Source organism: Micromonospora sp. NPDC047762 (assembly GCF_043204655.1).
Taxonomy (GTDB): Bacteria; Actinomycetota; Actinomycetes; order Mycobacteriales; family Micromonosporaceae; genus Micromonospora.
In genome coordinates, this window is record NZ_JBIDCQ010000003.1 from 1 (window position 1) to 227,542 (window position 227,542).

Here is a 227,542-nt window from a genome sequence, read left to right on the forward strand (position 1 = left end):
GTCACCACCGCCACCAGCACAAAACCGAAACGCGACACAAAGAAAACGAACACTTCGAATACCCCAAGGCCACGCCGCACAGGTTAAAGATCAAGTTAAGGAGCACCGGGGCGGGCGTGGATCCGCCAAGTTCGACGCCCGCCCCGGGCTACCAGCGGTAAGAGGGTCTGCTAGCTGGTTGTCGAGGCGAGCTGGAAGGTCGCCGGCTTCTCGGCGACCTGAACGGCGGCCCCGTCGGTGACGAGCTTGTGCACGGCGTTGACGACCGCGCCCGCGCTGGCCTTGGCCGAGTCGGTGCCCTCGTTCGCCTGGTCGATGGCCCTGCACAGCTCGCTGGTCTTGAACGGCTGGCCGGGATAGGCTTCGAGCACGTCGAGGATGGCCCCGCGCAGGCTGCCCTTGGACCGGCGCGGCTTCCCGCCACCTGACGCGCTCGAAGCATCGGACGGGCTGCTGGACGCGACGGCGTCGTCGCTGCCCGCCGGATCCAGACTGGGCCGGGAGTCTGCCTGACCAGACGCGCCGGCCGCGGCCCGATTCTCGGCGCCGGCCGGAGAAGCCTCGCTCGGCTCTGTGGTCGGTGCGTCGGGATCGGCGTCCTCTTTCGCGGGCGGTACCTGAAGGGCTGCCCGGTCCGCGTCGCTGTCCGGCGTCGGCCGGTGTTCGTCGTCCGGCGGGAGACGGGTTGACTCGTCGTCCGGTCTCGCCGCCGAGGCGGTGTTCGCCTCCTCTGCCGGGCCGGGGGCATCGTCCGGTCCGTGAGCCTCGTCGACTATGCCGTCCGTCAGCGCGGGGGACGGGTCGCGCCTGGCTTCGCTCGTGGTCGCTGGCGGGCCGCCGCTGTCGGTGCTGATCGCCGTGTTCGGCAGGTGCCGCCAGAGCGTGCGGCCGTCGTCGGCGCGCAACGATTCGGCCCGGCCCGCCTCCGCGAGGGTGCGCAGTCGTTTGGTGGCCGTCGAGTAGCCGACGCCGGCGCGCTGCGCGATCGCGGCGGCCGTGTCCTGGCCAAGTGCTGCCAGCGCGGCGGCGACCTTGTCGAGTGCGCTCGGCACTCCGGTGTGGTCGGTCGTGTTGTCCATGAGTCCTCCCTGTGGCTGCTGTTGCGTCTGCCTGGATGTGGCGTGCACTGATTCACGCTTCGGCAGCGCCTCGTGATCAAGTGCGGTGACGGATCTGGGGATGCCGTCGACGCTCGGGGCGGAACCTGCCAGGCCCCGTGCTGGTGGGCCGCGCGGCTATGGCTGGCCGAAGACGTGGTCGCAGCGCCTCGGGTCGACCGGTAACCACGGCAGGCCCCAGCCGATCCGATACCGCCCACCGGTCGGCTCACCGAGGTGGACGCCGCCGCCGAGGGACACCGGACGGGCGATGGTGAGCGTGTGTCCGTCGAAGCCGACAGTGCGCCAGCCACCGCCGAGGTAGCTGGCCATCGCGGCGAACGTCCGGGTAAGGGCGATCACGGCCTCGTAGTCGAGGGCGAGTTCGAAGCTGCCGTTCCACCAACCGGCCACCGTCGCGAGGTATCCCTCGTGGTAGCGGTGGAAGCCAGGGACCGGTTCGTAGCGCAGCCACCGACCGGAGAAGACGGCTGTGCTGCTCTGACATGGCGTGTAGTCAGGGGTCGTCACCGTTGGCCCTCCTGGCGGTCGGTGCCGATGGCGGTGGGGGAGGGGCCGAGGTGACTCGCCGCCGTGACCTTGCGGGCGCTAGACCAAGCGACCCCTGATGCCTGAGCCGACTGGGCGAGCCAGTCGGCCGCGTCCTGCAACCATGCGCGGATGTCGTCGACGGCGTCGATGAACTCGCCCCCCTCGCTGTCATCGAGGCTGGGGAGATGTGCCTGGCGGGCTTGGTCGAGGAGGTAGGACCCGGTCTGTGCGTGCACCCGGGCGAGCAGCCGAGTGCTGCGGTGCAGGTGCCCGATCAGGGAGGAGACGTCGGAGGGCGTCGGCACGGTGAGCAGCGCGCTGAACGGCCCAGTGGCCGTGTGCAGCCAGCGGCTGAGGTGCTCGGCCGCGGTGATGGCGCTGCCCAAACGGGCGGGGTCGTAGGGACCGTCGACGGCGAACAAGCGGCTCATCTCATCGAGCCAGGTGTTGGTCTGACTGTCGACCGGAAGCGGGTCGGCGACGAGGGCCGGCTGGGAGGGTTGGCCGTCGGCAGCCGCGCAGATGGGGCTGTTGTCCGCCAGATGCCACCAGGGACTGCCCCCACGGTAGGCGTTGGTCCAGTGCGTGGCGGGTTGGTCTGCCACCGGCTCGTTGCAGACGGGGCAGATCGGAAGTTGAATCATGGAGCGGTGTCCCTTCAGGCAGGGTGATGACGGCGACCAGGGCGGGGTCGCCGACAACTCGTGGGATGACTAGGGGTTGGTGCCGGCGCTCACTGGCTTACGCGTAAGAGGAAAAGACGGCCGTTTCGCTGGCCGGCAGCGCAATCAGCGCCCCAGCCAGAGGCGGCTGGCACGCCGGGGCAAGATGCGGCGCGGTATCTACCGACACCGTGAGCCGGTAGCCAGGATGATGAGCAGGGCGGTCGCCGGCGTGTGCGGCGGCCGAAGCCGTGCGCTGAGGTGCGGGGATGGCTGGTGGTTCGCAACGCCGCGGCGCGGGCGTGGACTCAGCCAGGGGAGAGGCATTCGAGCTTGTCGAGCAGGAGCCTGGCGGGCCCCTGCCTCTTTTTGGCCGGCTCTGTCAGAGCGCGACCGCGAGCAGTCGCTGGTCGGGGTCGATGGCGTCGAGCAGCCGGTTGGCCTGTTCGAGGTAGGTCACCCGGTCGGCCATGGCGTCGCTGGCCGGAGCCAGCTTCGCCCCTTCGGCGGTGATCAGCGCGTCGCCCGCGAGGGCGGTCAGGGCGCTGTGGTGCTGGTAGGCCATGCAGCCGGCCTGGTACATCTCCAGTTCGCTGAGGCGGATCTGCCCGGCGCCGTAGGTGGCGGCGTTGTGCATCCGGATGGCGTTGACACGGGGCTGATGGGTGAAGTCCGCGACGGCCGTGTCCCACGGGTACTGCTGAGGGCCTGCGAGGTGGCGGGCCTCATAGACATGCCACGCAGTGGCGTTGCGGGTGCCGTGCACAGCGCGACTGAACACCTGATGGCGGATGCCCGCCCCGACACCGGCGGCTTGGCGCAAGCCGGTCAGGTCGAGCAGTCGCGCTGGTCCGCCGGCGCAGTAGGCCGGGCAGCCCTTGCGCAGTCCGAACATCTGGCCGCGCTGCCACAGGCGCAGGGCGGGGCTGGCCCAGAAGCGGGGCGACAGCATGCCCCGCACGCCGAAGTTGCGGTCGAGCTGGTGTGCGGTCAGGGACTCGCGGGGCAGGTCGCCCGGCACAAAGACGATCATGGTGCGGATCGTCGCCGTCGGTGTGACAGCCGGCGAGGTGGCCTTCCGGGTCGGGTTCTTGGGCATGAATGGTCCTCCTTGGGGGTGGGCGCGTCAGGGCGCGCGGAAATGACCGGCCCACTGGGTGCGGGGGTCGGTTGCGGGAGAGGCGTGGTGCGGGTTGGTGCGGTGCGACCTGGGGTCGCCGCGCGGCGCGGCGCCGACCGGCCCCGGGAGGGGCGGGTGGGCGAGGCGCACCGGTAGGTGCGGCGGTGGTTCCGAGGTGGGACCGGACCGGGGTGGAGTTGATGAGGTGGTGTTGTGCCGTGAACGGTAAAGGACAGTTCTGTCAGGCCGTTCCGACGAGTTGATCGCCGAAAAGTGGAGTTGACCTGCGCTGTGAGGCGTCCTGGCTCGTAGAGGAATCCTCGTCGGCTCGGATGCTGTGAGCCTTCACGACTCTCGCAGATGATCTTGTCCGCTGACAGACGTCGGCGACGGTGGTCGGTTTGCCGGCGGTGCTCACTCTGGCAGGTCTCGGTGCGCTGGCCTGCGGTGTGAGTTCTACGGGTGGTCGAAGCGCCGTGGGTTGGTGACTGTGTCGGGGCCGTGGTCGCAGGGCAGCTCGTGCAGGTACCGCCGGTGGGTGGGGTCCGAGACAAGCGTCCACACCCGACTCGCCGGGTCGGGGCCCTGGACGGCGGTGGCGATCGGGCTGGCGGTGCGCAGTCCGGCGAGCACGCCGAGGAGGCTGGCCTCGCGGCGCCGGCTGGGGACCCAGAACAGCACGGGGTAGCGGGGGCCGAAGGTGGTCAGGCGTTCGTAGCCGCGCAGCTTGGCCACTACCCGGGCGAGGTTCTCGGTGTCGTTGTCGTGCTCGAGGAAGAAGCCGGTCGAGGTGTCGCCGTGGGTCCATACGCCGTGCCCGTCGGGGCGGATGCCGGCCTGGGCGTAGACGGTGGTGGCGTGCTGCTCGGACCACCAGCGCGACAGCTGGGCCTCGGGTGTGTGGCGGGCGGTGGCGATGAGGTCGGTGAAGAACTGGTTGACGCCGAGCAGGTGGTTGACCTGGCCGCTCGCGGCGATGCGTTTGGCGCGTTCCAGGGAGCTGCGTGGTGCCTTGTGGCTGGTGCCGGTGGGGTCGTGGTAGACGGTTGGGTGTAGCTGCAGTCCGACGGGGCCGAGGGTGTAGAGCAGCGATCCGTACCGGCCGTGGGCGCCGCTGCGGCCGAATCGGTGCAGCACGTCGAGGCGGTGCAGGATCGTCAGCCGCCGTTGAGCGGTGCGCCGGGTGTCGAAGAGAGCGCTGGTGATCTGGTCGGTGGACAGCAGGTAGTGCTCGGCGAGCAGGCCCAGCAGGGCGTGGTCGCGAGGGACGATGCGACCGAAGACCGCTAGGGGATCGGGGTTGCGGGAGGCGGGGGGAACGCGGGAGTACACGACGTTTGCTCCTGGGCAGGATGGGTTCCCCTCCCGATCGGGAGGGGTGTCTGGGACGAGGGCGGTCGGTGCGGAGGGCCTGTCACGGGGCGTGTGCGGCACTGACAGCCCAGGTCAGCACTGTGCTGCCCATGCTCGGCGGTCACCGGTGACGATCCCGATGGCGAGCCGGTGCGCGACCCGGGCGACGCCACCGTCTGACAGAGACAGTTAGCTCCGGTCGCTCTTCGGACGGGACCGACGGTCGTCGGGTCTGCGGCTGAGCCGTTCGACGAGGTCGTCGACGGCGCTGGTGTCCTGGCTCGGTACCGCCGCGGCGGCGGCCTGGCGGATGGCGGTCGCCTCCCCGACGACAGGCTTCGGCGGCCGGGTCTTCATGGTGAACGCCGGGGTCTGCCGTCCGTTGACGACCAGCCGCGCGGCGGCGGTGTACGCGTCGAGGTGGGCGAGGTCGTGCTCGCCCAGTTCCGGGACCGTGTGGCGGGACAGGACTTTCGCGTCTTCCGGCGCGACGGTGAAGTAGATCTTGTTGCGGGCGTTGGCCGACGCCGCGGCGAGCAGGTCGCGGGGGAACTGGGCCAGGTCCTGGTGGGCGAGCACGAGTGACAGCCGGTACTTGCGGGCCTCGGCGAGCATCGTGTCGAGGGAGTTGGCCAGGGTCAGGAAGTTCTGGGCCTCGTCGATGATCAGGGTCGCGTCGCGGCGCCGGTCGGGCTCGACGCCGGCGCGGGCGGTGGTGGCCTGCCATACCTGCGCGAGGATCAGGGAGCCGAGCAGCCGGCTGGTGTCCTCGCCGAGCACGCCCTTGGGGATGCGGACGAGCAGCACACCGCCGTCGAGGACCCGGCCCATGTCGAAGCTCGATGTGGGGTAGCGCATGGTGCGTTTGACGAAGTCGCGCAGCAGGAACGCGCGCAGCCGGGCGAGGACCGGTCCGATGACCTGCGATCGGAGGCTGTCGTTGAGGCTGTCGTACCACTGCCAGAAGCCGCTGAGCCCGGCCGGGTCGTCCAGGTCCACCGTCATCGCCGAGCGGAACTGAGGGCTGTTGAGCAGCGGGGGGATGTGTTGCAGGGTGACGTTGTTGTGGCGCAGCAGGGTCAGGCAGGCCACCCGCATGACGTCGTCCATCCGCGGCCCCCACGCCTTGGCGAAGATGTTCCCGAAGATCGACACGAGGTTGTCGACGACCAGGTCGGGGTCGTCGCCTTCGAGGGGGTTCAGCGTCGGCGGGTTGTCCTGGTCGGGGTCGAAGAGCACGACGCGGTCGGCGACGCCTGCGGGGAGCCGGTCGAGGATGTCCAGGACGAGGTCGCCGTGCGGGTCGATGACGACGGTGCCGCGGCCGGCGTTGATGTCGTCGAGGGCCATATTGACCAGCAGGGTGGTCTTGCCGGAGCCCGTGGAACCGATCACATGCATGTGATACCTCGCGTCCGCCACCGTCAGCCCGACACTGTGGCCACCGATTTCGGCGTCGCCGAGCATCTTCACCCCACGGCCGCCGCCGGGCACGGCGACCGGTGCCGGCATGGACGCGGCCCGCGCCCGATCGAGGCCGGGCACCGCGAGGTCCTGCGGTAGGGCCGCGAGCGCGGCGAGTTCGGGGGCGGAGGTGAGGAATCCGGGGCCGAGGCGGCGTGCGGCGAGGACGGCCACCGGTGCTCGCATTCGGGTGCGGTGGGTGAGCCGGTTGCGGCCGGTGTGGATGGCGAACGCCGAGGCGAGGGTGTCGGCGATGCCCCGCAGCCGGCCGGTCGGGTCGGCGCCGGGGCGCCGGTTGGTGGTGGCGACGGCGTACCGGATTCCGGTCTGCCACAGCGGGTGCGCGGTCTTGTCCAGGATCGCCCGGACGTCGCGCTCCACGGTGGGATCCCGACGGGACGCGGGCGCCGTAGCGTGGCCGGTGGTGCCGGTGCTGGGCAGGAACGCGTCCAGCAGCCACAGCACCGGCGCGGCCGGGTTGATCGCCGGCACGGCGGTGGTGCCGGCCCGCAGCCGCCCGGCCGCGCGGCGGGCCCGCCCCGCCCGCCGGGGTGTGGCCGGGCGGGCGAGGACCTGCACGCAGGCGTACTCGCCGGGTTTGAGCTGCGCGCCGGCGGCCATCAGCGGTCGCAGGGGATCGGTGTCGTGGTCGGTGGCCAGCGGCAGCCACTCCGCGTACACGGGCAGCAGGTGCCCACCCGCCGCCGGGTGCGCGTCCAGGGGGATCGGCGGCGGCGGGTTGGCGTCGGTGGTGGTGGCCGAGCTGGGCCACGCCGCCCGCACCGCGGCCTCGACCGCCCCTGGGGGGACGGTGCCGGGTACCCAGATCGAGATGAGCAGTTGCCGGCCGGACCACGTGTACTGCCACACGACGTGTGGGGCGCCGTGGAGCAGGCGCCGCCGCCGTGACGGGGTCAGCACGCCGGCCAGGTTCGCCCACAACGCTGACGCGCTGTGCGGGTCGACCTCCGGCGGCGGTGCGATCGTGACGAGGCGCGCGCCGCGGGCGTGGTGGTGGTGCCGCCCCATCTCGACGAGGTTGCGGGCCGCGATCCACACGATCAGCGCGCCGGCGGCGACAGCCGCCAGCCACGGCCGCTGTGTGGCCCACACGGCGGCGTCGACCAGCGCGGCCGCTGGTCCGGTAGGGGGTGGGATGGGGCCGACGCTCGGCCCGATGGTGGGGCTGGGCGCCGGTGGCGGTGACGCGAGCGCTGAGCTGAGGGCTTCGGTCGGTGGTGTCACAGGTCGACCTCTTCCTCGTCGAGGTCGGCCAGCTCGGCCGGGTCGGTGGTGCACAGGGCGTGTTCCGCGTCGGAGGAGATCGACTCGAAGCTGGTCCTGCTCGCCCCGGAGATCAGCAGCCCTTGACCGCGGCGGGTCGAGAGCAGCAGCCGCCGCTCACCGTCGGTGAGCCCGAACGCCTCGCCGACGGCGTCGATGGCCTGCGGCGCCTGCCGCAGCAGCACCTGGGTGGAGGCGTTGGACACCACCGCCTGGCCGAGATCGGTGCCCAGCACGTCAGCGGCGTCCTGGGTGACGACGGTCAGTCCGGCGTTGCGTTTGCGGGCCGCCTTCGACATGCGGAACAGAAAGCGGGCGCCTTCGCGGTCGCGCATCAGCAGCCACGCCTCGTCGACCACCACGAGCCGCCGCCGCGACGGGCGTTGCGGGGCGTCGACGGTGCGCCAGATCGAGTCCAGCGCGAGCAGGGTGCCGACGGTGCGCAGTTCATCGGGCAGGTGCCGCAGCGACCACACGACCAGGTGTCCGACCGGGGCCTGAGTGGTGGGTGCGTCGAACAGGTCGGCGAAGCTGCCCTGCACCCACGGCGCGAGCCGGGCGGCCAGCGTCGCGGCGGCCGGGTCGTCGTCGGCGCGCAGCATCTCGGCCAGGTCGCGCAGCAGCGGCGCGGGCCGGTGGTGTGTGGCCGGGTCGGCGGTGATCCCGGCGGCGCGGTAGACGGCGAGGATGGCCCGGTCGAGTGCGGCGCGCTCCGCCGGTGGCGGCTGGTGGCCGAGCAGCACGCTGATGAGCGTGTGCAGGAACAGAGCGCGGCGGGTCAGCGTGTCGGGACGCCGGTCGCCGGCGGGCAGGTCCAGGGGGTTGATCTTCACGCCGGGCAGGCCCAACCGGACGATGCTGCCGCCGACCGCGTCGGCCAGTCGCAGGTACTCGTCCTCGGGGTCCACCACCGCGACCCGCACACCCTGGTAGAGGTTGCGCAGGATCTCCAGCTTCACGAAGTACGACTTTCCTGCCCCGGAGCGGGCCAGGACGACCGAGTTGTGGTTCTCCTGCGTCCAGCGGTCCCACCAGACGATGCCGGCGCTCGCCGGGTTGATCCCGTAGAGGACACCGCCGGTGGCCGGCGGGTCGCCGGGCAGCGGCGCGGGCAGGTCCGGGCTCGACAAGGGGAACGCGGCGGCGAGGGCCTGGGTGTCCATGGTGCGCAGCACCCGCAGCCCGTCCGTCGCGAGGGGCAGGGTGGTGGTCCAGCCGGGAAGCTGCCGCCACGTCGCGGGCTGCACCTCCACAAGGGTGGACGCGGCGGCGGCCCGGACCTGCGCGCACGCCTGCATCAGTTCGTCTTCGGTGCGGGCGTGCACGGTCAGGTACATGCCGACGCGGAACAGCTTCGCCGAGCCTCGGGCCAGCCGCTCGGCCAGGTCACCGGCGTCGTGCGCGGCGGCATCGACGTAGGGGTCGGCGAGCTTGCCGCGCTCGGAGTCGGCCCGCCGGGACGACTCCAGCCGCGCTCGTTGTTTGCGCAGCCGGTCGGCGGCGATCGGGGCCGGCAGCGGCTCGACGTGCAACGCGAGATCAAGCCGGCCCGGCCAGGACAGCAGCGGCTCCAGCCACGCCGGGCCTACCTCGGCCGGGTATCCGGTCACGACGAGGGTGGCGGCGAAGCCGTCACCCACCCGCAGCCACCGGGGCGTGACCTCGACGGCGGCCGGCGCGACCACCGACGCCAGCGCGCCTGGCTGCGGCTGCGCCGTGTTCTCGCCGGACCGTTTCTTCCTGATCATGGGCTCTTCCTCTCCTGACGGGTGGCGGCGGCGGTGATGACGGCGTCGGGCGCGGCCAAGCCGCCGGGACGCGGCGGCCGGTACGGGTCGGCGGCGCCGGCCAGCGCCGCGGTAACCGCCGAGCCGTCCAGCACCCGCGGACTGACGCCGAGGCCGGCCAACGCCCGCACCGTGTCATCGGCTCGCCGCCGCGCGGCATGCGCGCGCTCGCCGGCCACCGCGCGGGTGACGACCAGGACCTGCCGACGCAGCGGGTCCCGCCGGGCGGCGAGGTCACCGAGGAACTCCGCGTGATCGGCGCACGCCGCGCGCAGCCGCGGATGCGGCTGGGCGTCCACGGCGGCGGCGAGAGCCCGGCTGTGCGAGGCCAGGTCAACCGGTTGCGCGGACACGACGATCTGCGTCGGCGTCGACAGGCTGTTGAGCCACCGCCCCCACCCCTCGATCAGCGCCGCCTGCTCGGCGGGTGTGCGCAGCGCGAGGTTCACCGTGGTGGTGCCGACGATCGCCGCCCGCGCGCCACCGAGCCTGATTTCCCCGTCGTCGTCGATGGCGTCGGCGGGCAGCCGCAACGGCGCCGGCAGCGGCACCCGGCCGCTGGTGGGCGTGTCGACCCAATCCGGCGACCCGGTATCCGCCGCGACGCTGGCGTTCGACAGTGACCGGGGAGTGCGGGTGTGGCGGATCGCGTGCAGCAGCCACACATCCATCGACAGGCCGTCGCGGCGGCCCAGCGCCAAGCCGATAGCCAGCCCGCCGAGGACCACACCAGCACCGATGAACACCGGCACCGGCACAACGCCGTGCAGTGTGCGCCACGCGGCGTAGAAGCAGAGCGCGCCGGCGGCGACGATCGCCAGCTGGTGGAACGTCAGCCCGTAGGCGATCTTGTCGGGGGCGTCGACGTCGGCGGGCATCCGTGCCCTCATCGGCGCTTCGGGATCAGGCGGGGTCATCTGATGCTCCTGCGAAGGGCGTTCAGGCCGGGAACGGTGCGGGTGAGCTGCTGCACCACGACGACGCGGACGACCGCGCCGAGCATGGTGCTCGTGCCCTGTCCGGTGTGGCCCGCCCAGCGGGCCAAGAGTGTGGGGATCTTGACGGTGGTCCAGAGCAGCACCACCACGACCAGGAGGTTCAGCGTGCCGCCCGGGTCGACGGGCAGGCCGAACACGGGCAGCATGGTCGCCGGGTCGAGCAGTGTCTGCTGCCCCGCGGTGAGGAAGAACGCCTGCGCTACGGGGATCGCCAGGCATCCGGCGTAGGCGCGCCACCACAGCCGGGCGAGGGCGTCGGTCTGCGGCAGCGCGTGGCAGGCCAGCGCCAGCGGCGCGACGCTCGTCATCACCAACAGCGCCACGAACCGACCGATCAGCTGAAACGCGGCCGTCACGACCAGGACGGTGATGAGCAGGATCAGGATCAGGAACAACAGCGGGACGGTGCGGTCCTGTGCCGCCGCGAGGTGGGTGCGGATCGCGGTGAACGCGCCGTCGCCGTCGTAGCCGCCCTCGCTGATCGCCGCGGTCAGGGCGTTGGCGACATCGATGAGCTGGTCGCAGGCCAACTGTGAGAAGTGCGCGGCGGTGAACCCGACGACCAGCCTCGGTAGGAGGTCCTTGACCGTGTACCGGGATTGTTCGTCGCCGCCGGCGACCATGACGAGCACGCCGGCGGCGACGAACGCCACCACGAAGACGGTGTCCACGATCCAGACCGACCGGCCGGTGAGCGCCTGCACCTGCGGCAGCACGGTGACCTTCGGGGTGGTGAGCAGGATGCCGGTGATGAGGTCGAAGATCGCGTTGAGGCAGGCCAGGATCGCTGTGGTGAGCCAATCAAGAACATGGTCGAGGACCCATCCCATGACGATCAGCCCCCGACGATGCCCTGGACGACCTGCAGCAGGATCGGGGCGAGGACGGCCAGGCCGTAGCCGACCAGCGCGTTGCGCAGGGCGAGCTTGGCTTTCTCGACCTGCGACGGGTCACCACCGGCGGTGGCCCAGTAGACGCCGGCCAGGACGAGGAAGAGGGTGGCGACGGCGGCGAGGATGCTGATGAGCCAGGCCTGCAGTTTGGCGATCACCACCGGTAGGGAGTTCGCCGCCAGGTAGACGGCGCCGCCCGGCTCGGCGTACGCGGCGGCCGGGACGGCGAGTGACAGGCCGACGCCGACCAGCGGTACGGCCGCACGGAGTGCGAGACGAACGACTCGCGGGACTCGGAGCGTGTGCTGTGGGGTGCGGGACATTGCGGTTCACCTCCCGCCGGGCCCGACCACAAACGTGTGATCGGGGCGGCGATTGCTCGAAGCGGTCCGATGGGACCGCCGCCGGGCGGGGGTGGAGAAGGCGCGAACCACGTGAGCCCCGGGAGGAGCTCGTCCTCCCTCAGGGGTGGGTTGCGGTCATCAATGTGGTGTCAGCGCATCAACTGGCGCGGCACCCGAGGCGCGCGGATCGCGGCTGCTCGTGTCGCCCGGCGGCGGGCGGGACCGGCGAGCGGTAGAGCCGGCTGAAGTCCCGCACCCCCAAACCGGGATTTGTCAGCCCTGGCGAACGCTTGGCGCTCTCACACAGGCTAGGCGAGGGCTCACAGCGCAGGTCAAAGCCTTTTCGCTGTGGAAAGGTTGGCCTGCGGCGAGGACTCACAGCAGGATCGGAACGGGCTGCGTACGAGCGGTGTGAGTGCCGCCCGGGGCTAGAGCTCTTGACAAGGCCGCATCGGTTCGCCCGTTCCGGAGTGCTGAGGACCATGGCGGAGAAGTTCGGAGCGGGGGTGCCCTTTGGGTTTCGTCAAGGAATCGGGTCGGCGTCAGGACTGTGGTGAGGGCAGTATGGCGTGGTGCCTGATTTGCTGTGGGATGACGTCAGGTGGTTCTTCGATCCCAAGGTGATGGGGCCGATGCCGGACGTCTGCATACCTGGCGCCTCGCTGGAAGACTGGCAGTCGGTCCTCGATCTCGTCGTTGCTCAAGAATGGGCGTTCCAGTACTCCGAAGGCGCGGCAGTGCTGCCGTTGCCCGCGGCGGCGGGCGTGTTTTCCCGCCCGGCTGGCGCCGAGTGCCCGGAACTGCGGGTTTGGCCGTCGGTGGATGTCCTGGCGATCTTCCGGTTCTACGCGGCGAATGAGATCGACTTCGATGTCGATCTGCGGGAGCTCCAGGGGCAGGAGCGGCTCGAGGTGTTCTGCGGTTTTCTGGCGGCGATCGGAAGGTTCCTGGGCAAAGCCGTTCTGATGGATTCCGAGGGCGGCGACGGGAGCCATCCGGTGCTCGGCTTCGATGTTGAGGCGGACCGCGTCGTTGTGATGGCGGAGCCGCATGTTGCCGCGTCTGCAGGGTTGCTAGCCGCGGATGGAGGAGCCGGAGGATCGGTTGACGAAGGCGAGGCCTGCGTCGGCTGCGAGGTGGGCGGGGGTGGGGAAGCTGCTGCTGCCGTCATCGGCGTCGATGAGGATCCTGGCTCCGGTCCTGACGCCGATCCCCGGCGTCGACGTTAGACCTTGGAAAGATGGTTGGCCCAGCATGCGTTCCAGGCGCGGGGGTGAATTACGCCATTGCGGGGCCACCAACTAGGTAATGGGGGCGCCGTCTGCGCCGCAAAGCGTGCCGGCGGAGCAAGTCGCTGCAATCCTGCGCTGGTTCTCTTCCGCCAATGCAGCGCGCTGCCTCCGGAGCAGCTCTAGTGGGACGGGCGCTCGGCACGCGGAGCCGACGGTGGCCGACGTTGTACGTCGGGCCACAGCCGTGCCGGTTGGCTGTCAGGCGGCTGCCGCCGCGGCCTGATGCCTGGCGGCTTCGCGGCGGGCGGCCGCGCCACGTCCCGTGCGGCGCCGACCGCGCTGCTCGGCCTGCTGCCGCAGTCGCGCCGTGGTCTCGGGCGACGCGACCCCGGTGAGCAGCCCGTGCGCGAGGGCCTCGACGATACGGCTATCGATGCGGGACAGCCGCATGCGCAGGGCGTCGACGCTCACGCCACTACTCACGGCGATGGGCTCGATCGCCCGGCGCCCGAGCCGCACGTCGATGTAGGGCTGTTCGTCCTCGGGGTCGAGGATCCCGAGGGTCACCGCGCGGCGGACCAGGAGGTCCGGATGCCCATACGGCACCGGCGGGGTGCGGGAGCCGGCAACGAGGTGGTCGATGTCCTGCACCGGCAGGTACTCACGCTGCTGCAGCCGCAGGTCCCGCCCGGCCCGCCACGCCGCCTTGCACAGGCTCGCGTACGGTGCGGGCTTGGCCAGGTCGGCCCGGTCGCGCAGCGCGCTCAGGAAGCCGGTCAGGATCTCCGCGTCGATATCCGCTGGGTCGCCGGTGTAGCCCTCGCCCAGGTGGGCCGCGTACTGCTGCAGCGCCGGCATCGCCATGCCGACCGCGGCGACGACCCAGTGCGGCCCGTCGAGGCGGGCGCGTCGGATCAGCTCCCGCCACACCTCGTCCCGCGCCGTGTAGGCGCGGGGGTGGCGCAACAGCCAGTCCCGCAGCGCGGGCAGCGGCATCACCGGCTGCGGCAGACGCGCGTCGGAGAAGAACGCCGTGCAGTCGAGAGCCAGCGGCGCGGGCTCGCAGGTCAGTGCGGCGTAGGCGGTCGCCGCCGCGTCGAGGGCGGAAGTCGGCCAGGTCGTAGCGTCGGACACGCTCATGTCAACACTCCTGTGACACCGAAGGGATGCGAATGCCGTCGCCGGCGTTGTCACGGCGATCGGTGGCATCGATTGCGCCACATGGGGCTCACACGGTCCTGACAGAGCTGCGCAGGGCGCTGAACGTCGCCTCGACCCGGGCCTCTGTCAGCGGCGCGCCCGCACGGCGCGCATCGCCGTTGGTCGTTGGCAAGAGTCTGACAAAGGCCGGTTGACCTGCCCTGTGACACCCTGACAGAGCCTGTGACCGCGCGATTCGGAGGCGTTGGCACAGGCTCCACGCCGTGACCCGCGAGACGGCGTGGACGACCTCGCAGGTGACCGAGCGGCTCGCTGTGACAGCTGGGCCGGCTCACAGCGTCACTGTCACCGCTCGCCGGGACGGTTCGCGCGGACTGCCGATGTCCCTGTGACAGTCGCGCGCAGAGTGCCACCGTTGGACATCCCGCACCTGTGACAGGCGACGCCGCGCCGATGACAACGGCGGCGCACACGACCCTCGGCCACGTCCGACCGTGCTAGTCAACGCGCGTGTCCACGTCGACGCCCGAAGCGTTTCTCCAACCGGCGTCGGCACCGTCAGCGCCTTCTGTCAGCGAGCCAGCGTCACTGACAGAAGTGAGTAGGGATGAAGCCGGTCCCGTCGCGGTAGGGCGCCTGCCGCCAAGTCCCGTGCTCTAGACAGGACGACGAAAGCCGGGACGAGCCGCAGCCGGGTCGCGCCTGGTGAGCGGTTGTGGGTTCGGCAAGTGTTCGCCGGGGCTCACAAAACCCGGTTTGGGGATGTCAGCGCTTCCCGGCGCGGCGCGGAGCCGACAGCACATGAGCGAGCACACGCCGCACCAGCCGGCCGACCACAGCGAGCCGGCCGACCCCACTCTTATTGACCTGATCGTCGGCGACCCGCCGGTCCCGATCACGGTCTGGCGCACGGCCCGTACCGACGCCGATCCGCACACCAGCTTGCCCACCCGTCTGGCTTATCGCCTCGTCTCCGCCTACAGCCGGCCGGGGGAGGCGGTGGTCGACCTCACCACCGACCACGTCCTCGCACCGATCTGCGCGCGGGGTGGTCGCCAGCACCATCGCGCCTGGTTCATCGACAGCTCCAGCCTGATTATCGGACCCGCCACCGCCGGCCCGTCGGCGCCCACGACCGCAACTAACCCGCTCACCGAGCCCGCCGAGCGGGCGGCCGGCGACGCGCGGGACCTGCCCGAGTTGGTCGACTGGTTCGGCGATGACCTCACCGACTCTGACCTGCCCGGCGCCGACGCCGCAGTCGTCCGCCCGCCTGAGGACGGCCCGCTGGACGCGGCCATCAGCCTGGTGGTCGCCTCCTGGCCGCTGCACGAGGCGGGCACGACGGCCCGGGTCCGTCTCGCCTGGCTCCTCGCTGCCTGCGCGCGGCTGCTGCGCCCCGGCGGCTGCCTCGTCCTCGTCGTCGGCATTCCCGCCGGCACGCAGCCCACGCCGGAGGACTTCGGGCCGCTCGTGACCGCCGCCTCCGCGGCGGGACTGGGCTACCTGCAGCACATCGTCGCCGTCGAGGCCGACACCGACGGCGACCAGTTCATCTACTACCACGGCACGGACGAGGAACTGCTCACCCTGGCCCACGCCAATCCTGAGCAGTGGTCGGTCGCCCACCTGCGGGTGCACGCCGACCTGATGGTCTTCACCCCACCCCCGACTCCCATTGTGGGGTCAGGACGACGCCGCGACCGCGACGGCGGTGAGCGCCGTGCCTGAGCCCGCCACCGGACATCCCGACATGAACGCACCGGCCACCGACAGCTCCGCGGCTGGCGGGGACCACCCGGGCCGGCACTGCGAGTACGAAGGTCGCCACCGCGCCGACCCTGGGGGTCTGTCCGTCTGGGCCACCGCCCAGTCGACCGGCCCCGTGCAGCGACGCGGCCGGTACGTGCCGGAATCGGTCAAGCATCCCGCCCGGATGCTGCCCGCCATCGCCGCCCATGCCATTGCCGCCTACACCGAGCCCGGCGATCTGGTCCTGGACCCGATGTGCGGCATCGGTACCACCCTGGTCGAGGCCGTCCACGCCGGCCGCGACGCCTTCGGCATCGAGTACGAGTCGCGATGGTCGAACATCGCCGACGCCAACATCCGCCACGCCCACGACCAGGGCGCCAGCGGACGCGCGTCGGTCATCCGCGGTGACGCGACCCGGCTGATGTCGCTGGTGCCGAAGGTCCTCACCGGACAGGTGGCGCTCGTGGTCACCTCACCGCCGTACGGGCCGACCGTCCACGGTCTCGTCCGCCCCGGCGAGCACGGGGTCGTGAAGTACGACGACCGGTACAACGACGGCGAGGACAAGGGCAACCTCGCCTACCGCGACCTGACCGGTCTCACCGACGGCTTCGCTGAGATCCTGCGCGGCTGCGCCACCCTGCTACGACCCGGCGGCACTGTCGTGGTCACCGCCCGCCCGTGGCGCAAACGCGGCGAGCTGGTCGACCTGCCCAGCGCCGTCATCGCCGCCGGCCTGCGCGCCGGACTCGTGCCGACTGAGCGGTGCGTGGCCCTCCTCGCCGCCGTCCGTGACGGGCAGCTCGTCGCCCGGCCGTCGTTCTTCCAACTCCAACAGGTCCGCAAGGCCCGCTCGTCCGGGGTGCCGATGCACCTCATCGCCCACGAGGACGTGCTGATCTTCACTAGGACGCGCACACCTGAGGACGGATCCGGGGTGGTCGCGTGAGCCCACCCACCCACCGCTACCTGTCCCTGGGCGCCGGCGTCCAGAGCTCCACACTCCTGCTGCTCGCCGCCCAGGGCGCGATCCCCAGGTTCGAGGCGGTGATCTTCGCCGACAGCGGCTGGGAGCCGGCGGTGGTCTACCGGCACCTGGAACGCCTGACCGGCGTCGCCGAACAGGCCGGAATCGAAGTGGTACGCGTCAGCGCCGGTGACATCCGAGCCGACGCGCTCGACCCACGCCACCGGTTCGCCTCCATGCCCCTGTTCACCCTCGGCCCCAACGGTGAGCGCGGTATGGCCCGCCGGCAGTGCACCTCCGAATACAAGATCAAACCCATCAAGGCGGAGGTGCGGCGCCGGCTGGGCTACCCACACCCAACGCGCGTCCCGGCACGGGTCCGGGCAGAGGTCGCGATCGGCATCAGCCTCGACGAGATCGGTCGGGCCCGCGACTCCGACGTCGCCTACATGCACCACGTGCACCCCCTGCTCGACATCGGCTGGCGACGCACCGACTGCCTACGATTCCTGGCCGCGCACGGCCTCGCGGACACCCCGAAGTCGTCGTGCGTAGGCTGCCCGTTCCACGACGACGGCTTCTGGTACGCCCTGCGCGAGCACAGCCCGCAGGAGTGGGCCGACGCCGTCGCCTTCGACCGGTCCATCCGCAACGGCTCCGCCCGGGCCAACGCCGACGGACACCCCTTGCGCGGCCAGTTCTTCCTGCACCGGCAACGAGTACCGCTCGACGAGGTGCAGCTGCGCCCCCGTCCGCAACCTGTGGACGCGCCTGGTTGTGGCCCGTGGTCCTGCCCGAACGGCGAGCCGGTGACAGGCGACGCCGGGCGCGGTGAGGTGACGTGAGCAGTGCCCACACCACCGCCCCCCGCATCGGATCGCTGTGCACCGGCTACGGCGGCCTCGACCTGGCCGTCGAGCTGGTGCTCGGCGGCCAGCTCACCTGGTACGCCGAGACCGACCGGCACGCCCGCACCGTCTGCGAGTATCACTGGCCCGGCGTGCCCAACCTCGGCGACATCCGCACCGTCGACTGGGCCAGCGTCGAGCCCGTCGACGTCCTCACCGCCGGGTTCCCGTGCCAGGACATCTCCAACGCCGGCAAACGCGCCGGCATCACCGGAGAGCACTCCAGCCTGTGGAGCGCCGTCGCCGACGCCGTTCGCGTCCTTCGACCGCCGCTCGTGTTCGTGGAGAACGTCGCCGCCCTCCTGCGGCGAGGCTTCGACGTCGTCGAAGCCGACCTGGCCACGATCGGGTACGACACGAGCTGGACGTGCCTACGCGCGTCCGACATCGGCGCCGCCCACCGCCGCGACCGGCTGTTCCTGCTGGCCACACCCACCCCACAACCCGGCGGAGGTGCGGACGCTGCCGACACCGTGCGCCCGTGACGGCAAAGGACCCGGCCACCAGCACGGCCTACCCGACCTCATCGAACCGTCAGGCTCCACGCACGGCTTCCTACCCACCACCGCGGAGCGCACCGTTCAGCACTCGCACACCGACGCCGAACGGTTGCTGCCCACACCGAGAGCGAGTGACACCGGCACGCCCGGACGACGCGCGGGCGCCGGGTTCCGGCCCCCGCTGTCTCAGGTGCTACTGCCCACCCCCAGGGCCACCGACGGCGAGAAGGGCTGCCCAGGGCAGCGCGGCTCCCACGGAGACCTCACCCTCCCCTCCGCGGCGGTGCGGGTCCCGGCCCGGATCCTGCCCACCCCCCGCGCGTCCCACGGGCGCGGCCCCGGACGCCACGGCGACGGCGGCCCGGACCTACGCACCACCATCGCCGCACTCGGGCAGCCCAACGAGCAGCGGTGGGGCGGCTATGCCCCGGCCGTCGCCCGCTGGGAGCTACTGCTCGGCCGCCCCGCCCCCGCACCCACGCAAACCGGCCGGCACGGCAAGCCCGTCCTCGCGCCGCCGTTCGTGGAGTGGCTCATGGGCCTGCCCGAGCACTGGGTCACCGACCCCACCCTCGGGTTGCCCCGAACCGCCGCACTGCGGGTCCTCGGCAACGGCGTCGTCCCCGCCCAAGCGGCGACTGCCCTGCGACTGCTGCTCTGCCAGCACACCTAGCCCCTGCCAGCCGACGGTGGCTCGTCGCGGCGCACCCACACACCGTCCGCGACGAGCCACCACCCCGATCTCCAACCGCCAGAAACCTCCGACGTTCGGGAGTCGACCGATGCCTGCCAACCCGCCCCGCGCCCGACGCCGACCACCACCGGCCGCCCCCACCCCTCACGAGACAACAGTGGGCCACGACGAGCAGGACCCGAGGCTTTACACGCCGGCCGAAGCTGCCGCCCGACTCCGCGTGCCGGAGTCATGGCTGCGCCGCCGCGCCGGCCGCCGCCAGATCCCTTGCACCTTCCTCGGCAAGCACCTGCGCTTTTCAGCCGCCGACCTCGCCGCCATCATCGCCGCCGCCGCGCAAGTCCCCACCGGCCGGCGTACTACCCGACGCCACCGACGCCCCACCGGCGACTTGCCCCGCCCCGGCAGTCACGCGTCAATCACCACCCCTGACACCAACCGGACGGAGACCACACCATGGCCTGGGTAGAAAAGCGCGGCACCCGATTCCGCGTGCGCCTGCGCATGCCCGACGGAGCCGTCACCACTGACTCATCCCACGACCTGCGCGCCGACGCCGTCATCCGCGCCAAGGAGATCGACGTCGAAGCGGCCCGTGACACCTACATCGACCCCCGCGCCGGACGCATCCCCCTCGCCGACTGGGTTCCGATCTGGGAAACGACCCACCAAGCGGGCCCCGCCACCTGGGCCGCCTACCGCAGTCACCTCCGGCTGCACATCCTGCCCGCCCTCGGCCCGCTGCCGCTGATCGACATCCGCCGACAACACGTCAAAACCCTCGCCGTCGCCCTCGGCAAGCGCCTCTCGCCACGATCCGTCGCCGACGTGATGATGGTTCTGTCGATGGTCCTGCAAGAAGCCGTCGAAGACCGACGCCTACCCTTCAACCCCTGCCGGGGAATCCGCATCCCCAAAGGCATCCGCGGTGAGCGACCGCATGCCACCGCCGAGCAGGTCGCCGCGATCGTCGCCCGCCAAGCCCGCCCCAGCGACGGGCTGCTCATCCTCACCGCCGCCTACACCGGCATGCGGTGGGGAGAACTCACCGGACTCACCCGCGACAACGTCGACCTCACCACCGGCAGCATCCACGTGCACCCCGACGTCGGCGCCCTGCACGAAGTCGAAGGCAAGCTGTTCCTCGGCCCACCCAAGACCAACGACTCGGTGCGCCACATCCGGCTGCCCCGCTTCCTGACCACCCTCCTCGCCGTCCACCTCGCCGAACAACCCCACGACATCGTCTTCCCCGGAGCCCGCGGCCACCACCAGCGGCGCTCCAACTTCAACCGCCGCGCCTGGACCCCCGCAGTCGCCGGCAACCCTCAACGAGGCACCCCGCCGGTCCTACCCGGCATGCACTTCCACGACCTGCGCCACACCCACAAGACATGGCTCATCGAGGACGGCATCCCCGAGATCACCCAAGCCCGCCGCCTCGGCCACCGCCTGCCCGGTGTACGGGGTATCTACAGCCACGTCACCGAGCCAATGATCACCACCGTCGTCGACGCGCTGCAACGTCGATGGGAAACCACCCAACCCGACCATGCCAGCGATACCGTCCGACGACTGCGCGTGGTCGCCTAACGAACAGGGGAGGATGAGAGTCATGCCTCAGGCCTTCGTCGCGGAACCACCGTGCGCGGTGTGCGGGCGCCCGGCAGCCCACATCGAACTCGTCGCACCCGCCTCCCAACCGGTGGACTGGCAGCGCCTGTCACCGCCGCAGCGCGACGCCTACACCGCCGCCCGACAGCGCCACAGCGGCCAGCAATGGTGGCTACTGTTCTCCGGCATCGTGGCGGGCAACGGATCCGGCCGACCGGTGGACCCGGCAGAGGCACAACGAATCGCTGACGCCTTCACCCAGCCGTACCGGTACGCCGCCGTCACCTCCGCGGGCTTCTACGACGACGCCGGATTCTGTGGCCAATGCGACGCCCCGTACTGCTACCACCACTGGAACGTCTCCAGCACCGGCTACGGACGATGCCCTCGAGGCCACGGCAAAAGCCTCGACCCACACTGGTGGCCCGATGATCTATGAAGCCAAGAATCCGCACTCCGGCTGCGGGCAGCGCTGGCCCGGCAAGACAATCGGCGATGACAGCCTTAAGAGTGCTGGATCCGCAGCGGATGTCGACTTGCTCGCGACGGCCGAACAGTCGGGTGCGCTGTCCTCGCCCTGCTGGCTCACCTGCGTCGCATGATCGCGTGTAGCATCCTGCCGCTTCCAACCTCCGTCACATTAATGAGTTCCCACCCCATGTGGCTGAGGTAGTCGGCGGCGGCGAGTGCCTGGGTGATGCTGTCCCCGCCAGCGGCGTAGGCGGCCACGGCGAGGTGCCGGTGAGGGTAGGCGCGGAGATCGACCAGCTGCTGCAAAACCGCCGCCGCGGTGATGGCGCGGGAGCGAGCGACAGATTCAATGGTCTCGCGGGGCATGCCTCGACGATAACGCTAACTAGCACGGGCGATCGCTGGGCAGCTGACGGTATGGTCAACAGCGTGGAAGCTCGGTCCCGGAGAAAGGCGCTGGTGGTCGGCCTTCTGGTAACGCTCGCGGCTACCGGAGGGTGTGACGACGGCGGATCGGCAAGGCCCCGCGCCGTCACCACCTCACCGATCGTTGGTGCCCCCGCCACGAGCAGCCCACCGCCCGCCGTTGACTCCTTGTACGACGCCACCAACCTCGACCTGTGCCGGCGCACCGACCTGGCGCCCCTGGCGGACCTGTCGGTGAAGGTCGCTCGTACCGATCCGAAACCGCCGCTGGCGCGACAGGGCTCGTCGTGCCTGTTCGCGATGCGCACCGCGGACGACCACCAGGCCAACCTGCTAGTGGAAGCCTCCTCGCTGACGAGCGCCGAGGAGGCCGGACGCCTCTACACGGCGACCCAGCAGGTGACAGCCATGACGGCGGACGGCTTCCTCGCCGACGTCGGCGAGGAAGCCGAGGGGTTCGTCAAGCGATCGGACCCGGGCTTCAAGTACACCGAGTACATGGTCCACGCCCGGGGCGCCAACCTGGTGGTGAAGGTCTGGCTCGCGGTAGGCGGCGATTCCTACCTGTCCAAGCAGGTACTCGCCGCGAAAGCGCTGGCGATCCTCAAGGCGACCTACACCGCCGTGCCGCACGCCTGACGACAGGCGCTACCCGCGGACGGCTTCGGGCCAGCGGCCGCCGGGGAGCTTGGAGTAGTCACCGACCTGCGTCGCGATGTCCCGAACGTTACCCAACGCGTCAATGAAACGCTCACTGACCCGCAGGAGAGCATCCAACCCTGCGGTGACGATATCGCCGACAGACTCCGCCAACTTATCTATGGCCCACGGGATAGTGATGACCGCGGCCGTATCGACGGCGGCCTGGGCCAACTTACCTGCAAGCTTGGTGACGATCGTCGCTAGCTCGACCGCATAGTCAACGTTGGCCCTAGCGATCTTGAACAACCACTGACTGATGAACTCTGCCTTGAGAACGGACTCGTCGACCGCCGCCCGCTGTTTGGCGATCTTATCGGCGTAGGCGCGGGCCGCGTCGCCGGTCCAGCTGGCCAGGTTCTGGTCGATTGGCTCGCTGATCGCGAACGACAGCTGGGAGACAGGTGTCTTCACCTCGGTGACCCACCGGAAGCTCATCGAGATGAGTGACAGCACCGGCATCTGATGCTCCACGGCGTGATCAACTCGATCCATGACCTCACGCAGGCCGTGACGCACCGCGTCAATGCTGCGCTTAATCCAGAGCAGCGCCGCCGGGCCGATGAGCCACGCCCACTCCTTAACCTGCGAGACGACGTCGTTGAACCCGTCAACGGCAAGGTCCACGCCGACGCGAATTTGGTCGAAGGCCTTGTTGAACGGCTCGCCGTATTCCAGGTCAGGCGGTGCGGGCTGCATCGGCTTGGATCCTTCCGGATCGTAACGTTCGTGGCTAGGCTTTGTAGATGGTGTTGAGGTCCAGCGAGATCACCTCGTCGGCCCGGTCGTAGGCGTCGGCGACGCGGCGAAGGGCTTCACCGACCTGCTCAAACTCCGTCGCCGCCCCGGCGAGGATCCTGACCATGAAGGTGTGGAAGTCGCGGTACGCGGCTGAGTGGACGTCGGCGTTGGCGTCGCCGATGTAGAAGGCGGAGGCGTCCAAGTCCAGCCCTTCCGCGGCGCCCGTGATGGCGGTAGCGCTGTCGGACAGCTGTAACCATTTGCCGCCCTCGGTACGCAACGCGTCGGTGATGACGTTCAGCTCATCCACCTGGCCACCCCTCAAGGTCGTGTTGATCTGCCCGTGCCAGGTCGAAGGCGCGAAGGACGGATTGGGCTTCGAACTGCAGCTGACCGGCGTCGGCACGGGCGATCCGTGCGGTGTCGCCGGTGATATCGACAATGCTGTTCGCGCGAATCCGCAATGTCAGACAACCGTTGGGGCTAGTCATGGCCTGCTCGACTGGGGAAACGCGCAGTTGTGCCACCCGATCCAGTTCCGCGTCGAGGTCTTGCAGCGCGCGCCAGGTCGCCCGCGACCACACGTCCTCATCGAGCTCCGGCGACGTCTGCACCGCGGTCGGTCGTGGCGGTGTCGGCGGAGCCTGCCTCTGCTGAAGTTCCGTCAAGGCGGCCTGTTCCAGCGCGGCGCCGACGGCAGCACTGTAGGCCTCGAACAGCGCGGCCGGGAACCGAGCCACGCCAACCTCGCCGCGCCACTCACGGCCAACCGTGACGGTGTCCACGCGGCGGTGCGTGTCGATGACCACGAAGACCGATCCGGACGCATCAGATCCACGGAAACCACCCGTGCGGGCGAGATCCCCGCTCTCCCGCAGTAGCTGTCCGACCTGTCGCTGAAGCGCGGCCTCGTCACCGAGGAAATCAAGGCTTGCTAGCGACAGGCGTGGGTCGCGTCTGTCATCCATTCGTGCCTCGGTTCCTCACGTCAATCAACGAGTGGCCATCGGGCTGATCTCCTGAAGGCAGGACTACCGTACGTGAAACCTTGTCAACTCGCAGTACCCGTGCCTGCCCGTCGATGCGACGCCGTCCTCGGGCGATCTGGCCGAAACCGCGGATCGGGCAGCTTGCCGATGCCTACGCCTTCGGGCGCAAGACCCACCGCCCTCTTTAGGGACGAGTACTGACTGCAGATACACGCGCGGTAGCCCGTCCTCGGTAGCGGGAGAGAAGTTCGGCGGCAGCTTCGGCTTTGGCGCGTTCGACGTCTAGTTCGACGATGACCGAGGTGTAGACGTCGTTCATGGCGGCCGAGGAGTGGCCGAGTAGTTCCTACTCGTCGCCCCCGTGATGTGCTCCACGGCGACGGAAGTAACGGCTCACCACGAAGGGCCTCAGTCCTGGCTTGGCCATGCCGTCTTGAAGCGTTGGGGCTCAGCCGCCGAGATCAATGCCCGCCAGGGCCGAGGAACAGCTCGGCCAGCCGGGGTAGCCGCCTCCGCATCTCGTCATCGTTGTCGAAGTCGAAGTCCTCACCCATGTCGGGCTCGCGGGCCTCGTCGATGCCGTTCGCAGTGTGCTGGCGGGCCTTCATCGCTTCGTAGAAGGTGTCGTCGTCACCACCTGTGATCTGCTCGTAGGCCTCGCTGGCTACGTAGTTCACCGACTCGGCGAACAGCGTGCCGTCGTCGTCCTCGGCCGCCGCTTGTCGTACCGCGGGATGGTCAGCCAGTCCGTCGGGCGAGGCCAGGACGCGCTCGTACCACTCGCGCCCCAGCGCGATGACTCCCGCCCGGAAATCTATGAAGCTGTCGTCCGAGCATCCACCGCCGATCAGGTACGCAGCCGCCCACACGTCCCAACGGTAGAGCGCGTCATGGAGCTGATCGAACAGCTCCTGGAACTCGAGGATGCCCTCCGATGATGTAGCGGCCAAACGCGTCACCAGTGCCGCGGCAACAGCCTCACCATCGTCGCCGGTCCGCCCGTCGAGACCCGCCCCGGCCGACTTCACGACCGCCCAAAACTCATCAACGTCCACGGCGCGAGACTCTCCCACGACCAACTGACACAACTCATCCCATGCAACCCAGGCACCAGTCGCGAGCAGCCACTCAAGCCGTCCTGACCCCGAGCATGCGTCAATGGCGCGAGCTGGTCGTTACAAAAAGCGGCTGTCTCGGCAGGCGTAGGGGTAGCGGCGCAGACCGCCAGCGCTGCAGACCTCCCATCTGTCAACGGGGTGATGGGAGGATGACGACCGGATCGCTGATGGCCCGCACTGGTGGACGTTGGGCATCATGGCCGGCATGGACGTCGAGGAACTGATCGCGCGCCACCCGCAGGTCTTCCACACAATGTCGGCGACCGCTTGGCCATCGGTGCAACGACACGGCCTGCTGTCCACGCAGCAACTGGTCAGTCTGTTCGGCCTCGACGGTAGTGAGCGTGAGCGACTCTTGAGCGCACCACGCAAGCAGTCCACCGTTCTGCGCGCGCCTGGCATGCCGCCGGCCGTGATCCGCGATCAGAAGCCGATGAAGTTTATCGCCGAGAAGATCGATCCTGACTCCTCGCTGGCCGAGTACCTCGCCGCCATCAACTCTCGGGTCTTCTTCTGGGCCAGCGCCGAGCGACTGGACCGGCTGCGTCAAGCCAAGGAGTACCGCACGGGGGACCAAGTCGTCCTGCACGTCGACACCCGCGCTCTCGTCGAGCGATACGGCCCGCGGATCGAGCTCTGCCGGCTCAACTCTGGCGCGGTGACGCAGAAGAACCACCCCTTGCGAGGACACCGATCCTGGGTGCCGATCGCCGACTACCCCTACGACGAGTACCGCCGCCGGTTCGGCCGCGATGGCGCCCTGGCCGAGGTCACCGTCCTGGATGCCATCCCTGACATCCTCGACCTGACCAACAAGATCGAAGGCATTATCGACTGAGCCCCATCCCTTCGTGGCCAAGGGATGGCGATGCTCTCGGGAGTTGGCCCTGACGGGCGCGCGCTGGACTAGCGGGACATCTGGAGATCGCCTTGCAATCCCTGCCTCACCAGACGGCTCGCGAGCGCCGTCGCCTCGTCGACCCTACTGGTCGGATCATTCTGACGCGGCGTACGCCCGGCGGTCGGCCGGGTTCTGGGGCCGTCACGATGGAACGGGGCCTCGAAGTGTTCTGTGGTGGTCTGGCTCATCCGCCGCTGTACGAAGCCGAGTACTGAGCCGGCATCCTTCGGCCTGTCTTCGATCCAGGACGGACGTAGTCGACCAGGAGCACGACGCGGTCACAGGTGCCGTAGTTACACGCTTCGTCGCCCACTCGCAGCGCGCAGTCGTCGCGCCCGGAGTGCAGACCGAATCTGGACAGGGCTGAGGGCTTTGAACTGTTTCGGTGCGGCGAGTGGTCGGTGTGACCTCTCAGAACGAACTGAGGTCGTCAAGGGGTAGATCGATATCTGTCTCCATGTGCCTCGTCCAGGCGGTGCCAGCCGCCTGACATCTGGAGCATCACTCCTACCGGCAAAGCGTTAACCAGGGCCTTTTGCTCCTTGACGTCTCGCCAGGCACGCAGGCGTCAACGACCTTCGTGGCGCACTGCTGAGCCGCTGGTGTTGCGCCCACCGACCCTTTGCTGGCGCTCAGTGATCGGAATGGTGATCACGACGGCGGCGGCGCAGATCGGGCAGCCGTGGCCTCTGGTCGCTCGGCGGGTGGTAGCTTACCGACCCCTTCGTCGACGAGAAACGAGATTTGGCGTGATCGACTCCCAGACCGAGACCGGTTCCTCTGCCGGCTCGAAGCTTCCGCGTCGGTGGGCTGGGGTGGCAGTGGCATCCGTCGTGCTGCTGGCCCTGTTGGGCGGTGGAGCCGCTTATTGGCAGTTGGCCGACCGTGGGGATGAGGATCCGGGACTGACGGGGTGCCGGTCGGCTGGGGTGTTGGTTCGGGCAGGGCAAGGGGACATTGTGCCGGCCGATGAGATTCAGCGGGTGGGTGCCTTGTTCGAACGCTCGGCTCACGATGACTTGAAGTCCGCTGGTGTGTTTGCGGCGGGGATGGTGCAGCGGGTGCAAGACGCTCGCAACACCAGCCCCGGAGTTGACCTTTACCGTGCCGAGTTGGGTCGAGCTATTCCCCGCATGGCCTCTGCCTGCGACAGCCACGACGTGAGGGTCAAGGCATAGTTCGGTCGGCGATTGGTTGACGCCGGATCATCGCTTGGTCGGACCCGATACCCCCAGTGTCGTAGGACCTGGGCGACCTTTGCAGCGCCGGCCGAATTGGCGGAGTGGGCGTTGATGACGCCGACGTCAAAGGGGCACTTGTCGAAGGTAGCCCGTTCCAGAACCTCCACGACCGGCCAGACCGTGTCGTCCCCGCCCAGGTCGTGGTCCAGCCACAGCTGGTCCAGGCACCGGTCCCGGTACTGATCGAGAAGTTCAATTCCCGCGGGGCTGGTGCGCGCCACCTCGGCGCTACGGCCATCCACGAACGAACGGGGGTCATCGACCAGGAGGATTGTTCGGCGGGCATCGACGCGATGATGATGCCTGGCACCGTCACGATCTAACACGCGTACTTGCCGCGATCCGCGCGGCACGCAGCGTGACGGCTGGAGCTGCCGCTCCCCATTCGGAACTGCCGATGAGCGGGTAGGAGATCATGCGCGATGATCCGGTGCGGCATAGGAGGCGTCACTGTTCGGTGCTGAGCTGAACTTTCGTGTATCGCCACGTGCCAGTACTTCTTTGATCATCGGGCGGGTGTAGGCCTTCTCCGGATCCTCCGAAGCATCGCCGCCGTGGTAATACTCGCCTTCGTCGAACGCCTCGAACACGTCAAGAAACACCTCGGGTAGCGCTGTGTCGAGGGTGGCCGTGTGGTGAGCATGAAACCAGTTGACAATCTCGTCGCACGTCCCAAACGGCAATCGGCCCTGGTCATAGCGGGTGGCCAGTTCCATGGCCAGACCATCCAGGAAGGCGTCGTAGTCGAGCCGAGTCCACGCCGTCCATCGTTCGATATCCGCTGTTCCCGTGATAATTTCCTCGCCGCGCGCGTCCCGGCTGACGAGCTCTGTCAGCACCTCGCTCATCCCCATACGGAATTCCACCACGTACGCGACCGCCCGACGACTCTCTTGTCGATCATCCAGTAGCTCCCTGCCTCGAGTACCGGTGAGCCGGCAGAGGCCATGCACGCTTCTGCCGCGATCCGCGCAGAGGCGAACGTCTGCTGGTGACTCAAAGTGTGCAGGGACCCAGTGCCGGCGGCGGCGCAACAGTCGGGAGGTGAGTGTCAGCCGCATCGTGGGGCCCGAAGCTATTCAAGGGGTGGAATCAGCGGCCGTCGGTACTCGGTGCTGCGGCTGCTGCCGAAGTCCGCAGAATCGGCGCGGGCGAGCAGAGCGTCGACCTCGTCGACGATCAGGAAGGACGCCGTGGTGTGCCGGCCGAAGCGCGCCGGAGAAACCCGGCGCTGGTCGTATCTTGGAACGCGCGGAAAGGGCGCGGGAGCCTGTCCGCTCCCGCGCCCTGACCGTCAGCGTGCCCCTCGGCCGGCCGTCACGCGGCTTTCACGAAGGACTGTGCGGCCGATCCGTTGCAGTCCCAGATCTGTAGTCGCGCGCCGTCCGCTGTGGAGCCTTGCGGGGAGTCCAGGCACCTGTTGGAGTTCGGGTTGCGCAACCGGTTACCTTCCTGGACCCAGTTCTGTGCGCCGCTGCCGTTGCAGTCCCAGAGCTGCACCCTCGTGCCGTTGGCCGTACCCGCGCCGGTGACGTCGAGGCACCGGCCCAGCGTCCGCAGGGTCTGGCCGTCCCAACTCCACTGCTGGTCCCTTGAAACAGAAGGCCCCTGGCACGTCCACAGCTGCACGGCCGCGCCATTGCCGCCCGTGTCGTTTCCGCCCACGTCCACGCATTTGCCGCCCGGCCCGTTGATCTGCGTCGCGGGTCCGCCCGTGGGAGGCGGCGTCGTGCCCCCGCCGTCCTGGTAGTAGCGCACGTAGTCGATCGATGCGGTGAGCGGGAACTGGCTCTGCACGGGGTTCTGTCCGGGGTACGTGCCGCCCAGCGCCAGGTTGAAGATGACGTGGAACGGCTTGCGGAACTCCTCCAAGGTCGCCGGTGTCGTGTCGATTACGTGCGTTTGCACGCCGTCGATGTACCAGCGGATCTGCGCGGCAGTCCACTCGATCGCATAGACGTGGAAGGCCGCGGCGTTGTTGACGGTGGGGTTCGCGACGTAGTTGGCGTTCTGACCCGCTGTCCACGGGAACACGCCGGTTCGGAGATCCCAGAAGATGTTGTTCGTCACGGTCGCGTTCGCGTTCGCGTGTTCCATGATGTCGACCTCGCCGCAACTGGCCCAGTTGGTGGGCAGGCGGTCGTAGTAGGTCTGCGCTGGGTTGTAAGCGCTCGTGGACGTCTCGTCGCACGAGTCACCGAGCATCCAGAAAGCCGGCCACGATCCGGCGGCGGTCGGGAGCGCCATGCGCGCCTCGATGCGGCCGTACTGGAAGGACCTCTTCGTGTCCGTCGTCATGCGGCACGACGTCTGGTAAAAGTTGCGGCCGTTGACCGTGATGGGCGTCGTGAGCCAGTTGGCGCGCATCACCAGGTTGCCGCCGGACTGCGTGCAGTTCTCGGGGCGGTACCACTCCCACTCGCCGTTGCCCCAGCCGTCGAAAGTATTGAGGCCGGGGTTAAGGCCGTTGCCGACGTTGTAGTTCCAGTTGGCGCTGCTGGGCGCGCCGGCCCCGTTGAACTCGTCGGCCCACACGAGGTTCCACGCGGCCTGTGCGGGCTGCTGCTGGATGACCACGCTGCCGACCAGCGCGGTGGCGGCGGCGGTGAGGAGGACCATGAGGCGCCGACGGCTGCGTGACAGCGCTCGGTCCGCGAAACCTGCATTCCTGATCTTCATGTCGGGGGAGCCTCGCCTTTCCGTGGGGGATGACGGACCGACGCCATGCCCGGGGCCGACCCCGCGGCCGGACACGGCGAGTGGGCCACGGACACTCCCGCCCGGGGCGACCGAGAGTGCTCTTCCTGGACAAGCAATGCGAGCCATCAACGCGTGAGAGCGCTCTCACGCTAGCCACGCGGATCAATAAATGTCAATGGCCGATGAATGCCGTGTTGCCGGTGCATTGCCGGCTGGCAGGAGACCTGAGACAAGGATCAGCGACGCTACGGGTAGGTCCTGGCCGGCCTGCTCGAGATCCGAGACAGCGACTTGCCGCGCTGAGCTTCCGGCCACCCGGGAGCCGGGGCGGCAGTTCATGTTCGTGGCGCCGCGCGGCAACCATTGGCGGTACGAGGACTTCTACACGGACCGGTAGGTGAAGATCCGCGACCTGGCGCGGAAGAAGGGCCTGCCGAACCGGATGACGATGAACGGGATGCGGGACTTGCTGCTGACGACCGAAGACGTCGACTTGGCGGGCGTTGCGGACGATGGCCGGGCACGCGAGCGTGACCACGACATGAACGTCTACGTGCACGCGACACGTCGACACCACGAACCGGTGCGGCGGACCGTCGAGGATTTCCCTCGGCGTCGATGCCTTGACCACGGGTTCACCCGTCGGGTGGCGAGGCCTTCCGACAGGAAAAAGGGCGGCGGATCAACCGCCACCCGATCGGGGCGCCATCGAACGGCGTGCGGCACTGGCATCGGGCAGGCAAACGACAGCCCACCTACCGACCCAAGGTTGCGGCGGTGGGGCATCATGCCCATCGTGGAACCGTACCCCGAGGACAGCGACCGAAAGCAAGGGCTTGCGAAGTCCGCTGAGATGGCCATCTCATTCGTGCCAGTCGCGGGCAGCGCCCTCCAGGTCGCCTTCAATGAACTCGCTGGCCGGTGCCTTGCCGACCGACGCACACGATGGCTGAACGACCTCGCCGCGAAGGTGTACGAGCTCGAGGAGCAGGTCGGTGACTTCGCACGGCTGACCGACGAAGACGCGTTCATGGACGCGCTGACCACGGCCGCGCAGATCGCCGACCGCACCTCGCGGGCCGAGAAGCTCGAGGCGCTGCGCAATGCAGTCGTCAACTCCGTGATGCCCGACGCGCCGGACGTCGACACGCAACAGCTTTTCTTCGACGTGATCGACCGGTTCACCCCAACTCACATGCGAATGCTGCAGCTGCTCTCCGATCCACCTGGCTGGTTCGACTGCCACGGTATCGCTCGGCCGAACATCTACATGGGCCCGAAGATCGGCATCATCGAGGCAGGCATGCCGGAGCTTTCCGGCCGTCGCGATCTGATCGACCGGTACGCCGGGGCACTCGCCACCGCTGGCCTGATCAACCAGTCGCTCAGCGCGGTGATGACCGAGAACGGACTGTGGGTGCCAGCGACGACTCCGCTCGGTACCGAGTTCCTAGCGTTCATCGCCGACCCCGAGAGCAAGGTCGACTAATCCTGGGGCCGCCACGGGCAGTTCACGGGTTCGTCGCGCGCGGCTACGGCCACTGCTGCTGAAGGATCGTGATCGGGCACGCCGCGCAGCGACCCGCGCAGGCGAGAGCAAGGAGAAGACACAGTTGACGAGTACAGCCTCGAACAGAGGTGCGGCGGAGGATCCAATTGACCCCGCGTGGTGGGCTCCCGCACTGGTAGACGGGAATGGCCTCTCACGCGGGACCGAAAGCCCCGAGGTGCTTTCGCTCGACCTCGCCCGCCTGAGGGCTGAAGCCCACGCAGATGCAGGAGAGGACAGCCTCAGGACACGCGTGCTGGACGTGCTGGCGAAGGCCGCGTCCCCCATGCTGGTTCCCGACAACTGGACGGAGCCGTACGCGCCCGCCATGCAAATCGGGAATCGTCGATCGGAAATCCCCGACGACTTGAGTGAGCCGGAGCTCAAGTTGCTGGCCCGCCTGGTGCCCCTCATCGAGGAGCCGGTCCTGAAGGCCAGGGTCGCTGACATCGCTTGGGCCTACGGCGACCGGCGCAACATGGACCTGCTGTCCGCTGCGGTGAACGCTTACCGGTCGGTGCCGCTAAAGCGGGACGCCTGGCTTCGTGCAGGTCGTGACGGCTGGCGTCGGGCGATTGAGCTCTCGCTGCGCCGGGGCAACGCAGGCCGTCAGACCGTCAAGGAGATGACGACCGAGCTGGCCGAGTTTCTGTTTACCAAGGATGGCTCGGCGGGATTCATGCTGACTCAGATTTCGGACCTGCTGCGCGATGCCAGGTCCGTTGACCAGGCGGGCGCTCGGGATCTGGCCAACCACTTCGTGTCGCTTGCCGCTGCCGTCGCGGGGAACCACCGGCTCAGGCGCGCGTACGAGCGCCACGCCTGTACCTGGTACTTGCGGGCGGGCGAAACAGACCTTGCCAATGAGTGCACTGAGCGCGTCGGCCAGACGTACCTCGACGAGGCGGACGAGCGACTAGCGCAGGACAGGCCCGCACTCGTTGTCGGCACGTTTATCGAGAAGGCCATCGCGACCATACGCGGTCTTCCCCGGAAGTACCGCTCGGCGCGAGGTCTCGACGGGCAACTCCAGCAGCTGCGTGACCGGCTCGCTGACATCCGAGAGCTTTCTCTGGAGGAGATGATGCTCATCCAGTCGGATCCGATCGACATCACCCAGTATGTGGAGCACGCGCGCAAGGTCGTGTCCGGGAAGGAGGCACTCGAAGCGCTCGTGAGTCTCGCAGGAATCGTGCCGCTCATCGACGCCACGAAGGCGATGGCCGACGAACGAGAGCGCATGCAGGGGAGCCTGTCGGGTCTGTTCGGAATCTCGACGCTCAGCGCGGACGCACGCAAGGTCGCTGCTCGGGCGGGACTCGGTGTGGGCCAGCCGCCTGATGAGAGCGTCTTCGCCGAGGTAGTCCGGTCGTTCACGTTGAGGATCGACCTCCAGGTCAAGGCACTCATCTACCCTGCTCTCGAGGTGCTGATGCTCGAACACCGCTTCAACAACGGATTTCTCGCAGACATCTGCTACGAATCGCCGGTCGTCCCTGCGGGGCATACCGGTCTGTGGGCTCGCGGGTTGTGGCATGGACTTTCCGGTGACTTCCCGTCGGCTATCTCCGTGCTCGTGCCCCAGATGGAGCAGATGGTGCGCGGCTACATGAAGGCCCACGGGATCTTCACGCTCTTCGTGGACGAGAACGGCGTCGAGACCGAGAAGGGACTCAACACACTGCTTGAGATGCCGGAGTCGTCTCAGCTGTTGGGGCCCGATCTCACACTCGAACTGCGTGCTCTGCTGTGCGAACAGCTCGGCCCAAACCTGCGTAACGACCTGGCGCACGGGCTGCTCAACGACCCCCAGTCGTGGGGTGTCGGAGCGGTCTACGCCTGGTGGCTGTGCCTGCGACTGGTGGTCCTGCCCTACTACGGCATGCTTATGGAGGCCCAGGCAGAGAACGGCTCCGCAGGTGAGACAACGGACGTAGAGCGATCGAGCTGAGGGCCACTGCGGGAGCGATCAGTTCAGGGTGCCGCATGGACCGCAGCAGCACCACCTGGCAGCGCGGGCGGCGCGCCAGGTGCTGTGCTGGCCCCCAGCTTGTGACCGATCCTCCTAGGACGGTCTGGGGGTGATGCGGGGCTTTCCGGGTGCCGGCATTGGGCCGGCGCGAAAATCGATGAGTGCGAACCTCGTTGGAGCCGCAGAATTCGACTTCGGCCAGCAACCGATCCCAGTCTGCCCGGATCTCCGCCGTGCGACCCCAGGCTGTCCGAGGCGGGCGCGCGCGTGAGCCGCGCAGTCCAGATCGCGAGACATGATTCCGGCAATCCGCCGTCGTGTCTCATCGAACCTGGCCATCCGGTGGATCCCATGCACGTTAGCCAGATGAGTAGACAGATAGCACTGTTGGCCGCGTCGCCGAGGGGTTGAGTAGATGTCACAGGGTAGATGGCGAGCTGTCGGAGCTGGGATGTCCTTCGTCTTGAGTGCTGCGGTCGGCCTGGCAACGAACGCTGTGACAGCGAAACCGTCATCTGCGTGGTTGGCGGCTCTTACGGCGCTGGTGCTGTGTGGAACTGCGGTGCAAGTGGCCATCTCCACCATGGAGATTGGGCCCGGCGCGCCTAAGGGCGACGGAGGTACCACGCCTAGCGGTGAAGTCTGGCCCGAAGGGGCGAGCCGGCAGGAGATGCGACTTTCCGGCGGAAGCTTCGCTGTTCAAGCGAACGGACCCGTCAACATTGGAACCTCCCCGCCTCGCGCGGCACTCGCGATCGCTGTCGTAGCCGTCATCGCCTCAGCGGCGGTCCTAGCGGTTGCCTTGATCGCACTGAAACCTGACGAAGCCTCCATCCCTTCCAGGCCGAAGGCAACCACCAAGGACGGGTCACTCGACCCGTATGCCCTGGTTACGACAATCACCTCAACTACCAACCTGTGCCATGCTGTGGTGTTTCCGCGAGCTGCGTCGCCTGATGCCTCCGCCTTTATCAATCGCGTCGAATATCCCTCCCACGAGGACCTTTTTATGAAGGAGGAACTCGACGTAGGTGCCTACGCCTATGGTGAAGCGGAGATCCACCTGAATGCTCAATCTAATCTCCCGCAACAAGTGACGATCTACAACATTCGACTCGTTGACGTCGAGGTCAAGCCTCCGGTGGAGGGCTCGCTCATTTCGCTACAGACCTGCGGGGGTGACGCGGTTAACCGGATGGATATCCTTTTGAATGAGCCAGACAGGGGGCCGTTCCTAGAGGACGAGCAGGGGCATCGGACCGATCGCCGCTACTTCGACTCCCAAGTGATCAACTTAGCGCCTGGGAATAAGGAAAGTCTCGCAATAAAGGCAACCGTAAATCGTGGCGGGTCTCCGGGATCATACTCGTTCAGGCTGGCAGTTGATTTTGAAGTTGACGGAAACAAGTATACGAAGGTGGTCGACCGGGAGGGTCAGCCTTTTCGAGTGACGGGTCAGGTGTGCAAGTACGACGTAGTTCGGATGCCCCGGCAGTACTATGGCCCACTTGAAACCAGGGGGGAGTATCCGAGCTGCTAAATACATCGAGGCAGCACGCCCCGCGAACTCAGGGGCTGGAGAACGCCTGTGACGCCATGGCTTGTTACCGGGCGGGCATCGGCCCACCGGTCCCCGCGCAGACGTGAGAAGAAGATTGCAGCGGTGCAGCGGTGCCGGAGAGCGCTCAACCAGCAGGAGATCGGTTTAAGAGCTCTGTGAGGGCTTGGCGCGCTGACCTGGTTGGAGTCGCGGCGCTTTCCGCACACCCGGCGGGCCTACCTGCGCGACCTCGGCCACTACCTCGCCTGGCTCGCCGCGCTCGACCGGGATCCGCTGCAGGTCACCCGTCCCGACGTCGACGCCTACGTCGCCCTGCTGCGCGGCCAGCCTCAACCGGCGGCTGATCGCGTTGTCCAGCTGGTACCGCTACCGTGTCGGACGAGTTGTGGGCCGAGATCGCGCCGCTGCTGCCACCCCGTCCGCCACTGCGGCATCGGTTCCCGGGCCGCAAGCCCCTCGATGATCGCAAGGTGTTGTGCGGGATCCTGTTCGTGCTATATACCGCGATCCCCTGGGAGTACCTGCCCCAAGAGCTTGGGTTCGGGTCGGGAATGACCTGCTGGCGCAGGTTGCGGGACTGGAACGACGCTGGTGTCTGGCAACGACTAAATGAGGTGCTGCTCGGCAGACTCCGAGCCGCCGGGCAACTCGATCTGTCGCGGGCGGTGATCGACGGCTCCCACGTCCGGGCGCTCAAAGGCGGCCCAAAACCGGTCCGAGCCCGGTCGACCGCCGCAAGCCAGGCTCGAAACACCACGTCATCACTGACGCGGGCGGCGTCCCCCTCGCCGTGAGCCTGACCGCCGGCAACCGCCACGACGTCACCCAGCTCATGCCCCTGGTCGACAAGGTCCCTCGGATCAGGGGCATCCGCGGCAGACCGCGACAGCGGCCTGACCGGATCTATGCAGATCGCGGCTACGACTTCGACAAGTACCGCCGCGAGCTACGGACTCGCGGCATCACACCTGTCATCGCCCGCCGCGGCGTCCCGCACGGCTCGGACTCGGCACTCGGCGCTGGGTCGTCGAGCAGACCAACGCCCTGCTGCACTGGTTCCGCCGCCTCCGAATCCGCTGGGAGATCCGCGACGACATCCACGAGGCGTTCCTCACCCTCGCCTGCGCCGTCATCTGCTGGCGCCGACTCCAACGCTCAATGAGTTAGGAGTTCTTACTGCACCCATGGTTCGGCCGCACGCCAGGTCGCAGTGGAGGGAGGCGGGGGTCGGTCGGACGGGTCGCCCGCGCTGGCGTACCGTAGCGGCGATTTAGTGTTGGGGCGTGTGTCCGAGCCGTCGAACTGGAAGCAGTGGTACGCACCGGAGCTTGGCGCGCGTTCGGCGACGAGCCATGGGGACAGCGTCACCGGTGCCCCGGCGTGTGGCAGCAGGAACACTTGGCCGGTGATGGTGGGATCGGTCGTTGCCACGGTATGTACGAACGGGCCGCGTGTTCCGCGGAGCCGGTCGAACTTCGCGTGGAACAGCATCCCGTCGTATGTCATCGTCGTCGCTACCCCGATGTCGGCGCGCCAGAACGCGGCGGCCCGGGCCGCGAACCGTCGGAGCAGCCCGTCGAGTTGGTTGGCGTGGGCGGCAGTGGATGTCGTACGGCCGTGCGCGATGCCGTTGCGCAGATTGACCAGATCCTGCACGCGCTGGGCGCCGCCGCTGGGGATGAGGCAGGCGAGTAGGCGGGCGAACTCGCTACCCTCGCCGGCCAGGGTCAGCAGCCGCGTGCACACCGTCAGCCAAGTCCCCATGCTGGGCCGGGCGAGCTGCGCTGCCGTCACTCCCGCCAAGGGCGCCGGCGGTGTGGTGGCCAGCCCAACCATGGCCGCGAAGCGCAGCACCGCCTCCAGCGCCGCGAGTCCGGCATTGACCTGCCGATCCACGTCAGTGGCCCGCCAATACCGAGCGAAGTGGGCCGCCAACGGTGCGGGAAGCCCTCCGATCGCCTCCTCTAGGGCTTGGGCCTGCCATTTGACATGCACTTCGGCGCAACGGTCGAGCAACTCGGTGCTGGCGTCATCCTTGTCGACCCAGTCGGCGGCACCGAGGCGCATGGCGCGGACCGTCTGCTGCTTCGAGCCCTCTCCTGACAGCACCAGCGCCGGGGTGCGCAGGCCTTGCGCCTGCAGGCGTTCAAGGAGCCAGAGGCCGCCCCAGTCCTCCGGCGGCATCTTTAGGTCCACGATTATCAGGTCGAACGGCCTGCCGGTGGCAGCCGTTAACGCGGCGGTCCCGCTGTCGACGAAGTGTAGGCGCGCGCCGGCCCGCTCGACCGGCCGGCAAAGCGTGCGGGCGACGTCCGGCTGGTCGTCGGCGACCAGCACGTGCACGTCGGCGAGCTGTCGGATCATTCGTCAGTCCCCTCGGTGGGCGCGGTCAGCGGAAGCCGGACGTGCCACTTTGTTCCAACAGGCGACGGGATCCACGCGAGCTGCCCGCCGACTCGCTGCAGGAGCGACTCGACCGACAACAGGCCGATGCCGCTGCCGCCCTGTTTCGTGGTGCGGATCCTGGCACCCGATTCCAATGCGGCGACGACGTCTGCGCCGATGCCTGGGCCGTCATCGGCGACTTCAATGATCGCGGTCTCCTCGTCAACGGTCCAGTCCATCCGGATGCGGCCGCCGCTGGCCATGGCCTCCACTGCATTCGCAGTCAGGTTGTCCAGGATCAGCCCGAGTGAGCGCTCGTCAATGGCGGCTTGGGCGGCGGTGTCCGTCGCCGGCGTGTCTAGCCCGACCCGGTCGGGCAGGCGGGTCAGCAGGTCGCGGGCGTATTGGCGGAGGAACGGCCCGAAATCAACGTCGCCGCCGGCTGCGGCGTCTGGTACCGAGGTCACGGCCGTCAGGCTGAGGGCCAGGCGTTGCATCCTCTCTAGGTGCCGGTGCGCGTCGGCCTGCTGTTCGTGGTGGCCGGCTGGGGTGGCCGCTACCGCATTGGAGGCCTGGCGGGATGCGCTCGCGTGGTTCTTGATGTCGTGTAGCACGTCAGCCACCCGTCGGCGGAACGGGTCAGGGCTAGGGTGCGGCGCGGCGAATGCGGCTTGGCTGACCGGTCCGGGGTTCAGCGGGAGAGTTAGCCCAGCGATTTCCACCTCGAGTCCGCCTGGGACCGGGCGCATGACGCCTGACCAGGTGACGGCGGACCACAGTGCGCAGGCGTGCGCGAGGTCCGGCTTCGTTGGGCCGGTGAAGCGCATGCGCAGCGGGCGCTCGCCGAACACCCTGGCGGTCGCGAGGGCTTTTGAACGGAGCATGATGTTGGCCGCGGCGTCTAGGACGGCGCGCTCACGGGCGGTCAGCGTTACGGCTGGCATCGGTCCGGTGAGCGCCAATCGGTCCCGGTGGAAGCTGGTCCACTCGCCGACCAGGTGCCCCAAGTCGGTATCCGGCTCGTCCGCGCCCATGCACCGAAAGAGCCGGCAGAGCCGGACGATGCGATCGGTGAGCGTGCGGTCCAGCCCGGCCGGCTCGGTGACGGCCCTGATCGCATCTAATGTTTGTAGCAGCTCAGCATCGATCACCTGTTCCCGTGTGTCGGCGAGGTACCGGGCCCGCCGGAACGCGTTGGTAAGGCCAGCCACCAGCTGTGGACTGGACCGCTTTCGCAAGTGCCGGTCTGTCTGGCCGGCCCATTCCAGCAGCTTCTCCGGACTCTGGATGAGATCCAGGCCGAACTGCTTGGACGCCGCCCAAGCGGCGACCGGCGGGTTGTTGGAGGCGAGGATCGCCGCCTGCTGCGCCAGGACCAGCCGGTTGAGCGCGTGGCCGCCATCGTCCGGGATCCCACTAGCGGAACTGGCGAGGATATCTAGCACGCGTCGGGAGACCTCGTGTTTCGCAGCGGTCTTGCCGGAGGCACCCCCGCCGGTAACGGCCACCGAGTCACCGAGCAGCGGGCTGGTCAAGATCGCAGTGGCCACGAAGACGGCCTGATGGCTCGGCCCGGACGACTTGAATTCGAACGCGATGTCCAGCCGTAACCCGCTGGCGGCTCGCTGCAGGCGAGTGGTGTCGTCGAGGGCCCGCGCGCGGCCCGGCGCGATCATTTTCCAGGCTGGCCGCCATGCGGGCGGCCACTCCGACTGGAGCGTGGCCGGGCGCCGCTTGCTGAGGTACACGGCGGCCATGACGGCCTGAAACACGTTCGCCTTAATCTCGGGTGAGGTGCCCAGGACACTTTGGCCGGCCCCGAGCAGCAGGCCGCTGGTTAGGTCGGCCCACCGGCAGGCCCGCTCGTACGCGTCGTTGGGCAGAGTGACCACAAGGAGAGTGTCAGGCCGCTCAACGACCGCCCGGCGGGCCACCGCGAGACGGTTCTCGTGCTCGAGCACGTGTGAGCCGACTAGCCCTAGCAGCTGGTTGCTGCGCTGGCCGGCTCGGGCGGTCTCGGACTGGTGCTCATAAGTCCAGGACGAGTGGATCAACGCCTGGGATAGCAGCGGCCGAGCGGTCGGCGGGAGCGCGAAGGCTCGCTGGATCCGGTCGACCGTCCAGGTGTGATCGCGGTAGCCGAGCATCTCGCGGGCCTGCGCGGCAGGCCGGACTGCCGTCACCGTGGCCGCCGCGGCCGGGTAGTACCGCTGGACGAACTTGCGCGCAGCCTCGTGGGCCGCTGCCTTCTTGCTGCGGCCAGTGCCTGTGGTGCGGCGGCCCCGAGTATCCGTCGCAACGGCGTGGTAGGTCGACTGGTGGTCCGGACCCTCGCGCTCGTAGGCGTACGTCACCGGCGCGGCCCTCGCGGTCGCCTGCAAGGTGGTGACCGGGTCGTGCACAACCGCCGTCCGGCGGGCGTCGGAGAGCAGTCCGCCAGCCAGGCGGGTGGCCGAGTCGTACAGGTCGAGGACACACAGCAGGCCGACCACGCGCCGGAAGAGGTCGGCGACCACACGGTTCGGCAGCGGCTCGCCAACGAGGCCATGCCCGACCGCAGTCGACTCAGCGATCCATGGCTGCCGGGCTGCCCACGCCGGCAATGTCGAGGCGATGTGGCCGATCTCTGTACTCAGTGGGCCGGGCTTATCGCCGGGTACCCAAGCCAACCCTTCGACCGCCGCGTGCCGCTGGAGAAAGGTGCCGCCGAGGCGTGCGAGCGCGTCGAGGAGGCCGCGCGTGACGCCGGGCAACTGACGGGTGTTTTCGTAAAGATACGAATTGTGGATCAGAGCGACCCCGAGCGCATCGACAAACCCGCTGTCCCCGACAGGTGCCCCGCATTGCCGTAGCGCCTCCAGGGCGGGGTCGATCGGGAACCGCCTCCGTGACGCTCCCGTGTCCGGCCAGCGGTCGTGCGGGGTGCTCATTGGACGGACGCTACAAGCCTGGATCGGGCGGAGGAATCCACCGGAGGGTCTGCTCGATCGGATGGGTGCGACGGACCCGGGCATCGACGATGGCGAGGCTTCAGGTAAGACAGCAGTCGAACGGAAACTCTCGGCCGGAGCCACTGCCAGCCGACTGCTCATGCGCATCGTCAGACCGGAGGAGCGTTCCGCGACCGCGCGGACCCTGACCGAGCTGCTGAACGAGGTTCGCGCGCTGCGCGGATGACGAACGACCGAGGCCGGAGCGGGAATCCGCTCCGGCCTCGGGCAAGACAACCCGCTGCTCTTACCACTGAGCTACAGCCCCATGTTGTGGAGCTGACGGGACTCGAACCCGCGTGCGACCGGGATGATCAGGAGCACCTCTCGGTACTGACACCCGTATAGCAGGAATGTCCGATTGGTCGAGTCGGCCGAGGGGTGCCCGACCCCTCTCGGAAAGCACCGATATGGCCACCAGGCGCACCAGCATGGCAAAGCGGAGCACCGGCACCCGCCGGTCAGCCGCTGGGGCGGCCGAAGCCGCTGCGGTACGTGCAGGTGGAATCGACGGTGATGACGCGGAGATCGACGCCGACGTCGCGTTCGAGCACGGCCGATGGCGGCACCGGGTGCGGTCCGCGCGGGGCCGGCCGGACACGATGGTTACGATGTGCCGCTGCTGATCGACGAGGAAGAGGGCCACTTCGGGGAGCCGTAGCAGCGACCTCGCCTTGGTGGCTGGGTGGTCGCAGAATGGCCGGATGACCGACCCTTTCGCGACCGCAGAGACTCCGTCTGCCCTGCCCGGCGACACAATCTACGACGGCGGCACGGTGCTCGCCGTCGAGCGGCATCCGGTCTACGGGCTGATGTACCTGTCATCCGAGTGCTGCGGCGGAACGGAGCGGACGTCGCCCAGGTGTCGGTGGGCACAACTGGCGAGCCGGCGGTCGAGCTGTTCCTCGACCGGGAACTGCCCGTCGAGAAGGGCGACACGGTCGCGGTCGGAAAGGGCTACCTCATTGAGGAAATCGACGACCTGTGAACGTTCAGATCCTGTGGTCGTCGCAGCCCCAGCCGCCCGGGTAGAGGCGCGCCTTCTTCGTGCAGCCGTCCGCCCGGGCGCATACCCGTGGGCGACAAGATCTGCGGCGGGGTGAACGCTGCGGTGTCGGCGGGTTGGCTAAGGTGACGAAGACCCGCTCGACGGTGTCCCGGACCGTGCTCGTCGAGCGGACGTCGGACTCCTCGAGGTAGCCGCACAGTCGGTTGAAGGCCGGCCGGTGTGCACGCGTCTCCTCGTTGACGACCTGGCCGTCGGTCTGCGGCTCGTCGTACGTGACCTCTTCGGCGCGCCCGAAGGCGTCAGCGTTGGCGCCTCTCGGCGGCAGCGGAAGGTCGTCCGCACATGGCCATGTGCGGATGCCTGTGTAATGCTTCCTCTGCCCGGCACCCGCTTGCGCCTCGGCACGGATAAATGCTGGTCGGGGAGACTGCCACGCCAGCCGGATGGTGATCGCAGTTCGGCTTGGGCTGCGGGGCGTTCGGTGGGATCTGTATCGATCTCAAGTGCTTTGCTTGCGAGTTATCGGCCTGCTCTGCTTGGACCGCCACCGCTTCCAACCGCAGGCTCGTCAGGTGCGACAGCGACGTCGAGACGACTTCCACTTCGGCCTCCAACCCGAACTAGCGACGAACGCGACTTACCAAATCTGTGCGAGAGCGAGTTTCAGGTGGAGCCGACAAAGTTTTCACCAAGTCTCTAAGGACTCTATACCCGTAGTCGGCAGGCGAGCGTACGAGGCGGCTCGAGCCAAACCGGCGCTCGTGGAACGAGACGGGAGTCTGGGCAATCCGGAAGCCTAAGCTCGCTGCTCGGATGATTTGCTCCTGGGTATAGGTGAATTTGCTGGAAATTCGAACGGCAGCAGCCAGTCGGGCGGAGAACGCCCGGTAGCCGCTTTGGCTATCTGCGACGGCAACTCGCGAGATTGCTGATATCGCTTGTGACAGCGCGATGTTTCCAACGTATCGAACAAGTTGCATATGTGGAGGGCGTCGCCATAGGCGATTTCCGATCGCCAAGTCCGCCCCGTCGCCGAGTTTGTGCAGCAGGGCGTGAATGTCGTCGGGCGCATATTGCCCGTCGGCGTCAGTATGGACGATAGTTGTGGCGCCGAGCCCTAGGGCGGCATCGACGCCAAGTTGAAATGATTGAGCTAGCCCAAGACCCCCGGACGGTAGAACGAGGGAAGCTCCAGCATGGAGCGCCACCAATGCAGTGCGATCACTCGAGTCGTCGTCCACTACGATGGTTTTCGACAGCCTGAAGCGAGGCCGAATTTGCTCGTGGAACGTTGTTATTACCTGACCAACGGTCTGCTCCTCGTTCCTTGCAGTAACCAGCAGCGCAAGCATTCTTCTCCAGCTTCTAGGCATCTTGTGACGCGCCGATCTTAGTACCGGCATAGTCTTGCCAGACTTCCGGGTCGCCCGGAGAATTGTCGGATGCCTCTGGCTGTCGTCGTCTGTTGCCTGATGTCGTTCGCCCTGCTGAAGTCGGTTGCCCTCATGAACGCCGTTCGATGGGCGGCTAAGCGGGCCCGCGGATACGAGCGTGAGTCGCGGCTGCGGCCTCCTAGGAATGATCTTGAATTGGCCGCGTTATTTGAGCGTCATGGTGGTGATTTCTTCCCATTTGGCGCCAAATGGTACAAGGTTCGCCGACTCTACTCACCTGGATCCAACGACTCGAGGCTGACTAAGGCTAGAAAGAGTGCAGTCAGGCTGATTGCGAAGACATTCATCAGTGGTGCCGGGTTTATCCTTGTGTCTTATGTATCGACTATCGCTCTGAATGCTCTTGCGCCCAAAGTGACCGTTTTTGCTTCTGTAGTCGTGTCCGCATTGACCCTGTGGGTCGTCGCCTACAACATGGGGTTGTTGGCTGAGGCTGTGGCCTGGTATTTGGCCGTCGGCCGATATGCGCGCTCCTACTTCACCGCCGGTATCACGGGGCGCCGTCCGGAAGACGGATCGGTCCTGGATGAGCTGATTGTTTTTGTAACTTTGGCAGTCTTTATGGTTCTCAGTCTAGCGGTCTCGGTGTCTACCCTTCAACTCCGGTTCGGCGGGTTCAAAGGCATGTCGCGAGACCATGGTTTTGTGGCCGAGTTGCGGAGGTTGGCGGACTCCACGTATTACGTTGTAGCGAATGTGACCACGTTGGGCGATTCTTCCGTCCAACTATCGAGCGCGCCAGCTAAGATCGGCGCAACGACTGTACTGGTCGCCGGCTTGCTGTTGTTGACTTTTACACTGGCTTTGTTTTCGTCGGTCATCCTCGAGCGGCAGTTGCCAGATGACTTGGGGCGTAAGCCTAGGGTTTAGCTTGATCGCGCGGTCTCGGCGTGGCGGTGGTTATCTTTGAACAGAGGTGATGCTACTGGGCAAGCGCGACCGACACGGCGTGAACGTGACGAATCTTGCGGGCGGGGCGCCGGGCAGACTAGCGTTCAAGCGGTTCTCTGAAGACGAAGTCGACTGGCGTACGCCCGGACTTCGCCCTTATGGCTGCCATGGCCTGGAGGGCACTGCGAGCGGTCACCTCACCGCATATCGAAACTGTCGCGGGCAAGCCGCTGCGGCGGTACCCGGGTCGGGGCAGCAGCGAAAGCGTGGGCGCCCGGTCGCCCGGGTCTTCGACTGCACGACTACGCGTTGCGTCTGAGGATCCGCACGGGCATGCCGCCGACCGTGCACGGTGCCTCAGGGGCATCGGTCCTGCTGAGTAACTAGACGCGGGCCCCGCCAAGGCGATCGGGGGTCCACGAGGTCTGGATCGCTGCCACCCTTGGGCAGCTGAGGAGCATGAACGCTTCGAGGACCACACACCTTTGCGTGGTCGATCCTGTAGTCGACGGGTTACCAGGGCGCGGAGCGGCCATCGCTGGACGCCCCTGTGGTCAGCTCGGATAGTCGGCTGACTGACGTCCTCCGGGAGCGGCGTGAGGATCGTGAGCCCGCTCGGCGATCTGTCGTCGACAGGTCCCACGGGTACGGCCCAACGCGCCTATCTTGCCCGCGCGCAGCTACTCTCCGCGCCATGAGCAACGTGGCCGGGACGAAGGCAAACCGCGAAGAAGAGACCGCATTCCTGGCCATGGAGCAGGTGCTCGGGGTCGACATCAAGCTCGCGGATGCTGGCACCGGTGACAAGAAGCCTGATGGTGCCTGGGCGTACGGCGATGGCCAAGAGCGCCGGGGCATCGTTGAGGTCACGTCACCCCCTGCCACGAGCCTGATGGCTGATTGGGCTCGCGCCAAGAAGGCAGGGCGCCCTCAGGCCGAGAGCGGGTCGATCCCTTTGCGTCTGAACGAGCTCGCGCAGGTGTGTTCCGAGATGCTCGCGGAGGAATGGGCTTGCGATAACGTCGACAAACTTCTGGCCCAATCGGCCGATGAGCGGCACCTCTTCCTTTTTGCGCGGGCTTACAAGGACGGTAACTACTTCTACCGGCTGTCCGATTTTTACGACGGCGGAGAAGCTGAGCACGTCGATGACATCGTCCTCCCACCGGGCATCTCAGACGTCTGGTTCCGAGGCCGGGCGCGACGAGATAGTGAGCAACCACTGGGCGCATGGGATCTCTGGTTAGCGAGGTTTCACGCAGACTCGGGGTGGTACCGCTACGTGGTGCAGATCGAGGAACGGCACCTGCCACCCCCCAATCCGGGTATCGCTGACGATCGGGTTCCCGCAGGTTGGCGACTTCCAAAAGATCGTGCGCTCGATCCGGTCGGTGACTGAGACCGTCTGAGGCGGATCTCAATCACTGAGCTGACTGCCGCGCGGTTGCGTCCACGGAAGTGGTGTACGACTTGCCCGCGATGGGCGTGTTGCGTAGATGGGCACCCGCGCGAGGAACAGGGCCGCGTCGATCACGCGGTGACCTGCTGTGGGGTGCTCCCGGATCGACCGATGCGCCTGCTGGAGCGAGCGCTGGTGGCAACCAAGGCACTGCACTGGGCCGGCAGCTCGCCGACGGCGCTCTATCTCCCCTGGCAGGGGGGATGCGCAGGTCACGACGGTAAGGAGCTGTCAGGTGGCCCGAACTTGCCGCCCGGCAGCGTGCTGCTCACCGCCGCGTACAGCAACGGCTTGGTAACCCAGCTCTCGGCGAAGGTCCGCATGCCCCGCACCGAACTCGACGCCTTCATCGCTGCGGCGAAGTTCACAACGGCTCTCACACCGGGGCTTCGGGCTGTCGACGCCAAGCACAACGTCGGTGGCGGCAACCTGTGGGACCCCGAAACCGCCAAGACCATCTCCGGCCTAGACGAGGAGCAACCCACCGCAGAGGGCACACGCCGAGCGCTCCTGGTCAACCTCGACGCACCCGATGCAGTCACCGTCTACCTGTACGCCAGCCGCGGCTGAACCCCGCAGGCATCCGCTTCTGCCCATGACAAGGCGCGGCGATCGTGGACGCGCTTCCTCATCGATCGATGCGGCTGCGGGAGCCAGTGCTGGCGCCAAGCATGGGTACTGGGCCGGCATTTCACAATCGGTCGGCGGCCCGGTGCGAGCCCGGTTGGGGGGAGCAGGTTGGGAGCAACAGGGTGCCCTGAACGGCCTTGAACCGCATCCAACAGCATCGAACGGCGCTCGACTGCACCCACCCCTGCCTGCGGCTCCACGTTGCCGCAGGTCAGAGTCGGTGCGGCGTCATGTTTCACACCGAAGAGGTCGCTGGTTCGATACCAGCATCGCCCACTCTCAGTTCCGCAGGTCAGAGGCCGCTTCCCAGTTTTGGGAGGTGGCCTTTCCGCTGTCGTACGGCAATGACGTATCGCCACGCCAGCGAGCGAGCCCGACGGCGGTGCCGGCTGGGACCATGTGGAATCGGCGCTGGCCGGCCAATGCCTTTCGGACGATCGCAGCGACCGCCGACGGGAGATCCCGAAATCTACCGTTCGGTGAAAGTCGCCATCGACATGCCCGCCGAGCTCGGGCCAGGTCTGGGACGCCCGCTGGTCGGCACGACACAGGGTTCGAGGGGCCCGATTTACGCTTCGGCCGTCAGTCCGAGGTCCGGATCCGCTCCAGGTAGGTCAGAGGCTCCTGGCGGAACTCCATGAGCTCCCGCAGCGCGTCCTTCTCCGCCGTGGTGATCACGACGTCCTCCTCCGCCAGGGCGCCGACGAGCTCCGGGAGCGCCAGGTCCCAGGCCCCGGCGCTGGCGGCGGTCAGGACGAACGGCCGGTGATTCGGGCTGATCCTGGGTGCGAGCTGGTCGGTGATCTGGCGGCTGTACCAGTAGAAATCGTTGACTTCCATGGGTCTCCCGTAGGTGCGTTGGCTAGGTCGGCCGCTTGGCCGGCGGGTTCGTGGTGACGCCCTCGCCGCTGAGCGGGAAGCCGCCGGAGATGCTGCCGTCCTTGTCCAGGGTAACGACGAAGGTGATGCCGTCGCGGGTGCCGGTGACGCGCCAGCCGTCGTCGTTGGCACGTGCCTCAGGGCGGCTGTCGGGGTTGGTGGCGATGCTCTTGAACCAGCCCTCGACCTGCGCCTCGGTGGTGCCGGGCGGGAAGAGCGTCTTGTTGGGCTCGGTGGACGAGGGCTTGTGGTTGCCACCGCCCTTCCCGTCGCCGTTCCAGATCTTGTCCAACGCCCCGTCGCCCATCTCACCGAAGCGTTTCATGTCGTACCTGGCGTCGGCGAACTCGGGGTCGTCCCAGGGGTTGGTCCTCTTGGGTACCTCGGGCTCGGATGTGTCGGCGTCCTTCGGGCGGCCCTCCCCGGCGCGCTTGATGCCATGCTGCTGGGCTGGTCCCACGCGCTTGGGCATCATTCCCGGGTTGAACTTGGGACGGTTGGGGCCATCGCCGCCACCGCCGTGCGGTGGGGTGGGGCCTGAGGGGTGCTTGTGGAGAGCCGCCACAGCGAACAGGACCACCAGGACGGCGGTGCTCCGCAGAGCCGCCATGAGTTGTCGCATCGAGGGCCGCCTAGACGTCGAGGAGTGCGCGAAGGGCGGAGAGGCTGGCGATCAGGCCCATCAGCCAGCCGAAGATGCGGCCGGTCCAGCGAACGACGGCGACCGCGAGCTGGGAGGCGACCAGCGGTGTGGCGAAGCCGAGAGAGAAGACCACCTCGGCCAGCCACACCACGACCTTGGCGATGCAGTCGGCGATGAAGGCCCGCACGACCTCCCGCACTATCTGCACCACGGTTCCCGCGCCACGGGTCGCGGCACCCATGCCGGCGGCCGTGCCCGCGAAGATCCCGGCGACGTCGATGTTGATGGTCAGGATGTCGCGGTAGGCGTCGGCGGCGGCGCCCTGCCATCCGTCGAGGTCGCCGACCAGCCGCGCCTTGAGGTCCTCGGCGATGGAGAACAGCTCATTGGCCATGTTGTCCCAGGTCATGGCGTGCGTCTCGATAGTCTGGGGATCACCGGCGAGCCAGTCGAGTGCCTGCTTCAGTGGCTCGACCTGCTCGATGGCCCACTCGATGCCCATCGACAGGAGCGTGCTGAACGGGTCGATGGCGATGGCCGCCCCGTCGAGAGCGGCGCCCAAGCCCGCGATTGAGCCGTCGATCCAGCTGCCGGAGTCGATGGCGTCCTTGATGCCCATGTAGTCGTCGGCAAGCGGCAGGCCGGTCCAACCGTCGCGGTGCGCGCCGCTGGTCGAAGGGATGTCGGAGGTCGTGGCGACCAGTGGGTTGCTCATGAGATAACGCCGGGCTGGCTCAGGTCGCGGAGTGGAAGGAGTTGAAGCCGTCGGTGGTCGACTCCTCGGTCCGCTCGTAGGCGTCGGCGGTTCTCTTGATTCCCGCGGCGAGCAGCGCGATGTTCTCGGCGAGCATGTCCACGCCCTTGTCCTGGTCCCGGTGGCGTCCCTCCAGGATGGGCGGTAAGAACTGGCAGAGCTGCCCGTAGGCATCGTCGGCCTGGAAGATGGTGCCGCTCGCGGCCTTGACGGCGGCGAAGCGGTCGTGAATGGCCAACATGGCCGTGGCGTGCGCGCGCAGCGCCTCGACGTCGACCTCGAACCCCCCGTGCATCAGTAACGCCCCTCTTCGTCCTCGGTGTCGGCGGTCCGGAATCCGGCCAGCAGGGCCCGGCCGGTCGCCGAGTCGGCGCCGACCGTCTCCCGCACGACCTCGGCGGCGGCCTCGGCGAGCTTGACCCGCGCATTGCGATAGGCGCCCATGATCGCCTGCTGCGTCTGCTCCAGGCTCACGCGCTGCACCCGCGCGGAGAGCCGGACGTCGGCCATCGCCCCCGTGGAGTCGACGGTGACCTCGACGATCCCGTGGGCGTCGGTGGCCGCGACCCGCAGCGCGCGCAAGCCGGCAGCGGCGGCCTGCGTGTCGGCGGCCCGACGCACGGCATTGGCCTGCCATGCCTCCAGGCGCTCCCGCGCATCCTCGGCGTCCAACAGCGGATTGACCATCGCGCCTCCCTCTCCGTTGCCGAGCAGGGGCTTTGGAGGCGTCAGTGTAGCCACGGCCCGCCACACCAGGTTGCCGAGCGAATGCGGCGTGATCTGGTCAATGCACCGGACACCGGCGCTGGCTATCTCTCCGCTGCGAACGAGTGCTCGGATAGCCGTGGTCATGGCCGGTACGCCCGGTTCCGGCACGATCAGCTGGTCAACGCCCCAGAAGTAACTGCCACCTTCACCGGTTTCCTTCCAGGTAGCCAGCAGGCGGCGGACCTCGTCGACGGTGAAGATTGTCAGCGCCCAACTGGAGCCGTCGGGGAGGTCGACGAAGGCATCTGCGTTGGCCGTGGACTCCTCGGTCGTGTCGGGACCGAGGAGGAACCGTGCCACGAATGTCGGTTCCGTGTTGGTCACGTACGGATGGTGCGGCCCATGAACGCCAATGATGCCTCGCGGCCCGATGCGAACACCTCGTCGTGCAGGCCCTTGTCCCCTGAGCAGGGCAAGGAAAGGCAAGGAGTCCGACAAGGTGATCGCACACCTGCAGATGACCAGTCCTGATCAGCTTCGGTGGGCAGAGGCTGTCGAGGCCTGGTCCTGGTGCCGGTCGAGGCTTTGCGCCGGTCGAAGCTCGCACTCAGAGACAGGCTTGGGTGCCAGTCGTGGGTGGAGGCGGCCGGCGCGTAGATGGACGGTGGCGCTGAGGCGGGCTGAGGTCAACCATTCCGCCGATTCTGGCGACGATGCCGTCTGCGGTGTGTGTCGCGCTGGCGAAGACCGACGACGGGCTCTGGTGCGTGTCGCCCTGGTGGATCTCGATCGCGCTGTTGCCGGATGTGTCGAGCAGGTGAGCGGCGAGGCAGCCGACACTGTTGGCGTTTGCGATGTCCTCGTCAACGCCGATCGCTGGGGCGAACATCCGAGCTGCGCCCGTTCTTGCATTCGGGGGCAGCTCGTAGGCGAAGCAGCCGAGATACCCGAGTAGCCGACACTCGGTTGCCAGCCGATCGAAGTCGGGCTGCATGGACAGCAGTGTGCGGCGATCCCGAACGGGGACGAGGAGTCGTGGCATGCCCGGCGACGCGACCCGTAGGGCGGCGGCGATGTCCGCTCGTTCCAGGCCGAGGGCCGCGATGATGCCACCGCCAGTCGCGTCGGCATGGTCGGACAAGGCGATGACGCCCTGGTCGAACCAGACCTCAATGCCGTCCTGGCGCCGGGTGGCGGTCGTGGCGAAGGTGCGGCCTCCGCTGCGCTGGCGGCCGTGGTGCTCCGTGGCGCCGCCGCGGCCCAGCAGGACGGCCTGCGCGGCGATGGTGCCGTGCCCGCAGTTCGAGAGCTTCCCGGTGCTGGTGAAGAACCGCACCCTGGGTGCGTCCGCTGGGGTGGTGTCGATGAACGCGGTGTGGGAGGTGCCGGCCCTCAGGGCGATCGCGTGCCGTTCGTCGTCGATGAGCCTGGCATCGTCGATCACGACTGTGGTGGGGCTACCGCCTTTCCCGTAGCGGGTACAGGCGTTCACCACCGCCACTGGTGGCCCGGCCATCAGAGGGCCGTGGGTGTGAACGGCGGTTCGAGCGCTGGGATGTGAGCCATGACCAGACTCCGATGCTTCGGATTCAGAAGCACGGTAGCGATTCCGCTTCCGAAATGCCAGGGCGGGCGTTTCGCGGGTTCAGGTCTTGTCGTCCACGCTCAAGGTCGAGGCCCATGCGTCGGACCAGCGAACGAGCGGGCGCAAGGCCTGGTAGGCACCGCGACCGAGGTCGGTGAGCGCATAGGCCGTGTCCGCCTGCTGAGCGACGAGGTGGGCGTCGAGCAGGTCGGTCAGCCGCTGACGCAGGACGCTGGATGACATGTTGTCGCAGCGCTGCTGGAGCGCGCGGAAGCCGACCGGCCCATGCTGCAACTCCCAGATGATGCGCAGGTTCCAGCGACGCCCGAACAGGTCGAGGGCGGCCATGAGGGGTCGTCCGGTACTCGATCCGCGTACCGGCTTGCCCGGTCTGGGTGCCGTCATCGCCTGCGCCGCCCCTCTTGATGCTTCGATATTCGATACAGTACCGTCCGCTGTGTTGATTCGATTTCCGAAGCGATCGGGGCTGCTTCGTGAGGCGATTGCGCACTGCGTTGTGTGACCGGTTGGGCATCGATCTGCCAATCATTCAGGCGCCCGTGGGTTCCGCGGCGGTACCGGAACTGGCGGCGGCGGTGTCCGAGGCAGGTGGTCTTGGCATGCTGGCGTTGACGTGGCAGACCCCCGATCAGGCACGGCGGAGCATCCGGCGTACCCGGGAGCTCACCACCCGGCCGTTCGGGGCAAACCTGGTTCTCGACTTCCCGGTGGACGATCTGCTCACCGTGTGCCTCCAGGAGAAGCTGCGGATCATCTCCACCTTCTGGGGCGACCCGTCGCCGCTGCACGGCCGGATTCAGCGCGCCGGCGCGCTGCACCTGCACACGATCGGTGACATCGCCGAGGCCGTGCAGGCTGTCACGGCCGGGGTGGACGTCGTCGTGGCCCAAGGCTGGGAGGCGGGCGGTCACGTCCGCGGCGGCACGACCACGATGTCCCTCGTGCCGGCGATCGTCGACGCGGTCGGGCCGCTTCCGGTGGTGGCTGCGGGAGGAATCGCGGACGGGCGTGGCGTCGCGGCGGTGCTCGCGCTCGGCGCCCAGGGCGCCATGCTGGGCACCCGCTTCCTGGCCGCTGCCGAAGCCGCCACCCACGAGGTGTACCGGCAGCACCTGATCGCGGCCACCGGAGCGGACACCGTACACACCCTCTGCTTCGACGGCGGATGGCCGAACGCACCGCATCGCGCGCTACGCAACACGACCCTTCAGCGTTGGCAGGCGGCCGGCTCGCCGCCCGCCCCACTGCGGCCCGGCGAGGGTGATGTCGTCGCCAACGACGCGTCCGGCGAGAGCCGACCTCGATACGAGGACCTGATTCCGTTGCCCGGGATGACCGGTGACCTGGCGGCCATGGCCCTGTACGCGGGCCAGTCCGTGAGCCTCGTCCACGACGTCCTGCCCGCTGCCCGCCTGCTCCACGACATCGCCGGTCAGGCCGCCGCCACCGTCGACCTGCTGCAGAGCCAGGCGACGTGATGTCCATTCCATCTGCGGTGTTGTTCGATGTCGACGGCGTGCTGGTCGACTCCTATCCGGCATACCGGCGGATCTGGAGTCGATGGGCGACGCTGCGCCACCTCGACCCGGACCTGGTCTGGTCCCATACCCACGGCCGCCGGCCCGTCGACACCATCGCGGTGGTGGCCCCGCACCTCGACGTTGACGCCGAGTACCGGCTCGTTCGAGAAATCATGGCCGCCGAAGGCGACGCCTTCCCCGTCTACCCCGACGCCGCCGCCGTGTTGAGCCTGCTCGATGGTTACCCGTGGGGTGTGGTCACGTCGGGTCGAACACCGACCGTGAGGCAGCGGCTGCGCGCTGGCGGCCTGCCGGATCCTCCCGTCCTGGTCGACAGCAGCCAGGTCCGGCGCGGCAAGCCGAGCCCCGAGGGCTATCTGCGAGCGGCGCACCTTCTCGACACCCCCGCAGCGAACTGCCTTGTGATCGAGGACGCTCCCGCCGGAGTCGAAGCAGCCCGGCTTGCCGGCATGACTGTCGTCGCCGTCCGCACCACACACCCTCCCGACGAACTGACCGGCGCTCACCACCGTGTAGACACCCTCAAAGACACGATCCCCCTCCTCGCGGACTGGCTGAACGGGCCTCAACCATGAACGAGGCGACCGAACAGATCGATCTGGTGGTCCTCGGGGCAGGCCCGGGCGGCTACGTCAGACCGGCTGCCGCTGGTTCTGGAAGTCGTTGGCCCAGCGACAGAAGGGTCCTCGCGCTGTGCCGAACGGCAGGCAGCCTGCCCGCTACCGTCCAAGCGTGACACGAGCCCGTCGATGGATGCGGTGGATCTTTCTCGTCAGTGGTGCGGTCTTTCTGGCGACCGGCGGGTACTGGCTCTTCACCACAACCCGGGCTCAGGCCAACGGGCAGGCGGGTTGGACCGGTGGGTTCATCGCGGTAGCTGGGTTGGCGTTCGGGATGGCCCAGGTTGTTCTCGGCTCCTTGGCGCTGCGCCGACAGCAGCCGTCCCGCGGCGTAGCGTCGACCGTGGCAACCCCGGGAACACCAGGGATGATCTCGCTTGCCGTGCCGGAGCCGGCCGCATTCACGCGGGGCCGCGACGAACTGGTCGGCGAACTCACCGGGCTCAATCGCGGGTGGTACCAGCCGGCGGCGCGGGTACGGGTGCTGCACGGCATGGGCGGTGCGGGCAAGAGCACTGTGGCTCAGCTGGTGGCCAGGCGATTCGCCGATCGTAAGGCAAAGGTCTGGTGGGTCTCGGCGGCGAACGCCACCGCCCTGCAGACCGGCATGCGGCAGCTCGTCGCCGATCTCGGCGCCTCCGATCACGACATTCAGCGAGCCTGGTCCGGGCTCACCGGCGCTCCGGATCTGCTCTGGAGGCTGCTGTCCGCCGTTCCCGGACGCTGGCTGCTGGTCATCGACAACGCCGACGACACCCGGTTGCTGGGACTGGACGGTGAACCGGTCATGTCCGCTCGGGGGTGGGTCCGGCCGGTGCCGAACCGTCGGGGCCTCCTACTGATTACAACTCGCGACGGCGACCCCAAGGTGTGGAAAACCCCCTGGTGCCGAATGCACCCGATCCCGATGCTGTCCGCCACCGACGGCGCGGCTGTACTGCTCGAACATGCCGGGAAGCACGCGGGTGGCGTACGGGAGGCCGTCGCACTGTCGCAGCGTCTCGGCGGCCTGCCGCTGGCTCTCGGTCTGGCCGGCCGAGCCCTGGCCGACGCGCAGCAATTGCGGCTGCCCGGCATCGCGACCACCTTCGCGGCCTATCAGGCCGCGATCGATCAGCTCGGCGGGTCCACCATCGGCGAGGCCGTAAGCCGTACCTGGGAAATGTCGCTCGACCTGCTCGACAGCCGTGGCCTGCCTGAAGCCCGGTCGCTGATGTGGCTCCTCGCGACCTTCGCCGACGCGCCGATTCCGACCGGGCTGCTGGGACCACCGTTGAATCCCCGCGATACGCAGGAGTCACTGCGCGCCCTGGCCACACTTGGCCTGATCACAGTCGAGGATGGCGAGCAGGACGCGGTGAGCCTGCGCATCCATCCGCTCATCCGCGCCGCCGCTGATCCGGTGGCTCAGTTGAGCCTGGCGATCACACTGCTGGCCGGATTCGCCGACGGAGACCCGGACGACTCGGGGCAGTGGCCAACGTGGCAGGCCGCTGCTCCGCATGCCTTCCACCTGCTGAACCAGGCAGCCCGCACCACCGACACCGACCTGATCATCCGTGCCGCTCGCATTGCCGAGGACGCCGCCCGTCACCTCAATGCCACGGGGCTGTACGCCGTAGCCCTCGACCACCTGAGCGCCCTGCGGTCGATCCGGGAACGGGAGCAGGGCGCACACCATCCCGATACCCTCACCATCCGGTACCGCCTGGCATACACGACCGGATTCGCCGGCGATCCGGTGGCCGCCCGCGATCAGTTCGCCGCGCTGTTGTCCGCTCAGGAACGGGCGCTGGGCGCCGACCACCCGGACACCCTTGACACCCGCAACCAGCTGGCCCGCTGGACCGGAGAGACCGGCGACATCGTGGCGGCCCGTGATCAGTACGCGGCACTGCTGCCCGTCCAGAGGGGCGTCCTCGGCCCAGAACATCCGGCCACCCTCGCGTCGTGGCAGGGGCTCGCGCAGTGGACTGGCTGGGCCGGCGACGCAGCCGCTGCCCGCGATCAGTTCGCCGCGCTGCTACCGGTCCGGGAACGGGTACTGGGCGACGAACACCCGGACACGCTGGCCACCCGGCATCGGCTGGCCCAGTGGACCGGCTGGTCGGGCGACGCCAGAGCGGCCCGCGACCTGCTGATCGGCGTGGCCGACAGTTTCCGCCGGACACTCGGTGCGGAGCACCCGGATTGCCTGCACGCCCAACATCACCTGGCGCGCTGGATCGGATACGCGGGCGATGCCGCCGCTGCTCGCGATCGATTTGCCGCGCTGCTGCCCATCCGCGAGCACGTCCTGGGCCCGGAACATCCCAACACCCTGGCCACCCGCCATGGCCTTGCCCTCTGGATCGGATACGCGGGCGACGCCGCCGCCGCACGAGATCTGTTCGCCGCACTCGTCCCCGTCCGCGCACGCGTCCAAGGTCCGGAACATCCGGACACGCTGGGCAGCCAGCACGAACTTGCCTCTTGGACGGGGAGAGCGGGCGACCCCGAAGGCTCCCGGGCCCAATTCGCCGCGCTGCTGCCGGTTTGCGAACGGGTGCTGGGCACCGACCATCCCGACACCACCGACACCCGTCGCAAACTGATCGAGCTTCTGGACGTCACCACCAGGCCCACCCCGAACGGTGGTCGCGGGGGCGACGTCTCACTGACTGACTGAGTGACAACCGTCGCGACCGTGGTGGACGTCCGTGGACGTCAGACGATGTGGGGCGGGCTGGCTGGCAGGTCGTGACCGTGTTCGACGCCGTTCGGCAGTTGCGCGACGCATCACCAGACGTCAGCGGGCGTCCGCGGGTGATCGCCATCGACGGCCGGGGTGGTGCAGGCAAGACGACCCTGGCTGGGAGGCTGCGTCAGGTGGAACCCAACTCGGCCATCGTGCACACCGACGACGTGGCCTGGAACCACGCCTATTTCGACTGGGGTGCGGTACTCACCGAGAACATCCTGCGACCCCTGCACCGGGCGGAACCGGTCGCCTTCCGTCCCGACGCCTGGATCAGTCACGGTCGCGCTGGATCGATCACCGTCCCCGCCGACGTCGACTTCGTCTGGGTCGAGGGCACCGGCATCATCCGGGAGGAAGTGGCCCCGTGGCTGGACGCCTCGATATACCTACAGGGCGACCTTGATGAACAGGAGCGCTTGTTGGTCGATCGCGACGGCGACTCTTCCGAACAGCGAGAACACGTGGCGAATTGGCTGCGGGAGGAACTGCCCTTCATGCTGCGAGAACAGCCGTGGTTCCGAGCCACCCTGATCGTCGCGGGCCCTTCGCCGGTGGATCACGACCCGGACACCGAACTGGTCGTAGCCCGACCGCCGAGCCTCTAGAATCTGAGCGCTGCAGCAGTGCCGGGTCGCGGATCAGGTGAGCCATTGGGCTGGCCGGCGGCGGTGTGTCGAGGGCGACTGCGTTGGCTGGCGTCATCGGGCAAGATCGGCGCATGGTCAGCATCAGCCAGGAGTCCAGTGACGAGACCGCGCAGCGGTTGCGGCGGGTCATCGCGGCCGCCGAGCTGGTCATGTTCGATGGTGAGTGGTCGTTCTTCGAGGCGCCGCTCACTCAGCCACCGGCCTTGACGGCTGACCTGCTGGCCGTGGTGCGCGACGAGGACCGGTGGTCCTGGCTGGCACCGGGTGCCGGGACCGATGGTGAGCGCTTCGCGGTGTTCTCGGTTCACTTCCCGCCCGACGTGGACAACAGCGGGTTCGTCGGATGGCTGGCCACCGAGTTCAAACGCCGGCTGGGCACCGGCGTGTTCGTCATCTGTGGTCACAACAGCGAGCGCGGTGGCATCTACGACTACTGGGGCTGCCCGGCGCAGGTTCGCGCCGAGGCCGTACAGGTCCTTGCTGAGCTGCGCGCTGGACGGTAGCCGTCTGCACCAGGTGTCTGATGTCTCGAACAGCGGAGAGGTTGCTGGTTCGATACCAGCACCAACCACCCTCAGTTCCATGATTCAGAGGCCGTAACCCGGGATCGCAGGCGGTCGACGGCGGTGACGGCCTCAGTAGGATGCTGAGATGTCTCGGCCGGTGATCTTCGACCTCTTCCATACCCTGGTACACGGTGCCGATGACGAGCGTGACCGGGTCGTTGGCGAGATGGCGCTCGTGGTCGGGGCGGCTCCGGCCGCGCTGGTCGCCGCCTATCACGCCACCTGGCGTGACCGGCTGGTCCGGTGGGACGTGGAGGAAACCGTCCGCATTCTTGCCGGACGCCTCGGCGGCACGCCAACCGACGAACAGGTGGAACGGGCCGGTGAACATCGCCGTGCCCTCGCGCGCCGGGTGTTGGGCGCTGTCTCGACGGCCACCCTGGATGTGCTCGACGCGCTGCGCGACGGCGGGCATCCACTGGCCCTCATCAGCAACGCCACCTCCGAGACCGCCGAGGCATGGCCGCAGAGCCCGCTCGCCCGCCGCTTCGACGTCGCGGTCTTCTCGTGCGAAGTCGGGCTTGCCAAGCCCGACCCGGCGATCTACCGGATCGCCGCCGAGCGCCTGGGCGTCGCGCCGGCTGAGTGCGTCTTCGTCGGTGACGGCGCGGACGGCGAACTGGCCGGCGCGGCAGCGGTCGGCATGACCGTGCTTCGTACGACTGAGCACAACGACACCGACCCAAGCTGGGGCGGACGCGCGTTCGCCAACCTTGGCGACCTGCCGACCCTGCTGAGCGATTCGGCCGTGCTGTCTTCCACTTCGACGCCTGACGGTCGGCTTGGATGACCACCTCAGAGAGTCAGACGCCCCCGCCGACCGAAGTCAGCGGGGACGCACCGTTCGCAGCCGAATGAGGCTACTGCTCGGCGCCGACGAGGCTGGGCGAGTCGCCCTCTCCCGATACCTTCGCACTCACCAGTGAGGTGAGCACTGACAGCACCGCCGCACCGGACGCGATGCCACCGGCCGCTGCCCAGTCCGCCTGCCAGGCGTTGAACACGACGTCAGCGCCCCAGTAGAGCAGCAAGCCCTGTGCGGCGCTCTTCACCGCCCGCTCGGCGGTGGCCTTCCAGAACCTCGTGGTGAACATGTTGATACCTCCAGGGGTAGGTTCATCGGACGATCCATATGTCAAGAATGCCTGGTCAGGGGCGGTTAGTGCTTGCCGCGCTGTTCGGGCCGCCAGCGGGTACGGCACCGGCAGCGACCAGAACGCGATCCAGGTGCAAGACGAGAGCACCCGGTTCAGGGCAGGCGCGTTGAAGCGCAGCAGGGCGTGGGAGTGCACGGCTGCCCGGGCGTTGCACTCCTGCGATTTCGCGTGGGACACCCGCACCGGCTGCGCCCGGGCCTCCACCTCCTAGACCACCGGGGTTCACGGTCGGTAGCCGGCGCCTGGGCCGTTCGGGCCGTCACCGGGTCGTCAGACGGCGACCAACGACGAGTCGACCAGTACGCCGGATGCTCCTGAGGCCGTAGCGTGCCGGACATGGATGAGGAAGTCGTTCTTCGTCTGGACCGACCGACAGCCACGGCGATCGCCGACCTGATCTACAACGTCGGCGTGGACACCGGCCGGCGTGCTGCACCGCCGGTTCCTCGGATGGACCAGGGCGGCCGGCCAAGCCGTGCCAACAGCACAGCAGCCAAGTACAGCAACGGCGCCAGCCGAACCGAGCCACCAGGCCGTTGACCTTGCATCAAGCCCGACCCGGCCTCTTCGCGGAGAGTGCACTCCGAAGAGGGGGCGCGGTAGCCGTTGTGCTCGGGTGCGGATGGGGCCGCGACTAGGGCGCTCACCGCCGCCAGTTGTAGGGCGTCGTCGTCGACACCTTGACCAGACCGGAGCGTTCGAGGATCGGGCGTGAGTACTCGGTCGAGTCGCTGTTCATGAGTGTCTTGCCCATGTCGAGTGCTGAGCGGGCCCGCGCTGCGGTCAACGCGCGGTAGATCCCACGGTCACGCCATTCCTCACGGGTCGCGCCGCCCCAGATCCCGGCGAAGTCGGTCCCGTGCACCGGCTCCAACCGCCCGGCGCTGACGATCCGTCCGCCAGCCTCGGCGACCCACAACTCCATTCCGTCATGGCGGGCCAGGCGGCGCAGGAGGGCGTTCGCCATGTCGTCGCTCACCGGGTTCCCGAAGGCTTCGTCCTGCATCGCAGTCATCGCGCGGACGTCTGCCTCCTCGCTGATCCGACGCAGTGTCACGCCGTCGGGCAGCGGAACGTCGACGGCGAGTAGCCGCGCCTCGCCGAGCATGATCGACTCAGGCTCATCTGCTGTGAACCCGTTCTCCAGCAACGCCTCGTGCAATCCTGGCGCGTGGTCGTGCCCACGGGTCTTCCACTTGACCCGGTCGATCTCAGGGTTCGCCACGTAGTGAGCGAGCGCCACTGGGACGAGCCGCCGGATGGTGTCGACGTCCGCCCCGCCCAGATCGCGGTAGGTGACAAAACCGCGACCGCCCGCGAAGGTCACGAGACGCAGTGGCCCGTGTCGGGTGACCGAGACCGCGCTCGGCGTCTCGGCGTCAGTCCGAAGCTGTTCGTCGTAGGCCGCAAGCAGTCGAACCGAATTGATCATGACCGTACGCTGCGGCAGCGGGGCCAGAGGTGCAACTGGTTTTCGAACCAACCCCACGACCCTGGCCTGCCGCGCTCCCGTGCCGCGATCAGCACTAGGGCAGGTTACTTACGCACCTTGAGGTGCCTACTTCCTGATAGAGAGCAACCCTGTCATCGTGGAGAAGCGACCGGTCAGGTAGCAGGATTACCTGCCTTTACGAGAACGGAGCTATGACATGTCGAATGCTTCTCTGCCTGGTGGTAAGTGGAAGCTGGGGGACTCGACGGTGACCCGGTTCGGTTACGGCGCCATGCAATTGGCCGGCCCCTGGGTCATGGGACCCCCCGCCGACCATGACGGCGCTGTGGCTGTACTGCGCGAGGTGGTCGAGCTCGGCATCACCCACATCGACACCAGCGGCGCCTACGGACCGCGAGTGACCAACGAGCTGATCCGAGAGGCGCTGCACCCCTACCCGGAGGGGCTGTTCATCGCCACCAAGGTCGGAGCTGTCCGCGATGCTCAGGGCGGTTGGCCCGTCGCCCGGCGGCCCGAAGACCTCCGTAAGCAGGTCCACGAGGACCTCGAGGTCCTCGGTGTCGAGACCCTTGACCTGGTGAACATGCGTATGGGTAATGCCGAAGGTCCCCAGCCCGGATCGCTGGCCGAGGCGTTCGGCACCCTCGTCGAACTGCAGCAGGAAGGCCTGATCCGTCACCTGGGCGTCAGCAACGTCACCGCCGAGCAGGTCGTCGAGGCGCAGGCCATCGCGCCGATCGTGGGCGTGCAGAACATGTACAACCTCGCTCACCGCTACGACGACGAACTCGTCGACCGGCTGGCGGCCGAGAACATCGCGTACGTGCCGTTCTTCCCGCTGGGCGGCTTCTCACCGCTGCAGTCCGAGGCGCTCTCGGCGGTGGCGGCGCGGCTGCAGAGCACGCCCATGTCCGTCGCGCTTGCCTGGCTGCTGCAGAGATCGCCCAACATTCTCCTGATCGCGGGCACCTCGAAGGTCGCCCACCTGCGGGACAACATTGCGGGCGCGGGCCTTTCCCTGTCCGCCGAGGACCTCGCCGAACTGGATCGGATCAGCCGATGAAGAAGATGCGTCTCTGGCTAACCACCGCCGCGACGGCAATCGCCCTCGCCGCCGGGATGAACGCCTCAGCTCCCTCCCCGGCTGCGGCCCACACGAGCGCTCCGCGTCACAGCTCAATGGATGTGCGCGTGGCCGTCGGCGTCGACGGGCTGTCCTCGGCGACCATCCACGCCGAGCAGTACGCCCCCGTCCGGCACGCACGCGGCGTGCAAGTGTTCATCCCAGGAGTCACCTACGACCACCGCTACTTCGACCTGCGGACCAAGGCCGGCACCGTTTCCCAGGCCCAGCAGGCCGCTCGCGACGGATGGGTGGCCATCGCCCTGGACCGCATCGGCACCGGCCGGTCCACCAAACCCGCTGCCGAGTCCGTCACCACCGCGGCACACGTCGCGTCGATCGATCACTTCATCGACACGATCAGCCGCCGCTACGCGCGGCTCCCGATCGTCCTGGTGGGCCACTCCTACGGCAGCGTCGTCGCCGAGGGCGTCGCGGCGCAATCCGACAAGGTCGACGCGCTCGTCGTCACCGGATTCATGTACCGCAAGACGCAACCGTCGTTCGACGGCTTCCCGGCGTTGGTCGCGGCAGCCACCGAACCGCTGTTTTCACATAAGACCCTGCCCTCCGGATACCTGACCACCGCGCCGAACTCGCGCACGTTCTTCTACCACCTGCCCAACACCAACCCGGCGACGCTCGCCGCCGACGAAGCCACCAAGTCGACCACGACCGCCGCCGAGGTCCCCGGCTTCGCCACCGAGTTGACCACCGGAGCCTTCGCCGCCTCGGTCCGCGTCCCTGTCCTCGACGTGGTCGGCGATCACGACTACCTCTACGTCGGAGGCGACCCGACGGCGTTCGTACCCGACCAGAAACAAGCCTTCAGCTCCGCCCGCCACGTCGACGCCGTACTCATCAAGAACGCGGCCCACGACCTGGCAATGCATCGCAATGCCGCGCAAACCACCGACCTCATCAACCAATGGGCGGCGGCCCACTCCTGAACACCGACTGTGCGGATGAGCGGCGCACCGCATCGACGGGGCCCGCTCATCCGCACACAGCTGCGAGGGCGGAGTGGGCTTGTGACCAACCCCACTGGCACCTAACCGATGCCTGGTCCACCATGAGAGTGCAACTTCCCAGGAGAGAGCAAGCACTACAAGGGGACGTAACATGCCCCAGGTTCGAGGAGGGCATGATGGCAACGCCGACAGCGGCCCAGCAACGGGACCAGAACAAGAGCAATTACAACGCCTTCCTAGCCGCATGCCCGAGCCACAAGATGCTGGAACGCATCTCCGGCAAATGGGTCACGCTGATCCTCTCCGCACTCGGCAGCGGCCCCGACTGCACCGGTGAGCCCACCCCCATGCGCTACTCGGAGCTGTCGCGCCTACTGGCCGGCGTCAGCCAGAAAATGCTTACCCAGACCCTGCGCTCCCTGGAACGCGACGGTCTCGTCAGCCGCACCGTGACACCGACCGTGCCCGTCACTGTCAGCTACGAGCTGACCGAGCTGGGCCTCTCCCTGCACCAGATGATGCGCGGCCTCAAGATCTGGGCCGAAGTGCACATCGACGAAGTCGCCACCAACCGCGCCGCGTACGACCACGCGACTCCCGCGAACTGAGCAGGGAAGCGCGGCGGACAGCCGAGCACCGAGCCCTTGCGGAGCCACGTCGCCGACGTCCCAAGCCGCCGTACCGGTGGCGTCTCCACCGAGCCTTGCACGTGGCGGCGGGTAGCCGGTAGGACCGCGAACACCGCGCGCGGCCGGCCGAGGCCGCGACCGACCGCCACACAGTGCGCTCGCTGACGACCAAGCCCTGCGCTACCAACGGGACCTACGCGGTCGGCAACCGGTCCGGCGTTCGTATCCTGAGTGGAGCCAGGTAGGCAGCTGGCTGCTCAGTGGGGCGTGCCCGGGTTTGGTGCGGTGCGTACGTGTGCGCGTTCGCCTTGTCTGCCGACCAGGCTGAGGAACTCGACGGGCCCGGAGCTGGTGGCGCCCGCGCCGCAGCCCATCTCAACGCCGACCTCGTCGCCGAGGACACCGACCGGGCGGTCGCCCGGCTGACGGACGAGGAGAACCTCCGATGACGCACAGCTTCGACAAGGACTACTGGCAACAGCACTGGCAGCAGACCCACGGCGACAAGCCCGGCTCCATGGTCGGCAACCCACCGAACCCGTACCTCGCCCGCGAAACCGCAGGCCCCGCCGAGGCGACTGTCACCCTCACCGGCATCACCGCCGACCTGGAAGCGCACCACCCGCCGCCGCTGACCCCACCCTTTCGCCGACCCCGGGACCGAGGTCCACCCCGGCGCCGTACCCCATCGCGCCCTTCGGAAGGAAACCCCGCATGCCTGCCCCGAACAGCTCCCCGCTTGTGAGCGTTGCCGACGCCACGACCGCTCTGCCAGATCCAGAGCTGGCGTCGTCGTCGGGCGACCGCTTCTACTTCGGCCGGGTCCTGAACGTGACCGGTCAACGCCGGGAAGCGTTCGCTGCCGTTCACCGTTGCGACTGCCACAATGTGTCGACGGAGCCGGTGCGCGGACGCGGGGAGAATTCATGAGTGACTGGAACGACAAGATCATCGCGGAGTTTCGCGCCAACGGCGGGCAGGTCGGCGGTCAGTTCGCCGGCGCTCCGCTGCTGCTGTTGCACACGGTCGGTGCCAAGAGCGGTCAGCCTCGCCTGAGCCCGATGATGTACCAGACGGTGGACGGCGGCTATGCCGTGTTCGCCTCCAAGGGCGGCGCGCCCAGCAATCCCGACTGGTACTACAACCTGCTGGCCAACCCGAAGGTCCAAGCGGAGATCGGTACGGACAAGATCGAGTTGGTCGCCAGAGTGGCCGCCGGGGACGAACGGGAACGGATCTGGAGCGCGCAGAAGACCGCGTATCCGGGCTTCGCCGACTACGAGCGGAAGACGACCCGACAGATCCCAGTCGTCGTACTGGAACCCGCGCCCTAGGCAGGGTCGCTACACCAAGTTCAGATCTGACACGTGAGCACGTCGGCGGGGGGCGCCCCCCGCCGACGTGCTCACCAGAAGACGGCGCCTACGGTTTGCGGGCGAGGAGCCCGACGAAGGTGTGATAGGTGTCGGTCTGCACCGTCGTCGGTGCGTCCGGCTCTGGGCGCCACTCGGCCAGCGGCACCAGACCCGGCTCCAGCACCGTCAACCCATCGGCGAACGAGAGGATCTCCTCGTCGGTGCGCCAGCGGCCGGTGCCGAGCGATTCGTTGAAGACCCGCTCGACCTCGCGGGCCTTGCGGGAGCCCTCCGGGTCCCGCTCACCCGGGTCGCGGAAGTGCGAGATCGCCACGTAGCTGCCGGAGGGCAGCGCGTCGATCAACGCGGCCGCCACCGCCTTCGGGTCCTCGTCGTCGCCAAGGTGGTGCAGGATGGCGAAGAGCAGCAGGCCGATCGGCCGGTCGAAGTCGAGGAACCGGCGTACGTCAGGGTGGTTGAGGATCTCCTGCGGCTCCCGGATGTCCGCCTGGATCACCGTCGCGGTGCCCTCAGCGGCGAGCAGAGCCCGTCCGTGCGTCAGGACTATCGGGTCGTTGTCCACATAGACCACCTGAGCCTTCGGGTTGTGCTCAGTGGCGACCTCGTGCACGTTGCCCTGGGTGGGCAGCCCCGATCCGATGTCGAGGAACTGGTCGATGCCCGCCTCGGTGACCAGGAACCGAATCACTCGACGCAGGAAGGCCCGGTTCGCCTGGCCGGCTGCCGGTCCGTCCGGTGTGATCCGCAGGGCGTGCTCGGCGACCTTCCGGTCGACCTCGAAGTTGTCCTTGCCGCCCAGGAAGAAGTCATAGACCCGGGCCACGCTGGGAATATTGGGGTCGATGCCGGGGGGTGCCGCCTTGTCGCGGGTCACAGGCGTCTCCATTCGATCGGGATTGGCGCGGGCTCGGCTCTGCGGGCGGTGCCGGCGTTGCGGCGAGTGTAGCGATCGGAAGCATTGGATTTTGCCCCACTGGTATCGCTCCCAGCGAATCGCTCAACCACCGCCAATGGCGTCGGTAGCGACACAGTGGACACTCGCCGACGTGCGGCCACACCGCGCCGGAGCGACACGGCCCAGGCGAAGGGGGAGAGGAGTGGCGATGACCCACCATGCGCCGGGTTGAGCAGCGGCCGAGGCGTGAGACATGTTGGCGATCATCGATCTGTTGCTGCATCGTCGACGTATGACAGGTGCTCCCTCGTCCTCGCTGATCGGCCGTCCGCGGCCGGGCCTGCTGGCCGCCTTCGTGCTGTCGACGGCGGTGCTCGCCAGCGCTCTGGGCGCCGCGCCGGCAGCCGACGCCGGCACCGTGACGCCCGCCGCGTACCCGTTGGTCGCTCCGGCGCCCGCTGGGGCCGCGGTGTCGGTCGCAGCGCCGGCCGGGACCGCCCCGCCACCGCCGACTGCGCCGTCCAGCACGCCGAGCACCTCGCCCGTTCCGCCGAGTGCCCCCACAAACCTGACCGCCAGCGAGGTCCGCAGCGCGTCGGTCACGCTCACCTGGACGGCCGCCACGTCCGGCTGCTGCGCCATCGCCGGGTACGACATCACGTACTACCAAGAGTTCGGCGACATCGTCTTCAGCGCCAGCGTCGGGGCCGTCACCAGCACCACGATCACCAGCTACCTTGGGGCGGGCCAGCAGTACACGTTCCGATTGATCGCCCGGGACAGCCTCGGGCAACGCTCGAACTGGTCGAATGCGCTGACAGTGGTCACCCCGGTGACGGACACCGGCCCGGACACCACCCCGCCGAGCGCGCCGCAGAACCTGACAGTCGGCGAGGTGACCGCCTCGACCGGCACGTTGTCCTGGTCGCCGTCGACGGACAACGTCGGCGTGCTCGGCTACAACGTCTACCGGTTCGACGGCTGGTTCACCTCGCAACTGATCGCCACCGTGCCGGGTACCACGTACACGGCGCCGCTACCTGCGTCGGTGCCGCTGCGCAACCTGTACTACGTGAGGGCCCGGGACGCGGTGGGCAACGTGTCGATCGCGTCCAACACTGTCACCCTGCCCACGGCGACGACCACTCCGCCGCCCTCGACCTGCCGGGTGACCTACCGGAACCAGTCCGAGTGGCCGGGCGGTTTCGTGGCGACTGCGACAGTCCACAACGCCGGGACGGCACCGATCGACGGCTGGATCGTCACCTTCAGCTTCCCGGGGGACCAGCAGGTCACCTCGGGGTGGAACGCCACGATCGGCCAGACCGGGGCCGTCGTGACCGCTCGCAACGTCGACTGGAACCGCGTCCTCGCGCCAAACGGCTCTGCGACCTTCGGCGTGCAGGGGCGGTGGGGCGTCAGTGACGCTCCGCCGACCGGCTTCTCGCTGAACGGCGCTCCCTGCACGGTTGGCTGAAGGAGTCTCGTGAACACACGTTCGGCCACACCCCACCACCGCCGTGCCAGGGCTCTGCTCGCGGCCGTCGCAGTCGGCGTCCTCGGCGTCGCCAGCACGCTCGGCGGCGCGCCCGCGCCCGCCTCCGCCGCGAACACGCTCACCATGCGGGGTGCCGACGTCTCGTCGTTGCAGCGCAGCCTGGATCTGGGCGCCGGGTACTACGACGCCGGTGGCGTCGCCCGCGACCCACTGGACATCTTGAAGTCCGTCGGCGTCAACTACGTCCGGTTGCGCGTCTGGAACAACCCGGTCAGCGGCTACAACAACAAGAGCGCGGTGCTGGGTCAGGCCAGGGCGGCCAGGGCGAAGGGCCTCAAGGTGCTCATCGACTTCCACTACTCCGACACCTGGGCCGACCCGGGAAAGCAGTACAAGCCGGCCGCCTGGGTCGGCCACAGCCTCAGCCAACTGCGTACCGACGTCTACGCCTTCACCTACGACGTCTGTTCCAGCCTGCGGGGGCAGGGCACCCTGCCGGACAGTGTGCAGATCGGCAACGAGATCAACGTCGGGATGCTGTGGAACGAGGGCAAGGTCGTCAACAACGACTTCGCCCCGCTGGCCGGCCTGCTGAAGCAGGGCTACAACGCGGCGAAGGCGTGCGGCAGCGGCATCCCGGTGATGATCCATACCGCCAACGCCGACAGCAACGCCAACGCCCGATGGTTCTACGACGGCATCCGAGCGCAGGGTGTGCAGTGGGACATCACCGCTCAGTCGTACTACTGCATGTGGCACGGCAGCCTGGCGAACCTCTACAACAACATCGTCGACCTGCGTGGGCGCTACGGCAAGCCGGTGGTGATCGTGGAGACCGCGTACCCCTTCACCCGGAACAACGCGGACAGCGAGCCGAACGCCATCGGCGACGCGACCTGTGACGGCATCAGCGCGACCTGGTCCGGGCAGGCCCAGGAGTTCGACTGGGTGCAGAACACCGCCCGCAACGCGGGGGCCATCGGCGTCTTCTACTGGGAACCGACCTGGTACGCCGTCCGCGGCAACGGCTGGGACCCGGCCAACATCAACGGCACCGGTAATCAGTGGGACAACATGGCGGTCTTCGACTGGTCGGGGCGGGTGAACCCGGGCGTACGGTGGACGCCTTGACCCCTGTCGGACGTGCGGCGACGGCTCCTGGCCACTGCCGCGATCACCCAGGCAGCGGCCATGACCCGTCGCCGAGACACCCGCGGGGGAGGATCAGCAGGTGCGCGGCTGCCAACTTACCTTCGTCACGAGCATGGGCACATACAGATCCCCGCCGCCGGGGCGGGCGCAGATCGCGCCGGAGAGCTGCGTCCCCAGATAGTTGTAGGACCAGGTGATCTCGGCGTTGCGGGAGGTGTGGTCCTCCACCACCGGTACCAGGCGGACTGCCACGGCTCCGCGATTGATCAGCGGTTGAGATAGGCGGCCAGGCCGCCGAGTTCCTCGCTGGCGATGAACACCGACCGCACGTTGAGGATGGCCTCCTCGACGTGGGCGGGGCAGCCCCACGCCGCGTCACCCCACGAATCGGCGACCTTGACCTCGGCCGGTGCCGTGCAACCGGCGGCGCCGCCGAGCTGGCAGTGCTCGGGGTGCGGCGCGGCGGCCTGCGCGGCTGCGGCGGCGCGCATCTGGGTGGCGAGTTCCGCCGCGACGGCGGCGCGCTGCTCAGCCTCGGCGCGCAGTTCCCGCTCCACGCGCAGCACCTTGGCCAGCTCGTCACTGGCGGACTTGGCGCGCGCCTCGGCGGCGAGTTTCGCCTGCTCGATGTGGTGGCGTTCGATGGCCAGGGCTGCGGTGCCGGCGAAGAGCCGGGTGAGGGCGAGGTCGGTGTCCTGCGGGACGCGCGGGGTGCGGTGATACATCGCGAAGGTGCCCAACAGGCCGCCGTCGCGGGCCAGGATCGGCGTGGACCAGCAGGCCGCCAACCCGGCCTGGTCGGCCAACCCCCGGAAGTCGTCCCAGAACGGGTCGGTGGCGATGTCGGTGACGATCACCGGTTCCCGCCGGTGTGCGGCGGTGCCGCACGAACCGACACCTTCGCCGGTCGCGATGCCGTCGATGGCCTGGTTGTAGAAGTCCGGCAGGCTCGGCGCGGCGCCGTGGCGCAGGTGCCGGGCGTCGGGATCGGCGAGCAGCACGGAGACGAGCACCTCCTGCGGTGCGAGGTTCTCGATGCAGCGCGCCATCCCGTCGAGCACCTCGGTCAGGGGCGCCTGGCGGGCGATCTGTTCCAGCAGGGCGCGGTGTTCGGCCATCAGCCGTTGGGCGTGCTTGACCTGCGTGGTCTCCACGCCCAGCACACGGATGCCGGTCACGTTGCCGTCGGCGCCCCGGCGCGGCTCGTAGGTGAAGTCGAAGAACGCCTCCCGCGCCTGCGGGCCGCCGCCCAGCACCACCCGGACGTCACGGCCGGTGTAGGGCTCGCCCGTGCGGAGGACCTGGTCCAGGAGCGCGATGAATCCCTGACCGGCCAGTTCTGGCATCAGTTCGGCGAGCGCGACCCCGACCCGGGCCCGCTCCTCGCCGATGGTGGCGAGGAACGCCGGGTTCGCTGTCTCCAGCAGGTGCTCCGGCCCGGCCAGCGAGGCGAAGACGGCGATGGACTGCCCGAACAGCGCCCGCAGGTCCTCCTCCGCTGCTTGCTCGGCAGCGGCCGGACGCGCAGCGGCAGTAGACCGTTGGCCTGGTACCGCGGTCATGGTGGGGGTTCGCCTCTCGTCTGCGGATACGGGAACGTGTCACCGGTCGGTGCGGGTGGTTACCACTGCCTGGAAGGAGCCACCGCCGGTGCAGCCTACCCATGTGCCCGACATTCAGGGTCTTACCCCATCAACCACACACCGCAACCTGGAGCCCGACCGGTGGCCTGATCCGGTCAGGCGCGGCAGGCGTTGTCGCAGAACGATCGCTTGACCGTCCGCCCGCAGGCACACGGCGGCATCCCGCCCCCTGAACCACACCCGGTCGCGGACGTTCGCTGCTCTTGGAGGGCTGGCGTTCACCGGTGCCGGCTGCGCTCGGCGAGTTGCTTCAGGTTCAGTAACTGCCGCCGCGCCATGATCAGGTCGCCGACGGAGAGCCCGGGTGCGGCCCAGCGGGGCGTCTGCATGACGACCTTGAGGAGTAGGCGCGTGGTGTTCCGCTCCCAGGGCACCAGGACGTAGGACACCGACACTCCCCGCCATGCCTGGAGAGCGGGTGAGAGGACGAAGTCGTCGCAGGGATAGGACCGCGTCGTCTCGTTCCTGGTCACGCCCCACCGGTCACCGATCACGCATTCATCCTCCCGTCGCGGGATGGGGCTGCTCGTGCCACGGATCACCTGAGGCGCCCGCAGTGAGGTGTCGTTCGTAGCCGGCCACCTTGGCGTCGATGAGGTCGAGGCAGTCCTGCAGTTGGGTGAGCTGCTCGGTGACATGGCGTTGGTGTTCGCGGAGCAGCTCGAGCCGTTCGGTCTCGTTGCCGCTGCCCTCGCGGACGAGTTGGGCCAGGCGGCCGATCGTCGTGAGCGGCATCCCGGAGGCCCGGAACTTCACACAATTCGTCAGCCACTCGACGTCCCAGGCGCTGTAGACGCGCCTGCCGGACCCGTCGCGGCGCACGTCGCTGGCCAACAGGCCCGCACGCTCGTATAGCCGCAGAGTGTGCACGGTCAACCCGGTGCGCTGAGCCACCTGCCCGATGCTGAGGCCGCCGTCCGCCATGGCCTCGACCGTAGCCATTGACCTAGACCTCGGTCTAGCACCTAGCGTCCGCGGCATGACCTCCACCATGTTCGGTGCCCACAGCACTACTGCTGATGTCCTCACCGGAATCCACCTCACCGGCAGGACCGCCCTCGTCACGGGCGGCTACTCCGGCCTCGGTCTCGCCACGACCCGCGCGTTCACCCAGGCCGGGGCTCGGGTCGTCGTCCCCGCTCGCCGGCCCGACGCGGCGCGGCGGGCACTCGCCGACGTGGCCGGGGTGGAGGTCGACCAGCTCGATCTGGCTGACCTCGCTTCCGTCCACGCGTTCGCCGAACGGTTCCTGCGTGACCACCCCGCTCTGGACATCCTGATCGCGGGTGCCGGAGTCATGGCCTGTCCCGAGACGCGGGTGGGGCCTGGCTGGGAGGCGCATTTCGCGATCAACCACCTCGGCCACTACGCGCTGGTGAACCTCCTGTGGCCCGCACTCACCACGGCCGGGGCGGCTCGTGTCGTCTCGGTGGCCTCCGGGCGCGACCCGGCGTGGCGGATCCGGTGGGACGACGTGCAGTTCGCACGCGGCTACGACAAGTGGGAGGCGTACACCCAGTCCAAGCTCGCGAACATCCTGTTCGCCCGCCACCTCGCCATGCTCGGCGCGACGCACGGCGTCCGCGCCTTCTCCGTGAACCCCGGCTGGATCCTCACCCCTCTGCAACGACACCTCGCGGTCGAGGAAATGGTCGCCGCCGGCTGGATGGACGCGGAGGGGACTCCCGCGCCCGGCCTGTTCAAGACGGTCGAGCAGGGCGCGGCGACCCAGGTGTGGGCCGCCACGTCACCCCATCTCGACGCGAAGGGCGGCGACTACTGCGTGGACTGTCGCACCACCGATGGCAGCCCTACCGACAGCGGCGAAGCAGCTCGCCTCTGGGCGCTGTCGGCCGACCTGACCGGCCTCGACCTCGTCGGGTGAGCCTGAGTGGTGTCGCGGCGCTTCCACCACAGGCATGCCCCGATCGTGCCGCCGGGCTTTCGGAGGTCAGATCAGGGCCGCGCCGAGGGCGCGGAACGCGTCGACGGGGAATGCCTTGTCGTCGCCTCCGTTGAGCACCTGGATCGCCACCTCGTCGGCGCCGGCCTGGTAGTGCTTCTCCAACCCGGCCACCACCTCTTCGACGGTGCCCCACGGGATCAGGGCGTCGACGAGGCGGTCACTGCCGCCGTCGGCGAAGTCCTCGTCGGTCCAGCCGAACCGCCGCAGGTTGTTGGTGTAGTTCGGCAGCGCGAGATACCCGCTCGTGTACTGGCGGGCGGTGGCGCGCGCGGTGGTGGCGTCCGCGTCGAGGACGACGGCGACCTCGGGGGCGAGCAGCCGGTCGGGCCCGATCGCCGCCCGGGCTTCGGCCGTGTGCTCGGCAGGGACGAAGTACGGGTGCGCCCCGGTCGAGCGGTCGCGGGAGAGTTCGAGCATCCGGGGGCCCAGTGCCGCAAGGATGCGCCGCTCGGGCGTAAGCCCGGCCGCGTCGAGGCCGTCGAGGTAATCGACCATCCGTGAGTACGGCTTGCGATAGTCGGTGCCGACACTTTCCACCACCACCGCGTGGCTGGCGCCCAGACCGAGCAGGAACCGGCCGGGGTGCGCCTGCTCCGCGTCCTGGGCGAACGCCGCCGCCTCGGGTGGCGACGAGTGCCAGATGCTGAGGATCCCGGTCGCGACCCCGATGCGCGTGGTCCCGTCCAGGATCTCCCGGAAGCGGGGGGCGACGTTCTCGCCGAAACCACCGGAGAACCAGATTCGGGAGTAGCCGAGGCCCTCCAACTCCGTCGCGGCGTCGATGGCCGCGCCCTGACTCTCGCTAGCAAGGAAGAACGGTTGCCATACGCTCACGAGTCGTTGTGCCATACCGGAACCCTACGACCCTCAGCCGGTGACCGCTTCGGGTAACGCCGCCAAGGCTGATCCCGACGGCTGGCCGCGGTGTGGCCGGGCAGGGTTTGTGGGGCCATGAGCCGAGCCGGTTCACGGTAGGTTCGCCATATGGGTTCGGTCTGGTCGGTGACCGTGCGGATCGGTTCGCTGTGGATCCTGACGGTGCTCCTCCTTGTGCTGTTCGCGCACGGCCTGCGTGTCGAGTACCTGCCGATCGGGGCGCTCACCGGCATCGTGTGGGCGGCGCTGCTCGGCGCGGGCGCATTCCTGTCGAGCAGGCTGGCGAGGTCAGGGCGCGTCAGGAGCGCCACCGTGCTGCTGTGCGTCGCGGCCCTGGTCGCCTGCGACGTGGCGGTCGTCCTCGACAGTGCGTTGATCTACGACGGGGCCGGTTACTGGACGCTCGACGGTGGTGCCGGCCTGCCATATTCCTACGCGCCGTTGTGGTACCCGGCTTCGCTGCTGCCGGGGATCGACATCGTCGGCATCGATCAGGCGACCATCACCGCTGGTGATGTCGAGTGGCAGGCCGAGCACGTCACCCCGGTGGCCGTGGTGTTGACCATCGCGTCGGCCCTCTTCATCGCATTCGTGGCGCGGACGCTCTTCGGAGGTTGGCAGGCCAGCCCGGGAAGCCGGCTGGCACTCGCCGGCTCCTGAGTCACGGTGTGAGGCCGGCCTGGATCGCCAGGATGGCGGCTCCTACACGATCACGGCTGCCGGTCTTGGCCAGCACGTTTGTCACGTGGGTCTTCACGGTGCTCATCGACAGGTAGAGGCGTTCGGCGATCTCGTTGTTGTTGAGCCCGGCGCCGATCAGGGCGAGCACGTCGGTCTCCCGAGCGGTCAGCTGGTAGGCCGCCAACTCCACCTGGGTGGCCGGCCCGGTGGCGCGGACCCGGTCGAGTACGGCGCCGGTGACCTCGGCGGAGAGGACCGCCTCGCCGGCCGCGACGGTGCGCACCGCGGCGATGAGGTCGCGCGCGCTGGACCTCTTGAGCAGGAATCCGCGTGCGCCGGCGGCGATGGCGTCCAGGACGTAGGCGTCGTCGTCGAAGGTGGTGACGACGATGACGGCCGGCGAGTGTGGGATTCTGGCCAGCTCGCGGGTGGCTTGCAGGCCGTCGAGTATCGGCATGCGGATGTCGACGAGGGCTACGTCGATGCGGGAGTCGCGCCGCACCGCGTCGAGCAACTGCCGCCCGTCGGCCGCCTCCGCCGCCACCTGGATGTCGGCTTGCGATCGCAGGATCAGGCTGAAGCCGTCCCGGACCAGTTCCTGGTCATCGGCGACCGCGACGCGGATCACGGGTTCACCACCGGAAGATTGGCCTGCACCACTGTGCCTCCGCCGGGGCGCTGGCTCAGCTCCCAGCTCCCGCCGCGCGCGGAGACACGTTCCCCGATGCCGAGCAGACCCGAGCCTTTCGTGGCTGCGCGGGGTGGGCCGATGCCGTCGTCGCTGATCCGCAGGCGAACATGGTCGCCGATCCGGGTCAGCTCGACCCAGGCCGCCGTGGCTCTCGCGTGCCGGGAGATGTTGGTGAGGGCCTCCTGGGCGATGCGGTAGGCGGTCAACACACCGATCTCGTCGAGGCCAGGGTCGGAATCCAGCTCGACCCGCACCGTCACGCCCTGTTGACGTAACGGCTGGGCGAGCAGCTCGTCGATGTCGGACAGGCGCGGCGGCGCGCTCACCGCTATCGACGCGGTGGGATCGCGCAGGTGCACGACGAGCGTGTCGAGCTCGCTCAGTGCGGTGCGGCCACTACCCGCGATCGCCCGCAGCGCCGCCCCCGGATCGTCACTGAGCTGGCCCGCCTCGGCCTGCACCACCATCGCGGTGACGTGGTGGCCGACCACGTCATGCAGCTCGCGGGCCAGGTTGGTGCGCTGCTCGCGCCAGGCCGCCTCCTCGCGTAGCTCGCCTGTCTCCCGGGTCAGGGCGAAGCCACGCGACCATGATCGGAACAGGACCGCCAGGAGGTAGCCGGCCGTCACGAAGAAGAGCGGCTGCTCGTACACCCCTCGCTCGTTGAGCAGCGCGATGATGAGGGCGCCGGCCGCGCCGATCAGGCCAACCACCCACCCCAGCCACGGGTGTCGAGCCGGGTCCTCGCAGACCGAGACGAACACCAGGCCGGCTGCCGCGAGGCCCAGCTGCACCGACTCTCCGGTGCTCACGACCGCCACGACACCCGCGCAGACCGCGAAGACCAGGGTGCGGTAGCGGGGGCGCAGCGCCGTGGCCCCGAGGCCGACCGGCAGCACCAGCCACGCCCAGCCCGCCGGCACGGACACACCGTCCTCGACGGTGGTGACCACGGCCGCGATGATCAGAGCCGCCGCAGCGTACGCGAGCCGGCGCACCCGCCCGGGGTCGCGCAGCCGTTCGCGGATTCCAGTCAGCACCAGCACAGTCTCCGTGACGGGCCGCAAGACCGGCCAGTACCCGGGTACCGGATCGGCCGGCACCCCGGTACCGCCCTCGGAACCAGAACGGCACCGCGGCACGTTCCGCGGGAACGCTCGCCGGACGACTCTGCGGAGGTGACTCTCGTCGACTCCCGCGCCGCCGTCACCGTCGGCCCGCTTCGTACGGTTCCCAACTACATCACCGCCGTTCGCACGGTCGCCGCTGTCACCGTCGGGATCGTGGCCCTCGTCTCCGGGTCGGTGGCATTGATGGCGGTATCGTACGGTATCTACTGGCTTGGTGACGTCCTCGACGGCTGGGCTGCCCGCCGACTCGGCCAGGAGACCCGGGCGGGGGCCGTCTTCGACATCGTGAGCGACCGGGCGTGCACCGCCGTACTCTGCGTCGGCCTGGTGTCCCTCGTGCCGGACGTCGCGGTCGTGGCAGTGGTCTTCCTGCTCTCGTTCCTGGTGCTGGACACCATGCTGTCGCTGGCGTTCCTGTGCTGGCCGGTGCTCAGCCCCAACTACTTCCACCTGGTCGACCGGCGGGTGTGGGCGTGGAACTGGTCGCCGCTGGCCAAGGTCGCCAACACCGCCGGCGTCATCGGCGCCATCGCGTTCGGGCAGTACCTGCTCGCGCTGGCCGTCGCCGTCGCCGTCGTGGCGGTCAAGCTGTGGTCGGTCGCCGCGGTGGTCCGGCTGCTCGAACGGGACGGCCGCGCATGAGCAGCCTCGTCGAGGCCGTGGTGGCGCTCGGCTACGGTGTCGCGTCGGCGCTCGTCCCGATCGTCAACGCCGAGGCCTACGCCGTGGTCGCCGGGCAGCGCGGCGGCCACGCTCTCGTCGCCGTGCTCGCCCTGGCGCTCGGGCAGACCGCCGGCAAGCTGCTGCTGTTCGAGTCGGCGCGTCGTGGGTCGGGGCGGCTGGCCCTGAAGATCGCGAAGCGGGCGAAGTCAGGTCGCGCGGCGACTCGGGCCGCGCGGTGGACCGAGCCGATCCGACGCTGGCTCTCCCGCCGCCGCACGGCCCTGCCGACCGTGCTGGCCTCCGCCGCGGTCGGAGTTCCACCGCTGGCCGTCGTCAGCCTCGCCGCCGGCACCGCGGGTCTTCGACGCTGGGAGTTCGCCGTCGCCTGCCTCTCCGGACGGGTGATCCGTTTCGCCCTGCTCGTGCTGCCAGCGGTGCTGGCCTGACCCCGGCTCCCCGTCAGAGGAGCCGACCGTCGTGGGCGAGCAGGGCGATCTGGGTGCGGTTGTCGAGGTCCAGCTTGGTCAGGATGTGCGAGACGTGCGCCTTCACTGTCGTCACGCTCATCAGCAGCTCGCTGGCGATCTCGGCGTTGGAGCGCCCCTGCGCGATGGCCAGCACGACGTCGCGTTCCCGGGGCGTGAGCAGGGCCAACCGGTCGTGCGCCTGCTCGTAGGACTCGGCCCCCGACGCGACCCGCTGCATGAGGCGGCGCGTCACGCCCGGCGACAGCATCGGGTTGCCGGCCGCCACCGCGCGGACGGCCTGGCTGATCTGCTCGGGCGGGGTGTCCTTGAGCAGGAAGCCGCTCGCGCCCGCTCGGAGCGCCCGCAGCACGTGCTCGTCGGTGTCGAACGTGGTGAGCACGATGATCTCGGGTGGCCGGTGGCGGCGGCGCAGGCGTTCGGTGGCGGTGATGCCGTTGACGCCGGGCATCCTGATGTCCATCAGCACCACGTCGGGCAGGTGCCGATCCACCGCCGTGATCGCCGTGGCGCCGTCGGCGGCCTCGCCCACCACGACGATCCCGTTGGCGCCGTCGAGCATCAGCGTGAGCATTCCCCGTACGAGAGGATCGTCGTCGACGATGACGACCCGGATCGGAGCCGTCACCTCGGCCACGGCAACCACGCGGTGAGGTGGAACCGACCTCCGGCGTCGACGTGGTGGGCGACCCGACCGCCGGCGAGCGCAGCCCGTTCGGCGAGGCCGATCAGGCCGGTACCGGCGCTACCGGCGGCACCGCTGTCGGGCGTGGTCGGGTTGCTCACCGCGATGCTCAGCCCGGAGCCGGGCGCGCCGCCGAGCACCAGCCGGACCGGCTGACCGGCGGCGTGTTTGCGGGCGTTCGTGAGTGCCTCCTGCGCGATCCGGTACGCGGTGCGGCCAACCGTCGGGGGGATCTCTACCGGCGGGCCGAACGGCTCGTCGACCTCGATCTGTTGCCCGGCGGCCCGTGCCTCGTCGACCAGGCGCGGCAGGTCGGCGAGGGTCTGCCCGGGTGGCGCGTCGGTCGGCGACTCGGGGTCGTCGCTGCGCAGCAGGGTGATGACCTCGCGCAGCTCGTCGAGAGCGTGGTGTGCGCTGGCCCGGATCACCCCGGCGGCGGCGCTGAGCCGCTCCGGCGGCGCGTCCGGCCGGTACTCCATCGCGCCGGCAGCCGCCGCCAGCAGGGACAGCCGGTGGGCCAGCACGTCGTGCATCTCCCGCGCGATCCGGTTGCGCTCCGCCGCCCGCGCCTCGTCGACCCGTCGTTCCTGCTCCCGCTCGGCCCGTCGGGCCCGGTCCCGCAGCGCCGCCAGCAGGGCGTTGCGGGCCTGCGCCCAGGTGCCCCAGCCGAGCAGGGCCGCGTAGGCGATAGTCATCAGCACCAGCCGCCACCCGTAGGGCAGGCTGGGCACCGGCCGCCAGAGCGCCTGCACCGCCTCGCCCGCCACGCCGACCGCCGCCACCGCCGCAGCTTGCCGAAACGGCCGGTTGCGGGAGATGAACAGCACCGCGAAGCTGGCTACCGGCGTGGCCACCGGAGACAGCGCGACGAGCAGGCCGGCCAGCACACCACCGATCTGCGGGCGGCGGAGGACCACCGGGACGAGGGCCAGGGAGGCCACCGCCAGCGCGACGTCGAGGCCGACCAGGCCGGCGGAGCTGGAGCGGGTGGCGGACCACAGCATGGTCGCGACGAGGACGCCGATCGCCACGGTCGTCACGACCACCGGGACGGAACGCCACGTCCACGGCGGCCTGACCTCGCACGTCGCGGCATCCACATGGCGCACGCTACTGGGCTCGCGGCCGGCCGGACCACCTCCTTTGGTAGTACGCCGGGCCGCCAGCGGACGTACCCGCCGCGGCGTCTGGACCGACGCGTCCGGCCCGGCCCGGTCCACAGACTCAGGCCATGACGAACAACCTTCTCCTGGGACGGGCCGCGGTGACGGTCGGCGCGATCGTGGTGGCGGTGGTCGAGTTCGCGCTCCTGCGCTCGGCGGCCGGCGTCGACCTGGCGGTCAGGTCGGCGAACTCGACCCGACAGATCACGGTGGCAGCGGTCATCGTGGCCACCGCCGTCGCGGCGCTGGCCGGCTGGGCGCTGCTCGCGGTGCTGGAACGCCGCATTAACCGCTCCCGCGTCTGGTGGACCTCGATCGCGGTCGCCGTCCTGCTGCTGTCACTCGTGCTCGGGCCGCCGAGTGGCGTCGGCGGGGGAGCGAAGGCGACCCTCGCGCTGCTGCACCTGAGCGTCGGCGTCATCCTCATCCTCGGCCTGCCCCGGTCGCGCCCGGAAAGGGCGAGCCGATGACCACGCTGACCGTACGCAAACAGGACGGGGCCTTCGTCCTCGACTCCGGGGCGCGCGCTTCGCTGCGTACCGGCTGGACCTGGCGGTGCGGCGAGATCCGCACCGGCACCGGCCGCTGGACTGTCGCACCGACCGACCGCCGACGCATCGGGTTCACCGCCCAGGGCGAGCACGGCGTGCCGGTGCGGCTCGACCCGCGCCGGTCGCACGTGCCAGGGCCCGGCGGGGTGGCCCACTGGGCGCCCGGTCGCTGCGGCGGTGAACTGGTACGCGACGGGCACCGCCTCGCGGTACGCCTCCCCGGTCGACGCGGCGGGCCGATCCGCGTCGACGTCACCGGTGAGTGGGCCGAGCTGGAGCTGGTGGTGCTCACCGCCTGTTTCGCGCTGACGAGTCAGCGTCGGCGACGCACCCTGATCATGATGGCGGTCGTCAGCGGGGCGGGTGGGTGACCGCCCAGGCGCGTGCTCAGACGAGGCGACGGAGCACGGTCTCCACGGCGTCGATCAGCGGATCACCGTCGGTGCGGGGGTGCCGGGCGAGACCGAACTCGACGTCCGGCAGGACGGGCAGGGCATCGGTGTCCCGGCAGATCATGGCCGGTTCGAGGTTCGCGGGCATGAGCGCCGCCACGCCGAGCCCGGCCCGTACCGCGGCGAGCACCCCGACCAGGCTGTTGCTCTCGAAGGCCACCCGCCAACGCCGATCGGCACGCTCCAGGGCGTCCAGCACCGACGTACGCCAGGAGCACGGGTTGGAGAAGAGCACCACCGGCAGCGGGTCGGCGGCCACGTCCACACCCTGCCCGGTCGCCCAGACCAGCGGGGCGCGCACCGTCCAGCGGGGCGGTCCGGGAATGTCGGGTACCGCGTCGAGCACGAGTTGGACGCGTCCCGCGTCGTACGCCTCCCGCATGGCGGCGTTGGAGCAGCTGAGCACCTCCAGCGTCGCGCCGGGATGCAGCCGGGCGAGGTCGGCGAGGGCCTGCGGAAGGTGCGACGCGGCGAGGTCTTCGAGCAACCCGACGCCACAGTGGCCGGTGAGCGCCCGGCCGGTCTCGGCGAGTGCCTGTGCGGAGAGCGCGAGGATGCGTTCGGCGTACGGCAGGATCTCTTCGCCTGCCCGGGTCGGCGAGACACCGGACGACGACCGGTGCAGCAGCGGTCGACCGACGACGGTTTCGAGCTTGCGCAGCTGTTGGCTGAGACCGGGCTGGGTCTGCCCGAGCGCGGTCGCGGCACGGCTGATGCTGCCTTCCCGTACGGCGGCGACAAACGACCGCAGCAGGGCGGTCTCCAGATCCCTTGCCATAAGGATTCATTATGGCAGCCTCAACAAGTTGACGTCTTCTTATGGCGTGCGGGCGGGGCTAGCGTCAGACGGGTGACCAGTTACCGGCAGGTGCTCGCCGTGCCAGGGATGGCACCGCTGCTGGGCGTCTCACTGCTCGCCCGCACCGCGATAACCGCCGACGTCATGGCGCTTACCCTCTTCGTCGTCCTCGGCCTGGAGCTGAGCTACGCGGCGGCGGGCGGGGTCGCGGCGGCGCTGACCGCCGGAGTGGCACTGGGTGGGCCACTGCTCGGCCGCATGATCGATTTGCGGGGCCTGCGTCCCGTCCTGCTGGTGACCGCCGGCGCGCAGGTCGTGTTCTGGCTGGGCGTGCCGGTCCTGCCGTACGGGTTCCTGCTGGTCGCCAGCTTCGTGGCGGGCCTGCTGATGGTGCCGGCCCAGGCGGTGAGCAGGCAGGCGATCGCCGCGATGACGACGTCGGAGCAGCGCCGGGCCGCGTTCGCGCTGGAAGCCGTGCAGGGCGAGCTGTCGTACATCGTGGGGCCGGCGGTGGTGATCCTGGGCGCGGCGACGGTGTCCCCCGACGCGGTGGCCTGGGGGGTCGGCGCCGCGATCCTGGCCGGCGGCGTCGGAATCGCCGTGCTCAACCCACCGATGCACGCTCGGGACGAGGCGGAGGCCGCCACCGCGGAACGACCCCCACGACGGCAGTGGCTGAGCGCGAGGATGATCGCCGCGCTGACGATGGCGTGCGGGACGACGACGCTGCTCAGCGGCGTCGATCTCGCCATCGTCGCCACGCTGCGAGAGGCGGGTCAGGTGTCCTGGGCCGCCGTGGTCGTCGTGGTGTTCGGCGTGTCGTCGGTCATCGGCGGGCTGGTCTACGGCGCGCTGACCCGGCCGCTGCCCACCTGGCTGCTGCTCGCCCTGCTCGGGCTCGTGACGATTCCCGCCGGACTGGCTCACGACTGGCCCTGGCTGTGCGTGGCCGTCGTGGGAAGCGGCCTCCTCACCGCGCCGACCCTTGGCTCGGTGGCCGACGCGGTGAGCCGCCTGGCGCCGCCCGGCGCGCGCGGCGAGGTGACGGGTCTGCAATCGTCGGCGCAGAGCGCCGGTTTCGCGCTCGGATCCCCGCTCATCGGTGCCGCGATCGACCTCTCCGTGCCGGCGGCCGGTTTCGCGGCGGCCGGTCTGGCCGGCCTGGCCGCCGCGGGGACCGGATACCTGCTGTCCGGCCGATCACCCGCGCGACAACGTCGCCGGGCGATGCCGGGGACCACCGCAGGTCGGCCAGCGCACTAGGTGTTCTCTCCGTGGAGGTCGGAGACACGGCTGGCGGGTGCGGTGCGGTTGCGGCGGGCGTCCACGGCGAGCAGCGTGAGCGCGGCCAGCGTCAGCAGTCCGCCGGCGAGCGCCAGCGGGCGTGCCCCCGAGGCGGGCAGGAGGGCACCGCCGAGCAGTGATCCGCCGGCGATGCCGGCGTTGAAGGCGACGCTGACCCCGGCCGACGCGATGTCGGTGCTGCCCGGGGCCAGGTGCAGCATCCGGTTCTGCACGGCGGAGCCGAACGCCGCGTACGCGAGGCCGATCCCGGCGAGAAGCGCGACCACGCCCGGCTTGAGCGCGCCGAGCGCGTGCAGTCCGAGCAGCGAGGCCGTACCGATGCCCAGCGGCGTCAGCAGCGAAGCGATCGGTCGGGTGTCCAGAGTCCGGGCCGCGACCAGGGTGCCGACGACGCCGGCCGCGCCGGAGACGAACAGCAACGGCGCCAGCACCGCGTCGGCGAAGCCGCTGACGTCGAGCAGGAACGGTGTCACGTAGGTCTGCAGGGTCATGAAGCCGCCGATGCCGAGGGCGGTGGCGGTCAGCAGGACGGCAAAGCGCCGGCCGTCCGGTGCGCTTCCCCGGGCAGCGCCGCCGGCGGCCGGGGGATAGGAGGGCAGAAGGAGCAGCACCGCGGCGGCGATCACCACCCCGATCCCGGCCAGCACCGCGAACGCCGCCCGCCAGCCGGCCTGCTGCCCGAGCCAGGTGCCGAGGGGTACGCCGAGCACCGGGGCGAGCGTCGCCCCGGTCGCGAACAGCGCCACCGCCCGACCGCGTACCGCGACCGGGAACGGCCCGATCACGGTCGCCGTGGCGACGGACCAGAACAGCGCCTGGGCGAGGGCGGTCACCAGGCGGGTGCCGGCCAGTACGGCGTACGTCGGCGCGAGCGCGGCGGCGGCGTTCGCGGCGGCGAACAGGAGCATCGTGACGCCGAGCAGGTGCCGCCGGGGGACCCGCTGGGTCAGTCGGGTCAGCGGCACGGACGCCAGCACCACCACGATTGCGTACCCACTGACCAGCAGGCCCACCTGTGAGCGGGACCGGTCCAGATCGGGCGCGATGCGGGTCAGCAGACCGACGGGCAGCAGTTCGGTCGTGATGAACGCGAACGCGGCCAGGGAGAGCGTGACGAGCACGGCCCTGGCCCTTCGTGGCGACATCTCCGGTGCCATGATCCACCCCCATCCCAGGGGGTCACCGTAATCGAGGGCCCGGCCCCGCTCCGCTGGCGGGTCTCGGCGGCCGGGCGAGATCGGCCGGGCCGGTCTCCGTGGTCGGCCGCCGGGCCCTTCGATCAGGATCGCGTCCGGAACGGGGCAAGGACGTCGCGGATCTGGTCGGCCGCGCCCCAGTCGTCGTCGAACTGAGCCAGCACGGCGAGGTGTTGTCGCAGCTGGATGACCGGCATCCGGGCCTCCCAGTCGGCGTCGAGCGAGGTCAGCTCCGCGTAGACGTCGAACATCCGTCGTGCCTCGGGCGGAGGCGAGGTGGACCACACGTGCGCGAGGTCGACCTCGGCCCACAGGTACGACACGGCCGGGTCGATCAGCGCCGGCTCTCCGTCCGTGGTGGCCAGGACGTTCTGTGCCCACAGGTCGCCGTGCGTCAGGCACGCCGGACGCTCCGGCAGCAGGTCGGGCAGCCGGTCGCAGAGCCGTTCCAGCGCCGACCGGTCCTCCGCGTCGAGCGCGGCCTCGACGCGGGGCTCGTCGAGCCAACGCAGCAGCCGGTGCTCGGCGAAGAAGGCGAAGCCGTCGTCGTTCCACGTGTTGACCTGACGGCGACGGCCCAGCCAGTTGTCGTGGTGCCAGCCGAAACGGGGATGGGTCGTGCTCAGGTGCAGGCGGGCGAGCAGGTGTGCGAACTGCTCCCAGAAGGCCTCGCTGCGCGGCCTCTCGCGCAACACCGACAACACCAGTACGTCCCGATCCGCCAGGATCACCTCGGGTGTCGCCACGCCGCCCAGGTCGCGCAGTGCGGCCAGCCCTTCGGCCTCGGCGACGAAGACGTCGTCGGCCGGCGGGTCGGCGAACGCCTTGACGAACACCGGCGGGGCATCCCGGCGGGTGGCGATGCCCGCGAGAGCCGCGAGCCCGCCGGTCACCGGCCGCACAGCGACGACCTCGCGCATACCGGCCAGGTGCAGACGTTCCAGCAGGGTCACGGGGACGCTCCTCATCTCCGGCGTACGAGGTCGCCCGATCCTATGTGGCTGGTCACGGCTCGCCCGGCCGGCGGCGGGGGTGTTGGACACTGCTGGGCATGGGTGATGTGGCGGTGGATCAGCAGCGGCTGGAGCGGACCCTCCAGGAGTTCGGTACCCGGTGGACCAGAGACGCCGCCGACATCGAGACCTACCTGGCCGCACAGGTCGCCGACGCGAGCCACCGTGAGGTCGTCGGCCCGCTGCGTGCCGCCAGTGGGGCCAGTGGTGTCGTCCGGGTCGGTGGTCGGGAAATCGCGGCCTGGGGCGACCCGGACGTCCCGGAGATGGCGTTCAGCGTCACCAAGTCGGTCGTGTCGGTGGTGGCCGGCCTGGCCTTCGACGACGGGCTGCTGGTGCCGGACCAACCGGTGCACCAGGTCGTCGACGTTGCCGAGTTCCGGGGACCGCACAACGAGCAGATCACCTGGCGTCATCTGCTGCAACAGTCGAGCCAGTGGGAGGGCGAGCTGTGGGGTAAGCCGACGAGCGTCGACGCGCAGAGCTTCCGCGAGCGGACCGAGGTGCACGGCACACCCCCGGGCCAGGGGTGGGCGTACAACGACGTACGGATGAACCTGCTCGCGTACGCGCTGACGCTGCTGTTGCGCAGGGCGCTGCCGGAGGTGCTGCGGGAGCGGGTCATGGACCCGGTGGGCGCCTCGGACCGGTGGTCGTGGCACGGGTACCGGACGAGCGTCGTCGATCTCGACGGTCGCCGGGTCGAGGTGGTCTCCGGCGGCGCGCACTGGGGTGGGGGACTGATCGTCCCGGCCCGGGACCTGGCCCTGATCGGGCAGCTCTTCCTGGACCGCGGGACCCATGCGGGGACCCGGCTGCTCAGCGCCGAATGGGTTGACCAGTCCTGGGCCCCGTGCCCTGTGAAACGGGAGTACGGCTACCTGTGGTGGCTCAACGATGAGCAGGTGCCGTGGCCCGGAGCCCCGTCGACCGGCCGCAGTGCCCGGGGCAACGGCGGACGACACCTGCTGTGGGTCGACCCGGCCCGGGAGCTCGTCCTCGCCTCCCACTGGACCGAGGAACCGCTCGATCTGATCCGGGAAGTCTCTCGTACCGTCACGAGCCCCACCGGTTAACGGGTGTTGATCCGCTGGTAGGCGCGGTCGAGAATCGACGTCGTGGAGGACGTGGATCTACCGCAGGACTGGGTCTCGCTGCTGGGCCAGCTCGACCGGCAGGTGTCGTCCGGGCTGCTCTCACCGGACACGGCGGCGTTGCCCGAGCTGATGAGCAGCTACGACGTGCCGGGGGTCAGCATCGCCGTCGGCCACGTGAGCGGGCAGGTGTGGGCGGCAGGGTTTGGCGTCATGGCGGTCGGGACGTCGAGTCCGGTGACCGTGAGCACCGCCTTCGCAGCCTGTTCGATCAGTAAGCATGTCGCGGCGTTCGGTGCGCTGCGACTGGTCCAGGCCGGTGTCCTGGATCTCGACGCCGACATCGGCGAATACCTCACCTCGTGGCACCTGCCCGGCCGCGAAGACCAGCAGGGAGTCACGGTACGACAACTGCTGGCACAAACTGCCGGGCTGTCCGACACCTGGTACCGCGGCTACGCCGCACGTCGCGCCCCGTCGCTATTGCAGGTCCTGGAAGGCGGCGGCGCGACGACTACCGCACCGGTTCGGCCGACCCTGTTGCCGGGTAGCCGCTTCCGGTATTCGGGCAGCCACTACTCGGTGCTCCAGCAGCTGATGGTGGACGCGACCGGCACCCCGTTCGAGGACCTCCTGCGAACTCTGGTGCTGGAACCGCTGGCCATGGCCGACAGCGGCTTCGACCAGCAGTTTCCACACCAGCGACCGGATCAGGTGGCGCATGGCCACCACGGCGGCGGCACCAGGATTCCTGGCGGCTGGCGAACGCAACCGGAGCTGGCCGCGGCCGGACTGTGGAGCACCCCGACCGACCTGCTCCGGCTCGACCTCGAAATCGCCCGAGCCGTCTCGGGAGGTTCGAAGCTGCTTGACCGCGACCTGGCCACCCAGATGTGCACACCGCAGATTCCTGGCGGCAGCTACGGCCTCGGTACCGAACTCGACGACCGCGCCGAGCGTCGGCGTTTCGGACACACCGGGTTGAACGTCGGCTACACCTGCTTCTCCTACGTGTGGCCCGACAGCGGCACCGCGGTGGCGGCGATGACCAACTCCGAGGATGGCTGGGAGCTGCTGGTCAGCATCCGCGCCGCCGCAGACCGTCGCTACGCCACCACCAGAGTCACCGCCGCGCCGCCTGCCGACGTCACGGGCCGCTACGTGCTGCGCGACGACTACCCGATCGACATCGAGTTCACCGACCGCCAGCTGACCTTCGCCGCTGCGACCCAGCAGCCGGTTGTCCTCCTGGCGGATTCGGACGGTCGCTACCGACACCCGGACCTCGATCTGGAGGTCCGGTTCGTCCGGACCGACGACCAGCCCTACGTCCTCGAACTGCGTCAGGAAGGGGTCACGCAGACCGCGAGGCCAGCAACCGAGCAAGCGGAGTAGCCAGGTGGGCCACGTCGTCGGGTGGTCAGGGTCGGTTGTGGACGAACCAGGCGTCACCGGCCGGCAGGGCGACGGCGACCTCCCATCGGCTCAGTTCGAGGTTCGGAGCGAGCGCCTTGAGGTGACCGGCGCAGGTCGGCGTCGGCGAGCAGCCGGTCGTACAGCGCCCGCTCCAGCACCGAGACTGGTGTCGGCAGCACCACGTCCGGCACCAGGTCGGTCAGGTCGACGCCGGTCGTGCCACGCGCGTAGAACCCGATCTCGTCCTCGTCGACCTGTTGGTCCTCGCTGTAGTGGCGGTTGGATGGTGCCCGACGGGCCGTGCCCGATCGGCAGGCCGGCCAGGAGGGTGCCCCGGAAGGCCGCTTCGATCTGGTTGAGGTCGTCTCGCACGCCGACAGCTTTGCCGATCACCCGAACTGGTCGGCAAGCTTCGTCAGCTTGCTGACATACGCCGGCCAGTCGTAGTCGTCGGGGATGTTGCTGTTGTTCCGCCCGAGGCCGACCACCGTGTCGTGCTGTTCGCGCATGATGTCGGCGTGCCCGGCGTGGCGCGCGAGGTCGCAGGTCACGTGGATGATGATCCGCTGTAGCGTCACGTCCTGCCGACCTGGCTGCCACCACGGCACCTGCCCCGGCGCGTCGAGCGGCAGCTGCTCGATCGTCTGGTCGGCGAACGCCCCGACCCGGCGGTACAGGTCGATCAGCCCGTCCTTCGTCTCGTCCTCACGGGCGTACCAGTCGGCCTGCGGGTCCTCGTCGAACGCCGCCAGCGGGACCAGCTCGTCGGGCGTCGGGAACTCGCGGCCGAAGGTGGGCCCGAAGTAGCCGGCCTCGACGTTGAGGCAGTGCTTGGCCACGCCCAGCAGGTTGTTTCCGGTCGCCGTGCGGGGCAGCCTGACCTCCCGTTCGCTGAGCCCGTCGAGCTTCCAGATGAGGTCTTCGCGGTTGCCCCGGAGGTAGTGGTGCAGCGCGGCCTTCGCATCGCTCAGATCAGCCATGCCCGCCAGTCTTCCCTATCCGCCGGGGTCGGCGGGCCGGTGCCGGGGCACCGGCACCGGCCCGCCGAACGACTCGACGTGTCCGTGGCGTCAGCTTCCGGCGCAACTCGCTGTGGTTCCGCTGCCGCTGCCGGTGCCCTGGAAGCCGAAACTGGTGGCTTGACCTGCGGCCAGTCGCCCGTTGTAGCTCTGGTTGGCGACCGTGATGGTTCCGCTGGTGCCGCTGCTGACCCCGTTCCAGAGCGAGCTGACCGACGCGCCGCTCGGCAGGGTGAGGGTGACCCGCCAGCCGGTCAGTGGGGCGTTCCCCGCGGTGACGCTGACGTTGGCGACGAAGCCGCCGTTCCACTGGTCCTGGACAGCGAAGACAGCGGTGCAGCCAGGCGTGCCGGTCGGCGGCGGCGTCGTGGGTGGGGGCGTCGTGGGCGGGGGCGTGGTGGGTGGCGTGCCGTCGTCGAGCGTCAGGTTCTTCTGCTGGACGCTCCACTGAGTGCGGCACAGACCGCAGTCGGCGCCGACGAAGGTGCGGCCGGCGGTGGTGTCGCCCTTCAGGCGCCACTTGAAGTAGAGGGTCGCCACCCGGCCGAACTCCCCGCCGTTGGTCTGGTCGTAGGTGCCGCCGTGCCCGACGTTCAGGTTGCCCATGAAGGCGGGCAGGCCGGCGGGCAGCTTGCCCCAGTCGTCCATGGCGTTCGGGTAGGCGATGTCGCTGGGCCCGCCGACGAAGTAGGCGATCGGCTTGGTCAGTCTCCTGAGCTGGTAGTCGTCGGCGTCGTTGAGCAGACCACTGCTGAAGATGCCGGTCGTGGTGACGTGCGGGTCGTTCGAGACGGCGTACGCCTCCAGGCCTCCGCAGGAGAAGCCCGCGACGGCGACCTTGCTCGTGTCGATCTTGTTGTAGTACTTGCTGCCCTGCCGGGAGTTCTCCGCGACCGCCCAGTCGATGGACTGGGTGAGCATCTGGGAGGTGGTGGAGCCGGATCCGTTCGGGGCGCCGTTGGCGATGGCGAGGAAGCCGTGGGAGGCGATCTCGCGGAGGAAGTTGCCCTGGGAGAGCCCGTTGGCCGAGCACCCGCCGTTGCCCCACACGACGATGGGTAGGCGTTCGGAGGGGAGGGTCTGCGGCCGGAAGATGGTGTGGTTGGCCAGGGTGGCCGAGGTTTCGTAGTCGGCGGGGTAGGGGCCGGAACCGCCGATGGCGGCGGACGCCGGTGTCCCGCTGAGCGCCATGATCACCGAGGTGACCGGGACGATGGCGGCCGCCAGCCCCGCGTAGATCTTTGCTCGCCTTCTCATTGAATCCTCCAGGAACAGTCACGGTGGCGCTCCCTGCGGCGGCGGGTGTGTCACTCGCGCCCCGACGAGAGGTGGTCAGCGCTGGCCACGGGTCTGGTCGACGTGGGCGCGTCGCGGCCCGTGCGGCGGCCGTGCCCCCGGTCGCCACTGCCCGCTCATTCGGCGCCGGCGACCGCCCGGCCGCGGTCCCTACAGGCGCTCCGATGGGAGCTGTATGCAGTTACTATCACTGTCGCAACGAAAAGTGTCAATGTCTTGTTGGCTCTGACCGGCCGCGACGTCGTCAGCCGGCGAGGGGGCCGCTGCCGTGCTTTCCGCCGGTCGGCTCCGGCCGCGAAAGATCCCCCGACGCCTGGAAGTGGGTGATCCACGAGGCGGCATCCGGCCAGTGCGGAGTTGCCACCTCGACCAGGCGCGCCTGAGCGAGCGAGCCGAGCGTGGTGTGGACGTCGAGGAAGGTCTCCCTGGCCTCCTGGCGAGGCCAGGGCTGCGGCAGCAGGTGCGGGGGGAGGTCCGGGTCGACGTCGGCGAACTTGCGCCAGGAATCCATCGCGGAGGTCCGGGCCACCAACGCCCGGGCCGGGTCCACCTCCCCGTTGCGCGCGGCCGCCCGCAGCTCCGCGTACTGCTCGACGAAGATCGAGTACGCGGACGCGAGACTCGTCAGGTCGTACGCGGAGGCCGGCCCGTGCGGCCCCGCCTCCTCGTCGAACCGAGCGTGCAGGACCGACCACCGGGCACCCTCGACGTGGTGCAGCAGCGCGTGAAGCGCCTCCCGCGCCGGCGAGGCGTCGGATCCCGGCCGGATCCACACGCTGTCGTACAGGCCCACGAAACCCAGTGCGGTCAACGACCTGCGGAGCGCATGACGGGACGCCTGGCCGGCGTTCGGAACGGAGAAGGAGGCCAGCACCCATTCGCCGGTCCAGGGCGTCGGGTGGGAGCCGAAGTTCAGAAAGTGCCGCATCCGGGAGCGGTGCTTGGCGATCGCCTGCGGTGTGAGGTGGTAGACCGGCGACCGGCCCTTTCTCCGCGTCGCGATGAGACCACGCTTGACCAGCCGGGACAGCGCGGTACGGGCGCTGGACTCGCTGATCCCGAACTCCCGCAGAATCGCGATCACCGCCGCCGACGGCAGGTCGGCGTCGGAGGAGTCGAGGTACTCGCCGAGCACTGTCGTCAGCAGATGCTGCGGGCTCGACCCCGCCTGGGCCCGGGGCACTCGGACGTCGTCGGCGTTCACCTCATCAGACTGCCGCACCCGGATGGCCGAGGCTTGGCAGGTGGAGCGGGGCAAGGCGCTCTCCCGGGCGGGCGGAGGCACTATCGTTCTGGCGTGCAGATCCGTTTCGACGTCCCCGCCGATCCCGCCTACCCGAGCCGGGTGGCCGCGGCGCTCGGCAACGTCCGGCTACGCAGATTCGGCTACATCGGGGCGGTCCTGACGGCGGTCGGGGTCATCGGTCTCGTCGTCTCGCGAGGGCTCGGGTGGGGCGAGCGGAGTTCGCCGCTGTGGACCGCGCTGGTCGTGGGCGGCGTGCTGTCGATGCTGTACCGGCCGTGGGTGCTGGCCCGCGCCCGACGCCGTTCCGGTAACTACGCCGTCGAGGGCGCCTACGACATCACCGAGGACAACATCATGATGCGCAGCGGCTCGGAGTCCGGCGGCATCGCCTGGGACGGGGTTGCCCAGGTGCGCGAGGCCGGAGATTTCTGGGTCGTGTACGTCGGCCGAATGCCGGCGACCGTGATCCCCCGCTGGCTGATGTCCCCCGAGGATGCCGAGACGTTGCGCGCGCACATGTCCGAACGAGGGCTGCTGCCCCGTCGGTGAACTGGGCTGCCGCCCCCTGTCGGCATCCCCGCCCCTGATCGCCCGCGGCTACCTATTCTCGACTGGGATGCACCAGTCCGAGTAATGGCCGTCGGCCCGACGGCTCACAGGAGGCCGTCATGAGCACCAAGGATCGACCTGCGGGGATCAGCCCCACAGCGGTGGAATCAGCACCAGGGCTGTGGCGGATCGATCTGCAACGGCACGACCTCAGCATCCCCGGGCGGGAGGTCATTCAGACTCGGGTGGAGTTCACGCCCGATTCGCCGCCATTCAAGCATTTCCACCCCGGCGAGGAGATCATCTGCGTTCTGCAGGGAACGCTCGAATACCGGCTGGACGGGCAGCCACCCATGGTGTGCAACCCCGGCGACGCGCTCACGGTCCCGTACGGCGTGCACCACCAGGCTCGCAACGTTGGCGACGGTATCGCTGTCGAACTGGCCACGTACGTCGTCGAGAAGGGGAAACCACTTCTCACCAAGGTGGAGTGAGCACCCGCGGCCGGTCATCGATCACCGCCGTTTGCGCGATCGGCGCGCTGGGCAGAAGCCAAACCATGACGAATGAACGGGTGAAGTCTGTCGGTCGTTACACCATGCGGATCCTCGGCGTACTGGCGATCGTCGTGGGCGTGCTGGGGGTCGTCTCCAGCCTGGCCCAGAGCAACCTCGTCGGGGTGATCCTCGGCGTCATCTTCGTCGCCGGCGGAGCGGTCCTGGTCAAGCGCTCTGGCGCGGCGGCGACACCGAGGACGCACACCACGCACTGACGTGTGGGGGTTCATGGCCGCCGTGGTCGTCGCGTGCATGACGTCGTCGGCGCCCCGGGTGTGATGCGCTCCCTAGCGCCTGGGGTGAGAGGACAGCGGCGGCAGCGTGACTCATAAGGTGAACGGATGTCGGTCAAGCAGGTACAAGTGACATTCGACTGCGCCGAGCCGGTGCGCGTCGGCCTCTTCTGGTGTGAGGTGCTGGGGTACGTTCCGCCGCCGGCCCCGGAAGGGTTCGCCTCCTGGGAGGATGTCAATTCCGAGCAGGGTTCGTGGTTCGCGTGCAGTGACCCGTCGGGGGTGGGCCCGCGCCTGTACTTCCAGCGGGTGCCCGAGGGCAAGGTCGTCAAGAACCGGGTGCACCTCGACGTGCGGGTCGGCACCGGGCTGGTGGGCGAGGAGCGCCTGGCCGCCCTCGAGGCCGAATGCGCGCGGCTGATCCCGCTCGGCGCGGTACGCGGGCAGTTGTTGCTCGCCGACGGCGAGAACGAGTCGTGCCTCAACATGCAGGACGTCGAGGGCAACGAATTCTGCCTCGACTAGGCCGTGTCTCGTGGATCAGGAAGAGGCGATTCGGTCCAGGAGGGCTGCTTCGCGGGCGGGGTTGAGGCCGCCGATATTCGGGACGTCCGGCGTTGAGCGCAGCCAGGCCCAGGTGTCGGCGACGGTTTGCACGACCGGGCGGCAGCGTAGCCCCGCCGCGTGCGCCCGGTCGGTGTTCGTCTCGTGCAGTCCCCGCACCGGCGACCCGTCTGGGATCCATATCGGTAGCTCCGACCACGGCTGCACGCCCGCGGCCAATATCGTCTCCGGCTCGGCCCAACGCAGCCGCGCGGCCGAACCGGTGGCCTCGCGGCACGCCTCCAGCAACTCCGCCATGGTGGTGTGCCCCGGTCGGCTCACGGCGTTGAACGTGCCGCTGACCTCGTCGCGGGCCGTGTCCAGTAGCCATCCGGCGAGATCGCGCACGTCGATGTACTGCAGCGGCAGGTACGGTGGCCCTGGGGCGAGCACATCCCCGCCGCGGGCGACCCGCCGCAGCCACCACACCAGCCGCGTCGGGTGCTCGTGCGGCCCCAGCACCAGCCCAGCCCGGGCGACCAGCGCCCGCATGCCGTACACATCCCGCACAGCGTGCTCGGCCGCGAGCTTGTCGCCGCCGTAGTCGTCGCCCGGCGCCACCAGCGGTGCGTCCTCGTCGAGCCCGGCCGGCAGTGGTTGGCGGTAGACGGACCGGCTGGAGACGTACACGTAGCGGCTCGTGGCGTCGCGCAGCACGTCGGCGGCGTCGCGGACCGCCTCAGGCGAGCCGTCCCAGGTGTCCACGACGACGTCCCACGGCTGGTCGGCGATTGCGGCGACGCCGCCGGTGCTGCGGTCGCCGAGCACGGAACTCACTCCGGCGGGAGGGGTGCCGCTCACCCCACGGTGGAACACCGTGACCTGCCAGCCCCGATCCACGGCCGCTGCCGCGATCGCTCGGCCTACGAACCGCGTACCGCCGAGTATCAGCACCCGCACTGGCTCACCCCCGTCCGCGCCGAGCCTAGAGCGCGCCTCGTGGATCGGCGAGCCGCGAGCTGGTATCACGTTTGTCGTGACCGGACGGTTTGAGCTCACCGATGCCGAGTGGGAATTGCTGAAGCCGCTGCTGCCCGCGGATCCGCAGCGTGGCGGCCGCTGGCGTGATCACCGTACGACGATCTCGGGGGATCTTGTTCCGGGAGCGGACCGGGATCCCGTGGCGTGACCTGCCCGCCCGGTTCGGCCCGTGGAAGACCGTCTACCAGCGCAAACGACGGTGGGCGCTGGATGGGACGTGGGCGGCGGTCTCTGACGCGCTGCGCGTCGACTGCGACGCCGAGGAGGGCGACGACTGGACCCTCGGGGTGGACTCGACCGTGGTCCGGGCGCACCAGCACGCCGCCGGTGCCCGCCACGAACTGCCGAAAGAGCTGGCCGAGGACGCCGCGGTGGGTAAAGGGGGCGGCCGGCATCGGGCGAATCGGGTGATCGTGAGGCGCTCGGTCGGTCCCGCGGCGGGCTGAGCACGAAGCTGCACCTGGCCGCCGACCGCCGGTGCCGGCCGGTCAGTCGGACCCTGACCGCCGGGCAGCGCCACGACAGTGTCGGGTTCGCCAAGGTCATGGACGGTGTCCGCGTCCGGCGGCGGGTCGGCCGGCCGCGGACCCGGCCGGGCCGGGTGCTGGCCGACAAGGCGTACACGAACAAGAAGATCCGTGCCGAGCTGCGCCGCCGCAAGATCGCAGCGGTGATCCCGGAGAAGAAGGACCAGGTCACCGCTCGGGCGGCCAAGGGTAGCCGTGGCGGCCGACCGCCAGCCTTAGACCGTGAGCTGTATCGGCAGCAACGTCGTCGAGCGGGCGATCAACAAGCTCAAGCAGTTCCGGGCCGTTGCCAGCCGCTACGACAAGCGAGAGTTCATGTACCAGGCCGCCGTCGACGTCGCCACGATGAAGATCTGGCTACGCGACCTCTCGCGAGATCCACGAGACAGGGCCTAGTGCCGCCCGCCGCGCGTCTCCAGAGCGCGGAATAGCCTGCTGAGGGCCGGGCTGATCGCCCGGCCCTCACATTCGGGCTCGCTCAGCCCAGGTACTTCTCCCAAGGGCCGGTGATGGCCAGGGTGAGGCCCGGGTCCTGCATGTTGACGAAGAGCACCTTGCCGTCCGCGCTGAAGGTCGGCCCGCAGAACTCCGAGTCGTTGAGCTGGTTACGGGCGATCGCGTACGTGGGCCCGCCCGGGATCGTGCTGAGCACGTGCGAGGCGCCGGACCCGTCCTCGGCGAGCACGAGGCTTCCCCACGGGGTGACCGTCACGTTGTCCGGGCCGTCGAAGGTGATGTCGGTGTACTTGACCGGCGTGCCCTCCTCGGACTGGGTCTGGTGCGGGAAGTACGTCACGAGCTGGATGGTCTGGTCCTTGAAGTTGTAGAACCAGACCATTCCATCGTGCGGTGCCGCGTCCGCCGGCAGGTCACCCTCGTCCCAGGCGTACGAGTTGACCACGTACACGCCCTCGTCGGTGGCCCACACGCCCTCGAACTTGCGTCCGCGGGTGACCTGGCCGTCGGCGAACTGCTCGCGTACCGACCTGGTGCGCGCGTCGCGGTCCGGCACCTCGATCCAGCGGACCGGGAAGGGGCGGCCCAGCTGGGCGGAGGTCAGGTAGGCGACGTCCGGCAGCACCGAACCGTCATCCATGATGATCTGCATCGCGGCGAGGACGCCGGCGTTCGGTGCGAGGCGGGTGAGCACGCCCGGGCCCAGCTTGACGCCGTGCGGCGCCGTCCAGCGGTAGAAGAGGCCGTTGGGCTCGTCGGCGTCCTCGGAGAGGTAGACCCGGGTGCGGTCCTTGTCGACGGCCACTGCCTCGTGGGAGTAGCGGCCCAGGCACTTGATCGGCTTCGGGTCGGCGCTGCCGTCGGCCCACACCTCGAAGACGTAGCCGTGGTCCTTCTGGTAGACGCCGGAACGGCTGCCCTCTTCCCACGTGTCGCCGGCGCGGTCCTCGGCCTCCTCGCAGGTCAGCCAGGTGCCCCAGGGAGTCGGCCCGCCGGCGCAGTTGGAGATGGTGCCGGAGAGCGCCACGAACTCACCGAGGTTGCGGCCCGCGAGGTCCGTCTTGATCACGGTGCAACCGCCGGCGTCGACGGCGCCCGCGTCGTAGACAGTGCCCTTGACGTGCGGCACGCCGAACTCGGCGCCTGGGTCGATCTCGTGGTTCTGGATCAGGGTGTACCGGCCGTGGCCGCCGTCGTAGACGGCCATGCCGTCGTGGTCCGACGGGGTGGTGCCCTGGCCGCGGTCGAGCCGGGTGACACCGGTCCGGGTGACCACCGTGTAACGGAAGCCCTTGGGCAGGGCCAGAATTCCCTTGGGATCGTCCACGAGCGGCGGGAAGGGCACAGTGCCGGGCTTCACCGGCGGGTGCGGCCGGGCCGGGCTGGCCTGGGCCAGGGACGGCAGGCCGCCCGCGACGGCAATGCCGACGCCGGCGGCGGCGCCACTGGCGAGAAAGGTACGACGAGACGAAGGCACGTGGATCAACTCCTGGTCCAGGCAAGTGCGACGACTGGCAGCCAACTCCTTCGGGTGGACAGCGACACGTCACCAGTGGGATCGGGTGGTGACATCGGAGTTAAGAGTCAGGGTCGCGCACGCGTCGCCGGGCCATCGGGCTTGACCTTGACGCTGCGTCAACCCTCCATGCTGCCGCCATGAGCAATTCGCACACAACAGCTCAGACCGAGCAGGCCGCGATCCACGTGCTTGGTCTGGAGAAGTCGTTCAAGCAGCTCAAAGTGCTGCGTGGCGTCGACGTCGACGTAGCGCGGGGCAGCATCTTCGCCCTGCTCGGCTCGAACGGTGCCGGCAAGACCACAGTCGTGAGGATCCTGGCCACGCTCCTACGGGCCGACGGCGGGACCGCCCGGGTCGCCGGCTTCGACGTGGCGACCCAGGCCGCCGACGTACGGCAGTCGGTCAGTCTCACCGGGCAGTTCGCGGCGGTCGACGAGATCCTCACCGGGCGGGAGAACCTGATCCTGGTCGCCCGGCTGCGCCACCTCAGGGAGCCCGGTTCGATCGCGGACGACCTGCTGAGGCGCTTCTCGCTCACCGAAGCGGGCACCCGGCGGGTACGGACCTACTCCGGCGGTATGCGTCGCCGTCTCGACATCGCGATGAGCCTGATCGGGAACCCGCCGGTCATCTTCCTCGACGAGCCGACGACCGGGTTGGACCCGGAGGCGCGCATCGAGGTGTGGCAGGCCGTGAAGGAACTCGCCAGTGGCGGCACGACGGTGCTGCTCACCACCCAGTACCTCGACGAGGCCGAACAACTCGCCGACCGGATCGGGATCCTCCACGAGGGACGGATCATCGTGAACGGCACTCTCGACGAGCTCAAGCAACTCCTGCCACCCGCCGAGATCGAGTACGTCGAGAAGCAGCCGACCCTCGAGGACGTCTTCCTCACCCTCGTTGGCGCCAAGACCGAGAAGGAACAACGATGAACAGGCACTTCCTCGGCGACACCACGGTTCTGCTGGGACGCTCACTGCGCCACATCGCCCGCAGCCCGGACACCATCATCACCACCGCCGTCATGCCGATCGCCTTCATGTTGCTGTTCGTCTACGTCTTCGGCGGCGCGATCGAGACCGGCTCCGACTCGTACGTGAACTATCTTCTCCCCGGCATCCTGCTCATCACTGTCGCCTCGGGCATCTCGTACACCGCCTTCCGGCTCTTCCTGGATATGCAGGGCGGCATCTTCGAACGGTTCCAGTCCATGCCGATCGCACGATCCGCGGTGCTCTGGGCGCACGTGTTGACCTCACTGGTCGCCAACCTGATCTCGTTGGTCGTCGTCGTCCTCGTCGCCCTGCTCATGGGCTTCCGCACCGGGACGAGCGTGCTGGGGTGGCTCGCCGTGGCCGGCATCCTGGTGCTGTTCACCCTGGCGCTGACCTGGATCGCCATCATTCCCGGCCTGACCGCCCAGTCGGTGGACGGCGCGAGCGCCTTCTCGTACCCCCTGGTCTTCCTGCCGTTCGTCAGCTCGGCCTTCGTGCCCACCGCGTCGATGCCCGGCCCGGTGCGCGCCTTCGCGGAGCACCAGCCGGTGACCGCCATCGTCAACGCGATCCGCGACCTCTTCGCGCAGAAGCCGGTCGGATCGGGCATCTGGACCGCCCTCGCCTGGTGCGTCGGCATCCTCGTGGTGGCCTACCTCTTCGCCAACCTGACCTACCGTCGCAAGATCTCCTGAGCGCGATCTGAGGGGGGCCGAGCGACTCGAGGGGCAGGATCAGGACATGCTGACGATCAGTCAACTCGCGGCGTACGCCGGCGTCACGGTGCGGGCGGTACGGCACTACCACCAGATCGGCCTGCTGCCGGAGCCCGAGCGGGACGCCTCGGGCTACCGGCGGTACAGCGCAGGGGCGGTGGTGTCCCTCATCAGGATCCGAATTCTCGCCAACGCCGGCGTGCCGCTGTCCCAGATCGGTCAGATGCTGGAGGCCGACGCGTCGACCTTCGCGGCCGCGGTCGAGGAGATCGACAGGCAACTGGGCGACGAGATCGCACGACTGGAGACCAGCCGGAAGCAGATCGCGCAACTCGCTGCCGGGGATCGTCTGGCGCTCGCGCCGGAGGTGACCGCCTACCTCGACCGGCTCCGGGACATTGGCGTCTCGGAGCGGGTGGTGGCGGGTGAGCGGGACAGCTGGATCCTGATGTCGGCCCGCTGGCCCGATCGGGTCCGCGAGTGGATGCCCGGCAAGATCGCGCAGCTCGACGACCCGCAACTCATTCGGCTCTATCGGATCCTGTCGGAGATCTTCGAGAGCGACACCAGCGACGACGCGTGTCTGGTGGAGGCCGCCGACATCCTGGCGAGCCTCGCCGAGCAGGCATACCGCTCCGGTGAGATCGACCTCGGTGAGGTGGCGAAGGACGATCTACCGTTCGACCTTCTGGACGCGCTGGCCGTCGAGGCGGACCCGCGGGTGAAGCGACTGCTGAGTCTGATGCGCGAGCGCGGCTGGGATGGTCTGGCGCGGCTGGAGCGGCTGGCAGAGCCGTCCACCTGATCGACTGTCAGCACTGTTGGTGGTTCACAGCGGGCGAATCCGCGGGGCTGGTGCAGGTGTCGCGCCACCAGCGGCGGGACGCCAGCGCGGCCAGCCCGGCGCCGGCGGCGTTGAGCAGGACGTCATCCACCGACGACACCCGGTCGAGCCGAAGAACGTACTGGGCGGTCTCGACCAGGACCGAGCAGCCGGCCGCGAGAGCCAGGATGCGCGGCACCGACGCCAGCGCCGGGAACCGCAGCGGCGCGAGGAACCCCAGGGCTCCGAAGACCAGCAGGTTGCCGACGACCTGGACCGTCGCCGTCAGCGGCCCTCCGTCGGAGAAGATCGTGAGCAGGTCGCGCAGCGGCACCACTGCCACCCGGCCGGGGACCGCGCCGGCCTGATCACCTGGCAGCATGATCATCCATACCCAGGGGACCGTGCCGTAGACGATGCCCACATCGGCCAGCGACGTGCGCCATGCCGACGTGACGCCGGCGGCACGTCGGCGGCGGGCCAGGGACCACACCACCAGCACTGCCAACGGCAGGACGATGACCGTGATCAGGACGACGCCGTTGAACGTACCGAACCAGCCGTGCCAACCCCTGATCATCCGACCCCGCTCTCGCCAGCCCCGAAACCTACCGGGCCCACGTCGTGGGCGTTCGCCCGTTTGTGGCACCCGCACGTCGGGCACACGGATGCGTGGCGATTGAACGAGTCCCGCAGATCCTGATGATTCAGGGGGCCGGTGCCGGCGTGCACGACGAGTGGGACGACAAGCTGGTCGACAGCCTGCGCCGGGAACTCGGGGACGCGTACGAGGTCCGCTACCCGCGGATGCCCGACGAGGACGACCCGAGTTACGCCACCTGGGGCGTGGCCGTCCGGCGGGAGATCGCGGCCCTGGACGAGGGCGCGGTCCTGGTGGGCCACTCGGTGGGCGCGACGATCCTCGTCCACACGCTCGCCGAACGGCCACCGGAGCGGGCGCTGACCGCGATCGTGCTCATCGCCGCCCCGTTCGTCGGTCCTGGCGGCTGGGCCGGTGACGAGTTCGAGCTGCCGAACGACCTCGGCGCGAGGTTGCCGTACGGGGTGCCGGTGCACGTGTTCCACGGGCTCCAGGACGACACCGCGCCACCGTCACACGCCGACCTGTACGCCGGTGTCATTCCGCAGGCGCGTCTGCACCTGCTGCCCGGGCGCGATCACCAGCTCAACGAGGATCTGAGCGAGGTGGCGAGGGTGATCCGGCGCGACTAGGTCGTCGGTAGTGCCGCCCCCGGCGGTTGTGCGGGAGCGGCACTACCGATCAATCGTGCGGTGGGTCAGCTACGGGTGGACCACTGCTGGTTGGTGCCGCCGTTGCAGGCCCAGAGGATGATCTTGGTGCCGTTGGCGGTGCCGGCGGCGTTGGCGTCGAGGCACAGCCCGGACTGCACACTGGTGATGGTGCCGTTGCTGTTGACGTTCCACTGCTGGTTGTTCTGACCGTTGCAGTCCCAGATGATCACCTGGGTGCCGTTGGTGGTGCCGCGGCCGGAAGCGTCCAGGCACTTGTTGCCGTACACCTGGAGTTGTTTGCCAGCGGTGTAGGTCCAGCGCTGCGCGGTGCTGTTGCTGATGCAGTCCCAGAGCTGGACCTGGGTGCCGTTCGTGGTGCTGGCGTTCGGCACGTCGACGCAGCGGCTGGACTGGCCGCCCACCACCTGGACGTTCTGTTGCGGGTTGCCGCCGCCGGTCGGCGCGTAGGCGGCGGCGTTGATGTTGGCCTGGACGGCGTTCTCGGTGGCCGCCGTCGGGTATCCGGAGGTCAGTACGCCCTCGAAGAAGGTGCCGCGACCGGTGATGCTGTTGTCACCGCCGATGCCGAGCAGGATGGCGCCCTCCTTCTTCATCGGGTGGTAGCCGTTGGGGCGTGGCCCGTCGAAGTAGGTCGTCAGGCTGCCCGACTGGGCGTTCCCGCCCCGGATCGCCCAGTGGTTCGGCTCGCCCTTGACCATGGCGGTGACGAAGCGGTGGTTGATCGACGCGATGTTGTTGTAGCCAGCGTTGACGCCGGAGAACAGCCCCCACTCCAGGTCGGCCATGATCCAGGGACCGGCCCCGGCCCCGTAGCCCCACTGCTTGTTGGCGCCGAAGTAGACGGTCTCCATGATGGCGCGTTCGTCGGCGAGGCTGTTGGTCTGCGCGTTGCCGTAGTCGAAGCAGCACCACTGGTTGTAGTGCGTGCCGTCGACGACCGCGTAGATGCCCTCGGGCTGGTCGCCGGTCGCGACACCGTTGGTGTTGTTGTTGCGGTAGCCGGTGCCGGGGGCGATGTAGACGCCGTACGCCTTCTGCCCGCCGACGGTGACCGGGGCCGCCTTCGCGTCGGCGAGGTTGTCCCAACCGCCGGGGGCGGGGCCGGCGAAGCCGCCGGGGGGAGCCTGGGTGAGGCGGTTGTTGCGGCCGGACTGGTCGTAGATGATCGTGATGGCGCAGTTGGTGTTGGCGCAGAACGTGTCCTGGGTGGCGGCGTTGGCGTAGCCGCCCTCGCTGAGCACGCCGACGTCGCGGGTGGTGTTGTCCGACGATCGTCGGACCTGGTAGAGCGGGCCGTTGTACGCGCCGTACAGCGCGCGGGTGGTGCTGTGCGCGGCCACGCACGGCGTGCCGCCGGAGGCGTAGATGTCACACGGACCGGTGCCGGCGGCGTGGGCGACGCCCGGGGCGTCCGAGACCACGTAGGCGCCGGCGCCGACGACGAGGACCAACAGGGTCCCGGCGGCGGCCATCAGGCGACCCAGCTTTCTCTGCACGTTCATCGGATCCTTTCGGGTGCGTGGTGGGGGTGAGGTGTGGCGATGGAATTGACGTCACACGTCATACCTGTGACATTAATGGTCGTCCATCTATTGACGCTAGTTGGCACACGTTGGTCATCGATCGATGAGCCTGAGGACGGATATGCTGGTCAGCGGAGCAAGGTGCGTCCCCGTGTCGGGGCAAAAGTCGATTCGAGGGCGATTGATGAACATCGGGGAGATCGCTCGCCGGGCGGGGGTGTCCCGCAGCACCGTTTCCTACGTGCTCAGCGGAAAACGCAGCGTGTCCGCGGCGACCCGGCAACGGATACAGTCGGTCATCGACGAGTTGGACTACCGGCCGAACGCCAGCGCCCGTGCTCTCAAGGAGGGGCGCACCCGCACCCTCGGGCTGGTCATCCCGCCGGCGAGTCAGCGGTTGACCGACATGCAGCTCGGCTTCGTCGCCAGCGTCGTCGAAGCCGCCGCCCGCCACGACCTCGACGTGCTGCTGTCCCCCTCCGGCGGCGACCATGACCGGTCGTTCGAACGCATCGTCACCGGGCGCCGGGTGGACGGCGTGGTCCTCATGGAGATCCGGTTGACGGATGACCGGGTGACCCGGCTGACCAAGGCCGGGCTGCCGTTCGTCACCATCGGGCGGACCGCCGAGCCGCACGGGATGAGCTGGATCGACATCGACTACGCCGGGCTGATCGCCCGGTGCGTGCAGCACCTGGCCGACCTGGGGCACCGGCACGTGGCACTCGTGAACCGGTCCGCCGAGTTGGTGGCCGCCGGGTACGGCCCCAGTCATCGCGCGCTGACCGGCTTCCGCACGGCGGCGGCCGAGCGGGGGTTGACCGGCGTGGAGGTCTGCAGCGGCGACGACACCGCCTCCGGCGAGGCGTGTATGGAGCAACTGCTCGCGACGCACCCGGAGGTCACGGCGGTGGCCACCATCAACGAGGCCGCACTGCCCGGAATGCAGCGGGCGTTGACCGGCGCCGGGCTGTCCGTGCCACGCGACTTCTCCGTCACCGGAGTCGCCGCGCAGCACTGGGCGGAGGATTTCCGCCCGCCGCTGACCGCCGCCGACGTGCCGATGGTCGAGATGGGCGCCGAGGCGGTGTCGCTACTTCTGGAGATCATCGCGGCTCCCGGCGCCGTGCCACGACACCGCCTCTACAGCCCGCCCATCTCGTTGAGGTCCAGCACCGGCCCGGTCCGGGGCCGCTGATCCGACCCGGCTACCCGCCCCTGACACGCCGCTCCTCCTGGGCGGCGGCGAGGATGAGATAGCTGCTGGCGGTCCAGGTGTAGGCGCGGTCCCGCAGCCCGGTGCCGGTCTCGGCGTCGAAGTTCTCCGCGAAGCCGGACTTCTCACACAGCGCGAGGAACCGCCGACTGATGTCGTCGGCGATCCTGGTCTGCCCGGCCCGGCGCAGGCCGTCCTCGACCAGGACGGTGGAGGGCGCCCAGATCGGGCCACGCCAGTAGCCGTCGGCGAGGTAGTGGGCCGAGTCGGTCGGCTCGGTGGCGAGCCCGTGCGTGGTCAGGTGGGTCTCGACGCCGCGCGCCAGCGCGGCGGCGACCGGGGCCGGCAGGTCGGCCCCGAGCGCGACGGGCATCAGGTCGAGCAGGCTGCGGCTGGCTCGCCGGTGCCCGGTGTGGGGGTCCCGGGCGTGGAAGCGTTCGCCGTCCCACAGGTCGCGCAGCATGGCCCCGTGGATCCGGTCGGCCTCCCGGGACCAGCGGGTGCCGGGCTCACCCAGCTCGGTGGCGAGGTCGGCGAGGCAGCGAAGCTGCGAGACCAGGAACGCGGCCAGGTCAGCCGTCTCGAGCACCCGGTTGTCGTCGAAGGTGGTGGCGTTGTCCCAGCCACTGTCGTTGCCGTGCTGGTAGTGCGGCAGGTCGTGGCCGGGGGCCCGCCGCGCGTCGAGCCAGAACCCGGTCCAGCGGGCGAGCCGGTCGTACGTCTGCGCCAGCGCCGCCCGGTCCGGCGGCTGGGGGAGGCGTCGGCGCAGGTGACGGAGGGCCCAGCCGTGGATGGGAGGCTTGACGTAGTTGTGCAGGACCTCGGAGTGGGTGACCGAGTCGGGGAGCGCGCCGGCCTCGTCCTGGTGGTCGAAGGGCAGCTGGAACTGGTGCCAGGCCAGCTCCGGCTCGCCGGCCGCCAGGGCGATCGCGTTGAAGCAGTGGTCCCAGCTCCACACCTTGTCCATCCAGTGCTTGGACATCAGGACGGCCGGCCGGGTGACGAAGCCCGCCGGGGCGACAGTGGCCGACCACAGGACGTACGCGGCCAGCTCGGCGGCCGGGGTCTCCGGGCCGCGCCAGGGCGCGATCGCGTCGACGAACGCGGTGAACTCCGCGAACCGGTCGCGGCGCAACTGCTCGAAGGTGACGGATCCGGCGTACGGGCGGCGGGCGGTGGCGTACTCCTCGATCGCGATCTCCCAGGGCTGGTCGCCGGAGAGGTCAAGGGAGCGGTCGGCGGTGCCGAGCGCCTGCGTGCCCCGGGTCCGCAGCGGAGCGCCGGAGAGCACCGTGACCCGGTAGCGGCGACCGGTCTCGTACGAGGTGAACACATGTGATCCGTCGACCGGGTCGGCGTACAGGTAGGTGCCGCTGAATGGGGTGAGGGTGTGCGCGGCGGCGGCCACCCGCAGGCCGAGCCGGTGGCCCCGGATCCGCAGGGTGTCCGGCCCGTCGTAGACGGCCTCGATCCGGTCGGCCCCGTTGCGCCAGGTCAGCAGCGCGGGCGTGGCGACGACAGTGGTGCCGGCGACAGTGGGGGTGAGTCGCAGTACGGGGTGCATCCCGGTCTGGTGGGAGACCAGGTGCAGGTCGTCGGCGTACGTCTTCTCGGCTACCACCGGGGAGATGTTGAACCAGGATCCGCGGTAGCTGAACGGGATGTCCTGGATTCCGAACTCCGGACCGGACGGGGCGACGGTCATGGGTGGCGGGTGCCTTTCTGTGGTGCGGGTGGTCGGTCCTGGACCGCGGCGGTTGGTCAGTCCTTGACGGCGCCGGCGGTCACGCCCATCGAGACGTACCGCTGGGCCAGGATCAGCAGTACGGCGGCGGGGATCGAGGCGACGACGGCGGTGGCCATGATGGCGTTCCACTGCTGGTTGTTGTTGCCGATGTAGTGGTAGATGCCGAGGGTGATCGGCTGGTAGTCGCCGCCTCCGGCCAGGGTCGAGGCGAAGATGAAGTCCGACCAGGACCACAGGAACGCGAAGAGCGACACCGTGACGATCGAGTTGCGGCTGACCGGCAGCACGACCGACCAGAAGGTCCGCAGCCGACCGGCGCCGTCGACCACGGCGGCCTGGAGCAGCTCGTCGGGGATGCCGGACATGAAGGCCGTGAAGATCAGGACAGCGAACGGCACCGCGAGCGTCGTGTCGGCCAGGATCAGGCCGGGCAGCGTGTTGAGGACGCCGAGGGTGAGGTAGATGGCGTAGAAACCCATCGCCATGATGATCCCCGGGATCATCTGCGCGATCAGCAGCAGGAAACTCAGCGCCGGGCCGCCGGGTGGCCGAAGCTTCGCCAGCGCGTAGCCGGCGGGGGCCGCCAGCGCCACGGTCAGCACCACAGTGCCGAGACCGACCAGGAAGCTGGTGCCGAGGTACGGCAGTTGCTGGTCGAGCACGGCCCGGTAGCCGTCCAGGGTGCCGTTGACGGGAAACAGGTGCGGAGGGCTGGCCCGCATGTCCTGGTCCCGGGTGAAGGACACATTGATCATCCAGTAGACGGGGAAGAGCATCAGCCCGGTCAGCACCAGGCCGACGCCGGTCTTCCACCAGGCCCGAGGTGTCGAGGTGGTCATCGCAGCTGCTGCCTCCGCTCGATCCGGATGTAGACCAGGCCGGCGATCAGAGCCAGCACGATGAGCAGGTTCCCGATGGCCGCGCCCGGGCCGAAATCGGGCAGCAGGTTGCCGAAGCCGAGCCGGTACGACCAGGTGGCCAGCGTTGCCGAGGAGCCGGTCGGACCGCCCTTCGTCATGATCCAGATGATGTCGAAGACCTTGAGCGTGTAGATCAGCCCCAGCAGCAGCGTGATCAGGGAGACGGGACGCAGCAGCGGGAAGGTGATCCCCCAGAACCGCTGCCACCCCGTCGCGCCGTCGAGCGCGGACGCCTCGTACATCTCGGTCGGGATCGCCTGCAGGCCGCTGTAGAGCACCACCAGGTTGAACGGGATGCCGATCCAGACGTTCGCGATGATCACCGAGGTGAGTGACCAGCCCGGCGAGGTGAGCCAGTTGACCGGGTCGATCCCGACGACGCCGAGCGCCGCGTTGACCAGCCCCGAGTCGCTGTTGAGCAGCCACGACCAGGTCGACGCCGAGACGATCAGTGGCAGCAGCCACGGTACGAGGATCAGTGCCCGCAGCGTGCGCGACAGCGGGAAGTGCTGGTGGAAGAAGAGGGCCAGGGCCATGCCGATGGTGAACTGGAAGGCGAGCGAGGCCGCCGTGAAGACCACAGTGTGGGTCAGCGTCGGCCCGAAGGCCGGGTCGGTCAGGACCGTCCGGTAGTTGTCGAGGCCGGCGAAGGGCGCCCCGCCCTGCACGAACGAGCGGACTGTGTACTCGCGCAGGCTCAACTCGACGTTGCGGTAGAGCGGGTAGGCGTAGAAGGCCGCCAGGTAGATCGTCACGGGTGCCAGGAAGCCCCACGCCATCCATCGGTTGGGCCGGCGGGCACGGGACGGGGGAGGCCCGGATGGGGCGACGGTCGCCGCCCCATCCTGGTCTCGTACGGCAGTGGTCTCGGTGGTGGAGGGCATGGTGTCGGTTCGGATCGCTTACCTGGAGGCGGCGGCGGTCTGCGCGGCGGCCAGGGCCTCCTGTGGCGACTTCCCGCCGCTGAGGGCCGACTGCACAGCGGTCCACAGCGCCTCGGAGATCTTCGGGTACTTGGTGCCGAGGTTGTCACCGGTACGGCCCTTGGCTGCCCGGACCGCCTCCACCCAGACCTTGAGCTTGGGGTCCGCTGTGGCCTGTCGTTCCTGCACGGCGGCGACGGGTGCGACATAGGACAGGGTGGTGTCCGTGGTGAGGAGATTGTCGGCGTTGGTCAGGCAGGTCACGAGCTTCTGCGACGTCTCGTACCGGCCGGTCTTCTTCTGCACCGGAATGGAGACGAACTCACCGCCGGTGGGCGCCGGGGCCGGGCCGCCCGCGCTGGCCGGGATCGGGATCGTGCCGTACGAGAAGCCGAGCTTCTCCGCGTTGGCCAGCTGCCAGGTGCCGTTCTCGGCGAACGCGTAGTCGCCGGTGGCGAACTCCTGCCAACTCGTGGTCTGGGTGTTGTTGATGATGGAGTTCGGGGCGTGGCCCTGCTTGAGCCAGTCGGTCCAGAGCGTCAGCGCGGAGACCGCCTGCGGTGAGTCCAGACTCGTCAGTTGGGCGCCCGATCCCCAGAACCAGGGCAGGAACTGGAAGCTGCCCTCCTCGGTGCCGATCGCGGAGAAGGTGATGCCCTTCTTCCCCTTGGCCTTCACCTTGGTCAGTGCCGCGGTCAGCGAGGTCCAGTCCTTGACGGCGGCGGGATCGACGCCGGCCGCGGTGAGCAGATCCTTGTTGTAGTAGAGGGCGAGGGTGTTCGCCCCGATCGGCACCCCGTAGGTCTTGCCGTCGCTCTGGCCGGCGCCGAGCAGGTTCTTCTCCATCGCCGAGACGTCGAGCTTGTTGTCGTCGGTGGTGGTGAGCGCACCGGCTTCGGCCAGGGTGGAGATGACCGGGTTGTCGACGATCAGGACGTCCGGTGAGTTTCCCTGCTGGGCGGCGAGCAGCGCCTTGTTGGTCAGGTCGGTGGTGTCGTATCCGGTCCGCTCGACCGTCACCCCCGCGTCGGTGCCGCACTTCTTGAGCAGCGCCACCCACTCGGAGTCGTCGGCGAACTGTGGATACGGGTCCCAGACGAGGTAGGCGCCGCCGCCGTCGGCGGCGCCGTCGGTGGACGACGAACAGGCGCTGCCTGTCACTGCGGCGAGAGCTATCACGGCGACGGCGGCCAGGCGCCGCCGACGACTGAATCCGGTCATGTGGTGCCTCACTTCAATCGATCGTCAGGTGGGGTTTGTCGGTTGATCGTCGCGGGTTGGAGCAGCCCAACCATGAGGCGAACCGATTCGACGAATCGGTTCGCCCGAAGATAGGTCTGCCCATGCCCGGGGGTCAAGGGCCGGTTGGGCGCGCCAGAGAGATCGCTGAGAAACACGGTCTTCACCGGAGCGTCACTTCATTGACATCGTTCAGTCCCCGGTCCTACGATCCGTGCGAATCGATTCGCAAGCGCTGCCCTCCGGAGAGCGTCCCCCGCGCCCCACCAAGGAGCCGCCCGTGAAAACCCCGTCCCCCGGCCGGTCACGACGAGCCCGCGTGTTCGTGGCCCGACTCGTCGTCGGCCTGCTCGCCGCCGCTGCCGCCGTCACCGTCGTCCCGTCCCCCGCCCAGGCCGCTGACGAGTCGATCAGCGTCAACTTCGCCACCACGAACGGTGCGCCGACCTACCGCGCCTCAGGCTGGATCTACGGCATGACCGAGAACGCCAGCGGTCCGGCCGACCACTTCTACCGGGACGTCAAGTTCCAGTACATGCGCGCCGGTGGCGCGCAGTTGCCGGGCAGTGGCTGGGTCGGCGGCACCTACGACCGTCGCTGGAACTCCACACTCGCCCAGGCACGTCGCACCACAGCCCTCGGCGGGAAGTTCATCATCCTGCCGCACGACCTCTGGGGTGCCGACGGCGCCGGGATCTCCCGCTTCCCCGGTGACAACGGCAACTGGACCGACTACGACAACTTCCTGACCCGGCTGATCAGCGACGTCCGGGCGTCCGGGCTGTCGGTGCAGTGGGACATCTGGAACGAACCCAACATCACCATCTTCTGGAACCGGCCGATCTCCCAGTACCTGGAACTGTGGCGACGCACCTACCAGCGCATCCGGGCGGAGTTCCCCAGCCAGCTCATCGTCGGGCCGAGTTGCGCCTGCGTACCGTCGACCAACCACACCTTCTGGAACCAGTACCTGGACTTCGTCCGCTCGACGAACACGGTGCCGGACATCATCAGCTGGCACTCGCTGCCCGGTGACCCGGTCGCCAACGTCGCCGCCGCCAACGCCACCCTCGACCCGCGCGGCATCGCCCACCCGCGTCCGTACCAGATCAACGAGTACGGCGCGCCCGACGAGCAGAACCCGGCCGACGGCGCCTGGTACATCGCGCGTCTGGAACGGGCCCGGGCCGACGGCCTGCGGGCGAACTGGGCCAGCGGCGGCAGCCTGCACAACGACCTCGGCAACCTGCTGATCCGTAACTCGGCCGGCCAGCACCAGCCCAAGGGGGAGTGGTGGAACTACCGCTACTACGCCTCCCAGGTCGGTGAGATCGTCGCGGTGACCCCCAGCCAGTCGTACGACGCGTACGCCACGAAGACGGCCGGAGTGGCGAAGGTGCTCATCGGTGCTGGTCGTACCACCGGGAACCTGACCGTCAACCTGCAACGCCTGGACACCACCAGCGGCATCGTGCAGAACAACCAGGTCCGGGTCGTCACCCAACGCATCCCGCACAACGGTGGCGGTGCCGTGGCGGGTCCGGTCACTGTCTCGAACAGCGTGGTCGGGGTGTCCAACAGCAACGCCACGGTGACCGTGCCGTACACCAACCAGACCGACACGTACACCGTCACGCTGCTGCCCCCCTCAGACGGTGGCTTCCAGTCGGTGGCGGTGGCCCAGCACTCGCAGCAGTGTTTGAACAACGCCGGTCTGAGCACCGCCGACGGCAACGTCCAACAGCAGAACTACTGCGACGGCGGTGACCAGCAGCTCTGGAACTTCCTCCCGGTCGTTGGCGTGGCCAACACCTACACCGTTGTCAACCAGCAGAGTGGCAAGTGTCTCGACGTCAGCGGTGTGTCCACCGCCGACGGCGCGGCGGTGCACCAGTGGACCTGCCTCAACAGTTCCAACCAGCAGTTCGCTCTGCGCAAGGTGACCTACTCGGGCAACGACTCGCACGACTACCAACTCGTCGCCCGGCACAGTGGCAAGTGCGTCGATGTCAACGCGGTCTCCACGGCGGCCGGCGCGCTGGTCCACCAGTGGACCTGCAGGGCGGTGAACCAGGGCAGCCCCTTGAACCAGACCTGGCGGCTCCTGGGGCGGTAGTCGTCCCGGGGCAGGTGACGCGCTGGCTGTCGGCACTGGCAGTCAGCGCGTCACCGGACATCACATTCATTGACATAAATTAAACAAAGGTCCTACCATTCGCAGCGATTCGCCATCGCCACCACCCGCCCGTGGCGCGTCGACGATCTCCCGCGCTTCCACGACTCCGAGGAGCACCTCGTGCGAACCCCGTCCCGCAGTGGGTCAGGAACAGCCCGCGACCTCATCCCGAAACGCCAACGCGTCCGACGTCTGACCCTCCTGGCCGGTGCGCTGGCCGGGGTGCTCGTCGTCGTCGGCGTCGGCGTCGGCACCACCCCCGCCAGTTCGCCCTTCGCCGCCAGGGCCGCCGCGGCGGCCACCATCCCGCCCGGGCAGAGCACCCCCATCGTCGGCACGCCGTCCGGCCGCTGCCTCGAAGTGCCCAACTCCAGCACCACGAACGGCACCCAGACGCAACTCTGGGACTGCAACGGTGCCGCCGGCCAGACCTGGACGTGGACGTCGAGCAAGCAGATCCAGGTGTACGGCAACAAGTGCCTGGACGCTTCCGGCCGCGGCACCACCAACGGCACCCAGGTGATCATCTGGGACTGCAACGGTCAGAACAACCAGCAGTGGAACGTCAACAGCAACGGCACCATCACCGGCGTGCAGTCCGGGCTGTGTCTCGACGCCAACGCCGCCGGCACCGCCAACGGCACCAAGATCATCCTTTGGGCCTGCAACGGCGGCACCAACCAGCAGTGGGCCTCGCCGACCACCACGACCCCGCCGCCGACCAACCCACCGACCGGCGCGCGCCCGTGCGACATCTACGCCTCCGGCGGCACCCCGTGCATCGCGGCGCACAGCACCACGCGCGCGCTCTACGAGGCGTACGCCGGCAACCTCTACCAGGTCCGACGCTCGTCGGACAACACGACCCGCAACATCGGGCTCACGGGCACCGGCGGCACCGCCAACGCGGCGACGCAGGACTCGTTCTGCACCGGCACGACCTGCGTGATCACCGTGGTCTTCGACCAGTCCGGGCGCGGCAACGACCTCTGGTACCAGGGGTCGAGCGTCGTTCCGGGCTCCCCGCAGAGCAGGCCGGCGATCGCCACCTCGGAGTCGCTGACCGTGGGCGGCGCGAAGGCGTACTCGCTCTACATCAACCCGGGCAACAGCTACTGGCGCGACGGGCACCTCACCGGAGTGCCGACCGGCGCGGCGCCCGAGGGCATGTACATGGTCACCAGCGGCACCCACGTCAACAGCGGATGCTGCTTCGACTACGGCAACAGCGAGACCACCCGCAAGGCCGACGCCGCCGGGGCGATGGACGCCATCAACTTCAGCAAGCAGTGCTGGTTCGGCGGCTGCTCCGGCAGCGGCCCGTGGGTGCAGGCGGACCTGGAGTGGGGTCTCTTCCCGGGCGGCAGCAGCTCCTGGAACCCGAACCAACGCTCGTTCGCCAGCAAGTTCGTCACCGCGACGCTGAAGAACAACGGCACCACCCGGTTCGCCATCAAGGGCAGCGACGCGCAGGCCGGCAGCCTCTACACGCTGTACGACGGCTCGCTCCCGCCGGGATACAGCCCGATGAAGAAGCAGGGCGCGATCATCCTGGGCAGTGGCGGTGACTGCTGCAAGCCCGACGGCGGTGCCAACCTGAGCGCCGGCACCTTCTACGAGGGGGCGATGGTCGCCGGCTATCCGTCCGACGCTGTCGAGAACGCCGTGCAGGCCAGCGTGGTGACCGCCGGTTACCGCTGATCCTGACCACGCCGTACGAGTCGTGCGCCGGTCACCACCTCGTGGTGACCGGCGCACGCTCGCGTGGACGTCGACCCGGTCTCAGGCGACGGTGCAGGACGCGCCGTTGAGGGTGAACGAGGACGGTCGGGCGTTGTTACCGCTGTGGTTGGCCTGGAAGCCGAAGCTCACCGAGCCGTTGGCGGGGATGCCGCCGTTGTAGGCGACGTCGCGGGCTGTCACCTGCCCCGAGTTGGGCGAGTAGGTGGCGTTCCAGCCCGAGGTGATGGTCTGACCGCTGGGCAGGGTGAAGACCACGGACCAGCCGTTGACGGCGCTGGTGCTGGTGTTCGTGACGGTGATGTTCTCGGTCAGACCGGTGTTCCAGGCGTTGATGGCGACCGTCACCCGGCAGGCGCCGGAGGCCGGCGGCGGCGTGGTCGGGGGCGGGGTGGTGGGCGGCGGGGTGGTCGGGGGCGGGGTGGTCGGGGGCGGTGTCGTGGTGTTTGTCAGTCCGAAGAACGCGATGGCGGACGCGGCCATCCCTCCGGAGGGCAGGCTGTGCCCGGCACCCTGGATGCTGTACGCCTCGACCTGGACGGTGCCGCTGCTGTCGGCGTACCGGCGCCGGTTCCAGTTGGCCTGGGGCGTGTCGGTGGAGGTGGGTGTCTGGCTCAGCCCGAACACGTTTGTCCACTGCTCGATCGTCTCCTGCAGCAGCGAGTACGGCACGAGCGTGTCGCTGGTGCCGTGCCACAGCTGCACCCGCGGCCGGGGCCCGGAGTAGCCGGGGTACGCCTGGCGCACCGCGTCGCCCCACTGCTGGGGAGTCCGGTTCATGTTCCCGCCGGTGCACTGGCTGCTGCCGGGCGGGTAGTCCGCCGCGTTGGCGAAGCAGTTGTACGGCACGCCCATGAAGGCGGCGCCGGCCTTGAACACGTCGGGATAGAGGGCCAGCATGTGGTTCGTCATCATGCCGCCGGATGAGCTGCCGGTGGCGTAGACCCGCTCCGGGTCGGCCGAATACTGCTGTTGCACGTACCGGATCATGCTGATGATCGACACCGGGTCGCTGCCCCCACCACGCCGCTTGGCGGCGTCCGACCAGGTGTCGAAGCAGTTGCCGAAGCCGGCCTGCTGGGTCGCGGACGGGTAGATCACGATGTATCCGTACCGGTCGGCCTGGCTGGCGAACTCGCTTCCGGAGTAGAAACCGGGGCCGGACCCGCCGCAGCCGTGCATCGCCACCACGACCGCTGGCCGGGCCGGGCGGTTGTCCGGCACGTAGACGTGCATGCGCATCCGGCCCGGGTTGTCGCCGAAGCTGGTCACCTCGGTCAGTGACGCCGCGTACGCGGGCCCGACCGTGGGAGCCACCAGGCCGGCCGCGACCAGTGACGCGGCCAGCGTGAGTAGCAGTTTCCTTCTGATTTTCACCGCACGACTCCTTCGATTGCCTGTGCAGGCTGGATTGGTCGTGCGATCCGGTTGCGGGTCTGCCCGACTCCCGCGGTGATCGCACGATGCCCGCTACCTGTGGTTCGCCCAGCCCGGCTTCGGATGGCGTCGCGTGGCAATTAGTGTTCCCCCCGGACCAACAAGTGTCAATCGAGGAATCTCTATTTGCGGTGGGTCGCGCCCGTCCGTCTACAGTCGTCATACCGTCCCCGAGGAGCACGGAGCGCCTGTGGCAAGCCTCTTCGACATCGACGAGATCTATCCGGACGATGGCGACCACCCACTCCGGCTGCCCCGCCGGCAGGTCGGCAACTCACCCCAGGGCGTCGCGGTGACCCTGTTGGCCGACTACACGCTGCGGACCCGGGTCGCCCTCCCGTCCGCTGCCATCGTCGCGTTGCTCGCTGAGACCGGCGTGACGACGGCCGGAGCGCGGACCGCGATCAGCCGGTTGGCCCGCCGTGGCGTGTTGGAGGGCAGTCGGCTGGGGCGACGCAGCTCCTACCGGCTCAGCCGCGCAGCCGCCGCCAATCTCTCCGCCGGAGGCCACTGGATTCTCGCCTCCACCACCTCGACGGGCCGGTGGGACGGTAGCTGGACGATCGTCGCCTTCTCGCTGCCGCAGGACCGCAGTACGCAGCGCCGGGCGCTGCGGGCGCAACTTCGGTGGCTCGGTTACGCGCCGCTGTACGACGGGCTGTGGATCTCGCCGCAGAAGTTGACCCCTGCGGCTCGGGCCCAGCTCGACCAGCTCACCCTCGGCGCGGTCACGGTGTTTCGTGGGCGGCAGACCGCGCTCGCCTCGACCATTCACCGTGCGCCGATCGAGGCCTGGGACATCGAGGCGATCAGCCGGAGCTACGACGCGTTCCTGCGTCGTTGGACGCCACTGTTGCCCGCCGTGGCGTCCGGGCAGGTCGACGGTGCCGCGGCGGTGCGGGCCCGGACCGAGGTCATGGACACCTTCCGACGTTTCCCGGTCCTCGACCCGCAGCTGCCGGTGGAACTCCTTCCACGGGAGTGGCTCAGGCAGCCGGCGCGGGAGCTGTTCGAGGCCGTCTACGACGGCCTCGCCGCACCCGCCGAACGACACGTCCGGGCGGTCGTCGAGCGGTTCGCCGACGCCGCCCAGCCCGGCATCGAGGCGCACACCACCGCCGACCTCGTCGCCGGCATACGCGCCGATGCCGACCCGGCGCAGCCGTCTGCGAGTGCCACGGCCACCGGGTGTTCGTGAGCCGTTGGGCAGCCGCTGTCGGGTGGCGACTGTGAGCGATAACAGGATTGCCCTCTGAAGCGGTCCGGGTGGCGCGGTGGTAAGACTCGTCAGCTGGTCGCGCGGCGGTTGAGCACTGTCGCCCTGGGCGTTTGGTACCGGGCGAAACGCGGCGTTCCGGGAGATCGGCGTGAACGGCCCGTTACGTCTTGACGAACGGCATGTTATCGCTCACTCTCGATATAGAGGACGATCGCTGTCTCGGCTCACCGGGCGAGCCGTACCGATCGGCCCACCGATCACGACGTCCGCAAGGGCATGCGGACGTCACCTCGGGACCCGGCAGGCGCCGGCGACAGCCCTCTCGGACTGTGCGTGCTGATGCCGGGCGGCCAGGAGGACCGCCCCGATCAGCTGTTCCGAGCGAAGTGGCACATCACCACCACCGATGCAACCACTGAAAAGGAACGCCATGAAACCCATGAGAACGATGCTGGCGGCGGCGACCATGGCCGTCGCCCTCACCACCGGTATGACGGTGGCGCTGACCCCCGCATCCGGTGCCGGCACGACCCTGAAGGCGGCCGCCGCCGAGAAGGGCCGCTACTTCGGCGCGGCTGTCGCCGTCGGCAAGCTGTCGACCAGCGCTTACACGACGATTTTGAACCGTGAGTTCAACAGTGTCGTGGCCGAGAACGAGATGAAGTGGAGCTCGACCGAGCCGCAGCAGGGCACCTTCACCTACTCCAGTGGTGACCGCCTGGTCAGTCACGCGCAGGCCAACGGCATGAGCGTGCGGGGTCACACCCTGTTGTGGCACGCGCAGCAGCCGGGCTGGGCGCAGGGCATGTCGGGCAGCGCGTTGCGCAACGCGATGATCAACCACGTCACCCAGGTCGCCACGCACTACCGGGGGAAGATCTACGCCTGGGACGTGGTGAACGAAGCGTTCGCCGACGGTGGTTCGGGTGGGCGGCGTGACTCGAACATGCAGCGCACCGGCAACGACTGGATCGAGGCGGCCTTCCGGGCGGCGCGGGCGGCGGATCCGGGTGCGAAGTTGTGTTACAACGACTACAACACCGACGGGGTCAACGCGAAGTCGACGGGCATCTACAACATGGTGCGGGACTTCAAGTCCCGTGGCGTGCCGATCGACTGCGTGGGTTTCCAGTCGCACCTGGGCACCTCGCTGGCCGGTGACTACCAGGCCAACCTGCAGCGCTTCGCCGACCTCGGCGTGGACGTCCAGATCACCGAGCTGGACGTGATGACCGGCGGCAACCAGGCCACCATCTACGGCGCCGTCACCCGCGCCTGCCTGGCCGTCTCGCGCTGCACCGGCATCACCACCTGGGGTGTACGGGACTGCGACTCGTGGCGTGGCTCGGACAACGCGCTGCTGTTCGACTGCAACGGCAACAAGAAGGCCGCGTACACCGCCGTCCTGGACGCCCTCAACGGCGGCTCGACCCCGCCCACCACGCCCCCGCCGGGCTCCGGCGTGGACACCAGCGCCTGGTACGTGTTGTTGAACCGCAACAGCGGCAAGGCGCTGGACGTGTACGCCTCGGCCACGAACGACGGGGCGCGGATCAGCCAGTGGTCGCGCAACAACGGCGTCAACCAGCAGTGGCAGTTCGTCGACTCGGGGAGTGGCTACTACCGGGTGAAGTCCCGCAACTCCAGCAAGGTGCTCGACGTCAGCGGCTTCTCCACCGCTGACGGCGGCGCGATCGTGCAGTGGTCCGACCTCAACGGCACGAACCAGCAGTTCCGACTCGCGAACTCGACCGACGGCTACGTACGTCTGATCAACCGCAACAGCAACAAGGCGGTCGAGGTGCAGGGTTCTTCCACCGCCGACGGCGGAAACATCGTCCAGTACGCCGACTGGGGCGGCAACAACCAGCAGTGGCAACTGGTCCGGATCGGCTGACGACCGGCGCCATCGACCGGGGGAGCGGGAGCTGCCGGCTGCTCGGGATCCGGCCGGCGCCCGCCCCCGGCGAGGTGTGACCAGTGGCGGCCCGCCCCATCCGGGGCGGGCCGCCGTGACCGTCAGGTCGCCGCTTGGCGTGACCGCGCAGATCGATGGCAATCGTTTGACGTATGACGTATCACCCGCTAATTTTCACCCCGCGGGCCACCCGGCCACCGGGAGCCAGGACGTCGTACCGCGCAGTTCGGCGCGGCCTGCCACGAAGCCCGGATCGTGGCATCGCCATCGAGGTACGCCGTTGGCCGCGGGTTGCCCGCACACAACACCCCAGACGTGCTGACGCCACCACCAGGACGCCGGTACGCACGCCACGGCACGCGCGGGCGCTCCCGCTCGTGGGTGACCCCGATCGAAGGAGTGGACCATGAAAGCCCTCGTAGAGGCTCGTCCCGCCTCTCGGCACAGATCTCGCTGGCGCTCAGGGTTGGCCGCGGCGGCGGCCGCGGCCATGGCAGCCAGCGCACTCGTCGCGGTCAACGCGGCGCCCGCGGCGGCAGCGACAGTGGACACCAACGCCTCCTACGTGCTGGTGAACCGCAACAGCGGCAAGGCGCTGGACCTGTACGCCTCGGCCACGAACGACGGGGCGCGGATCAGCCAGTGGACGCGCAACAACGGCCTCAACCAGCAGTGGCAGTTCGTGGACTCCGGGGGTGGCTACGGATCAAGTCGCGGCTCTCGGGCAAGGTGCTCGACGTCAGTGGTTTCTCCACCGCTGACGGCGGCGCCATCGTGCAGTGGTCCGACCTCAACGGGACGAACCAGCAGTTCCGGTTGGCCGACTCGGACGGCGGCTACGTTCGGCTGATCAACCGCAACAGCAACAAGGCGGTCGAGGTGCAGGGCTCCTCCACCGCCGACGGCGGAAACATCGTCCAGTACGCCGACTGGGGCGGCACCAACCAGCAGTGGCAGCTCGTCGCCGTCGGCGGTGGCACCACCCCTCCACCGTCGGGTGGCAGCGGGTGCGGCAAGGCCCCGACGCTGGCCAGCGGCACGCACACGATCCAGAGCAACGGCAAGAGTCGGACCTTCATCCTCCGGGTGCCCGCCAACTACAACAACAGCAACCCCTACCGGCTGATCTTCGCCTTCCACTGGCGGGGCGGCACCATGCAGGAGATCTCCTCCGGCGGCACCAGCGGGACCGCCTGGTCCTACTACGGGCAGCAGGAGCAGTCGAACAACAGCGCCATCCTGGTGGCGCCCCAGGGGTTCGGCAACGGCTGGGGCAACTCCGGCGGTGAGGACATCACCTTCGTCGACGACATGATCAGCCGGATCGAGAGCAGCCTTTGCGTCAACCCGAGGCAGCGGTTCGCGCTCGGCTTCAGTTGGGGTGGCGGCATGAGCTACGCCGTCGCCTGCGCCCGAGCCAACGTCTTCCGGGCCGTCGCGGTCATCTCCGGCGCGCAGATCAGCGGGTGCAGCGGCGGTACGCAGCCGATCGCGTACTTCGGGCTGCACGGCATCACGGACAACGTCCTGAACATCTCCCAGGGCAGGGCGCTGCGCGACACCTTCGTCCGCAACAACGGTTGCACCGCGCAGAGCCCGCGCGAGCCGGCCGGCGGCAGCCGCACCCACATCACCACCGTCTACTCCGGCTGCAGGTCCGGGTACCCGGTGCAGTGGGCCGCGTACGACAACGGCCACATGCCCGGCCCGGTGGACGGCACCTACGCCGAGAGCGGCATCACGACCTGGACCAAGGGTGAGATCTGGAGGTTCTTCGCCCAGTTCTCGTGACTCTTGTCGGCCTCAGCTGGCGGCGCCTGCTCCCGTTCCTCGGGGCGGGCGCCGTCCGTTGCCCGTGACGATCAGCGTTCGAGGCGGTCGGGGCTCCCCGAGCCACTGCGGCGGACCAGCCAGGCCTCGGTGATGTGGGTGAACATCGCCTCGGCGGCGCCGTTCGAGTCGTGGGCGGCGATGCGCTCGTAGATGCGTCGGTGACCCTGGTTGGACGCCACGCACAGCGCCCGCTCGGTCCGGCCCATGTAGCGGGCGGTGTTGATGACCTGGCTCTCCAGCGCCCGTACGACGCCCCGAGCGATGCGGTTGCCGGATGCCTGCATGATCGTGTCGTGGAAGGCCCGGTCGTGGTCGTGGTAGGTGACGTGGTCGTCGACGAGTTCGTCCATCCGGTCCACCATGGCCCGCAGCCGATCGACGGTCTCGGCGTCGGCGTGGCGGGCGGCGACGTTCGCCATGTCGGACTCCAGCACCCGCCGGGTGACGACCAGGTCGTCGAGGATGGCGAGGCTGTCGTCCACCGCGATGGTCGCCGCGAGGACCAGCTCGTCGAGCATGTCCCAGTGTGCCGGTGGGGTCACCATGGTGCCGGCGCCCTGGCGAACCTGCACCAGCCCCTTCTCCTGAAGGATCTTCACTGCTTCCCGGACGACGGTCCGGCTCACGCCGAAGGTCTCGCAGAGGATCGGCTCGGGGGGTAGGGACGACCCGGACGGGTGTACGCCGCGGACAATGCGCTCCACCAGTTCGGCGGTGACCGCCCTGGCGAGGTTGGTCGGCCGACGCACCCATGCCGGGGTCCCCGGGCTGTTCAGGGCTGTTTCCTGCGGTGGCGTCATGTCCCCCTCCGATGGCTCGCCGTGGCACGACGTCCGGATCAGTGTACGGCCGACCGTTGACGTAACACGTCATACGAGTTACCTTCCGGTCAACATTTGGCTAGCGGGGCACCCGCCGGCCACCCCCCATATAGAGGTGACAACTGATGAGACAGCGCGCAATATGGTCGGCCGTCCTCGTTGTGGGCCTGGCCCTGGCCGGTTGTGGAAGTGCTAGCGATTCGGGCAAATCGACCAGCTCCGATGGCAAGTTGGTCGTGTGGGACTGGAAATCCGGCGAACCATTCGCCAAATCCTATCTGGACAAGGCGAAGGCCGACTTCAAGAAGAAGCACGCCGACGTCGAGGTCGAGTTCGTCGCGCAGCCGTTCGACCAGTACTACACCCTGCTCGGCGCGGCGATCCAGTCCGGCAAGGGCCCCGACGTCATGATGTTCAACGGCGGTGGCCAGATCCGCGACCGGGTGGACGCGTTGGTGCCGATCACCGACTACGTCGCCGAGGACAAGCAGCGGCTGGCCGGATGGGACGCGTTCACCAAGGACGGCAAGGTCTACGGCAGCCCGGTGACGCTGCAGGGCTACCCGATCTACTACAACAAGGAGATCTACCGGAAGGCCGGCCTCGACCCGGCCAGCCCGGCCACCACCTGGGACAAGTTCGTCGCGGACTGCGCCGCCATCGCCAAGGCCAGCTCCAAGTGCTTCGCCCTCGGCAACAAGGAAGGCGTCGGCATCCAGTTCTGGCTCTCCAGCATGGGGTCGGTGACCCTCACCGCCGCGGAGTACGACGCCTGGATCACCGGCAAGCGCGACTGGACCTCGCCCAACGTGAAGCGGATCTTCGAGCTCTGGAAGGAGACCGGAGTCAAGAAGATGAACACGGACGGGGCCAACTCGACCGCGATGTTCAACGACTCCTTCGCAGCCTTCCAGTCCGGCAAGGCCGCCCACGTCATGGGCCTCATGTCCGACGTCGGGCACTGGAAGTCCTTCAACGAGTTCCTCACCGCGGAGAAGCTCGGCGTCATGAAGGCCCCGGTCGTCACCGCCGGCACCACCCCGAGCCTGCCGTACGACGGTGGCATCGGCTACGCCGTGGCCAAGTGGACGAAGGACCCGAAGGTGGCCGCCGACCTGGTGCGCTCCCTGACCGCGGCCGACGCGTTGAAGGCGTTCTACGCTGACGCCGGCGCGATCGCCGCCGACATCACGATCGACGTCTCGCAGGCCGGCCCGGCCGCCTCCACGATCGTCGCCGAGCTGAAGACCGGCAAGCCGGCTCTGCACGTCGCGCTCGACTCGAAGACGATCGACCTGATGGGGCGCCTCTCCCAGCAGCTGCTCAGCGGTTCGATCACCGTCGACGAGGTGGTGAAGCAGTTGGCCGCTTCCGACCAGGCGGGCTGACCTCGTGCCGATCGGAAACACGCAACCGTCGGTCCGCCTGGCTTCGGCCGGGCGGGCCGGCGGCCCGGCGGCCACCTCCCCCGCGCACCGCGGTGGCACCCGTCCCCGTCGCACCCGTGGCGGCCTGGGGGCCGAGCGCTATGCCCCTTACATACTGGTCGCTCCGGCCGTCCTGATCATCGTGGCGCTGCGGCTCTACCCGCTGATCCTCGGGGTCAACTTCTCCTTCACCGGCGACGGTGACCGGAACGGAGAAGCGGTCGGGTTCGGCAACTACCAGGAACTGTTCGCTGATCCGCTGTTCCGCACCGCGCTGGGCAACGTCGGCCTGTTGGTGTTGCTGCTTCCGGTGGCGGTGGCGATCCCCGGTCTCCTCGCCACGTTCATCTTCCTCCGCGTGCCGGGCCACCGCTTCTACCGCAGCGTCTACTTCTTTCCGGCGGTGCTCTCGCCGGTCATCGTCGGGGCGATCTTCAACCTGCTGCTCGCCTTCGATGGCCCCCTGAACGCCGTGCTCGGGTCGATCGGTGTCGGTCCGGTGGACTGGCTCGGGGACCCGGACGTCGCGATGTTCATGGTGGTGGGCGTGCACATCTGGGCCACCTTCGGGATGGCACTGGTGGTGTTCCTCGCCGGCTTCGCCACGCTGGACGCCGCGCTGCTGGACGCCGCCCGGGTGGACGGCGCGTCGCTGCGCCAGGTCGTCTGGCACGTGATCATCCCGAGCCTCGCCCGGACCATCCAGTTCGTCTTCGTGACCACGATGATCGGGATGCTGACCTCGATGTTTGGGCTGCTCTTCGTGATGACCAGCGGCGGCCCGGAGGGCTCGACGTACCTGCCGGAGTACTACATCTGGATCCAGCAGGGCCAGATGAACCGCCCGGCTCTCGCGTCCGCCGCGTCCACGATCCTCTTCGCGATCATGCTCGTGGTGGGAATGTTGCAGATCAAACTGCTCGAACGATCGGGAAAGGTGGACTGATGCCCCGCGTCCGACTGGGACGGTGGATGATCGCCATCCCGATGTCACTGCTCGCGGTGGCGACGATCTACCCCCTGCTCTTCACCGCGAACGTCGCGTTGAAGACCCGCCGGGACTACATCCTGGACCGGTTCGGCCTGACCAGCACTCTGCAATGGGAGAACATCAGCACGGCGTGGACCAGCGTCGGAATGGGCCGCTACTTCGTCAACTCGCTGGTCGTGGTGACGTCGTCGGTGCTGCTGCTGCTCCTGCTCGGGTCGATGGCCGGCTTCGCGCTGAGCCAGTTGCGTTTCCGTGGCTCGTCGGCGTTGTTCCTGGGCTGCCTCGCGGGGCTCTTCATCCCGTTCCAGGTCATCATGGTGCCGCTCGCCCGGATCATGGCCGACACCGCGCTGATCGACACGTACCCGGGTCTGATCCTCGTCTACGTGGCCCAGTTCCTGCCCTTCACCGTCTTCCTGATGACGAGCTACTACAAGGGCATCCCACCGGAGATCGTCGACGCCGCCCGGATCGACGGCAACACCGTGTACGGCGTGTATCGCCGGATCATGCTGCCACTGGGCACCCCGGCGCTGCTGTCGGTCGGCATCCTCAACGCCCTGTTCTGCTGGAACGACGTCCTCATGGCGTTGGTGATGATGCCCTCGGCGGAGAACCGGACGCTCATGATCGGGGTGACCTCGTTGCGAGGGCAGTACAGCGACAACATCCCCACCTTCGCGTCCGGGGTGCTGATCGCCGCCATACCCGTCCTATTGGTCTACCTGTTCCTCCAGCGCCAAATTGCCGACGGCGTCGCCGCCGGTTCCACGAAGGGTTGACATGCGGATCACGGGATATCGGACGCTCACCACGGTCCAGGAATGGGGGCGCCCCGTCGGCGACGCCAACGGCGTGTTCTCCGACGGGGTGGTCCCGGTCTCGATCGTCCTCGTCGACACCGACGAGGGCATCACGGGCGTCGGCCTCGGGCCGCACGTCGAGATCGAGCGGATCTTTCCAGCCATCGAGGGCGAAGACCCCCGTGCCGTGACGTCCCTGTACGACCGCATGTTGCGGCACACCTTCAAGGCCGGCCACGCCGGCCCGGTGTTCGGCACCATCGGCGCTCTGGACACCGCGCTGTGGGACATCAAGGCGCAGGCCGCCGGGGAGCCGCTGTGGCGACTGCTGGGCGGACGGGACCGGCGGGTCACCGCCTACGCCTCCGGCCTGGACATCGGGCTCACCGACGACGAACTCGTGGCCGAGTACGAGGTCTACGCGAGCCACGGCCTTCGGGCGGCAAAGCTCAAGGGCGGCCTCGACATCGAGCGCGATCGACACCGACTCAGCCTGGTCAGAGAGGTTCTGACCGAGGCCGGGCACGGCCGGCGGCCCGGCCTGATGCTCGACGTCAACGAGGCGTGGACCCGCAAGCAGGCCGTCCGACACGTCTGCGAGCTGGAACGCACCCTGGACCTCATCTGGATCGAGGAGCCGGTCCGGCGCTGGGACGCCGAGGGTCTCGCCGCGGTCAGCCGAGGGGTGTCCGCGTCGGTCGCCACCGGTGAGAACCTGACCGGGCTCGAACAGTACCGTCCGCTGATCGCCGCAGGTGCTGTCGACATCGTCCAGATGGCGGCCGTCTGGGGGGTCACCCACTTTCTGCGGGCGTCCGCCCTGGCCCATGCCCACGACCTGCCGGTCAGCCCGATCGGCAACAGCCCCGTCGGGCTGCTGCACGCCGCGACCTCGGTGCCGAACCACCTGACCAGCGAGTTGCAGGACCTGCACACACCCGTTGGTGTCTCCATCGACCTGCACGTCGAGGATGGCGCCTTCATCCTGGGCGACGCACCCGGTCTCGGGGTCCGGGTGGACGAGGAGCGGATCCGGGCGGTCAACCGCCGCCCGCAGGCGCAGACGGCCGACAGCCCCAACGTCCGGCCGGAGCGGGCCGGACGACGGCTGCTGGCCGGAGTCGACGGGGTGATCCCCACCCGCCAGGTGCCTGTCGTGTCGCTGAACTCCCGCAACGAGGTGTCGCCGACCGTACGGCACTGAGCTGAGCACCAGAGAAGGAAGGGCGTGGGTGCATCGCGACGGCGATGCACCCACGACCATGCCCGGTCGGCACGACCGACGTACCGACCGTCGAGACGGAGGAACGATGAAGGCAGTCGTCTACCGGGGAGCGCGCCACCTCGGAATCGAGAACCGCGACCCGGAGCCACCGGGCCCCGGCCAGGTACGGATCGAGGTGGCCTACACCGGCATCTGCGGTACGGATCTGCACATCTACCACGGGGACATGGACGCCCGGGTTGGTGACTCCGCGATCATCGGGCACGAGATGTCCGGGCGGATCGCGGCCGTCGGCGACGGCGTGACCGGCTGGAACATCGGTCAGGCCGTCACCGTGATGCCGACCCGGCCCTGCGGACGCTGCGCCGCCTGCCAGCGGGGCAACTCACACGTCTGCCACGCGATGAACTTCCTCGGCATCGACTCACCGGGTGCCATGCAGTCCTCCTGGACGGTGCCGGTGGAACTGGTCCTGCCGCTTCCCGAGGAGTTGCCCCTCGACCACGCGGCGCTCGTCGAGCCGGTGGCGGTCGCCGTGCACGACGTACGCCGGGGGAACGTGACCGCCGACGACCATGTCGTCGTGGTCGGTGGCGGGCCGGTCGGCGTCCTCATCGCCACCGTCGCCCGGGGCCGTGGCGCGCGGGTGCTCCTCGTCGAGCCGGACCCGTTCCGACGCGAGGTGGCGGAGGGGGTCGGCATCGAGGCCGTCGACCCGCGAGCGACCGACGTCGTGGCGCTGGTCAACGACCGTACCGATGGCGCGGGCGCCGACATCGCCTTCGAGGTGTCCGGCGCACCGGCCGGCGTCACCACTGCTGTCGACGTCCTGACCACCCGTGGGCGGCTGGTCATGGTGGCGATCCATCCTCAGCCCCGCGAGGTCAACCTGCACCGGTTCTTCTGGCGTGAGCTGGAACTCCTGGGTGCCCGGCTGTATCAGCGCGACGACATGGTGGAGGCGATCCGGTTGGTCGCCTCGGGTGCCATCCCGGCACAGCGGCTGATCTCCCGGGTCGAGCCGGTCGAGGCTGCCAGCGCGGCCTTCGAGGCGCTGGAGGGTGGCGGCGTCATGAAGGTGCTGCTCGATGTGCGGGAGGGAAAGCAGTGACGGCCTTGTTCGACCTGTCCGGCCAGATCGCCGTCGTGACCGGGGCGCGGCGCGGTATCGGCCTCGCCATGGCCGAGGCCCTGGCCCTGGCCGGCGCCGACATCGTGGGGGTCTCCGCCCAGCTCGAAGCGGAGGGCAGCGAGGTCGAACGCCGGGTGCGCGCCACCGGCCGCCGGTTCACCGGGCTGCGGGCGGACCTCGGCGACCGGGCGGCCGTGCACCGGTTGGCCAGCGACATCACCGCTCTCGGGCCGGTCGACATCCTGGTGAACAACGGTGGCACGATCGCCCGGACCCCGGCCGCCGAGCACCCGGACGAGATGTGGGACCACGTGATCGAGGTCAACCTCAGCAGCCAGTTCATCCTCAGCCGGGAGATCGGCCGGACGATGGTCGAGCGCGGCCGAGGAAAGATCATCTTCACCGCGTCGCTGTTGAGCTTCCAGGGCGGCATCACCGTCCCCGGTTACGCCGCCTCGAAGTCGGGCGTGGCCGGCCTCACCAAGGCGCTGGCGAACGAGTGGGCGGCCCACGGGGTGAACGTCAACGCCATCGCGCCCGGCTACATCGCCACCGACAACACCCAGGCGCTGCGCGACGACCCCGACCGCAACCAGGCGATCCTCGGGCGGATTCCGGCCGGGCGGTGGGGTCGGGCCGACGATCTCGGCGGTGCCACCGTGTTCCTGGCGTCGACAGCCTCGGACTACGTCAATGGCGTGGTGCTGCCCGTCGACGGCGGCTGGTTGGGCCGATGACGGGCGCGCAGGAGCACGGGCGGGCCGGGATCGTCGACGCGCACCACCACCTCTGGGTCCGGGCACGGCACCCGCAGCCGTGGATCGACCCGGTGACCATGGCAGCCATCGACGCCGACTTCGAACCCGCCGATCTCGCGCCGCCGGCCCGGGCGGCCGGGGTCACAGCGACAGTGGTGGTGCAGTCCATCGCCTCCGACACGGAGACGGTCGACCTGCTGGGAGTGGCCGCCGAGGACACCCTGGTCCGTGGGGTCGTCGGCTGGGTGGACCTCACCGCGGCCGACGTCGCGGAGCACCTCGACGGTCTGCGGGCAGCCCGAGGCGGGAAACGCCTCGTCGGCATCCGCCACCTCGTGCAGTCCGAGACCGACCCGGCCTACCTGGACCGTCCCGACGTCCGTCGGGGGATCGCGGCGGTGGGCGCCGCCGGCCTCGTCTTCGACCTGCTGGTACGCCAGCATCAGCTCCCCATGGCCGCGCGTCTCACGCGCGACCTGCCCGAGGTCAGCTTCGTCCTCGACCACCTCGGCAAGCCCGCGCTCGGCAGTCTGGAGATGGCCGAGTGGAGCCGTGACCTGCGGTCGTTGGCGGCCTCGCCCAACACGACGGCGAAGCTCTCCGGGCTGGTGACCGAGGTGCCGCACTCGCACTGGACGCCGGCTGACCTTCGACCCGCCGTCGAGGACGCCCTCGACGCGTTCGGGCCGGAGCGACTGATGTTCGGCTCGGACTGGCCGGTCTGCCTGCTCGCCAGTTCGTACCAGCGGTGGGTCGACACCCTGGCCGAGTTGCTGGAGGGCCGGGACGGGGCCGACCAGGCGTCGGTCTGGGGCGGGACGGCACGCCGCGTCTACGGGTTGGAGGCGTCATGATGGCCCGCTCACTGCCGCGCCGCCCGCAGCTACGGCTCACCGAGCTGGGCTTCGGCGCGGCCCAGGCGGGCAACCTGTACCGGACGACGACGGACGAGGAGTTCGCCTCGGCGGTCGACGCCGCGTGGGAGGCGGGCGTCCGGTACTTCGACACCGCGCCGCACTACGGTCTCGGGCTGTCCGAACGCCGCCTCGGCGTCGCGTTGCGCCAACGGCCGCGCGACGAGTACGTGGTGTCGACGAAGGTCGGGCGACTTCTGGTGCCGTCGCCTGAGGACGCGCACCTGCGGGACTCCGACGGGTTCGACGTGCCCGCCACCCACCGGCGGGTGTGGGACTTCAGCCGCGACGGCGTGCTGCGCTCCATCGAGGCCAGCCTGGACCGGACCGGGCTGGACCGGATCGACGTCGTCTACCTGCACGATCCGGACGACCACTGGGAGCAGGCCGCGCACGAGGCCGTACCCGCCCTGGTCGATCTGCGCGACCAGGGCGTCGTGGGCGCGATCGGCGCCGGGATGAACCAGTCGGCGATGCTGGCCCGGTTCGTCCGGGAGACCGACGTCGACGTGATGATGTGCGCCGGGCGGTACACCCTGCTCGAACAGGGCGCCGCCGCGGACCTGCTGCCGGCCGCCGAGAGCCGGGGGGTGGGCGTCGTCATCGCTGGCGTCTACAACTCGGGCCTGCTCTCGCGGGACCGGCCGCCGGCCGACGCCGTCTACAACTACGAGCAGGCCCCGGCGGCGGTGATCGAGCGGGCGCGGCGGATCGCCACCGTCTGCGAGACGTACGGGGTGACACTGCCGCAGGCGGCGCTCGCCTTCGTCCGCCGGCACCCGGCCGTGGTGTCGACGGTGGTCGGCGTCCGCACCGAGGCGCAGGTGACCGATACGGTACGACGCTCCGATGTCGCCGTACCCGAGGAGCTGTGGGGCGCCCTGGCGGCGGCCGGGCTGCTCGCCGTGACGCCTGGTCTGCCTGCCTGATCGACGACGACGTCCCGGCCGGGACCGGCTCCGTTTCTCGGATACCGGTCCCGACCGGGACGTCATCTGTTACCGCGACAGCCGCAGGGTCAGAGCGCCGTGAAGCGCCACTGCTGGTTCGTCGCGTTGCTGCAGGTCCACTGCAACACCCGGGCGCCGTCGGCCGTGGACGCGCCGTTGACGTCCAGGCAGAGCCCGCTCAGCACACTCTTCACCGTGTACACGCCGGAGGTTCCGGTCGCGGTGGCGGTGAACTTCTGCTGGTTGCCGTTGTTGCAGGTGGCCTGCTGGAGGAAGGCACCCGCCGCGGTCGAGCTGCCAGTGACCTCGACGCACTTGCCGCTGTGCACCGCCTTGAGGTAGAGCGCGCCGTTACCGGCGTCGACGGCCTGCCACTTCTGGTTGTTGCCACCGGTGGACGCCCACTGGGTGATCTGGGCGCCGTCGGCGGTGGAGACACCGCTGACGTCCAACAGCTTGTTGCTGTGCTGCGCCGTGACCGTGTAGGTCTTGCCGGCCAGGCCGGTGCCGGTGCCGGTGCCGGGTGTCCCGACGCCGTTGCCGCCGAAGGTGTGCGCGTCCAGATCGAACGAGTTGTTGCTGTTCTTGAACACCATGTAGAGCGTGTGCGTACCGCCGAGGGCGGCGACGCTCACCGGCGTCGTGGACTGGTAGTTGTCCCAGCCACCCGTGCTGGGCACCGTGGTGGTGGCCAGCAGGGTGCCGGTCGGCGAGTCGGCCCGCAGCTCGATCGAGCCGCCGCCGGACGGCGACGACAGCCGGTAGCTGACCGTCGAGATCCCCGACAGGTTCATCGGGTTGAACGCGATCCAGTCGTTGCTGGAGATGTCACCGACGCGCTTGGTGCTCTCCGCGGCCGCCTGGTCGACCACCCGGATGCCGGACTGGCTGCTGAAGTACTCGGACTGCTTGTGCTTCGGTTGCAGGATCGCCTGTGCGGTGCCGGTGAGCGGGGACCCGCCGCCCGAGCCGCCGTTGTCGGTGTACCGCGCGTTCAGCACGTAGAACAGGTTGGCGCCATCGGGGTGCCCACCGAGCAGGTCGGTGGAGATGGTGCCCGAGCAGCCCGGGTACTCGGTGGTCTCGTGGGCGTGGTCGTCGTGACCCAGCGCCGGGTTGAGGAACACCTTCGAGCAGTCGACGGTTCCGCCGTCCGGATCGGTCACGGTGATCTGGTACGACACCTTGTCACCGAAGGTCAGCATGCCCCCGTTGCCCGGTGTGGTGATGGTGACCACCGGGGCGCTGTTGCCGACGGTGATCGGGACGTTGGCGAAGCCGGTCTTGCCGGCGCTGTTGGTGACCTTCAACTGGGCGGTGTAGTTGCCGTTCGAGGTGTACACCTTCGACGGGTTGGCCGCCGTCGAGGTGGTGCCGTCGCCGAACGTCCACAGGTAGCTCAGCGTGTTGCCGTCCGGGTCGGACGTGCCAGCGCTGCTGAACTGGACGGTCAGCGGTGCGCTGCCGCTGGTGGGCGTGCCGGTGGCCTTGACGATCGGTGACCGGCCGCCCTGGTTGTAGTCGATCCGGTAGAGCCCGGAGTCGCTGTTGCCGCCGCCGAAGTTGGTGCCCCACTCCAGCAGGTAGAGCGAGCCGTCCTTGCCGAACTCCATGTCCATCGGCTTGTTGAACCGAACGTTGGGCAGGAACGGGTTGGTGCGGGTGACCGCCGAGGAGGAGTCGAAGTGCACCTCCTTGACGTAGTTGCGCGCCCACTCGTAGAAGAAGTGCACCCCGTCGTAGTAGGGCGGGAACTTCGTCGCGGAGGGGTTCGACGCGTCGTACCGGTAGACCGGGCCACCCATCGGCGCCGAGCCGCCGGAGCCCAGCTCCGTGAAGGTCGGCGAGGTGCCGTAGCCATACCAGATATTGGGTGCGACGACCGGCTTCAGGCTGGTCAGACCGGTGTTGTTCGGCGAGTTGTTGACCGGCGAGCTGCAGTTGAACTTGGAGCCGACGACGCCGGTGTCCGGGTTGAACGGCGCATAGGGCTGGTTGTCGCCGTGGCAGAACGGCCAGCCGTAGTTGCCGGCCTGCTTGATGACGTTCAGCTCGACCAGGCCCTCGGGCCCGCGGTTGGTGGTGGGCGGGTTCCGGTCCGGTCCGTAGTCGGCCAGGTAGACCCAGCCGTTGGCCGGGTCGATGGAGAAGCGGAACGGGTTGCGGAAGCCCATCGCGTAGACCTCGGGCTTGGTCTGCGCGGTGCCCTGGGGGTAGAGGTTGCCCGACGGGATGGTGTAGCCACCGCTGGCCGAGGGCCGGATGCGCAGCAGCTTGCCGCGCAGGTCGTTGGTGTTGCCGGCGCTGCGGGCGGCATCCAGGTTGGACTTGCCCGACCGCCAGTCCAGCGGGGCGTAGCCCTGCCAGTTCGGGTCCAGGTTCGGCGGCGTGTCGTCGCCGGTGCCGATGAAGAGGTTACCGTCGGGGCCGAACTTGATGTAGCCGCCGGTGTGGCCGGGCTCGGGGAACGTCCGGTCCCGGTACGCCGGGATGTCGATGATCGTCACGCCGCTCGACGTGTTCAGCGTGTCACCGCTGACCGTGTAGCGGGAGACCCGGTTGACGTCGGTGCTGCTGCTGGCTGGCGAGTGGTACAGGTAGATGTAGCCGTTGGTGGCGAAGTTGGGGTCCAGCGCCATGCCGGTCAGGCCGTCCTCGCCGCCGGTGTAGACGCTGAGGGTGCCGGCGGTGACGGTGCTGTTGGTGGAGGGCTTGAAGATCTTCACCTGGCCGCCGCGCTGGACGTAGAAGACCCGGCCGTCCGGTGCCACACCCAGCGCCATCGGGTCGACTGTGTTGTCGTCGAGGGTGCGCTTCTCGAAGTTGCCCCAGACGGTGCCGCCGCAGTCACCGGCGGCGTTACCGGCCGCCCACTTGATGCCACCGAGCACGTGATTCTGGAAGTTCGCCTCGCTGTAGGAGCCGATCGCGTGGCCCATCGCGGTGGCCCACACCCGCCCGCCGTTGGTGTTGCGGCACCAGGAGATCGGATGATCCGGGCCCATCGCCCGGGATCCCGGGTTGTACGTGCGCTCGTCGGCGGTCACCAGCACGTGCACGTTGCCGCGCGGGTTGGCGTCGAAGTTGTACCACTCCTCGCTGCGGGTCCACCGATCCGGCAGGCTGGCCGTCGACGGGTGCTTCTTGTCGGCGACGATGGCGGTGCCCTGGAGCACGCCGGGGGAGTGCTCGGGCATGTGGGCGCCACCGTTGATGGTCTGGTCCCACCACGGGTATTCGCTTTCGATACCCATGTCGAGGGCGTTGTGGATGCCCACGATGCCCTTGCCGCTGGCGAGGTAGCCCTCAACCGCCTGGCGCTGCGCCGTCGAGGTCCAGACCATGCCGGAGGTCTGGAGCATGACGATGACGTCGAAGGTGGCCAGGTTGCTGGCGGTGAAGACGCTTGAGTCCTCAGTGGCCACCACCTCGAAGTTGTTCGCCGCCGCCTGCTGCTGGATCATGCTGATCCCAGCGGGAATCGAGTCGTGGCGGTAGCCGGTGGTCTTGCTGAACACCAGGGCGCGGAAGGCCGGGGCCGCCGACGCGGGTGGGGCGAGTCCGAGCGCCAGTAACAAGCCGGCGATCACCGAGATGAGCAATGTGTTACGACGCATGCCGTCTCCTAGGTTGGGCGGGCGTAGGGATTGCGACCACGGGCCCTCCGACGCGTCAGGTTGACCCTGGACACGTGAGGGGACGCGGGCGCGCTTGTCTGCCTCATGCCGTTCGCCGCAACGGCAGTCAGACCTGCGGGACGTCACACAGCGTGATCGTGGCTGTGGTTCTCGTCCCGGGGTCCACGAGGTCAGGATGAGCTAGAGATCGATGACTGTCAATCCACAAAGTAACGTCCGACGTCCTGCCCGGTGGACGGCGTCCGTGCCTGACTCCCTCGCTGCGGTGCCGCCTGTCGATCCCGGCCCGACCTGGCAGTCGGTCTTGATCGAGGATTGCGGACCCGCATCCAAACATCTATCTTCATACGTGTGATGTTTCGTCGATGTCAAGGGAATGTTTGCACCGCAAGAACGTAAGTCGTGGTTGTAGCCACGAAAGCTTGTTGTTCAGTGCCTCAAAGCCGCCGTAGTGTGGCATCTAAACGTGTCTATGACTACTGTCTGTGAGGGCTTTCGGGATGTCAGATCCGCCGCCGACGCCGCTTCTCACCCTCCGGGGCATCGGCAAATCCTTCCTCGGAGTCCGCGTTCTCGACGGTGTCGACCTCGATGTCGCGCCGGGCGAGGTGCACGCCGTGGTCGGTGAGAACGGTGCCGGGAAGTCGACCCTCATGAAGATCGTCTCGGGCGGGCACGCCCCGGACGGGGGCACTGTCGAGTTCGCCGGTGCGACGCGTACGTTCCGTGGCCCGCGTGACGCGCAGCGGGCCGGCATCGGCATCATCCACCAGGAATTCAACCTGCTCCCGGAGCGCACCGTCGCGGAGAACGTCTACCTGGGGCACGAGCCGGTCCGACGCGGGCTCGTCGACCGTCGGGGGATGATCGACCGCACCACGTGGCTGCTCGCCTCGATCGGTGAGACCACGTTGCCGGCCGACGCCCGGGTAGGGCAGCTGGGCGTCGCGCAGCAGCAGGTCGTCGAGATCGCCAAGGCGCTCGCCCTGGATGCGCGGCTGCTCATCATGGACGAGCCGACCGCCGCGTTGGCCGACCACGAGGTCGAGCTGCTCTACGGGCTGGTGCGCCGACTACAGGAGCGGGGCATCGGGCTGCTGTACGTCTCGCACCGGCTCGCCGAGGTCTTCGACCTGTCCGGGCGGATCACAGTGCTCAAGGACGGCCGTCGCGTCACCACAGTGGACACGGCTGACACCACTGCCGACGAGTTGGTACGGCACATGGTCGGCCGGGAGCTCTCCAGCTACTACCCGGACCGGGCCGCCCCCGAGGACCGGGGCCCGGTGCGACTCAACCTTCGCGACGCGGGCAACCGGAAGCTGCGGGACATCAACCTCCAGTTGCGCGCCGGCGAGGTGCTCGGCATCGGCGGCCTCCAGGGTTCCGGGCGCTCGGCGCTGGCCCGCGCGATCTTCGGGGTGTCACCGTTCACGACCGGCGACATCACACTCGACGACCGGCCGGTCCGACTGCGCTCACCCCGCACCGCCATGCGGGCCGGCATCGCCTATGTCACCGAGGACCGCAAGGGCGAGGGGATCGTCCCCCGGCAGTCGGTACTGGACAACGCGCTGCTCGCCAGCCGGGCCGTCTTCGCCGCCCGGTCCGGCCGGGCGGCGAGGACCGCCCGGGTACGCGAGTTGCTGGCCGCCGTGGAGATCCGCGGCGCCGGCGACGACCAGGAGATCCGTTTCCTGTCCGGGGGCAACCAGCAGAAGGTCGTGCTGGCCCGGTGGCTCGCGCTCAACCCGCGGATCCTGCTCTTCGACGAGCCGACCCGGGGCATCGACGTGGGCGCGAAGTCAGCCATCCACGATCTCGTCCGCCGCCTCGCCCGGGATGGCGCGGCCGTGCTGATGATCTCGTCCGATCTACCGGAGCTGCTGGGAATGAGTGACCGGATCGTCGTCATGCGGGACGGCCACGTCGCGGGTGAGCTGCCCGCCGGCGCGACCGAGGAGGAGGTCGTCGCGCTGGCGGTCGGCACGACACGTGAGGTTGCCGCATGAGCGCTCTGTCGCTGCTGCCGGCCCGGCGTTCCGTACCGGGCGTGTTCGTGGCCCTGACCCTGACCCTGACGATCGGCTGGCTGGTCGTCCTGCTCGACGGTGGTCAGCTCTTCAACCAGTCCACGACCGTGAGTCTGCTGCATGTCGCGGCCGGCCTCGGGCTGGTCGCGGTGGGCCAGACCCTTGTCATCCTGGGGGGCTCGCTGGACCTCTCGGTGGCGTACGTGATCAGTCTCAGCACCCTCGTCGCGGCCGAGACGATGAACGGCAGCGACGGCGCGGTGCTGCCGGCGATCGGCCTGGTGCTCGTCGTCAGCGCCGGTGTCGGGTTGCTCAACGGGCTCCTCGTCACCAGGTTCCGGGTCAACGCGTTCATCGCGACCCTGGGCGTCGGGTTGCTGCTCAAGGGTTATCTCGACAACGGCTACGACGGCCCGGCCGGCACCACGGCACCCTCGCTCGTGCAGGCGCTCGGCTATCAGCGGGTCGGGCCGGTGCCGGTGTCGTTCCTGCTGTTGATAGCGGTCACCGCGGCGGCCTGGTTCGCGCTGTCGCGGACCCGCTTCGGCCACCACCTGGTCGCCGTCGGCGGGGACCCGGAGGTGGCACGGCTCTCCGGCGTCCGCAACGACCGGGTTCTCGTCACCGCCCACGTCCTGTGTTCGATGTGTGCGGGGCTGGCCGGCATCTACCTCGCCAGTCGGCTCGGCTCGGGCGCACCCCGGGTCGGCACCGAGGGCCTCTACGACCTGGAGTCGATCGCCGCGGTGGTGATCGGCGGAACCGCCCTCGCCGGTGGGCGCGGCGGCGTCATCGGCACGGTCGGCGGGGTGCTGCTGCTGGCCAGCATCGACGCCATCTTCAACCAGCTCGAGGTCGACGCCTTCTTCAAGCAGGTGATCCGGGGCGTCATCATCATCGCCGCGGTCGCCGTCTACGCCCGCCGGGCCATGCGAAAGGCGGCCTAGCCATGCAGACCGTCCAGCCCCGTTCCCTGCCACTGCGTCTGCCGCGGGTGCGTCCCGGTGGCGTCCTGCCGATCCTCGCGATCCTCGCGGTGCTGTTGGTGCTCGTCGGCATTCGTCAGCCCGACTTCCTGGCCCCGCAGTCGCTGATGTCCTTCCTCGGCCGTTCGGCCCCGATCATCCTGCTCGCCGCCGGCCAGTACTTCGTGATCGTGTCCGGCGAGTTCGACCTGTCGGTCGGTTCCCTGGTCACCGCCCAGGTGGTGGTGGCCGCCCGGCTGATCGACAGCGACCCGGCGCGTACCTGGCCGGTGGTGCTGCTCCTGCTCGCCTTCGGCGCACTGGTCGGGCTGGTCAACGGCCTGATCACGACACGGCTGCGGGTGCCGTCGTTCATCACCACCCTCGGCATGTTCCTGATCCTCGTCGGCGCTGTCTACCTGTGGTCCGACGGCGCACCGAAGGGTGGGCTCTCCGAGGAGTTCCGGCGGTTCGGCCGGCGGGCCTTCGAGGACGTGCCGGTGCTGGGTCGCGTGCCGTACGCGCTGGTGGTCCTGGTGGTTCTGGCGGTGGCGGCCGTGCTGCTGATGCGCTCGGACTTCGGCCGGACGCTGGTCGCCGTCGGCGACAACCCGCGCACCGCCGAGCTCAGCGGCGTACGCGTCTGGCGTACCCGGACCTTCGCCTTCATCCTCAGCGGGCTCGCGGCGGCGGTGGCGGCCATCCTCCTGGGCGGCTACAGCGGCGTGTCGTTCCAGGCCGGCGCGGGCCTGGAGTTCGGTGCGATCACCGCTGTCGTCCTCGGTGGGGTGGCGCTCGGCGGAGGTCGCGGCGCGGTCGTCGGGGCGATGCTCGGCGCGCTGACCCTCGAACTGCTGTTCGCCCTCATGAATTTCTACGGCGTCTCCGGCGCCCTCAGGTCGACCGTCCAGGGCGCGATCATTCTGCTCGCCGTGGCGGTCTCGGCAACCCGTTCTTCGTCGAGATAAAGGGGAAACCATAGTGCGACGTTCCATGGCGGCCATTGCCGCTGTCACCCTGCTGTCCCTTGCCGCCTGTGCCACCGACGAGCCGGCCGCGAGCCCGTCGGGAAGCGCGTCCGCCGCCACTGGTTCCGGCACCGGAGACCAGTCGAAGTTCTTCGTGCAGGCCGACTACGACGCCGAGTTGGCGCTGCTCGACGCGGCACCGACAGGCCCGGCCGACAAGCCGTGGGAGCAGGTGCTCAACCCCACGATGGTCGACACCGCCAAGTTCAAGAAGAACGGCCCACACAAGATCTGCTTCTCGAACGCGGCGCTGAACAACCCCTGGCGGCAGGTCGGGTTCAAGACCATGCAGGCCGAGGTCGAGGCGCAGAAGAGCCGCATCAAGGAGTTCGTGCACGTCGACGCCGAGGGCAAGGACCAGAAGCAGATCGCGGACATCAACGACCTGCTCGGCAAGGGCTGCGACGCGCTGATCGTCTCGCCGAACACCACGGCCACGCTCACCCCGGCCGTCGAGGCCGCCTGCAAGGCGGGGCTGCCGGTCGTCGTCTTCGACCGCGGTGTCAACACGAAGTGCCCGGTGACGTTCATCAACCCCATCGGCGGCTACGGGTTCGGCCACGTCGGCGCCGAGTTCGTCAGCCAGAAGATGAAGCCCGGTGGCAAGGTCCTCGCCCTGCGGATCCTGCCGGGCGTGGACGTCCTGGAGACCCGCTGGTCGGCGGCGAAGGTGGCGTTCGACAAGGCGAAGGTCGATGTCGTGGGCGTCGAGTTCACCGACGGTGACCCGGCCAAGACCAAGAAGATCGTCGACGACTACATCCAGCGGTACGGCACGATCGACGGTGTCTGGATGGACGCCGGAGCGACGGCCGTCGCGGCGGTCGAGGCGTTCCAGGACGCGGGCAAGCCCGTTCCGCCGATGAACGGCGAGGACCAGCTCGACTTCCTGAAGATCTGGAAGGACAAGAACCTCACCGCGATCGCACCGACCTACCCGACCTACCAGTGGCGGACGCCGATCCTGGCGGTGCTGCAGATCCTCGACGGCAAGCAGGTGTCCAGCCCGTGGAAGCTGCCACAGCCGACCGTCACGCAGGACAACCTCGACAAGTACCTCGACCCGAGCATGCCGCCGCTGCACTACGCGATGTGCGGCTGCACCGACCTGCCCGGCTACCCGCAGCGCTGGAAGTAGGAACCGATGTACGCCATCGGCGTCAACCCCTGGGTCTGGGCCTCGCCGGTCGACGACAAGGCCCTGACCGAGCTGATCCCGCGGATCGCCGCGTTCGGCTTCGACGCGGTCGAGTTGCCGATCGAGCAGCCCGGCGACTGGGACCCGATCCGTACCCGGGACCTGCTGGCCGAGCACGGCCTTGTCGCCGCCGGCGTCTGCGCGGTCACCCCGCCGGGGCGGGACCTGGTGGACGCCGCGCCAGCGGTCGTCGAGTCGACGGTGGCGTACCTGATGAATTGTGTGGAGACCGCGGCGGCCGTCGGCGCTGGATGCGTCGGCGGCCCCGTGTACGCCTCGGTCGGCCGCACCTGGCGGATGTCGCCAACGGCCCGTGCGGCCTGCTACGCGGATTTCCGGCGGGCCCTGGCACCGGTGGCCGAGCAGGCCGGTGAGTTGGGCGTGAGCATCGGTGTCGAGGCGTTGAACCGCTACGAGACGAGCGTCGTCAACACGATCGAGCAGACGATCGAGTTGATCGACGGGCTACCGCCGAACGTCGGCATCATGATCGATACCTACCACATGAACATCGAGGAGGCCGACCCCTACGCGGCCCTCGCCGTCGCCGGCCGGCACATCAAGCACGTCCAGGTCAGCGGCACCAACCGCGGCGCTCCGGGTGCCGACCACTTCGACTGGCCCCGGTTCTTCACCGTCCTGCGGGACACCGGTTACCAGGGCTCGATCTGCATCGAGTCGTTCACCGCGGAGAACGAAACCATCGCCACCGCCGCGGCGATCTGGCGTCCGTTGGCCCCCTCGCAGGACCGTCTCGCCACGGACGGCCTGCGCTATCTCCGGGAGATCCTCGGATAACTGCCCGACCCGTCACCCCCGCGCTGGTCGAGGCCGCTCCGCCACCCCACCCCGTTCTCATGTCAGGAGCACCGTCCCGTGTCCTCGTCCCTTTCATCGCTGCGCCGACTGCTGGCCGGCGCCGCCGCGACAGCGGTGACCGCGCTGGTCGCGGTAACCGCCTCGGCGTCCCCGGCCTCCGCGGCCACCACCACCCTCTACGCGTCGCCCTCCGGCACCGGCACCGCGTGTTCCGCCAGCCAACCGTGTTCGCTGACCGCCGCCCAGACCGCGGTACGGGCGATCAACAGCGCGATGTCCGGTGACATCGTCGTGGAGTTGGCCAACGGCGCGTACCGGCTCTCGTCGCCGCTGCGGTTCACCGCGGCCGACTCGGGCAACAACGGCTATCAGGTGATCTGGCGGGCGGCCTCCGGCGCGCGTCCGACGATCACCGGCGCCCGGGCGGTCACCGGCTGGTCGCTCGTCGACTCCGGAAAGAACATCTGGCGGGCCAACGTCGGCGCCGGGCTCGACTCCCGTCAGCTCTACGTCAACGGGGCCGTCGCCACCCGGGCACGCACCGCCGTGAACCGCTCCGACTTCACCTTCACCACGTCCGGCATGCGGTTCACCAACAGTGCGCTGAACTACCTGAACAACCTCGGCAACCAGAACCGGGTCGAGGTGGAGAGCGTCGGCTCGTTCACCGACCGGTACTCGCCGGTGCAGAGCATCAGCGGAAACTTCCTGACGATGCAGCAGCCGGCGTGGAACAACAACACCTTCGGGTTCGACACCCTCTCCAGCCCGCACCGCGCCGGTCCCTTCTACCTGACCAACGCGTACGAGTTCCTGGACTCGGCGGGGGAGTGGTACCTCAACCCGAGCAACGGTCAGCTCAACTACATCCCCCTCGCCGGGCAGAACATGAGCTCGGTCAGCGTCGAGTTGCCACAGCTGCAGTCCCTGGTCAACGTCGGCGGCACCCTCAGCGCGCCGGCGCACCACATCTCGTTCAGCGGCATCACCTTCACCGGCACCAGCTGGCTCGGCCCGAGCAGCAGCAACGGTTTCGCCGACCAGCAGACCGGCGCCCACATCACCGGCACCTGGTCCCGGCCCTCCGACGCGCTGACCTCCTGCCAGGCCGGCTGCCCCCAGTTCGAGGCCACCCGGCCGAACTGGAACCAGATGCCCGCCGCCGTGCAGGTCTCCGCTGCCAACACCATCACCTTCAGCGACTCCCAGTTCGTCAACCTCGGGCAGACCGCGATCGGCATCGGCAACGACGCCAACGCCCACGCCAGCGGTGTCGGCCTGGGCGCCAGCGACATCACCGTCACCCGCTCCGAGATCGCCCGTAACTCCGCCGGTGGCGTCGTGGTCGGTGGCGTACGCGCCGACGCCCATCACCCCAGTGACCAGCGGATGGTCAACCGCAACATCACCATCAGCAACAACCGGGTGCACGATCTCGGCCTCGAGTACCGGGGCGTGGTCTCGATCCTGACCACCTATGTGAACACGGCGTCGGTCTCGTACAACGAGGTCTACAACATGCCGTACACCGGTCTGTCGGTCGGCTACGGCTGGGGCGCCAACGACGCCGGTGGCAGCCAGCACTACGCCAACCGGGGCCTGTACAACTACCAGCCGCGCTACACCACTGCGACCACCGCGGCCAACAACCAGGTCATCGGCAACTACGTGCACGACGTGATGCAGCAGATGACCGACGGCGGCTGCATCTACACGCTGTCGGCGAACCCGGGCGCGACCATCAACCAGAACTACTGCCTGCGGACCAACGGCTGGTTCGGGCTCTACTTCGACGAGGGCTCCCGCTACTACACCGCCCGCAACAACGTGTTCTCCTCCACCGGCACCTGGGCCACCGCCAACTACTGGTACGCGGAGAACATGGGCAACTTCACGGTCACCAACAACTGGTCGACGAACAACTCCACGAACGTGACGAACGGCGACCGCGGCAACGTGGTCAACGGCAACGTCACGGTCAGCAACGGCAGTTGGCCGTCGGGCGCGCAGACCGTGATCAACGCGGCTGGCGTGCAGAGCGGCGGCGGCACCAACCCGCAGAACGTGCAGATCGTGGGCGCCCAGTCGGGCCGCTGCGCCGAGATCGGCAACTCCAGCACCACGAACGGCACGCAGGCCCAGATCTGGGACTGCATCAGTGCGGCCACCAACCAGCGGTGGACCCACACCGCCAGCCGTCAGCTCATGGTCTACGGGACCAAGTGCCTGGACGCCTCCGGCCAGGGCACCAGCAACGGCACCACGGTGGTGATCTGGGACTGCAACGGTCAGGCCAACCAGCAGTGGAACGTCAACGCCAACGGCACGATCACCGGCGCGCAGTCGGGTCTCTGCCTGGACGCCAACGGCGCCGGGACGGCGAACGGCACGAAGCTGATCCTCTGGTCCTGCTCCGGCGGCACCAACCAGCAGTGGCAGCTGCGCAGCTGATCCAGTAGCACGACACCGACAGGTCCGGGCCGGGGCGAGACGCCTCGGCCCGGACAGGTCCGGTCTACCGCGCCGTGTTCGCCCGGTCCACTGTCAACCCAGTCGCGGCGTCGTAGCGGACCGGGATGGGATCGGTGAGTTCCCCGACGAATGTTCCGTCGACGTGGTCGAGGAAACCGATGAGGGACCAGTCGTCGGCGGGTCCGGGGACCAGCCGTGGCGCGTACAGGTGCGGGTGGGTGAACGGCTGGGCGGACGCGATGTCCCACGGCCCGAGGGTGGTCTCGCCGGGTGCCACCCAGATCCGGTGGTCGTCGCGCCGGGCGCTGCCGGTGGCGTCGGTGGAGAAGAGCAGCAGCGGCTGCCCGTCGAGCACCGCGACCTGGGGCACCTCCAGGTGACCGAAGCCGGCCGGAGTCGACAGCGGCGGCGCGACGGTCCAGGTGACGAGGTCGGTGGAGGTGGCGTGGCCGACGACGCCGCGGGTGTTCGCCAGACCGGTGTTGGCGCGGGCGGTGATCAGCATGTGCCAACCCTCGCCGTCGGGATCGGGGAAGACCCAGGGGTCACGCCATGCCTGCTCGTACCACAGCTCCTTGTCCAGCAGCTCGTACCAGGTGGGGTCGGCCTGGACGATCGGCTCGGTGCCGTGCCGGTGCCAGGTCATGAGGTCGTCGGAGACGGCCAGTCCGATGCGTTGGACGAGCCCGTCCTCGGCGCGACCGACGCCGGTGTAGAACAGGTACCACCGTCCGTCCGGCCCGCGGACCGTGCAGCCCGTCCAGGTCGCCAGGTCGTCCCAGCCGGGTGCGTCGGAGGGGACCACGGCGTCGGCGACCAGGCGCCACGAGCGCAGGTCCGCCGAGACGGCGTGGCCGATGGTGGCCCGGCGGTGGCGGCGGTGCGGGTCGTGCAGGGCGCGGGACGCGCGCAGGAAGAACACGTGCCAGAGGCCGTTGTCGTCCCGCGCGTACCAGCTGTCCCACACCCAGTGGTCGGGTAGACGAAGCATGGTCGGAAACCTAGCACTAAACCGTTTTAGCGTTGGCTAAGGCCAGTCTTTGGTACGGACCGGAGGGCCGTTGCTCAGCCGGCCGGAGGCGCGAGGGACCGGCGTCGACGCAGGGGCATCGGCACCAGTGAGGGCTCGACGGCACCCCCGTCCAGGAGCAGTTCGACCGCTCGACGTCCCATCTGTTCGTGCGGCAGCGCCGTGGTGGCCAGGCTCGGACGCAACCAGGCGGCGATCGGGTCGTCGTCGAACGAGATGACCGAGATGTCCTCCGGGACGGTCAGCCCCGCCTCGCCGAGTGCCTGGTACGCGCCGAAGGCCAGCCGGTCGTTCATGCAGATGATCGCGCTGGGTCGCTCCGGCTTGCTGAGCAGGCTACGCGTGGCCGCGTACCCGTGCTCGGGCAACCACTCGGTGCAGAAACACTCGGCCAGGAGGCCGACCTTCGCCTCGTCCAGCGTCTGCCGGATGCCGTGCAGGCGGGCGCGGGCGGCGAGCGAGACCTCCGGGTCGTCCTCCTTGAGCCGGTTGCGGCCGATCAGCGCGATCGCGTCGCGGTGGCCGAGCTCCAGCAGCGCGGTGGCGACGGAGCGCCCGGCCCCCTCGTCGTCGGGGACAACGCTGGGCAGGCCGTCGGGGCTGGTGGCGTTGAGCAGCACCACCGGACCGCCGAGGATGGCGGCGGGCACCGTCAGCCGTCTGGTCGCCATCGCCGCGTAGATAACCCCGTCGACCTGCCGGTCCAGGACGGCCTCGATGGCGTACTGCTCGAAGGTGGCGTCGCCCTGCGTCTCGGTGATGAGCAGGACGTGGTCCCGTTCGCGGGCCGCGTCGAGGGCGCCGCGGATGAGGTCGCCGGCGAACCGGGTGGTCGCCACGATGTCGGAGACGAACGCGATGGTGGCCGTCTTGCGGGTGCGCAGGCTGCGCGCGGCCAGGTTGGGTCGGTAGCCGAGTTCCTCGGCGGCGGCGAACACCCGTTGGTGCGCCTCGGCCGAGAGTCGGGTGCCCTCCCTGCCGTTGAGCACCATCGACGCGGCGGTCTTGGACAGCCCGGCCATCCGCGCGACGTCGGCGAGTGTTGCTCTGTTGCGGCCCATCAGTCCTCCGAATCAGGCGCGGTGCCACGGGCGCCGCTCCTGCCCATCATGATGCTTCGCCGTCCGGGATCGAGCGCCGGTCACGTCGGGTGTGGTGTGAACCCGACGTTTCCGCACCGTTGCCAAGTTGTCCTTGACAGCTTCCCGTGCCGCGCGCATGCTCTGCTAAATCAGTTTAGCGACCACTTCTGGTGCATCCAGAGGCGCCTTCGGTGGCCGTGCCGGTTCCTTTTGTGCTGACGGTACGGGTGCCGCGCCCGCGCGACAGGTCACGACGTACGTGTCGTGGCCTCCGCCGGGTCGCGGTGGTCCCGGTGGAGCCGTCGCGTGGCCATGGGTCGCGCGACGCGTGGAGATGTCGAGGAGTCATGAAATGGCAGAATTGCTGACAAAGTTTTCGCGACGGAGAACTGTGCTCCTCGCCTCGCTGCTGGCCGTCGGGATGACCGCGACGGCCTGCAGCGCGCCGGGCGAGGACCGGTCGTCGACCCAGAAGTCCGACGCCGCCGTCAAGACGGAGCTGGGCGCCGACCCGATCACCCTGGAGATGTACGCGGAGACCGGCTTCCCGCTGGCCAAGGCGTTGGCCGACGAGTTCTCCAAGCAGCACTCGAACGTCAAGTTCAACGTCCGCGAGGACCAGTTCACGGTGATCGTGGAGAACGCGCCCCGGGTGATGGCGTCGGACAACTCGCCCGACATCATCCGGCTCCCGACCATGGTCGACCTGGTCAAGGACGACCTGCTCAAGAACCTCGACCCGTACTTCACCGCGTACGGCTGGGACAAGTTCCCCGCCTCGCAGCTCATGCAGCTGCGCGTCGGCGAGAACACCCGGGGCACCGGCTCGCTGTACGGGATGGGACTCGGCTACAGCGTCACCGGCGTCTTCTACAACAAGAAGCTGGCCACTCAGATCGGCATGACCCAGCCGCCGGCCACCGTCGCCGAGTTCGAGGAACTGCTGGCCAAGGCGAAGACCGGCGGGGTCCAGCCGATCATGCAGTTCAACAAGAACACCGCCGGCATCAACTTCCCGCACCAGGCGCTGCAGAACCAGTTCGGCGACCCGACCCAGGTCGCCGACTGGATCTTCCAGAAGCCGGGGGCCACGTTCGACACCCCGGCCGCCCTGAAGGCCACCCAGACCATTCAGAAGTGGGCCCAGGCCGGCTACTTCACCAAGGACGCCAACGCCCTGGACTATGCCGGCATGGTGGGGGAGTTCCAGAAGGGCAACGGCCTGTTCATGTTCAACGGCGACTGGGAGTCGGCCAACCTCGACAAGTCGATGCCCGGCAACGTGGGCTTCTTCCTCTTCCCCACCGAGTCCGCCGGTGGAAAGCACGTGGCGATGTCCGCCCCCAACACCTTCGGTGTCTCCGCCAAGGCCAAGAACCCGGACGCCGCCGCGTACTTCCTGAACTGGGTGCACACCAACGCCAAGGCCCGCGAGATCTCGGTGACCGTCGGCGGCTCCAGCCCCGGCGGCCCGAGTGACCTGCCGGTGCCGAGCGCCGCCCCGAACACAGTGCTGGCCGAGACCCTGAAGGCGTCACAGCAGCTCGGCGCGGAGAACGGCGCTGTGGACTTCACCGCGAACGCGACCGGCGGCATCTTCGCCGCCGCGATCACGCCGGAGATGCAGAAGCTGATCGCCGGTCAGCAGACGCCCGAGGGGTACGTGAAGGCGGTCCAGGCCGAGTACCAGAAGGAACTGTCCCGATGACGTCTGCCCTCGGCAGCGCACCAACCGGGCGCGACGATCGTCGCGCCCGCCCCACCCCCACGCGGGCCCACCGATTCCGGTGGGCCCGCGCGGCCGGGACCGGCTGGTTGTACGTCCTGCCCGCCCTGGTGATGTACGCGGTGTTCGTCCTGCGCCCGCTCGTCCTGACGCTCCAGTATTCGCTCTACGACTGGAACGGCATCGGGGTGGCCCGCTGGGTGGGCCTGGACAACTACCTCACCGTGTTCACCGACAGCGACCTGCTGAAAATCATCGGCAACGCGATCGTCCTGATCGTCTTCTTCAGCTTCATCCCCGTCGCGCTGGGGCTGTTGGTGGCGAGCATGGTTCGCCGGATCACCACCGGCGTGTTCGGCACCGTCGTCCGGACCATCCTGTTCCTCCCGCAGGTCATCCCCCTGGTGGCGGCGGGCATCGCGTGGAGCTGGCTGCTCTCGTCGAACGGTCTGGTCAACCAGGCGCTGCGCGCGGTCGGACTGGGTGGCGTCGCCCGCGCCTGGCTCGGCGACTTCGACACGGCGCTGCCAGCCGTCGGCGTCATCGGGGCCTGGGTCCTGCTCGGCCTCTGCACGATCCTGCTGGTCACCGGCATGAGCAAGATCGACCCGGCGCTGTACGAGGCCGCCCGCCTCGACGGTGCCGGTCCGGTCCGTGAGTTCCTCGCCGTGACCCTGCCCAGCCTGCGTCAGGAGATCGGCGTCTGCCTCACCGTGACGATCATCGCGGCGCTGGCGAGCTTCGACATCGTCTACATCTCCACCAGCGGCGGCCCCGGCCTCCAGACCACGGTGCCGGGCCTGGAGATCTACCGGCTGGCCTTCTCGCAGCGGCAGGTGGGGCTCGCCTCGGCGCTCGCTGTCGTACTCATGCTGCTCGTGCTGGTGTGTGTGCTGCCGATCCAGCGCCTGAGCCGAGGGGACAAGCAGTGAACTTGAGCCGTCGCGAACAGTTGACCGGCCGGGTCTTCCTGATCGCCCTGATCGTCGTCACCCTGCTGCCGTTCGTGAGCATGCTCTCGGCGGCGTTGCAGCCCCGAGGCACCGTGCCCAGCGGGCTCGAGTGGCCGTCCGACCCGCAGTGGGGCAACTTCGCCGACGCCTTCACCGCCGCGAACATGGGCGCCCTGCTCCGCTCCAGCCTGCTCATCGTGGCCGGTGTCGTACCGGTGTCGGTGCTCATCGCGACCATGGCCGGCTTCGGGCTCGGTCAGCTGCGCGTCCCCGGTGGCCGGCTCGTCTTCGGTCTCTTCCTGCTGGGTCTGACCCTGCCGTTCGAGGCCGTGGTCACGCCGCTCTACTACCAGATGCAGGACCTCGGCCTGCTCAACACCCGCTGGGCCATCATCCTGCCGCTGATCGGGCTCTACATGCCGTTCGCGGTGTTCTGGATGCGGGCACACTTCACCAACGTGCCGGTCGAGTTGTCCGAGGCGGCCCGGGTGGACGGCAGCAGCACGTGGCAGTTGTTCTGGCGGGTCCAGGTGCCGCTCGCCCGGCCGGCGATCGCCTCGCTGACCATCCTGATGTTCCTCTGGACGTGGAACCAGTTCCTGCTCGCCATCGTCCTCGTGGACGACGCGACCAAACGCACCATGGCCGGGGCGCTCGGCGCGTTCCAGGGCCAGTGGGGCACCGACCTGGTGCTGCTGTGCGCCGGGTCGCTGCTGATCCTCACCCCGACCCTCATCGTGTTCCTGATCTTCCAGCGACAGTTCATCAAGGCCCTGATCCAAGGGTCAGTGAAGGGGTAGGCAGTGGTCACAGAGCCGCAGATCCACGGCGACGTCGACGATCGGTTCGGGCGCGTCGCCGACGTCTTCCGCGACAACTTCACCTCCCGGGGAGAGGTCGGCGCCGCGGTCACCGTCTACGTGCGGGGCCGCAAGGTCGTCGACCTGTACGGCGGGGTGGCCGACACCCGTACCGGGCGGCAGTGGGACGCGCAGACGTCGGTCGTCGTCTTCTCCTGCACCAAGGGGATCCTGGCGATCTGCGCCTACCTGCTGGCCCAGCAGGGCCGGCTCGACCTCGACGCTCCCGTGACGCGCTACTGGCCGGAGTTCGGACAGCACGGCAAGGCGGACATCCCGGTGCGCTGGCTGCTCACGCACCAGGCAGGTCTGCCCGCGGTGGACCGACCGCTGACCCTCGACGAGGTGCTGGCGTGGGATCCGGTCATCAAGGCGATCGAGGCGCAGGCCCCGCTGTGGGAGCCGGGCACGGCGCACGGCTACCACTCGATGACCTACGGCTGGCTGGTCGGAGAGGTGATCCACCGCATCACCGGCCAACTACCCGGCGCGTACTTCGCCGACACCGTCGCGGGCCCGCTCGGCCTGCGTACCTGGCTGGGGCTCCCGGCCGCCGAGAGCGACACCGTCGCCTGGGGCGTGGCACCGCCCCCGGACCCTGACCCGTTCGTGGACCCGGTCGCCGAACGGGGCATCACCATGGGGGGCGCTTTCGCCTTCCCCGCCGATGCCGACGGCCTGGTCAGCTTCAACGACGACGCCATCCGGGCCGCCGGTGTTCCCGGCGCGGGCGCGGTGAGCACCGCCGAGGGCCTCGCGCGCCTCTACGCCGCCTGTGTGTCGGAACTGCAGGGTGGGCCGCTGCTCACGGCGGCGTCGGTGGACGACGCGGTGGTGGTTCGCTCGCGTGGTCAGCAGCGGCACGGCCCGCCGGACACCGGGCAGCGCTGGGGAACCGGCTTCCTGCTGCACTCGCCACCGGCCCGGCCCCTGCTGGGTGAGCGCAGCTTCGGCCACGACGGCGCGGGCGGCAACCTGGCCTTCGCCGACGCCGAGCATCAGGTGGGCTTCGGCTACGTGGTCAACCAGATGCGCGGGATGGGCGACGAGCGCGCCAATCTGCTCACCGCCGCCCTCCGAACCTGCCTCCAGGACTGACCCCCCGGGTCCCGCCCCTGGGGGGCCCCGGTCGATCATGAAGTTGTTGCCCCGACACGTCGTGGACGGTGGCAACAACTTCATGATCACCGGGGTGGGGTCGCCGGATCGCGGCGAGGGCGTCGCCCGGCCCCGGCCTCAGGGCTTGGACTGGCCCAGCAGCCAGCGCAGGATGCTGGCGTCCTCGTAGGTCGGCCCGAACGCGGCGTGGTAGTCCGGTACCGAGAACGCGGCGTCGGCGTACTCGGTGTAGCGCACCAGATCGGCGGTCTGCTCGGGCGTCTTGCCCCGGGCGGCGTACGCCTGCCGCAGCAGGGTCGTGGAGTTGCGCGCGCCCGAGACGTTGAGCAGGTGGTCGTGCTCGCCGTGCGTGATCCACAGCGGCACCTCGGCCGCCGCGATGGCGGTCGCCTGGGTGGCGTTGACCGGGAAGCCACCGGTCACCAACCCGCCGGCGAACAGGTCGGGACGCTTGGCGAACGCCTCCCAGAGCAACTGCGAGCCGTACGACACGGTGGTCGCGTACACCCGACGGGTGTCCACGGCGAACTGGCCGACGAACTGGTCGAGCAGCTTGACCAGCAGGTCCGCCTCGGCGACTCCACCGACCCGCTGGTGCTGGGGCGCCAGGACGATGACGTCCTCGGCGGTGCCGGTCCACTGCGGTTGGAGCCACGCGGTCGCCGGGATGTCGGCGGCGAGTTGGACGCCGAGGTTGTCGCCGTCCCAGCCCATGCCGTGGCCGGGAAGGACGACCATCAGTGGGTATCTGCGGCCCGGCTGGTAGTTCTTCGGCAGGTGGTAGTGGTACGGCAACACCATTCCGCCACTCAGGAACGAGCCGTAGGTGAACTCGTCGACCAGTTGGTTGACCGGCTTCTCGGTGACGGGACGGGATTCGCGCGGGGTGGCCCGGGCGAGCACCGGCCCCTTGCCGGCCCCCCGGCCGGGCTGGCCGTGCACGTCCTTGCGTTGCACGACCCGGGTCGGCAGCTCGGGATTGACCTTCACGGTGCAGAGGAAGGTCGGGCACTTGGAGACGATGACCGTCGAGCCGCCGGTGTCGGCGGGGTTCAGTTCGACGATGACGTACCTGCCCGGCGCCGATCGGTGGTCGGCACGGGTGCCGGGTGTTCCGTTGGTGTAGGTGTGGGTGACGGTCCGGTCGGCGAGCTTCGGCAGGTCCTCGATCGGGTTGAAGCGGAAGTTGTAGATGGTGTCGGTGACCGAGAACGTGCCGGTGTCGAGGGTGCGCGGGTTGACAGTGGCCGCGTACTCGATCGCCACCGCCGAGACCTTCTGGCCGTAGGTGTAGACGGTGGTGATCGGGGTGATGCTGCGGATTCCGTCAGTGCGGCCCGGGCCGCTGCCCGCGCTGCCGTACGCCGTGCCGGAGGCGCCGGCCAGGACGAGGGTGGCGGCGAGCGGGATCAGTCCTTTTCGCAGTCTCATGGGGGTCCTTTCTCGGGGGTGGTGCGCTCAGTCAGCGATCCCGGCGGGGGACCGGGAGTGGGACGGGTCGGAGCGAGTCAGTCGCTAAACTGATTTAGCAGAGCATCGATCGCCGGCCCGGCGGTGTCAATACCGAGCGCGCAACGAGCCGGAAACCCGCGCCGCCGACGGCCCGGACCGCTCTGACCGCGCGGTCGACCCCTCCCGCGAGCACTGCAACAAACCTGCAAGCGTCAGCTATTGCCTTTCCGGAAACCGCTTTCCTACGATTGCGTTACATCGATGTTCCATTTGACGGTCGTGTGAGCGATGGCACCGGGCGCACTCCGCTCGCACGGCACAACCCTGCTCCTAGCAGGGCACGAGCGATCTCGATGTAATCCTTGCGATTGACTGCCGTCAATTCTGGAATGTTGTCCGTCGGCAGCTGTGGTCGCGATCTCCGTCGAGTCGAAACCTGGAACGAGACGAATGCGAAGGTGAGGCGACATGAGACGACCAGTCGTGTTGCGACGTCAGGCGGTGCTGGCCGCGGTGGCCGTGGTGATCGCGGTCGGGGTGGCCCTACCGACCCCGCAGGCTTCGGCGGCGGTCGGCAGCGCCACCGGCTACGCCACCCAGAACGGCGGGACCACCGGCGGCGCGGGCGGGCAGACGGTGCGGGCCACCACGGGCACCGCGATCCACGCGGCTCTGTGCGGTCGGCCCAGCAGCAGCACCCCGATCACCATCGAGGTGAGCGGGACCATCAATCACGGCAACACCAGCAAGGTGTCGGGGTCGAGCTGCAACACCGCGGCGGGCGTGATCGAGCTCAAGCAGATCAGCAACGTCACCATCATCGGGGTCGGCAGCGCCGTCTTCGACCAGCTCGGCATCCACATCCGCGACTCCAGCAACATCATCATCCAGAACGTGACGGTTCGGAACGTCAAGAAGTCGGGCTCGCCCACCTCCAACGGTGGGGACGCCATCGGCATGGAGAGCACGGTCCGCAACGTCTGGGTCGATCACGTCACCCTGGAGGCCTCGGGCGGGGAGTCCGAGGGGTACGACGGCCTCTTCGACATGAAGGACAACACCCAGTACGTGACGCTGTCGTACAGCGTCCTGCGCAACTCAGGTCGGGGTGGCCTCGTCGGGTCCAGCGAGAGCGACCTCTCGAACGGCTTCATCACGTACCACCACAACCTCTACGAGAACATCGATTCCCGCACGCCGCTGCTGCGAGGCGGGGTCGCCCACATCTACAACAACCACTACGTGAGCCTGCACGAGTCGGGGATCAACTCCCGGGCGGGGGCCAGGGCCAAGGTGGAGAACAACTACTTCCGCGACTCCAAGGACGTCCTGGGCACCTTCTACACCAACGAGCGCGGCTACTGGCAGGTCGCCGGCAACGTCTTCGACAACGTGACCTGGTCCAGCGCGGGCAGCGAGAACTACCCCGCCGGACCGAACCCGACCTCCAACACCACTGTCAGCATCCCGTATTCGTACCGTCTCGACGGGGCGAGCTGCGTGCCGGAGGTCGTCCGTCAGACGGTCGGCGCCAACACGGGCCTGAAGGTGTCCGACGGCAGTTGCTCGCCGCAGACCCCGCCGCCGACCACCCCGCCGCCGACCACGCCCCCGCCCACGACGCCCCCGCCCACGACGCCCCCGCCCACCGGCGGGACCAACCTCAGCCTGGGTGCCGGCGCCGACGGCTCCAGCAAGGCCAGCGGAACCAGCTACGGCAATGTGCGTGACGGCAACCTGAGCACCTGGTGGTCACCGGCCGGCTCGACCGGCACGATCTCGATCAAGTGGGGCTCCGCGACCCAGGTGTCCCGCGTGGTGATCCGCGAGCCGTCCGGCACCCAGGGATCCATCGGGTCCTGGCAGCTGATCAACAACGACAACGGAGCTGTCCTGGCCTCCGGCAGTGGGGCGGGTTCGATCACCTTCCCGGCCACCGCGATGAGCAAGGTCAACTTCAAGATCAACAGTTCCAGCGGTACGCCACGGGTCGGTGAGTTCGAGACGTACGCCAGCTAGAACCTGTTTCATCAGGGCGGTCGCCGTCGGTCACCTTCGTCGGAGGCGATTGCGGTGCTGAGCGGTATACCTCAGGGGTGTGGATATGCCTCTGAGGTATACCGCTCCTCGGCGGATCGACGTGGGCGAGGCGGCCGAGCGCGCCGTCACGAATCCGTGGACGGCAGAGTGTCCATGAAGGAGCTGACCGAGAAGACCGCTCGCCCGGGCCCGGCCGGGCCGTACCCGGGCGGGCTGGACAGGCCGTGGGCGTCCATCGTCGCCCGGTAGGCCTCCAGCAGGCGGACGTGGTATTCGAGCGGCGCGCCCTGCGGGTTCGTCCGGCCCAGCGGTGTGGTGGGCTCCGGGCACCAGGTGGTGAAGCGGGGTGTGATCCCCGGGACATGAAGTAGTCGAGCCCCTCGGTGGTGGAGGCGATCGCCTCGTCGACGCTGGTGAAGCCGTGCGGGGCGGCCATCTCGACGCCCGCCACGAAGTTCGGGATCACGTTGCGCGGGCCGAACACCTCGGCCGAGTCGAGGATGCGTCGGTGCCACTCCTCCCGACCGACGTACCGCTCCTTGCCCGGGCAGTACAACTCGAACAGCCGCTTGTCCCACACCTCGTAGTTGGGGTGGTAGATGCGGATCCCGTAGTCGTGGAACCGCTGCACATCGGCTCGGGGGAGCGCCTGGGCCACCACCTTGCCGATCCACCGTCCCGGAAACCGCTCCTCGATCGCCTGCGCGTACCGGCCGTAGAAGTCGGCCTCGGCCAGCCCGTTGACCTGCGAGGTGATGCTGCCACCGGTCAGCGTGTACGCCTGCGACGCGCGATCGACGTCGTGTCGGTTGATGATCTCCAGGGCCTCGAGGACCTCGTCGACGGGCTTGACCCCGGTGTAGGGCCGGCCGGCCTGCTTGTGCTGCCGCCAGTTGTGGTTGATGTCGCAGTACTGGCACTCCTCCTTGGCGCCGAAGTACTGGCAGACCCGGAACGCGGTCAGGTAGATGAGATAGCCCCACTGGATCGTCGGGGCGACCTCCATCACCGACTTGCCGTTGGCGAGCGTGTGACGGTAGTACGCCGGCATGGGGGGCAGCCCGACATCGGCGATCGGCCGTCCGTCCAGGAACAGGCGCAGTCGACCGTCGCTGTCGGTGCCGACACGGTACGGCGAGCTGGGGTTGGTGCGGACCGAGACGACGGTACGACGCAGCTCGTACGGACCCCCGGTGAGCACGATCTCCTCCGGTGGCCGGCGCAGCGCCGCCGTCCCCAACTCGGGCAACGTCCGGTGATCGAAGGAGAAGATGAAGTACGACTTCGGCTTCACGTCGCCGTGCTCGTTGTCGGTCAGTGCCGCGTCGTCGAAGGCGAGCCCGCCCCGCAGCAGGTCCTCCTTGAGGACCGCCTCCCGCGGCACGTGGGGAAAACGGCTCATCAGATCTTCGACGAGGTCGGTGCGCGACGTCATGCGGTTCCTCCCGAACGCGGTACGCCGCACCGGGTGGCCGGTGCCACCCGGTGCCGGCTGATCAGCTCTGCTTGGTCTCCCAGAAGATCTTCGAGATCTCCTCGATCTTGCCGAGGAGCTGCTCGGCGACCGCCGGGTCCGCGGCGCCCTTCGCGCCGCCGGCACCTGCCAGCTTCGTCGCCTCGTTGAAGAGGCCGTGCAGGTGGGGGTACCTCTCGAAGTGCGGCTGCTTGAAGTAGTCGGTCCACAGCACCCAGAGGTGGTGCTTCACCAGTTCGGCGCGCTGCTCCTTGATGAGCAGCGCGCGGGTGCGAAACTCCGGGTCGTCGCTGGCCTGGTACTTCTCGGAGATCGCCTTGATGGACTCGGCCTCGATGCGGGCCTGCGCCGGGTCGTAGACGCCGCAGGGGAGGTCGCAGTGCGCGCTCGCGACGGTGCGTGGGCGGAGAAGGCGGGACAGGAACATCGGAATCCCTTCGACGGTGGCGTTCGGCCGACGTACGTCCGGGCGCGGCGGCCCGGACGTGATCATCTAGGGACGCTAGAACTTCAACCGCACTTCATGTCAAGACCGGGTCGATGGCTGGCCCTGTTTCCGGATGAGCGTCAGCAGGGCGGCGTGCGTCCGCTCGTCCGCGGCCACCACGAGACCGTCGCCACCGGTGTGCAGGGGCTGACCGTCGAGCCCGGTGGCCACGCAGCCGGCCGCCTCGCAGAGCGCGATTCCGGCCGCGAAGTGGACGCTGTTGCGCAGGTCGTGGCGGTCGGTCACATAGGCGGCGCGGCGGCCGGCGGCGACCCAGGCCACGGCCAGGCTGGTGGAGACCACCCGGGGCCGGAACTGGTCGACGAAGCCCTCGTCGGCGAGCAGACGGGCGGCCAGGAAGACGTCCCGATTGGGAAAGGGCGGGTCGAGGTTCAGGTCGACAAGCGTCGACTCGGCCGACGGGACGAGTCGCTCGTCCGTCCCCGCAACCCCCCGGACGTACGCGGCGGTGCCGTCGGTCCAGAACACCTCATCGGCGAACGGGTCCACCGACGCCGCCACTGTGACGTCCGGCCCGACCCGCAGGGCGACGTTGACCGAGGCCAGCATGGTCCGCGCGGCGAAGTTCAACGTCCCGCACAGCGGGTCGACCAGCCAGGTGCGCCCGTTGTCGCCGGCACCCGTGCGCCCGCTCTCCTCGGCCACCACGGCGTCGTCCGGACGCGCCGCGCGCAGGACGTCGATGATGGCGTGCTCGGCCTCCATGTCGGCGGCCGTGGCGAAGTCGCCGGCGGTCTTCATGACGCGCGTCAGTGCTGAGCCGTACCGGGAGCCGACGACTGCGGCTCCAGCTTCGGCCGCCTCGATGGCCAGCGCCTGGTCTGTGATCGACATGCCCGAACCATAGGAGCCGAGTGCAATGTCGATGACAGCCCCGCATCCGGGCCGTGGGTCACCGGGCAGGTCAGTCCGACAGTTCGATGATCGGTAGTTGACTGACGACTGCCGTCAGGATCATGGGAGCGTCGCCGTCACACTGGTTGACCGAGACCGCGACCCACCGCCCCTCGGTCACGGTCGGCCCCCACACGGTCAGGTCGCCGTAGCAGTCCAGGTCACAGAGCGACTGGAACAGCGCCGGCATGGGTTCACCGGCCTGGTCCCGAAACAGCGGCACCCGCATGGAGACAGTGCGGTGCGCGCCCCACCTCTGGGTCAACTCCGCTACGACGAGGGCCAGGTTCGCCTCGGCGGTCTCCTCTGCCTGGTTCCATTCGGCGCCGTACACACCCGTCAGGGCGTCGCTCTCCCAGAGCGGGGCGATCCGAAAACCCTCGCCCCGGGTGCCGGTCCACTCACCGGTGACCGGGTCCCCCTCGCTGACCGGCACGCCACCTGTGGGCAGCTCCGCGGCGAGCAGGGATTCGATGTCGGAGACCGTCCGACCCGTGTCGAACACCTCGCCGGCCCGGCCGGTCATCGGGGGACTCGTCGTACCGCCGCCGGCCCACATCGCATCGTCCGCACCACCTGTCTCCGTCGGCTCCGGCCCTCCATCATCGCACCGTGAGCGAGCCGACGAGGGGGCAGGCGTCGGTCAGGAGACCGCTGTCCGCACCAGCTCGGTGAGCTTCTTCTCCACGGTCGGGCTCCACTGCTGCAACGCGTACGCCACCGGCCAGAAATCCCCGTCGTCGAGGTTGGCCGGGTCCTGGAAGCCCACTGTCGAGTACCGGTAGTTGAACTTACCGGAGTCCTGGAAGAAGACGACGATCTTGCCGTCCTCGTTCGCGTAGGCGGGCATCCCGTACCAGGTCTTCGGCGTCAGCCCCGGGGCGGCGGCGGTCACCGTCACGTGCACCCGCTCGGCGAGCGCGCGGTCCTCCGGCCCCATCTGCGCGATCCGGTCGAGGATCGCTTGCAGCCCGTCCGCCTTCTTGGCACCCTTCTTGCCCTCGGCGCGCAGCTCGTCGGCGCGCTCCTTCATCGCGGCCCGCTCCTCGGCGCTGAAGCCGTCGGACCCGGTCGTGGTGGTCTTCGCGGACATTCTCGGGCTTCCTCTCGTCGTCTGGCCCGGCGCGCTGCCGACTGCCTGGGGAAAGGCTAGGCCGGGCGGCGCTCGCGAGCTTCTCGATTCCTGATCGTTCGGCGACCGTCCTCCTGCCGGTGAGGTGCCGCTGCGGGGTGACCTCGGCCTCTCGAAGGTGCTCACCAACCCGACCGGTGGCTAGGTTGCTGGGCGAGGGCGAGCGTTCCGGGAGGAGTCAGACATGAGCACCACCGCCGACCAGATGGCGACCGCGTACTTCGACGCGATCCAACTCCTCTGCCAGGTGACGCCGAAGGGCTGGTACGCCGAGCGGGGCACCGCTCGCGCGGGGCTCACCCACGCCAGCGTTCCGACGCTCAACGGGGTCCTCGAGACGGCCACCGAGCCGGATCTCGCGGCCATCGACGAGTTGGCGACCGAGGTCAGCCGGCAGACACCGCACTGGTCGATCATCATTCGCGGTGCGGCGAGCGACGATGTCGCCCAACTGGCGGCCCGGCACGGGCTGCGCGGACGCAGCGACCTCCCCCTGATGGCGTGCGCCACCGACGACATCGTGTTCCGGGCCGCCTCGACCCCGCAGGCACTGGTCCGCCGGGTCGGAGCCGCCGAGAGCGACAGGTACACCGACGCCCTCACCCGGAGCTTCGAGGCGCCCGACGGCCTCTTCGGCCCGCTGATGGGCGGCGCGGTGCTCGATACCGACGCCATCACCGGGTATCTGGCCGAGGAGTCCGGCAGCCCGGTCGGCACCGGGCTCGGCATTCGCACCTCCGGCGTGATCGGGGTGTTCAACATCGCCGTCGTACCGTCCGCCCGGGGCCGCGGCCTGGGCCGGGCGCTCACCGAGGCGGCGGTGCGCGACGGCGTCGCCGCCGGCGCGGACGCCGCGTACCTGCACGCCAGCCCGATGGGTCGACCGCTCTACGAGGCGATGGGCTTCGCGCTCGTGGAGACCTGGACCGTGTTCCAGGCGGCCTGACCGACGCGACCGGCCAGAAGGAGGAAGACCTGTGAGCTTCAGCGAGAACGTCCGCTCGGCCTTCCGGCGGGGCGAGACCGACGCCGTGGTGCGGATGAGCGAGGCCGAGATCGAGCGGGCCCAGGCGGCCGGCGACCTGGCGGGCGAGGTGGAGGCCCGCTACAGCCTCGCCCGGGTCGCCATTCGCGGCGGTGACCTGCCTGGTGGCGAGGCACGGGCCCGGCAAGCTCTCGCGGTGGCGCTGCGCTCCGGCGACCGGGCACTGGAGGAACGACCGAGGCACGTGCTGGCCGCCGTCGCGAGGATGTCCGGTGACCTGCTCCGCGCCCGGGACCTGTACCGGGAGAGCATCGCGCTCAACGAGGCGCTCGGCCAACCCAGGACGGTCAACTCCGAATTCCACAACCTCGCGTTCTGCGAGCTGGGGCTGGGCAACCTGGACGTGGCCCGTACGCTGTTCGCCGAGAACCGCGAGCGGGTGTTCCACAACGGCTGGGCCGACTTCGTGCCGTACGTCTGCGTCGCGGGCGCCGCGCTCGCGACCGCCGAGGGGGACCACTCCCGCGCGGCCAGGATGATCGGCGTCGCCGATGCCGCGTTCGCGGCACTCGGCCAGGTGCCGGACCCGGACGACGCCGCGGACCTCGCCAGGATGCGCGCCGCCGCCACCGAGGCGCTGGGCCCGGCCAACTTCGACCGGGAGTACGCCGTGGGCCGGCACCAGGAGCCCAGGGCGGCCTTCGGCGCCTAGGCGGCCTCGGGTGAGGTCGAGGCTCGGGCAGCGGTGATGATCCGTCCCCGCTCCGACTCCGGGAAGCGGTCGAGCATGGCGCGTACCTCGTCGGCGCTCACGTTGGCGCCGAACAGCTCGCTGCCCGGTTCGAGTCGTACCCCCTCGGCCAGTGGGCCGGCGACGACCGGGTCGAAGCCGAGCGCGTCGACCAGGGCCGCGACCTCGGTGAGGCCGGCGTCCTCGTCGCCGGCGATCGCGATGGCCTTGCGGCCGGTCGCCCCCGCCGGCCGGGCCTCGTCCTCCAGGTCGTGATAGCCCATGTGGTTGAACGCCTTGACGACGCGTGAGCCGGACAGGAACGCCTGGACTGTCTCGCTCGACGAGGTCCGCGGGTTGGTGAGGTCGTCGCGGATGCCGTCGATCTCCCACCAGTAGTTCATGGCATCGACGACGAGCTTGCCGCGTAACGCCTCGGCGGGAACGCTGCGGTACTTGCCCAGGGGCAGGGCGAGGATGACGACGTCGGCGTCGGCCGCCGCGTCGACCGCCGTGGTGGCCTCGGCCCCCGGGGCGAGGACCTCGACGGTGAGGGCGATCTTCGCCGGGTCGCCGGAGCCGGCCACCCGTACCCGGTAGCCGGCGGCGACGGCGAGCCGGGCGAGCACAGTGCCCACCTTGCCGGCCCCGAGAATGCCGAGGGTCGTGGGCCGGCTCCGGTCGTTGTCGTTCATGTCGTCCTCTCGCTGGGGAAGTGCTGATCAGGCCAGCAGTTCGCGGACCATGGGGATCACCTTCGAGCCGTAGAGTTCCACCGCGCGCATCCGGGCGCTGACCGGTTGCGCGCCGGCCGAGTAGATGAGGTCGAACCGGCCGACGCCGAGGCTGCGGATGGCACGGGCCATCCGGCGGGCCACCGTCTCCGGTGAGCCGATGTAGAGGGAGCCGTTCTCCACCTCGGAGTCGAACTCCTGACGGCGGATCGGGGGCCAGCCCCGCAGTTTGCCGATCCGGTCCCGCATGATCCGGTAGTGCGGCCAGTAGATCTCCTTGGCCTGCTCGTCGGTGTCGGCGATGAAGCCCGGCGAGTGCATGCCGACCGGGTGCGCTGTGGTGCCGAGCTGATCGGCGGCCCTGCGGTACAGGTCGATGTAGGGCGCGAAGCGCTCGGGGGCGCCGCCGATGATGGCGAGCATGAGCGGCAGCCCGTACTGGGCGGTGCGGACGACCGACTGCGGCGAGCCACCCACACCGACCCAGGTGTCCAGGTGACCCGACTCGGTCTTCGGGAACACGTCGGCGTTCTCGAGCGGGGCACGCAGGGTGCCGCTCCAGGTGACCGGCTTCTCGTCGAGCAACTTGACGAACAGTTCGATCTTCTCCTCGAACAGCGTGTCGTAGTCGCGGAGGTCGTAGCCGAAGAGGGGGAACGACTCGGTGAACGAGCCGCGACCGAGGATGACCTCGGCTCGGCCGTTCGACAGCGCGTCCACTGTGGCGAAGCGCTGGAACACCCGTACCGGGTCGTCGGAACTCAGCACTGTCACGCCGGAGGCCAACCGGATCCGCGAGGTGCGGGTGGCGATTCCGGCCAGCACCGTCTCCGGTGTGGAGACCGAGTACTCGGGCCGGTGGTGCTCGCCCAGGGCGATGACGTCGACCCCGAGTTGGTCGGCGAGCACGGCCTCGTCGACGACCTGCCGGATCGCCGCCGCGTGGGAGACGAGTTTGCCGTTGTCGTCCTCCGGTACGTCGCCGAACGTGTCCAGGCCGAACAGCAGATCAGACATGGTTGGGCTCCTTAGCCAGCAGCTCCCGGACCCGCGGCGCGACCTCACTGCCCAGCAGTTGGATGGTGCGCGCCCGTGCCTCGCGGGGCAGGTGCATGATGTCGTACTTCAGGTCGAAGCGGCTCAGTCGCAGGTCGCGAGCGACAGTGGCGATCTTCTGCGCCACCGTCTCGGGCGAACCGACGAAGAGCGCCCCGTGGTCGATTTCCGCCTCGTAGCGCGCGCGGTCCGGTTTGTAGAAGCCGCGTTCCGCGGCCAGGGCCGCCACCACCGGCTGCCAGTACCGCCACCACGTCTCCACCGCCTCCTCGTCGGTGTCTGCGACAAGGCCGAGTGAGTGCTGCCCGATTGGCTGCAGGGTATGCCCGAATTGTTCGAGCGCTCTGGTGTAGAGGTCGACGTGACCGGCGAAGCGTTGGGGCCGTCCGCCGATGATTGCGAGCATGAGCGGCAGCCCGTGCCGGGCGGCGCGGATCACCGAGTTCGGGCTTCCCCCGACACCGATCCAGGTCGGGATGCCGCCCGGCTGCATCCGTGGGTGCAGCCGCTGTGCGGCCAGTGGGCTCCGTACCGTGCCGGACCAGGTGACCGGTTCGTCCTGTTGAAGCCGCAGGAAGAGGTCCAGCTTCTCCTCGAACAACCGCTCGTAGTCGGCCAGGTCGTACCCGAACAGCGGAAACGACTCGGTTGCGGATGCCCGGCCAAGGACGATCTGGGCGCGGCCGTCGGAGACGGCGTCCAGCGTGGAGAACTCGTGGTAGAGCCGTACCGGGTCGTTGGTGCTGAGCACGGTGACCGAGGTGCCGAGGCGAATTCGCTCGGTCGCCGTCGCGACTGCCGCCAGCAGCACCGGTGTCGCCGAGTCGTTGTGGCCCTCGCGGTAGTGCTCACCGACGCTGAACACGTCGAGTCCGGCCGACTCGGCGAGCCGTGCCTCGTCCACGAGTAGCCGTACGGTCTCGGCGTCGCTCAGGACCCGGTCGCCGTCGGTGGCCACCTCCCCGAACGAGTTGAGCCCCAGCTCGAAGTCTGCGGCTGCCATCGTCTCCTCCTCGGTGCAATCCGCCGGCGACCCACGGGAGCAGGCCTACCGGTTGACGTGTCAATGATGCTAACTTGGCGATTGACACGTCAATTCCCGGGAGAGTGAGATGACGGAGGCCACACCCGGCGGGCGGGGCGGACGCCAACTTCCGACCGCCGACGAGCTACGCATCTGGCGGGACTTCATCGAGACGACGGCAGCGCTCGGCTCCCGGCTCGAGTCCCGCCTACAGGGCGACTCCTCGCTCTCGACCGGAGACTACGCAGTGCTCCTCGCTCTCAGTGAGGCTGAGGGCGAGGCGATGCGGTCGTCCGAACTCGCCTCGCACATCGGGTGGGAGCGGAGCCGGCTCTCCCACCACCTCGGGCGGATGGAGCGGCGTGGCCTCATCCGCCGCCAGGAGTGCGCCACGGTTCCCCGTGGGGCGGAGGTGCTGCTCACGAAGGCCGGCGGCGAGGCGTTCAGGGGAGCCACCTTTCCCCACCTGCGCGCCATCCGGGAGTTCTTCGTCGACGCCCTCACGCCGGAGCAGATCGTCGCGGCCGGCGAGATCGCCACGGCGCTGCGAGCGCAGCTCGACTCCCTGGGCAAGGGCTGATCACCGCCGATCCATAACCGCGAGTGCGCAAGCGATTGCCGAGAGCTACGCCCGGGTGGTCCAATCCTCCAGAAAAAGCCTGCTCCGCCGCCTGGCAGGTATGTCCATGAGGGAGGCCGCCACCGCAGAGGCCCACCGCGTTCGACCGGGCCAACCCGGCCCCGGGCGTACGGAGTCGGTGCTGCCGGAGCTGCGGGAGATGTGGTGGGTCCGTACCGGTGTGGTGGCCGCGACGCCCGGCAGGATCGCATCGAGGCCGCCGCCGGCCGCGCCGTCGCCCACGACATGATCAACGAACTTCCACTTGGGTACGAGACCGGATCTTCGTCCTGCACCACGACGCGAACCTGGCCGAGGGCAGCCAGCACACCTGAACCGTCCAGTCGGACCTTCTCCCGCTCATTCGCGGGAGGCTAGGCTTCGGCCCATGTCAGGGTGGCGGGGCCGGACGGCGGACGTGCTCCTGGTGCCCGCCGTGGGTCTGGTCGCCGTCGTCGGCCTGGTGGTGCAGTCGCGCGGCATCGCCACCGTCGCCGAGTGGGCGGCGCTGCTGGTGGTGCTGCTCTCCACCGGCGCGCTGTACGTCCGCCGACGTCACCCGGTGCCGGTGGGCGTCGTGGCGCTGGCTGCCATTGGCGCGTACGGGGCGTTGCTGCACCGGCCCGGCCCGATCATGCTGGTGTTCGTCGTCGCGCTCTACACCGTCGTCGACGAGGGACATCTCGCGGTCGCCATCGGGCTCGGTCTCGCCTCGGTGATCGCCTTCGCCGTGGCGGACAGCTACAACCGCTCCCCGAACACCATGAACGGGGCGACGCTGCTGCACGCCGGTTGGCTCGTCGCGGTCATCGTCGGCGTGACCCGCAACCGCCGCGCCTACCTCGCCGAGGCGCAGGCCCGAGCGGTCGTCGCCGAGCAGCGGATGGAGGAGGAGGCCCGACGACGGGCCACCGAAGAGCGGCTACGCATCGCCCGGGAGCTGCACGACGTGCTCGGCCACCACCTGTCGTTGATCAACGTGCAGGCCAGCGCCGCGTTGCACCGACCCGACCCGGCCCGGTCCGAACAGGCCCTCACCGCGATCAAACAGACCAGCAAGGAGACGTTGAGTGAGTTGCGCGCGACGCTGGGCGCACTGCGGCAGGCCCCGGCGGTCATGCCCGCACCCGGTCTGAACCGCCTCGGTGATCTGATCAGGACGGCCGCTCGGCCGGAGTTGGAGATCCGTACCGAGCTGGCCGAGACGCGGTCGCTACCGCCGGAGGTCGATCTGGCGGTGTATCGGATCGTTCAGGAGGCGCTCACCAACGTGGCGCGTCACGCGCGTGCCACCACCGCAGTCGTCCGGGTCCGGCGCGATCACGACGACGTGCTCGTGGAGGTCGAGGACGACGGCACCGGTCAGCCGGGTTCGCCGGGCAGCGGGATCCTCGGAATGCGGGAGCGGGCCCTGGCACTCGGCGGGTCGTTGACCACTGGCGCGCAGCCGGACGGGGGCTTCCGGGTCCGCGCCCGGCTGCCGATGCGACCCGACCCGGCACCGGTGGGGGAGCAGATGTGATCCGGCTGCTCCTCGTCGACGACCAGACCCTCGTACGCGCCGGCTTCCGGTCCATCCTCGACGGTGAGGACGGTCTCCAGGTGGTCGGCGAGGCCGCCGATGGATTCGAGGCGGTGCGGCTGGCCCGGCACCTGCGACCCGATGTCGTCCTCATGGACATCCGGATGCCCGGGCTCGACGGCCTGGCCGCCACCGGTGAGATCGTCGCGCACTCCGATGCTCGCGTCATCATCCTGACCACGTTCGACCTGGACGATTACGTCTACGGCGCGCTGCGTGCCGGTGCCAGCGGCTTCCTGGTCAAGGACACCGAGCCAGCGGAGTTGATCCACGGAGTGCGGGTGGTGGCCCGGGGTGACGCGTTGATCGCGCCGTCGATCACCCGGCGGTTGATCGCCGAGTTCGCGGCCCGGGCCAAACATCCCGACCCCGGGCCGCGACTGAGCGTGCTCACCGAGCGGGAGCGTGAAGTGCTGACGCTGGTCGCCGCCGGCCTCTCCAACGACGAGATCGCGGCACGGTTGGTGCTGAGCCCGGCGACCGCCAAGACACATGTCAGCCGGATCATGACCAAGGCCCATGCCCGGGACCGAGCCCAGTTGGTGATCCTCGCCTATGAGTCCGGTCTGACCGTGCCGGGTTGGCTCGCTCGCTCCTGAGTCAGCCCGCCAGGCGGCCGGTGCGGCGCGCGCGAACCAGGGCCAGCCCGCCGAGCACCACCGCGGCCAGTCCGACCGCGAGCGCCACATAGGCCCCGCCTCGCCCGTTGCCCGTGCCGATGCCACTGTCGGCGGTGGCCGCCACCAGCCCGCCGAGCGCCATACCGATCAGCCCCGTCGCCAGGGCCAGGACGGCTCCGAGGCTCCCCGAGCCGGTGCCGAGCCGACTGGCGGGGCGGGCCACTGCCAGTCCTCCGATGATCGTGCCGGCCAGCCCCAGCAGGACGGCCACAGTGGCCCCGAAACGCCCGGAACTCATGGATAGAGCAGTGGCTGCGCTTGGCTGGGCGGACACGTGCGCGGCTGCCGGTACGGCCAGCTCGATCCCCGCGAGCGGGGCGGCTACGGCGGCGGCGAACAGGTGACTGACAGACATCGTGGATCCCCTCGGTCGCATGGCGAATACAGGTGGCAGCCTAGGAAGCAACCAGCTGGTGAGTCGTCATGCCGGAGTTGCCGATGGGCCTACCACCCGGGATGTACGCGTCCGGCACCTCGTACCGCCTCAGTTGTCCGGCGGGTACGAGGTGCGCGCTCACGCCACGTCGTCGTCACCCGATGCGGGCTCCAGCACCACCACTGTCGTCTCCGACGATCGCCGTGCCGCGTGGGCGTCGAAGTTCTTGTCGGCCGCGCGCCACCGTGGCCACAGTCGCGACCGTTCGTCGTCGGTGGCGACGCGACCGCGCACCAGCCGGCGCCCGTCGGCCAGCTCGACGGACGCGTCCGGATGGGCCTGGAGGTTGAGCCACCAGGCGGGGGCACCCTCGCCCCACCCGTTCATCGCCACCCCGACCAGGTTCGGGCCATCCTCGAAGTACGCGATGATGACGCTGCGCTGTTGGCCGGTGCGGCGACCGGTCGTGGTCAGGCGCAACGTGCCCCACCGGTGCTCGCGCGGTCGCCACAGCCCGACCCGGCTGCCGCTGACCCGGTACATGCCCCGGTGCACCGACCAGGCCAGCCGGATGAACCACCGCGGCGGAAGCCACGGCGCCTTCGTCTCCTGACCGTCCGACATGACGACCTCCTCCACCGACCAACGCTGATGGCCCGGGTGGCTGCTTCACACTGTCGCGATTGCCACTGTGGACCGGAATCCCCAAGTCTTCCGGCGCGAGCGCGACTCGCGTCGAGGTGTCCATGATTCGACCGAGGATCGAACCGATCGGTGGAAGCCCGCGTCGGAACGGGCGGGTTACCGCTGCCAGGCGTCGATGGCGCGTACGCCGTCGCGGACGACCCGGTCCAGGATGGCGGGGTTGCCGCTGGTGCCCTCCCACCCCTGGTCGTCGAAGACCGTCACCGTGCTGTCGACGCGGGCCACCGCGATCTGGCTGGACGCGGTGTCGCCGGTGCGTTCGCCGTTCAGGCTCGTCTCGGGCCACGTCCGGGTCAGCAGCAACGCCTCGTCGCCGACCCCGGGCAGCGCCTTACTCTTGACGGTGACGCGGTTTCCGGACTGGTCGTACGAGGGGCACGCCTGCACGGCGGTGCGGAGCCGGCTCAGGTAACCCGGGGCGCCGTCGCCGTCGAAGGTGAAGATGGTCTGGTGGATCATTCCCTGCGGCACGTTGCTGGAGGGCTCGCCGGCCTTCTGGTAGGTGACCGTCATCGCGGCGCTCGCGGTGACCTGCCGGCCGCCGGTGCCGAACTCGTTGCCGCACAGCTTCGGCAACGCCTCCTCGACAGGCGTCGTCCGTCGCGGGGACTTCCGTAGTTCGGCGGGCAACTCGACGAAGGCCGAGGTCGGGATCGTCACCGGGGTGCTCGCGCTCGGCGATGGCGGATCTGTCGGGGGCACTGACGTCGACGCGGTGGCCGGTGCCGTGGTCGCCGGGGCAGAGCCGGGCGGATCCTCGGTGGCGGTGCAGGCAGCGGCGGCCAGCGTGACGGCGCCGAGCAGCGCCAGCGCGCGTCGTGTACGGGCCATCGGCAGTGGTGCGTGTCGGCTCATCATCACCCCTTGTCTGTCCCGATGCAGTTCCCTGGGCCGAGTCGACCGAAACGACCAGGCGACGTTTCGGGCATCGCCCGGACCACGGGAATTCGCGTGTCGTCGCGTCGGCCGGGCCGCTAGGCTGCCCGGCATGACCAGCGTGATCGCTCAGTGCACCGGACTGTCGTGTGACGTCCAGGTCGGTGCGGGGCGACGCCGGCGATCCGTCGCCCGCCCGCGCTGACCTGTTACCTGCGACCGGCGGATCGAGCCGCCGGTCGTTCACTGGTCGTCCTCGGTCCGCCCGTATCTCCCCCGTCAACGGCTCGCGTGGCAGCGCGGGTCCGAGCGAGATCGGCGTACTCATGGATCTTGAGAAGTTGTTGTCCGACCGGCTGGCACCGGCGTTCGCGGCGGTGGCCGGTGGCCCGGTCGATCCGCTCGTGCGGCGGTCTCCGCGTGCGGACTTCCAGTCCGACGCGGCGCTGGCGCTGGCCCGGCGGCTCGGCCGCCCGCCGCGCGACATCGCCGCGGCGGTGCTGGCGCGCGCGGTGCTCGACGACGTCGGGGTGTCGGCGGAAGTGTCCGGGCCGGGCTTTCTCAACCTGACGGTTGCCGACCGGGCCCTGGCCGACCTGGTCGCCGGGCTGGCCGGTGACGCCCGGCTCGGCGTGCCGTCGACGGGGACGCCGCAGACAGTGGTGGTCGACTACTCGGCGCCCAACGTGGCGAAGGAGATGCACGTCGGGCACCTCCGCTCCACGATCATCGGCGACGCGGCGGTGCGGCTGCTGGACTGGCTCGGGCACCGGGTGGTGCGGGTCAACCACCTGGGTGACTGGGGGACACCGTTCGGCATGCTGATCGAGCACCTGATCGACCTCGGCGAGGCCGAAGCCGCGCAGAACCTGTCGATGGGGGACCTGGACACCTTCTACCGGTCAGCCCGGGTGAAGTTCGACGCCGACGAGGCGTTCCAGGAACGGTCGCGGCTGCGGGTGGTCGCGTTGCAGCGTGGTGACGAGCGGACCCGCCGGTTGTGGCGGCTGCTGGTGACGCAGTCGGAGCGGTACTTCCTGACCGTGTACGACCTGCTCGACGTGACCTTGTCCGCTGCCGACTTCCGGGGCGAGAGCGCCTACAACGACCTGCTCGCGGGCGTCGTCGACGACCTGGACCGGCTGGGGCTGCTGCTGCCCAGCGGTGGGGCCGAGTGCGTCTTTCCGCAGGGGTTCATCGGCCGGGACGGCGAACCGCTGCCGCTGATCGTGCGCAAGAGCGATGGTGGGTACGGCTATCCGGCCACCGACCTGGCCGCGCTGCGGCAGCGCGTCGGCGAGCTGGGCGCCACCCGGCTGCTGTACGTCGTCGGCCTACCGCAGCGGCAGCACTTCGCGATGGTGTTCGCCGTCGCCGAGGCGGCCGGCTGGCTCTGCCCGCCGGCCCGGGCCGAGCACCTCGGCTTCGGGTCCATCCTCGGCGGCGACGGGCGGATGCTGCGCAGCCGGGCCGGTGAGTCGGTGAAGCTGGTCGGGCTGTTGGAGGAGGCGGTCGCCCGCGCCACCGAGCTGGCCCGGAGCAGGAACCCGGATCTGGACGCCGGGACCGCCGCCGAGATCGGCCGTGCGGTGGGCATCGGCGCCATCAAGTACGCCGACCTGTCCGTCGACCGGACCAAGGACTACGTCCTGGACTGGGAACGGATGTTGGCGATGGACGGCAACACCGCTCCCTACCTTCAGTACGCGTACGCCCGGATCCGGTCCGTGCTGCGGCGGGCCGGGACCGTCGTGCGGCCGGACGCGCCCATCGTGGTGGCGCAGCCGGCGGAGCGGGCGCTCGCGGTCGAGCTGCTCGGCTTCGCCGCTGTGGTCGGCGAGCTGGAGCGAAGTCTCGAGTTTCATCAGCTCGCCGGTTACCTGCACCGACTCGCGACGGCGTTCAACGCGTTCTATGAGCGCTGCCCGGTGTTGCGGGCCACGGATGAGCTGCGGGAGAGCCGGCTGCTGCTGGCCGAGTTGACCGCCCGGGTCCTGCGGCAGGGGCTGCACCTGCTGGGCATCCGCACGGTGGAGCGGATGTGACGCGCCGGCCTGCGGGCCCGGTCAGCGGGCCCGCTTCGTCGCCCGCTTCCGAGGCGGCGTCAACAGGTCGGCGATCTGCGCGATCGCGGAGGGCACCAGGCGGTAGTACGCCCAGACCCCGCGCTTGTCGCGTTCGAGGAGGCCGGCCTCGGTGAGGATCCGGAGGTGATGACTCACCGTCGGCTGGGAGAGATTCAGCGCCGCGGTGAGGTCACTCACTGAGGCCTCACCTTCCGGCGCGGACTGGATCAGGCTGAGCAACCGGAGTCGCGCCGGATCGGCGAAGGCCTTCAGCACCCCCGCTAGCCGCTCGGCATCGGCCCGCTTGATGGGATCGCCGGTGAGCGGCGAGATCGCAGGCATGGCAGTTTTCGCAGTTCCCACGCCTGCAATAGTGACACCAACACCATCAATAAACCGGCAGATCCGGCACCAGCCCTCCGATGGCGTCCGGATGGCGCGACGGAACCACCGAACGTGAGTCGAACGGCGACGTCCGTGGCGGCACACGGGCCGTGTGGAGCTTCGGGAAGCTCCACACGGCCCTGGGCGTCAGCGGCGGGGTTTGGGTGCGATGCGGGGCAGGACGTACGGCGGCCCCGCGAAGATCAGATCGGACTTCAACTCCTGGTACGCCCGCTTGGGCTGGTAGTTCTCGTCGTAGATGGTGGCCAGGCCCTCCGGTGGGTCGTTGAACGTGCCCGGCACCCACGAATGGTTGTCACTGAAACCCCAGACCGTGTACGACAGGCAGCTTCGGACGGCGAGGCACGCCTTCATCAGCACGCTGAAGTTGGCGGCCGACGCCTGTAGCCGGGGGTTGATCTCCTCGGAGTTGCCCGCCTGGACGCCCTCCGTCAGCTGGCTGCGGACGTCGACCTCGGTGAACGCGGTCGCGACGCCGAGCCCGCTGAACTTCTTCAGCGCGGCGGTCACCTGGAGGGTGTCGAAGTTGCCGTACTGGGTGCCCAGGTGGCCCTGGGCGCCGACTCCGTCGATCGGGACGCCCTGAGCGCGCAGGCTCTTGGTCAGGTCGTAGACGAACTGGGTCTTGTCGTCGGCCGGGTTGCCCGAGCCGAACGCCTCGATGTTGTAGTCGTTGTAGAACAGCAGGGCCTTGGGGTCGGCCGCGCGCGCCCAGCGGAACGCGTCGGCGATGTAGCCGGGCCCGAGGTTCTGCGCCCAGAAGCCCTTGTAGTGCAGGGTCGACGGGGTGTCCCACGGGTCGCTGACCGCCTCGTTGACCACGTCCCACTGCCAGATCTTGCCCTTGTAGCGGTTCACCACAGTGGTGATGTGCTTGCGCAGCAGCTCGCGTAACTCCTGCTTGCTGATGGAGCCGTCGGCGACGCCGCTGGTCAACCAGGCGGGCAGCTGGTTGTGCCAGACCAGCACGTGACCGCGCACGCTCTGCCGGTTGCGCTTGGCGAAGTCGACGAACTGGTCGGCCGGCCCCCAGTTGTAGGTGCCGCGGGTCGGCTCCAGGCTCTCCCACTTCATCACGTTCTCGGCGGTGACCGAGGTGAACTCGGAGGAGGCCAGTCTGCGGTACTGCGGGTCGCCGGCGTCGTTGAGTGCATCCATGCTCACCGCGGTGCCGACGTGCAGACCGTGGCGCAGGCCGAGGGTGCCGAGGCTCTGCGTCGTGGGGTCGTACGGTCGACTCGCGGTCGCCGGCACCGTGTTCAGCGTGGCGATGGTCGCGACGGCGACCAGGCCGACGCTCGACCACTGTCTCAACTTCATGTGCCTGCCCTTCCAGATGATCAATAGATAGATGTCGATCTAGGAGGTGAGGGTCCGGTCCTGCTCGGGTGGAGACGCGAGATGGCTGGGTGACGCCGGTGGTTCCGGCCGAAACCGGAAACTTGCTCGAAACGTTAAGCCGATCTATGTCTGGGCGTCAACGCTGAAAACTTCCGGAAATTCATCACATGACCTGCCCGGCAGTGAGTGGTCGGCCGGCGAAACTTTCGGCGACCGGAGGCCGGAGGTCGGCGACCGGTTCGGGTGGTGAGGTCGTTCGCGGCGCACGCCACCAGACACCGTCGAACCGGTGGCCGACGATGTCTGGTGGCGCTACCGAAGAGTGATCAGCGCAGACCGGCGAAGAGGTCGTCCTCGGGGGTCGGCGCGCCCGTGCGGTCCCGCACCCGCAGGAAGGTCTCCACGCCCATCAGCTCGGTGAACCGCTCCTGGCCCAGTTGCAGGAAGAAGATGTTCTCGGTCTGACTGGCGTGCGTGGCCAGCGCGGCGAACTTCTGCGCGCCGTACTTGCTGGTGTCGACCCAGGTGGTGATCTCGTCGTCGGGCAGACCGAGCTGCGGCCCCGGCTCCGACTCCGCGTCCGGCTCGGCCCACTCGACGCCGAGCTCCTTCATGATCCGACCGAACTCCGCGAACGCCGTACGCGGCACAGTGGTCCAGTAGACCTTCGCCGGGACGTCCGTCTGCTCGACAGCGGCCATGGTGATCCGATGCGCCTGGATGTGGTCCGGGTGGCCGTAGAAACCGTTCTCGTCGTACGTGACGATCACGTCCGGCCGATACTGCCGAATCAGCTCCGCGAGCCGGGCCGCCGCCTCCGCCACCGGCGTGATCCAGAACGCGCCGGGCTGGTCGTTCGTCGGCCAACCCATCATCCCCGAGTCGGCGTAGCCGAGGGTTTCCAGATGGGTGACGTTCAACGTCGCGCAGCTGGCCTCCAGCTCGGCCTGGCGCATCGCCACCACGGCGGCCGGGTCGTGCCCCTCCTCGCCCGGCTTGACCCCACCCGGGCCGTCTCCACATCGCCCGTCGGTGCAGGTCACGAGCACCGTCGTGACCCCTTCGGCGGCATAGCGGGCAAGGACGCCGCCGGTGCTCGTCGCCTCGTCGTCGGGGTGGGCGTGCACCGCCATCAGGGTCAGAGGTCGCTCAGCCATGCCATCACCCTACGGTCATCCGGCTACAGCCCCACGACCTCGACCGCGAACATCCCCGGGAGCGGGGCATCGTACCCAGTCCGGCATCCGTCGAGCGGTCCTTGTGTGAACGGCGCTCAGGCTCCGGGCAGGTAGCTAGATTCGGGCGTGATCGGCACATCCGAGCAGGTCCGGAAGCGGGAGAAGTCAATGGCAAAGGCCGCTGGCGGGTTCACCGACCTGCGACAGATCGACGCCGGAGTCCTGAACGTCGGATACGTGGACGCCGGTCCGCCCGACGGGGACGCGGTGATCCTCCTGCACGGCTGGCCCTACGACATCCACAGCTTCGCCGACGTCGTACCGCTGCTCACCGCGGCCGGCAAGCGGGTCGTCGTCCCCTACCTGCGGGGCTACGGCACGACCCGGTTCCTCTCCGACGACACGATGCGAAACGGCGAACCGGCGGCCATGGGGCTCGACCTCATCGCCCTGATGGACGCCCTGAACATCGACACCGCGAAGCTCGCCGGGTTCGACTGGGGCGCGCGGACCGCCGACGTCGTCGCCGCGCTGTGGCCCGAACGCTGCCGGGGGCTGGTCTCGGTCAGCGGCTACCTGATCGCCAGCCAGGAGTCCGGTAAGGCGCCGCTGCCGCCGAAGGCGGAGTTGGCGTGGTGGTACCAGTACTACTTCGCCACCGAGCGAGGGCGGGAGGGTTACGACAAGAACAGGCGCGCCTTCAACAAGCTGATCTGGCACACCGCGTCCCCCCAGTGGACGTTCGACGACGCGACGTACGACCGCAGCGCGGCGTCGTTCGACAACCCCGACCACGTCGACATCGTGATCCACAACTATCGGTGGCGGATGGCCCTCGCCGACGGCGAGGCACAGTACGACGACATCGAGAAGCGCCTGGCCACGCAACCGAAGATCACCGTGCCCAGTATTTCCATGGAGGGCGACGCCAACGGCGCGCCCCACGTCGAGCCCACCGTCTACGCCAAGCAGTTCACCGGCCAGTACGAGCACCGGACCGTCGGCGGCGGTGTCGGGCACAACCTGCCGCAGGAGGCGCCGCAGGCATTCGCTGACGCCGTGCTGGAGGTCTGAGCCGCTAGCGCGTCGGACGTTCCACCCGGATCGGGTCGCCGCGAACCAGCCTGTCGTGGACGCGCCACCGGGCGGTGGTGACGGCACGCCGCGCCGCCTCGTCGCCCTGCTCGATGCAGTGGCGCAGCAGGTCCAGGGCGATCCGACGGTTGAGGCTGAACTGCCGCTCCTCGTCCACGACGACCACCAGGCCCGAGGGGCGGTGCGTCGCGCGTACCGCCGTGCTGGCCTTGTTCCGGTGCTGACCCCCCGGCCCACCGGTGCGGCAGGCGACGATGTCGACGTCCGCCTCGCGAAACGTCGTGGGCCGAGCGTCGCGTTCGGGCGGCTGGGCGGTGACGTACCAGTTCTTCCGGCCGACGCCTGACCGGTACGGGCTCGGGGCCTGCCAGCACAGCGTCCCGGTCCACGAATCAGCGAACGCCTCGGCGTCCACGCCGGAGATCCCGATCAACACCGACCGGTGGGTGCCGGCGCGGTCACCGGGCACCGCCTCGACCTGCTGGATCGTCAGACCTCGGCGGACGCCCTCGTCGCGCAGCCGGTGCAGCAGTTGACTCAGTGCCCAGGCGCACTCCTGCGGCCCACGTCCGGCCGACAACAGCAGGAACGCGGTCATGAGTGGCCTCGCCGGCCGCGGTGGCCCCGCCGCTCCGGGCGTGCGGCGGACCCGAGGTCGGGCGTCTTGTAGGTGACCACTGGCGTCGTGCTGACCACCGGGGTGGCCAGCCGGTGTTCGACCAGGTCGGCGATCACCTGCTCGATGCGCTTGTACGCCGTGGGCGCCTCCTCGAAGAGCAGTTGCCGGTCACCGCACACCACCAGCGAACCCACCGGGGTACGGCGTAGCTCCTCGACCGTGTGCTTGGCCCTGCCCCGCCGCAGGGCGTCGGCGCGCGACATCTTGCGGCCGGCGCCGTGGGCCACCGAATGGTTGGCCTCCGGCCCGGCGTGCGCGGCCACCAGATAGGACGCCGTTCCCCGGGTGCCGGCGATCAGGACGTCGCGACCGTCACCCGGCGCCGCGCCCTTGCGGTGCAGGTAGACCCCGTCCCGGACCTCGACCAGGTTGTGGCACTCATCGACGATCGGCGCGGTGGGTTCGGCCCCCAACGCGTGCGCCACCCGGGCGGCCAGCACCCGGCGGTTGAGGGAACCCCAGCGCACGGCGTCGTCGTGCCTGCCCAGGTAGGCGGCGGGGTCGGGGGCCGCCCCGGCGCCGTGGACCTCGGTGTGCGCCCGAAGGATCCGCTCGCCCAGACCACGGGAACCGCTGTGCACGATCAGCACGAGATCGCCGGCGTCGAGCCCGAGCCGGCCCGCGTGCCGCACGTCGAGGACGGTGTCGACGCGGGCCAACTCCACGAAGTGGTTGCCCCGACCCACCGTCCCGAGGCCGTCGAAATGGCCGGCTGGAACGTCACAGTCGACGGCGGCCCAGGCGGGGTCGTCGGCGTCGCGTACCGGGTCGAGCGCCTGGTCGAGGTCGGGGAACCGGGCGGCGAGCCGTTCCGGTACGGCCCGCTTGAGCTTGATCGGAAACACGGCGATGCCGCAGCCGATGTCGGAGCCCACCAGGAACGGGTACAGCACTGTCGACGCCATGGCCGCGCCGATGGGCGCACCCTTGCCGGGGTGCAGGTCCGGCATCGCGGCGACGTGCCGCATGCCGTCCAGGGCGGCGACCTGCTGGCACTGTGCGAGCGCATCGGACTCGATCCAACTCGCGGGAGAGGCGAACACCGTGACGGTGGCCGGGGCGGACGGGGGCAGGGGCTCCCGAGGGAGGTGGTGCTGGGACAAGGAGGCTCATCTCTGGCTGCCAACGTGAAAAGCGGACGGCGTCACGGCCCCCGGGAGGCATCACCGGTGGCGCGGAGCAGGGGTGGAGTCCGTCAGTACGTCATGGACGTCACTCTGGTCGAGGCGCGCCAGGCACGACAACTGATTTTTCTTCACGACGTACGCTGCCGCGATGAGCGCACCGCGTCGCATCCTGGTCTACGGGGTGTACGGCTCCGGCAAGTCCACCCTCGCGGCGCGATTGGCCGAACACCTCGGACTGCCCTGGTATCCGGTCGACGACCAGCTCTGGCAACCGGGCTGGGTCGAGGTGCCGGTCGCCCAGCAACGCAGCCGGATCGAGGAGATCTGCCGACGGGACCGCTGGATCATCGACGGGGCGTACCACGGTTGGCGGGACGTCCCGATGGCCCGCGCCGATCTGGTCGTCGGCCTTGACTATCCACGGTGGCTGTCGTTCGGGCGGTTGCTCCGCCGCACCGTCCGCCGGGTGGTAACCGGCGAGGTGATCTGCAACGGCAACCGCGAGTCGCTGAGCAGTGTGCTGTCCTCGGACTCGATCCTGGTGTGGCACGTCACCGCGTTCGGCCGGGCCCGACGGCGGATGCGGGCCTGGCAGGCCGACCCGTCCGCGCCGCCCGTGGTGTTGCTGCGCTCGCCGGCGGAGCTGGAGGTCTGGCTGGCCGGGCTGCCCCGCCGGTGAGCGGTGCGATCGACGGCGGTGTCAGGCCGGCCTGAGCGCGCGGCCGAGGACGCAGGGGGAGGAGGGGCTGTTGCTGGTGGCCGGGAAACGGAACCTGCGCAGCTGCTGCACCTCGAAGCCGGCCGCGCCGATGGCGGCGACGGTGTCGCGGTTGGTGTGGCAGCCGGCGAACAGCTTCGGCCACAGCGTGGCGTCGAGGAGTCGTTGGGCGCGGTACAGACCACCGGCACCCTCGGCGGCCACGTGCTCGAAGAACCGCACCTCGCCTCCGGGGCGCAGCACCCGGCTGATCTCGGCCAACGCGCTCGCCTGATCGAGCACCGTGCACAACACCAACGCGACCACCGCCGCGTCGAACTCGCCGTCCCCTGCGGGCAGCGCCTCGGCCAGACCGTCGACGACGGTCACCGGGACCGGCGCGGTCGACGCGGCGCGCTCGGCGGCGGCACGCAGACGTCGCTCCGGTTCGACCGCGTAGACCTGGGTCACCCCCGGCGGGTAGTGGGCGAACATCAGCCCGTTGCCCGCACCGATCTCGATCACCCGGCCGGACAGGCCGGCGACCAGCTCCCGCCGGAACGCCGCGGTGCCGGCGCGCTCCATGGCGACGCTGAGTCGCTCGTAGACCCGGGCGAACACCGGGTGGGACACCGTGGCCACGTCGACCTCCTGATCTCCGTCGAACGCTTCTCCGGCGATTGTCCTGCATCCGCGCACGCTTTCCGTCTTACTGGTTGGCAGCACGATCCGACCCAGTGCAGACAGGACGTGGTACGACAATGAAGATCGTCGTCATCGGGGGCAGCGGCCTCATCGGTTCCAAGCTCGTGGAGCGCCTCGGCGCCCAGGGCCACGAGGTGGTGCCGGCATCGCCGAAGACGGGCGTCAACACCCTGACCGGCGAAGGGGTGGCCGACGCGCTCACCGGCGCCGAGGTCGTCGTCGACGTGTCGAACTCGCCGTCGTTCGAGAACACCGCCGTACTGGAATTCTTCGAGACCTCGACCCGGACGCTCCTCGCCGCCGCGTCCGACGCCGGGGTGAACCACTACGTGGCGCTCTCCATCGTGGGGTGCGACCGGATCCCGGACAGCGGGTACATGCGCGCGAAGGTCGCCCAGGAGAAGCTCATCGTCGCGTCCGGCCTCCCGTACTCGGTGGTGCACGCCACCCAGTTCTTCGAGTTCCTCAAGGGCATCATCGACACCGCCACGGACGGCGACACCGTGCACCTCGCGCCGGTGCTCATTCAGCCGATGGCCGCTGACGACGTCGCTGCCGCGGTCGCCGAGGTCGCGCTCGGCGCGCCGACGAACTCCGTGGTCGAGGTCGCCGGCCCGGAGCAGTTCCGCCTCGACGAACTGGGCCGAACCCTCCTCGCCGACCAGCAGGACCGTCGTTCGGTGGTGGCCGACCCCGACGCCAGGTACTTCGGCGCCAAGCTGGGCGAACGCTCACTCGTCCCGGCCGACGGCGCCCGCCTCGCCGGCACCGCTCTGGACGACTGGCGTACGCGGGCGGGCCGGGGAAACTGAGCCGGCCCGCTACCTCGACGGCCCGGGCGGGTCGCCCCGCCGATCGAGGCGCCGCACCAACTCCTGTACCGCCTCGATGAACGGCTCGTCGGACTCGCCCGGCCAGTGCCCGTGGATGGGTGGGGCGACGCTGTCTCCGGGGGGCGCCACCACGTCGACGGGATCACGCTGTCGGCGATCCACACTGGTAGCCGGGTCGTCGGTGGTGGCCGCCGCGGGTGAGGTACGCGGGGAGAAGATCCAGCCGCCGATCGGGTCGGTGTCGCGCCACAGGTTCACCCACCGCCAACCCACCCGGCGGCCGATCTCGTGCAGTGCCGCGTCGTCGACGTAGGCGGGAAAGAGCCGCGCGTAGAGGCGGCGCAGCGGTGATCCGTGGGTGAGCAGGGCGACCCGGTCGCCGATCTGCGGCGGCAGTTGGAGCACCGTGGCGGCGAGCAGGACCGAGCCGTGGCTGTGCCCGGTGAGCAGCACCGCGTCGCCGCGTTCGACGAGGTAGGTGATCCGGCGGGCCAGTTCCGGCACGGCCCGCTCCGAGTAGCAGGGCGGTGAGAACGGGTGGGCGGCCCGGGGCCAGAAGGTGCCGAGGTCCCAGAGCACACCGATGTACCTGCGGTACGGCTCGGTCCGGTACGCGAAGATGCCCCCGATGATCAGGCCGAGGATGATGGCCGCGATCGTCCAGCTACCAACCGCGATGCCGAACGTGACCGCGTCGGCCGGCAGCCCCAGGGTCTGTTCGATGAGGTCGCCCGGGAACTGCCCCAACAGGCCGACGGTGGTGGTGGCAGTGGCGAGCCCGGCGAGACAGCCGTAGAGCACGGCCAGCGGCAGCAGCTTCTCGGTGAAACGAGCCCGGGCTATCGCGTCTCGGACCTGCCGTAGTCGGCGTCCTGCCTCGGGCGGCGGGTCCGGGAAGTCGCGTGCGACTATCGCCGCCCCGGCCCGGCGTCGACCCCGGCGGGAGATCAGGACGACGAGGCCAGTGGCGATCACCGTGACCAGCAGGGCGCGGAAGAAGCCGAAGATGGCCCAGGTGTAGGCCCGGGGCGGACCGGAGGCGATGCCCGCGCCGGTCGACACGTCGCGGTCCAGGTAGTCCGCCACCCGGTAGACCAGTTCGGCGGAGTACGCCACCGCCATGCTGATCCCGGTGGCCGCGACCACGAGAGCGCCCAGCCCGAACAGCGGGGTGGCGCCGTGCTCCCGGCGCCGGTGCCAGAGCAGCACCACGCCCAGGGCGACCAACAGCGTCGTCTGGGACACGAACAGACCGGCCAGGGTCGGGTCGTAGCCGGGGAGCGCCTGCTCCTCCGGCCAGGGTTGCGGACTGGTCAGCACATGCGTCACGACGGCGACGGTCAGGAGGATGGCAGCGGTCCGGAGGGTACGGGTGACCCGGTCGAGCCGCTTGTCGCCGGGGGCCCTGTCCATCAGCGGCGGTGTGCAGAGCAGCGCCACGCAGCCGGTCAGGATCACCCCCATGATCGCCGTCAGCGCGATAGTGGCCGCCGAAGCGTCACTCGCGGCGCGGGCCAGGAGCAGGGCGAGGTCCAGCGTCGCGAAGGCCGCCGTGACATGGATGGCCCGCAACCGGCCCACCAACGGCTCGGCGTCCCACTGGCCCACGGTGCCGAGCCGAGGAGCGGAGGTGCCCTGATCGGGTTCGCGAAACGCCTCGAACGTCCGGCCCGGCCGGCAACTGACCCGCCAGATCAGGCCGATCGCGGCGGCCGGGACGAGCGCGAGCACCGCCAGCCGCAGTCCGACCGGCCGTCCACCCAACCAGGACAACCAACTGCGTCCGGCCAGACAGTCGGGGGAGGCCAGGCACTTCCAGCCGACGAGATCCAGGGCGACGCCGACGATGGCGAGCACGTACAGCACGGTGAGCGTGAGCGCCAGCACCCGGCAGAGGGACTTGACCACCGCCTCGGAACGGGGGTTCGCCGGGCGCATCCAGATCGCGACGTTGACCAGCATGAAGGGGAGCAGGAAGACCACCGCCAGGGTGCGGGCCACGGTCCCGGAGGGCAGGTCACCCCAGCGGTACGCCTCAAGCGTCACCCCGTGCTCGCCGGTGCTCTCCGAGTACCGGGGGCGCGGCCGGTAGAACCCGCCACTGCGGTCACCGGCGACCTGCGCGGTCTGTTGCAGGTCCAGCACCTGCGCGGCGCTCGCGCCGGAGACTCCGTGCACCCGTAGCTCCACGACGTCGCCGGAGTCGTCCGTCCCACTCAACCGCGTTGATCCATCCGACGTCCCCCCGAGGCGTCTCGCAGCCCTTGTCCGTGATCCGACGCCGATGCCACGCGTCGGGTCGCCGGTGACGGCAGAGCCGGGTCTACCCGATCCGGACGCCCCCAATCTCCGCCGGCGGGGTGCTACCGCCCCGGCAGGGCCCGACCGGCGGTCACCGTCGGTTCGGGTACGGCGCTCCGGGCGGTGTTCGCCAACTCGGTGCGGTAGGCGCGCGGCGAGAGGCCGGTGGTGCGCTTGAAGGCCACGCTCAGCGCGCTCTCCGAGCCGTACCCGACGGCCTGGGCGATGGTGGCGACGGTGTCGGAGCTGCGCCGGATGCGGTCGGCGGCGAGCTCTATCCGCCACCCGGTCAGGTACTCCAGCGGGCCCACCCCGACGATCTTCTTGAAGCGGGCCGCCAACGTCGACCGGGAGACGGTCGCCGCCCGGGCGACCTCGTCCACCGTCCACTGGTGTGCGGGTCGCTCGTGCATCGCGCGCAGCGCGGGAGCGACCACCGGGTCGGTGAGACCGGCCAGCCACCCGGAGCCGGGCCGCTCGTCACGGGCCAGGTGCAGCCGAAGGATCCGGATCAGCAGGACGAGCGCCAGATGCTCGGCGACGAGGTGGGAGCCGAGTCGCGTCGATCGCAGTTCCGCGTCGATCTCGCCGAGGGCCCACTGGACGGTCCCGGCCTCCGGGGTGTCGGCGGGCACGTGGATGACCGGCGGAAGGTTGTCCAGCAGAAGGCCGCGTGCCCGCCCGCCAAGGGTGAAAGCGCCGCCGATGAGGAACACGTCGTCACCGTCGCCGACGTGCGCCACCCCGTTGGTGGCGGCGGCGAAGATGGGGTACGCGGGCTGGACCGGCACCTCGGGATCGCTGAAGAGGGTGTAGGCCGCCGGTCGGGTCAGCAGGAAGCAGTCGCCCGCACCGAGGTCGATCGGCTCGGCGTGGCCGTCGACCCGCAGCCAACATCGGCCCCGCCGGACGGCGTTGAACTTGACCCCGGCCGGGGGGTCGAAACCGACTGCCCAGCGTCCGCCTCCGACCAGACCGGCGGAGACGTGGCTCGTCGCGCCGAGCAGGGCCAGGACATCCTCCAGCGGATCCATCCCCACCTCTTCTGGACGCTCACGAAAGTATGACGGACTCCAGACTATAGGCAGTCCGATCCGAGCGTTCGTAGCCTGGGTGTCATGACAGCGAATCCACGCCTCACCACCCCGTTCAACGCCCGCACCACGGCCGCCGAGGTCCTCCATGGTGTTGACCTCACCGGACGCCGGATGATCGTCACCGGGGGCGCGTCCGGCATCGGTGTGGAGACGGTGCGCGCGTTGGCCGGGGCCGGCGCCGAGGTCACCATCGCGACCCGGAATCCTCGGGCGGCCGACCGGCTAGCCGAGGAGTTCGCCACCGACGCCACGGTGGGCACGGTCCGGTCGTCCGCCCTCGACCTTTCCGACCTGGCGTCGGTCGACGCCTTCGTCGCGGCCTGGCAGGGCCCGCTCGACGTGCTGGTGGCCAACGCCGGAATCATGGCGATCCCGACCCGCCAGCTGACCGCCGTGGGCTGGGAACTCCAGCTCGCGACGAACCACCTCGGCCACTTCGCGCTGGCCCTGGGGCTGCACGACAGTCTGCGGGCCGCCGAGGCGGCACGGGTCGTGATGGTCAGCTCCGGTGCACACCTTGCCGCGCCGTTCGACTTCGACGACCCGCAGTTCGAGCGGCGCCTGTACGACCCGTGGTCGGCCTACGGTCAGTCGAAGACCGCGGAGGTCCTGCTCGCGGTGGGAATCACCCGCCAGTGGGCGGCCGACGGGATCACCGCGAACGCCCTCAACCCCGGGTACATCTTCACCAACCTCCAGCGCCACATCGACGACGACACGATGCGGGCGATGGGCGCGATGGACGAGGCGGGCAACCTCATCGAGGCGGAGTACTACAAGAAGCCCGACCAGGGCGCGTCGACAACAGCGCTGCTCGCCGGCTCACCCCTGCTCGACGGGGTCGGCGGTCGGTACTTCGACGACAACCAGGAGGCCGAGGTCATTCCGGGTGGTCCCGACGCCACCGGCGGAGTCGCCGCCCACGCGCTGGACCCGGCCGCGGCCGACCGGCTCTGGGCGTACGCCGAGAAGACGCTCGCCTCACGCTGAGGACGGCCGGGCCGTGCCGGGCGAGGATTGAGCCGGTCGTGGCGGGGTAGGTGCCGCCATGGTCGCTGCCGGTCGGCGCGGAGCGGACGTGGGCCCTTCGACCGTCGTCCGGCTCCTGGACCGCGTGGTGGCCGCCCTACGCGAGCGGGTCAACCGGGTACGCACCATCGGCGGCCTCGCCGTGCAGGCCGGCTTGGCCGCCGGGCTGTCCTGGTTCGTGGCGCACTCGCTGCTGCAGGTGTCGCAGCCGGTCTTCGCGCCGATCTCCGCCGTCTCGACGCTCGCCGCGTCGGTCGGCCAGCGGTTGCGTCGCACCGTCGAGCTGATCATCGGGGTCACCGTCGGCGTGCTGATCGGCGACCTGCTCCTTGTGGTGATCGGCACCGGTTGGTGGCAGCTCGCCCTGATCGTTCTGCTGGCGATCGTCGTCGCGCTCTTCCTCGCGGGTAGCGCGGCGGTGGTGATCCAGGCGGGGGCGACGGCGGTGCTCATCGCCACGCTCAGCCCGACCGTCCGGGATCTGGAGATCCCCCGGTTCGTGGACGCGCTCGTCGGGGGAGGGGTGGCGCTGCTGGTCACCGCCGTGTTGCTGCCGCTGAACCCGCTGCGGGTGCTCAACCGGGCCGCGCGGCCGGCGTTGGACCTCCTCGCGGCCCAGCTCGACGCCACGGCCGAGGCGCTGACCGAGCGGGATGCCGCTCGGGCCCGTACCGCCCGGGGTGAGCTGCGGCAGAGCGCGGGCCGGTTGAAGGCGTTCGTCGAGGCGACCCAGGGCGCCCGGGAGGCGAGCACCCTGTCGCCGGTGTACTGGCATCAACGGCGCGGGCCGGTGGGCCGCTACGCGCAGGCCGCGGAGCCGATCGACCGGGCGATGCGCAACAGCGGCACCCTGATCCGACGATCGGTGACGCTCATCGAGGACGGCGAACCGGTACCGGAGTCGTTGCCGACGGCGGTGGCGGATCTCGCCGAGGCGGTCCGCCTGCTGAAGCGGCAGTTCGCCGCCGGCGCCGAGCCGAACCGGGCTCGCGAGCAGGCGCTGCGGGCGGTCCGGACTGCCGGGCACGCCTATCGGGACGGTGTGGGCTTCTCCGGCGCGGTGGTGGTGGCGCAGGTCCGGACGACCGTCAGTGACCTCCTGGTCGCCTCCGGGTTGAGCCAGGAGGACGCGAATCACCTGGTCCGGAGGCTTTTCGGCGACCTCTGAGACTTGACTGATCCCCGGCGGTGCCAGTTCGTGGCATCTTGCTGAGCCATGACTGTTGCGCCTTGAGCCAAAATGGTGCCATGATGGTGCCATGGAGCTGAGGTCATACGTCGAGAACCTGCGTAACGAGTTCGCCCTTGCCGCCGAGGGCGTGGACCCGGAGGCCCGGGCGTTGGCCGAACGACTCTTCGCGCAGTTGGAAGCGGCCACCCGTCTCACGCTGCTCGAAGCGCTGTCCGACGCGGCCGACGAGATCACCCGCGATCTCGCACCGGGCTCGGTGCACGTTCGGCTGCGCGGGCGCGAGCCCGACTTCGTGGTGGCACCCGCCAACCTGCCGGTCGAAACGGCGAGCGAGGCGAGCGGCCCGCCGCCGCTGTCGGTGCCGGTGTCCGCACCCGAGGGTGACGAGGGCGGCACCTCACGGATCAACCTGCGGCTGCCCGACCACCTGAAGGCCAGCGTCGAGGAGGCCGCCGGGCGCGCCGGGCTCTCCGTCAACGCCTGGTTGGTGCGCGCCGTCGCCGGTGCCGTCGGTGGGGGCGAGGCGGAGCGTCGTCCGCCCCGCCGTCCGGAGCCGCGCTTCGGCCAGCATTTCACCGGTTGGGCCCGCTAACCCCCTCGTACCCCACCTCATCACGCCGCTGACCAGCGGCGACCTTCGCCGACCACCTTTCGGGAGACCACCATGCCTGTTTTCGACACGCCAGAAGCGATTTCCGCCCGGATCGAGATCCCGGTCGGGGACGTCTGGATCGCGGCCAGCGACCGCACCGACACGGTGGTGACCGTGCGGCCCCGCGACCCGTCGAGCAAGGCCGACCTGAGTGCCGCGGAGCAGACCACGGTCGAGTACGCCGCCGGGCAGCTGGTGGTCAGGGTGCCGAAGAGTTGGCGCCGCTACGGGTTCGGTGCCGGACCGTCGGTCGACGTCCTGATCGAGCTGCCGACCGGATCGGGCGTACAGGCCGAGTCGTCGTGGGCGGCGTTCCGCTGCGAGGGCCGGCTCGGCGAGTGCCGCATCAAGACCGGTGGCAACATCAGGCTCGACGAGACCGGGCCGCTGGACATCGACTCCAGCCACGGCGAGGTCGCGGCCGAGCGCGTCCTCGGCTCCGCCCGGGTGAAGGTGTCGTCCGGCAAGGTGCGTCTCGGAGTCGTCGACGGCAGCGCCGAGATCAAGAACTCCTCCGGTGACTGCTGGATCGGTAACGGTGGCGGCGCCGTCCGGATCAACACGGCCTACGGCGACGTCACGGTGGACACCGCACTGGCCTCGGTGACGGCCCGTACCGCTTACGGCAACCTCCGGCTGGGCGAGGTCGTCCGGGGAGTTGTCGAGTTGCAGACCTCCTACGGCGCCATCGAGGTCGGCATCCGTCGCGGGACGGCCGCCTGGCTGGACGTCAGTTCCAAGCACGGCCGTGTGCACAACGCGCTGGAGTCGACCGACAGCCCGGCGCAGACCGACGAGACGGTCGAGGTCCGGGCGAACACCTCCTTCGGCGACATCATGATCCGCCGCGCCTGACCCACCGCCCCGCCGACCACAGATGAGGAGACCATGACCAGTTCCATGAACCCCGCGATTGTCGCCACCGACCTGCGCAAGTCCTACGGCGACAAGGTCGTGCTGGACGGCATCGACTTGATGATCACCGAGGGCACCATCTTCGCGTTGCTCGGTCCGAACGGCGCCGGCAAGACCACCACCGTGCAGATCCTCTCCACCCTCATCGACGCCGACGGCGGTAACGCCCGTGTCTTCGGGCACGACCTGACCCGGGAACCCGACGCGGTACGCGCGCTGATCGGCGTCACCGGCCAGTTCTCCGCCGTCGACAACCTGCTCACCGGTCGGGAGAACCTGACCCTGATGGCCGACCTGTGCCACCTGGACCGGGCCGTCGGTCGGCGGCGAATCGACGACCTCCTCGACCAGTTCGACCTGACCGAGGCGGCCGGCAAGCCGGCGTCCACGTACTCCGGCGGTATGCGCCGCCGGCTCGACCTCGCGATGACCCTGGTCGGCGAGCCCCGCGTCATCTTCCTCGACGAGCCGACCACCGGCCTCGACCCGCGCAGCCGCCGGGCCATGTGGCACATCATCCGCGCACTCGCCGCCGAGGGCGTGACCATCCTGCTCACCACGCAGTACCTGGAGGAGGCCGACCAGCTCGCCGACCGGGTGGCGTTCCTCGACCACGGACGGCTGATCGCCGAGGGCACGCCGCGCGAGCTCAAGCGGCTCATCCCGGGCGGCCACGTCGTGTTGCAGTTCGCCGACCAGGAGGGGCTCGACTCGGCGGCCCGGACGTTCGAGGCCGCCACCCGCGACGACGCGGCGCTCACCCTCCAGGTGCCGAGTGATGGAGGGGTCGGGTCGCTGCGATCCCTGCTCGACCAGCTCGACCACGCCTCGATCAGCGTGGCGGGGCTCTCCGTGCACACCCCCGACCTCGACGACGTCTTCCTCACCCTCACCGGGCAGCCTGACACCCGGGCCAGCCGATCCGACAACGAAAGGGCTCCCGCGCGATGAGCACCCTCTCCCTCGCCGTCCGCGACTCGAGCACCATGCTGCGGCGAAACCTGCTGCACATGCGGCGGTACCCGTCGATGACGTTCCTGCTCATCGGCATCCCGATCATCATCCTGCTGCTCTTCGTCTACGTCTTCGGCGGCACGCTCGGCGCCGGTCTCGGCCCGTCCGGCGGCCGCTCCCAGTACGCCAACTACGTCACCCCCGGCATCCTGCTCATCACAGTGGTCAGCGCCGCGCAGGGCACCGCCATCTCGGTCGCGATGGACATGACCGAGGGGATCATCGCCCGGTTCCGCACGATGTCGATCTTCCGACCGTCGGTCCTGACGGGTCACGTACTGGGCAGCCTGGTGCAGACCATGCTCAGCCTCGCGGCCGTCACCGTCGTGGCGCTGCTGGTCGGGTTCCGGCCCAACGCGAACGCGGTCGAGTGGCTCGCGGCGGTCGGCGTACTCGCCATGATCACCTTCGCGCTGACCTGGCTGTCCGTCGCCCTCGGCCTGGTCAGTGACAGTGTCGAGACGGCGAGCAACCTGCCCATGCCGCTGATCCTCCTACCGTTCCTCGGCAGCGGGTTCGTCCCCACCGACTCCATGCCGACCGCCGTGCGGCTGTTCGCGGACTACCAGCCCTTCACGCCCGTCATGGAGACCCTTCGCGGCCTGCTCCTGGGCACCGGGATCGGCGCCAACGGGATCATCGCGGTCATCTGGTGCGCCGTCATCACAGTGGGTGGCTTCCTGTGGGCCAAGGCCCTGTACAACCGCAACAGGACGGCCTGATCCGACCGGCGCGTCCCGGTACCACCGCAGCGGAGAGCCGGCGGCTCGGCCCACAGGGGTCCGGCCGCCGGCTCGTGGCGTCGCGCTACCGGCGGCGCGAGTGTGAGGTCCGGCGGCGGGGCAGCGGGGCAGCGGGGCGGCGGGGCGGCGGGGCGGCGGGGCGGCGGGGCGAGTGTGGGGTCGAGCGGCGGGAGTGCGTGCTCGACCCGGCTCTCGGAAGCACGCCGCCTCGCGCCCCACCCCGCCTCGCGCCCCACACCCCGCCTCGCGCCCCACACCCCGCCTCGCGCCCCACACCCCGCCTCGCCCCGCCCCCGCCCCTGCCACCCCGCCTCGCCCCGCCCCCGCCCCTGCCACCCCGCCTCGCCCCGCCCCCGCCCCTGCCACCCCGCCTCGCCCCGCCCCCGCCCCCGCCCCCGCCCCTGCCACCCCGCCTCGCCCCGCCCCTGCCACCCCGCCTCGCCCCGCCCCTGCCACCCCGCCTCGCCCCGCCCCTGCCACCCCGCCGCGGACTGCCCCGCCCGCGGACTGCTCTGCCGCCGTGGCCGTCAGGCCCAACGGCTAGCCGGGGACGAGCGCTGGAACCACATCCGCTGATCAGCCTGATGTCTGTGAGTCATCGTGATGACTCACAGACATCACGCTCATTGCAGTGAGGCCCTCCAGGTCATGCGCTCGGCGATTCAGGGCGCGCGGATCGCGCCGCAAGTCGCCGACCTGCCCCAGCGGGATCGCGGGCAACTCGCCAGTGGTCCACCATGCCGGGATGTCATCGACTCGCCTTGTCACCCTGCTCGGTGCTGCCGCGCGGCAGCAACGACAGCTGCGCGACCTGAGCCAGCGTCAGTTGGCCAGCGTCAGTTGGCCGCGTTGGCTGCGTTGGCCGCGTTGGCCGCGTTGGCCGCGTTGGCCGCGTTGGCCGCGTTGGCCGCGTTGGCCGCGTTGGCCGCGTTGGCCGCGTTGGCCGACCAGGCTGCGGTGGCCCGGTTCGAACGCGGCCGATCACTCCGCCGCGACCCCGCGACGTGAAAGAGAGCCCGAGTGGAGCTTTGCCTCCGGGTCGCTCGACGCGCCGTCGGGCGCGCGGGGCGACCGGGGGGGGCGGGCACACCAAGACGTTGAATGTTATCGATAACACCGGGCGGTGGCCCGGCTTCGCGTCGGGTGGGTCGCCCTCTGGGGGCGCTCAGCCAAGAGCCCGCATGGTCGTCGATGGCTGTCGGGCGGATCCGAGCACGCGACCGTGACGCCTCGGGAATGTTATCGCTGCCATCATCTCCGAGGGAGAAGTGGCCGCTATCGGACGGCGATGTCGCAATGTGCGGCGGACCAGACCTGTCACGTCGCCCTGTTGGCGGCTCTCCGGGCAGCGCTCGTACCCGGCGCGGGCCCCAATCGTCAGATGGCTGCCGCAGTTGAGGGCGAAATGGTGGTTCTGTGCCGGTTCGCTATCTACCTCCCGAGTCGGCCCGCCTTTCGCGTTCCGTTACGGAGCTGTTGCGGGTAGATGTCTTGACGAGGCTGGATGTGAGCGTTAACACTATCCCCGTTAACGGTGGAGGTGAACATGAACCGTGTGGACGGAGCTGACGACCGCTACGTCGTCGGTGTCGACTATGGCACCCTGTCCGGGCGAGCTCTGGTGGTCCGTGTCGGCGATGGTGCCGAGTTGGGGACCGCGGTGCACGAGTACGGCGATGGCGTGATCAGTACGGCCCTTCCGGGAGGCCGAACGCTGCCCCCGGACTGGGCCCTGCAGAACCCGCAGGACTACCGCGACGTGCTGAGGTACGCCGTCCCGGCGGCACTGTCCGCCGCGGGGGTGGACCCGGCGGCGGTGGTCGGCATCGGCATCGACTTCACCGCCTGCACCGTGCTGCCGACGCTCGCCGACGGCACCCCGCTGTGCGAGACGCCCGAGCTGCGCGACCGACCGCACGCCTGGGTGAAGCTGTGGAAGCACCACGCCGCGCAGCCGCACGCCGACCGGATCAACGCGCTCGCTCACGAGCGGGCCGAGTCGTGGATCGGCCGGTACGGCGGCAAGATCTCCGCCGAGTGGCAGTACGCCAAGGGCCTGCAGCTCCTGGAGGAGGACCCGGAGGTCTACGACCGGGCCGAGCGCTTCATCGAGGCCGCCGACTGGATCGTCTGGCAGCTCTGCGGCACCGAGACCCGCAACGTCTGCACGGCCGGCTACAAGGGCATCCTGCAGGACGGTCACTACCCCTCCGAGGGCTTCCTGACCGCTCTCAACCCCAACTTCGGCGACTTCGTGGCCAAGCTCGACGGCCCGTTGCTGCCCCTCGGTGCCCGGGCCGGCGCGCTCACCGCCCAGGCCGCCGCCTGGACCGGCCTGCCGGAGGGGATCGCGGTGGCCGTCGGCAACGTCGACGCGCACGTCACCGCGGCGTCCGCGCAGGCGGTGCAGCCCGGTCGGCTGGTCGCCATCATGGGCACCTCGACCTGTCACGTCGTCAACGGCGCGGAGGTCGCCGAAGTGGCCGGCATGTGCGGTGTGGTTGATGGGGGCATCAGCCCCGGCGCGTGGGGTTACGAGGCCGGGCAGAGCGGTGTCGGCGACATCTTCGGCTGGTTCGTCGAGCACGCCGCCCCGGCCGGCGTCGACTCACACGTTCGCCTCACCGAGCTGGCCGCGAGTCAGCCCGTCGGCGCGCACGGCCTGATCGCGTTGGACTGGTGGAACGGCAACCGTTCCCTGCTGGTCAACCACGACCTCAGCGGGATGATCGTCGGCATGACCCTGGCCACCCGGCCGGCGGACATCTACCGGGCCCTGCTGGAGTCCACCGCGTACGGCACCCGGATGATCATCGAGGCGTTCGTCGACGCCGGAGTCCCGGTGAACGACCTGGTGATCGCCGGTGGTCTGACCAACAACGCGCTGCTGATGCAGATCTACGCCGACGTGACCAGGCGACCGCTGAACATCATCGCCTCGGCGCAGGGGCCGGCGCTGGGCTCGGCGATCCACGCCGCCGTCGCCGCCGGTGAGTTCCCCTCGATCCACGAGGCGTCGCAGGCCATGGGTCGGGTGCACGAGGCCGTCTACCGTCCGGACCCCGAGCGGGCCCGCGCCTACGACGCCCTCTACGCCGAGTACCGGACGCTGCACGACCACTTCGGTCGTGGCGGCAACGACGTCATGCTCCGCCTGCGGGCGATCCGCAACGCGGCGGTCGAGACCGCCACGACCACCCACGATGCCCCGTTGGAGGTGGTGGCGTGAACGCCGAGGTGACCCGACAGATCGCCGAGCTGCGCGAGACAGTGGCCCGCCTGCACGCCGAGCTGACCCGGTACAACCTGGTCGCCTGGACGTCCGGCAACGTCTCCGCGCGGGTACCCGGCCAGGACCTGATGGTGATCAAGCCGAGTGGGGTGAGCTACGACGACCTCACCGCGGCCACGATGGTGGTGTGCGACCTCGACGGCGTTCTCGTCGAGGGCGACTTCGCCCCGTCCAGCGACACCGCCGCCCACGCCTACGTCTACCGGGCCATGCCCGAGGTCGGTGGGGTCGTGCACACGCACAGCTCGTACGCGACCGCGTGGGCCGCGTGTGGGGAGTCGATCCCCTGCCACCTCACCGCCCAGGCCGACGAGTTCGGTGGGGAGATCCCGATCGGTCCGTTCGCGCTGATCGGCGGTGACGACATCGGCAAGGGCATCGTCGCCACCCTCGCCGGGCACCGCTCGCCGGCGGTGCTGATGCGCAACCACGGCGTGTTCACCATCGGCCGCGACGCCCGCGCGGCGGTCAAGGCAGCGGTCATGTGCGAGGACGTGGCGCGTACCGCGCACCTGGCCCACACCCTCGGGCAGCCGGTCCCGATGGCGCAGGCCGACATCGACTCGCTCTACGACCGCTACCAGAACGTCTACGGCCAACAACCAGTCGCACCGGCGGGTTCCTGACCCTGCACCGAAGACCCGGGACCCGTCGGTCTGCACCACGACGCACCAGCACGCACCACCCGCGTACGCCGCTTCTCGCACCTCTGCGGTCGGCGCGGTTACCCACCACATCCAGCCAAGGAGATTCGATGGGAAAGATGCGAACGCAGTCCGTTCGGTGGCGCGCTGCCGCAGTCCTCGCCAGCGTGCTGCTGGTCGGCGGCGTGGCGGCCTGTGGCAACAGTGACACCGGCGGCGGCGGGTCCAAGGACGATGGCAAGATCACGATGGGCTTCTCCCAGGTCGGTGCGGAGAGCGGTTGGCGTACCGCGAACACCACCTCGATCAAGGAGTCCGCGACCGCGGCCGGCATCGAGCTGAAGTTCGACGACGCGCAGCAGAAGCAGGAAAACCAGATCAAGGCGATCCGCAACTACATCCAGCAGAAGGTCGACGTGATCGCCTTCTCGCCGGTGGTGGAGTCCGGGTGGGACACCGTGCTCAAGGAGGCCAAGGACGCCGGCATCCCGGTCATCCTGACCGACCGCTCGGTGGACTCGGCCGACAAGTCGCTCTACAAGACCTTCCTCGGCTCGGACTTCGTCAAGGAGGGCCGGCTCGCCGGTGAGTGGCTGGTCGAGCAGAAGAAGACCGCCTCGGGCCCGGTGAACATCGTCGAGCTGCAGGGCAACACCGGTGCGGCGCCGGCGAACGATCGCAAGAAGGGCTTCGGCGAGGCGATCGCCGCCAACCCGAACCTGAAGATCATCGCCTCCCAGCCGGGTGACTTCACCCGGGCCGGCGGCAAGCAGGTCATGGAGCAGTTCCTCAAGGCCAACAAGCAGATCGACGTGTTGTTCGCGCACAACGACGACATGGGCCTGGGCGCGCTCGAGGCGATCACCGCCGCCGGCAAGGTGCCCGGCAAGGACATCACCATCATCACCGTCGACGCCGTCAAGGACGGCATGCAGGCTCTCGCCGACGGGAAGTTCAACTTCATCGCGGAGTGCAGCCCGCTGCTCGGCCCGCAGCTGATGGACCTGGCCAAGAAGGTCAAGGCCGGCGAGACGGTGCCTGCTCGGATCGAGACCGAGGAGACCACCTTCACGACCGAGCAGGCCAAGGAAGCTCTGCCCAACCGCAAGTACTGATCGACGACGGGGTCGCCGCGTTCGCGTGGCGGCCCCGCCGCGTCGCTTCCCTACCCGAAACGGACCGGGCTTGGCCCGCGACGACCCCCGTACCACGCCCGCCCGAGCGTCCCCCACGGACGACCGGGCGGGCGTGGCGGGAGCGTAGCGGCCCTTCCGTGTCGAGAACCCAGAAGAGGTCTGATGGGATGACGGATAGCCGTCCGGTCCTGACGATGACCGGGATCAGCAAGTCCTTCCCCGGGGTGCGCGCACTCCACGACGTCAACTTCCGGCTCTTCCCCGGCGAGGTGCACGCCCTGATGGGCGAGAACGGCGCCGGCAAGTCCACCCTCATCAAGGTGCTCACCGGCGTCTACGACACCGATGAGGGCGCGATCACCCTCGATGGCGAGGCCGTGTCGTTCACCGGCCCGATGCAGGCGACCGCCGCCGGTGTGAGCACCGTTTTCCAGGAAGTCAATCTCTGCACCAACCTCTCGGTGGCGGAGAACATCTTCATCGGCCGGGAGCCCCGGATCTTCGGCGCCGTCCGCTGGGGTGAGGTCCGCCGCCGGGCCCGAGACCTGCTCTCCCGCCTCGACCTCGACCTCGACGTCAGTGCGCCACTCGGCTCGTACTCGCTCGCGATCCAGCAGATGGTCGCCATCGCCCGCGCCATCGACATCAAGGCCCGGGTGCTGATCCTGGACGAACCGACGTCCAGCCTCGACGCCGGCGAGGTGGCACAGCTGTTCCGCATCATGCGGCAACTGCGCGACGAGGGCATCGCGATCCTGTTCGTGACCCACTTCCTCGACCAGGTCTACGAGATCGCCGACCGGATCACCGTGCTGCGCAACGGCGGGCTCGTCGGCGAGTACCTCACCACCGAGCTGCCCCAGCTCTCCCTGGTCGAGAAGATGATCGGCAAGGAGCTCGACGTCCTGGAGGGCATCGAGGAACACTCCCGGCGGGACCTGGCCGCGATGGAGGAGGGCACCCCCCTGGTGGCGGTGTCGAACTTCGGTCGGGCGGGAGCGGTCGAGCCGTTCAGCCTCACCATCCACGCTGGCGAGGTGGTGGGCCTGGCCGGCCTGCTGGGCTCGGGGCGTACCGAGGTCGCGCGATTGTTGTTCGGCGCCGACCGGACCGACGGCGGCCAGGTGGCGATCGACGGCACGGCGAGCAGCCTGCGCACCCCCGCGCAGGCCATCGCCCACGGCGTGGGCTTCTGTTCGGAGAACCGCCGGGCCGAGGGGATCGTCGCGGACCTCTCGGTCCGGGAGAACATGATCCTCGCGATGCAGGCGGCCCGTGGCTGGCTGCGGCCCATTCCGCGTCGCCGCCAGGACGAGCTGGTCGACAAGTACGTCAAGGCCCTCAACATCCGGCCCGCCGACCCGGAGGTGCCGGTCCGCAACCTCTCCGGCGGCAACCAGCAGAAGGTGTTGCTGGCCCGGTGGCTGATCACCGAGCCGCGACTGCTGATCCTCGACGAGCCGACCCGGGGCATCGACATCGGCGCGAAGACCGAAATCCAGAAGCTCGTGACGCAGCTGTCCGACGGGGGCATGGCGGTGCTGTTCATCTCCGCCGAGCTGGAGGAGGTGCTGCGCCTCAGCCACAAGGTGGCCGTCATGCGGGACCGGCAGATGGTCGCGCAGCTCGCCAACGACGAGAGCCTGGACGCCGACCGCGTCATGCAGACCATCGCCAGCGGATCCCACCGGGAGGAGGCAGACCGATGAACGACACCATGAGCCGCTATCGGACGATGATCGGTCACCGGCTGTTCTGGCCCGCCGCCGTGCTGTTCGTCATGCTCGCCGCGAACACGATCTACCGGCCCGGGTTCCTGTCCGTCGAGCTCAAGGACGGGCACCTGTACGGCACGCCGGTCGACATCCTTCGGCTGAGCGCACCGCTGATCCTCGTCGCGCTGGGCATGACCCTGGTCATCTCCACCGGCGGCATCGACCTGTCGGTGGGCTCGCTCTGCGCGATCAGCGGCGCGATCGCCTGCATGTACATCAGCAAGCAGCCCGACCAGAACAGCCTTGGCGTGGTGGTGACCGCCCTCGCGATGGCGATGGGCGTCGCGCTCGTGCTCGGCGCCTGGAACGGGGTGCTGGTGGCCGTGATCGGGATCCAACCGATCATCGCCACCCTGATCCTGATGGTCGCCGGCCGAGGTCTCGCCCAGCTGATCACCGAGGGCCAGATCATCACCATCAACTCCGAGCCGTACCGGGCGATCGGCCTGGGCCACGCGTTGACGCTGCCGCTGGCCATCTTCATCGCGCTCGCCGCGGCCCTGCTCGTCGCCGCGTTCACCCGTCGCACCGCACTCGGCATGATCATCGAGTCGGTGGGCGGCAACGCCATGGCCAGCCGGCTCGCCGGCATCCGGTCCGGCCGGGTCATCTTCCTGGCGTACGTGATCAGCGCCGCGTGTGCCGCGGTCGCCGGTTTCATGATGACGGCGAACGTCTCCAGCGCCGACGGCAACGCCGCCGGCCTCTGGGTCGAGCTGGACGCGATCCTCGCTGTCGTCATCGGCGGTACGTCCCTCGCGGGCGGCCGGTTCTTCCTGAGTGGCACGATCATCGGCGCGCTGATCATCCAGACCCTGACCACCACGGTGTACGCCATGGACATCTCGCCGCAGACCTCGCTGCTGTTCAAGGCGGTCGTCGTCATCGCCGTCTGCCTCATCCAGGCGCCGGCCTTCCGCGCCCGGTTCAGCCGACGTAGGCGCAACGTCCCGCCGCCCGCCACCATCGCCGACAAGCCGAAGGAGCAGGTGCCGGCATGACCACTGGAACGCTTACCGCCGGTCGTAACCGGTTCCGGCTGCCGAGGAAGCAGATACCGGTCCTGGCGACGCTCGCCCTGCTGCTGGTGATGTACGGCATCGGCGTCTCGCAGTACACGGCGTTCTCCAACGTCCAGGTCATCTTCAACGTCTTCATCGACAACGGCTTCCTGCTCGTCGTCGCGGTGGGCATGACCTTCGTGATCCTCACCGGGGGCATCGACCTGTCGGTCGGTTCGGTGGTCGCGATGACGGCGATGGTGTCGGCCGCGCTGCTGCAGGACGGCATGCCGGCGGCGCTGGTGCTGGTCATCGCCCTGCTCATCGGTCCGACGCTCGGCCTGTTGATGGGCTGCGTCATCCACTTCTTCGAGATCCAGCCGTTCATCGTGACGCTCGCCGGGATGTTCTTCGCCCGGGGCATGTGCACCTTCATCTCCGGCGCGTCGATCCCGATCACCGACGGGTTCTGGACCTCGATGTCGCAGGAGCGGATCGGGGACCCGCGGGGCAACTTCGTGTCGATCAGCGTGCTGATCGCCTTCGTGGTGGTCGTCATCGCCGCGTACGTGCTGGCCTACACCCGGCTGGGACGTAACGTGTACGCCATCGGCGGCAACCCGCAGTCGGCGCTGCTGATGGGCCTGCCGGTGGGGCGGACCCGGATCGCCGTCTACACGATCAGTGGTCTGTGCTCGGCCATCGGTGGGATCCTGCTGTCCTTCTACACCCTCTCCGGCGCGCCGCTGATCGCCGTGGGGATGGAGCTGGACGTCATTGCCGCCGTCGTCATCGGTGGCACTGTGCTCACCGGCGGCGCGGGTTACGTCTTCGGCACGGTGCTCGGCGTGCTGGTCCTCGGCGTGATCCAGACTCTCATCACCTTCGACGGGAGCCTCAACTCCTGGTGGACCAAGATCGTGATTGGCGGTCTGCTCTTCGCGTTCATCCTGCTTCAGCGCCTCATCGGAATCCGTTACAAGTGACCGCCCCTCTCGCGGAAGGCAACTCCATGGCACCACACACCGAACCCGAGATCTGGTTCCTCACCGGCAGCCAAGGCATGTACGGCGAGGAGACGCTCCGCCAGGTGGCCGAGCAGTCTCGCCAGATCGCGGCCGCGCTCGACGACTCGCCGCAGATTCCCGCCCGCGTGGTCTGGAAGCCCGTCCTGACCAACAGCGGTGAGATTCTGCAGGTCTGCCGGGACGCCGCCGCTCAGGGTGCCGTCGGGGTCATCGCCTGGATGCACACGTTCTCGCCGGCCAAGATGTGGATCTCCGGTCTGGACGCGTTGCAGACACCGCTGCTGCACCTGCACACCCAGGCCAACGTTCTGCTGCCGTGGAACGACATCGACATGGACTTCATGAACCTGAACCAGGCCGCCCACGGCGACCGCGAGTTCGGGTACATCCAGACGCGTCTCGGCGTGGCCCGCAAGACGGTGGCCGGGCACGTCAGTGACCCGCGGGTGACCAGTCGGGTCGGGGCGTGGGCCCGCGCCGCGCTGGGCTGGTCGGCGATGCGGTCGCTGCGCCTGGCCCGTTTCGGTGACAACATGCGCGACGTCGCGGTGACCGAGGGCGACAAGGTCGAGGCCGAGCTGCGGTTCGGGGTCTCGGTCAACACCTACGGGGTCAACGACCTGGTCGAGGTGGTCGGCGAGGTCACCGACGCGCAGGTGGACGACCTGGTCAAGGAGTACGAGGACACCTACCGCATCGTCGGCGCGCTGCTGCCCGGCGGCGAGCAGCACGACTCGCTGCGGTACGCCGCGCGCCTGGAGCTGGGCATGCGCGCCTTCCTGGACGCCGGTGGTTTCCGGGCCTTCACGACGAACTTCGAGGACCTCGGTGGGCTGCGTCAGCTTCCGGGCATCGCCGTGCAGCGGCTGATGGCGGACGGCTACGGCTTCGGCGGTGAGGGCGACTGGAAGACCTCGGTCCTGGTCCGCACCCTCAAGGCGATGTCGGTGGGCGTGAGCGGCGGCACGTCGTTCATGGAGGATTACACCTACGACCTCACCCCGGGCAACGAGTTGGTGCTGGGCGCCCACATGCTGGAGGTCTGCCCGACCATCGCCTCCGACGTACCCAATGTGGAGATCCATCCGCTGAGCATCGGTGGCCGGGAGGACCCGGTCCGGTTGGTGTTCGACGCCGCGGCCGGTCCGGCCGTGGTGCTCGGGCTGGCCGACATGGGGGAGCGCTTCCGGCTCGTGGCCAACGAGATCGACGTGGTGGCCCCGCCGCAACCACTGCGCCGGCTGCCGGTTGCCCGTGCCGTCTGGCGTCCGCGCCCCGACCTGCCGGTCTCGGCCGAGTCGTGGATCACCGCGGGCGCCCCGCACCACACCGTCCTGTCGCAGGCGGTGGGCGTGGAGGAGCTGCACGACCTGGCGGAGATGAGCCGCACCGAGCTGGTCGTCATCGACGCCGCCACGGAGCCTCGCCGCTTCGCCGACGAGCTGCGCTGGAACCAGGCCTACCACCGACTGGCTCGCGGCTTCTGATCAGCGCGGCCTGACGGCCCCCCTCGACACGGGTGGTCCATCCCTGCCTGCGGGCTGGGTGGACCACCCGTTCGCGTGTGGTCCTGGCAGCGACGCGAGGCGGCTGTGTTACGGCTTGACTAACAGCATGTTATCGCTCACAGTCTATAGCCAAGATGGTCGATGTCTTTGGCTGTCCGGCCACGCGCGCTCCCCACCTCTCCCGGTTTCGGCATCTCGCCGCCGTCGCGGTCGGGCTGGCGGTGTTAGCGATCACATGGCCGGGCTCGGTCAGATCGGCGCCCCGCCCGGTGCCGCGGACGCCGACCCAGATCGCTCGGTTCGCGCCAGCAGAGGAGGATCATGCTTTCCATCGGTCGGGTTTCCCGGGGTGCGCCCCGTCGGCGCGGGTGGCTGTCGAGACTTGCTGTCGCCGCGATGGCGCTGGTGGTCGGTGGCGCGGCCTCAGCCGTCGCCTCGTCGCCCGCGTCAGCGGCGACTGTCGACACCAATGCGTGGTACGTGTTGGTGAACCGCAACAGCGGCAAGGCGCTGGACGTCTACAACCTGGCGACGAACGACGGCGCGCGGATCACCCAGTGGACCCGCAACAACGGCAACCAGCAGCAGTGGCAGTTCGTCGACTCCGGTGGTGGGTACTACCGGGTGAAGTCGCGGCTCTCCGGCAAGGTGCTGGACGTCTCGGGCTTCTCGACCGCCAACGGCGGCAGCATCGTGCAGTGGAGCGACACCAACGGCACCAACCAGCAGTTCCGGCTTGCCGACTCCGACGGTGGCTACGTCCGGTTGATCAACCGGAACAGCAACAAGGTGATGGAGGTGCAGGGCGCCTCGACCGCCGACGGTGGCAACATCGTGCAGTACGACGACTGGAATGGCACCAACCAGCAGTGGCAGTTCGTCCGCGTCGACGGCGGGACGGACCCCACGACGCCGCCCCCCACCACGCCGCCCCCGTCGAACGGTACGTTCTCGAACCCGGCCATCTGGCAGGACTTCGCCGACGTCGACATCATCCGGGTCGACAACGTCTACTACCTGACGTCGTCCACCATGCACTACTCGCCCGGCGCGCCGGTCCTGCGCTCGTACGACCTGGTGAACTGGGAGTTCGCGGGTCACGCCGTACCCCGACTCGACTTCGGGTCGAAGTATGACATGAGCGGCGGTAACGCGTACGTCGACGGGATCTGGGCGTCGACGTTGAACTACCGGCCGAGCAACAGGCAGTACTACTGGGCCGGGTGCATCGACTTCGCGCAGACCCACATCTACACCGCGTCCGCCGTCGACAGCACGTGGAGCAAGCACGCCACAATCCCCAACTGCTACTACGACGCCGGCCTGCTGTTCGACGACAACGACACCCCGTACGTCGCGTACGGCAACGGCACCATCAGCGTGGCGCAGCTCTCCGCGGACGGGAAGTCCCAGGTTCGTGCCCAGCAGGTGTACCAGACGCCGTCGAGCATCGGGACGCTGGAGGGCGCCCGCTTCTACAAGCGCAACGGCGCGTACTACATCTGGCTCACCCGCCCGGCCAACGGCCAGTACGTGCTGAAGTCGACGAACGGCCCGTTCGGCCCGTACGAGCAGCGTCAGGTGCTGCTCAACCTGCCCGGCCCGATCTCCGGTGGCGGTGTGCCGCACCAGGGTGGGCTGGTGCAGACCCAGAACGGGGACTGGTACTACATGTCCTTCGTCGACGCGTACCCCGGTGGTCGGATGCCTGCCCTGGCCCCGATCACCTGGACCGGCGACGGGTGGCCCGTGCTGCAGACGGTCAACGGCGCGTGGGGCAGTTCGTACCCGAAGCCGAATCTGCCCGCCCCGCCCCGGGCGGTCAAGCCGCTCACCGGCACCGACACGTTCGCCGGCACCACGCTCGGCCCGCAGTGGGAGTGGAACCACAACCCGGACAACAGCAAGTGGTCGGTCAACAACGGCCTGAACCTGCAGACCGCCACCGTCACCGGTGACCTGTACAAGGCGCGTAACACGCTGACCCACCGCATCCAGGGTCCCACCTCGACCGCGACCATCGAGTTGGACTACTCCACCATGCGCGACGGCGACCGCACCGGCCTGGCGGTGCTGCGCAACTCGTCGGCCTGGATCGGAATCCGACGCGACAACGGCTCCACCCGGCTGGTCATGCAGAACGGTCTGACGATGGACGGCAGCTGGAACACCACAAGTACCGGCAGCGAGGTGGCGAGCACCGCCGTCTCCGGTGGCCGGATCTGGTTGCGCGCCAACGCCGACATCAGACCAGGTTCCGGCCGACAGGCACGCTTCTCGTACAGCACGGACGGGGTGAACTTCACCTCGTTCGGCAACGCCCTGACACTGGCGAACAACTGGCAGTTCTTCATGGGCTACCGGTTTGCCATGTTCAACCACGCGACGCAGGCGCTCGGTGGCGCGGTCACCGTGCGGCGGTTCGACCTGACCACCCCGTGACACCGATCACACGACGATCGCTCTGACCGGTGGTGCGGGCAACGCAGGCCTGGCGGCATGCGTTGCCCGCACCACCGCGTCAGGTCCTCGCCGGCCTGTCCGCGCCCTGTCCAGGAGCGAGGAACAGGCCGGCGCACCACACAAGGACCATGTCCCGTACCGGTTGGTGCGGGATTCCGGACGGCACCGCGTTGTACGGCTTCGGCGCGTCGGGCGGTCCCCGCACAGCCATGCCGTGTCCGGGGTCGTTGCTGGCGTAGACTGTCGGCGATCCAGCGCTGGTCACCTGGGATTCAGCACCGGCGTGGTGACTGAGCGAGGGGGATCGGGCCGGACCGCTCCAGTCGACGTCGACGGGCCGCGGGCCGGAGATGTAGCGGGGGGAGCGAAATGGCCGTCCACGGTCCCGCGATGACGGACGTTGCTCGTCTCGCCGGTGTCTCCCATCAGACGGTGTCGCGGGTGCTCAACGGGCACCCCAACGTCCGTGAGCAGACCCGGCTTCGGGTACGCGCGGCGATCGCCGAACTCGGCTACCGTCCCAACGGTGCGGCACGCGCCCTGGTGACCGGTCGATCGCAGGTCATCGGTGTGGTCGCGCAGAACACGACGCTCTACGGTCCGGCATCGCTGCTGGCCGCGCTGGAGCAGACCGCCGCCGAAGAGGGCTTCGCGGTCAGCGTCGGCAGCGTGCGCAACCTGGACCACCGCTCCATCTCGGCCGCCGTGGAGCGGCACCTGTCGCACCGGGTCGCCGGCATCGTGGTCATCGCCCCGGTCGAGTCGGCCGGTGAGGCGCTGGAGCGCCTGCCCAAGGATGTCCCGCTGGTCACGGTCGACGGTGACCCGAGTCGGCCGGTGCCGTTGGTGACCGTCGACCAGGTGGCGGGCGCCCGGGCGGCGACGCAACATCTGCTCGACGCCGGGCACCGCACCGTCTGGCACGTCTCCGGGCCGACCGACTGGTTCGACAGCGTGGGTCGGATCGACGGTTGGAGGCAGGCGTTGCTGGCCGCCGGGCTGGATCCGCCGCCGCCGATGCCGGGGGACTGGTCCGCGGCGTCGGGTTACCGGTGCGGGCAGATGTTGGCGCGGATGCCGGAGGTCACCGCCGTCTTCACGGCCAACGACCATCTCGCGCTGGGCGTGCTGCGGGCGCTGCACGAGTTCGGCCGACAGGTGCCGCACGAGATCAGCGTGGTCGGCTTCGACGACGTGCCGGAGGCGGCGTACTTCATTCCGCCGCTGACCACCGTCCGACCGGACTTCGACGCGGTGGCGCGAGCGAGCCTGCAGATGCTGCTGTCGCAGATCGAGTCGGGCACCGGCGGAGCGCTGCGGCAGACCATCGCCCCCGCTCTGGTCGCCCGCGAGAGCGTCGCTCCACCTCGCCGCTGACCCTCGGAGCAACCGCAGGTCGCCCCGCGTAGTGCGGGGAGCAGTCCCACCGCAGTGCGTATGGGGCCGCGCCAGCGTGCGCGAATTTCCGCCTTCCTCGTCTGATAAGACGTGACTCGATGGGTTGCAGAGTGTAACCAATCGATGTCGAGCGATGCGGAGCGGTGAAGGTATTGAACCTCGTGAAATGTCGCCGTAACATGATGGGCGTCTCTGTTAACGCTAACAAAAATTGCCACCCAACTATCGGCGTACCGACCAGAGATCGTAATCACGGGCGGGCGTCACTGACAGGAGGCTCGATGAACCGCAATACCCGAGGTCGTCGCTGGGGGAGCGTACTGGCGGCCGGAATACTGCTCGCCGGCACCCTCGTCGGCCTCCGCGCCCCGGCGGCGCAGGCACTCGACAACGGCGTGGCGCGTACGCCCCCCATGGGTTGGAATTCATGGAACTCGTTCGGCTGCAACATCAACGAGGCACTGATCCGGCAGACGGCTGATGCGATCGTCAGCAGCGGCATGCGGGACCTGGGCTACAACTACGTCGTGGTCGACGACTGCTGGTTCAACCCCAACCGGGACAGCTCCGGCAACATCCAGGGCGACCCCACCCGGTTCCCCAGCGGAATGAAGGCGCTCGGCGATTACCTGCACGCCCGGAACCTGAAGTTCGGCCTCTACCAGGTGCCGGTCGACAAGACCTGTGCCCAGTACTTCGGCTCCTACCCCGGCGCGACCGGCAGCCGCGGCCACGAGGTGCAGGACGCGCGCCAGTTCGCCGCCTGGGGTGTCGACTTCCTCAAGTACGACTGGTGCTCGCCGGAGGGCAGCATCAACGACCAGGTGACCACCTTCGCCAAGATGCGTGACGCGCTGGCCGCCACCGGCCGACCGATCGTCTACAGCATCAACTCGAACAGCATCCACGCCAAGACCGGCCCGCAGCGCAACTGGGGCGACGTGGCGAACATGTGGCGAACCACCGAGGACATCACCAACGCGTGGGACACCGGCCAGAGCAACGGGTACCCGATGGGCATCCAGAACATCATCAACGTGACCGTTCCGCTGGCGTCCTACGCGCGCCCGGGTGGGTTCAACGACCCCGACATGATGGAGGTCGGTCGCGGCGGCATGAACGACACGGAGATGCGCAGCCACTTCGCCATGTGGGCGATCATGGCTTCTCCGCTGATCGCCGGCAACGACGTGCGGAACATGAACGCCGCCACGCAGACCATCCTCAAGAACGCCAACCTGATCGCGATCAACCAGGACTCGCTCGGGTTGCAGGGGACGCAGGTGTCGTTCGACGGCACGCGTCGGGTGTTGGCCAAGCGGCTCGCCAACGGTGACGTCGCCGTCGCCCTCCTCAACCAGGGCGGCTCGACGACGACGATCTCGACCACGGCAGCGGCCATCGGCAAGTCCGGCTCGTCGTTCACCCTGGTCGACGCGTGGACCGGCGGCACCAGCACCAGCAGCGGGACCATCAGCGCCAGCGTCCCCGCGCACGGCACGGTGGTCTACCGGGTCAGCGGTGGCGGAACGACTCCTCCGACGACGCCGCCGCCGACCACGTCGAGCGCGTACGCCAGCGCCTCCTCCGGCCGCTGCCTCGATGTGCCGAACAGCAACACGACGAACGGCACGCAGCCGGTCATCTGGGACTGCAACGGCGCCGCCAACCAGCGCTGGACCAGGAGCGGCCAGACCCTGCAGGCCCTGGGCAAGTGCCTGGACGCGCCGTCGAACGCCGCAGCCGGCGCCAAGGTGCAGATCTGGGACTGCAACGGCGGGACCAACCAGCAATGGGCGGTCAACTCCAACGGCACGATCAGCAACGCGCAGACCGGGCTCTGCCTGGACGTCAACAACAACGCGACGGCCAACGGCACCACGGTGATCCTCTGGACCTGCACCGCGGCGGCGAACCAGCGGTGGTCGCAGCGGTAGCCGACCGGGGTCGCCGACCGCAGAGGTCGAGGCGGCCCGCCTGATCCGACGGTGGTGCTGGTGCCCGCGGACGACAGATGTCGTCCGCGGGCATCAGTCTGTAGAGTGCGGCGGACGACCACGCTGAGTTGCCGCGTCCTGCCCTTCCGGCGGATCGGCCACATGGCTACGCTCGCCTGGATGCTCCGTTACGAGACCGTGACACCGGTATTTCGGATCTGGTGTTGACGCAATCTATGTGAGCGCTAACACTACCCGAAAGATGACAGTGGGCCCCGGCAGTCGGCGGGGGAGTCCAGAGAGGAGAAGCCCGTGGGCAGGAAATTCCTGGTTGCTCTCGGCGGCGCGGCACTCGCGCTGAGTTTGGCGGCGTGCAGCGGCGGGGGTGCGGGCAGCGGTGAGAAGTCCGGCGACGAGAAGCCGAGCGACCTGACCATCGGTGTTTCGATGCCGACCCAGACGTCGGAGCGGTGGATCGCCGACGGCAACGCGGTGAAATCGAAGCTGGAGGCCAAGGGCTACAAGGTCGACCTCCAGTACGCCGGCGACGACATCCCCACGCAGTCGCAGCAGGTCGACCAGATGATCACCCAGGGTGCCGATGTTCTGGTGCTCGCGGCGATCGACGGCACCGCCCTCAGCAGCCAGCTGCAGGCCGCCGCGGCCGCGAAGATCCCGGTCATCTCCTACGACCGGCTGATTCGTGGCAGCAAGGACGTCGACTTCTACGTCAGCTTCGACAACTACAAGGTCGGCGTCGCCCAGGGCACCGCGCTGCTCGTCGGTCTCGGCCTGCTGAACAAGGACGGCTCGAAGGGCACCGCCAAGGGGCCGCTGAACGTCGAGCTCTTCGCCGGGTCGCTGGATGACAACAACACCCAGTACTTCTTCGGCGGGGCGATGGACACGCTGAAGCCGTTCATCGAGGACGGGACGCTGGTCGTCAAGTCCAAGCAGACCACCCCCGAGCAGGTAGCCATCCTGCGGTGGCAGCAGGAGACCGCGCAGAAGCGGATGGAGAACCTGCTGACCTCCAGCTACAACGACGGCTCGAAGGTCGACGGGGTGCTCTCCCCGTACGACGGCATCTCCCGCGGCATCATCACCGCCCTGCAGAACGCCGGCTACGGCAAGGGCGCGAAGAAGCTCCCCGTGGTGACCGGCCAGGACGCGGAGATCGCCTCGATCAAGCTGATCAACGACGGCGTGCAGAGCTCCACGGTCTTCAAGGACACCCGGCTGCTGGCCGAGCAGGCCGTGAACGCGGCCGAGGCCTTCCTGCAGAAGAAGGAGCCGCAGGCCAACGACACCAAGACGTACAACAACGGTGTCAAGGTCGTCCCGGCGTACCTGCTGCCGATCGCAACCGTCTACAAGGACGACATCAAGGCGACGCTGATCGACTCCGGCTACTGGACGGCGGAAGAGGTCGCCGCCGGTCAGGCCAAGAAGTAAGCCACTCGTCGGGCCCGGCGGTCACACCCGCCGGGCCCGACGCCTGGGCGCGTACGCGTCCAGACCTGACGGAGGACAGTGACCATGGACGACACCATCCTCGAGATGCGTCGCATCACCAAGACCTTCCCCGGCGTGACCGCGCTGGAGGACGTCACCCTCGCAGTGCGCCGCGGGGAGATCCACGCCATCTGTGGTGAGAACGGCGCCGGCAAGTCCACCCTGATGAAGGTGCTGTCCGGCGTCTACCCGTCCGGCTCGTACGACGGCGAGATCCTCTTCGACGGCAAGCCGATGCAGTTCCGCGGCATTCGCGACAGCGAGGCCAACGGCATCGTCATCATCCACCAGGAGCTCGCTCTGGTGCCGTACCTGTCGATCGCGGAGAACATCTTCCTCGGCAACGAGCGGCGCGGCCGCAGCGGGCTCATCGACTGGAACTTCGCCAACGCCGAAGCAGCGAAGCTGCTGGCGTCCGTCGGGCTGCACGAGAACCCCGTCACCCCGGTCATTCAGCTCGGGGTCGGCAAGCAGCAGCTGGTGGAGATCGCCAAGGCGCTGTCGAAGAAGGTGCGCCTGCTCATCCTGGACGAGCCGACGGCCGCGCTCAACGACATCGACTCGGCGCACCTGCTCGACCTGCTGCGGGCGCTCAAGGAGCAGGGCATCACCTGCATCATGATCTCGCACAAGCTCAACGAGATCACCGCCATCGCCGACTCGACCACCGTCATCCGTGACGGGCGCGCCGTGGAGACCCTCGACATGAGGTCGGACGAGGTGACCCAGCAGCGGATCATCCGCGGCATGGTCGGGCGCGACCTGGACAGCTTCTACCCCGACCGCGAGTCGTCGCCCGGTGACGAGGTCCTGCGCATCGAGGACTGGACGGTGCGGCACCCGGTCCAGGACCGGATGGTCGTCGAGGGCGTCGGGCTGTCCGTACGCGCCGGCGAGGTCGTCGGCATCGCGGGCCTCATGGGCGCCGGTCGGACCGAGCTGGCCATGAGCGTGTTCGGTCGGTCCTACGGGCGCGACATCCGGGGCCGACTCTTCGTCCACGGGCGGGAGGTGCAGGCGCGCACCGTCGCCGAGGCGATCGACAACGGCATCGCCTATGTCACCGAGGATCGCAAGCGCTACGGGCTCAACCTCATCGACGACGTGCGGCGCAACGTGTCCGCCGCCGCGCTGGACCGGCTGTCCCGCCTGGGCTGGGTGAACGGCAACGAGGAGATCAAGGTTGCCGAGACGAGCCGCAAGGAGATGAACATCCGCACGCCGAGCGTCATGGCGGTGGTCGGCAAGCTCTCCGGCGGCAACCAGCAGAAGGTCGTGCTGTCGAAGTGGCTGTTCACCGACCCGGACGTGCTGATCCTCGACGAGCCCACCCGCGGGATCGACGTCGGCGCCAAGTACGAGATCTACACGATCATCAACCGGCTGGTGGCCGCCGGTAAGGCAGTGATCGTCATCTCCTCCGAGCTGCCGGAGCTGCTCGGAATGTGCGACCGCATCTACACCCTCGCCGCCGGCCGGATCACCGGCGAGATGCCGGTGGCCGAGGCGACTCAGGAGAGCCTCATGGAGCTGATGACCAAGGACAAGGAGCTCGTCGGATGACCAGCATCAAGACCCCTTCGACGGAGCGCCCCACGCCCCCGGACAGCACGCCCGGCGCCGCCCTGCACAGCGGGACGAGCGACCTGCGGGCGCTGGTGTTGAACAACCTGCGGCAGAGCGGGATCTACGTCGCCCTGGTCGTCATCGTCGCGCTCTTCGCGGTCCTGACCGACGGGGTGTTGCTGAGCCCCGGCAACATCACCAACATCGTCCTCCAGTACTCGTACATCCTGGTCCTCGCCATCGGAATGGTCATCCTGATCATCGGTGGGCACATCGACCTGTCGGTCGGGTCGGTCGTCGCGCTCACCGGAGCGGTCTCCGCCGTCCTGGTGATCCAGCAGGGTCACCCCTGGTGGATCGGCGTCGTGGCCGCGCTGGTCGTCGGCGTCGCGGTCGGCGCGTGGCACGGCTTCTGGGTGGCGTACGCCGGCATTCCGGCCTTCATCGTGACCCTGGCCGGCATGCTGCTGTTCCGGGGTCTGACCCTGCGGGTGCTCGACAACATCTCGCTGTCGCCGTTCCCGTCCGAGTACCAGCAGGTCGCGGCGGGCTTCCTCAACGGCCTGCTCGGTGGGCAGGGCTTCGACGCCTTCACGTTGCTGATCGGCGCCATCGCCGTGGCCGGCTACGCGGTCAGCGGCTTCCGCACCCGCGTGGCGCGTATCCGCTACCAGCAGCCCGTCGAGTCGTTCCCGCTCTTCGTCGCCCGGGTCGTGCTGGTCGGCGCGGTCCTCATGTACTTCGCCTGGCAGTTGGCGCACGCCCGAGGGCTGCCGATCGTGCTGATCATCCTGGCGGTCCTGGTGCTGGTCTACGGCCTGCTCACCCGGCGTACCGTCTTCGGTCGGCAGGTCTACGCGATCGGCGGCAACCTGTCGGCGGCGGCGCTCTCCGGGGTGAAGGTCCGCACCGTCAACTTCTGGATGTTCGTCAACATGGGCTTCCTGGCGGCGGTGGCCGGCGTCATCTACTCGTCGCGGTCCAACGGCGCCCAGCCCGCTGCCGGCAACATGTTCGAGCTGGACGCGATCGCCGCTGCCTTCATCGGCGGTGCGGCGGTCACCGGCGGCGTGGGCACCGTCGTGGGCGCGATGGTCGGTGGTCTGATCATGGCGGTGATGAGCAACGGCATGCAGCTGATGGGCATCGACCAGTCGACCCAGTCGGTGGTGAAGGGTCTCGTTCTGCTCGTCGCGGTCGCCTTCGACGTCTACAACAAGCGTCGCGCCGGCACCGCCCGCTGACGCCCGCACGAAACCCGGATGGCCCCTGACCGCGACGCGGTCAGGGGCCATCTGCGTTCCAACCGACTCCGCGATCTTGCACTTGGTGTCGACGATCTGCGGCTTATGCGGCAGAAGTCGGGACAGAAAGTGCAAGATCGACGGGGGGTTGGGTGGGGTGGGGTGGGTTAGTGGCAGGTGGTGGTGCCGGTGTCGGTGTAGGTCTGGCCGGCTACCGGTACGAACTGCCAGTCGTAGCTGTTGGAGTGGAGGGTGAACTTCAGTAGCCCCCACGCCGAGCTGTTGCGCGCCTCGCTGTTGGGCTGGATGGTGCCGAAGCCGTAGTGGCCGGCGCCGCCCATCCCGGCGACGAAGCTGCGCAGACCCCGGCTGGAGTCGGCGCCACCGGCCGGGTTCATCGGGGCGAACCGCTCGTACACGTGGTTGTGCCCCCAGACCACGACGTCGGCGTTGTAGTCGTAGAGAGCCTGGTACAGCGGGCGCGTCGACGTCGACGGCGCGTGGTTGGAGCTGGACGTGAACAGCGGGTGGTGCCAGTACGCGATAGTGCACGGCTTGCTGCTGGCGGCCAGGTCCGCGCGCAGCCACTGCTCCTGCGTCGAGCCGGCCGACATGCTGATGTTCGAGTTCAGCGACACGACGTGCCAGTTGCCCAGGTCGAACGAGTAGTACCCGCGACCGCTCGGGCCGGCCGACGTACCGAAGTAGTTGTAGTAGCCGGTCGCGCCCGACGTGTTGTAGTCGTGGTTGCCCGGCGACGGGCGGGTGCGGGACTTGTGCCGACCCCAGGTGGGTTCGTAGTAGCTGTTGAACTGCGACGCCGTCCCGCTGTCGTAGACGTTGTCGCCGGTGGTGAAGACCGTTCCCGGGATGCTGTCGAGCAGCGTCGCGGTGGCGCTGTCGCCGGAGCCCGAGTCGGCGATGTCGCCGGCGCCGACGAAGACCGGGTCGCCCGACGGCGGCGGCGTGGTGCTGCCGGTGGTGACCACCAGTTGCGGAGCGTCAGCGCCGCTCTCGCGGGTGTCGTAGTAGGCGCCGTCACCGCTGGTCGAGGTGGCACCGAAGCTGTACGTGCCGTTGCCGGTGACAGCGGCAGCGACGTCGACCTCGTACCAGGTGTTGCCGCTGACCGCGCCGATCGTGCCGAGCGTGGCCCCGTCGATGGCCGGCTGGTTGTTCCAGGTGGTGCCGGTCTCCGACCAGGTCGTGTTGGACATCCGGCGGAACGTGCCACCGGCGTCGCTGCCGCTGTTGCCGCTGATCGTGCGCAGTCGCAACCTGGCACCGGTCACCGTGCCGCTGACACCGCTCACCGTGAAGCGCAGGAACGAGCGCCGCACGGGCGAGTTGTCGACCACGACCTGCGTGGACGTGCCGTAGTTGGTGGCCGCCGTGTCGCTCTGGACGTAGGTGTCGGCAACGGGCGTGAAGGTCACGCTCGCCGCCGACGCCGCGCCGGCGCCGGTCACGACGACGGCGGCGGTCGCGGCGACGATCACCGTGACCACCCCCAGCGTCACCGACGGACGGGGGAATCGAATGTCCATCCAGGACTCCTTACCTCGTGGGAAGAGCGCAAGGAATGTAGGAAGGTCGATGAGCCGGCGGGCGACGGGCGGATGAACAGTGCGTCCCGACAGGCGAACACCTCGCTGTTGGGAGCCTGTTCAACAGTCCCTCGCCCGGATGCCACCCGCGGTGCGTTGTGCCGCCTCCACTGAGTACGGACGATGGCTGCCCGTCGATCAGAGGAGATGCGCGTGTACCTGTCGACCGTCTCCCGACCGGTCGCCGATGAGCCAGGATCGGGGCCTCGCCGCCGTCGGTTCACGATGGTCAGCGGCAATGTCGTCGCGCTCGGCACGGTCAGTCTGATCACCGACGTGTCGGCCGAGATGGTGGCCGCGGTCCTGCCGCTCTATCTGGTGCTGGGCCTGCACCTCAGCCCGGTGGCCTTCGGCGTCCTGGACGGCGTCCACACCGGCGCCACCGCGCTGCTGCGGGTCGTCGGTGGTTTCGCCGCCGACCGGTTCCGGCGGCGCAAGCTGATCGCCGGCATCGGGTACGCGCTCTCGGCGGTCGCGAAGCTCGGCCTGCTGCTCGCCGGTCGGTCGATCCCGGCGATCGGCGCCGTCATCGCCGTCGACCGGATCGGCAAGGGGGTGCGAAGCGCGCCGCGTGACGCGTTGATCACGCTCTCCACGCCACCGGAGGCGCTGGGTCGGGCGTTCGGGGTGCACCGGGCGATGGACAGCGTCGGCGCGTTCCTCGGGCCACTCGCCGCGTTCGCGGTCCTGCTGGTCGTCGGGCAGTCGTACGACGCGGTGTTCGTCACCAGCTTCTGCATCGCAGCCCTCGCCGTGGTGGTGCTCGTGCTCTTCGTCAGGGAGCAGCCGCCCGGCGAGGGGGTGGACGGCGGGGCGGCGGACGAGACCAACGAGGCGAAGGTCTCCGTCCGCGAGGCGTTCGGGCTGCTGCGCGCAGGACCGGCCCGGCGGCTGGTGCTGGCCGCCGCGATGCTCGGGCTGGCCACCATCGGCGACGGCTTCGTGTACCTGCTGCTGCAACGCCGAATGGACCTCGGCCTGCGCTGGTTTCCGCTGCTCGCGGTGGGAACCAGCCTGGCGTACCTGCTGCTCGCCGCTCCACTCGGCGTACTCGCCGACCGGATCGGTCGCCTGCCCGTGGTGATCGGCGGCTACACCGCCCTCGGCGCGACGTACCTGCTGCTGGCCGGCCCGGTCGACGGTTGGCCGCTGATCGCCGTGGCGCTGACCCTGTACGGCGCCTTCTACGCGGCCACCGACGGGGTCCTCATCGCGCTCGCCGGTCCGGTGCTGCCGGCGCGTCTGCGGACCACCGGAATCGCGTTGGTGCAGACCGGGCAGGCTCTCGCGTACCTCGTCTCCTCCGTGCTGTTCGGTCTGGCCTGGCAGGCATGGGGGCCGGAGAGCGCGATCCGCGCGGCGGCCGTGGCCGTCGCCGGCGTCCTGGTCGGCACGCTGCTCCTGCTGGCCTCCCCGTCCCGACTCACCACCCGGAAGGTGCCCCGATGACCGTGATGTCGACCCGAGCGAAGCTCGGTGTGGTGGTCGCCTCGGCCGTGCTGTTGGGCGCTGTGGCGGCCGGCTACGCCGCCAGGGCCGGGCAGGCTCCTCGGACGCCGCCACCCGCCGGCGCCGAGCAGGCGGTCACCTTGACGTCCGGGCCGCGCCTGCTGGCGATCACCGACCGGCACGTCTCCACAGTCGCCGCGACCGACCCCGCCGGGCCGCGCACGATCGCCGGCCTGGAATGCCTCCGGGTGTACGCGGCCGCCGGCACCGGGGTCTGCCTGAAGCCGGAGACCGCGTGGTCGTACCAGGTCGTCGTCCTCGACGCGACGCTGCGCCAGACGAGGGCGGTCAGTGTGCCGGGTCTGCCGAACCGGGCCCGGGTCTCGGCCTCCGGCCGCATGGTCTCCTGGACGACGTTCGTCGGTGGCGACTCGTACACCTCCAGCGGCTTCTCCACCCGCACCGGAATCCTCGACACCCGCACCGGCGCCACTGCGGCCTCGCTCGAAGAGTTCGCGATCACCCGGGACGGCCGGGGCTACCGCAACGCGGACGTCAACTACTGGGGCGTCACCTTCACCGCCGACGACAACCGCTTCTACGCCACGATGGCGACCGGGGGCAGGAGATACCTCGTCCGGGGTGACCTCGCCGCTCGTACCGTCGAGACGCTGAAGGAGAACGTCGAATGCCCGTCGCTGTCACCGGACGGCACCCGGCTCGCGTTCAAGGAGGCGGTCGACGCCGACCCGGCGAAGGGCTGGCGGCTGTCGGTCCTGGACCTGCCGAGCATGCGGGTCACCGCGACCGCCGAGGTCCGCAGCGTCGATGACCAGGCCGCGTGGCTGGACAACGGCAGGCTGGCCTACACGCTACGCCGGGACGACGGCCAGCCCGACGTCTGGAGCGTTCCGGCGGACGGGTCCGGCACGCCGACGCTTGTCATCCCCGGCGCGGAGTCGCCGTCCCCGCTCACCTGACGGTCCGGTCCGCGGCCCCGGCGGTCCGGACACCTGAAGGCCTTGGCGCGGACAGCAGCCCGTCATGTGGGATTCCGCCGCGCAGCCATCGCCGTTCATCGACGTTCCCGAGGCTGTTGACCATGACAAGGCTGAGCCGTCGTATTTTCGTCCTCGGTGGACTGGTGACCGCGGGAGTCGCTGTGACACCCCTCCAGGGTGCCCGCGCAGCGGTGCCGTACCCCTTCAAACTCGGTGTGGCGTCCGGTGACCCGGCACCGGACAGCGTGGTCCTCTGGACCCGGCTGGCACCCTCCCCGCTCAACGCCGACGGGCAGGGAGGCATGGCCAACGCCGACGTGACGGTGGAGTGGCAGGTGTCCAGCACCGACCGGTTCACCTCCCTGGTCGCCTCCGGCTCGGTGGTCGCCCGGTACGCCGACGCGCACTCCGTGCACGCCATCGCGGGCGGGCTCGCCGCTGACTCCGACTACTACTACCGGTTTCGGGCCCAGGGGCAGATCTCGCCGGTCGGGCGGACCCGGACCGCCCCGCCGCCCAGCTCCTTCGGCCGCGATCTGGTGATGGCCTTCGCCTCCTGCGCCCACTACGAGGCCGGTTACTACACCGCGTACCGGCGGATGGCCGAGGACAACCCCGGTCTGATCCTGCACCTCGGCGACTACATCTACGAGGGCGGCGTCGGCAGCTCCACGGTGCGGCAACACGTCGGCGCCGAAATCGTGTCGCTGGCCGACTACCGCCGCCGCTACGCGCTGTACAAGTCCGACCCGGACCTGCAGGCGGCCCACGCGGCGGCACCCTGGCTGGTGGTGCCAGACGACCACGAGGTGGAGAACAACTACGCCAACATGGTCCGCAACGACAGCAGCCCCACGCTGACCGCAGCCCAGTGGACCGCCCGGCGCACCGCCGCGTACCGGGCCTACTACGAGAACATGCCGCTGCGGCCGGCGTCCGCCGCCAACGGCAACAGCATCCCGCTGTACCGGCGGGTCCGGTGGGGGCAGCTCGCCACCTTCCACATGCTCGACACCCGGCAGTTCCGCGACGACCAGGCCTGTGGCGACGGCTGGAAGGTCTGCGCCGACGCCGACCTGGCCTCCCGGTCGCTGACCGGCGCCACCCAGGAGGCGTGGCTGCTCGACGGGCTGGCCCAGCGCTACAGCACCTGGGACATCCTCGGCCAGCAGGTCTTCTTCGCCCAGCAGCTCGACGCGAACGGGGCGGCGAGCATGGACGCGTGGGACGGCTACCGGGCCTCCCGCAGCCGCATCCAGGGCGGGTGGCAGCAGCGTGGGGTGCGCAACCCCCTGGTGCTCACCGGCGACGTCCACCGTTCGTGGGCCAACGATCTCAAGGCCGACTACGCCAACCCCTCCTCGGCGACGGTCGGCACCGAGCTGGTCTGCACCTCGATCAGCTCGACCGGCAACGGCAGCGGCAGCACCACGGTCCCGAACGCGGCGGCCAATCCGCACCTGAAGTTCTACTCGGACCGGCGTGGCTACGTCCGTACCACCATCACCCGCAGCCAGGTCCGCGCGGACTTCCGCGCGGTGAACACAGTGACCGAGCACGGCGCGGCGGCGTCCACGGTGCGCTCGTTCGTCATCCTCGACGGCCAGCCCGGCCTGCAGGCCGGCTAAGGGAGAGAGCCACCATGACCGCGATCACCGCACTGCTCACCGCGTCCCTGCTGATCCCGAACGTGGTTCCCGGCCCGACCGCCATGACCGCCGAGGCGGTCACCTGGACCACCGCGAACAGCGTCGCCACCGGCGACCAGGACCTGCCGTCCATCGCCATGAACCGCAACGGCCACGTCGCCGTGGTCTGGGAGGACGACCGGGACAGCACCGCACCGGAGGACGACACCCACAGCGAGATCTACCTGCGGCTGTTCCGCGACGGCACACCGGCGTACGAGCTGGAGCTCTCGACCGGGGGAACCAGCGGGGCCGCCTGGCGGCACCTCAGCCCCGACGTCGGGCTCGACGACCGGGGCAACGCCGTGGTGGTCTGGGCCGCCGACGGCGACGGCAACGGCGTCTACAACATCCAGTACCGGGTGGTGTCGCCGGCCGGCGCGGTGCTCGGCTCGGGGCAGGTCAACGCCAGCGACGCCGGGCAGCAGATCTGGCCGAAGGTCGCGGTCGACCCGGACGGCGCGCCCACCAACGCCGCCGCCGTCGGCTTCACAGTGGTCTGGGAGGACGTGCAGGGCACCGCTCCCGCCACCGTCAAGGCCGCCGGCTTCACCGCCGCCACCACCAAGGCGTACGAGGTGACCGCCTCGCAGACGACGGGCACGCACCACCGTCCCGACGTTGCGGTGTCCGCCTCCGGCGAGGCGGTGGTGGTCTGGGACGAGGACGCCGACGCCAACGGCTCGTACAACATCGGGCTGACCCGGCTGGCCCGGTCCAACGGTGCCGTGGCGCTGTCGCGGCGGACGGCCAACGCGCAGAGCGGCGGGCAGCAGCAGCGGGCCTCGGTGGCGGCGAACTTCGCCGGTGACTTCACTGTCGGGTGGGAATCCGACCACACCGGCACCCGGGGTGTCTGGGCCCGATCGTTCACCGCCGCGGGCACGGCCCGGCACGACGAGGTCCCGGTCTCCACCGGAACCGGTGCCATCGCTCCGGGGGTCGGCATCGACGACCAGGACAACGTGGTGGTGGGTTGGACGGTGTCCGGCGTCAACCCGGACGTCTGGGCCCGTGGCCTCAACCCGGACGGCACGTCCACCGGCCGGCTGGCGGCCCAGGCGCTGAGCCAGACCACGACGGGTCGCCAGGAGCACTTCGCCGTCGCCGCGTCGCCCTGGGGCGAGGTGACCGTCTGCTACACCGACGACAACGACGGCAACACCTTCGACCAGGTGCTCCTCGGCCTGGGTACGACGAACTCCACCTGGCTGATGTCCGCCGACGAGCTGCGCCGTCTGAAGGCGCGGGGCACCAGGGCAGCAGACGGCCGCGCGGAATCAGACGATGAAGAAAACCTTCGGTTGGGGCGTTGACTTCGACTTTTTACTACACAACAATCGTCATCAATATTGATGTCCGTCTCCGTGGTCGTGCGATAGCCCCTGGTCAACCCGCAGTACCTCAACCCCTGGTGGCCGCGGGTGCCCCATCGCTCCGGCCTGGACCCGTCGGAAGTGAGGGCACGATGAAACACGGTCGACGATTGGCCGGCGGCGTCGCCGCGGCCCTGATGACGGTCACGAGCCTGATCGGGGCCGCGCCCAGTGCCGCCGCGGCCGTGATCCCCACGCTCACCAGTGCCGTGACCGCCAAACTGCTCGGCACCGCCGAGCTGTCCGCCGCCGATGCCCAACCGGAGACCCGAATCACCGTCAGCCGCACCAGCGGCCGGTGGGCGTTCGGCACCGCCGTCGCGCTCGCGCCCCGACAGAAGGACGCCCACCCGACCGGGTCGATCTTCATCGCCCGGTCCGAGCCCGCCGGGTGGCGCATCGCCTTCGACGGCGAGGCCACCTTCGGTGCGCTGGCCGCCGAGTCGCCCCTGATGACAAGCCAGGAGAAGAGCGTGCTCACCACAACCCCCACCCCGATGTACGCGGGCGGGGACTACCGGACCGGAATGGCCCTGCCGTTCGGTGTGGGCCAGACGTGGACGCTCACCAGCGGCCCGCACGGCTGGGGTGGAACCGAGTCGCCGTACAGCTCGGTCGACCTGGCCGGTGGCGACCAGGTGGTCCGCGCCGCCCGCGCCGGGGCGGCGTACACGATGTGTCAGGGGTGGATCCGGGTCATTCACGACCGGGGCTACTCGACCGACTACTACCACCTGTGGAACAGCATCTCCGTCAACGGCGCCAGCGTCGGCCAGGGCGCCGTCCTGGGCAACACCGGCACCGACGTCACCTGCGGCGGAGCCGCCTACGGCCGGCACGTCCACTTCGGGCTCCGGCAGAACAGCGCGTACGTGCCGATCGCCGGCCACGACATCGGCAAGTGGGTACTGGCCAACGGCGCCGCCGCGTACCAGGGCGGGGCGCGGCACGGGTCGGCCTGGGCCGGTGCCGGCGGCGGCCTGTACAACTACGGCGCGCTCGGCTTCAACCAGGGGGTCGTCGACGCGAACGGCGGCGGGGTGCTCACCCGACGTGCCGGGCCGGGGACCGGCTACGGCTCGCTGGGCTCGGTGGCCGACGGAGCAACGGTCACCATCTCCTGCTCCGCCAACGGCACCTCCCACACCGGCCGGTACGGCACCACGGCGCTCTGGAACAGGTTGAGCGACGGCAGTTGGGTGTCCGACGCCTACCTGTCGACCGGTGTGAACGGTCCGATCAACGGCTGGTGCTGACGAGGTCCATCCCTGCGGGTTGGCGGCTCACCGGCCGCCAACCCGCAGTCACCGCAAGGAGGGCTCATGTCCGTTCGCACCTTCCACCGGGGCCGACTCCTGCTCGCCCTGACCACCGCCCTGACCGGAGTCGTCGTGGTCGCGTCACCGGCTGTCGCCGACCCCGGTGGAACGTCAGCGCCGGCCGCCCCGCTCGCCGTCGCGTTCGACACCGCCGCCGCGCGGTACGACGTGCCACGCGACCTGCTGGTGGCACTGGGGTACGCCGAGTCGCGGCTCGACATGCACGCCCGCACACCAAGCGCGGCGGGCGGTCACGGGCTGATGCACCTGGCGAGCGCCCCCGGCGTGCGCACCCTGGACGAGGCTGCCGCGCTCACCCGGCTCAGTCCGGCCGCGCTGCGGACCGAACCCGCGGCGAACGTGCTCGGGGCGGCAGCCGTGCTGCGCTCGTACGCCGATCAGGCCGGCCTCACCGCCGCGACGCGCGACGACGTGAACGGTTGGTACGGAGCGGTAGCCCGGTACGGCGGCGCCAGCGAGGCGTCGGTCGCGCGGCTCTACGCCGACACCGTCTACGACCTGCTGCGGACCGGGTTCACCGAGCGCGGTGAGGCGGTGGCTGGGCGACCGGTCGCGCCCCGGCGGGGTGGCCTGGAGCGGGCCGCCGTGCTCGGCGGGATCGGCACCTTGAGCACCGACTACGGGCCGGCCGCGTGGGCGCCGGCCAGCACGAGCAACTACACGGTGGCCAGTCGACCGGGCAGTCACCCGGTCACCCGCATCGTGATCCACCTGACGCAGGGCTCGTACGCCGGCGCCGTCAGCTGGTTCCAGAACCCGGCCGCCCAGGCCAGCGCGCACTACACCTTCCGCTCCTCCGACGGGGCCGTCACCCAGTCGGTGCGGGAGAAGGACATCGCCTGGCATGCCGGCAACTGGACCTACAACACCGGGTCGATCGGCATCGAGCACGAGGGGTTCATCGACAACCCCGCCTGGTTCACCGACGCGATGTACCGCGCCTCGGCCGCGCTCACCCGCAGCCTCGCCGCGAAGTACGGCATTCCCCGGGACAGGGCGCACATCATCGCCCACAGTGAGGTGCCCGGTGCCACCCACACCGACCCGGGCCCGAACTGGAACTGGAACTACTACATGCAGCTGGTGAATGGAATCACCGGCATCGGCTCCGGCACGGTGACCACCGAGGCGTCCAGCCTCAACGTGCGCTCCGGCCCCGGCGCCAGCTATCCGGTCGTCGGCTCGGTCGCCGACGGCGCCACCGTCGCCGTCTACTGCCAGGCCGTCGGCAGCACGGTCACCGGCCCGTACGGCACGACTGCCGTCTGGAACCGGATCGGCACCAACCGCTACGTCTCCGACGCCTTCGTGCTGACCGGCTACGACGGGTACATCCCGAACGTGCCGCGCTGCTGAGGGCGCGGTACGACCACGAACGCTCAGGCGGCCGCCGACGAGCCGAAGAGCAGGTCCAGCTGGGCGTCCAGCGCGCCCAGCGCCTGTTCGGCGGTGTACTGCCCGCCCAGCAGGTAGACACCGAGCCCCTCCATCAGCGCCAGCAGGCCGGCCGCGGCGGCGACGCCGTGCCGGTCGGGCAGGACGCTGGCGATGAACCCGGTGAACTGCGCGGTGTCCTCGTGCAGGCTGGGCGCGGCCGACGGTCGCACCGCCGTGTAGGCGAGGAACGCGAGCGCCACCCGCCCGTTGTCGCGGGTGCCTTCGTCGAGCGGCAGCAGCGCGGCGAGCATCGTACGCAGCAGCAGTCGAGGTGACGGGGTCTCGCCCAGCTGTGCCACGGCCTCGGTGACCCGGCTCTGGCTGCGCTCCCGCACCACACTCAACGCGAAGGCCATCATCTCGTCCTTGGTCCGGAAGTAGTGCTGGACCATCCCCGCCGAGACCCCGGCCTCGGCGGCCACGTGTCGAAGGCTGACGGCCTCCAGGCCCTGATCCGCGGCGACCCGCATCAGCGCGTCCGCGATGAGGGTGCGTCGCTCCTGGTGATCGACCTTCTTGGGCATGGCCTCGATCGTTTCACAGTGGGTGGCCCGGAGACTCCGCCAGCGCGGTGGTCACCGGCTGACGGTCTGGCTCACCGGAGTGCCCCGCGCGCTGCGCAGCAGGCCGTCCGGGTCGTCGGCGTACAGTCGCAGCTCGTTCACCGGCGTGGACCCGGCCCTCGGCAGGTCGAAGGTCAGCGGCCGGCGCAGCAGGACGTCGATGCTGGTCTGGCTGCCGACCGAGATGGACACCACCCGCCGGTCGCCCTCCTGCTCGACCTGCACGGATCTGCTCGACGGCAGCGAACGGTAGCGCTTGCGCAGCGCCTCGACGTCCGTCCACGGGACCCAGATGTCGATGCCCGAGCTGAGCCGCACCCGCAGGCCCCGGTCGCCCACGACGTGGGGGTGGATCGTCATGCTGGCGAACAGGCCGATCATCCAGAGCAGACCCCAGATGCCGAGGCCCAGAACGATCCAGCGGGCGGGCCGCCACGGCACCACGTGGGTGACCACCACGTCGAAGATCGGGATCTCCACGACCGACAGGCCGATGAAGATGCCCAGGATCGGCTTGACCACGCCGAGGTAGCCGAACGGCTCGTCGCCGGGCCCCAGCGGCAGTGGACGACGCCGCGCCCACACGTACAGGCTGCGCCACGTCGCGGCCTCGGCCTCGGCCGCCCGACGCAGCAGCGGGCCCACCCGCGCCCTGGTCGGTGTCCTCGTGTCGGTCATGGTCGTCCTACTCGCTCGGGGGTCGACGGTCCGTGCGGCGTGACGGTTCCGGCACCGCCGTCCACCGTGACGAGCTGCCCGGTGGTGATGGTCCGGGTGGCGTCCGGCACGCAGATGACGGCGGGAATGCCGTACTCACGGGCCACTGTCGGGCCGTGCGCCATGATCGCGCCGGTTTCGGTGACCAGCGCCGCCGCGGTGAGGAACAGCGGGGTCCAGCCGGGGTCCGTGGTCGCGGCCACCAGGACCTCGCCGGGCTCGACGTGGGCGGTGCCCGGGTCGTGCACGACCCGGGCGGGGCCGGTCACCCGGCCCGCCGACGCGCCCACTCCGGCGAGCGTCCCGTCGCCGGTCGATGCCGCCGGCAGGACGGTCTCGACATCCGTACCGTCGGAGAGCAGTGCCACCGGCACGGTCCGACGCCGCAGCTCCCGGCGGTGCACCGCCCGCCGGGCGGTGACGGTGCCGCGCAGATCAACACCCTGGTGTACGGCGGTGTGCACCTCGTCGAGGGTCAGGAACATGATGTCGTCGGGCTGCTCCAGCAACCCGTGGGTGTGCAGGTCGGCGCCGATGAGCAGCAGTTGGCGACGGGTCTCGCGCAGCGGGTACAGCCCGGCGAACTTGCCGGCCTCGCGCAGGCCGGCCAACGATCGCGCGCGGCGCAACAGGAAACCGGCGAGCCGGCCCCGCACCGGCCGCCGTCGGCGAGCTCGGGTGCCCAACTCCTCCAGCGCTGTCTCCGCCGCTGAGGCGGCCCGTTGGAAGCGCTGGTCGGGACCCTGTTGCGGATCGGTCACCCGCAGGTAGTTGGCGACCGCGGCGAAGACCGGCGTGGGGTCCTCCGCCCAACGCGGCACCCCGAGGTCGACCTCGGCGACGCCCCGGTGACCGTAGACGTCCAGGAAGGCCGCCATGCCGATGTCGGGCAGCGTCCCGTGCAGGTGGCGTGCGGCCAACTCGACCGGCGGGGTGTCGAGGAGAAGCCGGCGGTGGTCGCCCACGCCCTGGGCGAGCCGCCACAGGGCCAGGTCCATCTCGATGGTGACGTTGTGCGGCATGCCGCCCAGCACGGTGTGGATCTCGTCCGGGCCGGCGACGCCCTTGAGCAGCGCGGTCGGCAGGGCGGCGGCGAGCATCCCGGCGACGATCGGCCACATGATCGCGTCGGCGGTGTCGTCGGCGTCGGCGTCCTGCTCCTGCACGAAGCGCAGCCGGTCACCGGTGGTACGCAGGTCGGCGGGGGCGGCTGAGCTCACCCTCAGCTGCTCGATCGCCTCGAACATCCGGGTCCGCGCGGCCTCGGGACGGGCCAGCGCCCGCAGGATCCCCGCCACCGCGCGACGGGCCGTCCGCAGCGACGCGGCTCCCGATGCCCCACCGCGCCGGTCGCCGCCGCTGGTCGGGGCGAACCGGGGATCCGCCAGCACGTGCTGCATCACCGCCTGGGCGCGCGGCCCGAAGTCGACAGCCAGGAGCTTCACCAGCCGCTTGCGGGACGACCGGTCGCGGGCGAGGTCGGTCAGGTCGCCGTAGAGGCGACCCCCGATGTCGACGATCTCGACACGTACCCCGAGCGCGGCGAGCATCGCGGCGATCTGCCTGCGCAGGGTCGACATGCCCATCGGGGTGACCGGTTGCAGCATGCCCTGGACGTGTCCGAACTCCAGGTAGACGCGGGGGAGGGGCTTCTCGCTGGACGGTGGGGCGGGGAACAGGCTGGTGATCGGCCGGGACTGGAGGAGCCACAGCACGTCCTCCGCGTCGATCGCCCACTCGACATCCTGTGGGCAGCCGAAGTGGGCCTGCAACCGCTCGCCCGTGGCGCGGAGGCGGGCCAGTTGCGGGGACGTCAGGCATCCGGCCTCGGCGCGCGTGACGTCGTCGAGAATGTAGTGGTCGACGGCGGCTGCGCCGTCCACCACTGTGGTGCCGAGGCCGGCGGCGGCGTCGACGGCCATCTCGTCGCGGCGCCCGGTCAGCGGGTTCGCGGTGAACAGCACTCCCGCAACAGTGGGTCTGACCATGCGCTGCACGACGACGCCCATCCGCACTGTCTGGGAATCGATGCCGCGGGCGTCGCGGTAGGCGGTCGCCCGGTCGCTGTGCAGCGAAGCCCAGCATTTCTCGATGGCGGCGATCAGCTCGTCGGTGCCGGTGACGTCGAGGACGGTGTCCTGCTGCCCGGCGAAGCTCGCGTCCGGGAGGTCCTCGGCGGTCGCGCTGGAGCGCACCGCCACCGGGCCCGCGCCGAGCCGCTGGTACGCGGCGACGACCTCGGCGGTGGGGACGACGCCGAGTCGGTGTGCCTCGGTGGTGACGCAGAAGCCGTCGGGGACCTGTTCGCCGTGCCGGATCAGCTCGCCCAGCCCGGCCGCCTTGCCCCCGACCAGGGCGGTCATGGCGGCGGTCACCTCGGACAATGCGATCACGTGCATGGGAGCCCACTCTCGTTGCAATACAACTGCATTGCATCTGACGGTATCTCGTTTGCGATTCGAGTGCAATGTCACGGCTGTGGGGGTGCCACCTCGGAGCCGCGAGGTTGCCCGGATCTGCCATGCTCGGCCCGGTGACGACCGGTCGCCCCACCAGATCCCGCTCCCACCGCCGCCCTCGAAGCCGTGCCATCCGCATCCTGCTCGCGTTCGTCGCGGTGGCGGCCCTCGTGGGTGTCGCGGTGGTCGCGGTGCCGATGCTGCGACCGGCCGGTCCGCGCCCGCTCTTCCAGATGCCGGTGACCTGCGGCGAGACGTGGCAGCTCAGCACCTACCCCGGTCACGACGACTACGACGTCGACTTCTTCCCGGTCGAGGGCGAGACGTGGGGGCGGCCGGTGCTCGCGTCGTACGCCGGCACTGTCACAGTGGCGGGCATCAACGGCTCGCTGGGCGGCCGCAACCCGGAGAACCCGGAAGGCCCGCGGGGGCGTGGCGGCGGCTACTGGGTGAAGATCGACCACGGCGGCAAGTGGGAGACGCAGTACCTGCACATGCTCGAACCACCACTGGTCACCGTCGGCCAGAAGGTGGCCCAGGGTGACCAGATCGGACGGCTCGGCAGCACCGGCAACTCCGGCGCGCCGCACCTGCACTACGAGCAGCGCCGCGGATGGGAGAAGGTCGAGACCCACTTCGACGGCGCGCCGTCGGGCATCACCACCGACGAACGCGAACAGATCCTCCGGCGGGTGAGCAACAACTGCCCGGCCGTCTCCTGAGGAATCCGGTTTGCTCCGCACGGCTGGGGGCACTGATTCGGGAGACAGTTCCGACGCAGGGAGGAGCCGGCCATGGCCAAGGGTGACGTCGACACGTACCACGAGGACGGGCAGTGGAAGAACAAGCCGGAGGGCCACGAGCGGGCCACCAGCACGCATGACGTGAAGGCCGATGCGCAGGCTCAGGGCCGCGAGATGGCGGCCGACCGCGGTGTCGAACACGTGATCAAGAAGCAGGACGGCACGATCGGGGAGAAGAACACCTACCCCCGCAGCCGTGACCCCCGCGACATCGAGGGCTGACAGCTCCCAGCCCCGGCGCACCGACCTCCTCGGCCATGCCGAGGAGGTCGGTGCGTTTCTGGGCGCCGAGCCCCAGGTCAGCTTTATCCCCGTACGAGGAATATGGGTGTTTTTGGGGGATATAGTCCAGCTCGGGGCTGGAGTGAAAGCTGGGAGTGGACATGTCGTTTCGGGGCCGGCGTCGTCCGAGCAGCATCGCAACACTGGCGGTAGCCGTGACCGTGGGAGTTCTCGCGGTCGCGCCCCTCCCGGCGTTGGCGGCCGGTTCCGTCCTGTTCGACCAACCCTTCCACAACAACACACCGAACGGCATCGGCGCTGTGGCGGTACCCGCGGTGCCCGGCCTCCTCGCCACGAACGCCGCCTGCCTGAGCGCGGCCGGCAACTCCACCATCGGCCCGCTGCTCAGTTGCACCACCTCCACCGACCCGCAGGGCGCCGGCAAACTGCGCCTCACCCCCGCCACCATCAACCGGCAGGGCGGAGTGTTCGGCGCGGTGAGCGTGCCCACCTCGCAGGGCCTGCACCTCACCTTCAACACCTACCAGTACGGCGGCACGAGCCCGGGCGCCGACGGCCTGGCCTTCGCGCTGGCCGCGGTGGACCCCGCCAACCCTAGGTCCCCGTCGACCCTCGGCCCGTCGGGCGGCTCGCTGGGCTACTCGGCGGCGTTCAACGGCGTGTCCGCGGGACTCTCCAACGGCTACATGGGCGTCGGTTTCGACGTCTTCGGCAACTTCAGCAACAGCACCTACCAGGGCACCGGCTGCACCAACCCGCCGTACATCTCGACCACCGGCGGTCGGGTCCCCGGCCAGGTCGTGATCCGCGGGCCGGGCCGCAACGGCGTCGGCTACTGCGCCATCGACAGCACCGCAGTCAGCACCTCGGCACCCGCCCTGCCGCTGCGGGCCAGCACCCGGGCCGCGTCCGTGGTGCCGGTCGAGGTCGTCATCAACACCACCTCGTCGCCGTTCACCACCGACTCCGGTATCACCACTCCGGCCGGTCAGTACCGGGTCAGGTTCACCCCGGTCGGCGGGGCCGCCCGGACCCTGTCAGGCGCGCTTCCGGTCGTGTCGCCCAGCCTGTACCCGTCACCGACCTGGCTGAACGCCAGCGGCTACCCACGGCAACTCGCCTTCGGCTGGGTGGGCTCGACCGGCTCGGTCACCGACTTCCACGAGGTCGACAACGCTCAAGCGGTCAGCTTCAACCCGGTGCCCGACCTGAACGTGTCACAGACCAGCTCCGTCGGCGCCTCCCCGCAACCCGGTGACCCGGTCACCTACTCGATCACCGCCGGGGTCGACGCCGGCGCCACCGAGACCTCGCCCATCTCGGTCACCCAGACCGTCCCCGCCGGTGTCGTCCCCCGCGCCGCGTACGGCTCCGGCTGGGTCTGCGCCGCACCGTCCGGACAGACCGTCACCTGCACCAACAGCAACGGCCCGTTCGCCGGCGGCACCTCCCTGCCGCCCATCACCGTCGTCGCGACAGTCACCGGCACCGGTGTCACACCGACGCAGATCCAGACCACGACAGTCGCGACCTCGTCGTCGATCGACGCCAACCCCGGCATCGCCACCGGCACCACACCTGTCGCGCCGGCCACCGCGCCGAGCGGCATCACCGTCACCCCGGCCCAGAGCTCCGTCTCCGGAGGTGTTCCGGTCACCGTGGGCGGCAGCAACCTCGCCGGCGCCACCGCGATCACCATCGGTACGGCCGCCGAACAGCAGGCCGGCACGTCGGTGCTGCTGCTGCCGTGCACCTCCGGCCCGGCCGCCGGCTGTTTCACAGTGAATCCCAACGGCACCCTCGCCATCTCCTCCATGCCCGCCCGGTCCGGCCCGGCGACGGTCACGGTCAGCGTCATCACCCGAGGCTCGGCCGGGTCGGCGAACTTCGTCTACGCCTCCACACCGGGCACGCCCACCACCCCCACAGCGGTCGCGGGCGTCACCAGCGCCACAGTGAGCTGGACCGCGCCGGACAACAACGGCAGCCCGATCACCAGCTACCTGATCACCCCGATCCGGGACGGCGTCACCCAACCGACCCTGACCTTCGACGCCTCCACCACCAGCCGCACCCTGACCGGGCTCACCGCAGGCTCGTCGTACGCCTTCCGCGTGGCGGCGGTGAACGCGTTCGGCACCGGCGCGGCCAGCCCACCCTCGGCGGCGGTGGTGCCGTACACAGTGCCGGGAGCACCGACGAACACCTCGGCCACCGCCGGCACCAACGCCGCCAGGGTGAGCTGGACCGCCCCGGCCAACGGGGGGTCGCCGATCACCGGTTACACGGTGACGCCATACCTCAACGGGGTGGCGCAGACACCCCGGGTCTTCAGCGGAACCGCCACGACCCAGGTCGTCACGGGGCTGACCGCCGGTGCCACGTACACCTTCCGGGTGGCCGCGACGAACGCCGGCGGGACCGGCCCGCAGTCGGCCCCCTCCGGGCCGGTGACGGTCAACGCGCCACCGACGCTGACCTTCCCACCGCCCCCACCCGGCAAGGCGTACGAGCCGTACCAGTATCAGCTCACGGTGACCGGCGGCACCGGCCCGTTCACCTGGTCGGTCAGCGCCGGGAGCCTGCCCGCCGGGCTGACCCTCGACCCGGTCACGGGCCTGCTCTCCGGCACGCCCACAGTGTCCGGGACGTTCCCGTTCACCGTCCGGGTGACCGACTCGTTCGACCAGTCCGCGACCCGACCGGTCGACCTGGTCATCACCCCGCTCGGTGGACTCTCCATCAGCGTCCCGGCGATCTCGGCGCTTGGCACCGTCACCTCGGGCACCACCGGCGTCTCGGGCCACCTCGGCCCGGTGACCGTCACCGACGACCGTGGCCCCTTCTCCGGCAACTGGGTCAGCGTCGTCTCCAGCACGAGCTTCACCACCGGCTCCGGCTCGGGGGGCGAGACCATCCCCAACAGCAACATCACGTACGCCTCGGGCCCCGCCCTCGCCAGCACCGGGGTCGGATCGTTCGTCCCGCAGCCCGGGGCGGTGCTGAACACCCCGCGGGTGGCCGCGGGATGGTCCGGCCAGGCGGGAGGCCCGAACTCCGCCACCTGGAACCCCACGCTGTTCGTGAACCTCCCGTCCGGGGTGGTGGTCGGCAACTACGTGTCGGTCGTGACGCACTCCGTCATCTAGCTACCCCCCCGGCCCCCGGCCCCCGCCCCCGCTCCCGCCCCAGCTCCGTCGATCATGGAGTTGTGGTGGGTGGCGAATCGGTCTTGTCGCCCTCAAGTCGGGCACCACAGGTGCATGATCGACTCGCGAAACGATGCTGCCCGGCCGTTCCGGGGAACGGCCGGGCAGATGGAATGGGGCGGTGTGGGTGGGTGGTCAGGCCCACTGGGCCTGGCGTCGGCGGACGAGGTACCAGCCACCAAGGGTGACCAGCACCAGCAGGGCGATGCCGCCGACCGTGTAGACCAGCCAACTCGGCCCGCTGGACGTCGCGACAGTCATCGGCGCCGCGACGGGTAGGACGATCTTCCCGGTCGCGGTGCGTTCCACGGTGCCGCTGGCGAGCTTCGCGTGCACGTCCCAGGTTCCGGCGGGCAGGGCCTGGTTGACCTCGATCCGGACCTGACCGCTCTGGCCGGGCAGGATCGTCACGCCGTTGGTCACCTTGAACGGACCGGCCTCGACCGCCGCCTTGGTCAGCGACAGGGTGCCTGTCATGTCCAGCGCACGTTCGCCGGTATTGGTGACCTTCGCGGTGACCACGGGGAATTCACCGGCGCCCGGCTCGGCGGCCAACCCTTCGATCCGGAAGTCCGTTGGCGGCTCACCACCGGGACCGATGTCGAGGTAGACCCGGATGCCCACCCGGTGGATCTGGGTGACGTTGCCGGTGCGCTCCTTCGTGCTGGTGACCTGCGCCCAGATCGCGGCGTACCGCTCGCCCTTCGACGCCTTCTTCGGCACGGCGACCTCGACCTCGACCGGTCGGCGCTCGCCCGGGTCCAGCCGCATCGTGGCGGTCTTCAGCCGGATCCACCCGCTCAGTTCGTTACCCGTACGCCCCTCGGGCACGGTGAAGGCGTTGTTCTCGACCGAAGCGGCTCCGGAATAGAAATCGATCTTCTGCACCTCGGCGGAGGTGTTCTGCACCTCGACCCGGCGGTTGATCGTCGTGCCGGGTTTCAGGTGATCCACGATGTAGACCTGGGCCCTCGGGTCCTGTACCCGACTGGCCGGGATGTCCAGCATCCGGATGCTGATCGCGGCTTCCTCGGCCGGGTCCTGTCGCTGCTCCCGCACGGCAACGGCTGGTGCCGCCGAAACCCCGAGCGCCACGAGGGCGACCGAGGCCAGCAGCACCAGCCGGCCGAGCGGCTCAGAACACCGAATGTGTCACCGTCCCGGTGTAGACACCCTGGACGGTGCCGACGGGGATGTTCACCACCAGGGTGGGGTTCCAGGTGGCGAAGTTGTTGCCGGTGCCGCCGGTGTGGGTCATCGCCGTCCGAGGGACATTGATGATCACCTGCTGGGCCGCCGTGGGTTGGCCCGGCGTGAAGGTGCCAGTGCCGGCGGTCGCCGTGGCGGGGCCGGACCAGTACAGAACGTTGATGTTCGGGATCGTCTCTCCGGAGGAGCCGCCACCGGTGGTGAAGTCGGTGGAGATGACGCTGGCGGTCCAGTTGGGGGTGAGCGAACCTCGCTGGTCCAGCACGGTGACCGGGCCGAGCAGACCGGTGACGGTCGAGCCCTCAATGCCGTGACCGATGTTGGCCGTCGCCGGCACGGTGATCGACAGGCCGCCGGCGGCGTCGACGGTGAGGGTCACGATCGTGTCGCCCGTGGTGTCCGCGGCGGCCGGTCCGGCGAGCGCGACGACGGCGGCGACGCCGGCCAAGCCCGCGAGAATCTTTCTACGCATCGAGTCTCCTTTGTCCTAAAGAGCGCTGGGAAGCACTTAAGAGACTATCTACGCAAAACGCCCATACGGGCTGGAATAGCTCGAGCGTCACCCGGTGGGCCTTCGGTGATCGTGCTCGACCCTGGGTGTGGTGGCGTGGTGTGTGCGTCGAGCACAAGCGTTGATGGCCCCTGCGCGTGCTGGGCCCTCACGGCGGGCGCGCACGGCAAGGGCTCGGCGCCGTACCGGCCGCCGAGCCCTACGAGCGGATTCAGGCCGCGACCACGTACGGGAACGTGGCGGAACGCGCGGCCTTGGTGACCTCCGAGGTGAGGCCGGCAGTGGTGCCGGTGTTGAGGACCAGGGAGAACATCACCTCGGGCGCGTTGTCGGCAAGGGTTCGTCCGTTGCGGACCGCGAAGCCGAAGTTCGCTGCCGTGCCGACCTTGTACGACAGCAGGTCGGGGTAGAGCTGCCGGGCGACGCTCCAGCCGTACGCCTGCGGATCCGGTGCGGTGCCGTTCGCCTTGACCACCCCGGCGACCGCGTTCGCGATCTCCTCCCCGCCCTCGGCGAGGTCGTTGCCGGGGTGCCGGAAGTTGGCGGGGTCGGAGAAGTCGGTGTCGTGGGGCCAGAAGATCGGCCACATCATGGGGTGGCCGGCGCGGTTGATCTGGCGCCACCCGCCCGCGTCGGTGGCCAGCATGGTGCGGCACCACACGCCGATCTCGGTGCCGTCGCGCAGCAGCGGCTCGTCGTGGGAGACCTCGAGGACGATCGACTCGACGGTGGTGCCGGCGAAGCTGTTCTTGGCCTGGTCTACCCGCCACGCCGAGCGGTCCACCCGCGAACCGTTCTTGACCGCGCCGTTGATGGTGGCGAGTTCGTCGAGGTCGACGAAGAAGGGGTCGGCGATCCGCCCGGCCCAGATCCGGACGTTGCCGCCGGTCGTCACCTCGCCGGTTCGCCCCTCGGCGATGGGGGTGCCCATCGCGGCGTCGTCGCGGGCGTCCGCGCCGGTGAGCTCGTACAGCTGGAGGGTCTGCCGGGCGTCGCCGTCCGGCTCGCCGAAGGCGAACCGGTACGTCAGGTCCTCCGCCTCGGTGCCGTTGATGTGAATCTTGATCTCGTAACGCGCCTCGGCGTGGAAGCCGCGCTTGATGTCGGCCTTTGTCACCGAGCTGTTGACGTCCATGACGAACACGGTGGCGCGGTCACCGTTGAAGACGTACAGGTCGTCGATGTACAACTGGCCGCCCTGAGCGGCCAGGGGTGTATCGAGGTGGTGCGACATGAGCTCACTCCCGGGACTGCCGGATTCAGGACTAATACGAACATAGTGGTCATGAGCCTGGCCTCCCCGCCCATCGAGTCAATCCGGTTCGACGAGGTGGGCGAAGGTCGCTACGGCGATGGGCCGCCCGAGTGACTCCTCGGACGGCCCACGCCTTGGTGCTCGGGTGATCAGATGCGGGACCACTTCTGGTTGGCGGCGCCGAGGCAGTCCCACAGGTGCAGCTTGCCACCGTTGTTGGGGTTGGCCTCCCGTACGTCGACGCACTTGTTGGCGTTGAGGTTGACCAGGTCGCCGGCGCCGTTGAGGGTGAAGCGTTGCGCGGTGTTGCCGTTGCAGCTGACCAGGTTGACCTCGGTGCCGTTGGCGGTGCCGGCCCAGGCCGGGTCCATGCACTTGCCCATCGCCCGGACGGTCCCGTCGGACGCGAAGGTCCAGCTCTGGGCCGCCGTGGTGTTGCAGTCCCAGATCTGGAGCTTTGCGCCCTCGACCGGGTCGGCGCCGGGGATGTCGATGCAGCGACCGCTCTGCGCGCCCCTGATCCGGTTGGTGCCCGGAGTGGGGTCGCCCCCGCCACCCGAGGTGTAGCTGGACACCCGGACGTAGTCGACGAGCATCTGCTGCGGGAACTGGGTCGAGCCGTCGGGGTAGCCGGGCCAGTTACCGCCGACCGCGACGTTGAGGATCATGAAGAAGGGGTGGTCGAACACCCAGCGGTTGCCACCGAGCCGAGCGGGATCGACCCGGTGGTACTGCACCCCGTCGACGTACCAGGTGATGACGTTCGGCTCCCAGTCCACCCGGTAGGTGTGGAAGGTGTCGGCGAGCGGTGAGCCGATGGTGCGGCTGCCAGTGATGCCACCGGCTCCGGAGTAGCCGGGCCCGTGCACGGTGCCGTAGACGGTGTTGGGCTCCCGGCCGATGTTCTCCATGACGTCGATCTCGCCGGCGTCGGGCCACCCGCCGCCGGTGCCGAGCATCCAGAAGGCCGGCCAGATGCCCTGACCACGCGGGATCTTGATCCGGGCCTCGAACCGCCCGTACGTCTGGGTGAAGGTGGCCGCCGTCAGCAACCGCGCCGACGTGTACTCGCAGCGCCCGTAGTGGCACTGGTAGTTGGCGGGATTGTCCCGGCGGGCGGTGATGACCAGGTTGCCCTGGCCGTCATGGACCGCGTTGCTGGTGCTGTTCGTGTAGTACTGCCGCTCGTTGTTGCCCCAGCCGCCACCGCCGGTGTCGAACCGCCACTTGTTCTGGTCGACGGGCGTGCCGGCGGGGGAGTTGAACTCGTCCTGCCAGCTGATGGGACCGATGGCGGCCTCGGCCCGGTCGGGGTGCGCCGGGACGACGAGCGCCGTCGCGGTCGCGACGAGGGTGGCCGCCAGGAGTACGAGCGGGCGGAAGCGGAGGCTGGGCCGGGCTGTGAACACGGGAGGCTCCTCAGCTTGGGGGTGATGGAGGCGGTTTACCAGGATAGAGAGCGCTCTCTAAGCGAAGCATGTCGATATCATGTCCTTCTGTCAAGAGTGTTTCCAATATAACGACCGTCCGTTACCGCCCGATGCTGACGAGTGAGCGGTGCAGTGCCGACGTCGCTCGTCGCAGTGGCATCGCTCGATGGCTCCGAGATGGACGACGTCGACCCATCGAAGGAGCTCGGCGCGGCCGAGGGTTACTCGATAGCGGTCGAATCGACCCTTCCTATTGCCGTGGGGCGTCCACGCGGGACAGGATGACGAGGCGTGCCGGAAACTTTCCCGTAACCTGCGCGCTGCTGGTCTCTGTCACAAGGAAGTGGGAGTCAGTCATGAGCGAGGCGTCGACGGCGCTGGGTGTGCGCCTCTACCCGGATCTGGTCGAGCGGGGTGGCCTGGCCCCCGCGCTGATCGAAACTGCTGCCCGCCACGGGCTCGACGTCGGCCGGGTGACCGCGCCGGAGCAGGGGCGGGCCCGGTTCACCTGCGCCGAGCTGCACTCCGACGAGGGCGTGGTCTGCGTGGGGCTGGGATCGCAGGCCCGGTACTTCATGATTGACCTGCGCGTCTCGGGAGAGGTTCTCGCCCGCGGCGACGTCATGGACCTGGTGCAGGTCGCCCAGGTGGCCGCTGCCTGGCGGGCCGGCCTGACGTTCGCCGAGCTGACCGCCCGGTTCCCGTTCATGGAGGAGATCAAGCACCGCCCCGCGCCGGTGGCCCAGGTCAGCTAGTCGGCCGGGTCGGGCAGGTCAGCAGCGCAGCCGAGGTGGCAGTGGTGACTCCGTACCGGCCCTCCGGTTGAGGTAGGTCGACTGGACGAAGTCGACGAGGCGCTCCGCGTCGGTCGCGGTCGAGGCCAGTCCGAACGAGACGCGGACCGCGCCGCCCGTCGGCAGCCCCAGCGCGGTGAGGTACTGGTCGATCGTGTCGACCCCCGCCAACAACCGCTGCCGCATCGACGTCCGGCTCATCCCGAACGCGCCCTCGGCCGCGCCCGGATTGCAGAAACAGCCGGTACGCAGGGAGAGGCCCGCCGCTGCCGCCTCCCGCGCCACGAGCCGTTCGTCGACCAGCGTGCCGTCCGGGTGACGGAGGTTGAAGGTCACGGTGCCACCGCGCCCCGCACCCGTCGTCGGCCCGTACACCTGGACCAGCGACCCGCCGGTGTCGTGCCGCAGGGTGGCCAACCGCTCCAGCAACCACTCGGTGAGCAGGCCGACCCGGGCGTGGACCAGGTCCACGCCGATCGAGTCGAGCCAGCGCAACCCGAACTCCACGTCCGGGATGCTCAGGAAGTTGAGCGTGCCGTCCTCGAACGCCGACTCGTCGTCCATCGGCCGGTGCCAGTCGCCCTGCACGCTCACCGCGCGGATCGTGCCGCCGGCGAACCACGGCCGGCGCAACCGGGCCAGCGCCGAACGGCGGGCCAGCAGCGCGCCGACCCCCGTGGGGTAGCCGAAGAGCTTGTACCAGCTCAGACAGACGAAATCCGGTCGGACGACGCTGAGGTCCAGCCGGTTCGTCGGCGCGAAGGCGGCCGCGTCGAGCAGCACGTCGTAGCCCCGCTGCTGGGCCAGCTCCACCCAGCCCAGCGGGTGCTGTACCCCGGAGAAGTTGCTCTGCGCCGGGTAGGCGAACAGCCCGCGACGACCGGGCCGGCTCCACCGGCGGGTCAGGCCACCCCGGCCGGCGTCGAGCGCCGCGACCAGGTCCGACTCGGCGATCCGCAGTTCCGGCCCGTTCAGCGGCAGGTAGCGTACGGACGCGCGAGCCGACCGGGCGTACTCGCGGATGCCGTTGACCGAGTTGTGGTTGTCCCAGGTGAGCACCAGCGGCGCGGCCCGGCCGAAGTCGTACGCCTCGCCGACCAGCCGGCAGGCGCCGCTGGCGTTCGGGGTGAAGATGACCGCGTACTCGTCCGGGTCGGCGCGGAAGAAGTCGAGCACCGCGCGTCGCGCCGACTCCACCAGCGAGCCCGCCGCCACGCTCGTGGGGTTCTCCGAGTGGGGGTTGCTGTAGAGGCTGGCGAGCAACCGGTCGTGGTGGGCGCGAACCTGCGCCTGGGCGGCCACCCCGGCTCCGGCGTAGTCGAGGTACACCTGCCCGTCGGTGTCCAGGTGCCGGTACTCGGTGGCGCGCAGCTCGTCGATCCGGCCGGTGGCGGCGTATCCCGGCAGCGCCCTGGGGGAGGCGGGGGGCGTCGGGTCAGGACGCACGGCGGGGATCCCGTCGGAGCAGGACCGCCCAGGCCGCGCCCAGGAAGAGCAGCACGAAACCGCCGAGCACCAGCCAGTCGACCCACACCGGCCGGGAGAAGCTGTCGCCGTACGTGGCCAGCAGCGGCGGGCCGAGCGGGGAGCCGCCGTCGCGCCAGAGCCGCTCCACCCCGGCGGTGTGTCCCAGGCCCTCGAACGCCCACCGGTTCGACATCGCGTAGCTGAGCCACTGACCGCCGACCGCCATCGCCGGCACCGGCAGGATCGCGCCGACGAACAGCACCTGTGGGAAGCAGAGCATCGGCAGCATGAGCGTCGCCTGGGCCGCGTCGGACACGGCCGCCGAGCAGAGCAGACCGAGGGCGAGCGCCGCCGCCGAAGAGAGCAGCAGTGTCGCGTACAGGGCGGCGAAGTCGGCGCCGCCGACCGGCGGCAGCCGGTCCATGCCGCGCAGCACCCCGAGCAGGGCCAGGTCCACCAGGGCCAGCAGCGGCAGCAGCACCGCCACCTTCGCCAACAGGTACGGGACCAGCCGGACCCCGGCCAGCCGCTCCCGGCGCAGGATCGGCAGCTCGGTGCAGATCTGGAGGAGCCCGTAGGTCAGCCCGAAGAAGAAGCCGCCGAACGCGATCCAGAACAGGATCATCACGGTGACCGTCGGGCTGGGTCTGGTCGGCTCGAACGCCCCCGGGCGGAACAGCAGCGCGAACATGCCGAGCACCATCAGCGGCGAGCCGAGCAGGATCGCCAACGTCAGTCGGTTACGGACGACGATCTCCGTGTTGCGCGCGGTGAGCACCGCCCACTGGCGCAGCCGGCCGACGGGCCGGGACGGCGTCGCGGCGACGTCACCCCCGTCGGGCGTACGGGGCGGCTGTTCGGCCGCGCGCCGCTCGGCGAAGCGATCGGGCCACTCGGCCGGCTGCGTCGCTTCGTCGAGCCGGAGGTGCACCTCGGCCAGGGACCGCAGGCCGAAGAACTCCCGGGCGGCGGTCGGGGTGCCGGTGAACGCCAACCGGCCCTGACGGGTCAGCACGACGACACTGTCGCAGTGGTCCACGTCGGTGACCTGATGAGTGGTCAGCACGACGGTGGTGCCCGTGTCGGCGAGCGCGCGGAGCACCCGGAGCAGCTCCACGGCGATCGCCGGGTCCAATCCGGAGGTGGGCTCGTCCAGGAAGAACACGCCGGGTCGGGTGAGCAGCTCGACGGCGATGCTGGCGCGCTTGCGTTCGCCGCCGCTGAGCAGGCCGACCGGCGTGGTGGCCCGGTCGGTGAGTCGCAGCTCGGCGAGCACCTCCGCGACCCGGTCACTGATCTCGGCCGGCCCGGCGGTGGAGGGGAGGCGCAGTCGGGCCGCGTACCGCAGGGTGCGGGCCAGGGGCAGCTCGCGGTGGATGATGTCGTCCTGGGGAACGACACCGATGGTGCCGGCGGTGGTGTTGCCGTCGTACGTGACGGTGCCCGCCACCGGGCGCTGTACCCCGGAGAGGATCTCCAGCAGGGTGGTCTTGCCGGCGCCGCTGGCACCGATGATCGCGACCAGCTCACCCGGCGCGACGCTCACCGAGATGTCGGTCAGGATCTGGCGACCGCTCCGGACGCTCTGGCCCAGCCCCTGAGCGGCGATGCCGACACCGGCACGTGGGGGAGACGTGGTCTGCTCGGTCGTCATGTCGAGTGCTCGATCCGGTCGGGAGTGGTCCGCCTGAAAATCGTGCCTCGTCGATGTTACTGAGCGGCCGCGCAGTGCGCCCGGAGTGGACGGTCAGCGACAGTCGTCCGTTCAGCCGGTGGTGGTCCGTGCCTGTGCCGGCACCTGGAGGAGGTCGAGGCAGTTGCGCCACAACGTTTCCAGCTGGGTCGGATCGTTGAGCAGCTTCGCGAGCAGGACCCGCCCCTCGATCTGCGCGACTATCGATCGGGCGGCCTCCCGGCTGTCGACCGACGGGCCCGCCAGGCCGCGCTCCTTGGCCTCGGCGACGACCTGCTCGATGAGGCCGATCTGCTCCTCGAAGATCTCCTGGAGTCGACCGCGGATCTCCTCGGCCTGGTTGCTGAGTTCGAGGGCGAGGTTGCCGAACAGGCAGCCCGCGACCACTCCGGCTTTCTGCTGGCCGACGCGCTGGACCTCCTCGGTGGCCTCGAACAGGTCCCGGAGTCGCTGTAGCGGGTCGCGCTCGCTGCCGAGCAACTGCTCCCACTGGCGGCGCTGGGTGACCCAGTGCTCGTCGATGACGGTGCGGGCGAGCGCCTGCTTGGACTCGAAGAAGTAGTAGAAGCTGCCCTTCGGCACCCCCGCCGCCGCGCAGATCTCGGCGACCCCGAGCGCCGTGTAGCCGCGCTGCTCGATGAGCGTGGCGGCCGCGTCGAGGATTTTGTTCTTCGCGTCACTGGTCCGACCCATGCCTCGACGATACACGACCGGTCGGCTAGCTTTTAGTCGACCAGTCGTCTAGTGAAGGTGGTTTCCTCATGAACAGCACTCAGGGCCAGAAGGTCGTCGTGATCACCGGCGCTTCCCAGGGCATCGGCGCCGGCCTCGTGGACGCCTACCGCAAGCTGGGGTACGGCGTCGTGGCAACCTCTCGGTCGATCGGCGCGTCCGACGACCCGGAGATCGTCACGGTCCGGGGTGACATCGCCGAGGCCGACACCGCGGAGCGGGTGGTGCGTGCCGCAGTGGACCGGTTCGGGCGGATAGACACCCTGGTGAACAACGCCGGCGTCTTCGTCGCCAAGCCATTCACCGACTACACCGACGAGGACTTCGAGCAGGTCACCGGGATCAACCTCGCCGGGTTCTTCCACCTCACCCAGCGCGCGATGCCGCACCTGCTGGCCAGCGGGGCCGGTCACGTCGTCAGCATCACGACGAGCTTCGTCGACCAGCCCAACTCGAACGTCCCGTCGGTGCTCGCGTCATTGACCAAGGGTGGCCTCAGCTCGGCGACCAAGTCGCTGGCCATCGAGTACGCCGGTCGCGGTGTCCGGGTCAACGCCGTCGCACCCGGCGTCATCAAGACCCCGATGCACCCGGTCCAGACGCACCAGACGCTCGCGGGTCTGCACCCGGTGGGCCGGATGGGCGAGACGAGCGATGTCGTCGACGCCGTGGTCTACCTCGAGTCCGCACCGTTCGTCACCGGCGAGATCCTGCACGTCGACGGCGGGCAGAACGCCGGTCACTGATCCCTCGGACACCGCGCGGGCCGCAGGTTCGGCTGAAGTGGCGGGCAGATTCGCGCCGCTCGTGTGGATCTGCCCGGCGGCGTTGATCATTCCGTGCGACCGTTGGCGCGTGATCAACACGAGGTTGGTCACCCGGAAGGAGACCCTGCCGTGGATCTGCCCGACGACCTGCTCACGTTGCTGCGCGAGCCGAGCACCTGCTTCGTCACGACGCTGATGCCCGACGGCTCGCCACAGCTCACCCAGACCTGGGTGGACACCGACGGCACGCACATTCTGATCAACACCGTGGAGACCCACCAGAAGACCCGGAACGTCCGGCGGGACCCACGGGTGGCGGTGGCGATCTCCGACCCGCAGAAGCCGGGTCGCTACCACGAGGTCCGGGGACGGGTGGTG

206 protein-coding genes and 6 pseudogenes (1 of these 212 cut by a window edge) are annotated in these 227,542 nt (G+C 69.3%); 119 read left to right on the forward strand and 93 right to left on the reverse strand.

Annotation, left to right across the window (positions count from 1 at the left end; all coding sequences use genetic code 11):
* Positions 1–170: 170 nt before the first annotated feature.
* From ACGF3C_RS10835 to ACGF3C_RS10895, 13 genes and pseudogenes are all read right to left on the reverse strand, one after another.
* Complete coding sequence (locus tag ACGF3C_RS10835) at positions 171–1,079, reverse strand: MarR family transcriptional regulator (RefSeq protein ID WP_393220837.1); 909 nt, start codon at positions 1,077–1,079, stop codon at positions 171–173.
* A gap of 156 nt (positions 1,080–1,235) precedes the next feature.
* Positions 1,236–1,628 (reverse strand): hypothetical protein, encoded by a 393-nt coding sequence (locus tag ACGF3C_RS10840; protein ID WP_393220840.1) that lies wholly within the window; start codon positions 1,626–1,628, stop codon positions 1,236–1,238.
* Positions 1,625–2,293 carry a hypothetical protein gene (locus ACGF3C_RS10845; RefSeq protein WP_393220843.1) on the reverse strand — a complete coding sequence of 223 codons (669 nt, stop codon included), beginning with the start codon at positions 2,291–2,293 and terminating at the stop codon, positions 1,625–1,627. The genes ACGF3C_RS10840 and ACGF3C_RS10845 overlap by 4 nt, the downstream gene beginning before the upstream one ends.
* A 400-nt stretch (positions 2,294–2,693) precedes the next feature.
* Entirely contained in the window at positions 2,694–3,410 is a 717-nt protein-coding gene (locus ACGF3C_RS10850) for a hypothetical protein (RefSeq protein ID WP_393220846.1), read from the reverse strand.
* A 477-nt stretch (positions 3,411–3,887) separates the two neighbouring features.
* Complete coding sequence (locus ACGF3C_RS10855) at positions 3,888–4,763, reverse strand: replication-relaxation family protein (protein WP_393220849.1); 876 nt, start codon at positions 4,761–4,763, stop codon at positions 3,888–3,890.
* A 210-nt stretch (positions 4,764–4,973) separates the two neighbouring features.
* Positions 4,974–7,493 carry a helicase HerA domain-containing protein gene (locus ACGF3C_RS10860; RefSeq protein WP_393220852.1) on the reverse strand — a complete coding sequence of 840 codons (2,520 nt, stop codon included), beginning with the start codon at positions 7,491–7,493 and terminating at the stop codon, positions 4,974–4,976.
* A complete protein-coding gene (locus tag ACGF3C_RS10865; protein ID WP_393220855.1) occupies positions 7,490–9,280 on the reverse strand; it encodes a VirB4 family type IV secretion system protein in 1,791 nt (596 codons plus the stop codon). Before ACGF3C_RS10865 ends, ACGF3C_RS10860 begins: the two co-directional genes overlap by 4 nt.
* On the reverse strand, positions 9,277–10,197 hold the full coding sequence (locus tag ACGF3C_RS10870; RefSeq protein ID WP_393221898.1) for a PrgI family protein: 921 nt from the start codon (positions 10,195–10,197) through the stop codon (positions 9,277–9,279). Before ACGF3C_RS10870 ends, ACGF3C_RS10865 begins: the two co-directional genes overlap by 4 nt.
* A gap of 35 nt (positions 10,198–10,232) precedes the next feature.
* A complete protein-coding gene (locus ACGF3C_RS10875; RefSeq protein WP_393220858.1) occupies positions 10,233–11,147 on the reverse strand; it encodes a conjugal transfer protein TrbL family protein in 915 nt (304 codons plus the stop codon).
* Positions 11,148–11,152: 5 nt separating this feature from the next.
* The gene (locus ACGF3C_RS10880) at positions 11,153–11,533 is read right to left on the reverse strand and encodes a pilin (protein WP_393220861.1); all 381 of its coding nucleotides are present in this window, start codon (positions 11,531–11,533) and stop codon (positions 11,153–11,155) included.
* 563 nt (positions 11,534–12,096) lie between these two features.
* Positions 12,097–12,606, reverse strand: a complete 510-nt coding sequence (locus ACGF3C_RS10885) for a hypothetical protein (RefSeq protein ID WP_393220863.1) — start codon at positions 12,604–12,606, stop codon at positions 12,097–12,099.
* A gap of 24 nt (positions 12,607–12,630) precedes the next feature.
* Positions 12,631–12,819 (reverse strand): annotated as a pseudogene (locus tag ACGF3C_RS10890) (transposase); the annotation flags it as partial.
* Positions 12,820–13,044: 225 nt separating this feature from the next.
* Entirely contained in the window at positions 13,045–13,926 is an 882-nt protein-coding gene (locus ACGF3C_RS10895; protein ID WP_393220866.1) for a hypothetical protein, read from the reverse strand.
* An 822-nt stretch (positions 13,927–14,748) separates the two neighbouring features.
* Here ACGF3C_RS10895 and ACGF3C_RS10900 point away from each other — a divergent pair.
* The 9 genes from ACGF3C_RS10900 to ACGF3C_RS10940 all read left to right on the forward strand — a co-directional run bounded on the left by ACGF3C_RS10900 (position 14,749) and on the right by ACGF3C_RS10940 (position 20,987).
* Positions 14,749–15,678: a hypothetical protein gene (locus ACGF3C_RS10900; protein WP_393220869.1), complete on the forward strand. Its 930-nt coding sequence runs from the start codon at positions 14,749–14,751 to the stop codon at positions 15,676–15,678.
* Positions 15,662–16,651, forward strand: a complete 990-nt coding sequence (locus ACGF3C_RS10905; RefSeq protein WP_393220872.1) for a TRM11 family SAM-dependent methyltransferase — start codon at positions 15,662–15,664, stop codon at positions 16,649–16,651. The genes ACGF3C_RS10900 and ACGF3C_RS10905 overlap by 17 nt, the downstream gene beginning before the upstream one ends.
* The gene (locus ACGF3C_RS10910; protein ID WP_393220875.1) at positions 16,648–17,514 is read left to right on the forward strand and encodes a hypothetical protein; all 867 of its coding nucleotides are present in this window, start codon (positions 16,648–16,650) and stop codon (positions 17,512–17,514) included. Before ACGF3C_RS10905 ends, ACGF3C_RS10910 begins: the two co-directional genes overlap by 4 nt.
* On the forward strand, positions 17,511–18,062 hold the full coding sequence (locus ACGF3C_RS10915) for a DNA cytosine methyltransferase (RefSeq protein WP_393220878.1): 552 nt from the start codon (positions 17,511–17,513) through the stop codon (positions 18,060–18,062). Before ACGF3C_RS10910 ends, ACGF3C_RS10915 begins: the two co-directional genes overlap by 4 nt.
* A gap of 205 nt (positions 18,063–18,267) precedes the next feature.
* Complete coding sequence (locus ACGF3C_RS10920; protein ID WP_393220881.1) at positions 18,268–18,750, forward strand: hypothetical protein; 483 nt, start codon at positions 18,268–18,270, stop codon at positions 18,748–18,750.
* A 109-nt stretch (positions 18,751–18,859) separates the two neighbouring features.
* Positions 18,860–19,240, forward strand: a complete 381-nt coding sequence (locus ACGF3C_RS10925; protein WP_393220884.1) for a helix-turn-helix domain-containing protein — start codon at positions 18,860–18,862, stop codon at positions 19,238–19,240.
* Positions 19,228–20,364, forward strand: coding sequence for a tyrosine-type recombinase/integrase (locus ACGF3C_RS10930; protein ID WP_393220887.1), 1,137 nt, complete (start codon positions 19,228–19,230; stop codon positions 20,362–20,364). Before ACGF3C_RS10925 ends, ACGF3C_RS10930 begins: the two co-directional genes overlap by 13 nt.
* Positions 20,365–20,386: 22 nt before the next feature.
* The gene (locus tag ACGF3C_RS10935; RefSeq protein ID WP_393220890.1) at positions 20,387–20,824 is read left to right on the forward strand and encodes a hypothetical protein; all 438 of its coding nucleotides are present in this window, start codon (positions 20,387–20,389) and stop codon (positions 20,822–20,824) included.
* Positions 20,814–20,987, forward strand: a complete 174-nt coding sequence (locus tag ACGF3C_RS10940; RefSeq protein ID WP_393220893.1) for a hypothetical protein — start codon at positions 20,814–20,816, stop codon at positions 20,985–20,987. Before ACGF3C_RS10935 ends, ACGF3C_RS10940 begins: the two co-directional genes overlap by 11 nt.
* Here the strand turns inward: ACGF3C_RS10940 and ACGF3C_RS10945 are convergent.
* On the reverse strand, positions 20,971–21,222 hold the full coding sequence (locus tag ACGF3C_RS10945; RefSeq protein ID WP_357205858.1) for a transcriptional regulator: 252 nt from the start codon (positions 21,220–21,222) through the stop codon (positions 20,971–20,973). The genes ACGF3C_RS10940 and ACGF3C_RS10945 overlap by 17 nt on opposite strands.
* A 51-nt stretch (positions 21,223–21,273) precedes the next feature.
* Here ACGF3C_RS10945 and ACGF3C_RS10950 point away from each other — a divergent pair, with 51 nt between their 5' ends.
* Positions 21,274–21,921: a hypothetical protein gene (locus ACGF3C_RS10950; protein WP_393220896.1), complete on the forward strand. Its 648-nt coding sequence runs from the start codon at positions 21,274–21,276 to the stop codon at positions 21,919–21,921.
* A 9-nt stretch (positions 21,922–21,930) separates the two neighbouring features.
* Here ACGF3C_RS10950 and ACGF3C_RS10955 read toward each other — a convergent pair whose 3' ends face one another.
* The 4 genes from ACGF3C_RS10955 to ACGF3C_RS10970 all read right to left on the reverse strand — a co-directional run bounded on the left by ACGF3C_RS10955 (position 21,931) and on the right by ACGF3C_RS10970 (position 24,784).
* Positions 21,931–22,680, reverse strand: coding sequence for a hypothetical protein (locus ACGF3C_RS10955; RefSeq protein ID WP_393220899.1), 750 nt, complete (start codon positions 22,678–22,680; stop codon positions 21,931–21,933).
* A gap of 34 nt (positions 22,681–22,714) precedes the next feature.
* The gene (locus ACGF3C_RS10960) at positions 22,715–23,032 is read right to left on the reverse strand and encodes a hypothetical protein (protein WP_393220902.1); all 318 of its coding nucleotides are present in this window, start codon (positions 23,030–23,032) and stop codon (positions 22,715–22,717) included.
* Complete coding sequence (locus ACGF3C_RS10965) at positions 23,025–23,690, reverse strand: hypothetical protein (RefSeq protein WP_393220904.1); 666 nt, start codon at positions 23,688–23,690, stop codon at positions 23,025–23,027. The genes ACGF3C_RS10960 and ACGF3C_RS10965 overlap by 8 nt, the downstream gene beginning before the upstream one ends.
* A gap of 482 nt (positions 23,691–24,172) precedes the next feature.
* On the reverse strand, positions 24,173–24,784 hold the full coding sequence (locus ACGF3C_RS10970) for a DUF4240 domain-containing protein (RefSeq protein WP_393221901.1): 612 nt from the start codon (positions 24,782–24,784) through the stop codon (positions 24,173–24,175).
* 250 nt (positions 24,785–25,034) lie between these two features.
* Between ACGF3C_RS10970 and ACGF3C_RS10975 the strand changes: the two genes are divergently transcribed.
* The gene (locus tag ACGF3C_RS10975) at positions 25,035–25,667 is read left to right on the forward strand and encodes a DUF7002 family protein (protein ID WP_393220907.1); all 633 of its coding nucleotides are present in this window, start codon (positions 25,035–25,037) and stop codon (positions 25,665–25,667) included.
* A 1,162-nt stretch (positions 25,668–26,829) separates the two neighbouring features.
* Here the strand turns inward: ACGF3C_RS10975 and ACGF3C_RS10980 are convergent.
* From ACGF3C_RS10980 to ACGF3C_RS10990, 3 genes are all read right to left on the reverse strand, one after another.
* Positions 26,830–27,297 (reverse strand): cyclic-phosphate processing receiver domain-containing protein, encoded by a 468-nt coding sequence (locus tag ACGF3C_RS10980; RefSeq protein ID WP_393220910.1) that lies wholly within the window; start codon positions 27,295–27,297, stop codon positions 26,830–26,832.
* A gap of 87 nt (positions 27,298–27,384) precedes the next feature.
* Positions 27,385–27,819 carry a hypothetical protein gene (locus tag ACGF3C_RS10985; RefSeq protein WP_393220913.1) on the reverse strand — a complete coding sequence of 145 codons (435 nt, stop codon included), beginning with the start codon at positions 27,817–27,819 and terminating at the stop codon, positions 27,385–27,387.
* A 469-nt stretch (positions 27,820–28,288) separates the two neighbouring features.
* Positions 28,289–29,650, reverse strand: a complete 1,362-nt coding sequence (locus tag ACGF3C_RS10990) for a ricin-type beta-trefoil lectin domain protein (protein WP_393220915.1) — start codon at positions 29,648–29,650, stop codon at positions 28,289–28,291.
* Between the two features lie 418 nt (positions 29,651–30,068).
* Between ACGF3C_RS10990 and ACGF3C_RS10995 the strand changes: the two genes are divergently transcribed.
* The 5 genes and pseudogenes from ACGF3C_RS10995 to ACGF3C_RS11015 all read left to right on the forward strand — a co-directional run bounded on the left by ACGF3C_RS10995 (position 30,069) and on the right by ACGF3C_RS11015 (position 35,920).
* On the forward strand, positions 30,069–31,160 hold the full coding sequence (locus tag ACGF3C_RS10995) for a hypothetical protein (RefSeq protein WP_393220918.1): 1,092 nt from the start codon (positions 30,069–30,071) through the stop codon (positions 31,158–31,160).
* A gap of 124 nt (positions 31,161–31,284) precedes the next feature.
* A complete protein-coding gene (locus tag ACGF3C_RS11000) occupies positions 31,285–33,171 on the forward strand; it encodes a DUF4209 domain-containing protein (RefSeq protein ID WP_393220921.1) in 1,887 nt (628 codons plus the stop codon).
* 472 nt (positions 33,172–33,643) lie between these two features.
* Positions 33,644–34,732: a hypothetical protein gene (locus tag ACGF3C_RS11005; protein ID WP_393220924.1), complete on the forward strand. Its 1,089-nt coding sequence runs from the start codon at positions 33,644–33,646 to the stop codon at positions 34,730–34,732.
* A gap of 201 nt (positions 34,733–34,933) precedes the next feature.
* Positions 34,934–35,074, forward strand: a pseudogene (locus ACGF3C_RS11010) (site-specific integrase); the annotation flags it as partial.
* Positions 35,075–35,124: 50 nt separating this feature from the next.
* Positions 35,125–35,920, forward strand: a pseudogene (locus ACGF3C_RS11015) (IS5 family transposase).
* Between the two features lie 6 nt (positions 35,921–35,926).
* Here the strand turns inward: ACGF3C_RS11015 and ACGF3C_RS11020 are convergent.
* Together ACGF3C_RS11020 and ACGF3C_RS11025 are read right to left on the reverse strand one after the other, a co-directional pair.
* On the reverse strand, positions 35,927–37,117 hold the full coding sequence (locus tag ACGF3C_RS11020) for a response regulator (RefSeq protein ID WP_393220927.1): 1,191 nt from the start codon (positions 37,115–37,117) through the stop codon (positions 35,927–35,929).
* Positions 37,114–40,068: an ATP-binding protein gene (locus tag ACGF3C_RS11025; protein ID WP_393220930.1), complete on the reverse strand. Its 2,955-nt coding sequence runs from the start codon at positions 40,066–40,068 to the stop codon at positions 37,114–37,116. The genes ACGF3C_RS11020 and ACGF3C_RS11025 overlap by 4 nt, the downstream gene beginning before the upstream one ends.
* A gap of 61 nt (positions 40,069–40,129) precedes the next feature.
* Between ACGF3C_RS11025 and ACGF3C_RS11030 the strand changes: the two genes are divergently transcribed.
* Positions 40,130–40,315 carry a hypothetical protein gene (locus tag ACGF3C_RS11030; protein ID WP_393220933.1) on the forward strand — a complete coding sequence of 62 codons (186 nt, stop codon included), beginning with the start codon at positions 40,130–40,132 and terminating at the stop codon, positions 40,313–40,315.
* 1,442 nt (positions 40,316–41,757) lie between these two features.
* Here the strand turns inward: ACGF3C_RS11030 and ACGF3C_RS11035 are convergent.
* Positions 41,758–42,540 (reverse strand): glycosyltransferase family 2 protein, encoded by a 783-nt coding sequence (locus ACGF3C_RS11035; protein ID WP_393220936.1) that lies wholly within the window; start codon positions 42,538–42,540, stop codon positions 41,758–41,760.
* A gap of 39 nt (positions 42,541–42,579) precedes the next feature.
* On the opposite strand from ACGF3C_RS11035, the gene ACGF3C_RS11040 reads away from it, so the two are divergent.
* The 3 genes from ACGF3C_RS11040 (at position 42,580) to ACGF3C_RS11050 (ending at position 45,511) form a co-directional block, all read left to right on the forward strand.
* On the forward strand, positions 42,580–43,461 hold the full coding sequence (locus ACGF3C_RS11040; protein WP_393220939.1) for a hypothetical protein: 882 nt from the start codon (positions 42,580–42,582) through the stop codon (positions 43,459–43,461).
* A gap of 715 nt (positions 43,462–44,176) precedes the next feature.
* A complete protein-coding gene (locus ACGF3C_RS11045; protein WP_393220942.1) occupies positions 44,177–44,881 on the forward strand; it encodes a hypothetical protein in 705 nt (234 codons plus the stop codon).
* A gap of 171 nt (positions 44,882–45,052) precedes the next feature.
* Complete coding sequence (locus ACGF3C_RS11050) at positions 45,053–45,511, forward strand: hypothetical protein (protein WP_393220945.1); 459 nt, start codon at positions 45,053–45,055, stop codon at positions 45,509–45,511.
* 642 nt (positions 45,512–46,153) lie between these two features.
* Here ACGF3C_RS11050 and ACGF3C_RS11055 read toward each other — a convergent pair.
* From ACGF3C_RS11055 to ACGF3C_RS11085, 7 genes are all read right to left on the reverse strand, one after another.
* Positions 46,154–46,411, reverse strand: a complete 258-nt coding sequence (locus ACGF3C_RS11055; protein WP_393220948.1) for a hypothetical protein — start codon at positions 46,409–46,411, stop codon at positions 46,154–46,156.
* A 22-nt stretch (positions 46,412–46,433) separates the two neighbouring features.
* Positions 46,434–47,072 (reverse strand): EndoU domain-containing protein, encoded by a 639-nt coding sequence (locus ACGF3C_RS11060; protein ID WP_357222708.1) that lies wholly within the window; start codon positions 47,070–47,072, stop codon positions 46,434–46,436.
* A gap of 10 nt (positions 47,073–47,082) precedes the next feature.
* Positions 47,083–47,808, reverse strand: coding sequence for a WXG100 family type VII secretion target (locus ACGF3C_RS11065; RefSeq protein WP_393220951.1), 726 nt, complete (start codon positions 47,806–47,808; stop codon positions 47,083–47,085).
* A 19-nt stretch (positions 47,809–47,827) separates the two neighbouring features.
* Positions 47,828–48,142: a type VII secretion target gene (locus ACGF3C_RS11070; protein ID WP_357235097.1), complete on the reverse strand. Its 315-nt coding sequence runs from the start codon at positions 48,140–48,142 to the stop codon at positions 47,828–47,830.
* Positions 48,142–48,939 carry a YbaB/EbfC family nucleoid-associated protein gene (locus ACGF3C_RS11075; protein ID WP_393220954.1) on the reverse strand — a complete coding sequence of 266 codons (798 nt, stop codon included), beginning with the start codon at positions 48,937–48,939 and terminating at the stop codon, positions 48,142–48,144. The genes ACGF3C_RS11070 and ACGF3C_RS11075 overlap by 1 nt, the downstream gene beginning before the upstream one ends.
* A 223-nt stretch (positions 48,940–49,162) precedes the next feature.
* Entirely contained in the window at positions 49,163–50,071 is a 909-nt protein-coding gene (locus tag ACGF3C_RS11080) for a PhzF family phenazine biosynthesis protein (protein ID WP_393220957.1), read from the reverse strand.
* 129 nt (positions 50,072–50,200) lie between these two features.
* Positions 50,201–50,488 (reverse strand): winged helix-turn-helix transcriptional regulator, encoded by a 288-nt coding sequence (locus ACGF3C_RS11085; protein ID WP_393220960.1) that lies wholly within the window; start codon positions 50,486–50,488, stop codon positions 50,201–50,203.
* Between the two features lie 146 nt (positions 50,489–50,634).
* On the opposite strand from ACGF3C_RS11085, the gene ACGF3C_RS11090 reads away from it, so the two are divergent.
* The 6 genes from ACGF3C_RS11090 (at position 50,635) to ACGF3C_RS11115 (ending at position 57,065) form a co-directional block, all read left to right on the forward strand.
* Positions 50,635–51,639 carry an NAD(P)H-dependent flavin oxidoreductase gene (locus ACGF3C_RS11090; protein WP_393220963.1) on the forward strand — a complete coding sequence of 335 codons (1,005 nt, stop codon included), beginning with the start codon at positions 50,635–50,637 and terminating at the stop codon, positions 51,637–51,639.
* Entirely contained in the window at positions 51,639–52,277 is a 639-nt protein-coding gene (locus ACGF3C_RS11095; RefSeq protein ID WP_393220966.1) for an HAD family hydrolase, read from the forward strand. Before ACGF3C_RS11090 ends, ACGF3C_RS11095 begins: the two co-directional genes overlap by 1 nt.
* Positions 52,278–52,689: 412 nt before the next feature.
* The gene (locus ACGF3C_RS11100) at positions 52,690–54,990 is read left to right on the forward strand and encodes a tetratricopeptide repeat protein (protein WP_393220969.1); all 2,301 of its coding nucleotides are present in this window, start codon (positions 52,690–52,692) and stop codon (positions 54,988–54,990) included.
* A gap of 200 nt (positions 54,991–55,190) precedes the next feature.
* Positions 55,191–55,667, forward strand: a complete 477-nt coding sequence (locus ACGF3C_RS11105) for a hypothetical protein (protein WP_393220971.1) — start codon at positions 55,191–55,193, stop codon at positions 55,665–55,667.
* Positions 55,668–55,780: 113 nt separating this feature from the next.
* Positions 55,781–56,212, forward strand: coding sequence for a DUF6196 family protein (locus ACGF3C_RS11110; protein ID WP_357232380.1), 432 nt, complete (start codon positions 55,781–55,783; stop codon positions 56,210–56,212).
* Positions 56,213–56,360: 148 nt separating this feature from the next.
* On the forward strand, positions 56,361–57,065 hold the full coding sequence (locus ACGF3C_RS11115) for an HAD family hydrolase (protein ID WP_393220975.1): 705 nt from the start codon (positions 56,361–56,363) through the stop codon (positions 57,063–57,065).
* A 70-nt stretch (positions 57,066–57,135) separates the two neighbouring features.
* On the opposite strand, the gene ACGF3C_RS11120 is transcribed toward ACGF3C_RS11115, so the two are convergent.
* Positions 57,136–57,369 (reverse strand): holin, encoded by a 234-nt coding sequence (locus ACGF3C_RS11120; RefSeq protein WP_357232695.1) that lies wholly within the window; start codon positions 57,367–57,369, stop codon positions 57,136–57,138.
* A gap of 399 nt (positions 57,370–57,768) precedes the next feature.
* Between ACGF3C_RS11120 and ACGF3C_RS11125 the strand changes: the two genes are divergently transcribed.
* Positions 57,769–57,972, forward strand: coding sequence for a hypothetical protein (locus ACGF3C_RS11125; protein WP_393220978.1), 204 nt, complete (start codon positions 57,769–57,771; stop codon positions 57,970–57,972).
* Between the two features lie 103 nt (positions 57,973–58,075).
* Here the strand turns inward: ACGF3C_RS11125 and ACGF3C_RS11130 are convergent, their stop codons facing one another.
* Positions 58,076–58,864 carry a GNAT family N-acetyltransferase gene (locus ACGF3C_RS11130; protein ID WP_393220981.1) on the reverse strand — a complete coding sequence of 263 codons (789 nt, stop codon included), beginning with the start codon at positions 58,862–58,864 and terminating at the stop codon, positions 58,076–58,078.
* A gap of 217 nt (positions 58,865–59,081) precedes the next feature.
* Here ACGF3C_RS11130 and ACGF3C_RS11135 point away from each other — a divergent pair, with 217 nt between their 5' ends.
* From ACGF3C_RS11135 to ACGF3C_RS11160, 6 genes are all read left to right on the forward strand, one after another.
* The gene (locus ACGF3C_RS11135; RefSeq protein WP_357232701.1) at positions 59,082–59,948 is read left to right on the forward strand and encodes an aldo/keto reductase family oxidoreductase; all 867 of its coding nucleotides are present in this window, start codon (positions 59,082–59,084) and stop codon (positions 59,946–59,948) included.
* A complete protein-coding gene (locus ACGF3C_RS11140) occupies positions 59,945–60,958 on the forward strand; it encodes an alpha/beta hydrolase (RefSeq protein WP_393220985.1) in 1,014 nt (337 codons plus the stop codon). Before ACGF3C_RS11135 ends, ACGF3C_RS11140 begins: the two co-directional genes overlap by 4 nt.
* A 197-nt stretch (positions 60,959–61,155) precedes the next feature.
* Positions 61,156–61,587 carry a helix-turn-helix domain-containing protein gene (locus tag ACGF3C_RS11145; protein ID WP_357232705.1) on the forward strand — a complete coding sequence of 144 codons (432 nt, stop codon included), beginning with the start codon at positions 61,156–61,158 and terminating at the stop codon, positions 61,585–61,587.
* Between the two features lie 314 nt (positions 61,588–61,901).
* Complete coding sequence (locus ACGF3C_RS11150) at positions 61,902–62,057, forward strand: hypothetical protein (RefSeq protein ID WP_393220988.1); 156 nt, start codon at positions 61,902–61,904, stop codon at positions 62,055–62,057.
* Positions 62,054–62,353, forward strand: coding sequence for a hypothetical protein (locus tag ACGF3C_RS11155; protein ID WP_393220991.1), 300 nt, complete (start codon positions 62,054–62,056; stop codon positions 62,351–62,353). Before ACGF3C_RS11150 ends, ACGF3C_RS11155 begins: the two co-directional genes overlap by 4 nt.
* A gap of 181 nt (positions 62,354–62,534) precedes the next feature.
* On the forward strand, positions 62,535–62,942 hold the full coding sequence (locus ACGF3C_RS11160; protein ID WP_357235220.1) for a nitroreductase family deazaflavin-dependent oxidoreductase: 408 nt from the start codon (positions 62,535–62,537) through the stop codon (positions 62,940–62,942).
* A gap of 88 nt (positions 62,943–63,030) precedes the next feature.
* Here ACGF3C_RS11160 and ACGF3C_RS11165 read toward each other — a convergent pair whose 3' ends face one another.
* Complete coding sequence (locus tag ACGF3C_RS11165; RefSeq protein WP_357235217.1) at positions 63,031–63,858, reverse strand: SAM-dependent methyltransferase; 828 nt, start codon at positions 63,856–63,858, stop codon at positions 63,031–63,033.
* Between the two features lie 313 nt (positions 63,859–64,171).
* Here ACGF3C_RS11165 and ACGF3C_RS11170 point away from each other — a divergent pair, with 313 nt between their 5' ends.
* Positions 64,172–65,356 (forward strand): cellulose binding domain-containing protein, encoded by a 1,185-nt coding sequence (locus ACGF3C_RS11170; protein WP_393220995.1) that lies wholly within the window; start codon positions 64,172–64,174, stop codon positions 65,354–65,356.
* 9 nt (positions 65,357–65,365) lie between these two features.
* On the forward strand, positions 65,366–66,508 hold the full coding sequence (locus tag ACGF3C_RS11175; protein ID WP_393220998.1) for an arabinogalactan endo-beta-1,4-galactanase: 1,143 nt from the start codon (positions 65,366–65,368) through the stop codon (positions 66,506–66,508).
* Positions 66,509–66,601: 93 nt separating this feature from the next.
* Here ACGF3C_RS11175 and ACGF3C_RS11180 read toward each other — a convergent pair whose 3' ends face one another.
* The 4 genes from ACGF3C_RS11180 to ACGF3C_RS11195 form a co-directional block, all read right to left on the reverse strand.
* Complete coding sequence (locus tag ACGF3C_RS11180; RefSeq protein ID WP_393221001.1) at positions 66,602–66,781, reverse strand: hypothetical protein; 180 nt, start codon at positions 66,779–66,781, stop codon at positions 66,602–66,604.
* 14 nt (positions 66,782–66,795) lie between these two features.
* Positions 66,796–68,091, reverse strand: a complete 1,296-nt coding sequence (locus ACGF3C_RS11185; protein ID WP_357222088.1) for a GAF domain-containing protein — start codon at positions 68,089–68,091, stop codon at positions 66,796–66,798.
* A gap of 299 nt (positions 68,092–68,390) precedes the next feature.
* Complete coding sequence (locus ACGF3C_RS11190; RefSeq protein WP_393221004.1) at positions 68,391–68,666, reverse strand: hypothetical protein; 276 nt, start codon at positions 68,664–68,666, stop codon at positions 68,391–68,393.
* Positions 68,667–68,670: 4 nt separating this feature from the next.
* A complete protein-coding gene (locus tag ACGF3C_RS11195) occupies positions 68,671–69,114 on the reverse strand; it encodes a MerR family transcriptional regulator (protein WP_355006974.1) in 444 nt (147 codons plus the stop codon).
* 37 nt (positions 69,115–69,151) lie between these two features.
* Between ACGF3C_RS11195 and ACGF3C_RS11200 the strand changes: the two genes are divergently transcribed.
* Positions 69,152–70,057: an SDR family NAD(P)-dependent oxidoreductase gene (locus tag ACGF3C_RS11200; RefSeq protein WP_393221009.1), complete on the forward strand. Its 906-nt coding sequence runs from the start codon at positions 69,152–69,154 to the stop codon at positions 70,055–70,057.
* Positions 70,058–70,123: 66 nt separating this feature from the next.
* Here the strand turns inward: ACGF3C_RS11200 and ACGF3C_RS11205 are convergent, their stop codons facing one another.
* A complete protein-coding gene (locus ACGF3C_RS11205; protein ID WP_393221012.1) occupies positions 70,124–70,987 on the reverse strand; it encodes a TIGR03620 family F420-dependent LLM class oxidoreductase in 864 nt (287 codons plus the stop codon).
* Between the two features lie 135 nt (positions 70,988–71,122).
* On the opposite strand from ACGF3C_RS11205, the gene ACGF3C_RS11210 reads away from it, so the two are divergent.
* On the forward strand, positions 71,123–71,674 hold the full coding sequence (locus ACGF3C_RS11210) for a hypothetical protein (RefSeq protein WP_393221015.1): 552 nt from the start codon (positions 71,123–71,125) through the stop codon (positions 71,672–71,674).
* A gap of 1 nt (position 71,675) precedes the next feature.
* Here the strand turns inward: ACGF3C_RS11210 and ACGF3C_RS11215 are convergent, their stop codons facing one another.
* Together ACGF3C_RS11215 and ACGF3C_RS11220 are read right to left on the reverse strand one after the other, a co-directional pair.
* Positions 71,676–72,323: a response regulator transcription factor gene (locus tag ACGF3C_RS11215; RefSeq protein WP_357222076.1), complete on the reverse strand. Its 648-nt coding sequence runs from the start codon at positions 72,321–72,323 to the stop codon at positions 71,676–71,678.
* Positions 72,320–73,426, reverse strand: coding sequence for a sensor histidine kinase (locus ACGF3C_RS11220; protein WP_357222074.1), 1,107 nt, complete (start codon positions 73,424–73,426; stop codon positions 72,320–72,322). Before ACGF3C_RS11220 ends, ACGF3C_RS11215 begins: the two co-directional genes overlap by 4 nt.
* A 138-nt stretch (positions 73,427–73,564) precedes the next feature.
* Between ACGF3C_RS11220 and ACGF3C_RS11225 the strand changes: the two genes are divergently transcribed.
* Positions 73,565–74,158 (forward strand): CDP-alcohol phosphatidyltransferase family protein, encoded by a 594-nt coding sequence (locus ACGF3C_RS11225; RefSeq protein ID WP_393221018.1) that lies wholly within the window; start codon positions 73,565–73,567, stop codon positions 74,156–74,158.
* Positions 74,155–74,625: a hypothetical protein gene (locus ACGF3C_RS11230; protein ID WP_355006967.1), complete on the forward strand. Its 471-nt coding sequence runs from the start codon at positions 74,155–74,157 to the stop codon at positions 74,623–74,625. Before ACGF3C_RS11225 ends, ACGF3C_RS11230 begins: the two co-directional genes overlap by 4 nt.
* 13 nt (positions 74,626–74,638) lie before the next feature.
* On the opposite strand, the gene ACGF3C_RS11235 is transcribed toward ACGF3C_RS11230, so the two are convergent.
* A complete protein-coding gene (locus ACGF3C_RS11235; protein WP_393221022.1) occupies positions 74,639–75,292 on the reverse strand; it encodes a response regulator in 654 nt (217 codons plus the stop codon).
* Positions 75,289–76,389, reverse strand: coding sequence for a sensor histidine kinase (locus ACGF3C_RS11240; RefSeq protein WP_393221025.1), 1,101 nt, complete (start codon positions 76,387–76,389; stop codon positions 75,289–75,291). Before ACGF3C_RS11240 ends, ACGF3C_RS11235 begins: the two co-directional genes overlap by 4 nt.
* A gap of 191 nt (positions 76,390–76,580) precedes the next feature.
* On the opposite strand from ACGF3C_RS11240, the gene ACGF3C_RS11245 reads away from it, so the two are divergent.
* Together ACGF3C_RS11245 and ACGF3C_RS11250 are read left to right on the forward strand one after the other, a co-directional pair.
* Positions 76,581–76,982 (forward strand): DUF6069 family protein, encoded by a 402-nt coding sequence (locus ACGF3C_RS11245; RefSeq protein ID WP_393221028.1) that lies wholly within the window; start codon positions 76,581–76,583, stop codon positions 76,980–76,982.
* Positions 76,979–77,434 carry a hypothetical protein gene (locus tag ACGF3C_RS11250; RefSeq protein ID WP_393221031.1) on the forward strand — a complete coding sequence of 152 codons (456 nt, stop codon included), beginning with the start codon at positions 76,979–76,981 and terminating at the stop codon, positions 77,432–77,434. Before ACGF3C_RS11245 ends, ACGF3C_RS11250 begins: the two co-directional genes overlap by 4 nt.
* A 16-nt stretch (positions 77,435–77,450) precedes the next feature.
* Here ACGF3C_RS11250 and ACGF3C_RS11255 read toward each other — a convergent pair whose 3' ends face one another.
* Entirely contained in the window at positions 77,451–78,293 is an 843-nt protein-coding gene (locus ACGF3C_RS11255; RefSeq protein WP_355006962.1) for a LysR family transcriptional regulator, read from the reverse strand.
* 72 nt (positions 78,294–78,365) lie between these two features.
* Between ACGF3C_RS11255 and ACGF3C_RS11260 the strand changes: the two genes are divergently transcribed.
* Positions 78,366–79,577: an MFS transporter gene (locus tag ACGF3C_RS11260; RefSeq protein ID WP_393221034.1), complete on the forward strand. Its 1,212-nt coding sequence runs from the start codon at positions 78,366–78,368 to the stop codon at positions 79,575–79,577.
* Here the strand turns inward: ACGF3C_RS11260 and ACGF3C_RS11265 are convergent.
* Together ACGF3C_RS11265 and ACGF3C_RS11270 are read right to left on the reverse strand one after the other, a co-directional pair.
* Positions 79,574–80,776: an MFS transporter gene (locus ACGF3C_RS11265; protein ID WP_357222060.1), complete on the reverse strand. Its 1,203-nt coding sequence runs from the start codon at positions 80,774–80,776 to the stop codon at positions 79,574–79,576. The genes ACGF3C_RS11260 and ACGF3C_RS11265 overlap by 4 nt on opposite strands.
* A 122-nt stretch (positions 80,777–80,898) precedes the next feature.
* Positions 80,899–81,768, reverse strand: a complete 870-nt coding sequence (locus tag ACGF3C_RS11270) for a fructosamine kinase family protein (RefSeq protein WP_393221037.1) — start codon at positions 81,766–81,768, stop codon at positions 80,899–80,901.
* A 98-nt stretch (positions 81,769–81,866) separates the two neighbouring features.
* On the opposite strand from ACGF3C_RS11270, the gene ACGF3C_RS11275 reads away from it, so the two are divergent.
* A complete protein-coding gene (locus ACGF3C_RS11275; protein ID WP_393221040.1) occupies positions 81,867–82,904 on the forward strand; it encodes a serine hydrolase domain-containing protein in 1,038 nt (345 codons plus the stop codon).
* A 42-nt stretch (positions 82,905–82,946) separates the two neighbouring features.
* Positions 82,947–84,317, forward strand: coding sequence for a serine hydrolase domain-containing protein (locus ACGF3C_RS11280; RefSeq protein ID WP_393221043.1), 1,371 nt, complete (start codon positions 82,947–82,949; stop codon positions 84,315–84,317).
* 410 nt (positions 84,318–84,727) lie between these two features.
* Here the strand turns inward: ACGF3C_RS11280 and ACGF3C_RS11285 are convergent, their stop codons facing one another.
* From ACGF3C_RS11285 to ACGF3C_RS11295, 3 genes are all read right to left on the reverse strand, one after another.
* A complete protein-coding gene (locus tag ACGF3C_RS11285) occupies positions 84,728–85,318 on the reverse strand; it encodes a DinB family protein (RefSeq protein WP_355006956.1) in 591 nt (196 codons plus the stop codon).
* Between the two features lie 90 nt (positions 85,319–85,408).
* Entirely contained in the window at positions 85,409–86,614 is a 1,206-nt protein-coding gene (locus ACGF3C_RS11290; RefSeq protein WP_393221047.1) for a cellulose binding domain-containing protein, read from the reverse strand.
* Between the two features lie 283 nt (positions 86,615–86,897).
* Complete coding sequence (locus tag ACGF3C_RS11295) at positions 86,898–87,857, reverse strand: PaaX family transcriptional regulator C-terminal domain-containing protein (RefSeq protein WP_393221050.1); 960 nt, start codon at positions 87,855–87,857, stop codon at positions 86,898–86,900.
* A 93-nt stretch (positions 87,858–87,950) separates the two neighbouring features.
* On the opposite strand from ACGF3C_RS11295, the gene ACGF3C_RS11300 reads away from it, so the two are divergent.
* From ACGF3C_RS11300 to ACGF3C_RS11315, 4 genes are all read left to right on the forward strand, one after another.
* On the forward strand, positions 87,951–88,448 hold the full coding sequence (locus ACGF3C_RS11300) for a YcxB family protein (protein ID WP_357222045.1): 498 nt from the start codon (positions 87,951–87,953) through the stop codon (positions 88,446–88,448).
* Between the two features lie 119 nt (positions 88,449–88,567).
* Positions 88,568–88,942: a cupin domain-containing protein gene (locus ACGF3C_RS11305; protein WP_355006953.1), complete on the forward strand. Its 375-nt coding sequence runs from the start codon at positions 88,568–88,570 to the stop codon at positions 88,940–88,942.
* Between the two features lie 65 nt (positions 88,943–89,007).
* On the forward strand, positions 89,008–89,220 hold the full coding sequence (locus ACGF3C_RS11310; RefSeq protein WP_357222043.1) for a hypothetical protein: 213 nt from the start codon (positions 89,008–89,010) through the stop codon (positions 89,218–89,220).
* A gap of 126 nt (positions 89,221–89,346) precedes the next feature.
* Positions 89,347–89,763 (forward strand): VOC family protein, encoded by a 417-nt coding sequence (locus tag ACGF3C_RS11315; RefSeq protein WP_357222041.1) that lies wholly within the window; start codon positions 89,347–89,349, stop codon positions 89,761–89,763.
* Positions 89,764–89,778: 15 nt separating this feature from the next.
* On the opposite strand, the gene ACGF3C_RS11320 is transcribed toward ACGF3C_RS11315, so the two are convergent.
* Entirely contained in the window at positions 89,779–90,741 is a 963-nt protein-coding gene (locus ACGF3C_RS11320) for an NAD-dependent epimerase/dehydratase family protein (RefSeq protein ID WP_393221055.1), read from the reverse strand.
* Positions 90,742–90,817: 76 nt separating this feature from the next.
* Between ACGF3C_RS11320 and ACGF3C_RS11325 the strand changes: the two are divergent.
* Positions 90,818–91,745, forward strand: a pseudogene (locus ACGF3C_RS11325) (IS5 family transposase).
* Between the two features lie 82 nt (positions 91,746–91,827).
* Here ACGF3C_RS11325 and ACGF3C_RS11330 read toward each other — a convergent pair.
* On the reverse strand, positions 91,828–93,282 hold the full coding sequence (locus tag ACGF3C_RS11330; protein ID WP_357222039.1) for an alkaline phosphatase PhoX: 1,455 nt from the start codon (positions 93,280–93,282) through the stop codon (positions 91,828–91,830).
* A gap of 179 nt (positions 93,283–93,461) precedes the next feature.
* Between ACGF3C_RS11330 and ACGF3C_RS11335 the strand changes: the two genes are divergently transcribed.
* The 3 genes from ACGF3C_RS11335 to ACGF3C_RS11345 are packed head-to-tail and all read left to right on the forward strand — an operon-like array spanning position 93,462 to position 95,843.
* A complete protein-coding gene (locus tag ACGF3C_RS11335) occupies positions 93,462–94,259 on the forward strand; it encodes an ATP-binding cassette domain-containing protein (RefSeq protein ID WP_357222037.1) in 798 nt (265 codons plus the stop codon).
* On the forward strand, positions 94,256–95,017 hold the full coding sequence (locus ACGF3C_RS11340) for an ABC transporter permease (protein ID WP_357222035.1): 762 nt from the start codon (positions 94,256–94,258) through the stop codon (positions 95,015–95,017). The genes ACGF3C_RS11335 and ACGF3C_RS11340 overlap by 4 nt, the downstream gene beginning before the upstream one ends.
* Before the next feature lie 46 nt (positions 95,018–95,063).
* Positions 95,064–95,843, forward strand: a complete 780-nt coding sequence (locus tag ACGF3C_RS11345) for a MerR family transcriptional regulator (protein WP_357222033.1) — start codon at positions 95,064–95,066, stop codon at positions 95,841–95,843.
* Positions 95,844–95,850: 7 nt separating this feature from the next.
* Here the strand turns inward: ACGF3C_RS11345 and ACGF3C_RS11350 are convergent, their stop codons facing one another.
* Complete coding sequence (locus ACGF3C_RS11350; RefSeq protein WP_393221061.1) at positions 95,851–96,441, reverse strand: VanZ family protein; 591 nt, start codon at positions 96,439–96,441, stop codon at positions 95,851–95,853.
* A 92-nt stretch (positions 96,442–96,533) separates the two neighbouring features.
* Between ACGF3C_RS11350 and ACGF3C_RS11355 the strand changes: the two genes are divergently transcribed.
* Positions 96,534–97,094: an alpha/beta fold hydrolase gene (locus tag ACGF3C_RS11355; protein ID WP_357222029.1), complete on the forward strand. Its 561-nt coding sequence runs from the start codon at positions 96,534–96,536 to the stop codon at positions 97,092–97,094.
* A gap of 65 nt (positions 97,095–97,159) precedes the next feature.
* On the opposite strand, the gene ACGF3C_RS11360 is transcribed toward ACGF3C_RS11355, so the two are convergent.
* Positions 97,160–98,638, reverse strand: coding sequence for an arabinofuranosidase catalytic domain-containing protein (locus ACGF3C_RS11360; protein WP_393221064.1), 1,479 nt, complete (start codon positions 98,636–98,638; stop codon positions 97,160–97,162).
* 205 nt (positions 98,639–98,843) lie between these two features.
* Between ACGF3C_RS11360 and ACGF3C_RS11365 the strand changes: the two genes are divergently transcribed.
* Positions 98,844–99,857, forward strand: a complete 1,014-nt coding sequence (locus ACGF3C_RS11365) for a LacI family DNA-binding transcriptional regulator (protein ID WP_393221067.1) — start codon at positions 98,844–98,846, stop codon at positions 99,855–99,857.
* 10 nt (positions 99,858–99,867) lie between these two features.
* Here the strand turns inward: ACGF3C_RS11365 and ACGF3C_RS11370 are convergent, their stop codons facing one another.
* From ACGF3C_RS11370 to ACGF3C_RS11385, 4 genes are all read right to left on the reverse strand, one after another.
* Complete coding sequence (locus tag ACGF3C_RS11370) at positions 99,868–101,580, reverse strand: amylo-alpha-1,6-glucosidase (RefSeq protein WP_393221070.1); 1,713 nt, start codon at positions 101,578–101,580, stop codon at positions 99,868–99,870.
* A gap of 56 nt (positions 101,581–101,636) precedes the next feature.
* The gene (locus ACGF3C_RS11375) at positions 101,637–102,461 is read right to left on the reverse strand and encodes a carbohydrate ABC transporter permease (RefSeq protein WP_357232106.1); all 825 of its coding nucleotides are present in this window, start codon (positions 102,459–102,461) and stop codon (positions 101,637–101,639) included.
* Complete coding sequence (locus ACGF3C_RS11380) at positions 102,458–103,297, reverse strand: sugar ABC transporter permease (RefSeq protein WP_355006941.1); 840 nt, start codon at positions 103,295–103,297, stop codon at positions 102,458–102,460. Before ACGF3C_RS11380 ends, ACGF3C_RS11375 begins: the two co-directional genes overlap by 4 nt.
* Positions 103,298–103,444: 147 nt before the next feature.
* On the reverse strand, positions 103,445–104,686 hold the full coding sequence (locus tag ACGF3C_RS11385; protein WP_357232100.1) for a sugar ABC transporter substrate-binding protein: 1,242 nt from the start codon (positions 104,684–104,686) through the stop codon (positions 103,445–103,447).
* Positions 104,687–104,984: 298 nt separating this feature from the next.
* Between ACGF3C_RS11385 and ACGF3C_RS11390 the strand changes: the two genes are divergently transcribed.
* Positions 104,985–106,820 (forward strand): RICIN domain-containing protein, encoded by a 1,836-nt coding sequence (locus ACGF3C_RS11390; RefSeq protein ID WP_393221075.1) that lies wholly within the window; start codon positions 104,985–104,987, stop codon positions 106,818–106,820.
* Positions 106,821–107,000: 180 nt separating this feature from the next.
* Positions 107,001–108,581 carry an arabinofuranosidase catalytic domain-containing protein gene (locus ACGF3C_RS11395; protein WP_393221078.1) on the forward strand — a complete coding sequence of 527 codons (1,581 nt, stop codon included), beginning with the start codon at positions 107,001–107,003 and terminating at the stop codon, positions 108,579–108,581.
* Positions 108,582–108,662: 81 nt separating this feature from the next.
* Here ACGF3C_RS11395 and ACGF3C_RS11400 read toward each other — a convergent pair whose 3' ends face one another.
* Entirely contained in the window at positions 108,663–109,997 is a 1,335-nt protein-coding gene (locus ACGF3C_RS11400; RefSeq protein WP_393221081.1) for a PHB depolymerase family esterase, read from the reverse strand.
* Positions 109,998–110,247: 250 nt separating this feature from the next.
* Here ACGF3C_RS11400 and ACGF3C_RS11405 point away from each other — a divergent pair, with 250 nt between their 5' ends.
* From ACGF3C_RS11405 to ACGF3C_RS11415, 3 genes and pseudogenes are all read left to right on the forward strand, one after another.
* Entirely contained in the window at positions 110,248–111,255 is a 1,008-nt protein-coding gene (locus ACGF3C_RS11405; protein WP_357208236.1) for a PaaX family transcriptional regulator C-terminal domain-containing protein, read from the forward strand.
* A 460-nt stretch (positions 111,256–111,715) separates the two neighbouring features.
* Positions 111,716–113,173: an endo-1,4-beta-xylanase gene (locus tag ACGF3C_RS11410; RefSeq protein WP_393221904.1), complete on the forward strand. Its 1,458-nt coding sequence runs from the start codon at positions 111,716–111,718 to the stop codon at positions 113,171–113,173.
* A gap of 427 nt (positions 113,174–113,600) precedes the next feature.
* Positions 113,601–114,985 (forward strand): annotated as a pseudogene (locus ACGF3C_RS11415) (RICIN domain-containing protein).
* A 71-nt stretch (positions 114,986–115,056) separates the two neighbouring features.
* On the opposite strand, the gene ACGF3C_RS11420 reads toward ACGF3C_RS11415, so the two are convergent.
* Complete coding sequence (locus ACGF3C_RS11420) at positions 115,057–115,827, reverse strand: FadR/GntR family transcriptional regulator (protein ID WP_357232325.1); 771 nt, start codon at positions 115,825–115,827, stop codon at positions 115,057–115,059.
* A 257-nt stretch (positions 115,828–116,084) separates the two neighbouring features.
* On the opposite strand from ACGF3C_RS11420, the gene ACGF3C_RS11425 reads away from it, so the two are divergent.
* The 8 genes from ACGF3C_RS11425 (at position 116,085) to ACGF3C_RS11460 (ending at position 124,027) form a co-directional block, all read left to right on the forward strand.
* Positions 116,085–117,236 carry an extracellular solute-binding protein gene (locus tag ACGF3C_RS11425; RefSeq protein WP_357232337.1) on the forward strand — a complete coding sequence of 384 codons (1,152 nt, stop codon included), beginning with the start codon at positions 116,085–116,087 and terminating at the stop codon, positions 117,234–117,236.
* 4 nt (positions 117,237–117,240) lie between these two features.
* Positions 117,241–118,221 carry a sugar ABC transporter permease gene (locus ACGF3C_RS11430; RefSeq protein ID WP_357232328.1) on the forward strand — a complete coding sequence of 327 codons (981 nt, stop codon included), beginning with the start codon at positions 117,241–117,243 and terminating at the stop codon, positions 118,219–118,221.
* The gene (locus ACGF3C_RS11435; protein ID WP_357232331.1) at positions 118,221–119,048 is read left to right on the forward strand and encodes a carbohydrate ABC transporter permease; all 828 of its coding nucleotides are present in this window, start codon (positions 118,221–118,223) and stop codon (positions 119,046–119,048) included. The genes ACGF3C_RS11430 and ACGF3C_RS11435 overlap by 1 nt, the downstream gene beginning before the upstream one ends.
* A 1-nt stretch (position 119,049) precedes the next feature.
* On the forward strand, positions 119,050–120,273 hold the full coding sequence (locus tag ACGF3C_RS11440; RefSeq protein WP_355006930.1) for a mandelate racemase/muconate lactonizing enzyme family protein: 1,224 nt from the start codon (positions 119,050–119,052) through the stop codon (positions 120,271–120,273).
* 106 nt (positions 120,274–120,379) lie between these two features.
* Complete coding sequence (locus ACGF3C_RS11445; protein WP_357235074.1) at positions 120,380–121,405, forward strand: alcohol dehydrogenase catalytic domain-containing protein; 1,026 nt, start codon at positions 120,380–120,382, stop codon at positions 121,403–121,405.
* On the forward strand, positions 121,402–122,163 hold the full coding sequence (locus ACGF3C_RS11450; protein WP_393221088.1) for an SDR family NAD(P)-dependent oxidoreductase: 762 nt from the start codon (positions 121,402–121,404) through the stop codon (positions 122,161–122,163). The genes ACGF3C_RS11445 and ACGF3C_RS11450 overlap by 4 nt, the downstream gene beginning before the upstream one ends.
* A complete protein-coding gene (locus tag ACGF3C_RS11455) occupies positions 122,160–123,038 on the forward strand; it encodes an amidohydrolase family protein (RefSeq protein ID WP_393221091.1) in 879 nt (292 codons plus the stop codon). Before ACGF3C_RS11450 ends, ACGF3C_RS11455 begins: the two co-directional genes overlap by 4 nt.
* Entirely contained in the window at positions 123,035–124,027 is a 993-nt protein-coding gene (locus ACGF3C_RS11460; RefSeq protein WP_357222395.1) for an aldo/keto reductase, read from the forward strand. The genes ACGF3C_RS11455 and ACGF3C_RS11460 overlap by 4 nt, the downstream gene beginning before the upstream one ends.
* Before the next feature lie 89 nt (positions 124,028–124,116).
* Here ACGF3C_RS11460 and ACGF3C_RS11465 read toward each other — a convergent pair whose 3' ends face one another.
* A complete protein-coding gene (locus ACGF3C_RS11465) occupies positions 124,117–127,665 on the reverse strand; it encodes a ThuA domain-containing protein (protein WP_393221095.1) in 3,549 nt (1,182 codons plus the stop codon).
* A 521-nt stretch (positions 127,666–128,186) separates the two neighbouring features.
* Here ACGF3C_RS11465 and ACGF3C_RS11470 point away from each other — a divergent pair.
* The 6 genes from ACGF3C_RS11470 to ACGF3C_RS11495 all read left to right on the forward strand — a co-directional run bounded on the left by ACGF3C_RS11470 (position 128,187) and on the right by ACGF3C_RS11495 (position 136,180).
* Positions 128,187–129,698: a sugar ABC transporter ATP-binding protein gene (locus tag ACGF3C_RS11470; RefSeq protein ID WP_393221098.1), complete on the forward strand. Its 1,512-nt coding sequence runs from the start codon at positions 128,187–128,189 to the stop codon at positions 129,696–129,698.
* Positions 129,695–130,666, forward strand: coding sequence for an ABC transporter permease (locus ACGF3C_RS11475; protein WP_112585260.1), 972 nt, complete (start codon positions 129,695–129,697; stop codon positions 130,664–130,666). Before ACGF3C_RS11470 ends, ACGF3C_RS11475 begins: the two co-directional genes overlap by 4 nt.
* 2 nt (positions 130,667–130,668) lie before the next feature.
* Entirely contained in the window at positions 130,669–131,652 is a 984-nt protein-coding gene (locus tag ACGF3C_RS11480; protein ID WP_357222388.1) for an ABC transporter permease, read from the forward strand.
* A 13-nt stretch (positions 131,653–131,665) separates the two neighbouring features.
* Positions 131,666–132,850, forward strand: coding sequence for an ABC transporter substrate-binding protein (locus ACGF3C_RS11485; protein ID WP_307857817.1), 1,185 nt, complete (start codon positions 131,666–131,668; stop codon positions 132,848–132,850).
* Between the two features lie 6 nt (positions 132,851–132,856).
* Positions 132,857–133,708 (forward strand): sugar phosphate isomerase/epimerase family protein, encoded by an 852-nt coding sequence (locus ACGF3C_RS11490; RefSeq protein ID WP_393221103.1) that lies wholly within the window; start codon positions 132,857–132,859, stop codon positions 133,706–133,708.
* A 78-nt stretch (positions 133,709–133,786) separates the two neighbouring features.
* Positions 133,787–136,180, forward strand: coding sequence for an RICIN domain-containing protein (locus tag ACGF3C_RS11495; protein ID WP_393221106.1), 2,394 nt, complete (start codon positions 133,787–133,789; stop codon positions 136,178–136,180).
* 64 nt (positions 136,181–136,244) lie between these two features.
* On the opposite strand, the pseudogene ACGF3C_RS11500 reads toward ACGF3C_RS11495, so the two are convergent.
* Positions 136,245–137,213, reverse strand: a pseudogene (locus ACGF3C_RS11500) (family 43 glycosylhydrolase); the annotation flags it as partial.
* Between the two features lie 53 nt (positions 137,214–137,266).
* Positions 137,267–138,292, reverse strand: coding sequence for a LacI family DNA-binding transcriptional regulator (locus ACGF3C_RS11505; RefSeq protein ID WP_355006919.1), 1,026 nt, complete (start codon positions 138,290–138,292; stop codon positions 137,267–137,269).
* Between the two features lie 373 nt (positions 138,293–138,665).
* On the opposite strand from ACGF3C_RS11505, the gene ACGF3C_RS11510 reads away from it, so the two are divergent.
* Genes ACGF3C_RS11510 through ACGF3C_RS11525 form a run of 4 tightly spaced genes read left to right on the forward strand, consistent with a single transcriptional unit; the run spans position 138,666 to position 142,950 of the window.
* Positions 138,666–140,021, forward strand: coding sequence for an extracellular solute-binding protein (locus ACGF3C_RS11510; RefSeq protein WP_355006918.1), 1,356 nt, complete (start codon positions 138,666–138,668; stop codon positions 140,019–140,021).
* Positions 140,018–140,971: a carbohydrate ABC transporter permease gene (locus tag ACGF3C_RS11515; protein WP_393221110.1), complete on the forward strand. Its 954-nt coding sequence runs from the start codon at positions 140,018–140,020 to the stop codon at positions 140,969–140,971. Before ACGF3C_RS11510 ends, ACGF3C_RS11515 begins: the two co-directional genes overlap by 4 nt.
* A complete protein-coding gene (locus ACGF3C_RS11520; protein ID WP_124860646.1) occupies positions 140,968–141,792 on the forward strand; it encodes a carbohydrate ABC transporter permease in 825 nt (274 codons plus the stop codon). The genes ACGF3C_RS11515 and ACGF3C_RS11520 overlap by 4 nt, the downstream gene beginning before the upstream one ends.
* A gap of 3 nt (positions 141,793–141,795) precedes the next feature.
* Entirely contained in the window at positions 141,796–142,950 is a 1,155-nt protein-coding gene (locus tag ACGF3C_RS11525; RefSeq protein ID WP_393221113.1) for a serine hydrolase domain-containing protein, read from the forward strand.
* Positions 142,951–143,088: 138 nt separating this feature from the next.
* On the opposite strand, the gene ACGF3C_RS11530 is transcribed toward ACGF3C_RS11525, so the two are convergent.
* Positions 143,089–144,402, reverse strand: coding sequence for a hypothetical protein (locus ACGF3C_RS11530; RefSeq protein WP_357222376.1), 1,314 nt, complete (start codon positions 144,400–144,402; stop codon positions 143,089–143,091).
* Between the two features lie 489 nt (positions 144,403–144,891).
* On the opposite strand from ACGF3C_RS11530, the gene ACGF3C_RS11535 reads away from it, so the two are divergent.
* On the forward strand, positions 144,892–146,442 hold the full coding sequence (locus tag ACGF3C_RS11535; RefSeq protein ID WP_393221116.1) for a polysaccharide lyase family 1 protein: 1,551 nt from the start codon (positions 144,892–144,894) through the stop codon (positions 146,440–146,442).
* On the opposite strand, the gene ACGF3C_RS11540 is transcribed toward ACGF3C_RS11535, so the two are convergent.
* The 5 genes from ACGF3C_RS11540 to ACGF3C_RS11560 all read right to left on the reverse strand — a co-directional run bounded on the left by ACGF3C_RS11540 (position 146,387) and on the right by ACGF3C_RS11560 (position 150,432).
* The gene (locus ACGF3C_RS11540) at positions 146,387–147,898 is read right to left on the reverse strand and encodes a radical SAM protein (protein ID WP_393221119.1); all 1,512 of its coding nucleotides are present in this window, start codon (positions 147,896–147,898) and stop codon (positions 146,387–146,389) included. The two genes, ACGF3C_RS11535 and ACGF3C_RS11540, sit on opposite strands and share 56 nt — an antisense overlap.
* A gap of 61 nt (positions 147,899–147,959) precedes the next feature.
* The gene (gene sodN / locus ACGF3C_RS11545; RefSeq protein WP_357264579.1) at positions 147,960–148,364 is read right to left on the reverse strand and encodes a superoxide dismutase, Ni; all 405 of its coding nucleotides are present in this window, start codon (positions 148,362–148,364) and stop codon (positions 147,960–147,962) included.
* Between the two features lie 99 nt (positions 148,365–148,463).
* Positions 148,464–149,279 carry an inositol monophosphatase family protein gene (locus tag ACGF3C_RS11550; protein ID WP_357225034.1) on the reverse strand — a complete coding sequence of 272 codons (816 nt, stop codon included), beginning with the start codon at positions 149,277–149,279 and terminating at the stop codon, positions 148,464–148,466.
* Between the two features lie 70 nt (positions 149,280–149,349).
* The gene (locus ACGF3C_RS11555; RefSeq protein WP_357225039.1) at positions 149,350–149,865 is read right to left on the reverse strand and encodes a hypothetical protein; all 516 of its coding nucleotides are present in this window, start codon (positions 149,863–149,865) and stop codon (positions 149,350–149,352) included.
* Between the two features lie 117 nt (positions 149,866–149,982).
* Complete coding sequence (locus ACGF3C_RS11560) at positions 149,983–150,432, reverse strand: iron chaperone (RefSeq protein WP_393221123.1); 450 nt, start codon at positions 150,430–150,432, stop codon at positions 149,983–149,985.
* Positions 150,433–150,655: 223 nt separating this feature from the next.
* On the opposite strand from ACGF3C_RS11560, the gene ACGF3C_RS11565 reads away from it, so the two are divergent.
* The gene (locus ACGF3C_RS11565) at positions 150,656–151,417 is read left to right on the forward strand and encodes a GNAT family N-acetyltransferase (RefSeq protein ID WP_393221126.1); all 762 of its coding nucleotides are present in this window, start codon (positions 150,656–150,658) and stop codon (positions 151,415–151,417) included.
* 31 nt (positions 151,418–151,448) lie between these two features.
* The gene (locus tag ACGF3C_RS11570; RefSeq protein WP_393221129.1) at positions 151,449–152,168 is read left to right on the forward strand and encodes a tetratricopeptide repeat protein; all 720 of its coding nucleotides are present in this window, start codon (positions 151,449–151,451) and stop codon (positions 152,166–152,168) included.
* On the opposite strand, the gene ACGF3C_RS11575 is transcribed toward ACGF3C_RS11570, so the two are convergent.
* From ACGF3C_RS11575 to ACGF3C_RS11585, 3 genes are read right to left on the reverse strand one after another with little or no spacing between them, the layout of a single operon-like run.
* Positions 152,165–152,881: an NAD(P)-binding domain-containing protein gene (locus tag ACGF3C_RS11575; protein ID WP_357225058.1), complete on the reverse strand. Its 717-nt coding sequence runs from the start codon at positions 152,879–152,881 to the stop codon at positions 152,165–152,167. The genes ACGF3C_RS11570 and ACGF3C_RS11575 overlap by 4 nt on opposite strands.
* Before the next feature lie 27 nt (positions 152,882–152,908).
* On the reverse strand, positions 152,909–153,937 hold the full coding sequence (locus tag ACGF3C_RS11580; RefSeq protein WP_357225063.1) for an LLM class flavin-dependent oxidoreductase: 1,029 nt from the start codon (positions 153,935–153,937) through the stop codon (positions 152,909–152,911).
* Positions 153,930–154,979 carry an LLM class flavin-dependent oxidoreductase gene (locus tag ACGF3C_RS11585; protein WP_357206360.1) on the reverse strand — a complete coding sequence of 350 codons (1,050 nt, stop codon included), beginning with the start codon at positions 154,977–154,979 and terminating at the stop codon, positions 153,930–153,932. The genes ACGF3C_RS11580 and ACGF3C_RS11585 overlap by 8 nt, the downstream gene beginning before the upstream one ends.
* 109 nt (positions 154,980–155,088) lie before the next feature.
* On the opposite strand from ACGF3C_RS11585, the gene ACGF3C_RS11590 reads away from it, so the two are divergent.
* The 3 genes from ACGF3C_RS11590 (at position 155,089) to ACGF3C_RS11600 (ending at position 157,800) form a co-directional block, all read left to right on the forward strand.
* The gene (locus ACGF3C_RS11590; RefSeq protein WP_393221134.1) at positions 155,089–155,580 is read left to right on the forward strand and encodes a MarR family winged helix-turn-helix transcriptional regulator; all 492 of its coding nucleotides are present in this window, start codon (positions 155,089–155,091) and stop codon (positions 155,578–155,580) included.
* Positions 155,581–156,007: 427 nt separating this feature from the next.
* Positions 156,008–157,141, forward strand: a complete 1,134-nt coding sequence (locus tag ACGF3C_RS11595; RefSeq protein WP_393221137.1) for a sensor histidine kinase — start codon at positions 156,008–156,010, stop codon at positions 157,139–157,141.
* Positions 157,138–157,800, forward strand: coding sequence for a response regulator transcription factor (locus tag ACGF3C_RS11600; RefSeq protein WP_357225081.1), 663 nt, complete (start codon positions 157,138–157,140; stop codon positions 157,798–157,800). Before ACGF3C_RS11595 ends, ACGF3C_RS11600 begins: the two co-directional genes overlap by 4 nt.
* A gap of 1 nt (position 157,801) precedes the next feature.
* On the opposite strand, the gene ACGF3C_RS11605 is transcribed toward ACGF3C_RS11600, so the two are convergent.
* The 3 genes from ACGF3C_RS11605 to ACGF3C_RS11615 form a co-directional block, all read right to left on the reverse strand.
* A complete protein-coding gene (locus ACGF3C_RS11605; RefSeq protein WP_393221140.1) occupies positions 157,802–158,236 on the reverse strand; it encodes a DUF6223 family protein in 435 nt (144 codons plus the stop codon).
* Between the two features lie 159 nt (positions 158,237–158,395).
* A complete protein-coding gene (locus tag ACGF3C_RS11610) occupies positions 158,396–158,881 on the reverse strand; it encodes a nitroreductase/quinone reductase family protein (protein WP_393221143.1) in 486 nt (161 codons plus the stop codon).
* A gap of 177 nt (positions 158,882–159,058) precedes the next feature.
* Complete coding sequence (locus tag ACGF3C_RS11615; RefSeq protein WP_393221146.1) at positions 159,059–159,817, reverse strand: hypothetical protein; 759 nt, start codon at positions 159,815–159,817, stop codon at positions 159,059–159,061.
* Positions 159,818–160,164: 347 nt separating this feature from the next.
* On the opposite strand from ACGF3C_RS11615, the gene argS reads away from it, so the two are divergent.
* Entirely contained in the window at positions 160,165–161,883 is a 1,719-nt protein-coding gene (gene argS, locus ACGF3C_RS11620) for an arginine--tRNA ligase (RefSeq protein ID WP_393221149.1), read from the forward strand.
* 21 nt (positions 161,884–161,904) lie between these two features.
* Here argS and ACGF3C_RS11625 read toward each other — a convergent pair whose 3' ends face one another.
* The 3 genes from ACGF3C_RS11625 to ACGF3C_RS11635 form a co-directional block, all read right to left on the reverse strand.
* Positions 161,905–162,246 carry a helix-turn-helix transcriptional regulator gene (locus ACGF3C_RS11625; protein ID WP_238686609.1) on the reverse strand — a complete coding sequence of 114 codons (342 nt, stop codon included), beginning with the start codon at positions 162,244–162,246 and terminating at the stop codon, positions 161,905–161,907.
* Positions 162,247–162,435: 189 nt separating this feature from the next.
* Complete coding sequence (locus ACGF3C_RS11630; protein WP_393221152.1) at positions 162,436–163,629, reverse strand: endo-1,4-beta-xylanase; 1,194 nt, start codon at positions 163,627–163,629, stop codon at positions 162,436–162,438.
* Between the two features lie 347 nt (positions 163,630–163,976).
* Entirely contained in the window at positions 163,977–164,807 is an 831-nt protein-coding gene (locus ACGF3C_RS11635; protein ID WP_357225112.1) for a PIG-L family deacetylase, read from the reverse strand.
* Positions 164,808–164,996: 189 nt separating this feature from the next.
* Here ACGF3C_RS11635 and ACGF3C_RS11640 point away from each other — a divergent pair, with 189 nt between their 5' ends.
* Entirely contained in the window at positions 164,997–165,902 is a 906-nt protein-coding gene (locus ACGF3C_RS11640; protein ID WP_393221155.1) for an alpha/beta fold hydrolase, read from the forward strand.
* 4 nt (positions 165,903–165,906) lie between these two features.
* On the opposite strand, the gene prfH is transcribed toward ACGF3C_RS11640, so the two are convergent.
* Together prfH and ACGF3C_RS11650 are read right to left on the reverse strand one after the other, a co-directional pair.
* Positions 165,907–166,521 (reverse strand): peptide chain release factor H, encoded by a 615-nt coding sequence (gene prfH / locus ACGF3C_RS11645; protein ID WP_393221158.1) that lies wholly within the window; start codon positions 166,519–166,521, stop codon positions 165,907–165,909.
* Complete coding sequence (locus tag ACGF3C_RS11650; protein ID WP_393221161.1) at positions 166,518–167,705, reverse strand: RNA ligase RtcB family protein; 1,188 nt, start codon at positions 167,703–167,705, stop codon at positions 166,518–166,520. Before ACGF3C_RS11650 ends, prfH begins: the two co-directional genes overlap by 4 nt.
* Positions 167,706–167,877: 172 nt before the next feature.
* Here ACGF3C_RS11650 and ACGF3C_RS11655 point away from each other — a divergent pair, with 172 nt between their 5' ends.
* Entirely contained in the window at positions 167,878–168,408 is a 531-nt protein-coding gene (locus ACGF3C_RS11655) for an adenylate kinase (protein ID WP_357230012.1), read from the forward strand.
* Positions 168,409–168,429: 21 nt separating this feature from the next.
* On the opposite strand, the gene ACGF3C_RS11660 is transcribed toward ACGF3C_RS11655, so the two are convergent.
* Positions 168,430–169,068, reverse strand: coding sequence for a class I SAM-dependent methyltransferase (locus ACGF3C_RS11660; protein ID WP_357230010.1), 639 nt, complete (start codon positions 169,066–169,068; stop codon positions 168,430–168,432).
* A gap of 95 nt (positions 169,069–169,163) precedes the next feature.
* On the opposite strand from ACGF3C_RS11660, the gene ACGF3C_RS11665 reads away from it, so the two are divergent.
* On the forward strand, positions 169,164–169,943 hold the full coding sequence (locus ACGF3C_RS11665) for an SDR family oxidoreductase (RefSeq protein ID WP_357230008.1): 780 nt from the start codon (positions 169,164–169,166) through the stop codon (positions 169,941–169,943).
* Positions 169,944–169,952: 9 nt separating this feature from the next.
* Here ACGF3C_RS11665 and ACGF3C_RS11670 read toward each other — a convergent pair whose 3' ends face one another.
* Both ACGF3C_RS11670 and ACGF3C_RS11675 read right to left on the reverse strand, forming a co-directional pair.
* Positions 169,953–172,184 carry a hypothetical protein gene (locus ACGF3C_RS11670; protein WP_357230006.1) on the reverse strand — a complete coding sequence of 744 codons (2,232 nt, stop codon included), beginning with the start codon at positions 172,182–172,184 and terminating at the stop codon, positions 169,953–169,955.
* A gap of 143 nt (positions 172,185–172,327) precedes the next feature.
* The gene (locus tag ACGF3C_RS11675) at positions 172,328–173,299 is read right to left on the reverse strand and encodes an AraC family transcriptional regulator (RefSeq protein WP_393221166.1); all 972 of its coding nucleotides are present in this window, start codon (positions 173,297–173,299) and stop codon (positions 172,328–172,330) included.
* Positions 173,300–173,383: 84 nt separating this feature from the next.
* Here ACGF3C_RS11675 and ACGF3C_RS11680 point away from each other — a divergent pair, with 84 nt between their 5' ends.
* From ACGF3C_RS11680 to mmsB, 20 genes are all read left to right on the forward strand, one after another.
* A complete protein-coding gene (locus ACGF3C_RS11680) occupies positions 173,384–174,352 on the forward strand; it encodes an SDR family NAD(P)-dependent oxidoreductase (protein ID WP_393221169.1) in 969 nt (322 codons plus the stop codon).
* Between the two features lie 58 nt (positions 174,353–174,410).
* Positions 174,411–175,559: an FUSC family protein gene (locus ACGF3C_RS11685; protein WP_357230000.1), complete on the forward strand. Its 1,149-nt coding sequence runs from the start codon at positions 174,411–174,413 to the stop codon at positions 175,557–175,559.
* A 91-nt stretch (positions 175,560–175,650) separates the two neighbouring features.
* Complete coding sequence (locus ACGF3C_RS11690; protein ID WP_357206694.1) at positions 175,651–176,175, forward strand: hypothetical protein; 525 nt, start codon at positions 175,651–175,653, stop codon at positions 176,173–176,175.
* A gap of 72 nt (positions 176,176–176,247) precedes the next feature.
* Positions 176,248–177,090, forward strand: coding sequence for a DUF4097 domain-containing protein (locus ACGF3C_RS11695; RefSeq protein ID WP_393221173.1), 843 nt, complete (start codon positions 176,248–176,250; stop codon positions 177,088–177,090).
* 33 nt (positions 177,091–177,123) lie between these two features.
* Positions 177,124–178,101, forward strand: coding sequence for an ATP-binding cassette domain-containing protein (locus ACGF3C_RS11700; RefSeq protein ID WP_357233921.1), 978 nt, complete (start codon positions 177,124–177,126; stop codon positions 178,099–178,101).
* Positions 178,098–178,886: an ABC transporter permease gene (locus tag ACGF3C_RS11705; RefSeq protein ID WP_393221177.1), complete on the forward strand. Its 789-nt coding sequence runs from the start codon at positions 178,098–178,100 to the stop codon at positions 178,884–178,886. The genes ACGF3C_RS11700 and ACGF3C_RS11705 overlap by 4 nt, the downstream gene beginning before the upstream one ends.
* An 861-nt stretch (positions 178,887–179,747) precedes the next feature.
* A complete protein-coding gene (locus tag ACGF3C_RS11710; protein ID WP_393221180.1) occupies positions 179,748–179,915 on the forward strand; it encodes a hypothetical protein in 168 nt (55 codons plus the stop codon).
* Between the two features lie 538 nt (positions 179,916–180,453).
* Entirely contained in the window at positions 180,454–182,136 is a 1,683-nt protein-coding gene (gene araB, locus ACGF3C_RS11715; RefSeq protein ID WP_357228463.1) for a ribulokinase, read from the forward strand.
* The gene (locus ACGF3C_RS11720; protein ID WP_238686382.1) at positions 182,133–182,825 is read left to right on the forward strand and encodes an L-ribulose-5-phosphate 4-epimerase; all 693 of its coding nucleotides are present in this window, start codon (positions 182,133–182,135) and stop codon (positions 182,823–182,825) included. The genes araB and ACGF3C_RS11720 overlap by 4 nt, the downstream gene beginning before the upstream one ends.
* Before the next feature lie 128 nt (positions 182,826–182,953).
* Positions 182,954–183,958 carry an ABC transporter substrate-binding protein gene (locus tag ACGF3C_RS11725; protein WP_393221184.1) on the forward strand — a complete coding sequence of 335 codons (1,005 nt, stop codon included), beginning with the start codon at positions 182,954–182,956 and terminating at the stop codon, positions 183,956–183,958.
* Between the two features lie 188 nt (positions 183,959–184,146).
* A complete protein-coding gene (locus ACGF3C_RS11730; RefSeq protein WP_393221187.1) occupies positions 184,147–185,688 on the forward strand; it encodes a sugar ABC transporter ATP-binding protein in 1,542 nt (513 codons plus the stop codon).
* Complete coding sequence (locus ACGF3C_RS11735; protein ID WP_357228470.1) at positions 185,685–186,755, forward strand: ABC transporter permease; 1,071 nt, start codon at positions 185,685–185,687, stop codon at positions 186,753–186,755. The genes ACGF3C_RS11730 and ACGF3C_RS11735 overlap by 4 nt, the downstream gene beginning before the upstream one ends.
* Positions 186,752–187,741 (forward strand): galactofuranose ABC transporter, permease protein YjfF, encoded by a 990-nt coding sequence (gene yjfF, locus ACGF3C_RS11740; RefSeq protein WP_393221191.1) that lies wholly within the window; start codon positions 186,752–186,754, stop codon positions 187,739–187,741. The genes ACGF3C_RS11735 and yjfF overlap by 4 nt, the downstream gene beginning before the upstream one ends.
* Positions 187,742–187,767: 26 nt before the next feature.
* Positions 187,768–189,270 carry an L-arabinose isomerase gene (araA, locus tag ACGF3C_RS11745; protein WP_355006876.1) on the forward strand — a complete coding sequence of 501 codons (1,503 nt, stop codon included), beginning with the start codon at positions 187,768–187,770 and terminating at the stop codon, positions 189,268–189,270.
* A gap of 342 nt (positions 189,271–189,612) precedes the next feature.
* Positions 189,613–191,733: a family 43 glycosylhydrolase gene (locus ACGF3C_RS11750; protein ID WP_357228474.1), complete on the forward strand. Its 2,121-nt coding sequence runs from the start codon at positions 189,613–189,615 to the stop codon at positions 191,731–191,733.
* Positions 191,734–192,144: 411 nt separating this feature from the next.
* Positions 192,145–193,131: a LacI family DNA-binding transcriptional regulator gene (locus ACGF3C_RS11755; protein WP_357205456.1), complete on the forward strand. Its 987-nt coding sequence runs from the start codon at positions 192,145–192,147 to the stop codon at positions 193,129–193,131.
* A 302-nt stretch (positions 193,132–193,433) separates the two neighbouring features.
* The gene (locus ACGF3C_RS11760; RefSeq protein ID WP_393221195.1) at positions 193,434–195,089 is read left to right on the forward strand and encodes a glycoside hydrolase family 27 protein; all 1,656 of its coding nucleotides are present in this window, start codon (positions 193,434–193,436) and stop codon (positions 195,087–195,089) included.
* 312 nt (positions 195,090–195,401) lie between these two features.
* Positions 195,402–196,544 (forward strand): multiple monosaccharide ABC transporter substrate-binding protein, encoded by a 1,143-nt coding sequence (gene chvE, locus ACGF3C_RS11765; RefSeq protein ID WP_393221198.1) that lies wholly within the window; start codon positions 195,402–195,404, stop codon positions 196,542–196,544.
* 84 nt (positions 196,545–196,628) lie between these two features.
* Positions 196,629–198,167, forward strand: a complete 1,539-nt coding sequence (gene mmsA / locus ACGF3C_RS11770) for a multiple monosaccharide ABC transporter ATP-binding protein (protein ID WP_124860735.1) — start codon at positions 196,629–196,631, stop codon at positions 198,165–198,167.
* Entirely contained in the window at positions 198,164–199,414 is a 1,251-nt protein-coding gene (gene mmsB, locus ACGF3C_RS11775; RefSeq protein ID WP_091401175.1) for a multiple monosaccharide ABC transporter permease, read from the forward strand. The genes mmsA and mmsB overlap by 4 nt, the downstream gene beginning before the upstream one ends.
* A gap of 167 nt (positions 199,415–199,581) precedes the next feature.
* Here the strand turns inward: mmsB and ACGF3C_RS11780 are convergent, their stop codons facing one another.
* Positions 199,582–200,961, reverse strand: coding sequence for a DNRLRE domain-containing protein (locus ACGF3C_RS11780; protein ID WP_393221201.1), 1,380 nt, complete (start codon positions 200,959–200,961; stop codon positions 199,582–199,584).
* Between the two features lie 213 nt (positions 200,962–201,174).
* Between ACGF3C_RS11780 and ACGF3C_RS11785 the strand changes: the two genes are divergently transcribed.
* The 6 genes from ACGF3C_RS11785 to ACGF3C_RS11810 all read left to right on the forward strand — a co-directional run bounded on the left by ACGF3C_RS11785 (position 201,175) and on the right by ACGF3C_RS11810 (position 209,231).
* Positions 201,175–202,470 carry an MFS transporter gene (locus ACGF3C_RS11785; RefSeq protein WP_393221204.1) on the forward strand — a complete coding sequence of 432 codons (1,296 nt, stop codon included), beginning with the start codon at positions 201,175–201,177 and terminating at the stop codon, positions 202,468–202,470.
* On the forward strand, positions 202,467–203,450 hold the full coding sequence (locus tag ACGF3C_RS11790; RefSeq protein WP_393221207.1) for a TolB family protein: 984 nt from the start codon (positions 202,467–202,469) through the stop codon (positions 203,448–203,450). The genes ACGF3C_RS11785 and ACGF3C_RS11790 overlap by 4 nt, the downstream gene beginning before the upstream one ends.
* 122 nt (positions 203,451–203,572) lie before the next feature.
* Complete coding sequence (locus ACGF3C_RS11795) at positions 203,573–205,099, forward strand: alkaline phosphatase D family protein (RefSeq protein ID WP_393221210.1); 1,527 nt, start codon at positions 203,573–203,575, stop codon at positions 205,097–205,099.
* 14 nt (positions 205,100–205,113) lie between these two features.
* Entirely contained in the window at positions 205,114–206,475 is a 1,362-nt protein-coding gene (locus ACGF3C_RS11800; protein WP_393221213.1) for a hypothetical protein, read from the forward strand.
* Positions 206,476–206,627: 152 nt separating this feature from the next.
* Positions 206,628–207,791, forward strand: coding sequence for a peptidoglycan DD-metalloendopeptidase family protein (locus tag ACGF3C_RS11805; RefSeq protein ID WP_393221216.1), 1,164 nt, complete (start codon positions 206,628–206,630; stop codon positions 207,789–207,791).
* 66 nt (positions 207,792–207,857) lie between these two features.
* Positions 207,858–209,231: an N-acetylmuramoyl-L-alanine amidase gene (locus ACGF3C_RS11810; protein ID WP_393221219.1), complete on the forward strand. Its 1,374-nt coding sequence runs from the start codon at positions 207,858–207,860 to the stop codon at positions 209,229–209,231.
* A gap of 23 nt (positions 209,232–209,254) precedes the next feature.
* On the opposite strand, the gene ACGF3C_RS11815 is transcribed toward ACGF3C_RS11810, so the two are convergent.
* Genes ACGF3C_RS11815 through ACGF3C_RS11825 form a run of 3 tightly spaced genes read right to left on the reverse strand, consistent with a single transcriptional unit; the run spans position 209,255 to position 212,991 of the window.
* Positions 209,255–209,836, reverse strand: a complete 582-nt coding sequence (locus ACGF3C_RS11815) for a TetR family transcriptional regulator (protein WP_357230091.1) — start codon at positions 209,834–209,836, stop codon at positions 209,255–209,257.
* 51 nt (positions 209,837–209,887) lie between these two features.
* The gene (locus tag ACGF3C_RS11820; protein WP_393221223.1) at positions 209,888–210,553 is read right to left on the reverse strand and encodes a hypothetical protein; all 666 of its coding nucleotides are present in this window, start codon (positions 210,551–210,553) and stop codon (positions 209,888–209,890) included.
* Positions 210,550–212,991, reverse strand: coding sequence for a PEP/pyruvate-binding domain-containing protein (locus tag ACGF3C_RS11825; RefSeq protein ID WP_393221226.1), 2,442 nt, complete (start codon positions 212,989–212,991; stop codon positions 210,550–210,552). The genes ACGF3C_RS11820 and ACGF3C_RS11825 overlap by 4 nt, the downstream gene beginning before the upstream one ends.
* Before the next feature lie 122 nt (positions 212,992–213,113).
* Between ACGF3C_RS11825 and ACGF3C_RS11830 the strand changes: the two genes are divergently transcribed.
* The 3 genes from ACGF3C_RS11830 to ACGF3C_RS11840 all read left to right on the forward strand — a co-directional run bounded on the left by ACGF3C_RS11830 (position 213,114) and on the right by ACGF3C_RS11840 (position 217,246).
* Positions 213,114–213,773: a M23 family metallopeptidase gene (locus ACGF3C_RS11830; protein WP_393221228.1), complete on the forward strand. Its 660-nt coding sequence runs from the start codon at positions 213,114–213,116 to the stop codon at positions 213,771–213,773.
* A gap of 72 nt (positions 213,774–213,845) precedes the next feature.
* Positions 213,846–214,076, forward strand: a complete 231-nt coding sequence (locus ACGF3C_RS11835; protein WP_354942245.1) for a DUF2188 domain-containing protein — start codon at positions 213,846–213,848, stop codon at positions 214,074–214,076.
* Positions 214,077–214,237: 161 nt separating this feature from the next.
* Entirely contained in the window at positions 214,238–217,246 is a 3,009-nt protein-coding gene (locus ACGF3C_RS11840; RefSeq protein WP_393221231.1) for a fibronectin type III domain-containing protein, read from the forward strand.
* Positions 217,247–217,441: 195 nt separating this feature from the next.
* Here ACGF3C_RS11840 and ACGF3C_RS11845 read toward each other — a convergent pair whose 3' ends face one another.
* From ACGF3C_RS11845 to ACGF3C_RS11860, 4 genes are all read right to left on the reverse strand, one after another.
* On the reverse strand, positions 217,442–218,365 hold the full coding sequence (locus ACGF3C_RS11845) for a hypothetical protein (RefSeq protein ID WP_393221234.1): 924 nt from the start codon (positions 218,363–218,365) through the stop codon (positions 217,442–217,444).
* A gap of 76 nt (positions 218,366–218,441) precedes the next feature.
* Positions 218,442–218,987, reverse strand: coding sequence for a hypothetical protein (locus ACGF3C_RS11850; RefSeq protein ID WP_357205098.1), 546 nt, complete (start codon positions 218,985–218,987; stop codon positions 218,442–218,444).
* A 250-nt stretch (positions 218,988–219,237) separates the two neighbouring features.
* Positions 219,238–220,260 (reverse strand): DUF4331 family protein, encoded by a 1,023-nt coding sequence (locus ACGF3C_RS11855; protein ID WP_357228918.1) that lies wholly within the window; start codon positions 220,258–220,260, stop codon positions 219,238–219,240.
* 170 nt (positions 220,261–220,430) lie between these two features.
* Complete coding sequence (locus tag ACGF3C_RS11860; RefSeq protein ID WP_393221237.1) at positions 220,431–221,690, reverse strand: family 16 glycosylhydrolase; 1,260 nt, start codon at positions 221,688–221,690, stop codon at positions 220,431–220,433.
* A 377-nt stretch (positions 221,691–222,067) separates the two neighbouring features.
* Between ACGF3C_RS11860 and ACGF3C_RS11865 the strand changes: the two genes are divergently transcribed.
* Complete coding sequence (locus ACGF3C_RS11865) at positions 222,068–222,466, forward strand: hypothetical protein (RefSeq protein WP_112585399.1); 399 nt, start codon at positions 222,068–222,070, stop codon at positions 222,464–222,466.
* Positions 222,467–222,484: 18 nt separating this feature from the next.
* Here ACGF3C_RS11865 and ACGF3C_RS11870 read toward each other — a convergent pair whose 3' ends face one another.
* The 3 genes from ACGF3C_RS11870 to ACGF3C_RS11880 all read right to left on the reverse strand — a co-directional run bounded on the left by ACGF3C_RS11870 (position 222,485) and on the right by ACGF3C_RS11880 (position 226,358).
* Positions 222,485–223,951 carry an aminotransferase class V-fold PLP-dependent enzyme gene (locus tag ACGF3C_RS11870; protein WP_393221241.1) on the reverse strand — a complete coding sequence of 489 codons (1,467 nt, stop codon included), beginning with the start codon at positions 223,949–223,951 and terminating at the stop codon, positions 222,485–222,487.
* On the reverse strand, positions 223,941–225,626 hold the full coding sequence (locus ACGF3C_RS11875) for an ATP-binding cassette domain-containing protein (protein WP_393221244.1): 1,686 nt from the start codon (positions 225,624–225,626) through the stop codon (positions 223,941–223,943). Before ACGF3C_RS11875 ends, ACGF3C_RS11870 begins: the two co-directional genes overlap by 11 nt.
* Before the next feature lie 111 nt (positions 225,627–225,737).
* On the reverse strand, positions 225,738–226,358 hold the full coding sequence (locus ACGF3C_RS11880; protein WP_355006852.1) for a TetR/AcrR family transcriptional regulator: 621 nt from the start codon (positions 226,356–226,358) through the stop codon (positions 225,738–225,740).
* A 68-nt stretch (positions 226,359–226,426) separates the two neighbouring features.
* Between ACGF3C_RS11880 and ACGF3C_RS11885 the strand changes: the two genes are divergently transcribed.
* Together ACGF3C_RS11885 and ACGF3C_RS11890 are read left to right on the forward strand one after the other, a co-directional pair.
* Entirely contained in the window at positions 226,427–227,143 is a 717-nt protein-coding gene (locus ACGF3C_RS11885; protein ID WP_393221248.1) for an SDR family NAD(P)-dependent oxidoreductase, read from the forward strand.
* A 150-nt stretch (positions 227,144–227,293) separates the two neighbouring features.
* A protein-coding gene (locus ACGF3C_RS11890; RefSeq protein WP_393221251.1) for a PPOX class F420-dependent oxidoreductase crosses the window boundary here: on the forward strand, positions 227,294–227,542 show its 5' portion. It continues 144 nt past the right edge of the window; 249 of the gene's 393 nt are visible here — the first part of the coding sequence; its start codon is at positions 227,294–227,296; its stop codon lies off the right edge, out of view.

Coding starts and splice junctions, on each gene's coding strand:
- ACGF3C_RS11345 (WP_357222033.1), top strand. CDS start 95,064: ATGCTGACGATCAGTCAACTCGCGGCGTACGCCGGCGTCACGGTGCGG.
- ACGF3C_RS11290 (WP_393221047.1), bottom strand. CDS start 86,614: ATGAGAAGGCGAGCAAAGATCTACGCGGGGCTGGCGGCCGCCATCGTC.
- ACGF3C_RS11035 (WP_393220936.1), bottom strand. CDS start 42,540: ATGCCGGTACTAAGATCGGCGCGTCACAAGATGCCTAGAAGCTGGAGA.
- ACGF3C_RS11305 (WP_355006953.1), top strand. CDS start 88,568: ATGAGCACCAAGGATCGACCTGCGGGGATCAGCCCCACAGCGGTGGAA.
- ACGF3C_RS11025 (WP_393220930.1), bottom strand. CDS start 40,068: ATGAGCACCCCGCACGACCGCTGGCCGGACACGGGAGCGTCACGGAGG.
- ACGF3C_RS11680 (WP_393221169.1), top strand. CDS start 173,384: ATGACAGCGAATCCACGCCTCACCACCCCGTTCAACGCCCGCACCACG.
- ACGF3C_RS10990 (WP_393220915.1), bottom strand. CDS start 29,650: ATGAAGATCAGGAATGCAGGTTTCGCGGACCGAGCGCTGTCACGCAGC.
- ACGF3C_RS11815 (WP_357230091.1), bottom strand. CDS start 209,836: ATGCCCAAGAAGGTCGATCACCAGGAGCGACGCACCCTCATCGCGGAC.
- ACGF3C_RS11160 (WP_357235220.1), top strand. CDS start 62,535: ATGAGTGACTGGAACGACAAGATCATCGCGGAGTTTCGCGCCAACGGC.
- ACGF3C_RS10935 (WP_393220890.1), top strand. CDS start 20,387: ATGCCTCAGGCCTTCGTCGCGGAACCACCGTGCGCGGTGTGCGGGCGC.
- araB (WP_357228463.1), top strand. CDS start 180,454: ATGAACCGTGTGGACGGAGCTGACGACCGCTACGTCGTCGGTGTCGAC.
- ACGF3C_RS11275 (WP_393221040.1), top strand. CDS start 81,867: ATGGGTGATGTGGCGGTGGATCAGCAGCGGCTGGAGCGGACCCTCCAG.
- ACGF3C_RS10885 (WP_393220863.1), bottom strand. CDS start 12,606: ATGCGGCTCCGCCATCACAACGACGCGGTCCGCCTCAACATCGAAGCC.
- ACGF3C_RS11410 (WP_393221904.1), top strand. CDS start 111,716: ATGAGAACGATGCTGGCGGCGGCGACCATGGCCGTCGCCCTCACCACC.
- ACGF3C_RS11505 (WP_355006919.1), bottom strand. CDS start 138,292: ATGGGCCGCAACAGAGCAACACTCGCCGACGTCGCGCGGATGGCCGGG.
- ACGF3C_RS11095 (WP_393220966.1), top strand. CDS start 51,639: ATGTCCATTCCATCTGCGGTGTTGTTCGATGTCGACGGCGTGCTGGTC.
- ACGF3C_RS11140 (WP_393220985.1), top strand. CDS start 59,945: ATGAAGAAGATGCGTCTCTGGCTAACCACCGCCGCGACGGCAATCGCC.
- ACGF3C_RS11340 (WP_357222035.1), top strand. CDS start 94,256: ATGAACAGGCACTTCCTCGGCGACACCACGGTTCTGCTGGGACGCTCA.
- ACGF3C_RS11365 (WP_393221067.1), top strand. CDS start 98,844: ATGAACATCGGGGAGATCGCTCGCCGGGCGGGGGTGTCCCGCAGCACC.
- ACGF3C_RS11110 (WP_357232380.1), top strand. CDS start 55,781: ATGGTCAGCATCAGCCAGGAGTCCAGTGACGAGACCGCGCAGCGGTTG.
- ACGF3C_RS11835 (WP_354942245.1), top strand. CDS start 213,846: ATGGCCAAGGGTGACGTCGACACGTACCACGAGGACGGGCAGTGGAAG.
- ACGF3C_RS11055 (WP_393220948.1), bottom strand. CDS start 46,411: ATGGAAGTCAACGATTTCTACTGGTACAGCCGCCAGATCACCGACCAG.
- ACGF3C_RS11040 (WP_393220939.1), top strand. CDS start 42,580: ATGCCTCTGGCTGTCGTCGTCTGTTGCCTGATGTCGTTCGCCCTGCTG.
- ACGF3C_RS11750 (WP_357228474.1), top strand. CDS start 189,613: ATGCTTTCCATCGGTCGGGTTTCCCGGGGTGCGCCCCGTCGGCGCGGG.
- ACGF3C_RS11735 (WP_357228470.1), top strand. CDS start 185,685: ATGAACGACACCATGAGCCGCTATCGGACGATGATCGGTCACCGGCTG.
- ACGF3C_RS11540 (WP_393221119.1), bottom strand. CDS start 147,898: ATGACGTCGCGCACCGACCTCGTCGAAGATCTGATGAGCCGTTTTCCC.
- ACGF3C_RS11630 (WP_393221152.1), bottom strand. CDS start 163,629: ATGAAGTTGAGACAGTGGTCGAGCGTCGGCCTGGTCGCCGTCGCGACC.
- ACGF3C_RS11360 (WP_393221064.1), bottom strand. CDS start 98,638: ATGAACGTGCAGAGAAAGCTGGGTCGCCTGATGGCCGCCGCCGGGACC.
- ACGF3C_RS11800 (WP_393221213.1), top strand. CDS start 205,114: ATGACCGCGATCACCGCACTGCTCACCGCGTCCCTGCTGATCCCGAAC.
- ACGF3C_RS10865 (WP_393220855.1), bottom strand. CDS start 9,280: ATGATCAGGAAGAAACGGTCCGGCGAGAACACGGCGCAGCCGCAGCCA.
- yjfF (WP_393221191.1), top strand. CDS start 186,752: ATGACCACTGGAACGCTTACCGCCGGTCGTAACCGGTTCCGGCTGCCG.
- ACGF3C_RS11885 (WP_393221248.1), top strand. CDS start 226,427: ATGAACAGCACTCAGGGCCAGAAGGTCGTCGTGATCACCGGCGCTTCC.
- ACGF3C_RS10965 (WP_393220904.1), bottom strand. CDS start 23,690: ATGGATGACAGACGCGACCCACGCCTGTCGCTAGCAAGCCTTGATTTC.
- ACGF3C_RS11185 (WP_357222088.1), bottom strand. CDS start 68,091: ATGACCGCGGTACCAGGCCAACGGTCTACTGCCGCTGCGCGTCCGGCC.
- ACGF3C_RS11030 (WP_393220933.1), top strand. CDS start 40,130: ATGGGTGCGACGGACCCGGGCATCGACGATGGCGAGGCTTCAGGTAAG.
- ACGF3C_RS11115 (WP_393220975.1), top strand. CDS start 56,361: ATGTCTCGGCCGGTGATCTTCGACCTCTTCCATACCCTGGTACACGGT.
- ACGF3C_RS10900 (WP_393220869.1), top strand. CDS start 14,749: ATGAGCGAGCACACGCCGCACCAGCCGGCCGACCACAGCGAGCCGGCC.
- ACGF3C_RS11230 (WP_355006967.1), top strand. CDS start 74,155: ATGAGCAGCCTCGTCGAGGCCGTGGTGGCGCTCGGCTACGGTGTCGCG.
- ACGF3C_RS11375 (WP_357232106.1), bottom strand. CDS start 102,461: ATGACCACCTCGACACCTCGGGCCTGGTGGAAGACCGGCGTCGGCCTG.
- ACGF3C_RS11170 (WP_393220995.1), top strand. CDS start 64,172: ATGACAGGTGCTCCCTCGTCCTCGCTGATCGGCCGTCCGCGGCCGGGC.
- mmsB (WP_091401175.1), top strand. CDS start 198,164: ATGACCAGCATCAAGACCCCTTCGACGGAGCGCCCCACGCCCCCGGAC.
- sodN (WP_357264579.1), bottom strand. CDS start 148,364: ATGTTCCTGTCCCGCCTTCTCCGCCCACGCACCGTCGCGAGCGCGCAC.
- ACGF3C_RS11555 (WP_357225039.1), bottom strand. CDS start 149,865: ATGACCGGCCGGGCCGGCGAGGTGTTCGACACGGGTCGGACGGTCTCC.
- ACGF3C_RS11625 (WP_238686609.1), bottom strand. CDS start 162,246: ATGCCTGCGATCTCGCCGCTCACCGGCGATCCCATCAAGCGGGCCGAT.
- ACGF3C_RS10925 (WP_393220884.1), top strand. CDS start 18,860: ATGCCTGCCAACCCGCCCCGCGCCCGACGCCGACCACCACCGGCCGCC.
- ACGF3C_RS11880 (WP_355006852.1), bottom strand. CDS start 226,358: ATGGGTCGGACCAGTGACGCGAAGAACAAAATCCTCGACGCGGCCGCC.
- ACGF3C_RS10985 (WP_393220913.1), bottom strand. CDS start 27,819: ATGAGCGAGGTGCTGACAGAGCTCGTCAGCCGGGACGCGCGCGGCGAG.
- ACGF3C_RS11805 (WP_393221216.1), top strand. CDS start 206,628: ATGAAACACGGTCGACGATTGGCCGGCGGCGTCGCCGCGGCCCTGATG.
- ACGF3C_RS11840 (WP_393221231.1), top strand. CDS start 214,238: ATGTCGTTTCGGGGCCGGCGTCGTCCGAGCAGCATCGCAACACTGGCG.
- ACGF3C_RS10845 (WP_393220843.1), bottom strand. CDS start 2,293: ATGATTCAACTTCCGATCTGCCCCGTCTGCAACGAGCCGGTGGCAGAC.
- ACGF3C_RS11070 (WP_357235097.1), bottom strand. CDS start 48,142: ATGCACGGGGGGTTCGAGGTCGACGTCGAGGCGCTGCGCGCGCACGCC.
- ACGF3C_RS11005 (WP_393220924.1), top strand. CDS start 33,644: ATGTCCTTCGTCTTGAGTGCTGCGGTCGGCCTGGCAACGAACGCTGTG.
- ACGF3C_RS11060 (WP_357222708.1), bottom strand. CDS start 47,072: ATGCGACAACTCATGGCGGCTCTGCGGAGCACCGCCGTCCTGGTGGTC.
- ACGF3C_RS11285 (WP_355006956.1), bottom strand. CDS start 85,318: ATGGCTGATCTGAGCGATGCGAAGGCCGCGCTGCACCACTACCTCCGG.
- ACGF3C_RS11385 (WP_357232100.1), bottom strand. CDS start 104,686: ATGACCGGATTCAGTCGTCGGCGGCGCCTGGCCGCCGTCGCCGTGATA.
- ACGF3C_RS11335 (WP_357222037.1), top strand. CDS start 93,462: ATGAGCAATTCGCACACAACAGCTCAGACCGAGCAGGCCGCGATCCAC.
- ACGF3C_RS10955 (WP_393220899.1), bottom strand. CDS start 22,680: ATGCAGCCCGCACCGCCTGACCTGGAATACGGCGAGCCGTTCAACAAG.
- ACGF3C_RS11465 (WP_393221095.1), bottom strand. CDS start 127,665: ATGCGTCGTAACACATTGCTCATCTCGGTGATCGCCGGCTTGTTACTG.
- prfH (WP_393221158.1), bottom strand. CDS start 166,521: ATGACCGCGTTCCTGCTGTTGTCGGCCGGACGTGGGCCGCAGGAGTGC.
- ACGF3C_RS11850 (WP_357205098.1), bottom strand. CDS start 218,987: ATGCGTAGAAAGATTCTCGCGGGCTTGGCCGGCGTCGCCGCCGTCGTC.
- ACGF3C_RS11100 (WP_393220969.1), top strand. CDS start 52,690: ATGATCTCGCTTGCCGTGCCGGAGCCGGCCGCATTCACGCGGGGCCGC.
- ACGF3C_RS10875 (WP_393220858.1), bottom strand. CDS start 11,147: ATGGGATGGGTCCTCGACCATGTTCTTGATTGGCTCACCACAGCGATC.
- mmsA (WP_124860735.1), top strand. CDS start 196,629: ATGGACGACACCATCCTCGAGATGCGTCGCATCACCAAGACCTTCCCC.
- ACGF3C_RS11655 (WP_357230012.1), top strand. CDS start 167,878: ATGAGCGCACCGCGTCGCATCCTGGTCTACGGGGTGTACGGCTCCGGC.
- ACGF3C_RS11790 (WP_393221207.1), top strand. CDS start 202,467: ATGACCGTGATGTCGACCCGAGCGAAGCTCGGTGTGGTGGTCGCCTCG.
- ACGF3C_RS11535 (WP_393221116.1), top strand. CDS start 144,892: ATGAGACGACCAGTCGTGTTGCGACGTCAGGCGGTGCTGGCCGCGGTG.
- ACGF3C_RS11590 (WP_393221134.1), top strand. CDS start 155,089: ATGACGGAGGCCACACCCGGCGGGCGGGGCGGACGCCAACTTCCGACC.
- ACGF3C_RS11265 (WP_357222060.1), bottom strand. CDS start 80,776: ATGGCACCGGAGATGTCGCCACGAAGGGCCAGGGCCGTGCTCGTCACG.
- ACGF3C_RS11730 (WP_393221187.1), top strand. CDS start 184,147: ATGACGGATAGCCGTCCGGTCCTGACGATGACCGGGATCAGCAAGTCC.
- ACGF3C_RS11420 (WP_357232325.1), bottom strand. CDS start 115,827: ATGACGCCACCGCAGGAAACAGCCCTGAACAGCCCGGGGACCCCGGCA.
- ACGF3C_RS11315 (WP_357222041.1), top strand. CDS start 89,347: ATGTCGGTCAAGCAGGTACAAGTGACATTCGACTGCGCCGAGCCGGTG.
- ACGF3C_RS11370 (WP_393221070.1), bottom strand. CDS start 101,580: ATGACCGTCGCCCCGTCCGGTCCGGAGTTCGGAATCCAGGACATCCCG.
- ACGF3C_RS11135 (WP_357232701.1), top strand. CDS start 59,082: ATGTCGAATGCTTCTCTGCCTGGTGGTAAGTGGAAGCTGGGGGACTCG.
- ACGF3C_RS11690 (WP_357206694.1), top strand. CDS start 175,651: ATGGAGCTGAGGTCATACGTCGAGAACCTGCGTAACGAGTTCGCCCTT.
- ACGF3C_RS10940 (WP_393220893.1), top strand. CDS start 20,814: ATGATCTATGAAGCCAAGAATCCGCACTCCGGCTGCGGGCAGCGCTGG.
- ACGF3C_RS11580 (WP_357225063.1), bottom strand. CDS start 153,937: ATGTCTGATCTGCTGTTCGGCCTGGACACGTTCGGCGACGTACCGGAG.
- ACGF3C_RS11455 (WP_393221091.1), top strand. CDS start 122,160: ATGACGGGCGCGCAGGAGCACGGGCGGGCCGGGATCGTCGACGCGCAC.
- ACGF3C_RS11310 (WP_357222043.1), top strand. CDS start 89,008: ATGACGAATGAACGGGTGAAGTCTGTCGGTCGTTACACCATGCGGATC.
- ACGF3C_RS11865 (WP_112585399.1), top strand. CDS start 222,068: ATGAGCGAGGCGTCGACGGCGCTGGGTGTGCGCCTCTACCCGGATCTG.
- ACGF3C_RS11685 (WP_357230000.1), top strand. CDS start 174,411: ATGGTCGCTGCCGGTCGGCGCGGAGCGGACGTGGGCCCTTCGACCGTC.
- ACGF3C_RS11245 (WP_393221028.1), top strand. CDS start 76,581: ATGACGAACAACCTTCTCCTGGGACGGGCCGCGGTGACGGTCGGCGCG.
- ACGF3C_RS11155 (WP_393220991.1), top strand. CDS start 62,054: ATGACGCACAGCTTCGACAAGGACTACTGGCAACAGCACTGGCAGCAG.
- ACGF3C_RS11695 (WP_393221173.1), top strand. CDS start 176,248: ATGCCTGTTTTCGACACGCCAGAAGCGATTTCCGCCCGGATCGAGATC.
- ACGF3C_RS11705 (WP_393221177.1), top strand. CDS start 178,098: ATGAGCACCCTCTCCCTCGCCGTCCGCGACTCGAGCACCATGCTGCGG.
- ACGF3C_RS11825 (WP_393221226.1), bottom strand. CDS start 212,991: ATGCACGTGATCGCATTGTCCGAGGTGACCGCCGCCATGACCGCCCTG.
- ACGF3C_RS10975 (WP_393220907.1), top strand. CDS start 25,035: ATGGACGTCGAGGAACTGATCGCGCGCCACCCGCAGGTCTTCCACACA.
- ACGF3C_RS11080 (WP_393220957.1), bottom strand. CDS start 50,071: ATGGCCGGGCCACCAGTGGCGGTGGTGAACGCCTGTACCCGCTACGGG.
- ACGF3C_RS11575 (WP_357225058.1), bottom strand. CDS start 152,881: ATGAACGACAACGACCGGAGCCGGCCCACGACCCTCGGCATTCTCGGG.
- ACGF3C_RS11830 (WP_393221228.1), top strand. CDS start 213,114: ATGCTCGGCCCGGTGACGACCGGTCGCCCCACCAGATCCCGCTCCCAC.
- ACGF3C_RS11255 (WP_355006962.1), bottom strand. CDS start 78,293: ATGGCAAGGGATCTGGAGACCGCCCTGCTGCGGTCGTTTGTCGCCGCC.
- ACGF3C_RS10950 (WP_393220896.1), top strand. CDS start 21,274: ATGGTCAACAGCGTGGAAGCTCGGTCCCGGAGAAAGGCGCTGGTGGTC.
- ACGF3C_RS10850 (WP_393220846.1), bottom strand. CDS start 3,410: ATGCCCAAGAACCCGACCCGGAAGGCCACCTCGCCGGCTGTCACACCG.
- ACGF3C_RS11515 (WP_393221110.1), top strand. CDS start 140,018: ATGACGTCTGCCCTCGGCAGCGCACCAACCGGGCGCGACGATCGTCGC.
- ACGF3C_RS11585 (WP_357206360.1), bottom strand. CDS start 154,979: ATGGCAGCCGCAGACTTCGAGCTGGGGCTCAACTCGTTCGGGGAGGTG.
- ACGF3C_RS11435 (WP_357232331.1), top strand. CDS start 118,221: ATGCCCCGCGTCCGACTGGGACGGTGGATGATCGCCATCCCGATGTCA.
- ACGF3C_RS11855 (WP_357228918.1), bottom strand. CDS start 220,260: ATGTCGCACCACCTCGATACACCCCTGGCCGCTCAGGGCGGCCAGTTG.
- ACGF3C_RS11210 (WP_393221015.1), top strand. CDS start 71,123: ATGGGTTCGGTCTGGTCGGTGACCGTGCGGATCGGTTCGCTGTGGATC.
- ACGF3C_RS11550 (WP_357225034.1), bottom strand. CDS start 149,279: ATGTCGATCACAGACCAGGCGCTGGCCATCGAGGCGGCCGAAGCTGGA.
- ACGF3C_RS11145 (WP_357232705.1), top strand. CDS start 61,156: ATGGCAACGCCGACAGCGGCCCAGCAACGGGACCAGAACAAGAGCAAT.
- ACGF3C_RS11820 (WP_393221223.1), bottom strand. CDS start 210,553: ATGACCGACACGAGGACACCGACCAGGGCGCGGGTGGGCCCGCTGCTG.
- ACGF3C_RS11480 (WP_357222388.1), top strand. CDS start 130,669: ATGCAGACCGTCCAGCCCCGTTCCCTGCCACTGCGTCTGCCGCGGGTG.
- ACGF3C_RS10880 (WP_393220861.1), bottom strand. CDS start 11,533: ATGTCCCGCACCCCACAGCACACGCTCCGAGTCCCGCGAGTCGTTCGT.
- ACGF3C_RS11050 (WP_393220945.1), top strand. CDS start 45,053: ATGCGCCTGCTGGAGCGAGCGCTGGTGGCAACCAAGGCACTGCACTGG.
- ACGF3C_RS11490 (WP_393221103.1), top strand. CDS start 132,857: ATGTACGCCATCGGCGTCAACCCCTGGGTCTGGGCCTCGCCGGTCGAC.
- ACGF3C_RS11125 (WP_393220978.1), top strand. CDS start 57,769: ATGGATGAGGAAGTCGTTCTTCGTCTGGACCGACCGACAGCCACGGCG.
- ACGF3C_RS11250 (WP_393221031.1), top strand. CDS start 76,979: ATGACCACGCTGACCGTACGCAAACAGGACGGGGCCTTCGTCCTCGAC.
- ACGF3C_RS11565 (WP_393221126.1), top strand. CDS start 150,656: ATGAGCACCACCGCCGACCAGATGGCGACCGCGTACTTCGACGCGATC.
- ACGF3C_RS11195 (WP_355006974.1), bottom strand. CDS start 69,114: ATGGCTACGGTCGAGGCCATGGCGGACGGCGGCCTCAGCATCGGGCAG.
- ACGF3C_RS11780 (WP_393221201.1), bottom strand. CDS start 200,961: ATGGACATTCGATTCCCCCGTCCGTCGGTGACGCTGGGGGTGGTCACG.
- ACGF3C_RS10945 (WP_357205858.1), bottom strand. CDS start 21,222: ATGCCCCGCGAGACCATTGAATCTGTCGCTCGCTCCCGCGCCATCACC.
- ACGF3C_RS10930 (WP_393220887.1), top strand. CDS start 19,228: ATGGCCTGGGTAGAAAAGCGCGGCACCCGATTCCGCGTGCGCCTGCGC.
- ACGF3C_RS11470 (WP_393221098.1), top strand. CDS start 128,187: ATGTCAGATCCGCCGCCGACGCCGCTTCTCACCCTCCGGGGCATCGGC.
- ACGF3C_RS11760 (WP_393221195.1), top strand. CDS start 193,434: ATGAACCGCAATACCCGAGGTCGTCGCTGGGGGAGCGTACTGGCGGCC.
- argS (WP_393221149.1), top strand. CDS start 160,165: ATGGATCTTGAGAAGTTGTTGTCCGACCGGCTGGCACCGGCGTTCGCG.
- ACGF3C_RS11205 (WP_393221012.1), bottom strand. CDS start 70,987: ATGGCACAACGACTCGTGAGCGTATGGCAACCGTTCTTCCTTGCTAGC.
- ACGF3C_RS11725 (WP_393221184.1), top strand. CDS start 182,954: ATGGGAAAGATGCGAACGCAGTCCGTTCGGTGGCGCGCTGCCGCAGTC.
- ACGF3C_RS11020 (WP_393220927.1), bottom strand. CDS start 37,117: ATGATCCGACAGCTCGCCGACGTGCACGTGCTGGTCGCCGACGACCAG.
- ACGF3C_RS11635 (WP_357225112.1), bottom strand. CDS start 164,807: ATGGCTGAGCGACCTCTGACCCTGATGGCGGTGCACGCCCACCCCGAC.
- ACGF3C_RS11200 (WP_393221009.1), top strand. CDS start 69,152: ATGACCTCCACCATGTTCGGTGCCCACAGCACTACTGCTGATGTCCTC.
- ACGF3C_RS11605 (WP_393221140.1), bottom strand. CDS start 158,236: ATGTCTGTCAGTCACCTGTTCGCCGCCGCCGTAGCCGCCCCGCTCGCG.
- ACGF3C_RS11085 (WP_393220960.1), bottom strand. CDS start 50,488: ATGGCCGCCCTCGACCTGTTCGGGCGTCGCTGGAACCTGCGCATCATC.
- ACGF3C_RS11530 (WP_357222376.1), bottom strand. CDS start 144,402: ATGAGACTGCGAAAAGGACTGATCCCGCTCGCCGCCACCCTCGTCCTG.
- ACGF3C_RS11595 (WP_393221137.1), top strand. CDS start 156,008: ATGTCAGGGTGGCGGGGCCGGACGGCGGACGTGCTCCTGGTGCCCGCC.
- ACGF3C_RS11640 (WP_393221155.1), top strand. CDS start 164,997: ATGGCAAAGGCCGCTGGCGGGTTCACCGACCTGCGACAGATCGACGCC.
- ACGF3C_RS11675 (WP_393221166.1), bottom strand. CDS start 173,299: ATGGATCCGCTGGAGGATGTCCTGGCCCTGCTCGGCGCGACGAGCCAC.
- ACGF3C_RS11810 (WP_393221219.1), top strand. CDS start 207,858: ATGTCCGTTCGCACCTTCCACCGGGGCCGACTCCTGCTCGCCCTGACC.
- ACGF3C_RS11445 (WP_357235074.1), top strand. CDS start 120,380: ATGAAGGCAGTCGTCTACCGGGGAGCGCGCCACCTCGGAATCGAGAAC.
- ACGF3C_RS11875 (WP_393221244.1), bottom strand. CDS start 225,626: ATGACGACCGAGCAGACCACGTCTCCCCCACGTGCCGGTGTCGGCATC.
- ACGF3C_RS11120 (WP_357232695.1), bottom strand. CDS start 57,369: ATGTTCACCACGAGGTTCTGGAAGGCCACCGCCGAGCGGGCGGTGAAG.
- ACGF3C_RS10835 (WP_393220837.1), bottom strand. CDS start 1,079: ATGGACAACACGACCGACCACACCGGAGTGCCGAGCGCACTCGACAAG.
- ACGF3C_RS11130 (WP_393220981.1), bottom strand. CDS start 58,864: ATGATCAATTCGGTTCGACTGCTTGCGGCCTACGACGAACAGCTTCGG.
- ACGF3C_RS10870 (WP_393221898.1), bottom strand. CDS start 10,197: ATGCCCGCCGACGTCGACGCCCCCGACAAGATCGCCTACGGGCTGACG.
- ACGF3C_RS11560 (WP_393221123.1), bottom strand. CDS start 150,432: ATGTCCGCGAAGACCACCACGACCGGGTCCGACGGCTTCAGCGCCGAG.
- ACGF3C_RS10895 (WP_393220866.1), bottom strand. CDS start 13,926: ATGAGCGTGTCCGACGCTACGACCTGGCCGACTTCCGCCCTCGACGCG.
- ACGF3C_RS11350 (WP_393221061.1), bottom strand. CDS start 96,441: ATGATCAGGGGTTGGCACGGCTGGTTCGGTACGTTCAACGGCGTCGTC.
- ACGF3C_RS11460 (WP_357222395.1), top strand. CDS start 123,035: ATGATGGCCCGCTCACTGCCGCGCCGCCCGCAGCTACGGCTCACCGAG.
- ACGF3C_RS11510 (WP_355006918.1), top strand. CDS start 138,666: ATGGCAGAATTGCTGACAAAGTTTTCGCGACGGAGAACTGTGCTCCTC.
- ACGF3C_RS11475 (WP_112585260.1), top strand. CDS start 129,695: ATGAGCGCTCTGTCGCTGCTGCCGGCCCGGCGTTCCGTACCGGGCGTG.
- ACGF3C_RS11700 (WP_357233921.1), top strand. CDS start 177,124: ATGACCAGTTCCATGAACCCCGCGATTGTCGCCACCGACCTGCGCAAG.
- ACGF3C_RS11045 (WP_393220942.1), top strand. CDS start 44,177: ATGAGCAACGTGGCCGGGACGAAGGCAAACCGCGAAGAAGAGACCGCA.
- ACGF3C_RS11795 (WP_393221210.1), top strand. CDS start 203,573: ATGACAAGGCTGAGCCGTCGTATTTTCGTCCTCGGTGGACTGGTGACC.
- ACGF3C_RS11440 (WP_355006930.1), top strand. CDS start 119,050: ATGCGGATCACGGGATATCGGACGCTCACCACGGTCCAGGAATGGGGG.
- ACGF3C_RS11755 (WP_357205456.1), top strand. CDS start 192,145: ATGACGGACGTTGCTCGTCTCGCCGGTGTCTCCCATCAGACGGTGTCG.
- ACGF3C_RS11615 (WP_393221146.1), bottom strand. CDS start 159,817: ATGAGCCGACACGCACCACTGCCGATGGCCCGTACACGACGCGCGCTG.
- ACGF3C_RS11610 (WP_393221143.1), bottom strand. CDS start 158,881: ATGTCGGACGGTCAGGAGACGAAGGCGCCGTGGCTTCCGCCGCGGTGG.
- araA (WP_355006876.1), top strand. CDS start 187,768: ATGGCACCACACACCGAACCCGAGATCTGGTTCCTCACCGGCAGCCAA.
- ACGF3C_RS11065 (WP_393220951.1), bottom strand. CDS start 47,808: ATGAGCAACCCACTGGTCGCCACGACCTCCGACATCCCTTCGACCAGC.